This is a genomic window from Bacillus sp. EU63, from assembly GCF_038592915.1.
GTDB classification, from domain to species: domain Bacteria; phylum Bacillota; class Bacilli; order Bacillales; family Bacillaceae; genus Bacillus; species Bacillus velezensis.
The window spans coordinates 3,788,433-4,019,118 of sequence record NZ_CP151944.1; the positions used below are offsets into that span (position 1 = coordinate 3,788,433).

The following is a 230,686-nucleotide window of genomic DNA, read 5'->3' on the forward strand; positions in this document are numbered from 1 at the left end:
ACTTTTGTCGTCTTCGGGATCGGCTATTACCTTTCCAAAAGCTACGAAGTGGAGGCCGTATTCGGCGGAGCGATCGCATTGGTTTCTTTTCTGCTGCTCACCCCGTTCGTCTTAGAGCCGGAAACGGGCAAAGCGGTCGCAGGCGTCATTCCGGTTGACCGGCTTGGAGCAAAAGGAATGTTTCTCGGCATGATAACCGCGTTTTTGTCAGGTGAAATCTACAGAAGAATCGTCCAGAGAAACTTAACGATTAAGATGCCTGCCGGTGTTCCTCCGGCTGTTGCTAAATCGTTCGCCGCATTGATTCCGGCTTTTATCACGCTTACCGTCTTCCTCTTGATCAATGCGGCTGTCACCCAGATCTTTCACACCAATCTGCATGATGTCATTTATCATACGGTTCAAGCCCCGCTTGTCGGACTTGGAAGCGGCATCATTCCTACATTAATCGCTGTTTTCTTTATTCAGATTTTATGGTTTTTCGGACTTCACGGACAGATCATTATCAATTCCGTGATGGACCCGATCTGGAATACATTACAGGTCGAAAATTTGGCTGCGTATACAGCGGGAAAAGAGATTCCCCATATTATTTCTAAGCCGTTTATGGAGATTTACACCGTCGGAATGGGCGGAACCGGAATGACATTGGCCATAGTGATCACCATCTTGCTTTTTATGAAAAGCAAACAGATGAAACAGATATCCAAACTCGGTCTCGCGCCAGGTATTTTCAACGTCAATGAGCCGGTTATTTTCGGTTTGCCGATCGTGATGAACCCGATCATTATCATTCCGTGGGTGATCGCACCGATGGTTGTCACGCTCGTCACCTACCTGGCCATGTCGGCGGGGATCGTGCCCCCTCCTACCGGCGTGACCGTGCCCTGGACCGTCCCCCTTTTCATTAACGGGATTATGGCGACCAATTCCGCCATGGGCGGCATTATGCAGCTGGTCAACCTCTGTATTGTGTTTATTATCTGGTTCCCGTTTCTTAAAGCGCTGGACAAATTAAACATGGCAAAGGAAAAAGAAGCCGAGGCCGAGCAGCATGCCCGGGATGACAGCATGAGTATGTAATCAAAATCGCAGTAAGGGAGAGAAATCAATTGACTGAATCAAATATTCAATATCGTTTTCCGGAAGGATTCTGGTGGGGGTCTTCCGCCTCCGCCACCCAAACAGAAGGCGCCGCCGACAAAGACGGAAAAAGCCAAAACATATGGGATTACTGGTATGAAAAAGAGCCGAGCCGTTTTTTTAACGGCGTCGGCCCCGGCGACACGTCACGTTTTTATGATCAATACAAGGAGGATATCCGGCTGATGAAAGAAATCGGCCACAACTCCTTCCGGCTGTCTATTTCCTGGTCAAGATTGATTCCGGACGGAACTGGAGAGGTCAATCAGAAAGCGGTCGCGTTTTATCAGGACGTCATCGATGAAATGCTTGCCCATCGCATTGAGCCGTTTGTCAATTTGTTTCACTTTGACATGCCGCTCGCCCTTCAGCGTAAGGGGGGCTGGGTCAGCCGGGACACCGTTGACGCGTTTGAACATTACGCCAAAACATGCTTTTCGCTATTCGGTGACAAGGTGAAAAAATGGTTCACTCACAACGAGCCGATTGTGCCGATTGAAGGCGGCTACTTATACGACTTTCACTATCCGAATCACGTTAATTTTCAAGAAGCGGTGCAGGCCGGCTTCCATACCCTGCTGTCGAATGCAAGGGCTGTCAAAGCCTACAGAGAATTGAAACAGGACGGACAAATCGGAATCATTCTGAATCTGACGCCTTCTTATCCGAGAAGCTCACACCCTGAAGATCTGAAAGCATCCCGGATTGCCGACGCCTTTTTCAACCGCTCATTTTTAGATCCCGCCGTAAAGGGCGAATTTCCTGAGGAGCTTGTCGAGATTCTCAAGGCGGAAGGCTTTCTGCCGCGTTATGAGAAAGAAGATCTCCGCCTCATTCAGGAGCATACGGTTGACCTCTTAGGCGTGAACTACTACCAGCCGAGACGCGTCAAGGCAAAAGAACATGTTCCGAATCCGCATGCCCCTTTCCTGCCTGAGCGTTTCTTCGATCCGTACGTCATGCCCGGACGGAAAATGAACCCTCACCGCGGGTGGGAAATTTACGAAAAAGGAATCTATGACATTCTCACCAATCTCAGAGAACATTACGGAAATATCGAATGTTTTATTTCTGAGAACGGCATGGGAGTTGAAGGCGAGGAACGCTTCCGCGATGAAAACGGCATCATTCAGGATGATTACAGGATTGAATTTATCCAGGAACATCTCAAATGGGTGCATCGGGCCATCGGAGAAGGTTCAAATGTAAAAGGCTATCATCTTTGGACTTTCATGGACAACTGGTCTTGGACAAATGCTTATAAAAACCGCTATGGCTTTGTATCTGTCAATCTGGAAAACGGGGGCGAACGGACCGTCAAAAAAAGCGGCCGCTGGTTCAAAGCCGTTTCCGATCAAAACGGATTTTAACAGATGAGGAGGTACGGCCATGCTTGGAGGTATTGAAGCCGGCGGCACGAAATTTGTCTGTGCCGCCGGACAAAAAGACGGAACCATTCTGGACAGAGCGGAGTTTCCGACGGGAGAACCGGATGACACACTCAGACAGGTCATCCGTTACTTTAAAGATTTCCCGATAGAAGCCATCGGCATCGGGTCGTTCGGACCGATTGACATCCGCCCCGACAGTCAAACATACGGGTGCATCACCGCGACGCCGAAGACAGCCTGGCGGAACTGCCCTATTCTTCAAACGATCAAAAGCGCTCTGGATATTCCCGCAGGCTTCACCACCGACGTTAATGCGGCGGCGCTCGGAGAAGCTTCTTTCGGCGCGGCCAAAAACGCGGACAGCTGCCTCTATTTGACGGTCGGCACTGGCATCGGAGCGGGCGCCATCATGAACGGCAGATTTGTTCAAGGGCTGTCTCATCCTGAAATGGGCCACATTTATGTCAGAAGACACCCGGACGACGGCTACAAAGGCAATTGTCCTTACCATACAGATTGCCTGGAAGGCCTCGCGGCAGGCCCCGCCATTGAGAAACGCTGGGGGAAAAAAGCATATCTGCTGGCGGATCAGCAGGAAGTGTGGGAGCTTGAGGGCTTTTATATTGCTGAAGCGCTTGTGCAGTATATTCTCATACTTTCGCCGGAAAAGATCATTCTCGGCGGGGGCGTCATGAAGCAGCATCAGCTGTTCTCTTCTATCCGTCAGCACGTGAAAAAGCGGCTGAATCAATATATTGATCTGCCCGACATTGAACACTTCATCGTTCCCCCTCAATTAGGGATTCACTCCGGCGCTGCCGGTTCGCTCGTATTGGCGGAGCGCGCATTAGAGACGGCAAACCGGGAGGCGGGAAAATGACGAAACTCTTATTTTTGGAACCGGTTTTTAAAGAAAGATTATGGGGCGGGACGAAGCTGCGCGATACATTCGGGTATGAGATTCCTTCTGAGCGGACGGGAGAGTGCTGGGCGATTTCAGCTCATCCGCACGGTACATCCATCGTGCGGAACGGGCCTTTTTCCGGAACATCATTACATCGTCTCTGGAATGAACACCCTGACCTGTTCGGACATCCGAAAGGAGACGCCTTTCCCCTGCTCACAAAAATTCTTGACGCAAATATGGACTTATCCGTACAGGTTCATCCGGATGACGCATATGCACATCGGCATGAAAACGGAGAACTCGGAAAAACGGAATGCTGGTACATATTGGACTGCAAAAAAGAGGCGGAGCTCATTTTAGGGCACCGCGCCCAAACGAGAGAAGACTTCGTTCGGCACATTGAACGAAACGAGTGGGATCACCTGCTCCGCCGCATCCCCATTAAGCCCGGCGACTTTTTCTATGTCCCGAGCGGCACACTGCACGCTTTATGTGAAGGTACGCTCGTTCTTGAAATCCAGCAAAGCTCTGATGCCACCTACCGGCTTTACGACTATGACCGGACGGATGGGAACGGGAATAAACGCGAGCTTCATCTTCAGAAAGCAATTGACGTAACAAGTATTCCGCATACCGATGAAAATGTAAAAAGCACAAAGCATCGGATCGGAAATGCTCTTATTACAACACTTGCCGAAACACCTTTCTTTTCAGTTTATCAATGGGATGTGAGCGGGAAAGCATCATTCCCCGCACCCGGCCGGTATTTACTCGCAAGCGTCATTAAAGGACGCGGAGAACTGGATGGATGCCCCATTCACAAAGGCGATCACTTTATCGTGCCGGCGGATTCCGGAAATTTTGTTATAGAAGGAGATTGTGAGGTTATCGTTTCACATCCTTCATCATCCTAAAAATCAGGAGGTCTTTTATATGCTCAAAAAGTTAGCAGTCTGCCTGTCTATCGTTTTATTACTCTTAGGAGCCGCCAGTCCGATATCGGCTCACACCGTTTATCCCGTAAACCCAAATGCCCAGCAGACGACAAAAGATATCATGAACTGGCTGGCGCACCTGCCCAACCGTTCAGAAAACAGGGTCATGTCCGGTGCGTTCGGCGGGTACAGCGATGTCACTTTTTCAATGACAGAGGAAAACCGCTTGAAAAACGCGACGGGACAGTCTCCCGCCATCTACGGCTGTGACTATGGGAGAGGATGGCTGGAAACAGCGGATATCACCGATACTATCGATTACAGCTGCAACAGCAGCTTGATCTCATACTGGAAAAGCGGCGGCCTCCCTCAGGTCAGCCTGCATCTCGCAAATCCGGCTTTTCCATCCGGAAACTATAAAACGGCCATCTCAAACAGCCAGTACAAAAACATCCTGGACCCTTCAACTGTTGAAGGAAAACGGCTTGAGGCGCTGCTCAGCAAAATCGCCGACGGCCTTACTCAGCTGAAAAATCAAGGCGTCACCGTTCTGTTCAGGCCGCTTCACGAAATGAACGGCGAGTGGTTCTGGTGGGGGCTGACAGGCTACAACCAAAAAGACACGGAAAGAATCTCGCTGTACAAAGAGCTTTACAAGAAGATATACCGCTATATGACAGAGACAAGAGGATTGGATAACCTTTTGTGGGTGTATTCGCCGGATGCCAACAGAGACTTTAAAACAGACTTCTACCCAGGCTCATCTTATGTGGATATTACCGGTCTGGACGCTTACTTCACTGATCCGTATGCGATATCAGGCTATGATGAAATGCTGTCTCTGAAAAAACCGTTTGCCTTTGCCGAAACCGGTCCGTCCGGCAATATCGGAAGCTTTGATTATGCTGCTTTTATCAATGCGATCAGGCAAAAATACCCCGAGACCATATACTTTTTGACATGGGATGAACAATTAAGTCCGGCGGCTAATCAAGGCGCGCAAAGCCTTTATCAAAACAGCTGGACACTGAACAAGGGCGAAATATGGAACGGCGGATCTTTGACGCCGATCGCGGAATAACCGCTTCTTTTGAAAATCGGTTTTAAAAAACGGCTCTGCTGGGCATATTGTTACCGTTCAAAAAGGAGGGTTCAACAATGGAAAATAACAAAAACAGCGAAGAAACGCTTTCCAGTAAGACGACCGGTAAAGGCGAGTCAGAAGACACGCTGACAAACCGGCAGGGCCATCCGGTCACTGACAACCAGAATGTCAGGACAGTCGGCAATAGAGGACCGACGACATTGGAGAATTATGATTTTTTGGAGAAAATCAGCCACTTTGACCGCGAACGGATTCCCGAGCGCGTCGTTCACGCGCGCGGCGCCGGCGCACACGGATACTTTGAGGCGTACGGAAGTTTTGGAGACGAGGAGATTTCTAAATACACAAGAGCGAAAGTGTTTCAAAAGAAAGGAACGAAAACTCCGGCGTTTGTGCGGTTTTCTACCGTCAACCACGGAAAGCATTCCCCGGAAACATTGCGTGATCCCCGGGGTTTTGCCGTTAAGCTTTATACCGAAGACGGCAACTGGGATCTGGTCGGCAACAACCTGAAAATCTTTTTTATCCGTGATCCGCTGAAGTTCCCGGATCTTGTGCACGCATTTCAGCCTGATCCCGTTACGAACATTCAGGACGGCGAGCGTATTTTCGACTTCATTTCCCAATCACCCGAAGCGACTCATATGATCACTTTCTTGTTTTCGCCGTGGGGCATCCCGGCCAACTACCGGCAGATGCAGGGCTCAGGCGTCCATGCCTACAAATGGGTCAATGAAGAAGGAAAAGCCGTGCTCGTCAAATATCACTTTGAACCGAAACAAGGCATCCGCAACCTGACACAGAAGGAAGCGGAAGAGATTCAGGGGAAAAACTTTAACCATGCGACACAGGATTTGTATGAAGCGATTGAAAAAGGCGATTACCCTGAATGGGAAGTGTATGCGCAAATCATGACTGATGACGAACACCCCGAGCTGGATTTTGATCCGCTTGATCCGACCAAGCTGTGGTATAAAGACGATTTTCCTTGGAAGCCGATCGGTAAATTGGTTCTGAACAAAAACCCGGAAAACTACCATGCCGAGGTGGAACAGGCCTCATTCGGAACGGGCGTGCTTGTGGACGGCCTTGATTTTTCAGATGACAAATTACTTCAGGGGCGGACATTCGCCTATTCAGATACCCAGCGGTACCGGGTCGGCGCAAATTACCTGCAGCTTCCGATCAACTCGCCGAAAAAGCATGTCGCCACCAACCAGGAAGGCGGGCAAATGCAGTATCGGGTCGATCGGGCAGAAGGACAAAACCCGCACGTCAACTATGAGCCGTCCATTATGGGAGGACTCAACGAAGCAAAGCAGGATGGGAAAGACCATACACCTCATGTCGAAGGCGATGTGAAGCGGGAAGCGATCGACCGGTCGAATCATTTCGGCCAAGCCGGAGAAACATACCGCAGATTTTCGGAATTTGAACGGAACGAATTGATCACAAACTTGGTCAATACGCTTTCTTCCTGCCGGAAAGACATTCAGGATCAAATGATTGAGAATTTCACAAAAGCAGATCCGGACTACGGAAAACGTGTTGCGGAAGGGCTGAAAAAGGTTTCCGAAAACAACAGCAACGGGCCGATCGGCACTACTGATACGGAACAGGCTGCAAAGCAGGCTGAACAGGAAAGCCATCCGTCTGATCCGTATTAAATAAAAAAACAGGACAATTGCGTCCTGTTTTTTTTGAGCTAATTCAGCTCCTGTATATTCTGCTCCGCCGCGGCCGCAAATACTTTCGGCTCCGGACGGTCAAGATCTTCATGGAATAAACTTACTTTGTGAATCTGCCGGTTGTCGTACAGATGAAAGTAGTAGTTTCCGGTGTCACAGCACATGACCGACGTATACTGCGTATAATCAATTTCATTCTCCTCTGTGATCACCGCGCCTTTTGGAATATTCACATTGGACAGCACGTGAAAAGCGGCCGTAACGCCATCCGTTTCATGGGCGGCAGGCTCTAAATGCTCTTTCAGATAAGCGGCTCTGATGAACCGGGATGGCGGCGTGTAATCACCGGGAAGCCCGATCGTTCCAGATCCTTGGCCGAAAGCGGTTAATGTCATTCCGCCCAATGTTTTGCTTTCTGACTGCTGCGGCCTGATTCCGATATAATGGCGCAGATTGGTCACATGCCAAGGAAATTCAGGACTGTTGGTCATCACTCCGGGTTTGTTGTCATATACTTTCATTCCCTCCGGTGTCGGCTCGATGACAATGCAGCTGCCCGTGCGGTCTGATAAAATCCAATGAAAAGGCAGCACCGTATCCAATAACATTAACTTCTTCTCTACAATCGTCAGCATTGAGAGCTTTTCCTTTATGTCTTCAAGAGAGTCACAGTTTGATAAGGCCCAGGTGACAAACTCATGAGGAGCGATGTGACAGGTGCCCTCCCGTTCCGCTTTCTCGTATCCCGCAAAGCCCGGAAAATACAGCGTCGCACACGACAGCCCCTTTTCATTTACGCCGTCGGCAAACAGAACATTGCCGAGATTTCTCCCCATGCCGATAAATGCGTATTTCGTCTTATGCATCCTGCCGTCAGCTTCGCTTTTCCAGCTGTACTGACGAGGGTAAAGCACGACGTCCGTACCGAGCTGAAATGCAAAATCCATCGTTCGCGCCAATAGGTGATTACCGTCTGTCGTTTTCAATGTAAGACTTGTACACATATCATCAATCCCCTTTTCATTAATGAAATTTACACAAAGTAAACTATTCTTTCAGCTTAACGAATAATGGTTCCATTCGTCAAAAGATTGACACATTTCTCCTTCATACATATTAGTCCGTAATCATATCCATGCCTTTTAAACCCTGGCAAATCGTTTTGGCGGCAGTGTTTGTACCGTTTTTCAAAAAAAACTTTGAACGGCTGTCAGCGAGGCTTTACAATGTTTTTCCTGCATGCTGGAATTTGTAAACGGCAGGTCAATCTGTTAAGCTATGTCTTTATGTTAAAGAAGAACATACGGAGGAGATTATCTATTGAAAGTAGAAAGGCGAACGATTGAACATATTCCGCATGACGAAAGACACGGAAAGGCTAAAGATTTATTCCCCGTCTGGTTCGGGGCTAATATGCATATTACGACGTTAGTCACAGGCACACTGCCCGTTACAATGGGACTCGATCTCTTTTGGAGTATCGCCGCCATTATAATCGGAACCTTTATCGGCGCAATCTTTATGGCGTCTCATTCCGCACAAGGACCTCAGCTCGGAATTCCGCAAATGATTCAAAGCCGCGCGCAATTCGGCGTGATCGGAGCGATTCTGCCCCTCTTTTTGGTCATGTTTATCTACCTGGGCTTCTTTGCGAGCAGTACGATTCTCGCAGCCGGTACACTGAGCAGCTTTGTCCCGATTCCGGCTTCATGGTGTATTATCGGCTTAAGCGCCATCTGTTTTTTACTCACGATCTACGGTCATGATCTGATTCACAAAATGCAGAAAATCCTCTCTTGGACCTCCTTTGCCGTTTTTTTTGCTGCAACAATTCTTATTTTTCAACTGCCGATTCCTTCAGGAAGCTGGGTGCCCGGCTCATTAGATCTGCCTGTTTTTCTAGTGGCGGTCAGCGCGGTGGCCACATGGCAGCTGGCATACGCGCCATATGTCGCAGATTATTCCCGTTATCTGCCGGTCAAAACACCGGCATCGCATACTTTTTGGTACAGCTATGCAGGTACGTCAGTCAGTTCCATCTGGATGATGCTTCTCGGCGCCATTTTGACGACGGCGCTCCCGGAATTTACCGCTAATGCGGGAAATGAGATTGTCCGATTGTTCGGTCCGTTTTCCTTTATTATGCTGATCATCGTCCTGTTCGGGCAAATGGCGATCAACGTCTTTAATTTATACGGAGCCTTTATGTCAACCACGACTACCTTGGAGCCGTTTTTAAAACTGAAGGTGACGCCGAAAACGAGAGTGGTAATGATCCTTTGTGTGACGGCAGCGGGTACTGTATTAAGTCTCTTGGGCCAAAGCAATTTCATGGAACTGTTTTTAAATTTCATCTTTTTCATCAGTTATTTCTTAATTCCATGGACGGCGATCAACCTCGTGGATTACTATTTTATCCGCCGCGGAAAATACCACGTCAAATCGATGTTTGACGTCAACGGGCAATACGGCAGGGTCAATTGGATTACAGCGGCCGCCTTCGTTTTGTCGATTATATTAGAAATCCCGTTCATCAATACCTCCTTTTACATCGGGCCGCTCGCTGAAATATTCGGCGGAGGCGACATTGCCTGGGTCATCGGCCTGGCCGTTCCGTCGCTGCTGTATTATGTCCTGATGAAATCAAGGTTAAAACAAAAAGAGGCGCCTTCCCTGTGAAGACGCCTTTTCTTTATTCATATTCCTTCCATACACGCGGCAGCAGTTCAGAAAGTTCGTGCGCCAATAAGGTATGGGCGGAGCGCTCTTTCGTCCATACTTCCGCACATTCGCCGTGAAGGCGGACGGCGTTCAATACGGCATGCTTCGGGTCTTGATGACAGCACAGCATGCCGAGAATCATTCCCGTCAGCGTGTCGCCGGTCCCGCCTTTTGCAAGCGCGCCGTTTCCGGTTGTATTCCTGCGGCATTCCCCGTCGGGAAAAGCGATAATGGTTTCGTTTCCTTTCAGGACAATCGTGACATGAAGCCGCTCCGCCCATTCCGCGGCATATTCCGCTCTGTTCTGCTGAATCTCTTGAATCGGAAGGCCTGTCATTCTGGAAAATTCGCCGGGATGAGGCGTCAAGATCACGGGAGCTTTCCTCTTTGAATAGGTTCTTTTCGTAATGGCGCCCGCGTCCAGTATGACGGGATAATCGGCAGAAAGCAGCTGATCAGCCGCCTGCTGCACTTCGTCTGTTTGGGGAAGGCCCGGCCCGATGGCAGCGGCCCGGATGGTTTCCCCGGGCTGGCCCGCCGCGGCTTTTTTCCAGCCGTCACGCCAGTACGTCGCTTCCGGCAGCACCGGGACGATAAGCGGGATGACGCCTGCCGATGTACCGATGACGAGCTTGCCGACACCGCTTCTCATCGCGCCCAATCCGGCCAGAAGGGCGGCTCCCGGCATGTCATCGCTCCCGGCCAGCAACAGCGCCGTTCCGAACGTTCCTTTATGGCTGTCTGCCTCCCGTTGCGGCAGCGTATCTTTCACATCCTGTTCCGTCCAATCCATTATATTCATCTCTGTACCTCCTCTTCTGTCTCCTATTTATATTCCAAACAAGAAGAGATTTTAAACCGCACAAAAAAACAGCCGCTCGTTTGCGGCTGTTTATGTTCTGATCGGAACATCAAGACGGTAAAGCTTCCGGTACCTTTCGTTTTCTGCAAGCAGCTCTTGATGGGTTCCTTCCATTTCTGCTTTTCCATTTTCTAAAAAGACGATTTTATCAGCTGTTTCCACACCCGCTAAATGGTGTGTAATCCAGAGGATCGTTTTCTCTTTAAAAACATCAAAAATCGTATCAAGCAATTCACGTTCAGTGACCGCATCAAGGCCGACCGTCGGTTCATCAAGGATAATGACCGGCGTGTCTTGGAGCAGAATACGGGCAAGCGCGATCCGCTGCCGTTCCCCGCCTGAGAAACGAATCCCCGTCTCCTGCACGGACGTTTCATATCCGTCAGGCAGTGATTCAATATAATCATGCAGCTTCACTTGCCGCGCCGCACGCTTAACATCTTCATCACTCGCCTTACCGTTTCCGAGCCGGATATTGTTCATAATGCTCGTGTTAAAGAGATGAGGTTTCTGATTCAAAACGGCCACCGCTGAGGAAATCTGCTCCTGCACGGCCGCAGTTTCCAGCCCGTTCAGCATCACTTTGCCCGAATCGGGAACTAAGGCGCCTTCAATTAAAGCGAGAGAGGTCGACTTACCGGAGCCGCTCCTGCCGAGCAGCGCCATTTTTTCACCTTGGCGGAGAGTGAAGGAAAAACGGTCAAGCACATGACTGTGCTGATCATAAGAAAACGTCACGTTATCAAATGTAAGTGTCACATCCGATACATCCAGTTTCTCATCCGTCTGCTTCACCTCACGACTTCGCAGCTCCGGAGCCGCCTTACTCATTCTTTTGATGGAATCCTGATAAGAAGGCACTTCCGTCAGCGCATCCGAAAGGGGCAGAAACGCCTCCGTCAATGGAAATACGACAAGCACAAAGGCCGCGATCATCGTGTTGGCGATGCTGCCGTCCGCATACTGACCCGCCGTCCAGAACAGCATGATCAATATGAAGCCGCCGACGAGGCATTGCGCGGCGAGATCACGCCATCTCGTAAACCGCTGACGTTTGCTTTCAAGGTCAAACCATGCCTTCTCTTTCTCTTCATAAGAGGAAATAAAGGCCGCCTGTCGTCCCGAGAACATCCAGTCGCTCACGCCGAGCACGGCATCTGTCAGCCGGCTGTAGAGCGTATTCCGGCCGCTTTTCAGCCTCATGTTTTTCGCTCTCGTCACAAGAAGCGACACAACCGGAAACAATACAACCAATATAAACAGGTAAATCGCCGCAAAAGCGGCAAACGGCCAGGAAAAAAAGCCGAGTCCGATAACGGAGGCCGCATACAGCAGCAAAGCGGAAACCGCCGGGAAAATCGTTTTTAAAAACGCATCCTGCAAATGCTCAATATCCTCAGCCAAAATGCCGAGCATGTCGCCCGTCCGAAAACGGGATGAAAGCATGAGCGAGGCCGGCTCCAGCATATTGTAAAGCCGCACCCGCATGTCGGACACGATTTTCAAAATGATATGGTGCCCCGTCAGACGCTCGGCGTACCGTGAGACTGAACGGGCAATCCCGAAGGTCCGCACGGCCACAATCGGAACGTACACCAGCAGGATATTCTCAGGCCTTGTCGCCGACTTAGAGATTAAAAAACCGGAAGTGAACATGAGAAAGGCCGCCGAAAAAATCGTCACCGCGCCTAAAAAAATCACAAGAACAAACAAACGGGCATTTTGCTTTATATACGGCAGAATCCATTCTTCTTTTCTCATGTTCTTTCCCCCAGTTGCGCCTTTACAAGTTTGGCGTATACGCCTTGTTTCGCCATCAATTCGTCGTGGGTGCCGATTTCCGCCACCGCGCCGTCATCAAGCACGATAATTTCGTCCATCTCAAGCATCCAGTGAAGACGGTGAGTGGCCAGAAAAACAAGCTTGTTTTCAAACAGGTCTTTCATCGTTTCTTTTATTTCATATTCTGTTTCAATATCAAGGTGAGCGGTCGGCTCATCCAAAAGGAGAATCGGACGGTTTCCTAAAAAGGCTCTGGCCAGCGCGACACGCTGAGCCTGTCCTCCGCTGAGCGCCCGTCCGCCCTCGCCGATCCGGCCGTCAAGGCCGCCGGGCAGATCACGGATCAGTCCGGAAAGACCCGCCGAAGCAGCGGCCTGCGCCGTTTCCTCATGCGAAGCATCAGGATGATAAAACCGGATATTATTCAAAAGCGTGTCATCAAAAATGTACGGATGCTGCGGAATATAAAGCAGCTGCTTCTGCCAGCCGTCCGACTGCAGATGCGAGCGGGATTCACCGTTTACCTTGATCTCACCGGACGCAGGCTCTAAAAAGCCGCCCAGCACATCAATGAGTGTCGATTTTCCCGCACCGCTTTCCCCGATAATCCCGATTTTTTTCTTTCCTTTAAAGGACAGATGAAATTCAGACATCGATTCTCGGACGGACAAACGCGTAAGCTGTAATTCATCCCCGTCAGTCCACGTATCAAGTTTGAGCGGCTTTTCTTCTTTAAAACCGGGCTGCGCCAAAATCGCTTGAATGGTTTTCCCCGCCTCCTGCCCGTTTAACGTCGCGTGGTAATCATTTCCCACTTCGCGGACCGGGAGAAAATATTCAGGCGCGAGAATGAGCGCGGTCAATGCCGGCCCGAGCAGAATTTGTCCGTCTATCAGCCGCAAGCCGAGAAACACCGCCACTGTCGCCACCGACAGCATCGTAAAGAAATCCAGGGCGAATGATGATAAAAACGCGACCCGGAGCGTGCTCATCGTCGCCTTACGGTATCTCTCACTGACATGAAAGATGTTTTTGCTGTGTGATTTGCTTAATCCTAAAAACCGCAATGTCTCCAGTCCGCGAAGCGAATCCACGAAATGATTGGAAAGCGTCTGATAGGACTTCCATTGGCGATCGGCTTTTTTCTGTGCGACAAGTCCGAGCAGAATCATAAATACAATCAAAATCGGAAGCGCAAGAATCAGAATCAATGCCGATGTTTTATCCTGAAAAAACACGTAAATAACAACGGCCGCCGGTACAATCGCCATGCTGGCCATTTTCGGCAGAAACAGCTCTAAATAACGGCGGAACTGGCTGATGCCTTCCATCGCCAGCGTCACCATCCGGCCCGTCCCCTCTTTTTTCGCAAAGCGGGGGCCGAGACGGAACAATTGCTCAAGAAATCTTTTTCTTAAGTCTGCGCCGGTTTGCGCGGCATATTGGTACACGATTTTCTGCCGGACCGTTGTCACCGCATGCCGGACCAAAAACGCAAGCAGGAAAAAGCCGATAACCGGATAAAGAGAAGCAATCCGCTTCCCGTTAAATAATCCGGTTACCGCCTGGCTCAGCCATTCCGCCTGCAAGATGATGGCGGCCGTTTGTATAATCGTTAATCCCGTAATGATCGCAAGAATCCGCTTCATTCCTTTATAAAGAAACAGGTCTTTTCCCATTAATAAGTCATAGGCTCCTTATGGCTGACGCGTTTCCGGAAGACATAATAGCTCCAGATCTGACTGCCGATGACAAACGGCAGCAGAGTCAGTGCGGCAATTGTCATGACTTTAAGTGAATAATCACCGGATGACGCGTTAGCTACTGTTAAGTCATACGCGCTTTTCAGCGAGCTGACCATGACGCGCGGGAACAGAGAGATAAAAATCATCGCAACTGTCAAAGCAAGACCCGCGCCGGTCATACCGAATGCCCAGCCGTCTTTTTTCTTGCTCATGAACACAACAGCAAGAACGTTGCAGATGACAATCAGCACGAATACCGGAATCGTGATGTTTGCCCGGCGTGTAAACATATCCGTATCGTATGCAGACATCGCAAAGAAAGCAAGTACAACAAGAAAGATAACACCGATTACGCGTTTTGCCATTTTTCTCGCACGCTCTTGTAAATCACCGATCGTGCGCAGTGTGACAAACATTAAACCGTGCAGGAATGAAAGAAGGGTGACGGCTGCTCCGCCAAGGACGGAATACACGTTCACAATATCTGAGAAACCCGCATGCATATTCATATGGCCGTCAATCGGCATGCCGCGGAACAAGCTTGTGAAGATAAGGCCGAATACAAACGGCGGGATAAGGCTGCCGAAGAAAATCACCCAGTCCCATGTTTTGACCCATTTTAAATGATTCACTTTTCCGCGGAATTCAAACGCCACCCCGCGGCCCATTAAAGCAAGAAGGATGATGATAAACGGAATATAATATCCGCTCAGCATCGTCGCATACCAGTTCGGGAATGCCGCGAAGATCGCTCCCGTACCTGTCAGCAGCCATACCTCATTCGCATCCCAGAACGGGCCGATGGTGTTAATCAGCACTCTGCGTTCTAATTCATTATGGCCAAGAAATCGGGTCGAAATGCCGACACCGAAATCAAAACCTTCTAAAAAGAAAAATCCGACAAACAAAACTGAAACGAGTACAAACCAAAGATCATGAAGTGACCCCATGGTAGACCTCCTGACTGAACGGATCCGTTGATACAGGAACATCCTTGTGATCATCATGGTCCGCACCTTTTTTAATTTCACGAACGAATAGGAAGACAAGCAGCGCGCCTAAAATCAAGTACATGACGCCGAAACCGATAATTGAAAACAGCAGAGATCCCGTCGTTACGTTAGGCGAAACGGATTGTGCGGTTGTCATTTGCCCCATAACCGTCCACGGCTGGCGGCCGATTTCAGTCATAATCCAACCGGCAGAGTTCGCAATGAACGGGAATGCGATCAGTGCGATCATGCCCCGTAAATACCACTTGCTCGTATGAAGCTTTTTGCGGCGGTTCAGAATAAAGCCTGCAATCGCGGCAAAAATCATAAGCGCGCCCGCTCCCGCCATAATGCGGAAACTCCAGAACGTCGTTTTGACAGGCGGGATATAGTCGCCTTTTCCGTACGTTTTTTCATATTCTTTTTGAAGTGTTTTCATCCCTTTCACACTGCCGCTGAACTTCTGGTAAGCCAAGTAGCTCAGTGCGTAAGGAATTGAAATTTCTGATGTGTTTTTTTCTTTATTCGTATCAATATTCGCAAAAGCCGTCCACGCGGCAGGATCACCGCTGTCATCCCAAAGCGCTTCACTGGCGGCCATTTTCATCGGCTGCGATTCCATTAAATGTTCAGCCTGCATGTGTCCGCTGAACGCAACACCGATACCGGCGATCAGACCGACAATCATCGAAAGCTTGAAAGATTTATGGAAGAAAGGCACTTCTTTTTTCTTCAATAATTTAAATGCGCTGACACCGGCGATAAAGAAAGCACCCGTCGCAAGCGCTCCGAAAATGACGTGAGGGAATTCAACCCAAAGCTGAGGGTTTGTCAAAAGCGCTCCGAAGTCATTCATTTCCGCGCGGCCGTTTTTAATCGTAAAGCCGACCGGCTCCTGCATGAATGAGTTTGCCGTCAAAATCCAGAAAGATGACATAATCGTTCCGAAGGATACAAGCCAAATGCAAAGCAAATGCACTTTTTTAGATAAACGGTCCCAGCCGAAAATCCATAATCCGATAAAAATAGACTCCATAAAAAACGCCAAAAGCGCTTCAATCGCAAGCGGAGCCCCAAATACGTCCCCGACAAAACGGGAATAATCAGACCAGTTCAATCCGAACTGGAATTCCTGAAGAATCCCTGTGACGACGCCGACAGCAAAGTTAATTAAAAAGAGATGCCCCCAAAATTTAGCCATTTTGAGATAGGTCTCTTGTTTTTTGACAACGTAAAGCGTCTCCATCAAAGCAACCATAAACACAAGCCCGATAGACATAGGCACAAACAAGAAGTGAAACAATGTTGTAGATGCAAATTGAATGCGGGCTAATACCAACTCACTCATGATGTTTTTCCTCCAATCTGGTAAATTGCTCAACATTTCACAAACATAGTGAAATCATTGCTCGGTATTTCACAAAAAATGATATATTTGCTCAATGTTTCACAAATTCGTCAAAACTATTGAAATATCAGCCTGTACACCCTGGGGGACAGCGGCTGTCATAGAAATGATTCAATATCATTACTTTACAACGATTCAGCCTAAAAAAAAAGATCAATATACCTAAAATCAGGATGAAATTGTGACCGATTATTGTCGGATTTGTAGAGATTTTATGTCAGCACCTAGGATATTTGTCCCTTTGATATCGTATCTCTTTTTTATTCGTGTGGCGAACAAAATGCTTTTCTCGGTGAAAAAGCCCGCCAAATCGCCATTTTGAGAAAGAAAATGTGAAGAAAGCATGTCCTCTAGTAAATTCATAATATATGAACAATTTAAATTTTTTAGTATACTTTAAATGGGGATATTTTTTCACTACATAACGACTGGGGGAACAAGCATGGGAGAACTTCAACCAAAATTGCAAACGGATTCAATCCAAAAACAGGAACGGACTGATAACTGGTTTGCCAGAGCAATGAATATAAGAATCGGCATTATTCCTCTTCCTATCTATATCCTGCTTTTCTTGCTTATTACGGTGTTTGTCATGAGCCGTGATGTAAAAAGCGACATTCTGACATCAATTGCCGTCATGAGTTTTTTCGGATTTACCTTCGGCCAGATCGGAAAATCCATTCCGATCGTGCGGTCCATCGGCGGCCCTGCGATTCTCGCAACCTTTATTCCATCCGCTGTCGTCTACTACCACCTGCTTCCGAAAGACATTATTACTTCAACAACAGAATTCACAGAAAGCTCCAACTTTCTCTATCTATTTATTGCCGGTATCGTCGTCGGCAGTATTCTCGGGATGAAAAGAGAGACGCTCGTCAAAGCTTTCGTTAAGATTTTTATTCCGCTGATCGCCGGGTCTATCGCGGCCGCCATCGTCGGCTTATGCGTCGGGACGCTGCTCGGGCTCGGCTTTCAGCACACGCTGCTTTATATCGTCGTTCCGATTATGGCGGGGGGTGTCGGTGAAGGCGCGATTCCTTTATCCATCGGCTACTCCGATATTATGCCGATGTCCCAGGGAGACGCCTTTGCGCTTGTGCTGCCGTCCATCATGCTCGGCAGCCTGTGCGCCATTATGTTATCGGGTTTGCTGAATGTCATCGGGAAACGCAAACCGGAATGGACGGGCAACGGGAAGGTTGATAAGTCTGATCATTCCGCTCCCGCATTGGAACAGCCGGCCGATGATAAAACGTTTGATTTGTCCTTTTTCGCTTCGGGCGGTATTTTAGCGGTTTCCCTTTATTTGGTCGGCATGCTGGCGCATGATTTCTTTCAGCTTCCGGCTCCAGTCGTGATGCTCGTCCTTGCCGTTCTCATTAAGCTGTTCAGGCTGGCGCCGGCTTCGATTGAAAACGGAGCCTTCGGCGTCTCGCGCTTTTTCTCGACAGCCGTGACCTATCCGCTCTTATTTGCGATCGGCGTTTCAATGACACCGTGGGACAAACTGATTGCGGCGTTTACGATCAGCAACATCATTACCATTTTATCAATCGTCGTCACGATGATGGCCGTCGGTTTTCTGACCGGAAAATGGCTGAATCTGTACCCGATTGAGACGGCGGTTATTAATGCCTGCCATTCCGGCCAGGGCGGCACCGGCGACGTCGCGATCTTGAGCGCCGCTGAACGGCTTGAGCTTATGCCGTTCGCCCAAGTGTCGACCAGAATCGGCGGAGCGATTACCGTGAGCGTCACCCTTCTGCTGCTTCATCAATTCTATTAAACTGAAAAAAAGCCTCCGCATGATGCGGAGGCTCTGTTATTTCATCACATTTTGAATATAAGAGCCGAATGCCGCGCCGGACATGCCCGGCGACACACGGACGCGGTGAAGCCCGTAAAGCCCCTGATCTCTTGACGCCGCTCCCGGCTCCGTCGTGACCGCCATACGGTAGCCTGACGCGGCGGCGGCTTTTAATGTTTCCTTATTATATCGTCCGACAGGGTAGCTGATCATAGACGTCCGCTGCCCGAACATTTGATCAAATAAACGCTTAGAGTCCTTCATTTCACGTCGCTGCTGCTGCGGTGTGAGCCCGTTCAATTCGAGATGGTTCATCGTATGGCTCTGAATGGAAATGCCGTGGGCGGCCATCTCCTTCATCTGCTTCTCAGTCAGATGATTCTTATGCCCGATAAAGTTTCCGATCATAAAGATTGTCGCTTTCATCTCGTATTTCTTTAAAATGGGATAGGCCGCTTTCACATTGTCGGTATAGCCGTCATCAAATGTGATCAGAACACATTTTTCACGCGGCTCCTTATCCTCCGTCAGCATCAGATAGGCCTCTTCAGGAGTCATCGTATAATAGCCGTGATCATGAAGCCACTTCATATGCTGCCGGAATTCTTCCTTCGGCACACGCAGGCTGTTTCCCTCAGAAATGCTGTGGTACATCAGAATCGGCAGTCTTGCCGTTCCTTTCGTTTGAACCCAGGCGGACGTATCCGGCTCCTTTTTGATTTGGCGCTTTACAGATTTTTTATCGTGGTGCGCTTCTGCCTTCGGAATGCTTTGTTCGGCGCTTGCCTCATGGCCCGAGCAGGCGGCCAGCGTAAACACGGCAGCCAAAAGGCACATGCACATGATTATGCGTTTCATCGTTTTCCTGCTTTCTGTCTTCTATTTACTTTTTATATCGGTTATGCGTCATAAATTGTTACATCAAAAAAGCCGGACATCCAGCTGTCCGGCTTTGCGTTATGAGCGGATTCTGATTTCTGTTTCACTGTCAAAAAAGTGAGCCTTATTCATGTCGAAAGCGACGGTCAATTCCTCACCGGCATGAATGTCATGGCGGGCGTCAATCCGGGCGATAAAATCCTGATCCCCGATCCGGGAATAAACCATAATTTCTGACCCGAGCAATTCCGCGACATTGATTTTAGCTGTGATGGATGAATTCTTATAGGATTCTACCACAATCAGCTCGTCATGTATGTCTTCCGGGCGGATGCCGAAGATAACATCTTTGCCGGCATACCCTTTTTCCCGGAGCATTTTCATTTTCCCTTCCGGCACGCTGAGAGCGGCTGAACCGATCTGAATGGCGCCGTCCGTCAGCTTTCCTTTGAAAAAGTTCATCGCTGGGGAGCCGATGAACCCGCCGACAAATACGTTTTCGGGATGTTCATACACGTCTTTCGGGGTGCCGATCTGCTGAATTTTTCCGTCCTTCATGACTACGATGCGTGTCGCCATCGTCAGTGCTTCTGTTTGGTCGTGCGTCACATAGATTGTGGTTGTTTGCAGCCTTTGGTGGAGCTTAATAATTTCTGCCCGCATCTGCACCCGAAGCTTTGCGTCCAGATTTGACAGCGGCTCATCCATTAAAAACACTTTGGCGTCCCTGACAATCGCCCGGCCTAATGCAACCCGCTGCCGCTGCCCGCCGGAGAGCGCTTTCGGTTTGCGGTGCAGATACTCTGTGAGCCCCAGCATTTTTGCCGCTTCTTCGACCCGTTTTTTAATCTCCGGTTTCGGCATCTTCCTCAGCTTCAGACCGAAAGCGATATTATCATAGACCGTCATGTGCGGATATAACGCATAGTTTTGAAACACCATAGCGATATCCCTGTCTTTAGGAGCGATGTCATTCACTCTCGTGTCACCGATATAGAAATCGCCCTTTGTAATGTCTTCCAGCCCGGCAACCATCCTCAATGTTGTCGACTTGCCGCACCCCGACGGACCGACAAACACGATAAACTCTTTATCTTTAATATGAAGGTTAAAATCATCGACAGCCGCCTCTTTTTGATCGTAATACTTATAAATATGCTCCAGCCGAAGTTCCGCCATATATATCCCCCTCTATTTGTAAACGCTTTCTTAAATAGGATTGTAACAGCGTCAGACGGCGGCGGATATAGGCAATGTTCATAAAAAAAGTCCGCTGCCTTCGTGCACATTTCCCATTTAATGTGATTTTTCATACTGCAGACAAATGAAATAAGCCAGCAGGGCGCCCCGATATGTCTTAATATCAATACCTGAGCGTTCCGCAAATTTATCAATCCGATATTGAAGACTGTTGCGGTGCAAATGCAGTTTTTTCGATGTGAGCGACATGTTCGAGTTATGTTCAATAAAAGTCTGAATCGTATGCTTCAGCTCCGGTTCTTTCTGAAACAGCAGCGCCGCTTCTTCGTGAAGCAAGGCTGAGAGCTTTTCTCTGCTTTCCTCCGTGAGCATGGCCGGAAATACCGTTTCCGCGGTCAGCGTGCTCAGCTGCGGGAGATGACGCCGGCCGATCTGACAATATTGCTGTTCTCTCTGATAATGAAGGCGCAGACGTTCCCCCTTGCAGTAATACCTTCCGATGAAAAAACGGACACTGAAATAAAAATCGCCTTCGAGAATCTTCACAAAAGATGCGATGTCATCCGAATCTGGCGCTTCCAGCTTTTCTTCCTCCACAATCACGCCATGATCCCTCCCCGTCCGGACAACTGTATATGAAACCGGCCAGAAATGGCGCAGCGCTTCCGTATATGCCCCCCAGTCCCGTTCTCCCAATAAGTCATAATGGATAAAACGGACACGCGGCTCCTTGACATCAGGCACCGGGCCTTCTTCCAGCAGAAAACGCCGCCACCTCTTTGCTGCCGCCGTCTCCGGAAAAAAATCGCCTTTTTCTTCAGCGGGCGTCAAAAATGATTCCAGAAGCAGTTTCTCCTTCGGGGTGATATCCTCCTTCGGAATGGCGACATAGCCCCGCCTTTTTTCATCATAAAAGCAAAAGACATCCTCCGCCGTACAGCACGTATCAGACAACACAGCCCTTGGGTAAATTGCCAATAACGGGTTCATATGCGCTCCTCTCTATCTCTCTATCATATTTTCAGTATAAAACGTCCGGCCGATTGTATCCACTTCGTTTTAAGAAACAGCTTTCAGGCTATTTCCCGGGAAACGGATCATCTGCCGGCATAAGAAAAAAACCCTCCGCGCCGGCAGAGGGATTCTTTTTATTTAGAGATATCGACGAAGCCTTCACCAAAGACGTCACGCACATCATGAACAATGACAAACGCTTTTGTATCACAGCTTTTAATAATTTTTTTGAGCATGGAAAGCTCTTGTTTCTGGATGACGATATATAAAATTTCCTTCGACTGCCCCGTGTAATTTCCTTTACCCGACAGCAGCGTAACCCCTCTGTCCATAAGCGTGTTGACCTGTTCAGCGATTTCGTGCTTATGCTCAGATATAATCGTCACCGCTTTTTTCGTATTCAGGCCTTCAATGATAAAGTCCATCACCTTCGTTCCGATGTACAGCATGACAATGGTAAACATCATTTTTTCCGCACCGATGATGAAATAAGAACTGAAGACGACAATCAGATCAAAGAACAAAAGCGCATAGCTGATGTTCCAATCGAGATATTTGTTCGCAATCCTCGCCAAAATGGCAGAACCCGCAGTCGTGCCTCCGACTCGAATAATGATCCCGATTCCGACACCGGCAAACACACCCGCAAAAATAGTATTAATAATGAGTTCATGTGAAGGCGAGTGCCAATCATGCGTCAGATGCAGAAACAGTGAGTTGGCAACAACGGTAATGATCGTATAAAGCGTTGTTTTTCCGTCTAAAAATTTATATCCGATAATCAATAAGATCCCGTTCAAAATGATATTCGTCACCCCGGGCGACCACTCAAACACATAGTACAAGATCAGGGTGATTCCTGTTACCCCGCCCTCTCCAAGATCATTCGGAATGGCGAATAAATTAACGGCCAAAGCAAAGATAAAAGCTCCAATAATCAGCATCAGCACATCCAGCAATCTCTTTTTCATCCCAGACACTCCTTTTTTATAAAATCAAAAAAGCCCGGGAGAGCACTCTTCATCAAAAGAGCAGAAACTCCCGGGCTTTTATCCCAACGTGTCACAGCAGGAACCTGCTGTGTGTTTTCTCTCGGTCCAGACCAATTCAGCATTGCGGAACCCTAGAAAACCACTGTTTTTTATGTTCAGTTTTTGTATATCTTTCAAGATTATACGGGAAATCACGAACATGTTCAACCACTCTTTTTTCAATAAATCTATAAAAAATCCGAACGATCTGCCGATACTAAAAAAGACCCTTAAAATACATGACTAAAAAACCATTAAAATACTTTTTTCTCAAAATATTATTGACTATAGGTTATTTTACAGGCATTATAGTATGTAGTTTTTAAGAAATAGTTTACATAGGAGGAAATATTATGGCAGGCAACCTGGTGTCTTGTAAGGCATGCGGCAAAGAAATCGCTAAAGGCGTTAAAAAATGCCCAAACTGCGGTAAAGATCAGAGAAACTTTTTTATGAGACATAAAATTATCACATTGCTTCTGGCAGTAGTGGTTATTATCATTCTCGTAAACATCGGCGGCGGAGGCGGATCTTCATCATCTAAAACCGCGTCTTCAAAAGCTGCGGAATCCAAGGAAAAACTGTATAACATCGGTGACACTGTTAAGACTGAGAAAACTGAAGTTACTGTTACCAAAGTGGAAAAAAGAGATTCAGTAGGCTCTCAATTTGTCGAGAAAAAAGCGTCTGACGGCGGCGTTATCGTAGCTGTTCAATACACAGTTAAAAATGTTTCAAACAAGCCGTTAAGCTCTTTCTCCATTCCAAGAGCGAAATTAGTAGATTCTAAAGGAACATCCTATGATTCAGATATTGATGCTTCTTCAAGCTATGCAACAGAAACAAAAGTAGACAACAGTAAAATTTTAAGTGACTTGAACCCGAACATTAAAGTTACTGACGTAAAAGCTTTTGAAGTTGATAAAAACGCATACTCTAAAGGCACTTGGAAATTAAAGTTCAGCAACGATGTTGAAGTGAAAATTAAATAATGACCGTAATAAAAGAGACCTTCACCATTTGAAGGTCTCTTTCTTTTTACACCTTTTGGTACCCGTTCACATTGGAGGACTGCCACTTCCAAGAGTCGGCGCACATTTCTTCAAGCCCGCGCTTTGCTTCCCAGCCTAATTCAGCCTTCGCTTTTGCCGGGTCTGCGAAGCATGCGGCGATGTCTCCCGGGCGCCGGTCGGCAAAACGGTACGGCACTTCTTTTCCCGATACTTTTTCAAACGCCTTGACCATCTCAAGGACGCTGTAGCCTCTTCCCGTGCCGAGATTATAGGCGTCGGCGCCCGTTGTGTTCAGCACCTTTTCGAGCGCTCTGACATGGCCCTCGGCAAGGTCAACGACATGGATGTAATCCCGCACGCCGGTGCCATCCTTTGTCGGATAATCATTGCCGAACACCTGCAATCGCTCAAGCTTGCCGACAGCGACTTGTGCGACGTACGGCATTAAATTATTCGGGATGCCGTTCGGGTCTTCTCCGATCCGGCCGCTCGGGTGCGCGCCGAACGGATTAAAGTAGCGGAGCAGCGCAATGCTCCATTCAGAGTCCGCATTATGCAGATCGCGTAAAATCTGTTCCAGCATCAGCTTTGTCTGCCCGTAAGGATTGGTGGCGCTTAAAGGAAAATCCTCAGTGATCGGCGTTGTTTCCGGAACGCCGTAAACCGTCGCTGAAGAACTGAAGACGATTTTTTTCACACCGTGTGCCTGCATGGCTTCACATAAAATAAACGTTCCCGTCAGATTATTATGATAATAACGGAGCGGAACAGCCACAGACTCACCGACGGCTTTTAATCCCGCAAAATGAATGACGGCTTCAATCTCATTTTCAGCAAACACCCGGTGAACGGCGTCACGGTCAAGGAGATCCGCTTCATAAAACACAAGCCCTTTTCCGGTAATGTCTTTCACACGCTCCAATGCTTCCGGTGAACTGTTTGACAGATTATCCAGAACCACGATGTCATAGCCGCCGTTTAACAGCTCGACACATGTGTGGCTGCCGATATAACCCGCTCCGCCTGTCACTAAAATCGCCATGAAGAAAGCCTCCCCTATTGAATGAATTGACCATATTATATCGGTTTTTTCTTCCTCAATCATCCATTTCCAAAAAGTTTAATCGTTTAGTCATCGTTTCTTCATAATTTATTTTCATTCGCGTAAAAAACAGAGCCCTCGATTCAAACGGGTTGTGAAATAGAAATCCCTCCCCCGCGCATGGTAAGATAAGACAAAGGAGATGACGGTATGAAAAATGAAATCATTGAACGCTTTACCTCTTACGTAAAAGTCAATACACAGTCTGACGAAAACAATGAAAACTGCCCTTCAACCCCCGGCCAGCTGACATTGGCCAACATGCTGGCAGATGAATTAAAGTCGATCGGCATGACAGAAATCACAGTCGATGACAACGGGTACGTCATGGCGACTCTGCCGGCGAATACCGATAAAGACGTGCCGACTGTCGGTTTTCTGGCTCACGTGGACACCGCGACCGATTTTACCGGGAAAAATGTGAATCCTCAGATTATTGAAAGCTACGACGGCCATGATATCGTTCTGAATGACAAACTCAATGTCGTCCTGTCGCCTGAGCAATTCCCGGAGCTTTCCCGCTATAAAGGCCAGACGCTGATTACAACAGACGGCACGACGCTGCTCGGAGCCGACAACAAAGCGGGCATTGCCGAAATCATGACGGCAATGGCGTACTTGATCAAACATCCGGACATCAAACACGGAACGATCCGGGTCGCGTTCACGCCCGATGAAGAAATCGGCAGAGGCCCTCACAAATTCGATGTCGGCCGCTTCAACGCCGCATTCGCCTACACGATAGACGGAGGCCCCCTCGGCGAACTGCAATATGAAAGCTTTAACGCAGCCGCCGCAAAGCTTACTTGTTACGGAAAAAGCGTCCACCCGGGGACGGCGAAAAACAAAATGGTCAACGCTTCAAAAATCGCGATGGAATTTCATCACGCACTGCCGAAAGAAGAAGCGCCGGAATATACGGAAGGGTATGAAGGCTTCTATCATTTACTTTCCATGAACGGAGACGTTTCTGAAGCCGCCCTGTCGTACATCATCAGAGACTTTGACAGAGACCGCTTTGCAGAACGAAAAGAATATATGCAGAAAACCGCCGATGCGCTGGCGGCTAAATACGGCAAGGAAAGCATCAAGCTTGAACTGCGTGATCAATATTACAACATGAGAGAAAAAATCGAACCGGTCAAAGAGATAGTCGATGTCGCCTATCAGGCCATGAAAAACCTCGACATCGAACCGATTATCGAACCGATCCGGGGCGGAACCGACGGATCACAGCTCTCTTACATGGGGCTGCCGACACCGAACATTTTCACGGGCGGCCAAAACTTCCACGGAAAATATGAGTACATTTCCGTCGATCATATGGAAAAGGCGGTAAACGTCATTGTTGAAATCGCCAGGCTCTTTGAAGAGCGCGCTTAAAACCAAAGCCCCCTGCTTTGGTTTTTTTCTTTCACATGAAACCTTTCCTCCTTTCTTTCCGTATATAAGGTATGAAATGGAAAGAAGGAGTGAAGACTATGGCAAGAGGGACTGTAGCGAAAGAATTGAAAAAAACCTTAAAAGACCCGCGTGTTCTGGAGACGAAATCAAACCCTTTTAAAAAGCTGCGGAAAATGTTCAAACGATTTTTTTAAGATAACATCTCGTTTTCTTTAAAAAAATAAAGAAAGCGCTGTCATTCCGCAGTCATCTGTTAGAAGCAGTTATTTTGCATATTATAAGGTTTTTTAGGGTACTGAATAACACAAGGCAAACGAAAACAACGAAGTGGTTAATTAGACTCTTACAAAAAATAGTGAAAAAGTTATATAAACGATCACCATTCATCAGCCGATACAATCTATAGAACCACAACAAGAGCAAATTTTCTTCAACCCCTAGTCATTTTTACGGAAAATGACGTTATTTTTTAAAAAAGTGACAATTGTTTGAATACTTTTCGTTTGTTTTTTCGTACAATAATAATACCAAAACTTTTTTTGGGAGGTATGTAAAATGATGCTACTTATTTTTGCTGCTTTGACAGGGTATCTTGTTTTCTCTTTCAGTAAGGACAACCGCCGGAAAACGCCAAAGACAAGCCCGCTGGTGACAGCTGCCGACACGAATAACATCATTGATTTAAATGCGATCCGTCAAAAACGCCGGATGCCGCTATCATAAAAACGACAGCTGCCGCAAAATCGGCAGCCTTTTTTTTATGCACCCGGCCGATATGAAACCATCCGCCTCCTTTTTTCGTACAACATAAAAAAGGAGTTTTTTTATGTACCATTTTTATATCAAAGAGCGGATGTTGACGTTTAAGAATCGTTTTCAAGTGTTTCTTGAAAGCGGAAAAGAAGTCTACAATGTTGAAGGAAAGCTGTTTTCATTCGGTGATGAACTGAAGCTGACTGATTTGGACGGCCGCACGCTCGCCAGCGTCAATCAGAAACTGATGTCGCTCGTTCCCCGTTACGAGATTTCCGTCAGCGGCAAACCCGTCTGCCAAGTCATCAAGAAAGTCACGTTTTTCAAACCGAAATTTGAAATTTCCGGACTCGGCTGGGATCTTACCGGCGATGTGTGGGGCCGGAATTTTCAAGTGACAGACGGAAAATCAAACCGGATGACCGTCACCAAATCATGGATGAGCTGGGGCGATTCCTATCATTTGCAGATTGAAAAGGAAGAGGATATCGTTCTTTGTCTCGCGATCGCCATTGTGATAGATATGATTCTATTTGAGGGTGATAAATAAAATATTTATCGAAATATATTGACAATATGAGAAAACATACTAAGATTAAGAGTATTACAGTTTATTCTGAAAAATAGCATATTTCCTTATCAAGAGAGGTGGAGGGACTGGCCCTATGATACCCGGCAACCGCTGTTCAGCAGAATGGTGCTAAATCCTGAAGATAAGGTTGAGATTTGCGGACGCAAGCTCTTCCCTATCCGAGGGAAGAGCTTTTTATATTTCATCAGGAAAGAAGGAATCGTTCATGTCACAGCAAAACACAGAACAACCATTGCATACGCTTCTAAGAAAAAACCCGCCGTTTCGCGCGGATCAGGTCGGAAGCCTGCTGCGGCCGACGGCTGTGAAGCAAGCCCGCCTGCAAAGAGCGGCGGGTGAGATTTCGGCAGAACAGCTGCGCGAAATCGAAAACAGAGAAATCATCCGCAGTGTGGAAAAGCAGAAAGAAACCGGCCTCAATGTCGTGACTGACGGCGAATTCCGCCGTGCCTGGTGGCATTTTGATTTTCTCGAAAATTTAGACGGCGTCGAAGCGTTTACGCCTGAAAGCGGCATTCAGTTTCACAACGTACAGACGAAAGCGCGCGGCATTAAAGTAACGGGAGATATTGATTTTTCTCAGCATCCGATGCTCGAAGATTATAAATTCCTGCACAGCATTGCCGGCGATGCTGTTCCGAAAATGACCATCCCAAGTCCGAATATGCTGTTTTTCCGCGGAAAATTGGAAAAAGCGTCCTACCAGAATGATTACAAACAATTTCAGCACGATGTGTCAAAGGCGTATAAAAAAGCGATTCAAGCTTTCTATGACGCCGGGTGCCGCTACCTTCAGCTCGATGACACCGCATGGGCCGTTTTCTTATCAGAAGCGGGGCTTCGTCAGATTGAAGCTTTCGGCACAACGCCGGATGAGCTGCGCAAGCTGTTTGCCGCTTCCATTAATGACGCCATCAAGGACCGCCCTGACGATCTGAAGGTTACGATGCATATCTGCCGCGGCAACTTCCAATCCACATGGACGGCTGAAGGCGGCTATGATGCAGCGGCTGAAACGATTTTTGACGGGCTTGACCTTGACGGATTGTTCCTGGAATATGATGATTCCCGCTCCGGCGGCTTTGAACCGCTCCGCTATGTCAAACGCTCTGATCTTCAGCTTGTGCTTGGATTGATTACGTCGAAACATGGCGAACTTGAAGACAAGGACGCGATTAAACGCCGGATTGAAGAAGCTTCACAATATGTCAGCCTGGATCAGCTTTGCCTCAGCCCGCAATGCGGATTCGCCTCCACTGAGGAAGGAAACCTGATCACAGAAGAACAGCAATGGGCAAAACTGCGCCATGTCGTCAACATTGCCGGTGAAGTCTGGAAATAAAAAAAAGACACGCGATTAGCGTGTCTTTTCCGTTTTACAGCGGACCGGTTCCGATTAAAATATCGATATCTATCGTGACAGCAGCCTCTTTCCGGCTGATGAACCGCCGGATGCTGTCATCAGTACATTTCCATGTTAAGGGCGTCATTTTCACAAGCCGCTCGAGGTCAGGCTGCGCTAAGGTCTTCGTGTAACACAGCCGTTTGCGCTCAAAGGTTTGAAAGCCCGCTTGGAATCGTCCGGCCGCAGAATCGGCGGTGTCATTCCGCCGAGGGCTGTCTCCGAAGAAGAATTCCCTTACTTCCTTCAAATAATCACGCCGCGGCACCGCTTTAATGACTGTGCCGCCCTTTCGTAAAAGCCTGCTGCATTCCTTGTAATTCCAAGGTGATAAAACAGACATCACGACATCAAAACAGCTGTCGGCAAACGGCGCATCCGCCACATCAGCGACGGCAAAAACCAAATGATTCCCGAAGGCCTTTGCGGCATGCAGCACACCTTCTTTCGAGAGATCAATGCCGATTCCCGTCACGGAAAAAGCGGGCTGAAGCAATTTGCATACGGCGGCTAAATGAGAGCCTTCTCCGCATCCCGCATCCAATATCGCCGCCGGTTTATGCGGAGATTGCTTACGGCTGATGACGGCGGCGATCTCCTTTTGAACCGGCCCAAAAAATTCCCGGCTGTCAAAAAGCTCGCGTCTCGCTTCGAACAGCTGCCTGTCATAGCGGGTTTTGACCGATTTATTGAGGAAATTCACATATCCTTGTTTTGATATATCAAATGTATGCCCCTGTCCGCAAATCAAGCTTTTGTATTGTGAGACCGCCATGGCCGACCGGCATAGCGGACACCTGAACACGGACTGGCATGATTGCAGTAATTCCGCGCGTTTTCTTTTTATAGACGTCAAAAAAACACCTCATTCATTCGTTATTCCGATGAAATGAAAAAGGCATAGACAAATAAACCTCGCCAAATTGGAAGGTTTAACCTATTTATCTATACCTCTCATTATCTGTAACGAATGAACTGAATGATCACGAAAATGACCCCTTTTCTGCCGTCTTTTGAAGGCTGTGCCCTCAGATCCATTTTATCAGCTGCATCCCGTCTTTACAATGAACCGGAACGGTTTTTGGGGGTATTTTAAACCTTTATTATCCAATTACTTATGAACATCCTTTATTTTCTTTATTTATAATATAAATTTATTATTTTGAAAATATCTAAAAAGGTTGATTTTCAAAAATTGAAACGATAAAATACTGCTATCTCATGTAATATCGTTATTCTTGTATATGATCAGTAATATGGTCTGATTGTTTCTACCTAGTGCCGTAAAAGACTAGACTACAAGAAAGTTTGCATAAATTTGAACGAGTGAAAAGCATATGACGCTGTCTATTCTTTTCTTTTGGCTCTTATTTATCACACTTTCTGGCTTTCAGGAATTTGTGACGAATAAGAGCTTTTTTTATTTCCATAATACCCTTATAGGAGTTGCTCACATGTACTTTTTATTGAACATTGTCGGTCTCATTGTTGTCATGGCTGTTGTTTTCTTATGCTCTCCCAACAAGAAGAAGATTAAATGGCGTCCGATTGTCATGCTCCTCGTCTTTGAGTTTCTGATTACTTGGTTTATGTTAGGGACAAAAGTCGGCGGCTTTGTCATCGGGAAGATCGGCGCGTTCTTTACATGGCTGATTTCCTGCGCCAGTCAAGGAATTGCGTTCGCTTTTCCGTCTGTCATGGCCAATCCGACGGTTGATTTTTTCTTCAGCGCATTGCTGCCGATTATCTTCGTCGTGACCTTCTTTGATATGCTGTCGTATTTCGGTATTCTGCCGTGGCTCATTGATAAAATCGGCTGGCTGATTTCTAAAATATCCCGTCTGCCGAAGCTGGAGAGCTTTTTCTCCATCCAGATGATGTTTTTAGGAAATACGGAAGCTTTAGCCGTCATCCGCCAGCAGCTTGCCGCCGTCAGCAACAATCGGCTTCTGACATTCGGGCTGATGAGCATGAGCAGCATCAGCGGCTCGATCATCGGATCGTACTTGACGATGGTTCCGTCCACTTATGTGTTTACAGCCATCCCGCTGAATTGCTTAAACGCCCTTTTAATCGCCAATATGCTGAATCCCGTGGACGTTTCTAAAGAGGATGATATTATTTACGTTCCTTCAAAAGCGGAGAAAAAAGACTTCTTCTCCACAATCTCTAACAGTATGCTTGTCGGCATGAACATGGTCATTGTCATTTTAGCGATGGTGATCGGATATGTGGCGTTAACGGCCGCGTTAAACGGCGTACTCGGATTGTTCATGCACGGTTTGACCATTCAAAAGATTTTCTCATACATCTTCAGTCCGTTTGCCTTCCTTCTCGGATTAGGCGGACATGACGCGATGTATGTCGCACAGCTGATGGGCATCAAGCTCGCGACGAATGAATTTGTGGCAATGGCCGATCTGAAAGGGCAGCTGAATTCACTTCCGCCGCACACGATTGCCGTGGCTACGACATTCCTGACATCATTCGCAAACTTCAGCACCATCGGTATGATCTACGGATCTTATCAATCTCTGCTTGATGGTGAAAAATCAGCCATCATCGGAAAAAACGTCTGGAAGCTGCTTGTCAGCGGAATTGCCGTTTCCTTATTGAGCGCGGCGATTGTCGGATTGTTTGTCTGGTAATAGAAAAAAAGCGATACCGCTCCGTTTTGGAGTGATATCGCTTTTTTTTATTGATAGACGGATGCAGGTACGAAAACGTCCCGGATTCCTGCCGCGTACGGTCCGAGATCATATTGTCCGAACACAACGGCAATGCCGTTTTTCGTAAAGAAGAAAGGTCTTTCGTTATTCAGGATGATCTCCTGTTTTTTAACGTCCTGATCGAACAGATCATCATGTTTCTTGATGTAACCGTAAAGATAGTCTCTCGTCTTGTTAGCTTTCGTTTTTGTATTCAGCACATTATCGAGTGTGACCCGTTTTTTTGCGGCCAAGTCGTAATTAAAGGTCTGAACGGATGTCAGCCCGTGTGCGCCGCCTGTGTAACTGTAGTCTTCCGTCTGAATGCTGAGCTTGCCGTCTTGATTATACTTCACCTTGAAATCTGCCTGGTATTCCGCTTTGTAGCCTTGTTTCTCACCGTCTTTTTTGTTTTTCACATATTCTTTGTACGATTGTTCAATATAGCGCTTGAAGTCCTGATTGATTTTCTTTTCAAAAGATGCGTTTCCCGTATTTGTGACCTCGGGGTATGTCAGCTGCTTTACATGCTTATACGTCTGGCTTTTGACGACGGGCTTTGCGGTTTGCGCGGCCTCGGCTGAAGGCGCGAAACCTCCGAACGGCGCGGCTGTCAGCACTGTTAAGAGCACGGCCGCCATCATTTTGAATGCCTTTTTCATCACAACTCCTCCTTTTCATTACCGTTCCCTTTTTGAAAACGGTTTACACTCTATAGACAGCGCAGATCAGCAAATTGTTTCTGGGCCTTCTTTCACATTTTCTCCATAAAAAAAGAGACATGGAAAATCCACGCCTCTTTTACCGTGAAGGTCTTTGCGCAATGGCTTCATAAACGGCTTCCGCCAAATCGGAGTTGCCGAACATCTCCAAAACGCCGATAACGGTTTGATCAGGAATCCGTTCTGATTCCTCCTTCGGCACGACAAGTTCTTCAGCCGTTTTTCGCAGCTCTTCGTTTAAAGGCTGTCCGGGATAAGCCTTGCTGTAAATGGCCATCGGATCAAGGTCATGATTGACGCACCATTGGGCAAACACCAAAATCATCATGTTTTCGTCACGCCGGTAATATTCTTCGAGTTGTTTTTCGGTAAACGGCTTCACTATCATTCGCTCCTCCAGAAAATCTACCCCTAAGATACACAAACACAGAGCGGAAGTAAACCAAAGAGGGTGAAACATATTATTTCATCAACCCGACTGCTTTAAATAGCGCATGCCCTGACTCTCTAAAAACTGTTGTCTGAATGTCCCGGACAGCGGAAGGGACGGATTTGCACGGAAGCCATTTTCGTTTTCTCCCAATATTAATGCTTCGTTCAGATATTTCACTTTCACAATAAAAAAGCGCCCCTCTCATAAAAGGCGCTTTTTCATTCTTATATGCTTCTGTCCCAATGCCGATGCTCAGCCACGGCCTTCAGAAATTGTTCATGGTTTCCGTCCGGAACAAGGCCTGGGCCGTTTTCGGTTCCGGCGGCGAGGGCGAGAAGTTCTTTTCCTTCACCGGAGGCGCCGATCGCTTTGTAATGGCTGAAGGCTTCGCTGACGAAGTCTCTGGCCGATTTTTGGGCTTTGAGGCTGTCTGTGCTTTGTTTTCCGCCCGGAATGAAAACAGCGTCGTACAGGACGGAATCCGCTGTCAGGAAAGTGGCTGACGCTTCGAGCTCCGTGCCGTTTTCTCCCTTGACGGTTCCCAGCGCGGGGCTGATGATATCGGCTCTGACTCCCGCCTGTTTGCATGCATCAAGCACTTGTTTGACTTTCTCATCAGAAAACCCGTGGTCGGTTAAAACCGCAACCTGCCTTGTCGCTGCCGTCTTCACCGTGTTTTCCTGGCTTAAGGCCGGGGAAGTGAACGTTTCATCAGATTCACGGTCCTTCGGCGGCGGGTTCACGCCGATTCCTTTCGCAACACGCTCGGCTAGCCCGGCGTCGACGTGACTGAAGACATCAACCACCTGCTGCTGCACATCCTTGCTGTTCACTTTTCCGACTTCAAAACAGAACGCGGAGATGATATGTTCTTTCTCAGCGGGAGACATGCTGTTCCAGAACATCTTGGCCTGAGAAAAATAGTCATTGAAGCTCTCACTGCGCTGGCGGATTTTTCTGCCTTCTACTTTTTTCTGGTAATGAACGTATCCGCCTTCTTCTTCTGAGGCCGGCGACGGATCATTGTTCTGCAGGGAATTTTTATGATAGGCGACGGGACCCTTATTAATCGTCATCCGGTGGTAGCCGTCGTATTGGTTGTTATGGAACGGGCAGACCGGCCGGTTGATCGGAATCTCGTGAAAATTCGGCCCGCCAAGACGGATGAGCTGTGTATCTGTATAAGAGAAAAGCCGGCCTTGAAGAAGCGGATCATTGGTGAAATCAATGCCCGGCACGACATTTCCCGGGTGAAAGGCGACCTGTTCCGTTTCCGCAAAGACATTGTCCTGATTGCGGTCAAGGGTCATTTTTCCGATCAGCTTGACGGGAACCAACTCCTCCGGCCACAGCTTCGTCGGATCAAGGATATCGAAATCGAATTTGAACTCGTCTTCTTCGTCAATCATCTGAACACCGAGCTCATACTCGACTTTGCCGCCGTTTTCAATCGTTTCCCACAGGTCGCGGCGGTTGAAATCGGGATCTTTCCCGGCAATTTTCTGCGCTTCATCCCATACGAGGGAATGAACGCCGAGCACGGGTTTCCAGTGGAATTTTACAAAGCGCGCTTTTCCTTTCTCATTGACGAAACGGAACGTATGCACGCCGAAGCCCTCCATCATCCGATAACTTCGCGGGATGCCGCGGTCAGACATCGTCCACATGACCATGTGCGCGGATTCAGGATTGTTTGCGACAAAATCCCAGAACGTATCATGAGCCGTCGCAGCCTGCGGCATTTCATTGTGCGGTTCCGGTTTTATGGCGTGAACGAGATCCGGGAATTTGATCGCGTCCTGAATGAAGAACACCGGAATATTGTTTCCGACGAGGTCATAGTTCCCTTCTTCAGTATAAAACTTCGTCGCAAACCCCCTGGCGTCACGGACGGTGTCGGCTGACCCCTTGGAGCCCGCCACTGTTGAGAAACGGACGAAAACAGGCGTTTTGACGGACGGGTCCTGCAAAAATTTCGCCCGTGTATATTCCGTCATCGGTTCGTACACCTGAAAATGCCCATGAACGCCGTACCCGCGCGCATGAACGACTCGTTCCGGAATCCGCTCGTGGTCAAAGTGCGTCATTTTCTCCCGGAAGTGAAAATCCTCCATCAGCGTCGGGCCGCGAACCCCGGCTTTTAACGAATGCTCATCCTCTGACACCCGCAAGCCTTGGTTTGTCGTCATTTTCTTCCCGCTGTTATCGGCCCTGTACTGCTCAAGCTGCTCGTCCTTTGAGTGTTCATTTACACGTTTGTTTTGGTCTTCACACATGTCTGCTCCCCCTTTTTAAAACGAAACATTCTACAGCACATTTACCCGTGGCGTTCTTCATATAAACTGCTAATCCGCTCATTAGGATTTTTGGTCTACATATAGATATGCGGTCATACACATTTGAAATAAGCCTTCTTCACAGAAAGAAAGGATGGAAGCGCTTACCAAAAAAGCTGTTGAATAGGGGAGGTCATATCATGCTTGCCATACTCGGTTTTGTGATGATGATTGTCTTTATGTACCTTATTATGTCTAACCGGCTTTCCGCTCTTATTGCTTTGATTGTCGTTCCTATTGTGTTCGCCCTGATCAGCGGATTTGGCAAAAATCTCGGCGAGATGATGATTCAGGGCGTTACAGACCTCGCCCCTACCGGTATCATGCTGTTATTCGCCATCCTGTATTTCGGCATTATGATTGACTCGGGCCTGTTTGATCCTCTCATTGCCAAAATCTTATCGTTTGTCAAAGGAGATCCGTTAAAAATCGCCGTAGGCACAGCGGTTCTGACCATGACCATTTCGCTGGACGGAGATGGGACAACAACCTATATGATTACCATTGCAGCGATGCTGCCTCTCTACAAACGGCTCGGCATGAACCGTTTGGTGTTAGCGGGAATAGCGATGCTCGGTTCGGGGGTTATGAATATTATCCCGTGGGGCGGCCCGACTGCGAGGGTTTTGGCCTCCTTAAAATTGGACACGTCAGAGGTCTTCACGCCGCTGATTCCCGCTATGATCGCCGGCATTCTCTGGGTGATCGCCGTTGCTTATATCCTCGGAAAGAAAGAGCGGAAGCGGCTCGGCGTCATTTCGATTGATCACGCACCGTCTTCCGATCCGGAGGCCGCACCGCTCAAGCGCCCCGCTCTTCAATGGTTTAACCTGCTGCTGACTGTCGCTCTGATGGCCGCACTGATCACCAGCCTGCTGCCGCTTCCTGTTCTTTTTATGACTGCGTTCGCCGTTGCCTTGATGGTTAACTATCCAAATGTCAAAGAGCAGCAGAAACGAATCTCGGCGCATGCGGGTAATGCGTTAAACGTTGTCTCAATGGTGTTTGCTGCGGGCATATTCACAGGCATTCTCTCCGGCACAAAAATGGTGGATGCCATGGCGCATTCTCTCGTTTCACTCATCCCTGATGCCATGGGCCCGCACCTGCCGTTGATCACTGCGATCGTCAGCATGCCATTCACCTTTTTCATGTCGAATGACGCCTTTTACTTCGGTGTCCTTCCCATCATCGCCGAAGCCGCTTCCGCTTACGGAATAGACGCCGCTGAAATCGGAAGGGCCTCCTTGCTGGGGCAGCCTGTGCATCTGCTCAGCCCGCTAGTGCCTTCCACCTATCTATTGGTTGGAATGGCAGGCGTCAGCTTTGGCGACCATCAAAAATTCACTATTAAATGGGCCGTGGGAACAACGATTGTGATGACGATTGCGGCGCTTTTGATTGGGATTATTTCGTTTTAATCAAAAAAGGATTTCCGTTGGCGGAAATCCTTTTCTGTACATTATTTTTTTGTATAGCGCACCCAGTCATAATGAGCGTATAGCGGATTTACACCATTGTAGGAACCGAGCCAGTCATCGACACCTATCCCATTCCACAAGTTCATCATGATCTTTCCCGGTGTTGTCGGGATTTGGCTTGTCGCAGTATGTTTTAATTGCCCATCGACATACCATTTAATAGAGTTTGGCTGCCAATCGAACGCATACGTATGATAGGCATTGGCCGCGTCAAATCCGAGATCCGCAACCTTCTCATGGTTTCCCGCGCCATTTGTATAATAATTAAATTGAACCTTTGTCGTGTCTTTTCCTAAAAATTCGATATCAATCTCATCCCAAGGAGTGCCATCCGTTGGACCTGTATAAGTGAAGAACGATGAAACGATCCCTGTGTTTTTAGCCGGTTTCATTCTGACTTCATAAAGTCCATAGCCATAGGTTTGAACGGAGCGGTTCTCCCCGCAGTCAAACTTGTTATAAGACGGGCTTGTCAGCGCCAAACGCATTTCACCTGATGACGTCATGGATACATTATTTGCACGCCATGTGCAGTTGAACATATCTCCATTGGAGTAACCATTTGCTTTTTGCCATAATCCGGAGTTATAGCTGTTAAAAGGTTCAAAAAACGATCCGCCTGTTTGAGCTGATGCAGTAGAAGTGATCGCACACAAACTCAAAAACAATCCAGTGACAAGAAGCAGCAGCACTCGTTTCATACGATAAAACATGTCGGCATTCCCCTTTCTTTGAAAGCGATTTCTTTATCGATCATACATGATTCTGTTAAAAGGGGACATCGGTCAGAATAATGATAATAATGAATCTTAAAAAACCTAAATTACCATCAGCACAAACAGAAATCAGCGCTCATTGTAATTTAGGTTTTGCCTGCCTTAACCAAGTCATATGTGAATGTAAGACAAAATAAATACAAGGAAACTAAAATGGAATGCCCCGGCCCATGATGACCAATTCCTGATTGCCTTCTTTGAGGACACTGACGACATTATTATTAATGACTTTCGCAATCTTCAATTCTGTCTCCCTCCCGCCTGACCATTTACCTGCTACACCTTGATTGTACATTCTTTTTGAACTAGGTCAATATCTCCATGTCAATCAGAAAACGCCGTTCAGAAATCTTTGTCCAACGATGAGGCAGAGGCGCATATAATGCAGAGAACCGGTTTTTGGGAAGGAGCGTGTGTGATGAAACGGTTTTCGAAAGAAGAAAGCAGCTGGATGCTGTATGATTGGGCCAATTCAGCTTATTCGGTCATTATTATGACGGCGGTGTTCCCCTTGTTTTTTAAAGCGGCGGCGGCGGAAAACGGCGTCAGCGCAGCTGATTCCACCGCTTATTTGGGCTATACGATTGCCGCCGCGACTTTTATTTTGGCGATGCTCAGCCCCGTCTTAGGAACGATTGCCGACTACAAAGGATGCAAGAAACGGTTTTTTGCCTTCTTTTTTCTGATCGGTGTGGCGGGCACCGCCGCGCTGGCTTTGATTCCCGGCGAATCTTGGATGCTGTTATTAATTTGTTATACGATTTCCACGATCGGCTTTGCCGGGTCTAATGTGTTTTATGATGCGTTTCTCGTTGATGTGGCCGCAAAGGAGCGGATGAATATGGTGTCCGCCAGAGGATTTGGGCTGGGCTATATCGGCAGCACGATCCCTTTTCTCCTCAGCATTGCCGTCATTCTTTCAGCACAAGCGGAGGTGATTCCGCTGTCCGCCCAGGCTGCCGGCCGCATTGCCTTTTTGATTACGGCGGCATGGTGGGGGCTGTTTTCGATCCCGCTCCTTCTCCGCGTCCGCCAGCGCTATTATATCGAGAGGGAGCCGCGGCTTGTACTCAGCAGTTTTATACGGCTGGCCGGAACGCTGAAGCAGATCAGGAAGCACCGGGCGCTGTTTTTGTTTCTGCTCGCCTATTTCTTCTACATCGACGGGGTCGGCACCATCATTACGATGTCCACGTCATACGGGGCTGACCTCGGCATCAGCGCGGCAAATCTGCTGATTGTTTTATTTGTCACACAGGTCGTCGCCGCGCCTTTTTCAATTTTGTACGGGCGGCTGGCCGAACGGTTTAAGGGAAAAACAATGCTTTATGCCGGCATCGGCGTGTATATGATTGTCTGCACGTATGCTTATTTTATGGATTCCGCTTTTGATTTCTGGGTTTTGGCTATGCTTGTCGCCACTTCCCAAGGCGGTATTCAGGCGCTGAGCCGCTCTTACTTTGCAAAGCTTGTCCCCAAACAGAACGCCAATGAGTTTTTCGGCTTTTATAATATCTTCGGCAAGTTCGCTTCGATTATCGGCCCGCTTTTGATTGCCGTCACCGCCCAGCTGACCGGAAATTCGTCAGCCGCCGTGTTCAGCCTGATTTTGTTATTTGTAATCGGCATTGCCATCCTTGCGTTTGTGCCTGAGGAAACGGCGTAAAAAAAGCCTGCACGCGGCAGGCTTTCTTTTTTTATTTCTTGGCTTTATGGACTTTCAGTTTTTTGCCTTTGACCGTCGTATTTTTCATGATGTCAAGAACGTGCGGGCCTTTGCCGTTCAGAATTTCGACGTACGATGCGTTGTCCAGAATCGTGATAATGCCGATATCATCGGCTGAAACGCCGTCGATTTTCGCGATCGTCCCGACAAAATCGACCGCTCTGAGTTTTTTCTTTTTCCCGCCGTTAAAGTACAGCTTCATGATGTCTTTGTTTAACTGTTCGCTTTTGTCTGTTTTGACATCGGGGCGGGCGTTCAATTTTTCCGCAAATGCCGCTTTCCGTTCCGCTGTTTCTTTCTCAGACGGCGCCTCCCGCTTTTGGATGCGGAAACCGATATATGTCTCAATGTCATTCAGAAACCGCGATTCAGACGGCGTCACAAACGTAACGGCCAGTCCGCGGTGTCCGGCGCGGCCCGTTCTGCCTGTGCGGTGCACATAGCTTTCTTTTTCAAGCGGAATATCATAATTGATGACGAGGTTGATGTTTTCGATATCAATTCCTCTGGCGGCAACGTCGGTCGCAATGAGATAGCGGAACTCGCCGCGCTTGAATTCATTCATGACGTCAAAGCGGTCTTCCTGCACCATACCGCCGTGAATTTTATCGCAAGGGTAGCCCAGCCTGTCCAGCTCATCGGTTAACTGGATGACCCTTTCTTTTGTCCGGCAGAATATGATGCAGCTGTCCGGGTTTTCGGTGATCAGAACATCACGCAGCAAAGATGTTTTGTCCTCTTCTTCTGTTCTGGTGACAAAATGCTCGATGTCTTTTGTCGTCAGGCCTTCCGCTTTTACTTCAATCAATTCAGGGTCTTTCATATATGTGCGGCTCAGCTTCTCGACGTCATCCGGCAGCGTCGCTGAAAACAGCATGGTGACTCTGTTTTTCGGCAGATGCTGAATGATGGCTTCCACCTGTTCAATAAATCCCATATTCAGCATTTCATCCGCTTCGTCAATCACCACATACGCCAGCCGCTCAAGCGGCAGCGTCCCTTTTTCTATGTGATCAAGCACACGTCCCGGCGTTCCGGCAACGACGTGGCTTTTTTGCTTCAGTTCGGTTTTCTGTTTGTCAAAAGAAGCTTTTCCGAAAACCGCCGTGGCTTTTATCCGTTTGAAACGGCCGATATTCGTGATATCTTCTTTAATCTGCGCCGCAAGCTCGCGGGTCGGCGTTAAAATCAGGGCCTGCGGTTTGTTTTCCTCCCACTCCGCAAGCTCGCAGATCGGAATGCCGAAAGCCGCGGTTTTGCCGCTGCCCGTCTGCGATTTGACGACGAGGTCTTTTTTTTGCAGCGCGGCGGGGATGACGCGCCGCTGCACTTCAGTCGGCTCGGTGTATTGCAAGCCATTCAGCGCCCGTCGGATCTCGGGGCTGATCGCATATTCATTAAACTCATTCATGACTAAACTCCTTCTCTGTCCGGCTCCCCTCATTATACGCGAAATGCCGCCGCTTTACCCTGACGTTTTGCCGGGCCGTTCGGGGGACTGCTTTTTCTTCATGTCGAGCACGACCCATTTGGCGCAATAAAAGCTCATGCTTCCTTCCCCGTCATCGACATAGTAGCGGATCGATTCCCAGCCGCTGTCGACCGGGCTGATATCCAGATGGATGTCGGTGATGCTTTCAAGATCATCCAGCCGGGCAGACCTCACATCCTCAAAGCGCAGCACGGCATCATACTGTCCGTCAGTCAGCTTCAGCTCAAACACCGGGATTTTATCATAATACTCGTTATACCCGGTATAGAACGTAAACTCCGTCAATTCAAAACAACCCGGCGAATCCGGCCCCGGCAGAACTGCTTTCTCATGTTTGTGCCACTCCATTTTGCGCCTCCTTTTTTTCACCTGAATTGACATGTCTTACAAAGCCCCATGAACTTCTTTATATTCCTGCACCCAATCTCTTAATTCTTCTAACGTATGCAGATACGCATCAGGCGAATCTTTCAGATCAAACCCGCTCAAATATACGAGCATCTCCCAAACAGTTTCGTCCTCAACCGCCGGATCATCTGCAGCCACGTACTCGCACGCCCAATCCGACACTTCTTCCCTCGCCGCTTGACCGTTCAGGATCAGACCAGCCTTCTTCAGACATTCTGCTCTTGTGGGTTCTTTCACGTTAGAAGCCTGCCTTTCATTTCTTGTTTAAAATGCTGACTAACAGCCTCCTGGCCCGTTCATGCCGCCCGATTTCCCGGCTGAGCTCCGGATAATCCGTTAAAGCGTTTTTCAGCTGCGCATATTGAGGATACAGCTCAAAAAAGGATTTATATAAGGCTTTACGCTGCCACTTAGGCATTTGTTTATTCGCCAAAACAACATCTAAGCTGCCGCAGACAAGCGCGAAATATTCATAAAAATCCCCCGCGCAGGCAACCCCCTCAAAGTCTTCTTCAAAACTCCCCGCATCTGAGGGCAGCGGACCCTTCAATTCTTTTTTGTGAAACTTCAGGTTTCTGATGAGGTCATCATTTAAAGAATATCTGTTGGATCTCAACATTTCATTTAGCCGAAAAGAATTCATTTTGTTTCCCATTACTTATATCCCGCTTGTAGATCCCCGAAGTCGAGACCGCGTAAATGGCATTACTTGTCAGCTTCAGCTGATGCCCCGAAAGCTCACGGCCATCCGGATCACAGCACGTTACCTCTTGCACCGGCAGACTGACATCAGCCGGAATGAAGGACAGTGAATGATCATCTTTGCATATCCAAAACCCGTCATCTGAAATCGCAAGCTGATCATATACCCCTGAACATGCTTTATCAGAAATAATCCACACTCGTTTCACGTCCGTCTCATCAAACGCAGCAATGACTGTATAAGAGTAATACAGCATGTAGATCAGTCCGTTTTTTTCCGCAAGCGCATAGCAGTCATCTACAACGGGCGCATATATTTCTGAAAGCTGCTGATCAATGTGAGTTTCCTTTAATTGTCCGTCTAAAGTGAAGCACAGCACACTTTGACCATCAGGATTTTCATCGCTATAAATGCCTTCATCACTTAAACCGATCCAAAGGTTTTGTTTTTCGTCCAAAAGACTGCATGAAACCCCTGAAGGCAGAGAAAATGCACTTTGTTCTGTTCCATCTGCTGAAAATACCTTCACTTTATGCTCATGCGATTCAAAGAAAATCAGCACATACCTGTCAGCCGAACTCTGTTGAAACAGCATAATATCCTCACACGGAATTTGTTCATCAATATGAATCACTCGGGTATCGCCGGATTCATCCGTGATTGTAAACGAGAGACCGCCATTCTGATGCCGTCCAAGATACTGACGTCCGCAGTTGTCAAAGTGACAAAAACATCCTTTTACTGATTCATCGTGTATCTTGTTCATTTTTATTTTCATGTAATTGCCCCTTGCTATTTATAATGCGCGGCGAGCTTTTTTTGAAATTCATCCGGAACGATCTGATCCGGGAATACAACTGATATCCAGTCTAAAACATGATCATCTAACGGCCTCCATGATTCTAACGTTTTTCCCGCAATCTCCTGATCAATGCCTAAAATACAAATTTCAAATTCTCTCTCTCCGTAAATCGCCCACTTGAAAGTCGGTGAAGCCCAAACAACACGAGATGCAATGTTCAATATACAGTCATTTTTACTGTGCTTTGGATAATCAGTTAAGATTGAAAGATATTCATCTGCAGTTATATGCAAAGGGATCTTTAACCAGTTAAAATATCCGAATTTCTCGTAAAACCGATTCATATCATCCGAGTGTTCCAGAACGGCCATTAAGATAAATTCATCGTGATGATGATGCGCCAAACTTTTGAGCATCATCCAGCCTTCTTCAGACAAGACCCAGTGGAATTCCTCGAATAGATAATAATGTTTTTGTTGTTTAAATACTTGTTCGGGCAACGTTTTGTCTTCATGAAATAAGGAATATATCTGGGATTGAAAGACTGCCGATTCCTTTGTGTTCTTTATAAAAAAGGGGTGCATCTTGTACCTCTCTTCGGCGGTTTATACGCAAGCTCACAGCCGTATTCTGTGTGAAATAAACAGATAGCAAATAGGAAGGACGGCTCAACTACAATAAAGCTGTTAGAAAGCTGCCGGCCTTCAAAATCAATAAAATTCATGAGACAGTGCAGATGATTTGCACAATCCTTCAGCGCACATTTGATAGCGCCGACTTCATCACTATACGGATGAAACAGATAAACGAAATCATTCTTCCGTTCAATCCCCACATCCGCAATGGTCTCTAAAATAAGCGATACAGCTGCTTCCCTGCCGCTTATATCAACTTCACGCACTGCACTTTGGAAAGAGTTCGATAATACATTCTCTAATATCTTCCTGCTTTGTTCTGCCTCGGCAAATTGATAAACAAACCCTGATTCTTCACAAGATGTTAACCCGGCACAAACACGTTTCATTAAAAGATTCCTCTTATTTTCTTCAAGCTTGTCAATTAACTTTTTTCTCATAGCTGGGTACTTCCTTAGAGGATATTTTCATGCTGCACAGAAGTATCAAAACTTTACCAAATATAAATCGTTACCATTAAAGATAAAAATGCGGTTCTGAACGGCTCTGTACGCTGTTTCTTCTTTTCTATCAATACCATGTATCATGACGTCAGCCTCTGATAACCCTTTGCTCTCTTCATGAAATGCAAATACGTTATCCTCATGATTCTGTATCAGCAACACTCTATTTTTCGAAACGGACAGCTGGTCACAATAGGAGTATTGATCTCCGTTTAGCACATATTCTGCAACAGTACGAATTCTGTCCCGTCCAATCTGATAATGCCCGATGACACAGCAATCCTCTCCCTCGAAACATACATACAAATCAGATTTGATCGATTGTACGGCATAGCATTCGTGCATCATTTCTTTAAAATCATCCTCAAAATAAAACGTTCTGTCTTCTGCATGAAAAGCAAATATCGCTTTCCCTTGAGGGTTTCTCTCATCATACATACCCTCGTCCGTTAATCCGATCCATAAATCCATCCTCACCCAGATGAAATACATTGGCGCTTAATAGAAAAGAACAAATCGGATTGATTTTATTACTGTTTACGCAGTATGCGGCCAATTGACACGTATGATTTTCCAGGTAAACGATCACGATTGTGTCATTATACGAATCAATCAGATAGAAATGGGCATCTTCAGAAAAGCCGCATAACTCTTTTTTGATTAAAAGAGAGCTTCCTTTCATAACCTCTAATATTATTTTGTGATCATGCACAGACACAATAAATAACTGATCATCCCTGCCCACATTGAAATAAATGATATTTTCCCTTTCATATGAACCAACCCGCTCCGCAGTAAGTTCTAACATCAGCAACACTCCGTTGATTAAGACTTTGGAATTTATATCAAATTAATCAATGATATATAAATCTGCTGCATCGTATTCAAACCAAATGATTTTTTCATTATACTCAGTGTTTACATCAACTTTTAGAGTGTTCAGGTTCATGTAGGACTTATTTTTGGAAGGGTTTGCTATTATAACAACAAAGTCATTGATTGATGCTAAAAAATATAATTCATCCAATAAGTGATCTGCCATCAATTCTTCTTTGGTCAGGACACATTCAATATGAATTAGCTTTTTCGATACAGAATCATATTTATTATTTTCTTTTCAACCCTCTTCTTCCATTCTTCAGTAAAAGAAGGGGATGCCATTACTTCTATAAGAGCTGTTTCGAATTGTAAGTCATTCATTAATTGAGAAAAAGTATCTTTACTCACTAGATCACACGAATATATTGAGTTGTATTTCAGTAGATTAATCACATCCAGATTCCCTATAGCCCCCAATGATTCTTTTTGTAAATGTAAAGGACTGCTCATATTACCTCCGAGAACGGTTTTTGTTATGTAAGAAAAGAGAGGCTGAGAACCTCTCTTATTTGTTTATTTATGACTTCGAACGATACGTATAAAATGATTGGTCGTCAAAGCGAACGGTTTCAGCTTCTATAGCAATCAGCATTCTGTTCATGTCAATGAGAAAGTTAGCATTTGATTGATACTCCGGAATTACAGAATTTGATAGATTTCCGATTCCTTCCGGATGATAACTCATCTCAAATACTTGCCAATTGTATTCTTCGGGATCTATTTTTTCTAATCTCATATCGCCAATATCTGCGCTAAAATAAACAGATGCTACATTTTGAAATAATATTTTATGTGTATATTCACTTTCTTTTTCAAAAACCTTAATATCAAGTGAAAGTTCTTTTTTAAACACATTAAAATCAAAATGAAGGACAGCGCACCCCTCATCTATATAATCAACCCAATCAATTATTGTTTTGTACATTGTTTATCTCCTAAGGACGTTTTGGAGGATTTTTTGTGTCTTTGAGATCTGATTTTAAAGTCTTCACGAAAAATTCTAGCTTTTCTTCATTACAGTTCAATTTATAGAAAGTTGTATTTGAATGATTTTCCACAAATCTAATTATAAATCTGTAATATTCGTTTTCTTTATCAATACTCAAAATAAAAAATGGTTCAATTGTTTCTAAACGTATCCTATCTTGATTCCCTGCTAATAATGCTTCAATCCCTGATATCAGCATTTTATATTCACTTTCTAATAAAGCGGCGGAGTAATCGCGAGCGATTACTTTATTATGTTCTAACAGTTCAAACATTGTTGAGATAAAAGGATCATCCTCCGCCTCTTGATACCTTCTCGGTGTTATGTCAAGTTCCAGACAATCATCTCTAATTTTAGCCATGCTGCCTCCTCGTTTTGGGTGAAAAGAGAGGCTGAGAACCTCTCTTACATTAATAGACTAGGATTCATTTAACATTTCAATCATTTCTGCCGCTTCTAAGTACAATTCATTTATCTTGTTTTGAATTTCTTTTGCGATTTCTTCATCACTTTCTAGATCTGATAAATATCCAGCTTTACCTGAAAACAACTTTTTTTCACAAACCCATATATCTAAGTGGTCTACACAATAGCCGTCTTCATTATCGTGAAAGTCGGTGCCGTCCAAATAAGCTGCAGAAAAAAATATCAATGAATTATAGGTACTCTCAAAACAATCTGAGGGCCGTACTTCTTTTCCTATTTCTTTTTCGTGTCCGACTCTTCCAAAAGCAGCTTCAATTTTCAAACCCATTTTTCTAAACTTTTCTTGATTGTTTCTTATTTTATTTAATGCTATTCGTTCAAATTGTTTTTCTATTTGTAAGATCTCTTTCTGTGTAATAGAATTCAGGTTGATTTTTTTCATATTACACCTCGTTCAGAACTCAGAACATTTACTACTGTCAGTATCTGTACAAGCGAATGTAAGAAATCTGTCTTTTACAATTCATACTTTATGATTTCCTCCATTGTCATCCCTTCAAAATATTTATAAAGAATAGATTCTACAGATGAATGTCCAAATATACCCAATGGGTTAGGGATGTTCTTGCCTGTTTTCTCATCTGCCTCTGCTAATTCATCTTCTGATGCAAATGAATCGCCTTCACTTATGAGATATTTACCGTCTTCATATAAAACAAATTTTAGTTGAGAATTACTGTTTTTCTCTATTATCTCTTGAGGCATCTTGGATATTACTGTCCAATCCCCTTGAAGAAAACCTGTATACCCGGTATTTGCCGCAAATATTTTCTTATTTTCTTCTTTCATTAGACGAATAACTTCTTCTCAGAGTATTTTCAGTAAAAATATTATAGTACTGAATAAGAATGTCATCGTCTTTATTTTTTGATAGATCACCTTCAATAACCCAAGCATAAGTATACTTCCCGATCTTATCCAAAGGTATTTAATAACAGCTCCCGGTACTACTTTAGCTATTGATTTCGCTTTCCTGGTCGTTGCCTTTATTTCTACTATTCGCTTATCAACTAACTCCGTGAAAGAAGAATCTCCATTTGTATTCATAACGGTAACTAAAGTTGCTAAGAATTCTTCTAATATCGGTTCTCTATCCAGATCCCTCTTATATCGTTCACAAAATTTTTCTACCGCATCAAAACATATATCTAAGCCTTCATCACTCAATAACACTTTCTTGTTTTTATATTCTTCTTCCCAATAACCCAATAGAACGGCCTTCTTTCTTTTCTATTTCATACCGCTCATATCCTGAATAATATCGTGTTTGAATTCTGTAAGCGCAGAGGTTAAAAAAGGGTTCCTTCATCAACTCACTCTATATCGTAATCCTCCCACTCCCTCCAGTTGTTATTTACTTCACCTAGATCAACTGAACCTGCGCCTTTTTCAAGATATTGCGCAAATGATTGAAAAGAAATTAATTGGCTTGGATCTGTTAGGTAATCAGGATATTCCCAATCCTCTGTTTCGAACACTCCTTCTGCTTCGCTTTTTAGATCCAGTATATTTAATAGTTTGTTTGGCTTTATCCAAAGCGCCTCTCTAAAAGAAGCATCCTCAAACAAATTCCTGAAATAAGTTTTCCAAGCCCTTTCTTTTGTACTCTTTTGGAATTCATTTCTTTGGTGAATATTTACGCAATAACGAGACTCTTTAATTTCAATTTCCACTACTTCGCTTAATTGTTGAAAATCACTTTCACGATATGTTATTTTCTCACCTGCTTCAGTCTTTAAGGCGAAGTCATCAATTATTATCGATTTGTAGTTGTCTGAAAAACAGTTACTATAGGTATGAATAGCCAGAAAAGGTCCTTTAGAATCTACTTCGAAGCAATGAATTGCCAGTAACCAATTGTCATCATTTAATCTTAATAAGGTACATTTACTCCCAACATAATTAGATTCACGCCATTCAAAAATTGGTCGGTTTAATTCACTAAATTCATCATCTAATAGGCTAAGAATTTCTTTACTTTTAATCAAAATTCATTCTCCTTATTAAATTATTTTTATATTTTATCTTCCACATAATAATTTATTTAATATATAACGGATTATTTCCAATTACTGCATGTCTATAATATCTTCAAAAGTATTGAACAGAATCTGCGTGTGCCCATTTTGGCCACTCTGTGTTACCATCAGCATGTTTTTGAATATATGCTATCTCTTGACGGGAAATTGCTTCGGCAATTGATTGAAAGAAAGGAGACAAACTAGGCAAATCTTTTTCTCCTTCTGGATGCATCCATAATTCTGTTGAATACAATTGTTCATACTCCGAAGAGAGACCCGCTATTTCCAGTTGTTCTTGTTTCGTCAGCCAAAGTGTGTCAAGAAATAATCTATTTTTGGTCATATGCCTCAAACATGTAATCCATTCATTCTTTGGGGAAATCTTATCTTTTATTTCCTGCTCAATAAAAAATTGAAATGTTTTCTCTCTAAGAGACACATTGATTTGTTTACTTGTAAAACCCGATTCTACATCTTCCAATTCCAGAAAATTTCCTTTTTCATCTGCAAATAAAAACGGTTCATCATCTAAAAAACTTACTTCATTATTTGTTAATTGATTACCTACCGCATAAAAATCAATAGCTGGTCCCAATCTCGACAATCCAAACAGCTGAAACGTTAAAAGCCAGTTATCTCTTTCAATAAAAATCGAAAGCTTCCCTTTTGCGAAGTCAAAATTCTCATTATCAAGAAACGGAAACTCTTCCTTATTGAATGAATCGTTAAGCAATGCGAGAATGGCTTCTTTTTTTCCACCCAACAGCCTCACCTCCGTTGATGTCTTTTTCTTAGAATAGCACTAGTATATCCTCCTTGTTTTCGTGAACAAGTTTGACAATGAGGATATAGCCTTTGTCGCTGGCCTTTCTTCCTTAATTTTGATACTGGTTGGTGATCTGCAATCCAATTTCTGCTTTTAGTTCCAGGGTGCCTTCTACCACAAGTATGACAGCCATATTTATTCCCAATTTTGTTTAATACTCTTCTTTCCTTTTTATTTAACCTGCTACTTGTACTTCTTGCAGGAATTGACCTTCTAGCGTATTTACCAGGTTTTAAATACTTCTTGGCGGCCTTCGCAAATCCTAAAGCCTTCTTAGCACCTTTAAACACTTTCCCGGGCCCAAAGTTAGAAGCAGCTGCCCAAGCAGCACCTTTCCACCCTTTACCTGATTTATATGCCTTGTACCCATCATAGGCTGCAAATCCAGCATTTACCACAAGCCAAACCCAATGCCCATCAGGGTCAACATTCATCACAGGGTTATTATTTCCATAAGCATACCCATTCTGATCCAATGAGTCGCCATCGCTGCCCGGGTCTGGGTCAAGTGAGAGGAACACGCCGTTTCTTGGCTCGTAGTAGCGGGCCATGAGGTAGTACAGGCCGGTTTCTTCGTCGTATTGGTAGCCTGCGTAGCGGTAGCGGTTGTCTTTTACTTCATCGCTTGCTTCGGTTTTTGTTGGATTTCCCCATGCGTCGTACTGATATTTGGCAACCGTTTTTCCGGTGCTGTCTGAGATCGCGATGACGTCGCCGTGTGCGTTGTAGTGATAGAAATATTTCTTGCCATTTTCTGTGTAGGATAACAGCTGGCCGCTGTCCCCGTACGTGTATGATTTTGTGACGTTGTTGTCCGCGTCTGTTTCATACAAGACGTTCAAGCTGTCTCCGTCGTAGAAGTAGTTCGTGACTTTTCCGTTGACGGTTTTTTGGATTCTGTTTCCTTTTTCGTCATACTTATATGTTGCGAATGGCTTGTCTTCGCCTTTTTTGGTAACGGCGGTCAGGTTATCTTCTGCATCCCACGTATATGTGAATTTGCCGTCGGATGTGCGGTTGCCGTTTTTATCATAGGACAGGTCTTCGTCATTCACCTTCGTCAGCTGGTTCATGATGTTGAAGGATGCGTTGACTGATTTGCTTGCGCCGTCCTTTGTGGTAGTGACGTTTGTCCGGTTGCCGAAGCCGTCGTACGTATATTGAATGACGGTGCCGTCTTCATGTGTTTCTTTGACGAGCTGGTTGAGCTTGCCGTATTCGTACTGCACCTTTCCGCCCGCTGAGCTGTCGATGACCGTGCGGTTGCCGTTGGCGTCATATTCATAGCTTTCCCGGAAGATGCTGCCGCCGTTTTTGGCTCCGATATGAAGAGAGCTGACGAGATTCCGCTCATCATATGAAAAACTCGTGCCGACTTCATTGCCGCTGATGAATGTCTGGACATTGCCGTTTTCATCATAATCAAATGTATAGGCTGAAGTGCCGTCTTTCATTTCAATCATTTGATCAAGTTTGTTGTACGTAAAGCTGTTTGTTCCTTTTTGGCCGCCGTGGCTCCATGAGAATCTTTTCAGCTTATCCGAATCAGCCGGATACGTCCAGCTTTGGCTGCCGCCGCGGTCGGTTAATTCGGTCAGGCGGTTTTTGTTGTCAAAGGTGCGTTTTTTCGTTGTATTTTGTTCTTTGTTTGTGACCGACGTTTCATTGCCGTTTTTGTCATAGGTAAAGTTATATTTTTCAGTGCCGTTATACGCTTTTGACTTAACCCGATCGGTGCCGTCATAGGTCAGCGACACTTCATTGCCGTTGGCGGAAACGGTTTTCGTCAAGTTACTGTTGGCGTCATATTCACTCTTCAGTACATTGCCGAGCGGGTCGGTTGTTTTGACGAGCTTGCCCATGACGTCATATTCATATTGATAGGTCTGGTCCGTGCCGGCCCGAATCGTTTTTGTCAGCTCATTTCCTTCCTTGTCATAGCTGTGAAGGATGGATGTGCCGTTTGACAGGGTCAGCTTTGTCAGCTGGTCGGCCTGATCGTATTCGTAGGCGGTTGTTTCGCCTTTCGCGTCGGTTTCAGATGTTTTCTTGCCAGTCTCGTCATATGAAGCAGTGCTTGCATAACCTAGTTCGTCTTCTTCTTTTGTGACGTAGTTTCCTTTTTCGTCATAGGTGTTTTTCGTCAGGATGCTTCCTTCGATTAAACGGATATCATCAAACCACGCCGTTCCTATGGCGCTTTTTTGGAACAGAATGCTGATTTCGATTTTATTGATCGGCTTTGTTTTCGGAATGACTGCCGCTGCCCGGTTCCATTCTTGGGTCCCCTGCGGGAATTTGGCGGTGTAGACGCCCGTCGTTCCGTCCGCATAAGTGACGCCGGCCTGAAGAGCGTAATCATTGTCGTTCGTTAATTTTACACCGTCAGCCTTGGACATTCCTGTCAGCGTGATATATACCGGCTTATCGTCCGCGCTTTGGCCTAATGTAACGGTTTGTTTTGCGGCCGCATTGGCTTGTGATGCATTTGTGCGGGACGCTTTTAATGAGCTGTCATCATCGAAGCCTTCATCAAGGTCAGCGGCGGCTCCGCTTGTGCTCCAGCCGTCTGCTTTAGCCGTGAAACTGCTGTTTTGCACCGGGTTATAGCTTGAAGAGACTTCGCCTTTTTCCAGCTGAACCTGATCAAACCACGCTTTTCCTTTGCCGTCCTTGTCGTTATGGTCCACTTCCATATAGACGATGGCTTTTCCTGCATTGGCCGGTGTTGTAAAGGTGATCTGCCGTTTCGTCCAGTCATTCTTTCCGGCTAATGCGCCTGATTCATTGTGAATCCATTGAATGCGTTTTTGGTCTTTGTCACGCAGATCAATGTTGAAATACGCTCTTGCCTTTGTCAGATCCGTTTTGATCTGGCCGCTGAGTGTATACGTCGTATTCGGCTCAAGCTGCACTTCCTGCGTTGCGGACGCATGGCCGTGCTCTGTTCCGGCTGAAGCGGATTGTGAGGAGATCTCCAGTGCTTTTTGTCCGGACAGCGCGCCGCTTCTTGCTTTTACAGATGCAATACTTCCGCTGTCTCTCGTAGCGGTGAGATTCCAGCCCAGCTTTGTTCCTTCAAAGCTGCCGTCTTTCAGCAGGCTTGCCGAAGCTGCCAGCTCTTTGCTTGATTGAATGAGATTCCCATACTTGTCATAAACGGCGGCGGATGAGGATTTTCCGCTTTGATCCGTCTCAGAAACGGCATCCAGTCCGTCGTACGCAATATCAGTGACGTTCCCCTCGGTGTCCTTCATTTTCGTTACGTCATTGTTTTTGTTGTACTGATACGTTTCGGTGCCGTAGTTGTCTTTTACGGCTGTGACGTTGCCGTCTTTATCATATTGATAGCTTTCTGTCGCTTTGCCCGTATCCGCGTCGTTCGGATCGGTGTCCTGAATGACGTTGTTGCCTTCGTATACAGTGTTGGTCGTGATTTTCAGCCCTTCGGCATCATCGATCATTTGAATCGGGTTGCCCGCCTCATTATAGCCGTACTGCACTTGGCGGCCGTTCGGCTGCGTCATGAGCAGCGTTTTTTTGTCCGCGTCATAGCTGTAGTCGTACGTTTCTTTTTTCGCATTGACGGCTTTGGCCAGGCGGTGGCCGCTATATTGGTATTCAGTGAACAGCGGTTTGTCATCCGTGCTGTTTGCGGAATACTGCTTGACGAGGCGCCCCTCGTCATCGTAGTCATAGCTTGTGACGCTGCCGTCAGTATCCGTCACCTTTTTGAGAAGGTCTTTGTCATATGAATACGAAATCTTTTTGTTTTTCGGCCCTGTAAGAGATGTGACATGGCCGTTTTCATCATAGGTAAATGTCAGCTTGCGCCCTGATGCGTCTGTTATGGCGGTCAGCTGATTGCTGTCGTTATACTCGTATACGGTTGTGTTGTTGTGTCCGTCAACGATTTTTTGGAGCTTGCCGCCTTTTTTGCTGAAATAAGCGTTCGTCTGATCTTTTGTTTTTAATACAAATTGATCGCTTGTTTCCGTCAGTTCGAGATAAACGCCCGTCGGCGGCTGATACGTGCCGTCAGATTTTTTCGTGAAGACATGTGTTGTCGCGTCCTCATCAATATAAACGGCTCTGCCGTCTTCAGAAAGAATCGACGTTTCCGCATCGGCATACCAGCCTTGGCCGAACATATGGTCAGAGCTGTCAAGGCTGTTGAAGGTCCGGGAGAGTCCGAGCCCCGGTCCGCGTCCGTCGATTGACATATCTTCTTCATTGACGATGACATTTCCCGTTGCGCCGTTCAGCTGTCCGTCCGGAATGTCGATAATAGACCAGAATTCTTCCGTTCCGAGGAATTCCGCCCCTTCATGGAAAACAGGGTTAAAAGGTGCCGTCGGTATGCTGTCACCGTTTGCGTCATAGGCGGTCAGCGTAAAGGAATAGTTCTTCTTCCCTTTGTAATTGCCGTTTGCGTTTTCGTAAACAGGTGAAGGGTCAAGCGCCAGTTCGCCGCCCTTTCCGTCCGTGTGAAGCTGGAATCTTCCCGCTTTCACTTCATCGGCTGAAGGCCAGATGTGTTTGTTTTGGGTCGTCCAATGATCGGTATCACCGATATCGTATGATTGATAGTCTTTTCCGTTGTAGATGTTGATTTTGTAGCCTTTGGCGTTTTTCACCTTATCCCATATGAGATTGACATAACCCGTTTGGCTGGATTTCGTGTTCGTATAGACGTAGCCTGTCAGGTTTTTCGGCTTTGCGATATCAGGCAGCGCCGGACTCGCTTCCGGTGAGGCGATCGCTTCTCCGTCTTTGTTATAGGCAATGACTTTAAATCCGTAGGTTTTCCGGTTCGCATCTCCGCCGGCGTTTTTATAAACAGAGCCCGGGTTGATTGGCAATTCCGCGCCTTTTTTGTCTTTCAGGTGAAGCGCATATTTTCCGGCGCTGATTTCCGCCTTTGTCGGCCAGATGTTTTGATTTTTTGTGGACCAGGATGTTTTATTTCCGAGGTCAAGCGTTTCAAAGCTTTTGCCGTTATAAACTTGCATTTTATACCCGGCAGCGCCTGATACGGCTTTCCAGGAAAGATCAAACCAGCCTGTGGCGTTGTTGTTATTAAAGCCTTTCGTGCTCGGTCTCTGAACTCTGCCAATATTCGGAATGACGGGCTTGGCGGCCGCAGACATGGCGCCTTCTCCTTGGTCAAACACCGCGCTGACCGCGACCCAGTAATTTTTACTTGCCGGATAGCTGCCGCCGGAGTTTTTATAGACCGGCGAAGGATTAAGCGCTAATTCACTTCCGCCTTTTCCGTCTGTATGCAGCTTATATTTGCCGGAGTCGATTTCCGCTTTTGTCGGCCAAATCTTTTTTCCTCTTGTGCTCCAAGAGGTTGCATTGCCGACCGGAATGGCTTGATATTCTTTCCCGTTATAAAGCCACACTTTATAGCTTTTGGCGCCTTCAGCTTTTTTCCAGCTGATATTGAAAAATCCTGTCGAATCTCCGTTATGATACGCTTTGACAGACGGCGTGTCCGCCTTCGGAATCGTGTATGTCACTTCAATGTATGGTTTTTTAGCAGAGTTTGCTGATGACATCAGTTTCTTCCAATATTCTTTTCCGTTGCCGTTTGCGTGAAGCTTAAAGCCGTAATTGGCGCCGCCGCTATTCCACGACTTGACTGCGGAGGTGACATCGAAGCTTGCCCATTGGCCTTTATAGACCTCGGCTTTGCCGATGTTTTTGGAGCCCGGCTTGTTCTTCCACGTAATCTTGGCATTGTCGTAATTGCTGTTAACGGTGTCGAGCCAAAGCCCCGTCGCCTTTGATCCGTAATAGGAGTGGGCTGTGTATGCTTTGAGCGTCGCTTTCGTCACCGTCATGTTTTTGATCGGCTTTAGATTATCAAACTTCATAAAAGCGTAGTTCGTTCCGGTTGAACCGTCATAATATCCAGTTTTCAGCACGTACGCTTTCAATCCGGCATCCCATTTCTGCGATGCGGCAGAGTAGTTTGTCGTCGGGTACGCGCTCATGACAAAGGTATCGGATGACACAGATACTGATGTTGAAGGGTCAATAGATACCGGATAAACCCGCTTGGGATCTTTCAGCCATTTTTCATCGGCCGTTACATGGAGCAAGTAGCCTTCGCTGTTTTTTTCAAGTTTGAAGCTGACATCTTCTGACCTGTTGACTTCACCTGACTTTTCGTCGAGATCTGAGTCGGTCATAAAGGGCTTCGGCACGGTGTAGACGACATTGTCTTTATCATCAGAAAACGCGATCGAGCCGTCTTCCTGTTCTTTAGCCTGCAGGTCGGTTTTGATTTGAAAGGTGAAGGAATTGTAGCCTTCATATTTGTGAAGCACAAGGTCTTCTTTTATGTTTTCGTTAAATGTGTAGGTTTGTAAATCAATTGCAGGAAACACTTGCTGATACGTAAGCTCGTTGCTGTCTTCCCTTACTTTTGCTGAGGCATCTGTCGGAGTAATTGCAGCCTGATCGGGGCCTTTTGCGCCGGTTAATGAGTATGTGAGCTTATGATCATCGTGTTCAAATGTAGCGTATAATCCGTTTTTCATTTGCTTCAGAAAATCGGAGTTCAGCACTGTATTTTCCGTCCCGACTTCCTTTGAGCCGGTTTTCAATTCAGGAGAAACGTCTTCCCAGTCCGCATTGGCGGTTTCTTTCGTATGAATGGGGTCTGTGTAGATTTCCTGTTTGTACACACCCTCGCCTTCATAGTAAAGCTTTGAATTCTCAGTTCTTTCAGACGTGATCTCACCGTCTTGATTGATATCTTTTTGATCAAAAGGCATCTGCTCAGATGCTTTTTCCGCCGGAAGATCTTTTTCCGGGTCTGCGGCCGGAATGGCGGCGGTTTTCGCTTGAACTTGTTTATCACGCGTTTCTGCCGCAAACACATCGGCAGGCGCAATGGAAATCATCAGCGTTGCCGCAAGAGTGCCGGCCAGCCACTTTTTCCACTTGTTCTTTTTTCCTATTTTCATAGGTTCTCCTCCTTCTTTTGTAATTTAGGCTTAACAATAGTAATATTATTGAAATTGTTTATCAATATTTTCCTAGGTATTTAAGGTTATTTTAAGGATTATAGGAATTTTGAACCTTTTATTCATATAAAAAAACCGCCGGCTGCCGGCGGTTTTTCGTATTATGGATAGCGGAGATTTGTATTTTGCGCTCCCGCGTAGGATTGGGCGAAGTTTTTGGCGTCCTGGGCTGAAAGCGTGCCGTAGCTGTAATTTGATCTCGGATTCCAGCCGGTGCGCGGTGATTTCGGGGCTTTGAGCGACGGGAATGAACCGATGTCGGTGAATTGGGCGGTCCCGTAGTCGTCTATCATTCCGCCTTTTTCATTTCCGTTACCGAAATAGTTGGCTTCTGAGAAGACAGTCGCGTTTGTATGAATGGTGAATCCTAAATTGAAATTGGTCACATAGTTGTTTTTCGCGTGAAAATAGCCGTATCTCATCAGGCCCGGTGAACGCACATAGACGTTATTAAAATAGTTGTTGGTGATCGTCATATGCGGATAGCCGATATAATTGCGTCCTTCGTTATCATCATTCGGATAACCGAGAATCAGACCGTACAGATGGTCTGTGAATTTAGAGTTAGACAGCGTCACAAAATCCGCTTTGGCGCCGACATACAGAAGCTTTCCCAAATCGCTGCGGCTGTTCGGATTGTAGCTGTGTCCTTCAAACCACACGTGGTCAATCCAGTAATTCTGTCCGTTCGCTATGTACATCGGAATGTCGTTGTTGCCTGTAATGGCGGCACTATGGCTGATAATGAGATTTTTGAAAATCACATTGTTTGAGCCGGAGCCGGTGGTCAGATAGATGTTGGTCAGCCTGTGGCTGGTATAAGAGCCGACGATGGTTTTATTGGCGCCGACTGTCACAACGGCTTTACCCGGGGAAGAAATATCACTTGTGATGACGATGGTTTTGCGATCCGTTCCGCCCGCATTGTTTTTCAAATCATTGAGATTGCTGACGTAGACGACGGGGCCGCCCTGGCCTCCCGATACGGCGGATTTTGCTTTTCCGTTATGATCCTTCGCATTTCCCGCGAATCCGGTAAGTCCCTGCATCACATCCGGATAAGCCGCTGCCGCTTCTGCCTGCTTTGATACGGAACATACGATGGCCAGACAAAGCGCAAAGCCGAGTGCAGCCAAGAAAGCGAGATGACGCGTCTTGTTTATCATGCCCTTCACTCCTTTAATCTCTTAAATTGTAAACACAAGAAGTATTATACAATTACTATCCTCTTTTTCCATGATCTGTTTGTCTGCTTTTTCGTTATGGCTGAATAGCCCCAAAATAAAAAAAGCAGCCGGTACGGCCGCCTATATACGGGTGCTGTCTGCCTGAGTTTCCGACGGCACGGCTTTTTGCTTTCGAATCAGGGACAGCGCCATTCCCGCAAAAATCAATACAATCCCCAAAGATTGATAAAGGTCGGGGCGAAATCCCGTAAATACGGTGTCAAGCACAATCGCCACCGCCGGATCAAGAAATACGATGATTGAAATAAACCGGGTGGATAAAAACCGCAAGCTGTCAAAAAAGAGCAAATACACAATTCCCGTATGAATGATACCGGTTGACACAATCATGATCCAATTCACATGCGACAAATCAGAAAAAGCGCCGAAACGGACGAACGGAAGAAGAATGATAACGCCCAATCCGGTCTGCAAACAGGTGACGGCGTATGGGCTGAGACTGTTGATACCTTTCCCGGCCAGTGTCGTAAAGGCGTAAAAAAGGGCGGCCAGCACGGCCCAAATAATACCCGATCCCATCAGCTGAGAAAATGATGTACTTCCGTTGATGCCGGAAATCAGGGCGGTGCCCAGAAAACAAATCACGATGGAAGTGACGGACACAATATGCAGTTTCTCCCGATATATAAGGCTCCCTAGAAGAAGGACGAGAACCGGAGCCAGATGATAAACGGAAATCGCTATCGTCACTGATGTCTCCTCAAATGATTTAAATAAAAACACCCAGTTCAGCACGAGAAAAAATCCGCAGGCCAGTGTCTGCAGCACCTCACGCCGGTTCCATTGTTCGGTGCGATACCGTCCGGAACCAAACCAGCAAACGCCCAGAAACAATGAGGCGCACAGACATCTCACAAAGACCAGTTCAATTGAAGGCACATTCGTATGTTCCGAGAAAAAGCCGATTGATCCGAAAATGACCATGGAAATGACCATTTTGATGACGGCATTTGATGTTTGTTCAGCTTGCATTGATTCGCTTCCCCCATATCATTGACTGTTTATTCAGACAAATACTAACAGCCATTTTACTTGATTCAGAGGAAGATTTCATCCTATTTTTCGAAAGACGGCGGTCTTTTCTCATTAAAAAAAGCCCCGCATCAGCAGGGTCTTCTGTTTAATGAACGATCAGTACAGGACAAGGAGACAATTGTGAGACCTTATGGCTCACGCTTCCGAGCATCATTTCTTTAAATCCGCTGATTCCGCGGCTTCCGACGACAATCAGATTGAAATGCTGTTCTTTCGCTATGTTTAAAATTTGATGCGCAGGTTCGCCTTGGACGTATAGGCTTTCCGCATTTACCCCGCTTTCAGCCGCTTTCTGCTTGGCATCTTCCAGAATGGCCGCTCCTTTTTGCTCGACTTCATGTTTAATGTCTTCAATGAAGTTTTCCGGAACATAGACAATCCCTGTTAAGGCTGATGTGGAGACAACGGCTTCACGTCCCGCATAGAGAATGGTGAGTTCAGCCTGCTGTTCTTTCGCCAGATGGATCGCTGCGTCCAAAGCTTTGCTGCTCATGTCTGAACCGTCTACTGCTGCAAGAATTTTTTTAAACATATGAATCCCGCCTTTCTGCTTTTATTGTCCTCCTCTCTTTGCTGAATGTCAATTTTGCCGGCTTTCTCCGGAACATTGCGCTTACAGACTTTCTCCGTTTGTGGCGATGACGTCTTTATACCAAACCAAACTACCTCAGCGTTATTTTTTAAGCGCTTAATAAATAGGACTTTATTCTCTTCTTTTTCAGTATTACCTATTGGTAAAAGTAGTGATAAAATGGAATTATTGATATAAAAAAGGAGATTATGATGAGAAATCATAGAGGCTTCCATGAGGAAATTCAGCAACAACAAAAACTTTATCCAACATCACATCGCATTCAACCGGTCAGCCCAAAAGAATATGCAGAGGTTTTGACTTTACATACGGCAAAACAACTGAGCGAGACATTTCAAACACTTGTGGATCAAGATCAATATGAACAAGCGATTCAGCTGAGCGAGAAGGTTGCCTCTCAGCTTGGACAACATACGAATTTTTCATTACCACTTTCCACAGTGCTTTTTAGTTTAAATGAAATGGAACTTCCTATTTCAGAGGAATTTTCTCTACATCGTCTGAAACTGCTAGGAAATCATCAAACTCATGATAACTTTTTCAAAGCATTAAAACACGAAATGTTAACGGCGGATCGGGTAGACTTTATGGTTAGTTTTACAAGGTGGTCTGGTGTTCAGCTTTTGATCCCTCCGCTTCAGGAGCTTGCTAAAAGACATGTCCCTGTACGCATCATTACATCTACCTATATGGGTATTACAGAACCGAAGGCGTTAAGACATCTTCTTCAATTTGAAAATGTTGAGTTGAGAATTGTAAATGAATATAAAAAATCTTTCCATACGAAAGCATACTTATTTGAACGCTGTTCTGGACAGCATAGTGTCATTGTAGGATCTTCAAATCTATCACAAGCTGCCCTTACGACTGGGTATGAGTTAAATGTGAGACTACCTGAAACCAGATATCTCCCCGTTTATCAACAAACAAAAGATTTGTTTGACACTGTTTGGAATGAAAAGACACAGCCTGTTGACGAACAATTTTTACAAGCCTATGAGGAATTCCAAGCTGGAAGCCAAAAGGTAAGTGCTTCCTTTGCTGCTCAAAACTCTCTTTACAAAACGAAAATGTCCCCGAATTCCATGCAAAAGGAAGCATTACGAAACCTTAAAAAAACAAGAAACGAAGGGGAGACAAAAGCAGTCATCATCGCCGCCACTGGAACCGGAAAAACATTTTTAGCAGCATTTGATTTTGAGCAATTTAAACCAAATAAATATCTTTTTCTTGCCCACCGGGAAGAGTTACTTTCAAAAGCAATCGAAACATTCAAGAAAGTCACAAATAATCATGAAGATTTTGGCTTATTGACTGGCACGAAAAAAGAAAGAGATAAGCGTTTTTTATTTAGCACTGTACAAACGTTACATAAAAAAGATACTTTGGAATCTTTTTCAACAGATGAGTTTGACTACATTGTGATTGATGAATTCCATCATGCAGAAGCATCTACCTATCAAGCTGTATTAAACTACTTTACACCAAAGTTTTTATTAGGGTTAACCGCAACACCAGAGCGTCTTGACGGTAAAGATGTGCTTCAGATTTGTGATCATAATGTTGTTTACGAAATTAGACTCCGCGATGCCCTAAAGGCAGAGCTACTTGCGCCCTTTCACTATTTTGGAATTTCAGATCATACTGTAGATTACGAAAAAGTAAAAGTGAAAAATGGACTGTACGAAGAGAAATCGCTAGTCGATCATTTAAAAACGCATAAACGAGTAGAATATATCATCAAGATGATCAACATGTATGGATTCCACGGCGAGAAAATGGTTGGCTTAGGTTTCTGTACAAACGTCGAACACGCAATATACATGAGTGATGAATTTAATAAATTGGGCTTTTATACAACTTACTTAACAGGAAATGATTCTCCTGCAAAAAGACAAGAGGTCATTCGTCAATTGGAGGATCCGCACCACAGTTTAGAACTTATATTTACAGTAGATATTTTCAACGAAGGAATAGATATTCCAAAGCTCAATCTACTATTGTTCCTTAGACCAACAGAATCGCCAACGATTTTCATTCAGCAATTAGGACGGGGACTTAGAAAAACTGACGACAAAGAGTTTGTAACGATACTGGATTTTATCGGAAACTATCAAAAGTCATTCGTTATTCCACTCGCACTATCTGGACAAACAAGTCAAAAATCGTTTGATAAAGATTCCCTCCGAGTGGCTGTGACGCATGAGTTTTCAGATTTACCTGGAGGATCTTATGTTGACCTTTCAGCCGTAACGAAGAAAGAAATTTTAAATAAGATCGATCATATTAAACTAAATTCAGATGCCATGCTGAAAACGTTATACAAGCAATTTAAACAAGAGCTAGGACGCTCTCCAGAATTAATTGATTTTCTATACTCTGAACAGGCACCTGGGCTTACCTTTTTTATAAAGAAATACAAATCGTGGGTACAGACCAAAAAGAAAATGGACGATTTGAATGTTACAGATGAAGGAATTCTCAATAACCCCTTGGTTGTAGGGATAGTAGCAAGATTAGAACAGCAATTACCTATTAAATGGCCTTATGAATGGTTAATTTTACAGAGTGGTTTTCACAAAAATATCATCACAATAGAAGATGTAAAAGAATCGTTAGAAAAACAGTTTCATATTCAAATCACAACAGATACACATGATGACCTCATTCAGCGAGCAATGGAGCGTTTAACGAAATCAGATCAAAAACAGAATTGGCGCTTTGGTACATTACAAGGTGATACATTCAATTTAGATACAGAAGTGAGCGAGATATTAAACGATCCATTATTCGGACCGTATATTAAGGAGCGCGTCCACTATGGACTGATTGAATTTAGACGTATGAACAATATAGAAGCCCTTGCTTCAAGAGAGATTAAGCTTACAATGTATCAAACCTACACAAGAAATGAGCTTATTTATCTTTTTCAGTCAACTGATCAGGAAGGGACTTGGCGAGAGGGCTTAAAAAGAGTCAAAAATCAGTATTTAATTTTTGTCACTCTTAATAAATCAGAGGATGTTGAAGACCATCTACTTTACAAGGATTATTTTATTGATCCTAGTCACTTTCATTGGCAAAGTCCTAACCATACCTCTCATGAAACTAAGGGTGGTCAAAGTATAACTCATCATAAACAAAAAGATTATTGTTATCATTTGTTTGTAAGGAAATGCAAGAAAATGCATAAAATCACCTTGCCATTTACTTATTTAGGAGAGGTAGACTATGTGTCAAGCCACGGAGACAAGCCAATGAATGTCAAATGGAAGCTCCATCAGCCTGTCCCAGAAAACTTGTATGTGGATTTAACGAATTAAAGCAGATACGGTCGGAAGATCAGCGGGTGCCCACTCTAGTGATTCTAGCTCACGAATAGGCACCCATCTGAATTCCGCATGCTCTTTCGCTACCGGCTCTCCTGATACAATCTTCGATTTTATTGAAATTAAATTTACGATGACCTTCTCATATTCATGATGAATATCGGCTATCACATCGCCCGCAACAATTTTACAGTCAAGTTCCTCTTCAATTTCTCTTACAAGTGCTTCTCGTGCATTCTCCCCTTCTTCAAGTTTCCCACCAGGAAACTCCCACAGATTAGGAAGAGACATAGTTGGAGAACGTAGAGCACATAGAATTTCATTGTTTTCATTTTGTATGACTGCGGCGGCTACTTTTATTGTTTTTTTCAAAATTAAACTTCCTTTCGTTTTTTCTTAGTCGGTAGATCAGTTAAATTACTATTTAATTATAATTCATGTTAGGAAAGCTTTTTTCTATTTTCTGAAATAGTTCAGTTAGTTAACAAAATTCTCACATCTTAAATATCTTGTTAGTTCACTTTTATTATATAAAAAATAGCACTTTTTATAAGGAGGTTGAAAATGTGATTATCCTCATTTGTCAAGGTTGTTTTCTTATAAATGCTTATTTAAAAACTGTTTTATACGCTCAGGCTCTCTACTTTCGTTAGTTCTCAATCTGAGGATAGGTATTCCTGCTTTATCTAAAATTGTGTTTTTAATTCTATCTCGTCTCTTTTGATCTTTTGAGTGATGGTATGCAACACCATCTACCTCAATTACTCCAAGAGGTTCATTACCCATCTTATAGTGAAGAAGAAAATCAACTCTTGCCGCTGTTTTAATAAATTGTTTTTCGTCTTCATGTAGGTGACTTGTATCATTCACCAGATCTTTCAAACGATACTCTCTTTTAAAGTTGATTTTTTTAAATTTTTCTTCTGAAAGAATATCCCTAAGTACGCTGGCTATAATTCTTTCTGTCTTGTATTTTGAATCACTTTTCCGAAGTTTATTTTCTCTTTCAATAAGTACTTCAGAGAATTCTTTATAAAGTAAGTCAAACACTGAAATTACTTTGCTTTCATGGTATAAACTCGATTCAGTATAGTATTCCATATACCTAATAAGTTCGGAAATTTCTTTGTTGCTTTTTTTAAATACTTCAACATCTGATACTAAAACAAAACGCTTTTTAGCTCGTGATATAGCAACATTTATTAAATTTGCGCTATCAACGAATTGAACATCATTCTTACTTCCTTTTTTATCAAGCACAGTAGAAAAAATAATACCATCGCATTCTCTTCCCTGGAATTTATGAACTGTATCTTTCAAAATCTCCTCAGGTAAACGCTGTTCGGCATGATTAATCTGTTCTCTATAAGGAGCAATAAAGCCTGTTTCATAAGATTCAGGAAACACAAGATTTTTAATCGAATCCTCATCAAGAGAATCTAATTCACGAATATTATGTTTCCCACCCTGAAACCGCATATGATTACCTTTAACAGTCTTAATGAGTACGATGGAAGGTTCATTATCACTTTTTTGTTTTGTCAAAGGAATAAGCTTCCCATCATAATATTGTTCATTACAAAATTTAATTATCATTGGCTCACATCGATAATGTTCTTTTAGAAGAGTAATCGGTATTCGATTCTTATATACTTTTATAATCGAATCAAGCATACTATTTTTAACATAATTAAAGCATGATTCTATTTCAAACTGGGAAAGCTCGGCTGATGTATCGGGAATGTGGGGGAGCTGATTCCTATCTCCTACTATCACCACATTCTTAGCACACCCAAGAGCAAGTATCCCTGGCATTAATTCTAATTGCGAGGCTTCATCTATAATTAAGTAATCAAACAAAAAACCCGCAGGTATAGACTTTTGCAAAGAAAAAGCAGTACTCAATATAATGGGAAATTGATCTATAAACGATGAAAAATATTTAGACTTTTTGAAATTCTCCTGAGTATAATGCGTTTTTCTGTCGAAATTCCCCTTTTTATTCAAATAACTCTTAAAAAGTTGTTTTGAGGTTAATTGAATTCTTTCCATTAAATCATTGAAGTTTTTCATTTCCAGAATGTCTTCGATTCTTTTTAATTCACTTTTTAATTCCTCAAGCTTCAGTCGATAAAAATGATATTGAAGCTGTGTAATGATTTTTTCTTTGTGAGATTGATCTTTTATTTGTTTCGGGCTGTATAAGCCATAATAAAAAAGATATTTTGTTTGTTTAAACAATGTCATTCTATTCTTATGATTTAATGCCTCATCAACCAAAAAGTCGATGATCTTACTTTTCGTGAATTTGTAAAATGGTAGAAGTTTTGGTTGAACAGCTTCTAGTGATTCAAAATGTTTTGTATAATATTTCTGTTCCATTTCAAGATCTTTTATTTGCTGCTTTATGACTGCTTGTTTGTTTTGTAATTCAAGTAACTCTTTCATTGATCTAATATTGTTCCACAAAATTTGTTCCATTTCTACTTCAACATCCATATTAATTTCCCAGCTATTGAAGTCTTGGGGAAGCTTTGGAGGATTCTCAAAAAATTTCTTCTGATTCACCTGACTCCCTAATGATGCAAGAAAAAAACCTAGATCTGACTTCATTAATTTCTCACTGACATTTGCGACGGCAGAATTATTACTCGATACAATAGCAGCATTTTTTCCTTGCATCACAATGTTAGAAATAATATTTAGGATAGTTTGTGTCTTACCGGTTCCTGGCGGTCCTTCAATTACGCTAACCTGAGAAGAAAAAGCAGATTCAACCGCTTGAATTTGACTAAGATTCAAACCAAACGGATATATAAGCTTTTTTTCCTTATTGAAGGATTGACTAGTTTTTGTAAAATAAGCATGAAGAGCACTTTCTGTTCTTAGAGGAAGGTTATGAATTTGCCCTTCTAAAATAGCAGGTATACCATTAACTGTTCTATCCTTTATCCCAGCTATGAAAGAAAAATAATTTAACAGGTTTTTGAATTTAGTATTCTCCAGCCTTACTTTCTTAACCGCATCTTTTTTATAAATATATCTGTGCTTACCACCCCTGAAAGAAACAACTGCATATTTATTTCCATAAATAACAGAAGACTCAATATTCTTACTAATCTCACCATTTAATTCAAAAACTTCATCTTCACTTAACGTAAGTTGTTCAAATGGATATACTTTGCAATAATCTAGCTTTTTGACTATTTTCGTTTTATCATTTAACACCATATGTATAGTGAGGTCGCCATTTTGACTGTTCAATTTCCATGTTTTAATTTGTTCAGAGTATATTGCGTCTTCTATCTGAATGATTGTACGTACCAATTGAGTACCCCCGTGTCCCAAAAATGTGTGTTAATTTATGTTATAGTATACAAAATTAACGAACTATTTACAAAATAGTGCAAAAATAGAACCCTCTAGAAGCAGGAGGGTTCTAAAAATGTTTCACTTCACTCCCCAAACAGCCTCCCCATCACCGCTCAGCACACTAAACGTCACAACTTCTTTCTCTCTCGCTGAGTCCCATTCTTTCAGGAAGACGCCGTCATAATTTGTGCCGTTCAGGTTGATTCGGGCTTTGCTGCTGTCCGTTATTGTCCAGGTTCCGGTCATTTCCCCGGAAATGGTGCCGTCGTTGTTAAGCCGGATGTTTTTTGGGGTTTTGATCGTAGCCGTGATGTCTTTTCCGTGCTGGATGAGTTTGTAGGTTCCGGATGCAGCGGCCGCCGATATGTGTGTATCCGGTTCTCCCGCATAGCGGTATGGCGCTGCAACGGGCCATCCGTCTTTGTTCATGTACAGCCGATGCACTCTGACTTCGTGCTCTTCGCCTCTGTTCGGGAAACGGGTGTGGAAAATGAGGTATGATCGTTTCGTTTTCCCGTCGTAAAACACGGAGTTGTGTCCCGGTGATATGTAGCCTGTGCCTTTTTCAGATTGTGAGGCGAAGCTGTAGCCGCCCATGAGTTTGACCCCGTACGGTTCAATTGCTTTGTCGTCGAAGAAGCTGCCGTCTTTTCCTTTGGCATCAAGCATGTTATGGCCTGCGGCGTCATAGTACGGACCGTCCGGGTTTTTAGAGCGCGCCACACGCATATGATAACCGCCGGCTGTGTCAAGTCCGCCGAATGACAGATACAGATAGTAATATTTCGTTTCCGGATTGTAGCTGATGTACGGGCCTTCGATTCTGCTGTGATTTCCGCCGAGCAGTTTTTTTCCGTATCCTTGGTTCGGGAGCGGGAAACCGGTTTTCGGATTCATTTCCAGTATGAAAATTCCGCCGGAGTAAGAGCCGTACACCATCCAGAGCTTGCCTTTATGGTCAAAAAACGTTTGTGGATCTACGACGTTAGGGTGAACGTTTGCATGATACGTCGTGCCGTCTTCGCTTTTTCCTTCCATGCCCGATTTCAAAAAGATGCCTTTGTTTTTGTAGGGCCCTTCGATGTTGTCACTCACGGCCACACCGAGAGCGGATCGCGGCGAGTCTCCTTTACAGGCGTTATAGTACATGTAATATTTCCCGTCAGACAGCTGGGCGACGTCCGGCGCCCACAGCGTATCAGACTGGGCCCAGTCGAATGTCTCTTTTAATTCGGTGTAGACGTTCGGGATCAGGGGATTATTGGGATTGACGCTTGAAGATATCTGCTGCCACTGCATCAGGTTTTTCGACTTGGCGGAAGCCAAATGCGAGCCGAATACATAATATGTATCTCCTGTTTTAATGACGGACGGATCATGCACGCTGACCTCTGAAAAAACCGGATGCTGGGCTTTTGCCTGCGGCAGAGTGAACCCGATGACCGTTGCTGAGACCAGGCACACACGAAAGAAACTGGTTTTCATTTTCTGAAATCTCCTCGCTCTCTTCTTTTCTTAAAACGCTTTCAAGACAACGCTCCATTTTATGATGCGGATGGCGGAAATATGTGATCAACAGCGCCGGCTTCACGATGTACCGCTTTACTTCGATAGCAATCTGATTTGTGAAAGACTGGAAAAAAAGTTTTGACTTCTGATTCGCAAACACTTAATATAAAAAACAGTTACTAGTTATCAGAATATTTAAGAATTGAGTGAAGCATATATGACCTTACACAAAGACCGCCGCATCGGGCGACTGTCCGTCCTTCTTCTGCTTCATGAGACTGAAGAAAACCAGCAGATCAGCCGGCTGGAACGGGACGGCTGGAAAGTCTGTCTCGGCAGGGTGGGTTCAATGGATGCGCATAAGGTGGTAGCTGCAATTGAAACCGCTTCCAAAAAGAGCGGCGTCATTCAATCTGAGGGTTATCGCGAATCACATGCGCTGTATCATGCCACAATGGAAGCTTTGCACGGAGTGACGCGGGGCGAAATGCTGCTTGGCTCGCTGCTTCGTACCGTGGGCCTGAAGTTTGCCGTCTTGCGGGGAAATCCGTATGAAAGCGAGGCGGAAGGCGATTGGATCGCCGTTTCACTTTACGGCACGATCGGGGCTCCGATTAAGGGGCTTGAGCACGAAACATTCGGGGTCGGAATTAATCACATATGAATCAGCCCATAGATTTCAGATGATAGGGGGCTATGCGTGAAATATCATTTTCATGGCATAGCTCCTTTTTGTATGGGCGCTTTACCAAAGTAAAGGAAAAGGGGTTGAAATGATGGAGACGTTAGACGGTTCCTCACTGACAACCGCAGATGCCCAGCGTGTGCTGTTTGATTTTGAAGAGGTTCAGGCATCTGCCGAAAGCATGGAACGTGTGAAAAAAAGCAGGGCGGCGGTTGAACGGATCGTTCAAGAAGAGAAGACCATTTACGGGATTACGACGGGGTTCGGCAAGTTCAGCGATGTGCTGATTCAAAAAGAAGACGCCGCGGATCTCCAGCTGAATCTGATTCTTTCTCACGCGTGCGGCGTCGGTGATCCGTTTCCGGAATCTGTATCGCGGGCCATGCTGCTTTTGCGCGCCAATGCCCTGCTGAAAGGCTTTTCCGGCGTGCGGACTGAGCTGATTGATCAACTGCTCGCGTACCTCAATCATCGCATTCACCCGGTCATCCCGCAGCAAGGGTCACTGGGGGCGAGCGGAGATTTGGCGCCGCTTTCTCATCTCGCACTGGCGCTTATCGGGCAAGGCGAAGTCTTTTACGAAGGGGCCCGGATGCCGACAGCTCATGCTTTAGAAAAGACAAACCTTCAGCCGGCCGTCCTGACCTCTAAAGAAGGGCTCGCGCTGATCAACGGAACGCAGGCCATGACCGCGATGGGGCTGATCGCTTATCTCGAGGCCGAAAAGCTGGCCTATCAGTCGGAACGGATCGCGAGCTTAACGATCGAAGGCCTTCAGGGCATTATCGATGCGTTTGACGAGGACATTCATGCCGCCCGCGGATATCAGGAACAGATGGATGTCGCAGAGCGAATCCGCTATTACTTGTCAGACAGCAAGCTGACGACCGTCCAAGGGGAGCTGCGTGTCCAGGACGCCTATTCGATCCGCTGTATCCCTCAGGTCCACGGCGCATCATGGCAGACATTAGCGTATGTAAAAGAAAAATTAGAAATTGAGATGAATGCCGCGACAGATAACCCGCTCATTTTCGAAGACGGCGCCAAAATCATCTCAGGCGGAAACTTTCACGGACAGCCGATCGCCTTTGCCATGGATTTTCTCAAAGTGGCGGCGGCCGAACTTGCGAATATTTCTGAACGCCGTATCGAACGGCTTGTGAATCCGCAGCTGAATGACCTGCCGCCCTTTCTGAGCCCTCAGCCCGGCTTACAATCCGGAGCGATGATCATGCAATATGCGGCGGCCTCCCTCGTGTCAGAAAATAAAACCCTGGCCCATCCCGCCAGTGTCGATTCCATTCCTTCATCGGCAAACCAGGAGGATCACGTCAGCATGGGAACCATCGCCTCAAGGCACGCCTACCAGATCATTGCGAATACGAGGCGGGTGCTTGCCGTTGAAGCCATTTGCGCGCTGCAGGCCGTGGAATACCGGGGTGCGGAACATTGCGCTTCGTACACAAAACAGCTCTATCTTGAAATGAGAAACATCGTGCCGTCCATACAAGAAGACCGCGTGTTTTCTTATGACATCGAGCATCTGAGTGACTGGCTGAAGAAGGAGTCTTTTCTGCCGAATGAGCATCACCAAAAACTGATGACCAATGAAGGGGGACTGACAAGATGACTGATGTAAAGAAATCAATCCGCGCCGGCCGCGGCACCGAACTTGAATGCTTAGGATGGGAGCAGGAAGCCGTGCTCCGCATGCTCCGAAACAACCTTGACCCGGAGGTTGCCGAAAAGCCGGAGGATTTGATCGTATACGGCGGCATAGGCAAGGCCGCGCGAAACTGGGATGCTTTTCACGCGATTGAGCGCTCCCTCAAAACGTTAAAAGATGATGAAACACTGCTGATCCAATCCGGAAAACCGGTCGGACTGTTCCGCACGCACAGCCGCGCGCCCCGCGTCCTGCTGGCTAATTCGGTTCTCGTGCCGAAATGGGCGGATTGGGGGCATTTCCATGACCTTGAGAAAAAAGGGCTGATGATGTACGGGCAGATGACGGCCGGCAGCTGGATTTATATCGGCTCACAAGGTATTTTGCAAGGCACCTATGAAACCTTTGCGGAGCTTGCGAGACAGCATTTCGGCGGCAGTCTGAAAGGAACCCTTACGCTGACGGCCGGTCTTGGCGGAATGGGAGGCGCCCAGCCGCTGTCCGTCACGATGAATGATGGCGTGGTCATCGCCGTTGAAGCGGATGAAACACGGATTGATAAACGGATGGAAACAAACTATTGCGACCGTAAAACCGCATCAATTGACGAAGCGCTGCGCTGGGCCGAAGCAGCCAGACAAGCCGGAGAACCTTTATCGATCGGCCTTCTCGGCAATGCGGCTGAGGTGCATCATGAGCTTTTGAACCGCGGCGTCCATATTGACATCGTGACCGATCAGACTTCCGCTCACGACCCGCTGATCGGCTATATTCCGGCAGGATACTCACTTGAAGAGGCCGGGCGTCTGCGCCGGGATCAGCCCGATTTATACGTAAGGCTATCCAAGCAAAGTATGAAAAAGCACGTGGAAGCCATGCTTGCCTTCAAGAAAAAAGGGGCTATCGTCTTCGATTACGGCAACAATATCCGTCAAGTTGCCAAAGATGAGGGTCTCGCCGATGCTTTTGATTTTCCGGGATTCGTTCCCGCCTACATCCGGCCTTTATTTTGTGAAGGAAAAGGGCCGTTCCGCTGGGCTGCGCTGTCGGGAGACCCTGAAGATATATACCGCACGGACGCTTTATTAAAAGAGCTGTTTCCAGAAAATCAAGCCCTTCACCGCTGGATTGACATGGCACAGAAAAAAGTCACATTCCAAGGCCTGCCGTCCCGTATTTGCTGGCTCGGCTACGGTGAACGGGAAAAGATGGGGCTCGCCATCAATGAATTGGTCAGAAACGGCGAGCTGAAAGCCCCGATCGTCATCGGAAGAGACCATTTAGACTGCGGATCTGTCGCCTCTCCGAATCGGGAAACAGAAGCGATGAAAGACGGAAGCGACGCGGTCGGCGATTGGGCGGTGCTGAACGCGCTGATCAACACGGCCTCAGGCGCAAGCTGGGTTTCTTTTCACCACGGCGGGGGCGTCGGCATGGGGTATTCCCTTCACGCGGGAATGGTCGCGGTCGCCGACGGCAGCATCCTTGCGGAACAGCGGCTTTGCCGCGTTCTGACAAGCGATCCGGGAATGGGCATCATCCGCCATGCGGACGCAGGTTATGAAAAAGCGGCTCAAGTCGCCGAGGAACAAGACATTATGATACCGATGAAAAAGGAGCGGTAACATGCCGAAACAAATAGATACCATACTCACCAACATCGGCCAGCTGCTGACGATGGAATCCGGCGGCCCCCGATCAGGCGGAAGCATGCAGGATCTTCATGTCACGGAAGATGCCGTCATCGGCATTCACGACGGGCGCATTGTTTTTGCCGGACATCAAGGAGCGGAGGAAGGATACGAGGCACGAGACATCATCGACTGCGGGGGACGGCTCGTCACCCCCGGCCTCGTCGATCCCCATACCCATCTTGTATTCGGAGGGTCCCGCGAAAAAGAACTGAATTTAAAAATTCAGGGTATGTCTTATTTGGATATTCTGGCGCAAGGCGGCGGTATTTTGTCAACGGTCAAAGACACGAAAGCCGCCTCCGAAGAAGAACTGATTGAAAAAGGGCTTTTTCACCTCGGACGCATGCTGTCATACGGCATCACGACCGCGGAAGTAAAAAGCGGGTACGGACTCGACAAAGACACGGAGCTGAAACAGCTGACCGCGGCGAAAAAACTGGGCGGGCGCCAGCCGGTCGACCTCGTCACGACCTTTATGGGAGCACACGCCATTCCGCCTGAGTACCGGAACAGCCCTGACGAATTTCTGAATCGCATGCTGCGGCTTTTGCCTGACATAAAAGAAAAAGGCCTTGCGCAATTTGCCGATATTTTCACAGAAACAGGCGTCTTTACCGTCAGCCAGTCGAGGGACTACCTGAAAAAGGCGTCTGAAGCTGGTTTCGGCCTGAAAATCCATGCTGATGAGATTGACCCGCTCGGCGGCGCGGAATTGGCGGCAGAACTGCATGCTGTTTCTGCCGATCATTTGGTGGGGGCGTCTGACGAAGGCATCGAAAAGCTAGCGGAGTCCGGAACGATCGCCGTCCTGCTGCCGGGCACGACTTTCTATCTCGGCAAACACACTTATGCGAGAGCCCGGAAGATGATTGATGCGGGCGTACGGGTCAGTTTGGCGACTGACTTCAACCCGGGCAGCTCACCGACGGAAAATCTCCAGCTCATCATGTCGATTGCCGCGCTTCATTTAAAAATGACCGCGGAAGAAATCTGGCATGCTGTCACCGTTAATGCCGCGTATGCGATCGGAAAAGGCGAAGAGGCCGGACAAATTAAAGCCGGACGGGCGGCTGACATTGTCATTTGGGAAGCGCCGAATTACATGTATATCCCGTATCATTACGGCGTCAATCATGTCCGCCGTGTCATCAAGAACGGAAAGACGGTCGTTTCAAGGGAGGGAGCCGCTCTTGGATAAGTATCCGTTTCTGCAAAAAGCCGGCTCTCTCTTCAACGACCGCCATGTGACAAGGATCGGCGATGTGACGGAAGCGTGGGCGGGACAAACGATCAAAGGGCCGGCTTTGATCGGCGTTCCGCTTTCTAAGTCGTCAATCAGCCATTCCGGCGCCTGCTTTGCACCCGGTGCGATCCGCCGGGCGCTCGGCGGCATTTCCGCATATTCCGCAGAGCTGCGGGAGCATGTCATTGACCATCTGTACGATATCGGCGATATTCAGATTCACGTCACGGATGTCGTCACATCTCACGAACACATTTATCGGACCATTCATGACATTCTGACGGACCAGCCTGACTGGGTGCCCGTCATTCTCGGCGGCGACAACTCCATCAGTTATTCCACCATTAAAGCCATTGCGGAAACGAAAGGAACAACGGCCGTCTTTCAATTCGACGCCCACCACGACGTCCGCAACACAGAAGACGGAGGACCGACAAACGGCACGCCATTCCGCCGGCTGTTAGATGAAAATATCATAAGCGGACAAAATCTGATTCAGCTTGGAATCAGGGAGTTCAGCAACAGCTTGGCATATGAACAATATGTAAAAGAACGTCAGGCAGACGTGCATACAATGGAGATGATCCGTGAGAAAGGGCTCCTCCGAACGATACAAGAGGTCTTGCCGGCCGTTCAAAAAAGAGCTGACGCCATTTTTATTTCGGTTGATATGGATGTGCTGGATCAAGCTCATGCGCCCGGCTGTCCTGCGATCGGCCCCGGAGGTCTGTATACCGAAGAACTGCTTCAGGCGGTCAGGTTTTTAGCCCAAGAGGCTGACATCTCGGGTATTGAGATCGTTGAGGTTGATCCGACACTTGATTTTCGCGATATGACAAGCCGGGCAGCCGCACATGTCATTTTACATGCATTAAAGGGATTTAAATTGTCACGTTAAAGTCAAATCCGGCACGCGTGCTCTCGGCTGCCGGAAGATTCTCACGCCACGCAAAAAGGGGGAGATCACGATGGATGTTGATCAAGGCGGCAATCAGCTAAAGCGCACGATGAAAAGCAGGCACTTATTTATGATTTCATTGGGAGGGGTCATCGGCACGGGGCTGTTTTTGAGCACAGGGTATACATTGAGCCAGGCCGGGCCGGGCGGGACGATCGCCGCTTACCTGATCGGCGGCTTGATGATGTATCTTGTCATGCAGTGTCTCGGAGAATTGTCAGTAGCCATGCCTGTGACCGGTTCATTTCAAACGTATGCGACAACGTTTATCGGGCCGTCCACGGGCTTTATGGTCGGTATCATGTATTGGGTGAATTGGGTGGTGACGGTAGGATCGGAGTTTACAGCTTCCGGTATCCTTATGCAGCGCTGGTTTCCCCACAGCAGCGTCTGGATGTGGAGCGCGATTTTCGCGGCTCTCCTTTTTGCCGCCAATGCATTCTCCGTTAAATTGTTTGCAGAAACAGAGTTTTGGTTTTCCAGCGTCAAAATCGTTACCATCCTTTTATTTATCATCTTAGGCGGCGCCGCGATGTTCGGTTTGATTTCATTGCACGGTTCGGGTGAAGCTCCGATGCTGTCGAATTTCACCTCGCACGGCGGACTGTTTCCGAACGGCTTTCTTGCGGTTTTCATCGCAATGATTTCCGTAAGCTTTGCCTTTTCAGGGACGGAGCTGATCGGAATTACAGCGGGTGAAACCGCCAATCCGGCAAAAGATATTCCGCGTTCGATCCGAAATGTCGCCTGGAGAACGGTCATCTTTTTTATCGGCGCCATTTTTGTGCTGTCCGGACTGATCTCCTGGAAGGAAGCTGGTGTGATTGAAAGCCCGTTTGTCGCGGTCTTTTCCCAAATCGGTATCCCATACGCCGCAGATATCATGAATTTCGTGATTTTAACGGCTTTGCTTTCGGTCGCCAACTCCGGACTGTACGCTTCCACCCGGATGCTGTGGTCTCTTGCGAATGAAAACATGATCAGCGCCCGGTTCAAAAAAGTCACGCCAAAAGGCATTCCGCTGAATGCTCTGCTCGCCAGCATGGCCGTTTCCTGCATATCCTTGATCTCAAGCATCGCCGCCCCGGGCACGGTCTACGTGGTGCTCGTGGCAATAGCCGGATTTGCCGGCGTCGTGGTGTGGATGAGCATCGCCCTGTCTCAGCTGTTATTTCGAAAACATTATGTGAAAAACGGCGGACGCGTCTCGGATCTGACCTTCCGCACACCGTTATACCCTCTCGTTCCGATCGCCGCTGTGATCTTATGTTTCGCTTCATGCGTAGGCCTTGCATTTGATCCTAATCAAAGAATCGCCCTCTTCTGCGGAATTCCTTGTATGATCCTGTGCTATCTCATTCGTTTTTTGAGAAAGAAACAGCCGAAACAATCCGTCCGTGACATTCATTTGGATAAAACCATGCCATAAAAAAAGGCACATACTGATGAGGTATGTGCCTTTCTTCTCTTATTCCGTAATCAGCGTATGAATCAGTTTCGGCGCTTCCGCTTTTTCTGAGATGCGGATGTTGTCATAGACTTTGGCGGTCACGTCGTCAACGTTTTCGCGGTTGGCGTAAAGGGTGACGAGCGGCTCGCCTTTTTCGACGTTGTCACCGACTTTTTTGCGGAGCATAATGCCGACGGCAAGATCGATTTCGTCCTCTTTTGTCGCACGTCCCGCGCCCAACAGCATCGCTGCGACGCCGATTTCGTCAGCGACGATTTCTGAAACGACACCCGCTTCTTTCGCCGGAACGTCAATTTTGTACGCCGCCTGCGGAAGTTTGGACGGATCGTCAACAACAGAAGCGTCTCCTCCCTGATTGCTCAGGAACTCTTTGAACTTTTCAAGCGCTTTGCCGTTTTTCATGACTTCCTGAAGCTTCGTTCTCGCTTCTTCCAATGTCTCAGCTTTTTTCGCCAATACGACCATTTGGCTGCCGAGCGTGAGGACGAGTTCGTTTAAGTCTTCAGGCCCTTCCCCTCTTAACGTATCAATGGCTTCTTGTACTTCCAGGGCATTCCCGATCGCAAAACCGAGCGGCTGCGACATGTCAGAAATCACGGCCATCGTCTGGCGGCCGACGTTGTTTCCGATGCGGACCATTGCTTTGGCGAGGTTCACGGCATCTTCATCCGTTTTCATAAACGCGCCGGCCCCCGTTTTGACGTCAAGCACGATGGCATCTGCTCCGGCGGCGATTTTTTTACTCATAATTGAGCTTGCGATCAGCGGGATGGAGTTCACCGTACCCGTTACATCACGCAGCGCATACAGCTTTTTATCGGCAGGCGTCAAATTGCCGCTTTGTCCGATGACGGCTACCTTGTCGCGATTCACAAGCTTGATGAATTCATCTTTTGACAATTCCACATGGAAGCCTTCGATCGCTTCCAGCTTATCAATGGTCCCCCCCGTATGGCCAAGACCGCGGCCGGACATTTTAGCAACGGGAACGCCGAGCGCCGCGACGAGCGGTGCGAGTACGAGAGTTGTCGTGTCGCCGACCCCGCCCGTAGAGTGCTTGTCGACCTTAATGCCTTCAATGGCGGAGAGATCAATCGTTTCCCCTGAATTCACCATCGCCATTGTCAGATCTGCGCGCTCCTGATCTGTCATATCCTGAAAGTAAATCGCCATAGCCAGTGCGCTTGCCTGATAATCAGGGATGCTTCCGTCCGTGTATCCTTTTACGAAAAATTGAATTTCTTCTGTTGTCAGTTCTCTTCCATTTTGTTTTTTTACAATAAGATCTACCATTCTCATGATCTATCACCTGTCCTTCATTTATGTTCAGTGAATCAATCCGACGATCGCCGCTGTCAAGAAGCTGACGAGTGTTGCGCCGTACAGCAGCTTCAGCCCGAACCGCGCGACGACGTTTCCTTGTTTTTCATGCAGCCCTTTCACCGCACCGGTAATGATTCCGATAGAGGAGAAATTCGCGAATGAGACAAGGAATACAGATACCACTGCCTGTGTATGCGCACTGAAATGGAAATCGCCGGATGAGAGTGTCTGCATCGCCACAAATTCATTCGATACCATTTTCGTCGCCATAATGCTTCCGGCGCTCACCGCTTCATTCCACGGAATACCGGTTAAAAACGCAAACGGCGCGAATACATATCCGAGCAGCGCCTGGAATGTAATGCCGAAGACCGCGTTAAAAACGCCGTTGATCAGGGCAATGAGTGCGACAAATCCGATCAGCATCGCCGCTACGACGACGGCGACTCTGAATCCATCCATTATATACTCACCGAGCACTTCAAAAAAGGATTGCTTTTCTTCTTTAGGAACGACGATCAAATCCTCTTCTTTGCTGACGGTGTACGGGTTGATGATAGAAGCGATGATAAATCCGCCGAATAAGTTCAGCACAAGCGCTGTCACGACGTATTCAGGCTTCAACATCATCATGTAAGAACCGACGATCGACATTGAGACCGTCGACATTGCGGACGCGCAAAGCGTATATAAGCGCTGTTCAGTAAGATAACCGAGCTGTTTTTTCAAACTGATAAAGACTTCTGATTGCCCTAAAATCGCGGATGCAACAGCGTTGTAAGATTCGATTTTCCCCATTCCGTTCACCTTGCTTAACGCAAGACCGATATACTTCGTGATGAAGGGAAGGACCTTCCAATGCTGCAGAATTCCGATTAAAGCGGATATAAAGACGATCGGCAGAAGCACGCTCATGAAGAACGTCGTCTGTTTCGCATTCACAAGCCCGCCGAATACAAAGTTAATCCCTTCTGATGCATATTCCAGCAAGTAGTTAAATCCTTTTGCAAAACCGCCGACAAGAAAATTCCCGATACCGGTGTTGAGGAGAATATAACCGAGAATCAGCTGCAGCACGAGCATGACGGCGATCGGCCGGATTCTGATTCTTTTTTTGCCGTTGCTGGCAAGCCAGGCAAGACCTAAAAACACAATGATTCCGATAATTCCGATGAGATACTTCATATGTGTTCTCCTTTTATTTGTATTCGCTTACAATTTTTTATGCATCAACAAAGAAAGAGGATGGCGGAAGCTTTCAGCTTCCGCACTGCTGATTAATAGTCGCTGCTGCCGCTGTCTCCGCCGCTCACGATAGAGACGCCCGCACTTGCGCCGATCCGGCTCGCGCCCGCAGCGATCATGCTGTCAACATCAGCTTTTGTTCTGATGCCGCCTGATGCTTTGACCCCGATGTCCGGTCCGACTGTTTTTCTCATAAGAGCGATATCTTCAGCCGTTGCCCCGCCTGTAGAAAAACCGGTAGACGTTTTGACGAAATCGGCGCCTGCTGATACCGCTAAGCGGCACGCGCGCTCTTTTTCTTCATCTGTCAAAAGGCATGTTTCGATGATCACTTTGACGAGCGCTTTTTTATCAGCTGCTTCAACTACCGCGCGGATATCAGCTTCAACCGCTCCATCATCGCCGTCTTTTAATGCGCCGATATTGATGACCATGTCAACCTCAGTGGCTCCTTTTGAGATGGCATCCTTCGTTTCAAATGCTTTTGTTTCCGATGTCGTTGCGCCGAGAGGAAATCCGATAACGGTGCAAACGTCAACTCCCGTGCCCTTCAGTTCCTCCGCTGCGAGTTTGACCCAAGTCGGGTTTACACAAACGGAAGCGAATTTATATTCTTTTGCTTCTTTTATCAGTTGTAAAATATCCGCTTTTTGTGTATGCGGTTTCAAAGCAGTATGGTCTATTTGACTTGCAATTGACATTGTATGCACTTCCTTTTTCCTAGGATACGTTTAGAATAACCGAATTTTGAACATATGTAAATTGGTAATTGAAATTATGTTCATGAATTGTCACAATTCTTGAATGAGTTTTTTGGCCGTATGCTGATCGGTAATCAAAACGTTGGCGTACTTTCCTTTGAGGGCACCGTGAATGGCCTTGCATTTTCTGCTGCCGCCCGCCACCAGAATCGAACGCTCTTTCATTTTCAAGTCGCTGAGCTCGACTCCGATCGTCCGGCCGTTAATGCTGCTGCTGCAAATCCTGCCTTCCTCGTCAAAAAAGCGCGAACAAATATCGCCGACCCCGTGCGCTTTCAGCAATTGTTTCTCTTCTTCCCGGAAATAGCCGAGTCTGAAAAGCAGCGCCTCATCCCGGACAGTTCCGACCGTAAACAGGGCGATATTGGCTTGTCTGCCCATTTCAATGATCCGCTTAATATGTCTGTCCCGCTCGACCATCTGTTTCACATCGGCGCTGTCAAATATAACCGGCAGCGGCAAATACCTCGGCATGGTCTGAAATGCTTCGGCGAACAGCTGAATCGTTTCTGACGAATACGTATTGACATTGGAATGACTGATGCCGCCTTTCAGCTGCACAACTTCAACGCTCTTTACCTGCTTCGGCTCCATGCGGCTTGCGATCTGGTACATCGTCGTCCCCCAGCTTACGCCGAGTATATCGCCGTCCTTTACGGTTTTATGCATATAGTCTGCGCCATAGCGGCTTAAGTAATGTGTAATGGCCTGGTAATCGTCGCTTGGAGAAAAGACGACGTGCGCCTCAAGCAGCCCGTATTTTTCTTCCAGCTTCGCGCCGAGTTCGTCCAGATCCTCAAACGGGTCCATGACGCGAATTTGAACATACCCTTTTTCCTTTGCGTACTGAAGCAGCCTTGAAACGGTGGGGCGTGACAGATCAAGCCGTTCGGCGATCTGCTGCTGGCTGTAATCTGATTGATAATATAGTTTTGCCGCTTCTATGCTGAGCTGCTGTTTTTCACGATCCATATCGCGCCTCCAGTTTTGAATCAATATTATTTATTCATTATCACAGTACTTCAATTTATTTTAACATTAAAGTAATGTATACGCTCCATTATCGGAGGGTTAATCCACTTCAAAGGTGATATTTAAGACTCATTAATAAAACATGCTCAATTTAGAGGGTATTTTTCTAAAAATGAATATGAATAAAAATTTGATTATTCATTTAAACCAATATAGAAATTTAATCTCCCGTTAAGAAACTTTCATATTCCTGGTAACGACTTTAATTTTATATATACCTGAAGTATACCGCATTTGAAAGACTGTCGTCCTTTGCTTTTCAACTTATCTCGCGATCTATGTTTTATATTAACTATATGAATAAATACTCAAAAAAATAGAAAAAACTAGTTTACATGTAAAAATAATATATTTATTATTAGTTTATTGAAGATTTTTCGATTAAATAAGAGGAAGTGTTCTTTAGTGAAGAAAATAATCCTTACACTATTTTTTACAGCATCCCTCTTAATAATTTCTGCTTGTGGTAAAAATAATGAAGTCAAGATGGTTACAGATTCGGTATCAGAACCAATAGTTGTAATAACAGATACCTCTAAAGACCCTAAGAGCGAAAATAATGACTTTTGGTTAGACTCTGAATCGAAAAATATTTATTTCAAAAAAATATTTTGGTCATCTGATTTTAAGAATGGTCCTTTTTACAGTAAACAAGTAGAGAAGAATGATGCTGATATTAAAAAAATACTTAAAGGAAAAAAGACAGATATTGTCCCTCTCCCAAAACATAATAAGATTGAAATGGTTAAGGAATTAAAACATCCTACACCAAATTACATACTTGGAAAGATAAGTGGAGAAAACGGGAAAGAAATTACATGGAAACAAACTTACAAAAATCCTGGACCTGATGCGGATTTTCAAATCAAATTACCATCTTTCAAAGGAAAATCAGCAGTTGTTTCTCTTCGGTTTATTTGGTTGAATGAAAATCATGACTGTTACGGTGTGGCAGACAAGATTTTTAATATAAAAAAAATATAGAGGTGACTTAGGTGAAAAAAAAATAATTGTATTTATGCTTCTTTTGGGGGTTAGTTTTACTTCTTTAGGTACTGCCAAATTATTAGCGGCCAGCCCACCAGATGGAAACTTTAAAGACACTAAATTTCATTTTGGGTTCTTGAAGGGAAACCCTTATGATGAGACGACTGAACGTGACAAATACCGAACAACTTATGTATTTCAAGATGTAAAAGATGTTAATATTGCTTATACATCTTGGGTTAAAGCCAAAGGGCATGATGCTTCCCACGGTCATAATTATACAGTACGAAAAAAGGGCGTAGTATTAATGACAAACTATGCAGTTGAAGATTATAGAAGTTGGTGGGCGGAAACCGTAAGCACTTCTATTGCAGCTAAAAAAAATGGAAATGGGCACTCTAACGGAGTATGGAGTCCTGACTACGATAAATATTCGTAATAAAACGTGATTCAGAAGGGAACTGTTAGAGCATGAAAAAAAAGTTTTTTATTTTCACTCTTATTATAGGGCTTACCTTTACTTTAGTAGGTATTAACAAAGCTTTTGCAATTTCAACATTAGGTTCGTCAAAAAGTTATCATTTTGGGTTTTTAAAAGGAAATCCATACGATGAGACTGGTAAGCTTGAAAAATATACTACGAGCGCTGTCTATCAAAAAGTAAAGGATATAAATATTTCATATACATCTTGGGTTAAAGCAAACGGGCATGATGTTTCCCATGGTCATAATTATACAGTAAGAAAAAAGGGCGTAGTATTAATGACGAATTATGCCCTTGAAGATAACAAAGGATCTGGAACAGTAATCGCTTCAATTGCTGCTAAAAAAGACGGAAACGGCCATTCTAATGGATATTGGAGCGCAGATTATTGATAAATTCTTAGGTACTGATATTTCAGTACCTATTTACTTGTTTAGAGGAGGATTTTATGGGAGAACTAATTTTACGCCGACTATTACATAGAAAGTCATTTTATATCGCAATTTTAATCGGCTTATTTTGTTCTGTTGCTTATTTTTATACAGATGAACTTTTTTTAGAAGAATCAATTGAAAAAGATGGCGGAATAGCATTTACACCTTATACCAAGTGGATGGGGATTGGTGGAATTTCAGACTACCCTACCTTGTTTCTGTTCCTTTTACCTGTAATAGTATCTCTTCCATTAGCAGATTTATTCGCAAGTGATCAACGTACTGGCTATACACCTTTTTTATTTATAAGGAAAAAAGCAAGTTTATACTTCAAGGCTTTATTTGGATTGAATTTTGCCGCAGCTTTTATTACTGGAACGCTGCCTCTAATTTTTAATCTTTATTTGTCTTTCATGAAGTTTCCTAATATTCCGCCTGATCGTGTTATCAATAATGAAATGCCATTAGTAACAGGTTATACATTTTTCCCTGATTTTTATTATAGTCACCCATTATTACACATTTTGTTCTATATATTATTGACTGGTTTGTTTTCCGGGGTTTGGGCTAGTTTTGCACTGAGTATAAGTATGCTATTTCACAATATGTTTATTGTTGTTTTATCTCCATTCGTACTTCAGTTTATTCTTAATACTGTATTCACAACGTTAGGACAAGATCAAATGCAAGCCTCTAGTTTTTTACAACAACAAGCACCCAATGGAGCAAGTTGGTCTGCAATGTGCTTCCAGTTAATAGGAGTGATGCTTTTAAGCTTAATAATTTTTCTACTAGGAGTTCGCAAATATGTTCGTGATTAGGGAATGGAAAAACTTAATAACTGATTTATGCTCGGATAAGTGGAAGATATCGGGTTGGTTTTGCTTATTTATACTGACTATTCTTTTCTTAATTAAGAGTGCACGACTTGAAGATCTAAAAGGTACGATTAGTATCGCAGACGCAATGGATCAATTTTTCTCAATATATACATTTACTTTTCCTCTCAGTCCACTTTTTCTTTTATTTGTGTCTATTGGTGTTTTACCATTTTTTTCGCTATTTCGTATCATTAGATATAGATCACGTTCAGAACTTTTTTTAGCATTAATTGCTCGATTGTTTGGTATTTCCTTATGTTTTACACTATTATTATTATTTTCCGGCTACATTATTAGTGGGATTTGGTGCGGAAATTTTGTACATTATTGGGACACAACAGCAGGAACGCCTTATATAAGATATGGAGATCAAATAGACCTCTCATCTTTTTCAGGGATATGGATGATTACTCGTTATTTTATTACGAGTACGCTCGTGTTCTTTTTCTTTTCTGCTGCAGTTAGTGCTATATATTTGTTTTTATCAAATTACATATATAGTTTTATCGCTGTAATGTCTTTAATTATTATGGATCGTATGATGAGCAACTTTTATGAATTTTCAATTTTACATGATCACTTATCTTTGAATTTAGACCAATGGTTAGTACCAGAATCTTTTGAGACCACAGTCTTTCTGTTTACAGGCGGAACACTACTTTTATTTTCTATAATATATGTACAAATGGTCAAAAAAGATTATTCTAATGGGAAAATTGACGAGAACAACGTTAAGAAGAACTAATAATGGAGGACGAAAAATGTCGAAAGTAATCATAGAAGCTAAAGATATTGTAAAAACATTCAAAAGAAATACGGTACTAGATAGTATTTCTTTTGAATTAGACCAAGGGAAAATTTACGGATTTCAAGGACGGAATGGATCTGGTAAAACTATGCTGTTGCGTGTACTATCGGGATTGATGCGCCCTACTAAAGGGCAAATCTTAATAAACGGAATTAATATGACAAAGCAAGGAAATTTCCCTAACAATATTGGCGTTTTAATTGAGTATCCTGGTTTTGTGCCTGATTACACCGGCTTTAAGAATTTAAAGCTACTTTCAAAAATTCAATCAAAAATTTCCGATAATGACATAAAGAAAGCTATTGAAAGTGTCGGCTTAAATCCTGATGATAAAAAAAAATATAAAAAGTATTCCTTAGGTATGAAGCAACGCCTTGGAATTGCTCAAGCTATTATGGAAGATCAACAAATTATAATGCTGGATGAACCGACAAACGCTTTAGATCGGGAAGCTGTAAAAGTTGTTGAAAAACTTTTATTTAAATTAAAGGCTGAAGGAAAAACCATATTAGTTGCTAGTCACGACTCTGAAACACTTAATGCAGTATCAGATAAAATTTTTGATATTGATTGTGGACGTATTATCCGGGAGTCTGAGAGGAATGTGAATTAATGAAGAAAAAACTATATTTAGCTTTAGTATTAATTTGTTTGATTCTCGTTACTGCATATAGCATTTATCAATACCGTGCTACTAATAAAAACTATGCTGGTTACAAATTATCTATTGTTAATACTAAACTTGATACACCAATAAAAGCCTTAGGCCTTACACAAGCATTCGGTAAAGCAAAAACTGAAGTAGTGGAAGATGACATGCTGAACAAAATAACAAAATTTTCCATACCTTTCACTATTAAAAATGACACTAATAAAGATGCTACATTCCATCCAGAATTTTATCGGTTGATGCGTGGGGAAGATATGACGCAAAGTATCGACTTTATTGATAATCGCACAAAAAAAAGGGTTTATTCCATCCCTCCTTATACAACAATCAAAGGTGAAGCTAAATTCACCTATAATGATATGAATAAAACTGTACCATTACAACTAAATATTAATTCTAGGGATGGTATGACTATAAATTTGTTCAAAATCCCAGTTTACAAATAAGGCTTTATGGAAGTGAAATTCGATGAAAGATTATATCTTACTAATAAAAAGAGATCTGCAAACTGGCTTTCAACATATCAAAAACAACTTCATTATTTTGCTAATTGTCACGTTGTTTTTTTTGTTGTACCCAGTACTTCTGTTAAAATCATATGATCAAAATACTTATTATTCGTATTTAGATGCGTTACTAATTGGGATTGGAGGTATACCCATTGATCTTGTGAAGCAACACTCTTTTAAATTCCCTTTTTTATGGTTGTTTATTCAACTAAGCTTAATTTTTATTATGAATACATGGGCAAGAACAGACATTATCAATTTCAGCTCATTTACTAGAATTAGAATGCGCAAAGTATATTTACTTATCATCAGTAAATATACTTGTACTTTTATTATAACGTTGATTTACTGCTCTCTAATGTTTTTATCAACACTTTTTCTATGCTCTTTATTTGGGATCCAGTCAACAAATTATACAGAATATGCTTTGCATACACTCAGTTTTTCAGATTTAAAGATGCCTTATTTACAATTAACATGGTTCATCATTTTGTTGAATTTTTCAAGTGTACTCTGTGCAGTTTTTCTCTTCACAACACTATCAATAATGATGAAACCAGTTTATGCCTTTTTGATCATAACTGCATGGTACGTGCTGTCTATTTTCAGAGACTCCTTTGTTTTTATAGGAAATCTTAGTATGGTTTTAAGACAGCCCCTATTTCATCAAAATGCTTTTACCTCTATTATGATCACCTTGTTGATACAAATAATAATTATTTTTATTTGTGTGATTACCTCCATTATATTCCTTAACAAAAAAGACATCATAGGGGATTCTATTGATTAAAAATACTGAGCTAAGAAGAGTTATTTCAAATTTTAAAGAGTTTAATCATCATAACTTCTTAAATTGACTTTAATATTTTAACTATCCTCTCGGTTAATGTTACTACAATATTTCTAATTAGGATTTAAAATTTTTTCAAAAAAGCACCCTCTGATGGGGTGCCTATTTTTTCAGCACAAGCTCCTGAATCACATGCGCCACGCCGTGTTCGTTATTTGATTTCGTTTCAAAATCGGCAATCTCCCTTACTTCCGGGATGGCATTGGCCATTGCCACACCGCAGCCGGCCCACTGAATCATGGACATGTCGTTGCCGTTATCGCCGATTGCCATGACGTCTTTCTGTTCAATGCCGAGTTTTTCGGCCAGCAGCTTAACCGCGTTTCCTTTACTGACTTTCGGGTGAAGAATCTCATGGAAGAATGGCGCACTTTTGACCATTGTGTATGTTTCTTTGAATGATTCCGGAATGGAAGCGATCGCTTTCTCCAGCTTGTCCGGATCGTCAATGAACATGACTTTCGGAATCAGAATATCCTTCGGCACTTCATCGATCGTGCGGAAATGAAGCGGCACTTTCGTAATGTATGATTCGTATACCGTGTATTCACTGATATCCCGGTTCGGCGTGTACAGATTGGCTGTGTCAAAGTAATGCATCGGAGTATCCAGCTGTAAGCTCAGCTCGTAAAGCGACTTCAAATCCTCAAAGCCTAATGACTGCTCGGCCACGACACCGTTTGTATACGTATTTTGGACGAGTGCGCCGTTATAGGCAATCACAAAGTCGCCTTCTTCCTGTAAGTTCAGCTCTTCCAAATACCGACGCACGCCGCCGATCGGCCGGCCCGTGCACAGGACGATATTGACCCCTTCCGCTTTGGCGGCATCAAGCGCCCCGCGGACTTCAGCCGTCACTTCATGATGATCGTTTAGTAGTGTTCCGTCCATATCTATTGCGATTAACTTGTACATCCTGCATCTCCTTTGTATCCTTTTCTTCTTATGCTTTCATCATATCGTTTTTTCGTTTCAATGAAAAATCAAACGGACAAGTTTCTCCGCCTTCTCTTCGTATACCGGGCCTGCCTCCGGATGCGGGGCCGTCTTTTCCCCTTGTCAGCTTGTTCGCCGCCGTCGTCTGTTTTCTGCTTCAAGAGCATCAGCCCCGCCGCAAAGAAAGGGACGGCCGCTATGTCCAGAAGGGCAAGCTTTATTCCCATCGCTGCGGGAAAGTATGCCCATAATGAACGGCTGTTCCGCCTGATCATGATATAAGAAACGATTTCCAGCAGGATAAACAGAGCGTTCACCCACAAGTAAATGAGCATTGCCGCAAACAGAAACAGCAGAAGCGTATTCCGCAGCGTGCCGGAAAACAGAAGAGCGCGCATCATATCAAAGAATGAAAAAGACTGCATGCTGCTGTTGACGACATTGGGATTGTAAATGGTAAAACGCCCGAACTGATCAAAAAGCATAAAAAATAACCATAACAGTGAAAACCATTGAATGATATGTACGATGACACCCGTCAAAACGAGTCTGTCGGCAGCCTTATTTCTCATGTGCATCCTCCCCGCCGGTTTTTATTCTTGTCATTGTTTTTGTTTCTCCGTATATCTTCCAAATGAGCGTACCGTTTTTTCCTCTTTTCAACGTGCTTTTGACGGGATGCGGATGTCCGAGGTATTCAATCTCGATCGTCCCGTCCGTGTTTTGTGAGATCACCTTGTACACATCTGAGGGCATGGCAACCTCGCCGCGGCCCTGAATGACCTGCTTTGTCAGCACGCTGTCTTTCGTAAACGTGACGGTTTCAGATCTGACCCCGTCCATCGGGCCCGGTTTCAGCCCTGCATCCCATGTCCCGTAATAAAAAGGGGTATCGTCTGCTTTCTTTTGCGAGCAGCCTGTTATCATGACGCATCCGAAAACAAGAACCGTCATGATGAAAATCCGTATGTTCCGCAACATGATCACCTTCCTTTGAAGCTTTTTTACGCCTGTAACTTAGGCAGATGCCGTGGCACTGTGCAATTGACTACATAGTGTATAAAGACTTCACTAGATAAGGAGAATGATGAATGAACCCATATCAGTACTACACCCCGCCTGCCTATTTCCCTCAGCAGCAGGAATACGAAGTGAACCGCGTTGAGTATGAGCCGTATCAGCAGCAGGAAAGCTATTATTATGCGCCCCCTCAGTCTGAAGAGCGGCAGCCGACGGCTTTAGAACGGAGAGTCGCCCAGCTTGAAAGACAAAACGCCCAGCAAACGAGAGAGCTCACCCGCCTCTCACAAGAAGACCAGCGCCAAAACCGGGAAATCACGCGTATGAATGAGCAGATCAGACGGCTGAGCCAGTCCATTGAAATCCATACCCGCCGCTTAAACCGTTTGAATCAGCGCCTGCGCGCAGTCGAAAACAGACTCAATATTCCTTTTCACGCTACAGAAGGCGGCTTCTGAGAAAAAGGGCCGGAATACAAAGCTCGACAGGCCATCCCGAGCCTTGTATTCCGCTCTGTACATAACAGGTAAATATTTGAATCCTTTTCTTGCATGAATGCCTCTCCTATTCTTTCACATGATAAATGTGTAAAATCAATCACTCCAGGAGGTCTTCATGATGTATCAAAACCAATACAGCGGAAATCAGCTGCAGCAATGCCGCCAAACAGCACAGCAGCTTATTCAGCAGACGCAGCAAAGCAGTCAGCAGTACAAGCAAATGCTCCAGCAGGAACAGCAAAACATTCAAATGCTTCAGCAGATGCTTAACCATGAACAGCATGCCGTTCATACCATTCAGCAAGCGCTGCAGGGGCATGAAGCGGCCATTCAGAAATGCCAGCAAATCGTGAATGTGTGCAATCAGCTTCAGCAGGAAGTAAGCGGACACATGCCTGCACCGATGACAAACGCTAATGTTTCTTCATTCCCGCAAACACAGCATCACACACCGTTTCAGCAGCATTCATACCAGCAATAGGCCGGTCATGCAAATGACAAAGCGCGAGATACCGGCTTTGTCATTTGTTTTTATCTCTGTTTTGTCAGATCAATGCGATGAGCGGGTTTTCCGCCGAATTTTGCTTCCGCCTCATGCCTTACCGCTTCAAACGCTCTTGCTTCGACGTTTTGTTTAAACACATCAAGCTGTATCAAATAAGCCGCCCGCACTTTCAGCCCGTGGATGATGGAGATGACCCATAAAGGCAGCACGATATACACGCCCGGCGTGCTCGGCAGCACAAAAGCAATTGCTAAAATAATAAAATAGATAAGTCCGTATTTCAGCCATTTTTTGTTCTTGGCCCGGTAGCCGATATAGAAAAAGGCCAAGAAAGCGGTCAGCGCAAACGGCGCGAAAGTCAGCAGCAGCCACCAGCTGTGCAGCACTTCCCACCAAGTCCCTCTTTTCGTAATCAACATTCATTCCTCCTCCTTTACTACTATAACATGGATAATCAAGGAAGGTTTTCTATAAAAAACATAGACGGAATGACGTCTTCCTGCTATATTAATAATGATAATCATTATCACCGAAATAGGGGGATCATTATGAAGAAACAATCATGGCTGATCGGCCTGGCACTTCTGCTTGTTTTCGCATTAAGCGCTTGCAGCGGCGCGAAGGAAAACAACGGATCGGCATCAGGCAAAGGAAAGACAGACATGCGTACATATGAATCAACAAAAGGAAATATTGACATACCCGCACATCCGAAACGGATCGTCACTGACTTTTATGCGGGTGAGCTGCTGTCCGTTGACGCAAATGTCGTCGGGGCGGGCTCATGGGCTTTCAAAAATCCGTTTATCAAAAAACAGCTGAAAAACACCACGGACATCGGCAATCCCGTCAATGTGGAGAAAGTGATGCAGCTGAAGCCTGATTTAATCGTGCTGATGAAGGATGACCAATACGAGAAACTATCGAAAATCGCACCGACGATTGTCATTCCTTTTAACACCGCAAAGAATACGAAAGATACGGTCAGCCTATTCGGTGACATTGCCGGGGCGAAGGATAAAGCCAAAAGCTTTATGGCAGACTTCAACAAAAAGGCAGAAGCCGATCAAAAGCGCCTCAAAAACGTGATCGGCAAAGACGAGACAGTCGGCCTTTATGAAACGACAGATAAAGGCGAAATCTGGATTTTCAATGACAATTCCGGCCGCGGCGGCCAAGCCGTTTATAACGCGCTCGGATTGAAAGCACCGGCCAAAATCGAAAAAGACATCATGAAAACGGGCGCCATGAAACAGGTTTCCCAAGAGGTCATCCCTCAATATGCGGCTGATTATATGTTCATTACCGATTACAATCCGAATGGAGAAAGCAAAACATTTGAGCGTCTGAAAGAGTCATCCGTTTGGAAAAATCTCGATGCCGTAAAGAACAACCGTGTCTTTATCAACGATTTCAACACCTTCTATCCGTATGACCCGATTGCCGTCAGCAAACAGATGGATATCATCACCGACATGCTGATCAAACGGGCTGAAGAAAATAAAAAATAAAAAAAGCGGCACAGTCATGACACTGTGCCGTTTTTCATGTTCACTTTAATTTTGACTGTACGGAGCCCGGCATATCTTCAAATCTGACTTCTTCCCAGGTCTCGACATACTTTCCTTTCGCCTTCACCTTCAAATACGCGTTCTTCCGAAGGTCTTTCCCGGCGAAAAAGGTCACTTCTTCTTTTTTCCCGGATGCGTTATATCCGTCTAATGTATACTCAGTACCGCCCGGGCTAAGATGTTTGCCATCTCGATCAATCTGTACATAAACATCTTGCTGGTGAATAAACGGATTAAATCTGTCTGTAACATCATTATGAAAAAAGAGAAGTCCGTATATGACGGCAGCGGCCGCCAAGACGGCCAGGATTGCCAATGCTTTTTTCATCTGTGCACTCCCCTTACTTGTTCATTTTTTTCAAATAGCTTGTCCGCACCGCGAGGAAGAACAGAAGCTGAAAGATGAAAAACCCTCCGATGGTCAGACTGAGCGGCCCCGCTACATCGGAATAGCCTTCCACCGCCAATGTTCTCAAAGCAAACAGCGTATGGATGACGGCAATGACGAAAGGAAAGAAAAAGAGAATCGCCAATTGTATCGTCACGCTTTGTGCCATTTCACGCTCGCTCAGACCGATTTTGGCCAATGAACGGTAGCGCTCCCGGTCCTCATCTAAATCGGTGAACAGCCTGAAATATAAGAAACTCGCTGCCGCGACAAAGAAAACGATCGCGATAAACAGGCCGATGAATAAACTCAGGCTCGGCAGCTGCACCGTATCATAGTACGTCCCGGCTTTTGCCATAAAATCAGAATGCACGTCGATATAGTTGCCGTAAATCTCATTTTTCAAGGATTGGCTGATCCCAAGACTGTCTTTCCAATGATCATAGCTGTAGCCGTATAATGACGCTTTCTCACCGAGTGATTTCAGCTGATCAAAGGTTTGATCGTTCACCGCGATGATGGCATTCAGTGAAATCAGCGGTTTTTTGACTTCTTTTACCGTCAGTTTTTGGTCAGACGGCTTGCCTTTTTGGTTCAGCAGCTTCAGCTGATCCGGCGCGTCGTTTTTGAAATTGCGGTCATACGTGCCCGGGAAATAGACAGCCTCATTATGTTTCAGCCCGTTCAGCTTGACATGGAAGTATTTTGATACATCCGATTTGCTGATCATGTAAACAGGCGGAACAGTATCTCCTTCCTGATAGCGGACATAGGAAACATTTATTTTGTCTTTCTTATACGTAAAGCCGTGTGTTTTCAGTTCATGGTCAATATCTTTCAAATGAGTCTTTTCTTTTGAATTATTGCTGAAAGATACATACTCCATCTCATAGGGGGACTCTTCCGCCCCGACGGTCGATTTGTACATCGCGAGCACGCCCGTCGCCGTAAAGGCAACCGCGGAAATAATACTGACGATAAAGAACAGGCGGGCATTGTCTTTTAAACGATAGACAAGGTCAGAAACCCAAATAACATTTTTCCCGCGCAGATAAAAGGTTTTCCACTTCTTCAGCGCGCGCAGAATCCAGATGCTGCTTTGGCTGAAAAAGAAATACGTGCCGATGACGGTAAGCAGTAAAATGATGAACGGCTCGGTCCCGTGGACATTGCCTTTCAGAACCATGCCGTACCCGCCGCACAGGCAGGCGATGCCGAATAAGGACAGAAGCACGGACGGCTTCGGCTCCGGCTTGATCTTGTCAGTGCCCTTTATTAATTTGATCACCGTATTTGATCTGACAAAAAGGATCGTGAACTGCGATAAAAGGAAAAATAAGAGCAGAAATCCGCCGGCCGTAATGCCAAGCGCTTTCCAAGGCATGTACAGAGGCAGCGCGTCCATTTCTAAAATATAAGCGCCGACCGTAAAGAACGTTTTCGAAAAAATGAAGCCTCCGATAATCCCGGCTGCGATCGACATGACGCCGATGATCATGTTTTCCGCCGTAATGAGCTTTCTCAGCTGCACCGGCGTAATACCCTGCATCAGCAGAATACCGAATTCTTTATTTCTCGATTTCAAAAATGCGTTAACCGAATACAGAACAAATATGAAAGAAAAAACAAAGATCATCCATTCCGCGGCGGTTAAGCCTTTTTTGGCGATGTTATTCAGGTAGCCTTCCTTTAGTGCCGGATGAAACAGGAACATCGCAAAGGTAAAGAAAATCAAAACGGAAAAGGCGCTGCTCAAGAAGAATGCAAGATAGGCCCTTTTGTTTCTCGTGACGTTTTTATAAGCGAACTGAAGAAAGGTCATTTGCGTTTCCCCCCAGCATAGACAGCACATCAAGAATCTGCTCATAAAAGACTTGGCGGTTTTCCCCGCGGTAAATCTCATTAAACAGTTCGCCGTCTTTTATAAAGATGACGCGGCGGCAGTAGCTTGCCGCAACCGGATCGTGGGTCACCATCAAAGCCGTGACATGATCATCCTGATTCAGGCTCTGCATCGTTTCCATGACATCTTTTGACGCTTTGGAATCAAGGTTTCCCGTCGGTTCATCAGCCAGAATAAGTGACGGCTTATGAATGACCGCTCTTGCGATGGCGGCCCGCTGGCGCTGTCCGCCGGATACTTCAAACGTCCGTTTATTGAGCAGGTCTTCGATTCCGAGCTTTTTTGCGATGCCGTGCAGTTTTTCTTCCATGACAGACGGCGCTTCTTTTTCAAGCGTTAACGGCAGCATGATATTTTCACCGATTGTCAGCGTGTCCAGAAGGTTGAAATCCTGAAACACAAATCCGAGCTGCTTGCGGCGGAAATGAGCGAGCTTTGTCCGCTTCAGCCGGTGCGGGTTTTCTCCGTGAATCAGGATATCGCCTGAATCCGGCCGGTCGATCGTTGAAATGATATTCAAAAGTGTTGTTTTTCCGGAGCCGGACGGTCCCATCACCGCCGTGAACCCGCCTTCTTCTATTGAAAATGAAATTTGTTTTAAAGCTTGATAGGATACTTGTCCTTTATAGGTTTTATTTATATGTTTGACTTCAAGCATATTCGCCATGAGAATCCTCCTTATGGTTTTATTCTTGTTGATCTGGGCTGCTTTCATGTAGTGCCGGGGCATTCAGCATAAAAAATCCCCTTGACATAAATCCATGTTATCAAGGGGAAACAGAATGAGCTATGTTGTTTTCTTAACGCAGTCTTACATTTTTGTAAGAAATGAAAATCGGACCGATGTCCCTTCACCGGGGGACGAGCTGATGTCCACCGTATGATTGAGCTTGCCCGTAATTTCTTTGACGAGATGGAGGCCGATTCCCGTAGATTCTTGGAAACGCCGCCCGTTTTCGCCGGTGTAATAAGGGTCAAACACCCGCTTGATATCTTGCGAGGGAATGCCGACACCGTAATCTTTGACTTCAAGCATCGTCCTGTCTTCATCGCGGAAGACATTCAGCTCCAGTCTGTCACTCTTGCCTGCCGAATATTTGACCGCATTTGTGACGACTTGGCCGATCGCAAATTTGAGCCATTTGGCATCGGTGTAAATCTGATGATCATCGCGAATATCCATTTTCGGATAGACGCGGTATTGAATAAAAAATCGTTTATAGCTTTGAATGACCGATTGGAGAAGCTCTGATAAGGAAACCGCTTCGACTTTAAAATCCCGCTCAAACAGGTCAAGCCTTGATGAATAAAGGAGCGTCTCCAGCCCGAATTCAATCTGCCGGACCTCTTTTTTGATTTGTTCAAAGACGGGCTCATCCTCTTCCTGAATGATTAAATTAATGACCGACAGCGGCGTTTTTACTTGGTGCACCCATTGATTCATATACGTCACCCGCGCGTCGAGCTTGGCTTCGGTCTCGTAGAGCTTCTGGTGCTGCAGCCGGGTCAGCTCCATCTGCTTTTCATACAGCTCTGAACAGAACACTGAAGAACCGAGATACGGGATGTCCGTCCCTTCCTGCTCCGAGCTGAGCCAATGATACACACCGCGGTCTTTGTACCAGCGATAGGCAAGATACCCCGCCAAAATAAGAAGCTGCACGCCCAATATGTAAAACAGGTGGGAAAAAGAATGAAGACCCGCAAACCAGTAATAAAAGAAGACAAACAGCCCTTGAAGGAGAAAAAGCAGAATCAGCACGGCATGAGACCGGAGAAACAGCTTCATGACAGCGCCCTCAGCTGGTAGCCTTCGCCCCGCACCGATTCAATGGAAACAGGCGCATTCAGCTCCCGCAGTTTTTTTCTGAGCCGCGTGATATACACGTTAAGCGTATTATCATCGACGAAAACGTCGGTGTCCCACGTCTTTTCCATGAGACGGTCCCGACTCGTCACCTTTTCTCCCCGCTCCAGCAGCACTTCCAAAAGCTTGCTTTCTTTCTTAGAAAGCTCGCTTTTTTCGTCCTGAAAGCGCAGTTCAAACCGTTCCACAAATAGCTGCACACCGGCATATTCAACCACTTTCTCTCCCTGCTTGGCGGCGTACTCTCCGTATGCCCTGCGGATCTGGCTTTTGATTTTCGCCAGCACAATATCATAAGAAAACGGTTTTTCGATATAATCATCTCCGCCGTTTTCAATCGCCATCACCTGATCCATTTCCCCGCTTCTGGCTGAGATAAAAATGATCGGGCTTGTAGAATGCTGGCGGATCTGGCGGCACCAATAATAGCCGTCATAAGACGGCAGGTTGATATCAAGCAGCACCACATCAGGCTTTTCCCGCAAAAAAACATCAAGAACAGCCGTGAAATCCGCGGCGGCCACGGTTTGATATCCGTATTTTTCAAGGTAATTCTGCAATAGTCCGCGAATGTCTTCACTATCTTCCACAATCATGATTTTATTCAAACTGAACCACTCCCGTTTCTTACGCTGCTGCCATCATCATAATCGTTTCGGGCGTACGGACGCAACACCGCACAAAAAAACCGCCATCTTGGCGGTTTCCGTTTTCATCAGCCGACCTGCTGTTTTACGGCTTTACCGGCTGATCCGAACTCTCTCATTTTGCTTCGCACCGTCTCTTCCACGGCTTCAATGCCGGGTGTCATGTAGCCGCGCGGTTCGTACAGATCGCCGTTTTCCTGAAACATGCGGCGTGTTTCGTCTGTCCAGGCTACCATACATTCCGTGTTGATATTGATTTTCGCGTGGCCGAGCGTGATGGCTTTTTTGACCTGATCCTGCGGAATCCCGGATGCTCCGTGAAGAACGAGAGGAATATCAGTCATGCGGGAGATTTCCTCCATTTCCTTAAATCCGAGATTCGGCTCGCCCTGATATTTGCCGTGGACGGAGCCGAGGGCGGCGGCCAGCGCGTCGATATTGGTTTCTTTGACGATCCGCTCACATTCGGCGACATCGGCATAGCGGACTCCGCCGACCAGCCCGTCTTCCATGCCGCCGACCGTGCCGACTTCTGCTTCTACTGACACGCCGTGCTTAGCGGCATAATCGGCGACTTCTTTTGTCATCGCGATGTTCTCATCAATCGGATGATGGGAGCCGTCAATCATCACTGAGCTGAATCCGGCGTCAATGGCCTGTCTGCAGCGTTCCGCACTGCTTCCGTGATCAAGATGGAGCACGACGGGAACGGTAATCGCCATTTCTTCCATTAACGCGCCGACCATGGCGGAAATCGTTTTAAATCCGCCTAAATAGTCGACCAGACGATCGGAAGCCGCGGCGATGACCGGCGATTGCTCCTTTTGCGCGGCTTGCAGAATCGCCTTCGTCCATTGGAGGCCGTTGATATTAAATTGGCCGACTGCATAATGCTCCCGTTTCGCTTCTGCAAGAAGATGTTTCATGGTGACAAAAGCCATGTTCACGCCTCCTTCATGAAGTATTTTGATACGACGGCTTCCGTTGTTTCCTTTGCCGTTTTGATCGTTTCCTCCGCAGTCAGCTTATAATATTCAGGTCTGAACAGCTCTACGGAGACAACATCATTGAATCCGATTTCTTTTAACGCTGACAGATGGGCGTCTAAGTCAATCGCACCCTGTCCAGGCCAGACGCGGTCTTCATCCGTTAAAAAGCCGATCGGGAAGTCCTCTGTATCGTCGATATGATAGATGAAAATTTTCTTTCCGTCCGCCTGCTTCAAACTCTCAATATTGGAGCCCATCGCGTGGAAATGGAAGCTGTCAAACACCAGTCCGACATTATCGCGGCCGACAGCGTTCACGATGTCATACGCCTGTTCAAATGTATTGACCGTACATTGCGGGTGGCCGACAAATTCAAGGGCAATGTTTACGCCGTACGGCTCCGCGATGTCCGAAAGCTCAGTCAGCACCTCTATGCTGCTCTTTTTGATCTCTTCTTTCAAGATTTTCCGCTCTGTCACAAGCGGCACGGCCACCACATATTTCACGCCGAGCGTTCTGCAGGTTTCCATCATGCTTTTGAATTCCGAAATGATCTCCCTATAGCCCTTCTCATCACGGTTGTTGAAGAAAACCAGTGCGTTCAGGGCAAGCGGTTTAATGTGATGGGTTCGAAAATATTCCGCCAGATCGGCCAGTGAATGGTCTTTTAAGTATTCCGGCAGCTTATCCATTGTGCGGATTTCAATATAATCATAGCCGTGCTTTTCGCACAGTTCTAAATCCTGTTTCAGGTTTGAATTCTCCAGCGTAGTCGCTTCATTAAAGCAAAGTTTCATGTCAGCCTCTCCCATCCGCGTTTTCGATATGAAGGGAGTCCGGCTGGAGGGCTTTTTTGCCCCGCTCCGCCGAACTCCGTACTCAGCTTATGCCATACCCAGTTCTTCCTTTAATTTCTTAAGCGTGGTCCGGCTTGATTCATCCGCTCTTTCGCCGACCCAAGCAAAAACGGCGTTCGTCGCAATTCCGTCGAATTTCATCTCTCTCATCTTTCTGAAAATCGTCTCAAAATCAACCTCGCCTTGCCCGATGTCCAAATGCTGGTGAACCGTTACTTTCGCATCAGGCGGGTTGACGATGTAACGCAGGCCGTGCGCCGCTTTATGATTAAAAGTATCTGCAAATAAAACATGTGTAAGGCGGTCGCCGGCTTCATCAAACATGGTCGCAATATCGCCTTTTCCGTCATCATAGAAGAACGTATGCGCAGTCGAGTAGACAAGATTGATCCAATCCTTGTCAAGCGCGCGGATCATATCCATCGCGCCTTTGTGCGTTTCGATAAAATCGTATGGGTGAGCCTGAAGATTGAGTTTAACGCCTTCTTTTTCAAAAACGGGCAGCAGTTCATCCATGGATTTGATAAATTTTTCTTCACTTGTCAAAGGATCATATTTTGAACCGCTGAATTCACTGTTCATCAAATCCACTTCAAGTTCAACCGCAATTTCGATCGCCCGTTTCCAGTTGCGCACGGCGGCCTGACGACGGTCTTCATCAGGACCCGCCCAGTGGTAAAGCGGAAGAAGAGAGGACAGCTTCACACCTGTATCCTTTAAAAGGCGCTTCAATTGTTTGATTTTTGCTGAATCGACTTTCGGATATTTGTAGAAAGGACAAAAATCCTCGCGCGGGGACAGTTCGATATATTCGTATCCGAGTTCCGCCGTTTTATAGACCATTTCTTCTAACGTTAAATCATCGCGGTACATGGATGGATCTAAGGCCAGTTTCATTTCTTTCACTCCCGATCTATTATTTGTTCACAGTCGTAAATGATTGGTAGAATGCCGGTTTCTCTTGCAGCGCCACAGGCTCTTTCTGCCCGGATTCCTGAGCTTTTACGCACGCGTCTGTTGTCACCGCGGCAATATAACCGTCCCATGCCGTCGGACCGCTGACTTCACCTTTTTTCCGGATCGAATCAATGAAGTCTTGAATTTCCACATCATACGCAGCCACAAATCGGCGCTGCCAATCCATCAGGATATCGGTGCTGAATGTCCCTTCTTTTCTCAAGCTGATGCTTGACGGTTCCGGAAGCTTGATGACGCCGTCTTCCCCGACGATCTCACATTGAATGTCATAGCCGTATTTACAGTTCACGTAGATTTCGGCATTGACGACGATGCCGCCTTTTGTTTCGATGATGACCATCTGCGGATCTTTCAGATGCGGCAGCGCATTTTTTGATTTCTTCGGATAGATGACCTGTACGGATTCATAGTCGTCATTGACGAGCCAGTGGAGGACATCAATTTCATGAACGAGCGTATCGACGACGGCCATGTCCGTTGAATAATTCGATGCGACTGTCGGGTTGCGGTGCGCACAGTGAATCATCAGCGGCTCGCCGACCACGCGGTTATCGATCGCTTCTTTCAGCTGAACGTAACCGCTGTCATATCTGCGCATAAAACCTACCTGCACCAATCGTTTTCCCGTCTTCATTTCTTCCTCGACAATGCGCATACAGCCTTCTGCCGTTGTCGCAAGCGGCTTTTCACAAAACACGTGCTTGCCGTGCTGAATCGCTTTCAAAACGCTGGACTCGTGAGCCGGGCCCCAGCTTGTCACTAAGACGGCATCCACATTTTCAGCAGCGAGGAGGCTGTCGTCATCAGGATAAACGGAGGCGTTCAAATTGAAATCCTGAACGGTCTGCTGCGCGGCCTCCTGATTCACATCTGTGACAGCGGTAATTTCCGCTCCGGACAGCTTATTTGTGATGCGGTTGATGTGCTCTTTTCCGATAGCACCGGTTCCGATAACACCTATACGTAAATTCATTGATCGCCACTCCTTCTGATAATCAAATAATGGTTCTCGTCTTTCTTTTCCCGCTGCCGTCCTGAGGAGCGCCGTACAGTTCCTCCTGTATCTGTTCAAGCGACTTGCCGGACGTATTCGGTGCGAAAACAAGCCCGATGATCATACTGGCCGTCACACATATGAGCAGAATACCGGCCATAAAACCGATGCCGAATTGTGACATGATGACCGGCACAAATAAACTCCAAATGCCGATTGAAATACGGACGAGAAAGAACATGAGCCCTTGTGCTGACGCTCTGTATTCTGTCGGGAACAGCTCGCTTGCCCACAGCTGGTAGTTCGCCTGCTGGCCGGCTCCGTTATTGATGCCGATCGCTAAAACAAACAAAAGCAGCATCGGGAGCCCCTGAAACGGCAGTAAAAACAGCGACCAGCCGACAACGGCCATAAATGCGCAGATTCCGAACACCGTTTTCCGATATTGATCTGCAAAAGGCATGAAGATACAGGCGACGCCGAGCCCGGTAAAGATAAACAGGGCCATCTGCAGAATGTTGGCCGTATTTGCGGATACGCCGCCGACCTGCTGGTAGATGTACGGCATGAAGAACCCCATGACGCCCGCTGCGAGATTCCATACGAGAAACACACCCATTAAAAACAAAATGTTCTTGAAAAATTTCGGCTGAAGCAGGTCAAAATAAGATGTTTTTTTCACGGCGGCAGGCCGCTCTTCACTGTTTTTCCAGGCATCCGACTCAGGTAAACGCTTTCTTATCACATATGTGATCAGGGCGATCACCAATAGATGCGCAAAGACAATTTTATTTCCTAAAAGCCCGAGGTCACCGACCAAAACGGATAACAGCAGAACCACAACGGCCCCTGCGGCCCACGCCACCTGCGCCACTCCGCAATGCCTCGCCCGGTTTTTCTCGGGGGCGTTTTCCGCGATAATGGTCCATGAAGCCGTAATATCCGCGCCTACAGAAATCCCGATAATCATGTATCCGCATAACAGCATGGGAAAGTTGAATCCAAACAAAACCAAACAAATTCCTAAGGCGTAGACGAGCATACTGTTTGTGTATACAGCTTTTCGGCCGACTTTATCAGCCAAATACCCGCCGAGCAGCGCTCCGACGGCCGCTGATATCGCGTTTGCACTGAAGGCGCCGAGCAATCCGATCTGGCTGTCGGACAGCTTTAAATAGCTGACCCACATAGATAAACCCGCTGATCCTGCCACGATGGAACCTGCATCAATGTAATTGGCTAATGCTGCGGCGATGGTCCTTTTGCTGAAAGCTGATTCCGCCTTGGCACTATTCATATAAGTCCCCCTCTAATTTGCAGGATCAAGCAGTTCACTGTCGATGTACTTTCTCGCAATCAGCGCGTACTCAAGCGGATTGGCGACTGCCGGGTCTTGTTCGGCTTCGATGACGATCCAGCCTGAATAATCATGACGGACGAGCGATCGGTACACTTCGGTAAAATCGATGCATCCGTCTCCGGGAACCGTAAAAATGCCCTGTAAAAACGACTGCCTGAATGACTTGCCTTCCTGTCTGCACCGCTCCATAATGTCAAACCGCGCGTCCTTGAAATGAACGTGTCTGATCCGATCCATATGCTTGTTGAGAATTGTCATATAGTCTCCGTCCGAGATATAGGCATGCCCGGTATCATAAAGTAAATGGACATACCGCGGGTCCGTTCCATCCATCAGCCGGTCAACTTCTTCCGCCGTCTGGACGCCTGTGCCGAGATGATGATGAAAAACCATGTCCAGCCCGTATTCGTCAGCGATTTTCCCGAGACGGTTCAAGCCCTGGCACAGCGTATCCCATTCTTCATCTGTGAAGTGCGGTTTTTTCTTAAATACATCAATGTCCAAGCCTTGAACACTGTACGTCTGTTCAGAAACGGTGGCGACATCCGCTCCGACTTTCTGCAAATAATCACAGTGTTCTGTAAATTGTTCAGCCGTTTTTTCAATACCGTCTTGAATGATAAAGCTGCTGAACCATTTCCCCGCAATCCGCAAGTTCCGGAGAGCCAGCTCCTTATTGAGGACGGAGGGTTCAGGGAAAAACCCTCCCACTTCCGTACCTTGAAAGCCGGCGACAACAATATCGCTTAACAAATGCTGCAGCGTATTCCCGGCTCCGATTTCCGGCATATCGTCATTGCGCCACCCAATGGGAGCGATGCCCCACAGAATATCTTGTTTGCCCATCGTGATGCCTCCCCTCTAGTACTGCTTCGCAGACTTCAGCTTCATCTCTTTCGCTTCGTATGCCCGCTGAACACTTTCCTGCTCCGACACTTCCGCCACGCCGACATGCCACCAGCTGTCATAGCCGTCCGTCATCGTTTTCGGCAGAACCTTCATTTCAATTAAAGTGGATACGTCTTGCGTTTTCGCATCTTCAAGCGCCGCTTTCAGTTCTTCAACCGTATTGGCTCTGTATGTTTTAGCGCCGTAGCCCTCTGCCACCTTCGCGTAATCAACGTTTAAAATCTGATTGTCCTCTGTGCGGAACTCGCAGAAATAACTGCCGCTCCCGTGATCCATCTGCAGGTTGTTGATACAGCCGAATCCCGAGTTGTCAAAAAGCAGGACATTGATTTTTTTGTTATATTGAAGCGCGGTAATCAGCTCTGAGTGCAGCATCAGAAAGCTTCCGTCGCCGACGAGTGAATAGACTTCTTTGTCGGGATGGGCCAGCTTGAGGCCGAGCGTGCCCGATACCTCATACCCCATGCAGGAATAGCCGTACTCGAGGTGGTACGTATTCGGGACGTTGGAATGCCACAGCCGCTGCAAATCTCCCGGAAGAGATCCCGCCGAACTGATGACGACGCTGTCTTCAGGAATCGTGTCATTGATGGTCAACAGCGCCGTTGTTTGCGGCAGCTCAGTCTCGAGCGCGTCGGCATACTCGTTTAACACATCCTGTGAGAAATGGTTCTTAATTTCCGGTTCGAACGCGTCACGTGTAAAAGTGACCTTGCCGAGCCGGTCCCGTTCAGCCAGCCATTCATCTTTCCAATCTTTAATCGCCGTGCCGAATGCACTTTTATATCCGTCTAATAAGCCGTGCAGCCTGCCGAGCGTCACTTTCGCATCGGCTACGACCTGAAACGCGTCAAGCTTGTAAGCCTGCATGCGGCTGACGTTGATATTCAAAAATTTTGCTTTGTCAAAATCAAACGCCGTTTTCGAGGATGTCGCAAAGTCCGTGTAACGTGTGCCGACACCGATGATCAGATCAGCCTGGCGGGCGGCTTTGTTTGCGGCGAGTGTGCCCGTGATGCCCATGCCGCCCAGATTGTTGGCGAAATCGGCTTCAACCGTTGACTTGCCGGCCTGCGTTTCGACAAGCGGAATGCCGTATGTTTCAGAAAGCGCGATTAATTCCTCACGCGCGCCGGAGTACTTCGCGCCGCCGCCCACTAAAATGACGGGACGGCTGCTCTCCTTAATTCTCTCCGCGGCGCCTTTCAGCTCACGCTCGCTTGGCTGCATCCGGTCAATGTAATGAACGCGTTTTTCAAAGAAGCTTTCATCAAAATCAAATGCTTCTCCCTCTACATCCTGAGATATGCAGATTGTCGCCGGACCCGCTTTTGCCGGATCTGTCATCACTTCAAACGCCCGGATTAAGCTGCTCATCAGCTGCTCGGGGCGGGTAATGCGGTCCCAATAGCGGGACACGGGCTTTAACGCATCGTTTGTCGTGACGGCGGCACTGTATTCCTGCTCCACCTGCTGAAGCACCGGGTCAGGCTGCCTCGTCGCAAAGGTATCGGCCGGAAGCAGCAGCACCGGGATATTATTGGCCAGCGCCGTACCCGCGGCAGCCGTCAAGTTAGCGGCACCCGGACCGACAGATGTCGATACCGCGTAAATTTTTCTTCTCAGCATCTGCTTGCTGTATGCCATCGCGGCATGCGCCATGCCTTGTTCGTTTTTGCCTTGATAGACTTTCAGGTGCCCGGCGTCCTGCTCAAGCGCCTGCCCGATCCCCAACACATTTCCGTGGCCGAAAATCGTGAAGATGCCCTCAACGAACGGCTCTTCTTTTCCGTCAACATGAATGTACTGCCGGTTCAAGAATTTAATCAGCGCTTGTGCTGTCGTTAAGCGAATTGTCTTACCCACAAACGATCCCACCTTTTATACGTTCTATTTACCGTTAAGACTGTGCTGCGCTTCAATCAGTTCGATGATTTCACCGGCAGCCGGCATTGCTTCTGAGGAGCTGTGTTTGCTGACGACGATGGAAGCGGAAGCGCTCCCGTATTTTAAAGCCGTTTCAATATCCCGGCCGCTGACAAGTCCGTAGATGAAGGCTGACGCATAGGAATCACCTGCACCGAAGGTCTTCAGCACCTTTGTTTTATAGGCGTGCGCCCGGAAAACTTCTCCCGATCTGCTGTATGCGTATGATCCGTCAACGCCGTGCTTAATGACGACAAGGTCAGCAGAGTGCGCAAACAAATGGCGGACGGTTTCATCGTTATCTCCGCAGCTGCGGTTTTCCATTACGTCAAATTCATCACGCGTACCGATGACGATATCGGATTGTTCCGCCACCAGCGTGTAGTACACGGCTGTTTCTTCTGCCGATTGCCATGTATACGGACGGTAGTCGAGCTCAAACACGACTTTTACGTCATGTTTTTTTGCGATATGCACCGCTTTTAAGACGGCTTCGCGCGACGGGCTTTTCGCAAGCGCCGTGCCTGACACGAGCAGCATTTTCGCGTTTGCGATGTAACCTTCATTGACTTCGGACGGCTCAAGATACAAATCCGCCACGTCATCCCGGTACATCAGAATGCTGCACTCTTCGGGACTGAGAATTTCCGTAAAAGCGAGCCCGGCTTTGCGCCCTTCTCTGTCAACGGTCATTTGTGACGTATCAACGCCCTTTCCCTGCATATAAGAAACGATGAATCTGCCGTGCTGATCATCCGGGATTTTGCCGATAAAACCGGCTTTTAATCCGAGCTTGGCGCTGCCGATCGCAATATTTGCCGGGGAGCCGCCGACATATTTAGAAAACGTCATCGTTTCTTCCATCGGCCGGTTGTATTCCGCCGCGTTCAAATCAATACACGCGCGCCCGATCGCGACAATATCAAACTCTTTTTCTTCATTAAATGTATATTTCATCGTTATCTGCCACTCCTCACTTGTTAGCGTTCCAGGATCCATTCATGGGCCGGATCATTATGAAACTTCCATTTTCGTGTCGGTCCCGCCATTACATTCAGGTAGTAAGAGGTATACCCGTCCGGAACACCAACCGGGTGATAGCCCGCCGGCACGATGACAACGTTTTCATTTTCTGCGGTCATCGTCTCGTCAATCGAGCGGTCGTCCGTGTACACACGCTGGAAGACAAACCCCTGCGGCGGGTCCGTTTCATGGTAATAGGTTTCTTCTAAAAAGGATTCAGCCGGCAGATTGTCTTGGTCATGTTTATGAGGCGGGTAGCTCGACCAGTTGCCGCTGTCCGTGTAAACTTCAACAACGAGAAGGCTGTTTGCCGATGGATCTGAATCGGGGAGAATATTATGAACGGTTCGTTTGTTTGCCAGCTTGCCGCGATGTTCCACACCGTTGTCTTCCGCTTTAATCAGCTTTGTCGGAAGCTGGTGTTCGGACGGAGAATAGCACAGCGCGACCCTCGCCCCGCTGACGGCTGTGATTCCAAAAGAGCGGTCATTGGACACATAAACGCTGTCCGTCGGTTTTCTTTCAAATACGCTTTCACGGGTGCCGATGCTTTCAAATGTCTGATCATAATCAGTGACGGTGATTTTTCCCGTTACCGCAACGATGCAGCACTCCGTCTTTTTCAAATCTTCTGTATATGCGGAACCGGGAGTGAGGTCAACGACTTTAAATCCGACGTATTTGAGATCTGAATTGGCTGAAGTGACGTCATGTATGATGTTCACACCTTGAGAAATCTCATCGGCCTGCGGTTTGCGCAGCAAATGACTCATGTTTATTCCTCCTTAATTGATGGTAAAAGAAAACCCGGACGGAATCACAAAGCCGTCCGGGCCGGCTGTCAGATCAATTGAAGTCAGGAGACGGGTATCGTGCCGTCACGACTTTTTTACGTGTATAGAAGTCGACGCTGTCTTTTCCGTTTGCGTGCAATGTGCCGAAGAAAGAAGACTTCCAGCCAGAGAACGGGAAGAATGCCATCGGCGCCGGCACGCCAAGGTTGATGCCGAGCATCCCCGCGTCAATATTCTCACGGAAGTAGCGGATCGCGTGCGCATTTGAAGTGAACAGACACGCGCCGTTCGCAAATTCAGACTGGTTGGCGATGTCCACCGCTTCTTTTAAGTTTTTCACGCGGATGACCGACAGAACGGGCGCAAAGATTTCATCTTTCCAAATCGTCATATCCGTCGTCACGTTGTCAAAAATCGTCGGTCCGACGAAATAGCCGTCTTCCGTTGCGTTTTCACGCCCGTCACAAAGAAGTCTCGCTCCTTCTTCGATGCCTTTTTCAATATAGCTGTGCGTGCGTTTTTTGTTGTCCTCGCGGATGACCGGGCCCAAGAATACGCCGTCATCCAGTCCGTTTCCGATCTTGATGTCCTCTGCTTTTTCCTGTAGTTTCGCCATAAACTCATCAGCGATTCCCTCTTCAACCGTCACAACCGCGCATGCCATGCACCGCTCTCCTGCCGAACCGAATGCCGCGCCGATAATGTTTGTCACCGTATCTTCAAGGTGGGCGTCATTTAACACGATCGTATGGTTTTTCGCGCCCGTTAACGCCTGCACGCGTTTCAAATGTTCGCTGCCTTTTTTGAAAACATACTCGCCGACAGGTTTTGAACCGACGAATGAGATGGCTTTAATATCCGGATGTTCAAGAACGCCGTTTACGACGTCATGCGCGCCGTGCACGACATTGAAGACGCCCTTCGGCAGACCGGCCTGTTCAAACAGCTCTGCCAGTTTTTCCGTTAACAGCGGCGTGCGCTCAGACGGCTTCAGAATGAACGTGTTTCCTAATGAAATCGCCATCGGGAACATCCAGCACGGAACCATCATCGGGAAGTTGAACGGTGCGATACCGCCGACCACCCCGATCGGATAGCGGTAATTCGCCGCCTCTACATCCGTCGCAATAGAGGCAAGTGAATCGCCCATCATGAGTGACGGCGCGCCCGCTGCGAATTCGACGTTTTCAATTCCGCGTCCCACTTCACCGAGTGCTTCTGTCGTGTTTTTACCGTTTTCCAAAGTGATCAGACGGGCAAGCTCTTCTTTGTTCTGCTGGAGAAGCTGCTGATAGTTAAATAGAATTCTCGCACGGCGCGGCACTGCCGTCTTTGACCATGTTTGAAACGCCTCTGACGCTGAGCGGACGGCGTATTCCACATCCTCCCGCGTAGAAATCGGAACCTGGCACATCACTTCTTTTGTAGCCGGATTGACAACGTCTTCATATTGATCTGTCTTACTTTCAACCCATTCACCATTGATGTAGTTTTTCAGTTTTCTGATCTCTGCCATTCTCATTGCCTCCTTAAATAGTAAACATCCTGTTCAGCTGGATAATAACGGATGAATATATTCATCTTTTACATATAAAAGACATGAATTAAACGCTTACAAATGCTAAAATGATGGTGACTCCCAATCTTCCCATGTAAAAGTTGGTCATGTACCGGAAAAAGCAAACGGTTACATCTTTCGCTTTTGATTTTACAGGTTATATTTTGGTCATTTCTTGGTTACATTGTAAGCCCAACACATCTTCAAGTCAATCTAAAAAATCAAAATTTTTTCATTATTTTTATCATACTTTTTTTGATCGGGAAAACAGGAACTTGGAGAACCGTGTCGAATCGTACGGTGTGAACCCTCTTTTTTATCATTTGTTAAGTAACTATTGATTAACTTCTGGTGTTTATTATATATTTTAATTACTTTAAGAATTCTAGAAGGAGTTTTTTTATGAAACTGATGCGGATTCAGGAGATGGAAGAATACATTCTCAAACACGGAGCCACTTCGCTGGATGAGCTGTGCGAGGTATTCAATGTCTCTAAAAACACGGTCAGACGCGATATTAATAAGCTTGCGGAAAAAGGGGTTATCAAAAAGGTATACGGCGGCGTGACATCAGCCGAAAAATCTGTGCTCGTCCCTTTTGAGAACCGCACCATTCAACATCAGGATGAAAAAATCAAAATCGCCCGCTATGCGTCACGGTTTATCGAGGATCACGATCTTGTGTTTATTGATTCCGGCACGACGACCAAATCGATGCTGGAGACGCTTGATCCCGATAAGAATGTAACGGTTTTGACGAACAGCCTTGATATTATTAACGCGGCTTCATCCATGAAAAATATCGACCTGATCATCATCGGCAATAACTACAAACGGAAGACAAGGTCGTTTGTCGGCATTGATGATCCGAGCACACTCAATAAATACAACATTAACAAGGCATTCATGTCCGCTACCGGGACAACGATCACCCACGGCCTGACGAATTCCGACTTACTGGAATACGAGGTGAAAAAGAGAATTTCCGAAAAGGCGAACGAAGTGTATCTTCTCGCGGATCATTCCAAATTCGGCAAATCCACGCTTTTGACATACGCGCCTTTCGACCGGCTTCACAGCATTGTCACTTCTCAGCAGCTCGATGAGGAATATACGAAGTATTGCCAAGAGCATCAAATCGACATTCACTTGGCATAGCGTTATAGTTAATAGAGAACGCTGCCGTATTTTTCCGGCAGTCGCTATGATATCCAATTTTTTCAGGGGGCGAAAACATGAGCAAAGTAACAATCGGCAAAACTGACCTAAAGGTATTTCCGATCGGTTTGGGAACAAATGCGGTCGGCGGACACAATCTCTATCCGAATCTGAATGAAGAAACGGGAAAAGAATTGGTCCGGGAAGCGATTAAAAGCGGCGTTACCATGTTAGATACCGCCTATATTTACGGTGTGGGCCGTTCTGAAGAATTAATCGGCGAGGTGCTGAAAGAATGCAACCGCGAGGATGTCTTCATCGCCACAAAAGCCGCTCACAGAAAAGAAGGCGATGACTTTGTTTTCGACAATTCACCGGCCTTTTTGAAACAATCGGTCGAAGACAGCTTGAAACGCCTGCAGACGGATTACATCGATTTATTCTACATCCATTTCCCGGATGAGCACACGCCGAAGGACGAAGCCGTTCAAGCATTGAATGAGCTGAAAAAAGAAGGAAAAATCCGTTCCATCGGCGTATCCAATTTCTCTTTGGAGCAGCTGAAAGAAGCCAATAAAGACGGCTTAGTCGACGTGGTTCAAGGAGAATACAACCTGCTGAACCGTGAGGCGGAAAAGACTTTCTTCCCTTATACGACAGAACACGGCATCTCATTCATTCCGTACTTCCCGCTCGTATCCGGACTGCTGGCCGGCAAATACGACGAGAACACAACCTTCCCGGAAGGCGACCTGCGCAATGATCAGGCGCATTTCCAAGGGGAGCAGTTTAAAGAAAACATCAAAAAAGTCAACCAGCTCAAACCGATTGCCGAAAAGCACAATGCCGATACGGCGCATATCGTGCTTGCCTGGTACTTGGCGAGACCTGAAATCGATATCCTGATTCCGGGCGCCAAACGCGCGGATCAATTAAAAGACAACGTGAAAGCAGCCTCCATTACGCTATCTGCTGAAGAAATCGCGTTTATTGACAAGCTGTTTTCCTAAGAAAAAAAACACGCCTTTTTGAAAGGGCGTGTTTTTTTATGTTTATATTTTTCTCTTCAGGGAATGAAATAGTTATCTAAATAAACTATTATGCGTTCCAAAAGATGAGGAGGATCATCTGTGAAGAAAAACACCAAAAAATACCTGATTTACTTTTTCGGAGCATTAGGCGGGCTGCTTTACGGCTATGACACCGGTGTGATTTCAGGGGCTTTGTTATTTATTAACAATGATATTCCTTTAAACACGCTGACCGAGGGATTGGTCGTCAGCATGCTGCTGCTCGGTGCGATTTTCGGGTCCGCCTTAAGCGGGACATGCTCTGACCGATGGGGCCGGAGAAAAGTGGTTTTCGTCCTTTCACTCATTTTTATTATCGGCGCGCTTGCCTGTGCGGCTTCGCAAACCGTCACTATGCTGATTATCTCCCGTGTCATTCTCGGGTTAGCCGTCGGAGGCTCAACGGCGCTGGTTCCCGTTTATCTATCTGAGATGGCGCCGACAAAAATACGCGGAACGATCGGCACATTGAATAACTTAATGATTGTAACCGGAATTTTACTCGCATATATCGTGAATTACATATTCACCCCGTTTGAAGCTTGGCGCTGGATGGTCGGTCTCGCCGCAGTACCGGCGGCGCTTTTATTAATCGGAATCGCGTTTATGCCGGAATCTCCGAGATGGCTCGTCAAACGCGGCCGTGAGCAGGAAGCCAGACAAGTCATGGAAATGACCCACGACAAAGAGGATATCGCTGTTGAATTAGCGGAAATGAAACAAGGAGAAGCTGAGAAAAAAGAATCTACGCTCGGCTTGCTGAAAGCAAAATGGATCCGCCCTATGCTGCTGATCGGGATCGGCCTCGCCATCTTCCAGCAGGCGGTCGGTATCAACACGGTGATTTACTATGCGCCGACCATCTTTACAAAGGCAGGACTCGGCACTTCGGCGTCCGTTCTCGGCACGATGGGCATCGGTGTCTTAAACGTCATCATGTGTATCACCGCCATGATCTTAATTGACCGGATCGGCCGGAAAAAACTGCTGATGTGGGGAAGTGTCGGCATTACCTTGAGCCTGGCGTCACTATCAGCCATTCTCCTTCTGGCCGGCCTGTCAGCTTCAACGGCATGGCTGACCGTGCTGTTTCTCGGCATCTATATCGTTTTCTACCAGGCGACATGGGGTCCCGTCGTATGGGTTCTGATGCCGGAGCTGTTCCCGTCAAACGCACGCGGAGCCGCAACCGGATTTACGACATTGATTCTGTCGGCAACCAACCTGATCGTTTCACTGGTATTCCCGCTTATGCTGAGCGCCATGGGCATCGGCTGGGTATTCGGAATATTCTCAGTCATTTGCCTCTCATCCTTCTTCTTCGCCGCTTACATCGTTCCCGAAACGAAGGGCAGAAGTTTAGAAGAAATCGAAACGCACTTGAAAAAACGGTTCTCCTTAAAGAAGCGCAGCAAACAAAATCAAATTCTTAAACAGCGCACACTGTAATAAAAAAAGGAATCGCCCCCGCCGGGCGATTCCTTTTTGGCGTCATACCATAACTTTGCAGATGTCATTCGTAAACTCGACCGGATCATGGATCGGCAGCCCTTCAATCAGAAGCGCCTGATTGTACAGCAGGTTTGTGTATAATGCCAGCTTTTCCCGATCTTGTCCGTGCGCGTTCTTTAACGTCTCAAACACTTCGTGGTTCGGGTTGATTTCCAGCACTTTTTCCGCTTTGACCTGCTGGCTGTCAGGCATGGCGTTTAACACTTTTTCCATTTCGATCGTCACTTCGCCGTCTGTCGCAAAGCAGACCGGATGAGATTTTAAACGTTTCGATGCTCTGACGTTCTTTACTTTATCCGCAAGAATCTCTTTCATGCTTTCGAACAGGTCTTTATATTCGTTCTCTTCGGCTTCAGTCTGCTTTTCATCTTCGTCACTGTCGATGCCTAAATCGGCGCTGGATACGGATTTGAACTCTTTTTCCTCGTAGCTTGTCAGCATTTTGATCGCGAATTCATCAATATCCTCCGTGAAATATAAAATCTCGTAGCCTTTGTCCGCCACCATTTCAGTTTGCGGCAGCTTTTCAATCCGCTCATATGAATCACCGGACGCGTAATAGATATATTTTTGATCCTCAGGCATTCTGGACACATATTCGTCCAGAGTGACGAGCTTTTTCTCCTTAGATGAATAGAAGAGAAGCAGATCTTTTAATACGTCTTTATTCGCGCCGAAATCATTATAGACGCCGAATTTCAGCTGTCTGCCGAAAGATTCATAGAAAGATTCGTATTTTTCCCTTTTGTTCTTCAGCAGGCTCTTCAGCTCGGCTTTGATTTTTTTATTGATGTTTTTCGCAATCAGCTTCAGCTGGCGGTCGTGCTGCAGCATCTCTCTGGAAATGTTCAGCGACAGATCCTCAGAATCCACCATGCCTTTTACAAAGCTGAAATGATCCAGAAGCAGGTCGGCGCATTTGTTCATGATCAGCACGCCGTTGGAGTACAGCTCCAATCCTTTTTCGAATTCCTTCGTATAATAGTCAAACGGCATGTTTTCCGGAATAAACAAAATCGAATTGTAACGCACCGCTCCATCGACGCTGATATGCACATGGGTCAGCGGTTTATCAAAACCGTAATGCTTCTCGGCGTAAAAAGCCTCGTAGTCCTCATCCGTCAGCTCGCTTTTGTTTTTTCTCCAGATCGGCACCATGCTGTTGACCGTCTGTTCTTCCTGAACTTCTTCAAATTCGTTCTCGCTGCCCTCTTTCGGCTTGTTGACCGTCTCTTCCATTTTGATCGGGTAGCGGATAAAATCAGAGTACTTTTTCACGATCGCTTTGATGCGGTAGTTTTCTAAAAACTCATCATAGCTTTCATCTTCTGTGTTTTCTTTTATTTTCAAGGTGATTTCCGTACCGACGGTTTCCTTGTCACACGGCGCGATCGTGTAGCCGGCAGCCCCTTCCGACTCCCATACATATGCCTCGTCACTGCCGAGCGCCTTACTTTTCACCGTGACTTTATCAGCCACCATAAACGCCGCATAAAATCCGACGCCGAACTGGCCGATAATGTCATGGCCGTCTTTCGAGTCATTTTCTTGCTTGAAAGCGAGTGAACCGCTTTTCGCAATCGTGCCGAGATGCTGTTCAAGCTCGTCTTTTGTCATCCCGATACCGGTGTCTGTGACGGTGAGCGTTCTCGCTTCTTTGTCCGCCGTCACTTTTATGTAGTAATTGTCTTGATCAAACGTTAATGAATCATCGGTTAACGCCTTGTAATAGATTTTGTCAATCGCATCGCTCGCGTTGGAAATTAACTCGCGGAGAAAAATTTCCTTCTGCGTGTAAATGGAGTTAATCATCATGTCCAGCAATCGCTTGGATTCTGCTTTAAACTTTTTTTTCCGCACTTCAGATCTCTCCTTTAATTATGCTTTGATGTTATGTAAAATCTTTTCAGCATCTATTTATCATATACAGTGACAATTGTCAACTAGCATTAGCAGATGCATATATTGTAAATTTAACATGTTAATGGATTCATTTCACCCATTTTATCAATAAAAAAGAGAGAATGTTGATCATCCTCTCCTCTCTGCTTCTTTCCGGCGGCTGAATTCCTTCTTCATCCATATGTATGACGGGTAGAAAAACAAACTAAATAAGATAAGGGATCCCAAGTTTCGCAAAGACTCATGCAGAACATTTCTTACAGTGAGAGGAAATGTGATGTCCTGAAATAGAATAGAGATAACGGTGTAAATCACAAATCCCATAGGAACAATGGCATAACAATAAAACGCTATCTCCTTCTTATGCTGTATCTTCAAAATATGCAAACCTCCAATGATGTATATACATAATATTAACATATTTAATAGGTATTTAGAAACAGACCGCCGTATGTTTATCCCCCTATTCAGCGGGAACAGATATAAAAAAGGAGGAATCGCAATATGGGAAGATTAACAGACAAAACCGCAATCATCACAGGGGCCGCGACAGGCATCGGACAAGCGACGGCACGGGTTTTCGCCGATGAAGGCGCCCGCGTGATCTGCGGTGACATCAATGAAAGCGAACTGAATGAAACCGTCAGCGCCATCAGAAAAAACGGCGGAGAAGCAGAAGCCTTTCACCTTGATGTATCAGACGAAGAAAACGTAAAGTCTTTTGCAGACGGCATTCAACGAAAGTACGGAACAATTGATATTCTGTTTAACAATGCCGGTGTTGACCAAGAGGGCGGAAAAGTCCATGAATACCCGGTCGACCTGTTTGACCGGATCATCGCCGTCGATCTGCGCGGCACATTTCTGTGCAGCAAATACCTGATTCCGCTCATGCTCGAAAAAGGAGGCTCCATCATCAACACCTCCTCCATGTCCGGCCGGGCCGCAGACCTTGACCGCTCAGGCTATAACGCCGCAAAAGGCGGAATCACGAACCTGACGAGAGCGATGGCCATTGATTACGCCAGAAGCGGAATCCGCGTCAATTCCTTATCGCCGGGGACGATTGAAACGCCGCTCATTGATAAATTGGCAGGCACGACAGAAGACGAAATGGGCGAAGCGTTCCGTGAACCCAACAAATGGATCACGCCGCTCGGCCGGCTCGGAAAACCGGAAGAAATGGCAGCCGTCGCGCTCTTCCTCGCTTCAGACGACAGCTCTTACGTAACGGGAGAAGACATCACCGCAGACGGCGGCATCATGGCATACACTTGGCCGGGAAAAATGCTGATTGATAAGAAGTGGAAGGAAGAGACGGAGTGACGGTGAAAAAGAAACAAGCCAGTGCAAAAACACTGGCTGAACAAGCTGAGGGCGGGTTACTTAAACCAGCCCTTTTCCTTTGATCGGGTAATGGCTTCAATTCGATTTTTCACTTCTAATTTATCAAGGATCATCGAAACGTAATTGCGGACTGTGCCGCTTTTAATGCTGAGGGCGCTTGCGATTTCTTTCGTGTTTTTTCCGTCTGCGACAAGCTCGAGCACCTCTTTTTCCCGTTCGGTCAGCGGGTTTTCTTCACTATAGATGTCCTCCATTAATTCAGGTGCGTAGACGCGTCTTCCTGTCATGACGCTGCGGATGGCGCTGACGAGCTCATCGCTCGGGCTGTCCTTGAGCATGTACCCGCTGACGCCTGCTTTTAGCGCCCGCTGAAAATAGCCGGAGCGGGCAAAGGTCGTCAAAATGATGATTTTCACACCGCTGTCCTTGAGTTCTTCTGCCGCTTCAAGACCTGATTTCCCGGGCATTTCGATATCCATCAGACAGATGTCGGGCGCATGTTTTTCCACGAAATCGATGGCATCCTGGCCGCTTGTGCCTTTGCCGACAACCGTCATATCCTCTTCTAAATTCAACAGCGAACCGAGTGCACCGAGCAGCATTTGCTGATCCTCGGCAATGAAGATGTTGATCATCTGCTACCATCCTTTTCTTTTGATTTTGAATCATTCGGGATTCTCATGGTCAGCTTTGTTCCGGCGGCTGTATCGATGGCTAAACAGCCGTTTGCGAATTCAAGACGTTCCCTCATTCCAAGCAGGCCGTGCCCCTTTGAAAAAAAGCGGTCTTCTTTGCATTGAAAGCTGCCGTCATCTTCCACCGTAATGACAACCTCTTTCCAAAGCTGCTGAATGGTGATGCGGCATACTTTGGCGCCGCTGTGTTTCACGACATTGGTGACGGCTTCTTTAATGCACATGCTGACGATGTTTTCGTTCAGCAAAGAGATATGTTTGGGCGCTTCTTTTTCTTCATACACAAATTCAATTCCTGCCGCTTCAAGAATTTGCCGAACATTGCCGAGCTCATCCTTCAATCGGATGCCTTTCATCGACGAGACAATTTGTCTGACCTCATTTAAGGAGGTGCGGGCCGTCTGCTGCACGCTTTTCAGCTCAGTGCGGGCCTGTTCAGGGTCCTTGTAAATCAGCTTTCGGGCGAGGTCGCTTTTCAGTCCGATTAAGGAGAGCTTTTGTCCAAGTGTATCGTGAAGGTCCCGGGCGATGCGCTGCCTTTCTTCCAGCTTCACAAGATCGGCGATTCGCTCATTTGCATATTCTAATTTCTCCTCAAGGCGCTCTCTTGCCTTTCTGCTTCGAATGGTGAGCGGGAGCAGGATGGCACTGATCAGTGTAATGACGATAAACGGAATTTGTGTCAAAAACCACCCTTTTTTCAGAACAAGGCTGAAGTTGACGGCAACCGCCGCACTGATGATATGAATGTAATATAAGATGTAAAAAGGAACTTTGTCTCGGATATGGCCGATGAAGTAGGCGATAAAGAAGGCGAAATAAATATAGCTGAACAGCATAACTGAGCCGGTCGAAATGCCGATCAGAAGAAGTGCCCATAAGTAAAGCGGCCAGCCTTTTGCAACAAATGCAAAGCGGTATGCGCCAAAGAAAACAAGTGTGAAAATGATGCCGGCCACGATGACAAAGGTAGAAGAGCTTTTAAAAATAAAATAAAAAGGCAAGATGAAAAAAATCGTCCATATATAAGGAGAAATCCCATTCAGTTTTTGAAATTTAAAATACTTCTTCATCTTTGTTCCACCTTCTGCTGCTTGTGTCTACCATCACTTTATCAAAACACCGCCTTCATTGCATCCTCACGTATGAAGAGAAGGCCCTTTCTGATAAGAGAAAGAGCCGCGCGCCATATCAGGCATTTTTCTTTAAAGGTTCTTTCGGTACCGGTTGGGGCAGCGGTGTTTTCCGCGCCTCCCGAAAGGTGACAAATTGCTTTTCGTCCTCATCCCACAGACGGAATTTCATGGATTCAAGACTTGTTTTAAGCGTAATGGTCGGTACGTTTTTTAAAGGCTCGTGCCCCTCATGAGCGGCTTCCAGCTTGTAGTTCGGCACTTTCGGGCTTAAGTGGTGGACATGATGGTAGCCGATATTGCCCGTCAGCCATTGCAAAAGCTTCGGAAGCTTGTAAAAGGAGCTTCCTTCTACCGCGGCCTGCACATAATCCCAATGCTCATCGGCTTCAAAATAAGAATCCTCAAACGTGTGCTGAACATAAAAGAGCCAGACGCCGATTGACCCCGAAATAAGGAAAATCGGACCCTGAACAAGCAAAAAGTTTTCCCAGCCGACAAGCAGGCACGTCGCAGCAGCCAATAAAACAATCGCCGCGTTCGTGAAATAGGTGTTCCAGCGTTCCTTGCGGCGGGCGCCTTTTACATTGAAACGGTTTTTAATCAGAAATACGTAAATCGGGCCGAGAATAAACATAATAAACGGATTGCGATAAAGTCTGTAGCGTATTTTTGTCCAAGCTGACGCTTCGTTGTATTCCTTGACGGTCATCATCCAAATATCGCCGGTGCCCCGTTTATCTAAGTTGCTGCTCGTCGCATGATGAATGGAGTGGCTGCGCTGCCATTGAAGGAACGGAAACAGTGTCAGCACACCTGAAATAAACCCGAACAGCCGGTTCAGCTTCTTTTGTTTGAAAAAGGATTGATGGCAGCAGTCGTGGAAAATAATAAAGATTCTTGTCAAAAATCCCGCTGCTATAACAGTAAAGGCGAGGGTCAGAAGATAGGAGACATCGAGGCTGAAGTAAGCAAGAAACCAAAGGGCAAAAAACGGCACAAACGTGTTGAAAAGCTGAATGACACTATGCTTTGTATCGGCGCCGGAAAATGCGGCAACCTGCTTTTTTAAAGACGCTTGTTTTTGAGTTGCGGCGTGATTGATCATGAATGTCATGTCCCTTCTTTTTCATTATGATCCCAAGTATAACGGGGCGCCAGACGCTTTTGTAGTAGCAGCCATCATGCCCCGAATATGACATTTGTCATGTTTGGCGGCAAAATGCTGATCAGGCGTCATATGAAGGTTTCTTTTTTATAAGGGATAACGCCGGACACTTCATAGCGGCACTTCTCAAAGAAAACAGCAAAAAAGAACCCGGCCTGTTTTCGGCTGAGTTCTTTTTCATCATCCTCACAGCAAAATCACCCGATACTTCTTCACATCCAAAAACTGCAGAAACTCCCGGGCCAGCTTGTCCGGCGCGTGGTCTTTTCCTTCATGAAGGCGATATTGAATCAGACCGACGAGCATGGATGCGACATAGTATGCATAGAGCTTTTTGCCCGCCTGAATGTGCAGAGGCTGATGAAGATAAAACGATTGTAGCGCTCTGAACATTTCCGGGATGACGTCAGGCACTCCGGAACCCTCTCTCAAAAAATGGACGAGCGGCATGCCTTCCGACAGTGCGGAAAAGAGCCGGACGAGCGCAGCTTCCGCTTCTTCCATGGAGCAGTCAGCAGGATCTCCCTTTACCGTCAATAATCCGATCAGCTCCCGGCATGATTGATGAATGATCGTTTTCAGCAACGCTTCTTTGTTGGCATAATGGTCATAAAAAGTGGCACGGCGCAGGTTGCTTTCACGGGCAATATCGGAAATCGTAATCGCCGCATAATCCTTTTTTTCCGCTGCTAAGCCGATCATAGCCTCTTGTAAGGCCTGCCTCGTCCGTGCCACCCGCCGGTCGGCGGGCTTTTTTTCTTCTTGTTCCGGCACCCGGCGGCCGAACAGCCAGTAAAACCGTTTTTGAGAAATCAAATCCCACACCTGCCCGCTGATCGCTTCCGGTGATGCCCCGGGCTCCTCATTCAGCCAGTACAACACAATGGCATACGTGTATAAAGAGCGGTAATGAATGTACATATCCTGTTCGGTCGGTGAGAAATTTGCATTCACCGGTGACAAAAGCACATCATGCCGGAATACATCTTTAAAAAAAGCATGAAAGTGAAAATACGGCATTTTTTGACGATCCATCATCGTTTTGAAAAACGCCCGATGCCGGTCAACAAAAGACAGGGTCGGATGCACTTTTTGCCAGCCGCCATTTAAATGAAGCACATCTTTATGCTTCAGCGAATCATACAGCGCTTCACTCAGCCCGTCCTTCATTTCTTCTGCTATATCTTCTAAAATTGCATATTTATCCTCGTAATAAAGGTACAGTGTCCCCCGGCTCACGTGCGCCCGTTCGGCGATATCCTTCATGGTCACACGGCGGATATCCCGCTCCCCAAGCATAACCAAGAGCGCTTGTTTGATGTCAGTTGTCACAGAATCCGGCATAAGAGACACTCCTTTCATTAGACAAATCACCGCAATTTGTACGGTAACGTATAGATGCGTTTACGCTGTCTTTGCCGCAAAATCACATCACACTATAATAGGCCCTGAAGAAACAAAAAAGCAACCAGAGGAGGAAGACCGATGGATCAGCATATAAAAGCAGACATCAAACGCGTCTTTGAGCTTCAGAAAAAAAAGCAAAAAACACTGCGTGCTTCAACAGCCGGGCAGCGCAGAGAAAAGCTTCAGCGCTTTTTAGATGCCGTCACCGCACATGAAGAAGAAATCATCGAGGCGATCAGACGGGACGTCCGCAAGCCTTATCATGAGGTGAAAAGAGCGGAAACGCAGGGAACGATCAAGGCGATTAAAGATAATATGAACAATCTCGACACCTGGATGGCGCCGAAACGCGTCGGCTCATCCGTCAGCCCCGACGCTGACGGCGTATTAATGTACGAGCCAAAAGGCGTCACCTTAATTCTCGGCCCATGGAATTATCCGTTTATGCTGACGATGGCTCCGCTTGCGGCTGCCATTGCGGCCGGCAACAGCGCGATTGTGAAGCTGTCCGATTTTACGATGGAGACGAGCCATATCGCCGCGACAGTTATTCGCGAGGCATTTCACGAAGAAGAAGTCGCCATTTTTGAAGGTGAGGTCGATGTCGCCACAGAACTGCTCGACCAGCCGTTTGACCACATTTTCTTCACCGGAAGCACGAATGTCGGTAAAATCGTCATGACGGCAGCGGCGAAGCACTTGTCGTCCGTCACGCTTGAGCTTGGCGGAAAAAGCCCGACGATCATCGACAGCGGCTATGATTTGATGGACGCGGCGAAAAAAATCGCCGTCGGCAAATTTGTCAATGCGGGGCAAACATGTATCGCTCCTGACTATCTCCTTATGAAGAAAGAAGTGCAGAGCACCTTTACAGATCTCCTGCAAACCATTGTCAATGCAGGTTTTATGGAGGATGATCATACGGTTGACCGCAACAAATTCACGCAAATTGTCAACGACCGCAACTTTAACCGTGTCAAAGCCCTGTATGATGATGCCATTGAAAAAGGGGCGAAAACGGCGTTCGGCGGCGTATTCGATGCGCATGACCGCACGATTTCTCCGACCGTGCTGACAAACGTCACGCCTGATATGAAGATCATGCAAGAAGAAATCTTCGCACCGATTCTGCCGATTATGAATTACGAAGATATCAGTGAAGCCGTTGATTACATCACTGAACGGGACAAGCCGCTTGCCTTGTATGTATTCAGCCATAATCAGGAGCTGATCGATTATGTTCTGCAGCATACGACGTCCGGCAATGCTTCTGTCAATGATGTCGTCGTTCATTTCACTGACGTCAACCTTCCGTTCGGCGGTGTCAATACGAGCGGGATCGGTTCATATCACGGTGTGTACGGCTTTAAAGAATTCTCTCATGAAAAAGGCGTATTTATTCAAGCCTCTAAATAAAAAAAGAATCCGCGCAGACGACGCGGATTCTTTTTTATTATTTTTTTGCTCCGAATGCGAGCAGTTTCGTATAAGTGCCGACATAGAGCGTGCCGTCTTCAGCCAGAACCGGGGAGGAAATGACATTGCTGTCTGTTTGATAGCGCCACTTTTCATTACCGTCAGCGTCAACCGCATAGACGTTTTTATCGTCAGAGCCGAAGTACACATTGCCGTCCGCATCAATCAGCGGCGCCGTTCTTACAGGCCCGTCCGTATAGAAAGACCAGTTCATATTGCCGGTTTTGCTGATGGAAAACAGCTCGCCGCTTCCGGAACCGACATACACATTGCCGTTATGATCGATCGCTAATGAAGAGCTGGAGAAACCGTTTAACGGGAACGTCCACTTTACAGCACCCGTTGATGTATAGGCGTATAAGTTGCCGTCCTGGTTTCCGGCGTAAACGGTGCCGTCTCTATCAATAACCGGATAGCCTTTAAACCCGTTGGACGTCGTTTTTGACCATTTCACTTGGCCCGTTCCGGAATTGATCGCGTAAAAGATATTATTGTACGTTGCCGTATACAGCGTGCCGTTTGACGCTAACACGGGAGCGGAACCGACCACGCCGTTTGTTTTAAACTTCCACTTTTGCGTCCATGTCGAAGGCGACGTCGGTTTAATCGCATAGATATAGTTATCCAGCGTCGACACATACAGCGTGCCGTCAGAGCCGATAGCCGCATCTGAACTAGGCGCTCCGCTCAGCGGAACCGATGTTAAAATGTTTCCGGTTTCTTTGTCGATGAAATACAGTTTTTTATCGTGAGAAGGAAGATAAATAACACCGTTTGTTCCGAGCACCGGAGTCAGCGTATAGGTCGTCCCGAGGTTTTCCGTCACCCATTTCACAGTACGTCCGGATGATACGCCGTCAGCTTCCCGTCTTTTGATTGAATAAATACGGTGCCGTCCCCGTCAACCGCGGCTCCCGCGCCGTTTTGAGGATTGGCCGGAACATTCTTTTCCCATTTTAACGCGCCATCGGCAGTGCTTGTAAACCGGCTTTCTCTTGACCAGTTGAACATCGTCGGAGACATCGCCTGCGCGTCATACCGTCCCGCCAAGAAACCGGATGCCGCATGATTTTGTTTAAATACCGTTTCCGCAGCTTGAGCAGCCGCCGGATGCAGCCATTTTGCCCCCGGCAGATCAGAAACCGCCCCCACAGATAAAGCCGCAGCAACCGCAGCGCCGGCCGCCAATGTTTTCATTCGCAATGAAGCTGTCTTTTTTTTCAATGTCAGTTCCTCCCGTTTCTATTAAAAACTGCTATACCGCTTTCATCATACCATAATCATCCTATGAAATATTTGTATTTTCGGTAGATTTATAGAACAAATGTCACATAGCCTGCTGATGCTTCGGGGATGATCGAAACGCAGCAATATACCACACCACATTGACGATGAAAGCCGCGCCTGACCAAACGAAAAGGCCGTAATAAAGAGACAGCTCCTGCCCTAAGGAAATTGCGGTCAATAACGTCACCAACAAGACAGCCGCGCAAATGATAAGCCCGATTCCGCAAAAAACGGCCATGATGATTTTCATGACACGAATACCGAGAATATACATAATGAGCGGGACCGCATATATAACAAGGATCTGGCCGACGGCGGCCCACATGCCCGCGGAATTAAAACGATTCGCGTTCGGCCCCGTTTCCGCAAGCGGAGAAAGCGAGACGAGGACCGGCAATAAACAAAACAGCAGAGCGGAAAGCAAGGTCACCGCAACCGTACCTTTTTTCTTTTGATTCATGTGAATATCCTCCTGACAATAACCCGGCTTTTTTACCGGTAATCTGATAATATGTTATATTTTAGCACGATTTTTACTTAATTTGAGAATGTTTTGTCAAAAACGAATTTACAAATCCAGAAAAATAGATATAATAAATGTTATGGAACCGATATTGATTCATAAAGCGCTATCTAACAAAACACGAAGTGATATTATGACGTGGCTTAAACACCCGGAGGACCATTTTGATGAAAAACCTTACCTTGATCAGGGACTCAGCTTCCGCACCGGAATTTGCGTCGGTGATATTCAGGCAAAGTCGGGGCTTGCGCAGTCCGTCATCTCCAGCTACCTGCTGACCATGCAAAAAGCCGGCCTGCTGGAATCCGAACGAATCGGAAAATGGACCTATTACAGAAGGAATGAAAAACAAATTAAAGCCTTTGCTGACTATGTTCAGCACCAGCTATAACCATGAAAGGAGGTTTTTTTTGTTCTAACATATCTATTTTTCTGTATATGTAGTTATAAAAGGAGGCATACATAACAATGAAAAAAAGCAGCTCCATCTTCATTCTGTTTTTGGCATTAGGGGTTTTCGGAATTATCACGACTGAAATGGGCATTATCGGCGTTCTTCCGCAAGTGGCGGACAGATTTCATATTTCTGCTTCAAAAGCGGGGTGGCTTGTCAGTATTTTCGCGTTCATCGTCGCTGTGTCGGGACCGTTTTTAACCTTGCTTGCTTCAGGTATAAACCGGAAATACATTCTGCTTTTGGCGGTGCTGATGTTTGCCGTTTCAAATGCGGTCTACGCGTATACGGCGCATTTCAGTGTCATGCTGGCGTTTCGGATCATTCCGGCTTTATGCCACCCGGTGTTCTTTTCTGTAGCGCTTGCGGCCGCGGCCCGGCTTGTCCCCGCCGGCCAATCCGGAAAAGCCGTAACGAAAGTCTTTTCAGGCATCACCGCCGGCTTTGCGTTCGGCGTGCCTTTCACGTCTTATCTGGCGGATCGTCTCTCCCTTGAATCAGCATTCCTATTCGGCGCTATCATCAGTCTCATCGCATTCACAGGTATTCTTCTCTTTTTGCCATCCATGCCGGTCACAGAAAACATGTCTTTCAGAAGCCAGCTCGGCATCCTTCGCAAGCCGGTCTTGTGGCTTAATATCGCTGCCGTCACCTGTCTCTTTGCGGCCATGTTTTCTGTCTACAGCTATTTTGCGGAGTACCTCGGACGGGTGTCCCATATGAACGGCACATGGGTCAGCTTCATGCTGATGAGCTTCGGAGTGATTATGATAGCCGGGAATTTCGTCTTCGGCGCTTTGTTATATAAAAATATGAAAAAGACCGTCATCCTGTTTCCGCTTCTTTATACAGCCGCCTACTTGCTCATATACGGGTTTGGGACGTCTTTCGCGCCGATGGCCGTCCTCGTCTTCGTATGGGGCGCCGTTCATTCCGGCGGGCTCATTGTCAGCCAGACATGGCTTACTGCGGAAGCAAAGGAGGCCCCCGAATTCGGCAACAGCCTGTTTGTCTCTTTTTCCAACCTCGGCATCACCATCGGAACGGCGGCGGGCGGCTGGTTTATTTCCCATTTGGGAATCCATCAGCTGATGTGTTGCGGCATCATGTTTGCCCTTCTGGCTTTCGGGCTGATCATGGGACGCTTGGCATGGGGAAAGAGGCTGCTCGCAGAAGCTTAAGCTCCGTTGCAAAATCCGGAATGATTACGTATAATATTCCAGATTAAAGCAAGGGAGAGAAAATGATACATGGAAAGACCGGCAGGATTTTGGATTCGGTTTCTGGCTTACGTCATTGATCAAATCATCATAGGAATTCCGATTTTTATCATTCAATTTATGGTCTCTTTTTTATTTGCGGCAGGCGTTGCGGCGGCTGACCCCTTCATGACCGAAAATCAGTTTAACATCTCTTTTCTGGTGTTCGGCGTCATCCCGATTCTTGCGAGCTCTTTTGTGATCAGTATCTTATATTTCAGCCTGCTCACGGCCTCAAAGATGCAGGGGACACTGGGAAAAGCATTGCTAGGCCTTAAGGTCGTCAATGAAGATGGCGGACGCATTTCCATCGGCCAGGCCTTCGGACGCGCTTTCGCATATATCATATCTAAGCTCATTCTTTATATCGGATTCATCATGGGCGCCTTCGGAGAGAAAAAAACGCTGCACGACATCATGTGCAGCACCCGTGTTGTCTATAAATAATGACCTCAAGTCCGGGCCTTTTGAGCCCGGGCTTTTTTATGACGGCTGTGCCCGCCTGATGTCAATGCCGCCCTTTCCGTCAGCCTCAATGCGGATCGTCCCGTTCACAACGACAGACAGCGGATGAAACTCCGCATGCTGATCAGAAAAAATCCAGCGGCGCCCGTTCGGCCCTAAAAGCAAAAACGCCCCATCATTGTAATCACCCATAAAATGAAACCCGTTTTCACTAAGAGGCGCATGCTTTCTCACCGGAATGCCGAAACGCTGCAGCTCCTTCCCGGTCGATACCACCTCGGCAGCCGTCAGATTCACCTCGCCGATATTCAGGACGGACTCAATCGAAAAACGTTCCGCGCTTGCCGGCGATGTGTCTCTCGCGATGAATTCCGCCAGATTGTTGGACGGATCTTTAAAATAAAAGGAACGCGCCTGAATATGGGAGAAATACACCTCATCCTCCCCATCTTCCGTTTGAAAAACGACTTTATCCTTTATCCACGCCTTCGCCTCATCAAAACGATTATTCGGAATGTTAAACGCAAAATGATACGTCGGTTGAGAGTGAGAATCGGCGCGCCTGAATTCCAACTCACTTTCTCCCGCCTTGATGGTAAACGAATCACCGGACTCATCAATTAAAGGAAAACCTAACACCCGTTCATAGAAGTGTTTCGTCTCCTCCAACGCACAACTGTACAAAGTAATGTTATTTATTTGCATGATCATACCCCCTTTGGTTTATACTGCCATATAGAGGGGTTGATTCCTACTGTTTCGATTCACCAATTGAGAATCCCCCTTTCGCCCGGCGCTAAACATGACAAACAGCGCCAAACCGCTTATACCAGGCGTTTTTTAACGTCTGAAGCAAAAAAAGCAGAAAATAATACCCCATATAGCTTGACAAAAAATAAATGTTATTTAATAATCTATATATAATTAGAATTATTATTGAAAGATAAAGTGAATGCTTTGTCTTTTTAATATATTTCAAATCACATTTCAGGAGGAAGATATTATGTCTTTAATCGGAAAAGAAGTACTGCCATTCGAAGCAAAAGCTTTTAAAAACGGTGAATTCATCGATGTAACAAACGAAGATTTGAAAGGTCAATGGAGCGTTTTCTGCTTCTACCCAGCGGATTTCTCTTTCGTTTGCCCGACTGAACTTGAAGATCTTCAAGGACAATACGCTGCACTGAAAGAATTAGGTGTTGAAGTATACTCTGTTTCTACAGATACTCACTTCGTACACAAAGGCTGGCATGACAGCTCTGAAAAAATCGGCAAAATCACTTACGCAATGATCGGTGACCCATCTCAAACGATCTCCCGCAACTTCGACGTTCTTGACGAAGAAACTGGTCTTGCTGACCGCGGAACATTCATCATCGATCCTGATGGCGTGATCCAAACAGTTGAAATCAATGCAGGCGGTATCGGCCGTGACGCAAGCAACCTTGTAAACAAAGTAAAAGCAGCTCAATACGTTCGTCAAAACCCAGGTGAAGTCTGCCCGGCTAAATGGGAAGAAGGCGGCGAAACACTTACACCTAGCCTTGATTTGGTAGGTAAAATCTAAGGAGTGCATTCCATTGGTACTTGATGCAAATATCAAAGCACAATTAAATCAATACATGCAGCTAATTGAGAACGACATTGTTCTCAAAGTAAGCGCCGGTGACGATGACACTTCTAAGGACATGCTGGCTCTCGTTAACGAGCTGGCTTCCATGTCATCTAAAATTTCAGTTGAAAAAACTGAATTAAACAGAACACCGAGCTTCAGCGTTAATCGTACCGGAGAAGACACAGGCGTTACATTCGCCGGTGTTCCTCTCGGCCACGAATTTACATCTTTAGTGCTGGCATTGCTTCAAGTCAGCGGCAGAGCCCCTAAGGCTGATCAAAAGGTCATTGACCAGATTAAGAACATCAGCGGAGAATACCGCTTTGAGTCTTATATCAGCCTGACGTGCCACAACTGCCCTGATGTCGTCCAAGCATTAAACATGATGAGCGTGCTCAACCCGAATATCACACATACAATGATTGACGGCGCGGCATTCAAAGAAGAAGTAGAAAGCAAAAACATTATGGCTGTTCCGACTGTTTTCTTAAACGGTGAATCTTTCGGAAGCGGCCGTATGACCATCGAAGAGATTCTCGCGAAAATGGGCAGCGGCGCAGATGCGTCTGAGTTTGCCGACAAAGAGCCGTTTGACGTTCTTGTTGTCGGCGGCGGACCTGCCGGCGCAAGCGCGGCGATCTACACGGCGCGTAAAGGCATCCGCACCGGTGTCGTCGCTGAACGCTTCGGCGGCCAGGTACTCGACACCATGAGCATCGAAAACTTCATCAGCGTCAAAGCGACTGAAGGACCGAAGCTCGCTGCAAGCCTTGAAGAGCACGTGAAAGATTATGATATTGACGTCATGAACCTTCAGCGCGCGAAACGCCTTGAGAAAAAAGACCTCTTCGAACTTGAACTTGAAAACGGCGCTGTACTGAAAAGTAAAACAGTGATCCTTTCAACAGGTGCCCGCTGGCGCAATGTCAACGTACCTGGTGAGCAAGAGTTCAAAAACAAAGGTGTCGCTTACTGCCCGCACTGTGACGGACCATTGTTTGAAGGCAAAGACGTAGCGGTTATCGGCGGCGGAAACTCCGGAATCGAAGCGGCGATTGACCTTGCAGGTATCGTCAATCACGTGACTGTGCTGGAATTCGCGCCTGAACTGAAAGCAGACGAAGTCCTGCAAAAACGTCTTTACAGCCTGCCAAACGTCACTGTGCACAAAAATGCACAAACGAAAGAAATCACAGGCGACCAAAACGTAAACGGCATTACGTTCGTTGACCGTGAAACAGGCGAAGAAAAACACGTTGAACTCCAAGGTGTATTCGTCCAAATCGGTCTCGTGCCTAATACAGAATGGTTAGACGAAACGGTCGAACGCAACCGCATCGGCGAAATCATCGTCGATAAGAGCGGCGCGACAAGCGTTCCCGGCCTATTTGCCGCAGGGGACTGCACAGACGGCCCGTACAACCAAATCATTATCTCCATGGGATCAGGTGCAACTGCCGCTTTAGGCGCATTTGATTATTTGATCCGGAATTAATGTGAAAGCCGCCATTCATATGGCGGCTTTTTTAAATATACTAATTAAGAAGGCAGTATCTCCTCTAAACAATCCTCCCTGATTTTATAAGATTTTGGCCTTCTGCTTACCAGCTCAACAAATCCTTGCTGTTCTAAATAATCCATTACTCTGTTAATTTTATGTCTCGATTTATTTGAGAGCTCCATTAAATCTTGCACCGACAGCGTAACCTGATCATTTACAAATACATTAATCGTGATAATGATATTAAAAATATCACGTTCATCCTTATAATCAGCCCATTGATCACTATCAATATAGTTCCTAATTCGTTTCAGTTTCATTAAATTAAATTCAAGATCCTCAATAATCCCTTTTTGTCCTGACAGAAGCAATTCCAGCATATCCATTAAATAAAAAGTCAGCTCTCCCCGGTTTAAAGGTGCGGGAATTTCCTCTAATGCCTTATAATACTTATCTTTGTTCTTATTAACTGCGTAAGAAAAAGTGATGGCTGAATATTTTTCTAAGTATCGGGACAAATAACTCCCAACGATAAGGCGTCCTGTTCTTCCATTGCCGTCATAAAAAGGATGAATGTATTCATAGTAGTAATGAGCTGTCATGTAACGATACAGCTGGGGATGTGTTTCATCATGAAGATAAGCAATTAAAGCCTCAAGCGCTTCTGTTATCTTCTGTTCAGAATTAACGCCGATATGGGTGGTCATGTTCCCATCGTTCACTTCAACATAGCCTTTTCTGAATAGCTCACCATCCGGCGCATCTTCTGCTCCGATTTCATCTGCGACCAGCTCGTCATATAATTCCCTAAAGTCATGAATGCTTGTAAACGACGGAATTCGGTCTATAAATTGATATGTTTTCATCAATCCGACAAACCGCTTATGTGAGGGCTCGGATTGTTCTAACGCTTTAAGAGCCTCTTTCAATTCTTTTTTTGTACTGCGGATTCCTTCAATTTCATTATTACTCTGTGCTTCATTAATAATTAATTTATCAAAATAAGGTTTGACGGCAAATTCGGGGAGCTGACTGATAAGGGATGAAATTTTGGAACTGTTTAACAACACTTCATTATTCAGCTTCATGAGTTTATGTGTATTCACATAAAATAGCTCAAATGAATCGCCCGTGGGTCGGCCTTTTCGGAACCCCCGTATGTTTAATGATGTTGAATAACTGCCATAGCTGCTTGTTCTCTTTTTAAATTCTTTCTCATATGAATCAGCATCCATTTTATAAAAAAGCTTAGATAACTTCTCATACTTCATATCATCACCTCGCTTAATTTAAAATTATACACTTTTTTAAATTATACAATCATTATAGCCTGATTTCTAACAAATATTCTCGCTTTCCAATCAAAACAAAAAACGGCATACTGCATGGCAGTACACCGTCTGAAGCAATTCAATCTGTCTTTCTCCCTCTCGCCCGATAGATAAGAAATAATCCAATAAACCACAGCGGCGTCAGCAGCAAAGCCGGGCGCGTTACATCCGCAAACAGCATAATCACCAGAATGACGGCAAACAGCGCCAGCACGGCGTAATTGATAAACGGCGCAAACGGCGCCTTGAAAGACGAGCTTGCATGTAAGTCCGGACGGGTTTTCCTGTATCTGATATGACAGACAAGAATCACGCCCCACACCCAAATGAAACAAATCGCGCTGATGGTGGTCACGATGCCAAAAGCCGCTTCCGGTATCAATTTGCTTAAAAGAGCGCCAGCTGACAGCACAATAACCGATATCCATAATGCGCGGCTCGGCACATGATTTTTATTCAGCTTCGCAAAACTTGCAGGCGCTTGTTTCGTTTTGCTTAAGTTATACAAAATCCGGCTTGTTGAAAACATCCCGCTGTTACAAGCAGAAGCGGCAGACGTTAATACGACAAAATTAATGATTCCCGCGGCTAACGGGATGCCGACCAGGCTGAAGGTCTTTACAAAAGGACTTTCCGCCGCATTCAGCTGCATCCACGGATTAATACATAAAAGAATGAGCAATGCCCCGACGTAGAAAAATAAAATCCGCAATGGAATTTTATTGATAGCGGACGGAATATTTTTTTTCGGATTTGACGTTTCCGCCGCCGACACACCCACTAACTCCACACCGACATAGGCGAAGATCACCATCTGGAACGAAAGCAAAAAGCCTGAAAATCCGTTCGGAAACAAGCCGCCGTGCTCCCACAGATTCGCCGCTGAAACCGTTCCGGTATGCGTTTTGAACCCAATCACCAGCAGAACCACCCCGATGACAATTAACGCGAGAATCGTGACTACCTTAATTAAGGCGAACCAAAACTCCAATTCTCCAAAAATCTTGACTGTTAACAGATTAAGCCCTAATAAAATGAGCAAACAGATAAGTGCAGGAACCCACTGCGGAATGTCAAACCAATATTTCACATACACACCGACGGCGATCACATCCGCCATAGCCGTCATAATCCAGCAAAACCAGTAGGTCCAGCCGGTGACAAACGCTGCACGCGGCCCTAAATACGCCTCGGCAATATCCGTTAATGATTGGTAGCCCGCTTTAGATAACAGCAGTTCTCCCAGCGCCCGCATGACGAAAAAAAGCGCAATACCTACAATAAAATACGCAAAGATGATAGAAGGACCCGCCAGCTGAATCGCCTTACCGGACCCTAAAAACAATCCGGTGCCGATCGTGCCGCCAATGGCGATCAGCTGCACGTGCCGATTCGATAAGTCCCTCTTTAGCTCTCGCTGCTCCACATCTGACTCCTCCTTACCTCTCTAGTGAACGACGAGCAAAAAAAGCCAATAAAAAAAGAGATTGGATGCCCTCCAATCTCATGGTCATAAGAATATCAAATTATATCTGCGCCGCTGACAATCAACAGCATGACAAATACATATTCGGTACTCTTCTGTCCTTTTGCCTGAGATTGTGAACCCTTCGGCGCCGCGGAAAACCCGCGGTCTCTCCAGAAGCCGCTCCTGCTGTAGTTCGACCCACAGCAATCATAGCCTGCTACGTATTGAGTTTCTGATAGAAATACCTATCAGCTAACTTTTTATTTTAATGGAACTTGAATGCATTGTCAATAGAGGGATGAGCTGCACGGCGTTATCCCGGTCCAATTTTTGATGCCTGAAGCGCCGTATTTTCCGTTTTCATTGTCTCAAAAAGGCGTTATGCGGTACTATCATATAAGGTCTAATCATTTAAACATTATGTCATACTTTAAATTCACTTTATCATACAATTGCTCGTAAATAAAAAGGGGATGGACGAGATTGGAAACGAAATATTTAGATCTGCTCGCACAAAAATACGATTGTGAAGAAAAAGTGGTCACGGAAATCATTAATCTGAAAGCGATACTGAACCTGCCGAAAGGAACCGAGCATTTCGTCAGTGATCTGCACGGGGAGTATCAGGCATTCCAGCACGTGCTGCGGAACGGTTCAGGAAGGGTAAAAGAGAAGATCCGCGATATTTTCAGCGGCGTCATTTACGATAGAGAAATTGATGAACTGACGGCTTTAGTCTATTATCCTGAGGACAAACTGCAGCTGATCAAACATGACTTTGATACGAAAGAGGCATTAAACGAGTGGTATAAAGAAACGATTCACCGGATGATTAAGCTCGTTTCTTATTGTTCTTCCAAGTACACCCGCTCCAAATTGCGCAAAGCGCTGCCCGCCCAATTTGCTTATATTTCTGAAGAGCTGCTGTACAAAACAGAACAAGCCGCCAACAAGGAACAATACTACTCCGAAATCATAGAACAGATCATTGCGCTCGGCCAGGCCGATAAGCTGATCACCGGCCTTGCCTACAGCACGCAGCGTTTGGTGGTCGACCATCTGCATGTTGTCGGCGATATTTACGACCGCGGACCGCAGCCGGATAAGATCATGGAAGAACTGATCAACTATCATTCAGTGGATATTCAATGGGGGAATCATGATGTTCTCTGGATAGGCGCTTATTCCGGCTCAAAAGTATGCCTGGCAAACATTATCCGCATCTGTGCCCGCTATGACAATCTGGATATTATTGAAGACGTTTACGGCATCAATCTGAGACCGCTATTGAACCTTGCTGAAAAATATTACGATGATAACCCGTCTTTCCGCCCGAAAGCGGACGAAAACAGACCGGAAGATGAGATTAAACAAATCACAAAAATTCATCAGGCGATTGCGATGATCCAATTTAAGCTTGAGAGCCCGATTATTAAGAGACGGCCGAACTTTAATATGGAGGAACGGCTGTTACTGGAAAAGATCGATTATGACCGCAATGAAATCACGCTGAACGGAAAAACATATCAACTGGAAAACACCTGCTTTGCGACGGTGAATCCCAAACAGCCTGACGAGCTGTTAGAGGAAGAAGCAGAAGTCATGGACAAGCTGCTGTTCTCTGTTCAGAACTCCGAAAAACTGGGCCGCCATATGAATTTTATGATGAAAAAAGGCAGCCTTTATTTAAAATATAACGGCAACCTGCTGATTCACGGCTGTATTCCCGTCGATGAAAACGGCAGCATGGAAACGATGATGATAGAGGATAAAGCTTATGCGGGCCGTGAGCTGCTCGATGTATTTGAACGGTTCTTACGGGAAGCCTTCGCCCATCCGGAAGAAACCGATGATCTGGCGACAGATATGACGTGGTACTTATGGACAGGCGAATACTCTTCCCTCTTCGGAAAACGCGCCATGACAACCTTTGAGCGATACTTCATTAAAGAGAAGGAAACGCATAAAGAAAAGAAAAATCCGTATTACTATTTGCGTGAAGACGAAGCAGCCTGCCGAAACATCCTGAAGGAATTCGGCCTCAACCCGGATCACGGCCATATCATCAACGGCCATACACCGGTAAAAGAAATCGAAGGCGAAGATCCGATCAAGGCAAACGGAAAAATGATCGTCATCGACGGCGGCTTCTCCAAAGCCTACCAATCCACAACAGGCATCGCCGGCTACACGCTCTTATACAACTCCTACGGCATGCAGCTCGTCGCCCATAAACACTTCAACTCCAAGGCCGAAGTGCTGAGCACCGGAACCGACGTCTTAACAGTGAAACGATTAGTCGACAAAGAGCTGGAGCGGAAGAAAGTGAAAGAAACAAACGTCGGTGAAGAACTGATGAAAGAAGTGGCGATTTTGGAGAAACTGCGGGAGTATCGGTATATGAAGTGAAGAATATGGAGTTCAGAGATGATTCTCTGGGCTCTTTTTTTACGGTTGCGAACTAAGAAGTCCCTTTCCCTGTATGTAAAACGGATTTAACCGCTTCTTCAATCTCCCTATAACCGGTACATCTGCAAATATTGGACTCCTGCCAATTTTTTATCGTGTCATCACTTGCATTCGGCTCAGTATTCACTAAAGCATGACAATTCATGAGAAACCCCGGTGTGCAATAACCGCATTGAAATGCGAATTTTTCAATAAAGGCCTTTTGAATCGGCGTATTGATCAGTCCTTCAATTGTCGTAATGTCCTTTCCTTCCCCTTCTGCCGCAAGCATTAAGCAAGATTTCATCGGCACCCCGTCCGTTAATACCGTACAGGCGCCGCAATCCCCATTTAAGCAGCCCGGCTTTGCACCAGTTAATCCGAGACGAAGACGAAGAGCAAATAACAAAGTATCAGCCGGCCTGACCGTCATCTGTCTTTCCTCGCCATTTACTTTCAACGTAATAGGATCAGACATTTGGACCTCCTTCTAATTCCCGTAAGGCATCTAAAATTGTATTTTGCAAGACAAACATTCGGTATTCACTTGAGCCTTCTGCGTCATCAAGAACGGGTTTGGGTACATACTGTAAAGACCTGCTTACTCTTTCTTCTGCTGATCGGCTTTTATCGTTAAGCACAGCCTCCATTTCAGCAGAACGAAACGGAAATGGACATACGCCGCTGAAGGCCATTCTGATCTCATCATCTTTTTTCAGCGCACAGACTGTCACCAATGGATACCCGACATTCCACTGCTGTCTTCTTTTGATACTGACAAATGGCAGGTCAACGTACGCTCGATCGACAACGACATGAAATAAAAAATCACCTTTTTGCAACTGTATTTCCTTGTTAAATACTTTATTTATGGGACGGTAATGAATCCCCGCTCTCCCTGCAATCCCTATCAAACTATCAGAAATCAGCAACGGCAGCACGGCCTCACGGTAATAGATGCCCCCGCAAATGTTTCCGCCCAGGCTGATCTTATTTCGAGTCGTCCGATCGGCTATTTCACTGACTGTTTTACTTAATAGCGGAAATGGATTTTCTTCCTCCAGTTTCGTTAATGACACGCCCGCTCCGATCACCAAATCATTTTCATAAAAGCGGATGGTTTGAAATTCCGGAAGCGCGTTCATATCTATCACCGCATCCGTATAGACGATATTCAGCCTTCCTAACGTGATAATTTCCGTGCCGCCGGAATAATACATTGGTGTTTTCTTTTCGGCCGCAAGCGAGTGAAACAGACGGGTTGTTTCTTGAATGGTCTTCGGTTTAAAATAGTCAAAATCAAACGGTATCATCTTTCCACCCCTCTTGCGTCCTCCATAATTGTTCGGGAATGAGAGGAAGTTGATTCAATTGGACACCTAAAGCGGCGGACAGGCAATTTCCCAATGCTGCCGGCATCCCCAACAGTCCGTGTTCCCCGCCGCCGCGCGCCCCATAAGGCGCAATCACATGCAGGGTTTCAACAAATTCAATGATATATTCAGGCTGCTCTCCATAGTGAAGGGGGCGGTATGTTCTAAGCTGAGGATTTAATACTCTTCCATATGAATCAAATACAAAGGTCTCTCTTCCTCTAAATGCAATTCCCATACTCATCGCCCCCATCACTTGGCCCCTTGCCGCTTTTTCATTCAGTACAGTTCCCATATCCACAACAGAATAGGCTTTAGTAATTCTGTACGTATAATCCCGTTTATCCAACTCAACTTCAATTCCCTGAGCACCGACAGCCCATTCGGGTCCCGGCTTTCCTCTTCCCGTTTCCCGGTCTAAATTCGTCATCCGGGTTAATGTGTAATTGCCGCTCGCAATGATTTGGCCGCCAATGGTATTTCCATTTGGAAACGTATATCCGTAAGCAATGTCTTTTATTTCAACATGTACAGAAGGATGATCTATAAAATAAACCTTTCCGTCGGCAACTTCCAATTCCTCGACAGGAACCCGCAACACACATGATGCCACATCCTTCAGCTTTCGAATGGCTTCCTCCGCTGCATTCAGTACGGCTCTTCCGGCCATTAACGTCCCTCTGCTCCCCACGGTTTTCCAATGCTCGGGTGTTGTTTGTGTATCTACAAGCATTTTTACGTGAATTTTGCTTATATCCATTTTCATTCGTTCTGCTAAGATTTGGGCTAGCACTGTTTTTGTCCCTGTTCCAATCTCCACTATCCCTGACATCAAATTAATGCTTCCATCAGGATTAAAGGTTAAAATCACTCCGGACGTTGCATTTGTATCAAATGTTGAAGTTTTCCAAATGCAGCTGATTCCCTTCGCCCGTATCTTCCGGCCGTCGATTTCAATTCGCTGTCCCTCGTCCCAATTCATTAATTCCTTCAATCTTTCAATGCATTTCGGCACATTTCCGACCGTGCTTGAATTGAGAAGAACTTGAGTAGGTGTAGTGTCACCGGGACGAATGGCATTTTTATAGCGGATTTCTAACGGGTCCATGTTCAGCTTTTCCGCCAATACATCCATCGTCCGCTCAAAGGCAAATAACACTTCAGCATGGCTGTAGCCCCTGAATGCACTTGGATATGGATGATTCGTATACATACAATATGAATCACACCGTATATGGTCGATAGCGTACGGACCCGTACAATCAACCACTGCAGCCCGGCTGATGTCCACTCCTTTATCAGAATACGCTCCGCCATCAAATAAAAGCTGAATGTCCGCCGCCTTTAAGATTCCATCCTTTGCAGCCCCTAATTTAACAATGGCATCCAATCCTATATGAACGGGAGATGTGATCATATCCTCTTCTCTCGTATTAAATAATTTGACGGGTCGGCCTCCAACCGCTTTTGATGCCAAATAGGCAATCACCTCTAACTGAACGGCTGCTTTTCCCCCGTACGCTCCTCCTACTAAAGGCGTTTTGACGATAACCTTTCCGGGTTCGATTCCAAAATACCACTGCATTAATTTTTTAATGGCAAAAGGAGCTTGAGAAGATGTGGTAATGATAATCTCCTCATCCGCCCGAATTTCAACAATCGAGCATCTTGTTTCCATCGCAGCGTGATCAGAAGGGTTAAAGGAAATTTGGAATTCTGCTGTCACATCACTTTCCCTAAACCCGTCTTCAATATTTCCTTTTCTAACCTTATCCAGGTTTGCGATATTTGTCTTCGGAACCGGGAATACACCTTTTGTCTTCTCATAGCGGTCCGCATGTTCATGGACGAGTGGCGCATCCTTTTGAAAGGCCTCACGGGGGGAATTGACGACGGGAAGAGGTTTATAGGATACTTTGATGGCATCCGCTGCCTTTTTAGCTGTAATCGGATTTTCCGCAACAACAACAGCAACCGGCTCACCATGGTATCTGACCCTTTTATAAGCAATCGGCGATCTGTCTTTAATTTCCTCACCTGCAAGCGGAAAAGGTTCATCACCCAATATCGCTCTCACGCCGGGAATCTTCCAAGCTTCTGAAAAGTCCATAGACACAATATCGGCATGCGCATATGGACTGGTCAGCATTTTTGCGTGCAACGTCCCTGTTTCTTGAAAATCATCCGTATATTTCGCTTTACCCGTCACTTTTTCAAAGGCCTCTTTTCGAATGACACTCTTCCCGATATACTCCAACTCATTCACTCCCCGAATTTATTCAGCAGCAGCGTATAATCTTCAGCTGTATCGACGTCATAAAAAAGCAAAGGGTCTTGAAAGCTGATCATTTTTCCCGTATTGATCATACTTTCACGGATCACATGCCGGGCGCCCTGGTCTCCCTTTAACTGATGCAATACCGGAAAACATTGATTGGAGAATAAAATGGGGGGCATAGGAAGATGTTGATTTTCAGCGGCGATAAATGAATAACGGCGCTCCTTGTGATAGGAATCAATTAACGTATTGATGATATCTGCGGTGACAAACGGCTGATCTGCAAGGAGAATGATAACGGCGTCAGCCTCATACTCTGCCGCTTTTTTTACACCGCATTGTATAGAATGGCTTTGGCCCTTACCCGCTTGCTCACATTCTGCCTGGCTCCACTTATTTGACATAGGGGATAAAAAGAAAAATTCCGAAAGCCAATGCAGTGAATCTCCCTTTCTCGTTATAACGAAAATATGATCTAATTCAGATAACAAGGCATTTTTAAGAGCCATACTTCCAAGGGAAACTCCATTGAGAACTAAACTTCGCTTATCCGTCCCCATGCGTCTGCTTATACCGGCTGCCAGGTAAATGGCTGCTGTTTTCATAAAGCAGACCTTTGCTTTCGCATTTTTTTAATCATCTCGCCGACAATACTTACAGCAATTTCCTCAGGCCCTTGTGCCCCGATGGGAAGCCCAATAGGGGAATGAATATCCTCCGGAATCTCCGCCCCGCCTAACAGCCGCTCCGTGCGCCTTCTGGGGCCTAAAACGCCTTTATAAAACACATTCTCGTTTTTTATTGTATGTAAAATGATCTGATCTTTTTGAAAGCTGTGCGTCATAATGACAACAAAATCCCTTTTTGTCATGCTCAGGCCTTCCATGACTTCTTCCGGCGCTCCCGTTATCAAATGGCCGGCTTCAGGAAAATGCCCGTGATGACATAAGGCGGGACGCCAGTCAATCACCGTCACATGAAAGCCCGCACGAGCCGCCAACGAAACTAACGGCCTCGCATCTTCTCCTGCTCCGAAGACATATAAACAAGGTTTTGGCACCATCTGATGGATAAAAAACAAATCAGATGTATGTTCATCTCTTTTGATTCCCTTCTCTGTCTGTCTCAGTTTTTGAATACAGCCTTGCTCCATCACATCCCCGGTTCCAAACACGCTGCCGTCTTCAGCGATATACAGATCTTCCTTCGGCTCTAACGTTTCAGTGAATCGTTTCACTCGGGTCACAGATTTTTTTCCATCTAAGCATGTCTTGACTGTCATCAGATGCCGTTCCAATTCCCCTTTTACAGGCTCAAGCAACACCGTCAAAACACCATTACAGCCAACGCCCTGTCCCCAGGATAAATCGTCTTCCGCGCTCATATCAAAGCGGACAATCACCGGCTCTCCTGCAGCCCAGACCTGCTCTGCCCTTTCAACGAGATCTTCTTCCAGACAACCGGCGGATAACATGCCGACTCTTGTTTTGTCCTCTAAAATCAGCATGGAGGCGCCTTCTTTCTTATAAGCGGACCCCTCTGTTTTAATAATGGTAGCCAGTACCTTAGCTTTCTTAGAATTAGCGATGACATCCAAAATCCGGTGTATATCATCCATCTCATGTCCCCCGCTTTTACCTGATCATATCTGTATATCCGTATTCTTTTTTTCCAGAAAACATTACAAACGCTTCAGCAATTTCTTCGTTTCTAAAAAAAAAGAGTCTTTATAGACCTTATGACCGGGCGGCGGGTGCGACAGCAAGTCGGAGCGGAGAGATTCCAATAACACGTTCTGTTCCTTCTGTTTCCGATTGTCTGTTTCACCCTCCTGTATGCCTTTAAAACCCGCAAAATATTCACTTAACACTTGTAAATTATTCCCCAGCTCCCTTTTGTCACTTGAAGATAAAGCTCCTTCTTTTTCCCATTCTTTTAACGTTTTCACTATATTTGATAGATACTCAAATCCGGCGTTCAACTTTTGCATCTCTATTTGATAGCTTGAAATGATGATTTTATGTTTTTTTCTGACGGGGTTGAATTTTAAGCTGTCAGAGGCTGTTTGCAGCATCTCTTTTGCCGTATGCAGCTCCCGCAGAAGATGGTTCATTTTATATTCCATAAGGTTCCCTTTTCCTTGTCCCCACTCTGATTGCACCCATTTGGAGAGGTCTGAAAGTGTGCCGGAAAGCTGACGAGCCAATGTTTGAAAAGAGTCCGCTGCCTTTTTTGTGTAGTCCGGCGGAAAAAGGAACATGTGAACCAGAATGGCGATGATGACGCCGATCACCGTATCGATGATTCGGTCGAATGCATAATCTTTAGAGTTCCGTTCAAACGTAAAGACCAACAAAATGGTGAGCGCTGCCTGATGTAAAACCGTTACATCTATTCGTAACCACTTCGCAATGTAAGTACCGCCTAATAGGAACAGCCCCAGCATCCAGCCATTCATTGGCAAGTGACTGACAAGATAGGACGTTAGCATGATCCCAATCGCAGTTCCCGCAATACGATGAAAAGAAAAGCGAATTGACTGATCTATCGTTGGCTGCAAACATAAAATAACAGAAAGAGGCGCTAAATAGGGGTGATCAGAGCCCGCCAGTTTTGCCGCTTCCCAAGAAACAGCAGATGCAATCGCCATCTTCCAAACCAAAGATGTTTTGTTTTGAATTTTTTTACTTTTCATCATACGCCCCCTCCTTTCAGAAACCTTTTCCACTAGGTTTCCGTGACGGAAAGGGATTTATACTGTCGTGTGGAAAAAGCGGAAGAAGCTGTTGTTCAAAGGAGGATTCTTGAATGACGGCTTCTTTTTGGGATTGGGCAAGCATTAGTAAATAAATGATATATTGTTGACGACTCTTTGCAGTAAAGGGGCTTTAGGAAACATGAGACTGCAGTTAGGCAGAATGAGAACTATCATCAATTCTTTTTTTGTATTTAAGACTTAAATATAAAAAATATTCTTTGGACACTTTATATATATTTATTCGAATTTAATTTTAGGTATTTATTTAGGATACGACTCCATGATACTAATTAACATAGTAAGCCTAGATAATAAAATATTGTTAACAAATTAATTGAAAAGACCAGTCATTTTAAAGTGGTCCAAAAATAGTTTACATGCTATTACTGATAGATTGCCAAGACTTCAAATATAATAACGTCCTCATTACTTTCAATGCTATTTAACCCACTCATTTGTTCTTGCCCTACTTGACGTCTAATCCCCCGGCTCAAAGAAAGTAAATCTTTCATAATATCGAATAAAACAATAGGCTTATTTTGTTTAACATCTTTCCTCGATAAAACTTTTGCAATTATAGTTACATCTTCATCTTCAAAATCCTCTAGATGTTCTAACTCATATAGTAAGTTTTGCGAATTAAGTTTAGCAAAACCTATTCTGTTGTTAAAGCTGTCACTATCAAGAAACGCAGGTATTTTAGTACTTTCTTTAGCAAATATCTTGTTGAATAATTCTTCTTCTTTATCATTCTTAATATCCATGCTTGATGATAACATAGGTTTAAATTGATTGATCAAATCCATCATATCAAACTCTTCTGGAATCTTAAATCCACCCTCAAACCTTACAATAGATGTTCTTGGAATCGTCTCGGAATCATAGTCATCTTCTAAAAAATTAAAATAATTATCCGTTCCTTTATCGGCAAGCAATTCTTCAAACTCATTGCAATCAAGTAAAAGGTTTTCAACAATTACGCCTTCCATTTCATTATTTCCATTAATCGCCGCTGAAACTAGAGGAATTTTAGCACTAGCTGATTTATTAGAGCTTACTTTAACATTTCTAATGGCTACATGCTTTTTCCCCTCTAGTAATGCTCCGTATTCTGCTATTTTAATATTATCGAAATAAATCAGATTCTTAAACATATGTATACTCCCATCCACTATGTAATAGTCTTTTACTTAGTTGAAAGATCTTTAAAGAAAACCATATTCATCATATTTCATAAGATAGGACATTGTTATACCTAAATTTTAAATCCCGAGTAATCGAGGTAGGATGGAACTATTTAAAAGTAACCCTAACAGAAACCCACCAAATGCAATAAATGTTGATGTTATTTACCATAGTCCCCCCCCCCCTTGAATACTAGCCAAATTACATTGTCCCCATTCTTCTCTTGGCATTCCGAAGTCTCCTTCATCTGGGGCAGGACAATATAATTATATCAAATATCTATTTTTATGCATTCAGAAAGCGTTGAATGCTAAAAAGTGTGTAGAATCTTTTTTTATTTCTCCAGTGCTTTAAATCCTCTAATCAAATCTCTTTCAGAATACTTCTTCAATAGTATATATAAATACCATTTATTGACCTTGTTCTTTTTCACATGAAGAACATGATAATTATATATATCAGATATTCTGATAGTCGATATACTGTCTCCAATAATTCATCCGTTAAAACTAATTGGGGATAACTATCAATTACCGTTACTTTCTTATTCACAATTAAATTTTTAGCGTTCTTCAAATTTGTATTTATGAAAGTCACGTTATTGAATGTTACTTCTTTAAAATCTATGCCTTTAAATTAGCACTAAAAAAGATTACATCTTTTAGTATTGCACCTCTAAAATTTGTTCTCTTTAAATTTACATTAATAAAATCTACCCCCGTAACTTTTGTATCCTTAAAGTTACAGTAGGTAATGTTAGATGCTTTATAATTTATATATTTTCAAAAACAGCACCTTTATAAATAAGATTGTGCATATTAGATTGGTAAGCATACCTATCTTTTATACCACTCATCTTTATTGGTGCATTAACTAGATTAAAAGCGAACAATCTACCCGAGACTTCTTTTTCTCTTTTTACGCTCTAATAATCCTTCTTCTTTTTTTGCTTACTCCTACCCACTCTGAACCTCTCCTTTAGTATTATTTGTTAACATTTATAAATGTTATTTTCTCTCCCTCATTACATAGAAATAGCTAAAAGGTGCAGAAGTAGAACAGCATATGCAATCTATGTTAAAAAAGGCAGTCATATTGGTAAGAAGGACCCCCTATTTAAAAAAGACACTTAATAAGTGTCTCTTAATTAGCGCACATTAACGAAACTCACTTTATTCGCTAATAGCTCTTTAAAGAACTTTGTAATGTCCTGGTCACTATTTTCATGTTGCCATGCATAATTGATTGGAGATTCTACTTTTTTTAATTTATCAGCATTAAAGAAGATAGATTGTTTCACTCCATTAGCATACTTCTTGTATAGATAATCTTTATATTTCAAATACAGTTTTTTCCTTTTATCTGAATTTATTCTATTGATAATATGATACTTAAAGAACCAATGCTCTTCTTGCCATGAAGTTGAGTTTTCGAGTTTCGATTCTAACGTTTCAAACAACTCATCATTGATATTATTTTCACCTTGTAATAAGATTTCAAAAGCTAAGGTAGAACTTAAATCATCCATTTTCAATATAGTTTCTAATAATTGTTCTATTGGACAAACAATTAATATGTCTAGATAATAGAAAATACTAAACAATGAGTATAACTCTTGGCTAAAGCCTAGATCTATGTATCTATTAATATTGTTTTGAATTTCTCTCTTTATATCTTTTATACCGAATCTCACTTCATCATGTTTGTTCAAAACATCCAAAAACTCCAAATAATTAACGGTTAAGTCAGGTTGCATTAAAACTAGATTAAACAGCTTGTTCAACATAGGCATTGTAAATGCTTCTCTATCCAATTTATCTTTACTTATGCTATCTTTTAACGCTTGGAACATTAATTTTAGGGAACCCTTGTACCCTTCTCTTTCTTTAAAGATACACTCTTCAATAAAATTATAAATTCTTTTTCGTTGAGTCTTGACTGCTCCATCATCATTAGAAAAATAATCGAAAAAGAAGGCTGAATTATTTCCATCCTGGAAAGGAAAAGAATCTGTTTGATTTTTCTCAACCTTAATCTTTAAGTTTAGACTAGTTAGTTCCTTGTTAAGGTCTTTATAGAATAAATCCTTCTCACTATCATCATTATATGGAAACTCAAAATCATCCACATATCTTACATACTCATATCCATTTAATTTTTCATCGAGTTTACACATATAAATCTCTGCAATTAATCTTGATGCAAAACTCCCTGTGGGGAGACCATGAGTCTCACCTATCTGGCATCTTTGAATTAGATTATCAAGGGCATTGTAATATATTTTTTTGTCTCTTTTCTTACTCTTTGCTTCTGTTTTCCCCACTAAAACCCAAGGAATTGAATGAGTGTACACACTAGGATAAAAGTTTTGAATGTCTGTTTTAAATAGTTTCCGCTTTCCTATACGGTTATTCTCGCGTCTAATCTTACTTGTTAAAAATGAGGAACTATAAAATTCACTAGATAATGACTTGTTACTCGCTCCTAAGATAGCAATATATTTATCTTTGTTATCGATAAGATGCTCACAAAGACAAATATAAGAATAAATATTAGGTAGTTTGAGAACCCTTCTTTCATTTTCGTTTTTATAGATTGACAGCTCAACAGGTACTGTTTCTTTGAAGGAATTAAATTTCACTTTATCATTCAAAGATAAGTATAGCTCGTTCAAGTCGTTAGTATTGAACACTTTCTTAAATACCATATTTGAAAGGATATAGTCTTCTCTGTACAACCTTGGTTTGTATTTAAAATCAAAATAACCATACTTCAAGAGGTATTCCATAGAAAAATACATTCCAAATTTAAATTCATTTAACCAATTTAGTCTCACCACTCTTTTTCTCCTTTTTATTACATAATTTTATCATAGTTTATGAACAAGATATTCTTCCTCATTTTAAAGATGAACTGTATTCTCGAACCAAAATTCCATATAATAGAACATCTATGTACTAAATGCTTTGTTCTATGTATTACGGACTTAACCATCAGAACAACAAAAAGACTTTTTACACCCTATAATTCATAAATTGTTAATAAAGGTAATTCTCCAAGCAAAATAAGCATTAAAGAAGTTGAACTATTCTTTGATGCTTTCTCCTTAACTAACTATGTGCTCACTTATGATAAGGCTCCCCACGATTAATCCGAAACGCCCGGTAAATCTGCTCAACTAGTATGAGGCGCATCAACTGATGAGGAAACGTCATCTTCGAGAATGACAGCTTGTCATCTGCCCGTTTCATGACGGCGTCGCTTAGGCCGAGTGAGCCGCCGATGACGAAGGTGATTTTGCTTTTTCCATAAGTCGCCAGCTTATCTATTGTATCGGCCAGTTCTTCGGATGTTTTCATTTTTCCTTCGATGGCGAGGGCGATGACGTGGGTGTCCGGGCTGATTTTGGCCAGGATGCGTTCGCCTTCTTTGTCTTTGACGATTTTCATGTCTTGGTCGCTCAGGTTTTCCGGCGCTTTTTCGTCCGGGAGTTCAATGATGTCGATTTTTGCGTAGGCTGAGAGTCGTTTTTTGTATTCTTCAATGCCTTGCTTGAGGTATTTTTCTTTTAGTTTTCCGATGGTCACAATATTGATATTCACAGGTCATCCCCACTTTAGAAACAAGTTATTCATATATATTGTCCACAATTGTGGATATCTTTTCTGTATTTTGTGTAGGATCATTCGTTCCCTACTAGATATGTTGCAGTGTCCCCACATAATTCACAGGCTGTGGATAAACTGTTAGTATGTTCGATTTTTCTGATTTCGGGCGGAAGCTCATGATCATCTATGTACATGTCCAGCACGGTTTCGATATGTTCTTCACAAGAATAATAAGCGGTTTTCATTGTTACATCCTCCGGTTTTCTTTTGCACGCGGCAATTGTTCTCTTTTCAATATAACCTATTTATACACATGTTAGTAGTGCTTCGGGCTGAGTTTTATCCACAATTCGGCAAATCACGCGCAAAAAGAGCCGGCGTTTGCAGCATCCGGCTCTTTACGTGTTTTCTCTTTTTTCTAAGCGAAGGACGAACAGAATTCCTAATAGACACGCCAGCAGCGTACAGCATACATCAATCCAGTCCGGCTTTCCGCCGTTTAAAAAAGAGTTGGTTATTACGGAAACCAGGAGAATGGTGACGGTCACCGCGGCAAGCTTTTTCTTCATCGGCTCCCTCCTTCATCTGACTGTCTTCTGCTTTTACGGTTCAAATTCCTCTATCTCTATGTCCGGTCGGCTTTTTTCTTGCTATATCGCCTTATCATGAGGGTCACAACGATATATACAATCATCATCAATGCCCCGTTACTCACATCAGGGTATCCAATCAACATATTCATTATGACAAAAACAATGGTTATACAAATGATGGACAACAATAAGAAGATACTGAATGATTTCAAATGACCACCTTCTTTCTTGCAGTAACGTTTCATTATAAAAAGCTTACCAAAAGCGGCAAGCTCTTCCGAAATGTTTATACTCTTCAAAACCTCCCCATCACCTGCACATCATACAGCTTGAGATGACTTTTCGGTGTGACAATGTCTTTCAGGCTGGAGATAGTCCGGTCGTTCAGCTTTTTGCCCGTTTTCAGGTCGAAGGATTCGATTTTGGCGGGCTTTTTGTAGCTGTATGTGAACAGATACAGCTTTCCGTTTTGATGCGTCAAGTCTTTGAAGTCGGCCTTCATTCGTGATGCGGGGAGGATGAAGGCCTTTTTGCTTTTTCCGGTCTCATGGTTGATGCGGTAGACGGTTCCAAAGCCGTCAACGAAATAGAAGCTGCGCTGCTCCATGAAAAAGCTTTTTTTGAAGCTGAACGGCATGGAGTCATAGATCGTCTGTTCGTCATTATTATAAGCGGCGATGTCATACGTTTTGATGGCGCCGCTGTTTTTCATGACTTTCACCATTTGATAGATGTGATCTGCTTTTTCCCCTCTGGTGACAAAGCAGACGGCGCTGTCGTCCGCTGCGAGCTGGGATTCGACAGACGTGCCTTCTTTGTACGTCCATGTCGCGATTGATTTTGTATGGAGCTTTTCTTTATCGGCCTGAATGTCTTGGACGTGATAGCCTTTTTCGTCATCTGTCGGCGTGAGTGCGAAAAGATGATCTTTAAAAAAGCCTGAAGCGCGGATGTAATGCGGGATGACGTCTTGCTTCCAGCTGCCGTCAATCTGGCGGTACAGCTCTGAGCGATAGCTGCCGCCGCTCTTGTCGTAGCCCGAATTATACAGCGTGTAAAAGCCTTTCGCCCGTTCGATATATCCCGCGCTGTCTCCCGTATGCTGGTACGCTCTTTTATACGTGTGAAGGCCGCCCTGAACGGTGTAGATTCCTTTTTTGTCCTCCAGCAGCACGCTTTCGTCATGCACTTTGGCCGATCCGAGCTCAAGCCCCTTCATTTGATAAGAAGAAAGCCGCCCTTTTTCATCGGCGAAGAGGGCGTAGCTTTTTCCGCCGCCGAACGTGTCTTGGTCAGCCGCAGTGGAGAAATACAGCAGCGCCTCTTTATCTTTCAGAAAATCAGGGTCATTTAATGTGTCTCTCGCAACCTCCGCAGGATCTTCCGTGGGGAAATAGAAGAAGCATAAGACCGCTGCGGCGGCGATGATCACTAAGGGTATCGAGATGATTTTTTTCACGTTGTTCTCCTTAGTGAATGGTCAGGATCGTGGTTGTGTAGGACGAGCTTGTGATGTCGCGCGGGTATACGCCTAAGCCGCCGTTAGAGTCGATATCAATCCCCGCTTTTAAAAGGAATGCCGACCACAGCAGTTTTGAGCAGTTTTTGGCGCCTTCATGGCCCGTATTTCTGTTATTGACGAAGTTGAAGGAGTACTCATCACCCACTCTTGATACGGCCCAGTCAGCGGCGGCTTGTTTTTGGGCATCAGTGACTTTCACGGTCTGAACGATTGAATTGTCTTCGACTTCTCTGCCGTTATACGCAATCTGGCGGACGCCGTCTCCCGGCACGGATTCAACAATTTTATCAGCGGATGAATACATGCCGACATGCCCGTGATTGTAATAAGCCGTGTATGAGTTCGTGTAATAAATATTGCCTTTTGTGCTTTTCGGAAGTTTTTTGGTTCCTGACGATCCGCCCATTGCAGAGATTCCTTCTTTGGAAGTGATTACATTTCCTTGCACCTTGTCTGCCGTGATTTCTTGATGAAACTGCTTGAGAATTGCTTCTGTTGAAACGTGCTTCTGTTTGGCAAGCTCTTTGGCGGATTGGAGAACGTCTTGAGGAGTCGTGCCCTGCTGAAGGTCTGCGATTTCTTTTGCGTAGCGGGCTGTTTCTGTTTCTTTCGCTTTTACATTCAAACCGGAGAATGACAGAACCATGGTGAATGACAGGGCAAACGGGAGGACGGCTTTGAACAGCTTTTTACACATTGACTTCGCCTCTTTTCTTTAAGGTTAATTTTTCCACGTTTTCATTATATGACGAAATTGCGATAAAAAAATATACAACTTACAGATTTTTAAAAATTTTATAACAATATGTAAATCATATACATAAATCATTTTCAAATATCAGGAAATCCGGTTATCATACAAGAAAGGGGGAGGACATATGAAGGACAGAACAATCGGTTCGATGCGGGTTTCCGCAATGGGATTAGGGTGCATGGGCATGTCGGAATACTATGGCAGCCAGAGTGAGGAAGAGTCGATTTCCACACTGCATCATGCCGTTCATCTCGGCGTGAATTTGTTTGATACGGCTGATCAATATGGATTGGGTGCGAATGAAGAACTTGTCGGCAGAGCGCTTGCCCCATTCAGAAAGGAGCTGTGCCTCGCGACGAAATTCGGTTATGTCCGAAGCGAAAAGGGTGAGTTTATCGAAATTAACGGACGGCCCGATTATGTGAAAAAAGCGTGTGACGCCAGTCTGAAACGCCTTGGGACGGATTATATCGACCTTTATTATCTGCACCGGGTTGATCCGCGGGTGCCGATTGAAGAAACTGTCGGCGCCATGAAGGAGCTGATTGACGAAGGAAAAGTGAGGTATATCGGATTGTCAGAGGCTTCCGCAGAAACGATCAGGCGCGCCGTCCGCATTCACCCGATTGCCGCGCTTCAATCGGAATATTCTTTATGGAGCAGGGAAGCGGAGGAGCATGTGCTGCCCGCCTGCCGTGAGCTCGGCATCTCATTTGTGCCTTACAGTCCGCTCGGCAGAGGTTTTCTTTCCGGAAAGATGACGTCGACCGATCAGCTGGATGCCGATGATTACAGAAGAAGAACGCCGAGATTCCAGGGAGACAATTTGGCGGTGAATATAGGGCTAGTCCAAAAACTTACCGCCATTGCCCGGGAAATGAATATCACCGCGCCTCAGCTTGCGCTCGCATGGGTTCTCGCAAACGGCGATGACCTCATTCCGATTCCGGGTACAAAAAAGAAACACTACTTGGAAGAGAACCTCGCCGCTCTCGACATTGTGCTTCCCGAGGATGTGAAGGCGCGTTTGGATGAGATGTTTCCGATCGGCACCGCGGCCGGCGAGCGTTATCCGGAACACATGATGACATTGTTAGATGAATAACAAAAGAGGCCCAGCGTGCGGGCCCCTTTTCACGACAGCTTTTTGCTCATGATGACATCCGTCTCCAGAAATCCCGTCTTCTCATACAGCTTCCGCGCCGTTTCGTTATGAGCGAACACATGGAGAGAAATCTTGCGGACACCCAGGTCTTTGGCTTTGTCCTCCAGCCTTGCGAGCGCCTCTTTTGCATAGCCTTTGCCGCGGAAAGGCGGATGAAGGCCGAAATCATAAATAAATGCGTCCTGCTGCGGGTTGTCCGGATCGGCGTGCAGCCACAGCCAGCCGGCATTTTCCTTTCCGTCCAATGTCAGCGTCCATAAATAGTGATCGGCCGTCTCCAAGCCGTCAGGAAGCAGGTCTTCAAACGCCAGTTCCGCTAATTCCGGCGCTTCGTCAGGCAGCCACGTTCCCGCTTTTACCTTTTCTTCAGCGTAATGCTTGGTTGAATGAGCGAGATAGGACTGAAATTCTTGTCCTGTCATCGGCTGCAGCGTGATAGCCATTGAATCACTCCTTACACGAAAGCGGTATCATGCAGTATTATCCGAAGGCTCCGTTTTCCGCCGGTTTTATGATTTGTTCGGCTTGTGCCGTTGAACCAGTTTGCGCAAATAATCCAATCGAAATGAGACTTGCCAAGGCTGCTGAGAGTACAATGAATTTACATGTTTTCATTACGAATCCCCTCCGTTAATCTCAAAATTTGGTCATTGGCATCAATTGATTCCTGAAAATACTTCGCCGCCGGTTTGTATTTCTCCTGTTTTTTAAAATGCGCCGCGGCCTGATACGACAAATCGGAAACGTCACTCCACAGCTCTTTCCTTCTTAACTCGGCGAAAGCTGATTCAAGCGCTTCTTCATTGCGGTCAATAAAGACATGCTGTAAGATGCGCAGCTTTTGGGTGTATACGGGTTCGTTTTTTTCTTCAGCGGCATTCAGCGCTTTATGCAGCCAAAACCGGCCCTCATCCGTCTTTTCCTGCTTCAATAACACTCTGGCCAGCATGTACAGACTCCGCACCGAATACGCTGATCGCAAATGCTCCTTTTGATCAAGAGCCGTTTCAAACTCGACCCGCGCCTCCTCCAGTTTTTCCTGTCTTTCATAGCAAATGCCTGCGTTAAAGTGGGCGAGCGCTTCAATATGCGGATCGCCCGCTTTGGCGGCTTGATGAACCGCCGTCTGCAGGAGCTCTTCGGCTTTCTGATAGTGAAACAAGTCCATTCTGTTACAGCCGATCACCATGAAACACTGTGCTTCTCTGACCGCGTACATTTCATTGGCTTTGTAGATCTCCAACGCTTTTTCCGCGTGGTTCATCGCAAAGTAGTTTTGGCGGATTTCATAGTAGGCAATCGCCACTTGATAATTAAACTCGGCTCTTTCAATCTCATTCGGTATGTGCCGGAGCCTGCTTTCAGCAATCCGGTAAAAATTAATGGCGTTCATAAACCGTTTACGGTAAAACTCGTGCATTCCGGAAAAGAAATAATAATAGTATTGAATCATCTGGTCTGTTTTTTCTTTATCGGCGTTCAGCTGGATCGTTTTTAAAATGCCGTCTGTTTTCTCATACTCTTCCATTAAAAGCTTATAGCGGGAATCAATTAAATTAAAATAAAGGAGCACCGTTTGATTTTGTGTCATATTTTGCAGATCCGTAAGCAGTTGTTCTCTTAACGCCTCAGCCGATTCAGTGTTGTGCTTTTTGATTTCCTCATACCAGTCACTAATTTTTTTCGCAACTGTTTCGTGGGCCATCACCTCAGCCATCTGTCAGGACACCTCCCTTTCCCATTTTGTGTAATAAATATATCATATTTACAGGTCCAAAAAGAGGGTGGCAGCCCGCTAGTTTCCTCGTGGCAACAAAAAAAACCTCCGCAGGTGCGGAGGCGCATATTTTATAATAGTTTTTTTCCTAACAAAGATTCCACCAGCTCGACCGCTGTTTTGCCGGTTTTGTTTTTGTGATCGAGGATCGGGTTGACTTCGACAAATTCAGCTGAAGTGATGATGTCGGCATCATACAGCATTTCCATTGCCAAGTGGCTTTCACGGTAGCTGATGCCGCCGACGACAGGCGTGCCTACGCCGGGTGCGTCGCTCGGATCAAGGCCGTCTAGATCAAGGCTGAGGTGAACGCCGTCACAGTCTGACAGGTAGTCAATGGTTTCTTCAATGACCTTTGTCATGCCGAGGCGGTCAATCTCATGCATCGTATAGACTTTCATGCCTGTTTCCTTAATGTATTCACGCTCGCCTTCATCAAGCGATCTCGCGCCGATGATGACGACGTTCTCCGGCTTGATTTTCGGGGCATACCCGCCCAAATTCACCAACGTGTCGTGCCCGACGCCGAGGCTGACGGCCAGCGGCATTCCGTGAATATTGCCTGACGGCGATGTTTCCAGGGTGTTTAAGTCGCCGTGCGCGTCGTACCAGATGACGCCGAGCTGTTTATAGTGCTTTGCCGTTCCTGTCAGCGTTCCGATCGCGATGCTGTGATCGCCGCCCAAGACGAGAGGGAACCGCTCATTCTCAATGACGCTGTCCACCTTTTGGGCGAGCTGCTCGTTCCCCGAGAGCACAGAGTTCAAATTTTTCAGATCTTCATCATTTTTGAGTTTTTCACGATTGACGGGGATGTCGCCTAAGTCTTCCACCGCATACCCCATGTCAGATAACCGTTCAATGAGATGCGCGTAGCGGATGGCGCTCGGGCCCATATCCACTCCGCGTCGTGCTTGTCCTAAATCCATCGGCATTCCAATAACTGAGATATTCTTGTTCATCCGTTTTTCCACCTCAACATGTTGTATGTTGTCCTGTGCGGGTTTCTCAAAGATGACTTGGACACGAAAAGATTTAAAGCTCTATCTGTTTTTCTGACTGCTTATGCTTTTTTACATACAGATGATAGACGATAACGCACACCGCCATGAACGGGATGCCGCAATAAAGGGCGAGCCGCTGTTCTGAATCAAATGCGAGACTGATCAGAACGACCGTATTTAACGTCAGCCCGATAATAGGCAGCACCGGGTACAGCGGTGTTTTAAACTTCAGGTCTTCCACTTTGCCGCCTTCGCGGATGTATTTCCGTCTGAACATCAGCTGTGACAGGGAAATCGTGATCCAGCCGACCTGCGCGCTTAGTCCGGCTAATGATAAGAGAAACATATAAACGGTTTCCGGCGCTGCCACTTTAGACAGCAGGGACAGGCAGGCGACGGCCAGCGTCACGATCAAAGCGTTCATCGGCACGCCGCGTTTAGTTGTTTTGCCGAGCGATTTAAAGGCTTGTCCTTCGTTCGCCATGGCATATAAGATACGCGTCGATGCAAACAGGCCTGAGTTGGCCACTGAGAGCAGCGCAATTAAGATAACAAAGTTCATAATATCGGCCGCATATGGAATACCGATTTGTTCAAACACCACGACAAACGGGCTTTCGACCACTCCCGCCTGCTTCCACGGAATCATGCCGGCAATGACGATGATGGAGAGAACGAAAAAGACAAGCGTTCTCCATACCGTCTGCCGGATAGAGCGCGGAATCGTTTTCTCGGGATTTTCACTTTCTCCCGCGGCAACCCCGATCAGCTCCGTTCCCTGGAACGCGAAGTTTACGGTAATCATCGTAATAAGCATAGCCTTAATGCCGTTCGGAAACAATCCATCCTCATAAAAATGAGAGAAGAAAGGAGCCTGCTCGCCGTGTTTCATGTCGATCAGGCCGAACATGGCCGCGCCGCCCAAAATAATAAACAGCAGAATGACTACAATTTTAATGCCGGAAAACCAAAATTCCGACTCAGCGAACGCTTTTGTGGTAATCGCGTTCAAAAGAAACATCAGTCCGACAAACACGAGGCACCACACCCATACGGGAACATGCGGAAACCAGCGGAGCATCAATTGTCCCGCAGATAAAAACTCAATGGCGCATGTCACCGCCCAGCCGAGCCAGTACAGCCAGCCGAATGCGAAACCGAAAGCGGGGCTGATGAATTTGGTTGCGTACGTCTGAAACGACCCTGATACGGGAAGGGCAACCGCAAGCTCGCCTAAGCAGAGCATTGTCAAAAACATAATAAAACCGCCGACCAGATAAGACAGAACCGCGCCCAGCGGTCCCGCCTGGTTAATTGTAAATCCGGTACTCAGGAAAAACCCGGTGCCGATCACTCCGCCTAATGAAATCATAAACAAATGCCGTGATTTCATTGTGCGCTGAAGCTGATTCTCTTTTTGATTTGTATTCACTATTCTGCACCCCTTCAGCAACTTGTATTGGAACCAAGCCGGTGCTTTGAAACCGATTTGCTGTCCAAAGAGCCTCTATTTGTATATGAATGTTATATGAAATTCATTTTCGTACATAAAGATACATTATACTAAAATACTGTCGCCGCGCAAATAGAGTGTGCTGAATTTTTTATTTGTAAATTCCATACAAGCCGAGGGAAAGCATTGCCGCATCAAGGTTTTACGCGTTTTGAAGCACGTTTGTGATCTTTTGGACCGCCCAGTCCAAGTCTTCCTTGGAAATCATTAACGGCGGTGCAAAACGGATCACGGTATCATGTGTTTCTTTGCATAAAAGCCCTTCGCCTTTCAGCTTTTCACAGTACGGACGGGCCGCTTCTGTCAGTTCAACACCGATAAACAGGCCGCGTCCGCGCACGTCTTTTATGATCGGGTTATCAATTTTCTCTAGCTCTTCTTTAAAATACCGGCCAAGCTGAAGGGAACGCTCTGCCAGCCCTTCTTCCTCAAGGACTTCAAGAGATGCGAGCGATACCGCGCAAGCGAGCGGGTTTCCGCCGAATGTCGAGCCGTGGGAACCCGGGTTAAACACGCCGAGAATGTCACGGTTCGCCGCAATGCACGAAATCGGGAAGACGCCCCCGCCGAGCGCTTTGCCTAAGATGAACATATCCGGTACGATATTTTCCCAGTCAACCGCGAATGTTTTCCCTGTGCGGCCGAGTCCCGTCTGAATTTCATCAGCGATCAGAAGTACATTTTCTTCCTTACAAATGGCTGCCGCTTCTTGTAAAAATCCTTCCGGCGGAATGACGATGCCCGCTTCTCCCTGAATCGGTTCGAATAAGAAAGCGGCTGTGTTCGGCGTGATCGCCCGGCGCAGCGCTTCTGCGTCTCCGTATGGAATTAATTTTATACCCGGAAGCATAGGTCCGAAACCGCGTTTATACTCATCTTCTGAAGAAAGGGATACCGCAAGCATCGTTCTGCCGTGGAAGTTGCCGATACACGCAATGATTTCCGCCTGGTTATCCGCTACTCCTTTGACCCCATATGCCCAGCGTCTCGCCGCTTTGACAGCGGATTCAACGGCTTCCGCCCCCGTATTCATCGGCAGAATCATATCTTTTCCGGTCAGCTTGGCTGTTTTCTCATAAAACGGACCGAGCTGATCATTATGGAACGCGCGTGACGTCAGAGTGATTTTATCCGCCTGATCCTTCAGCGCCTGAATGATCTTCGGATGTCTGTGCCCCTGGTTCACCGCAGAATAAGCACTCAGCATATCCATATATTGATTACCTTCAGGGTCTTTTACCCAAACACCCTGCGCCTCGGAAATAACAATCGGCAGAGGATGATAGTTGTTCGCGCCGTAATGTGAAGTTTGGCTGATAATTTCTTGAGATTTTGTGAAAGCTGACATAATCTGATTCCCCCTTGTTTTGTAATCATTCAACATTAGATCTTGCTTTCCCTTTTTATAAAGCAAGTTCCGTGCCAATCCGAAAAAACGGGATGTTTCGCCAACATTCTTTCTTTTCCCGCAAAATTTTCCGGCAGTTTGCGTGCAAACTTCAGCCAAGCGCAAAATTTTTTTGCGTTTCCCGCTGACAAAATAGGAGCAATCCAATTAGATTGCTCCTACTCAACAGTTATTTATTCAATTGTCTCTGATATACAATGTAAGAATATAGTAAAGATAATATGATACAGCCGATTGCCGCAATGAAAATGACTGACACTCTATACACCGGCGGCAAAAAAGCTGCAAGCATCATGAGTATGCCCGCTGAGACAAAAATTTTCGAACTAACCCTGTGTGTATCCTTCCAAACTCTTTCACTGCTCAGCGTCCAAGGCGTTCTTATCCCTAAAAAGTAATTAGGCTTAACTTTCTGAATAAAGTTTCCAAACACCATGAAAATGACTCCCACTATAAAGTTTCCTAAATAAGATATAGGGAGATCATATCCCAGGCCGGTCAAGATGGTCATCAGATTAATGACAAACAGAACCGCAAACAATGTATTAAATATAGCCATATATGGCCGGATAAATGTTTTGTAGTTATTTTTAGGATCAATCTTAGGGATGATAACCATTAAAATATATACAATAATCATGATGCCAATAAGCATCATCATCGCATCAGCTTTCGTTTGGTAATCATTTGCACTTCCGTTTAATCCCCAGTGTGTCGCCAAATTGTCCGGTAAAGATGAATATGTGAAAGCCCATGTGAAAACAGTTAAAACTATGATTCCTGCTGAAAAGAAATATTTTTTCATGATTCCCCGCCTTTCTTATTATCATGTTCTGAATCAGTCAGAGAAAAGAACCAGCCTATAAGATCCTGTAATACAGTGGTATTTAATGAATACATAATAAATTGGCCTTTCCTCTCATCGTGAACCAAATCAGTATTTTTCAATATGGTAAGGTGATGAGAAATACTGGGTTTTGACATGTCGAAGTGTTCCGCAATTTCACCAGCTGTCATGTCTTGTTTCTTTAATAAGTCCAAAATTCTTCTCCTTGTAGGATCGGCCAGTGCTTTAAAAGCTTTATTCAAAAACTTTCCCCCTCTCATACGTACATGATTTAGATATTTAAGTATATATCTAAATATCAACCATTTTCCTAAAAAAGTCAATGGTTTTATTAACTAAATTTCCATTTATTTTTAAATATCGTTCAAGCGCAAAATTTTTTTGCGTTTCCTGTTCGATTTATTTTAAAATAATGAATGTTAAGACGATTGAGAGGGGGAATTGACCTGCACACAACCAGCGAATTTTACACACTCGTGTTACAAAGCATTCTGGAAGAGATTGATGTCGGGCTGCATGTGGTGGACGAGAAGGGCAGCACCGTCATTTACAATAAGAAAATGATGCAGATTGAAGATATGGATGAACGGGACGTCCTGCATAAAAACCTGACTGATGTATTTATGTTTTCCAATCAGCAGGACAGCACGCTCGTTCAGGCCCTTCAAGAAGGCAAAACGATTAAAAACGTGAAGCAAAGCTATTTTAATAACAAAGGCCAGGAAATCACGACGATCAACCACACCTTCCCGATTGTGCAAAACGGCGAGATCAAGGGCGCCGTGGAGATCGCCAAGGACGTCACCAAGCTCGAACGGCTGATCAGGGAGAACATGCACAGGAAAGAACAGAACAGCTACACGTTTGACAGCATTCTCGGCAACAGCCCGGTCATTCGGGAAGTCATCGAAAACGCGAAACGGGCAACCCGTACGTCATCGTCCGTTCTTTTGGCCGGCGAGACGGGAACGGGCAAGGAACTGTTCGCCCAAAGCATTCACAACGGCAGCCAGCGCTCAGGCGCCCCGTTCATCTCACAAAACTGCGCCGCCCTGCCGGACAGTCTGGTCGAAAGTATTTTATTCGGCACGAAAAAAGGCGCCTTTACCGGAGCCATCGACCAGCCCGGCTTATTTGAGCAGGCGCAGGGAGGCACCCTGCTCCTTGATGAGATCAACTCTCTCAATCTCAGCCTGCAGGCAAAACTGCTCCGCGCCCTTCAGGAAAAGAAAATCAGGCGCATCGGATCAGCTCAGGACAAACCGATTGACGTCCGCATCATCGCCACGATGAATGAAGACCCGATCACCGCCATTTCAGAAGAGCGGCTGCGCAAAGATTTATACTACCGTTTAAGCGTTGTCACGCTGATCATTCCCCCGCTCCGGGAGCGCAAGGAGGATATTCTGCCTCTGGCCGAAGTGTTTATCCAGAAAAACAACCACCTGTTCCAAATGCATGTCGATTCGATCAGTGACGATGTGCAGCGATTCTTCCTGGAATATGACTGGCCGGGCAACATTCGCGAGCTTGAACATATGATTGAAGGCGCCATGAACTTTATGACGGATGAAACGACGATTACGGCGGCCCACCTGCCTTACCAATACCGGATGAAAATCAAACCCGCTGACACGGAAACTAAAGCCGCCGCAAGCACCCAGCCCGGCACCGATTTAAAAGACAAAATGGAAAACTTCGAAAAATACATGATCGAAAAAACCCTGAGAAAACACGGCAATAACATATCCAAAACGGCAAACGAGCTCGGAATCAGCAGACAGAGCCTGCAATACCGCCTGAAAAAATTCGGGCTGGACCGGATGAAATGAATCCATACAAAAAAGGCTGAGATGCTCCTCAGCCTTTCGTTTATATCTGATTGGCAAGCCGCTCTCCGGTAAACCAAAAGTTCTCACTCACTGCCAATGTATGTTCCGTATTCTCGACTTGATGCCACCAATGGCGCGGCGCGTAAATGATTTCTCCCGCCTTTTGTCTGAAGCGGATCGGAGACGCCTTTTGAACCAGCGGTTTTTGCTCAATGTCTTTTTCATCAAAGACATTGATATTTCCTTCGTACAAATACGGAGAGTCGTCCGGATGATAGAAGATCCATTCCTTCTCCCCGAAGATGACGCCGTTCCACGCGTGCGTGCTGTTAAAATCCTGATGCAGCGGCGTGCCTGTCTGCTTAGAACCGAGAAAGAACCATTTCCAGTCCCGTCCCGTTTCTTCATCCGCTCTCAATGTGTCTTTTGTAAAATACTCGGGTGCGGAATAGACAAGGTCTAAGTCATTTTGGTTCAGCTGCGTAAAATTCCAGTCACAGTACCATTTGTCATCATTCTGATCAATGTACTCGATATAGTTGGAAAGCTTTACTTGTTTAAACGTTTTGACCCCTTCGATATCTGATTTCCGGATGGTGACCATTCTGTCTCCATAGTGTTCATCAATGTATTCAAGCGTCCACGGCCTGCATTCCCAGTGATCCATTGCCCCCGTCAAAATAAAAGGTTTCTTATCAGCATACTCGCTTACAAAAAGATCGTACGATAACTCATTGATTGTCAGTCTGTCAATGGTCATATCCATTCCCCTTTTATTCGGCAATCTGCCGTTTTTTTTGTTTGGCGTAACTGTATGGACCTGAAAAGATGGTGACGTTTTGATTCTCAAGCCAGAAAATCTTGTTGAACTTCTCCAGCAGGTTTCTGTCGTGAGAAACGCAGATGATGGTGCCTTGAAACTGCATCAGGCTGTTTTCGAGAATTTCCTGTGATTCAATATCCAAGTGGTTGGTCGGCTCATCCAGGATCAGGACATTCAGCTTTTTTTCCATTAAGATGGACAGCTTCAGCCTGATTCTTTCACCGCCCGACAGGACGGAAAGTTTTTTAAAGACCGACGACCCGTAAAATCCGTACTTGGCCAGCATATTCCGGGCCATGCCCTCTTCAGTCAGCAGATTTTCTTTAAAGAATTGCAGAATCGTCTGACTCGAATCTCCGACGTGGCTCTTTTGATCAATGTAGCCTATCTTAAGATTTTCCCCCACTTTAATGGTGCCGTCCGACAGTTCTCTTTCCCCGATGATGCAGCGGATCAGCGTTGTTTTGCCGACGCCGTTTCTGCCGACGATGCCGATTCTGTCTTTATGCTTTATGCGCAGGTTCACATTTTGATATAAAAGGGAAGATCCGTTGGTCACCTTTCCGTTTTCAATGAACACAATATCTTTTGAACCGGCGCCCGCTTCCTGAAATGCGTTTTTTAATTTTTGCTCCGTCCGGACCGGCTTATTGATCAGCTCAATCCTTTTCAGCGCCTTTTCCATATTATTCGCGCGTCTGTGCAGGCCGACAGACGGCGGATTCGAGCGGTTGGCCCAATCTCTCAGCTGGGCGATGGATTCCTTCATCTTCTGTATTTTTCTCTGCTGTTCTTCATATTTCTCAAACTGGGCGATGATGAATTCTTCCCGCTTTTTCAAATATTCGCTGAATCCGTAAGGCCAAATCTTCACCTCGGTATCGTCAATCTCGAGCACCTTCATCGCCGTTTGGTCGGCAAACGTTTTATCGTGGGTCGTAAACAGAATGGTTTTGTTCGATTTTTTAATAAACCCTTCAAGCCACTCAATCGCATGGACGTCCAAATGGTTGGTCGGCTCGTCCAGCAGTATAACGTCGTCGTTGCGGATTAAAATTTCAGCAAGGCCGGCTTTTGTCTTTTCGCCGCCGCTCAGCTTTGAAAACGGCTGATCCTTTAATTCGCTGAGGCTGAGCCCGTTGCATACCTCGTCAATCATCGCATGCATCTGGTAGCCGTTGTTCCGCTCAAATGTTTCCGTGTATTGACTGTACTTTTCCAATAAAGCAGTCAGCTCGTCATCACTCATCGGTTCCGAAAGCTTCAGCTCAATGGCCTTCATTTCCTTCTGGATCGCCGCGAGAGCTTCAAACGATTTTTCCAGATATTGATACAACGTCAGATCCTCATGGGGATCAGCGATCTGCTTCAGCAAACCGACCTTCGCCCCTTTGTTGATCGCAATCGTTCCTTCATCTGCCTCAAGCTCTCCGGAAAGCACCCTGAACAGCGTGCTTTTGCCGGAACCGTTCGGCCCGGCCACGAGCACTTTTTCGCCTTCATTGATGAAAAAAGAAACTTGTTTGAAAATCGTATCTCCCGCTAAATTTACCGTAAGATTATGAATATTCAGCAACTCACATCATCCCTTTGTCATTCTGGTTCAAAGCTCGACTTTATTCTGGATGGCGACGCTCGCTTTCAGTTTGTAAAAGCTGAGCATCATAAACAGCGACAACAAGATGGATAATACCCCGATTGCGGTCAGCAGCAAAGCTGAATCAAAATAGTCCGTTAAGAATCCGATAAACGGAAAGGCAATGAACATGAAGAGCGAGGTCATCAAACTGATAATGGACAGCAGCGTGGCTCTCGTTCTGGACGGAATCTCATTATTCACCACCTGACTGGATACGGGTTCTATCACATCATAGAGCGCGTTAATGAGGACAAAAGCTGCAATCGTCACGTACAGACTGCCCGAAGGTATAAACAGATAGGCCGCCCCGATGATGCAGAATGTCAGCAGAAGCACGCGCCTCGGCGTGAATTTTTCCGCCGGCTTGGAAGAAAAGATGGAGCACAGCGCCTGCAAGATGGACAGTCCCGCAAAAATAATGGATATATTGCGCACGGACAGCCCTTCCTGACTTAACAAATCTTGTCCGTACATATAAAAAACCGATGTAATCGCAAAGAAAACGGAGAGTGACAGCACCAGATATTTAAAGGCTTTGTTCAGTCTGAAGAAATCTTTGACTTCTTTTAAGATGTCCCCGACCGTCTGCGTTTCGTGTTCACTGTTTTCAAATTTGATTTCCGTCAGCTGTGTAATGACCGCCATCGCAATCAGCTGAGTCACAATCCCGGCGATAAACACATACGACCATGATATTTCCTGCAAGTAGCCGCCGATGCCCATGGCGATCGCAAGACCGAGTATGACAAGTCCGTTATAGTTTCCGATGGATTTGCCGTACCACTTTTCTTTCCCTTGTTCTTTCAGTGAATCAAACAAAAAGGCGTGATCCGTTCCTGATATAAACGTCAGCCCGATACCGTATATAATATGGGCGATGAAGAGGGCGATGAAGTTATGGAAGCTCAGGAACATCACCAAATAGACAATGACCATAAAATGGCCGAGCAAGAGCGATTTTTTTCTCCCGATTCTGTCCGAGATGACGCCGCTCGGCACTTCCGCCAGAAACATCGCCAAATTCAGGACCGATTGCAGGATGCCCACTAGAAACAATGAATAATTCATGCTTGTTAAATATAAAATCCAAATTCCCCGTTCGAAAAAGAAGTTTCCGAAAAAACCGGAGAAGTAAAGCAAATTTCGATTCCGCAAATGAATACCCCTTTCCAGCTATCTGCATTTAACATCATGAACAGAAAGGAGCCCGTCAGTCTTTACACTAAAACCCTCTATACATGGATCTTGCAGATACAGACTTTTCCCAAAACAAATTGGGCAATAATGAGTTGTATTCTCGAATAACCCAAAAAGTTCCTTCTTTTTTTCAGATCCTATGGCATCAATGATCGTTTTTTTCTTCTCCGGATCGCTGATGTCGCGGATGAAATATTTGATATAGCTCAGCTCATGCATGTAAGCCGGCAGGAACAAATGAAGCTCAATATCAAACCCGCTTTTATCCATATGGTAATAATCATTGAAATGACCGACCTGGGAGACGGATACGTCCGCTCCGGCCCGCCGAAACAGATCAGCCAGCCTTTCAATGATCTCTCCGTTCGGATAATAATCGGCATAAACGATTCGGACCGGTTCTTCTTTTGTCAAAAGGGGCGGATCTTTCTGCGGTGTCCTCCCGCTTTCCCATATACCGATCAGTGAATCAGTCGGTGTGATGATATGCCCCAAATCCCCGGCCAGCTTTTGTTTATCAAAATAATGCTGAATGAAAGTTCTCAGCATGTCGTCCTTCACCTTGAAGGTAAATAACATCGGCAAATGATTTTCTTTAAAATCAGCATACTGCCGATACCTCATGTTTGAATGATGAAACTGGGTGTGGCAGGTCACGTCCGTTTGATTCGCTTCGTACAGCCCGATGCTTTTTTCCAGATCATCATTCAAAATAAATTGGATGGTCTGAACCGTGCGGTGATCCGCGGGCGTCATTTTATATTGCGGATTCCGCTCAAATTCCAGCCCCTTTTCAAACGTTCGCTTGAATCGGTACGGGCCGTTTTCCGGCACATCGCCCCCGGCGGTCGCCGGAATCAGAAAGCTGCTCTGCAAAACGGATTCTATTTCATCAGACGGCTCGTCCAAGGTGACTTCAAAGCGTTTTTCGCCCGTTACGTTCACCCCGAGCTGATCGGATGAGACGAGGCCTTTTACATACGGAACGGCCTGTTTTATGTTCAGGAAACTGCCGAGATGGGGGCTTTGATTTTCTTTCGTCAGATGATAGATGATCGTTTGAACCACACCCTCGGCGTCACCTAAATAGTCCGGGTGAATGTCCACCTGACAGGTGCGGGGATCTTTGCGGATGATCCGGCAGTTATAGCCGTCCTGCAGGCTTTCATACATAATGCTGCAAATCATCTTGCTTGTGTAATCCTGCGTATCTAATGGGTTCAAGCGTATCGGGCTTGTGTCGATTTCTATTTTCAGAGGGTCGCCCGGTTTTCTCGCCGTACGATGCATCGTCTTCATAAAGCGCTTTCCTTTTGAGAAAGCTTCGTTTCTGTAATATGAAGGCCGTCAAAGTCCAGGCCGATGCGGGTATTCAGGGATTTCGGGCTTCCGCCTGCAAGGTATGTGATAATGTCATGAGACATAAACGAGGATATAATACCGTTTGTCGCTCCTAAGGAACCTTTGATCGGTTCATCGGGGTAACAGTTCAGAAGTCCGGCCGGCATGTTTTTTTCATAAGTGACGCCGGATTGATAGGATTCAGGCGTGAGCAGAGGCCCCCATTGGCCGCTGAAGCTGCCGACACCCCCGGTCATAAACGCGATATTCCGCTCCTTACAATACCGGTAAACCCATTCAGAAATGTTATGGGGTTTGTCAGCGGCATTTATGACGATATCAATTTCGTACGGATCTAACACACGAAGGTCCTGCGGCTGTGTAATTTCCTGATGGTAAAGTGCTGCGTCCGCATGGGGATTGATACCCGCAATATAATCTCTGCATTCTGAGATCTTTAATTTGCCTACAGAAGATTTATTATAGACGAATTGTCTGTTCAGGTTATGTACTGATACGGCATCGAAATCAATGAGAATAAAATGCTGCATGCCCGCCGCCAGAAGGTTTTGAAGAATGATCGTTCCGACGCCCCCCAGACCCACGATCGCTGCCCTGCTGCCGTCTAATCTCTTTTGGATCAGATTGGGGTTTTGGTTGTATTTCTCAAAATGGTACAGCTGCTTTTCAGTGATGCGGCCTTCACGGCCGTTTTGCCATGGCTCTATTAAAGCATCCAATTTCATTAACGCGTCGAAAAACTGGTTTCCCGCTTCCTCTCCCAGAAGATCAGAAAGCTCTTGTTTTTCACAGCCGGTGATCAGCCGTTCAACCGCCTCTTTGATCTCACTCGTATGCGCAAGCTTAATCGCCTTTCGATATTGAATGATAATATGCGCCGTGTAGGTCAGCACCTGCACGCTGTCTTTAAACTTCCAGCGCTTACAGTCAGTTGACATCATGACATACCCCCTGAAAGATAATAACTCCCCAATGAGGGGAGTCACGGCTTTACTAGCAGCGATGCACCAAGCTTGCTGTTTCTGTATCAAGATCAAGTTCTTCAATCTTCATCAGTACACACCCCCTTTACCAATAACTAGATATTATCATCAATTTTGGAAAAGGACAAGTTATTTTTTGAAAATTTGGAATTTATATATAAATTGTGATATTTCTTCCTGCTTCCCGGTTTATCCCGGCAGCCGGATGATGAACACGGAGCCTTTTCCCTGCTCACTTTTCACTTCAATTGTTCCGTTATGGCTGTCGATAATGGTTTTTGTAATGGCAAGACCCAGCCCCGCGCCGCCGGATTGACGGGATCGGGAGGTTTCCGCCCTGTAAAACCGGTCAAACAAATGAGGCACATGCTCCGGAGCGATTCCCGTTCCGTTATCCGCAATCATAAGCATGATTCCTCCGTCTTTCTGCAGGGAGACGGTGATGACACCCGTGTCTTCATCCGTATGCTGCACCGCATTGTAAAATAGATTGAGAATGACCTGCTTCATTTTGTCTTTGTCAAAAACGGCTTCTATCTTTTGATCGACAAAGAACTCGAGCTTCCGGTTTCTCGCGAGCAGCTTCAGTTGAGCCTCCATTTCCAAAATGACGTCTCCCAATGCGCCTTTTTTCATTTCAAAGCTCGGCACCTGGTCAATCTTCGCGAGAAACAGAAGATCCTCTATCAGCTTATTCGCCCTGGCGGATTCCGCGTACATGCTTTGAAGCGCTTTTTCTTTCTGCTCCGGCTTCTCCGCCGCTCCGCGCATTAAAATTTCGATAAAGCCGTGAATGGAGGTAAGCGGCGTTCTCAGCTCATGTGATGCGTCTGATACAAACTGCCGGATTCGTTCTTTCGCTTCTTTTTCCGCCTGAAAAGAGGTTTCAATCCGTTCCAGCATCTGATTGATGGAAATGCCCAATGACTCAATTTCGGCCTGCTTCCTATCGATCGGCAGCCGTTTATCGAGACTGCCGGCATGAATGTCACCCATCATACGCACAATGCGGGACAGCGGCTTGAGTGTGAGCCGGATCACCGGCAAGAAAACAAACAGTCCGATGACCAAAGCCGCAAAGGAAAGCACCGCGAAAATGCTGATCTGGCGGAAAAGCGAATCATTCAGAGGCTGGGTCAGCGTGCTCATCTGCACAACTCCCGCCTGCCTGCCGTCAACGGAAATCGCCTGAAACACGACGATGATTTCCTCACCCGCCTTATTGTGAGCCACCTGATAGTGAAGCGCCATTGTATCTGTCAGCGCATCCTGATACACTTTTTTCGGGAAAGAAGGAGCGGCCCCCGCGTGCGGGTCTTCTGATAAAACAGACATCTTGTATGATTGATTGATAAAAGCAACCGTCACCCCTGGGTAAATCAAATTCGGATGAGCCGATGTTTCGGAACGGGCAAGGGTTTTGATTGACCTCCATACGCTTTGATCCATTGAATTGATATAACTCTGAATGCTGATCGCCTGATTTTCATACATCGTCCGTGTCATAAACATGTACTGAGTGCCGCCGATGAAACATAACAGCAAGGCCAAAATCGCCAGTGACCTGAACAGGAGCTGGAATCGCAGGGTTCTGTACAGCCGTTTCATGCCAGATCCACCCTGTACCCGGCGCCCCGAACCGTGCGAATCACCTTGTGTTCTTTGTCCTTCAGCTTTTCGCGCAAAGAACGGATGTACACCTCGACGATATTGTCTTCCCCGTAAAAATCATAGCCCCATACCTGATCGAGAATCCTCGTTTTGCTGAGAACCGTTCCGTGGTGGAGCACTAAACATTTCAGCAGTTCATATTCGGTGGCGGACAGCTTCAAAGGCTGTTCATTGTAAAAAATCTCTCTGCTCCGGTCATCGATTCGGAAGGGGCCGAGCACCACCTCATCGAAAAGATGCGGAAACTGGTTGCGGATTCTTGCGTAAATTCTGGCAAGCAGCTCCTCAAAGCTGAACGGTTTGATCATGTAATCATCAGCGCCTTCAATCAGCGCCTTTACGCGAAACTCTACTTCATCCTTCGCGGTCAGCATGATGATGGCGGTATTGCTTGTTTTCTTAAGCATCCTTGACAGCTCAAGCCCATCCATTCCCGGCATCATCACGTCCAAAACGGCAATATGAGGCTGAAATGTTTTCACAAGATTCATCGCCGACATCCCGTCTGCCGCGGACATCACTTCAAACCCTTCATTGACAAGCCCCATCGTTAAAAAATCAATGATGGCGGGCTCGTCGTCTACAATCAGCACCTTGATGCCTTTCAACTTATCCATGATGCAGTCTCTCCTTAGATGTATCAGCCTGTGTTTATTTTTTTCATTTCCCCTTCTATTATTCGCTTTTATCTGAAACAAAACTGAATCTAAGCTGAAAATCCGCTGAATTCAGGAAGTTTTCAGCTTAGATTCATGTTGTTTTCAGTTTGGGTCTTTACAATAAGCCTTAGTTGGGAAGCCAACAATGAAATGTTTAAGGAGGAATATATGATGGGAATTACAAAAGTTTTATCAGGAGCTGCACTGGGGACCATACTTTCAATCAGTTCTTTAACTTCAGCGCATGCGGCTGTCATTCATAAGGATGACGCAGCGCAGACGAAAGTGGAAACGAAACAGCAGGCTTCCGTTTCTATCTCTAAAGCGAAAGAGACCGCATTGAAAAACTGCAGCTGCAAAGGCGCCGTTCAATCAGCGCAAATGAAAAAAGTCAACGGCGCTTACGTATATGTTGTCAACGTCCTTGACGTAAAAGGAAAGCAGCACACCGTCAATGTCAACAGCTCCAGCGGAAAAGTCGTGAAACATCAAATTGAAAAGAAACAGCAATTCATCTCAAAATCCGGCGCTGAAAAAATCGCCGTGAAGAATTGCAAAGGAACAGTGAAGTCTTCTGAGCTGAAGACCGAACATAACGCTATGGTTTACGTGGTTCAGGTGTCAGGACAAGACGGGAAGCTTCACACATTCCATATCAATTGTAAAAACAGCAAAATCGTCAAACATGATATAAAGAATAACCAGCAACACATGACCCGTGCAAAAGCGGAATCGTTCGCACTCAGCCATTGCAAAGGCGCTGTGAAATCCGCTCAAATGAAAAAAGAAAACGGCGTATCAGTCTATGTTGTCAGCATATTCGGCCAGGACGGCAAGCTTCATACGCTCCACATGGACGGCAAAAGCGGAAAAATCCTGAAAGAAGAAGTGCAGAAAAAACAAGTGATGATCGCTTCTAAAAAAGCGCATTCCATCGCGCTCAGCCATTGCAAAGGCGCTGTGAAATCGTCTGAAATGAAGAAAGAAAACGGCGTCTACAAGTACATCGTGAAAATCACTGCCCAAAACCATACGGAACAAACGGTGAAAGTAAACGCTCAAAACGGAGCCATCTGTAAATAACAAAAAATAAGCTGCCGGCAGTTTCATCTGCCGCTTCAATTCAGCAGCACCAGTCTGTTTCAATCACAAAGTTCTAAGTTCATGTCTACCTTTTTCTAAATATACCCATTTTTAACTGAACGTGTTGTGACCCACGTTCAGTTCTTTTTTATGGCTTCTGAAAAAAGGCATAAAAAAAGCGCCCTGAAAAAGGACGTTTGATATGACATGTTTCATTTTCTTAAATTCTGCATTCTAAAATAATTCTTCCTTCACATTCACCTTCAATTTCATTCAATACGATGATCACATCAGCCGTTTTCATGTGTTTCACCTCCCCGTTTTCATAATAGTATAATATTAACAAATAAATCAATAAAAAACAGCCCGGATGTCCGGGCTGTTTTTTTATTTCTGTAATCGATCCGCTTCTGTCAGTTTGACTTCCGCTGTTTTTTTCTTTCCCGAACGGTAGAACGTGATGTTCACACGGTCGCCGATCTTTTTGCGATACAGGCGCTCACGGAGATCCACAACGTCATTGACCTTATGTCCGTCGAACCCGGTGATCACGTCGAGCTTTTTCAAACCCGCTTTTCCGGCCGGTGAAAACGCATCGACACCCATAATGACCGCCCCGGTTTTAACGCCTTTCGGAAGTTTCAGCGTCTGGCTCCAATGGTAGCTCGCAATATCCGTTAAGGATTTCATCTCAATACCGAGGAAAGGCCGTCTGACTTCTCCGTATTTTTCTAAATCCTGAATAACGGGAATGACAAGCTTTGACGGGATGGACAGGCCGATTCCTTCAACGGCGGATTCAGCGATCTTCATTGAGTTGATGCCGACCACCTTGCCCGATATATCCATCAAAGCGCCTCCGCTGTTGCCGGGATTAATCGCGGCGTCGGTCTGCAGCACTTCCGCATTCCAATCCGGCTGTCCGTCGCCGTTTGAGTCAACGGGCACTGCCCTTTCCGTGCCTGAAATGATCCCCTGTGTCACTGATCCCGCAAATTCAAGCCCGAGCGGATTTCCGATCGCAATGACCGGTTCTCCGACTTTGACCTGATCAGAATTGCCGAACTGGGCGGCCGATTTGATTTTATCAGACTTCACCTTCAGCACGGCAAGATCCATCAGACGGTCGCTCCCGATCAGTTCAGCAGGCACGCGTGAGCCATCCTTCAGGCTGATCTCAATTTCAGTCGCACCTGCAATGACATGGTGATTGGTTACGATATAAGAAGTGTTTCCGTTCTTTTTGTAAATGACGCCCGATCCGCTTCCCGCTTCGCCGCCCTCTCCCCAAATATCGGTCTTTTGGATATTGAGAACACCGACTACCGAATCTGATACACGGCTGACCATATTCGTGACAGCATCGTTGACATTTACGTTGACTGTTTTCACCTGTTCGCTGCCGAGACGCTGGCTGGTGCTTTTGCTGCTTTCTCCATGGTCTCCGCCTGTCCAGTACGGCAGCAGGAAAGCCATGAGCGCGGCCCCGACGATGACGCCGATCAGACTTGATAGAAAGTACCCTCTCTTGCTGCGGCGGGGCTGTTCGGAGGCGTACTGTTCATCATCGCGATTATAATCCACCCTATCTCAAATCCTTTCAAGAGTACTCGATTTGCTTATAGTGTGGGTCAGATCGCGGATTAATAATCATGATTCATTTGGAAAAATTACACGGCGCACAGCGGCGTCGGGATTTTCGGATCGGTATCAAATAACTGAAACGTTTCCCCGGCGACAAATCCTTTCGCAGCCAATGTCTGCTGCACGGACATTCTCGCCAGTTCCTTCATATTGTTGTCCTGGCTCAAATGCGCCAAATAGATGCGCGATGTGCCGTCGCCGATGACATCAGTCATGGCGAGCGCCGCGTCTTCATTCGAGACGTGGCCGACATCGCTTAAAATCCGCCGCTTAATGCTCCAAGGGTATCTGCCCATTTGCAGCATGCCGACATCATGGTTGCTTTCAAACACAAACACATTGGCCGAACGGATAATGCCTTTCATTCTGTCGCTCACATACCCGGTGTCCGTCATCAGCGCGAGCTTTCTGCCTTGGTAGTGGAAAACATAAAACATCGGCTCGGCCGCGTCATGAGAGACGCCGAATGACTCAACATCAAGCCCGCCGAAGGATTTCACGCTTTCCATCGGGAACAAAAACTTTTGTCCGGTATCCAGCTTGCCGATCTGATTCTCCATCGCTTTCCACGTCTTTTCATTGGCGTAGACGGGAAGTCCGTACTTTCTCGCAATGACGCCGAGCCCTTTAATATGGTCGCTGTGCTCATGAGTGACAAAGATGCCGTCGACGTCGTCTATCTTGCGGCCGATTTTCTCCATCAGCCCGTCCATCGCTTTACCGCTCAGGCCGGCATCCACCAGAAAAGAGTGCTCCTCTGTCTCCAGATAAAACGCGTTTCCGGTACTCCCGCTCGCAAGCACGCTAAATTGCAAGCCCATTGTGTCTCACTCCATTATTTATTTTGATTGTTATCAATGACTGTGCTTTCCAATGCGTTCACAGTGTACGTTTGCAGTGTCTTTTTCTTCGTCCCTTTTGACTTATCTTCAATTGTAATTCTCCATACCGGCGCCAGCACCTGCGTACTTGTCAGCGGATATTGGGCAATATAGCCGAACTTAACGCTTTTAACGGCGCAATTCGCTTTTAAGTAATTTTGAGAATACAATAATTCGACCGCATCCAGCTCAGGAATCAGGTTCTCCGTCTGGATTCGCTTGAATGACTCCAGCATGGTCTGCTCGTAAGATACGACCTCGTTTTTATCGTTCAGATGCAGAATCACCTGTCCGATCGCATCCGTGGACGAGTCAAAATCCTGATAAATAAACTGGCCGTCATACATCTGGTAAAAAATGATCTGTTTTTTATCCTTGTCGACTTTCCACAGTTTATATTTTTCACCGCCGGTTACTTTAGAGCTGACGAGCGATTCCGCATCCTCCTGCGTTTTTTGCTTCGATAAACCGACCGGATCGGTAAATTTCATTTTCAGCGTCGTAACCTTGTGATCATCCGCCGGCATCTCCATTAAAGGCTTTTGATCTTTCAAAGCATCAATATCTTCGGCGGTAAATACCTTTTGGCCCGCCGTCAGCCGGTAGCCCGTCGCGGAATCAGAGGACAGGTTGCCGAAAGTGATATGATCCATCTCCATGTCTTTTTCCACATTTGAATTTTTAATCACTTCGTATTCACTGCTCGAGCGTTTTTCAAAAAACTGATAGCCGAGAAAAATATCGAGGATGAGGAAGGCAATGATGAAGATCGTTTTTGTCTTATTCCACTCCATTATCGTCCTCCTCCTTCCCCAGCAGATCTTTCGTAATCGGGACGATCTTCCCGTTGATTTTCATACTCCAGACGGGTTCCAGTTCAACGAGATCATTCGTTGATGAAGAAACCATTTGATAGGACAGGAAGATCTGGTCGATTTTATTCACGTCGTATTTATCCTGCTGCTCCAGCAGAGACACAACCTCATTGCCGTTCATCATTTTTACGTCTTTTGTTTTAATCGGATTCGGTCCGAGAACATAGTTCGGCCGCTTGTAGCTGAGAACCTCGTCATTGGCCCATTGCAGGGTCAAAACAGGTCCGGAGCCGAAAGGCTTAGACGTGCTGTTGATCACGGGCATTTGATCTTTAAACATGTAGAAACTCAGCTGCTGGTTATCACTCACATTGAAAAATTGATAATGATCCGTCCAGCTTCCCGTATCCTCTAAATATTTATAACTTTTCTTAATCAGCTCGCCTGTTTGATAAGAAGCGCTTTGTGCCAGGTTCCGATGCTGGAATTGAATCTGCCGCTGTGTCGAATTGATTTCCAGACGGCTGATTCCGTCAGTCAGCACATTCCGATTGTAATTCGGGTCTTCTCTGACCGTGCTCGGATCATTAAAAAGCGTCTGCTTAAACAGGTTCGTCTTAATGGTTTCAGTGATAAATTCTTTTTCCTTCATATTAAACCGCGCATTCGGCATGAGAAATTCTTTGCTTTTTCCGACCGAATAGAGGTGGTATAACGGCATACTCGACTTTTTGCTGTACAGCTCATTCATCAGATTGCGGTAATTCGCCGATTCCACAGTCACTTCCAAAATCAGCTGCTTGCTGTATGAGACCATATAAATCTTCTTATTTGTCTTATTCTCATTAAACGGAATGACAATATGGTCAAATGAGCTGTATTCCATTGACGGATTCGACCATTTAAACATCGTTTGGAAGAAATCAATCGGAATGGTGTCATTGAATTGCAGATCGAGCTTTGCCGAATTGCCGTTTCTGCCGTAAAGCCAATTTTTAAAACCCAGCTTGTCGTATTGATCGGAAATATCCTTCATCCCTTTTACTTCCCATTGCGGCAAATCCGCCCACAGGTCATTAAAGAGCGTCTCATCATTCACTTTGTAATGAGAGCCGTTTGTATGAATAAACATATCCCGGGGTTTTACCGTTTGTGACACTTTTTGGCTCGTTTTATCAATTTTATGCTTTTCCCGGACAGTCGATTTGGTTGAGGCCGTGCCTTCTGAAAAATTGGGCTGGAATGTCCAAATTCCCCATGTTAAAACAAGACTAATGACGACCAGCACTGACAGTATGACTGTTTTTATATTTTCACGCCTCATCCCAATCATCCTCTTGCTCTTCTTTATATGGAAGAGTAAATGTAATCTTCGTTCCTTTGCCTTCTACACTGTCGGCCCAAATGTCTCCGCCGTGCGCCTGAACCATCTCTTTTGCAATCGCAAGGCCGAGCCCGGTGCCGCCGAGTTTTCTCGTGCGCGCTTTATCCACTCTGTAGAAACGGTCAAAGACTTTTTCCACATCTTTTTTCGGAATGCCGATACCTTCATCTTTTACGCTGATATAAAGCAGCTCTTCTTTCTCATTCACATCGACTGAGAAAGTGACATGTCCGCCTTCCGGTGAGTATTTCAGTGCGTTAGAAATGATATTATCGAGAACCTGCGTCACTTTATCCTGATCAATCTCCACGTACAGATTTCTGTCCGGAAGCTCGCGGATAAATTCGACATGCTGTTCTTTCGTCATTTCGAAACGATCGATAATCAGTGACATAAAGCGGATCATATGAATCCACTCCCGATTAAACTGATAATCTTTGCTGTCGAATTTAGAAAGCTGAAGCAGGTCGTTCACCAATCTGATCATGCGCTCAGTCTCATTTTGGGTCACCATTAAGAAACGCGGAGCGATATCTTTGTTTTCCCACGCGCCCTCTGCAAGCGCCTCTAAATAGCTTCGCATGGTCGTCAGCGGTGTCCGCAGCTCATGAGACACGTTGGCAACGAACTCTCTGCGTTCCCGATCGAGTTTTTCCTGTTCGGTGACATCATAAAGAACCGCGATTAAACCGTCGATTTTTCCGTGCTCTCTCTGAATAACGGAAAAATTCACCCGCAGTACAGTCGTTTCATCGTCACGTTCGATCTCCAGCAGCATTGAATCCTGCTGTTCTACTAAATCCTCAAATGTAAAGTTCTCTTTTATGCCCAATAAAGACGTAATCGGCATCTCTAAAGCCGTTTCACGTGAAACATTCAGCAGCTCAAGCGCAGGGCTGTTTAAAAGAATAATAGCTCCATTGCGATTCGTAGCGATGACACCGTCCGTCATATACGCGATAACGGAAGAAAGCTTTCTTCTCTCCCCTTCCGTCATGGCTTGGGCATCTTCAAGCTCTCTCGTCAGATGGTTGAACGTCGTTGCGAGCTGACCGATTTCATCATGCCCGTATTTCCGCACCTTTCTGGAGAAATTCCCTTTTGCCAGTTCCATCGCCTGCTTCCGCATATCCGACAGCGGATGGGTGATGGTGCGGGCGAGAAATATACCGAGAAGGGCCGTCAGAACAAGGGCTAAGCCTGTTCCTGAAGCAAGAATCGAGTTGACGGTTTTCATCTGGTTAAAGGTATCTTCCATACTGGCCACGACATAAATCGCGCCGACAACTTCCTGATTCTCTGTGACGACAGGTTTTGCTGAAATCAGCACTCTGTTTTTGCTTTTAGGATCATAATATTTTTTTGAATAGGCCTGTTTTGTTGAGAAAATCCGTTTAAAAATCGGGTCAGTCGTCTGTTTCCCCGCTATTTCCTCGCCATAAGGCCTCGAAGAACCGACGACCTCATAGCTTTTATCAACAAATGTAATCTCCCGTATTTCATTGTTTTTCGTAAAATCATTCAAAATCCGTTTGACATCATCTTTAATGACGGTGCTGTCATTATCTCCTTTATATTCCTGCTCAATATAATAGGATAGATTGTCAATCCGCTGATTTAACGATAATTCATAGGACTTGAGAAGAGAATTCTCCACCTGTTTCACAAAGTACACGCCGATAATCTGCATGGCGATGATAATGAGAAGCACATAGATCAGCGTGATCTTAAACTGAATCGACCGAAAAAAACCAACCTTATTCATCGCCGGTTAGTCCTGTTCAGGATTTCTCAAGTAATAACCGACACCCCGTCTTGTGACGATCCAGTTCGGATGGCTCGGATTATCCTCGATTTTCTCACGGAGACGGCGCACTGTTACATCCACCGTTCTCACATCACCGAAATAGTCATAGCCCCACACAGTCTGCAGCAGATGCTCACGCGTCATAACCTGTCCGATATGTTTGGCTAAGTAATGAAGCAATTCAAACTCACGATGAGTCAGCTCGATCGTTTCTTCTCTTTTTGATACGACATAAGCGTCAGGGAAGATGACGAGAGAACCGATATGAATGTCATTAGAAGCTGATTCTTCCTCAGCCGGCGCAACCGTAAGCTGGCGGCGCAGGTTCGCTTTGACGCGGGCCAGAAGCTCACGCGTGCTGAAAGGCTTCGTGACATAGTCATCCGCTCCGATTTCAAGCCCGATGACCTTGTCAATCTCCGAGTCTTTTGCCGTCAGCATAATAATCGGCATATCATATTTTTTCCGGACTTCCCGGCACACTTCAACTCCGTCTTTATTCGGAAGCATAATATCTAAAAGAATTAAATCAGGCTGAAGCTCCTCCACCATTTCCACGGCTTCGTTTCCGTCGTACGCACAATGCACGTCATAGCCTTCTTTTCTTAAATTAAACTCTAATATATCTGCAATCGGTTTTTCATCATCGACTACAAGGATTTTCTTATCCATCATCTTGATTTTCCTCCTGCCAGAATGACTTCATTTCATCTATTGATGTTTCATGATGATCACAATTCGGATCATGAAAAACGTTCCCCGTCTATTATAACGGTTTCAGGTCAAAAGATAAAAAAATTAAAGAGAACAGCGCAAAAACGTATTGAACTGCCATCCTTTTGTCATGTTTTTTATTTTCTTTTAAAAAATAATATTTTTTTGAAACCTCACGAAAATAAACGCCGTCTATTGTTTGACGTCTTCTTCTGGGCCGGCTGAAAAGCCGGCTCTCCCTTTTTTATAACAAAGAAAAAACGCACCTACTATTGCAGATGCGTTTGGGTAAGTGGCTCGGGACGGAATCGAACCGCCGACACACGGATTTTCAGTCCGTTGCTCTACCAACTGAGCTACCGAGCCAGATGTTTCTTTTCTATACTATAAAGTAAAGTAAAATGGCGGTCCGGACGGGACTCGAACCCGCGACCTCCTGCGTGACAGGCAGGCATTCTAACCAACTGAACTACCGGACCTTACAGTAATTTGTCCGGAAAGCCGTATCGTGGCGGCCCTCCGAGGACAAATAAGGAGTTAGCAATAACGCTAAAGTAAATCAATGACCCGTACGGGATTCGAACCCGTGTTACCGCCGTGAAAGGGCGGTGTCTTAACCGCTTGACCAACGGGCCATAAAAAGTGGTGAGCCATGAAGGACTCGAACCTTCGACCCTCTGATTAAAAGTCAGATGCTCTACCAACTGAGCTAATGGCTCTTGATGTGTCGGATTATGTATCATAGAGCATTGAGACAAAAGCTTTCTTGCAGTACTCTATTGAAGCTGTTCCGTAACAACGAGATTTATAATATCATAGAACATTCGAAAGTGGCAACTACTTTTTTGAAAAAAATCTATTATTTTTTTCCTACATAAAAAACAAGCCTCCATGACCGGAGGCTTGTTTGCTGCAAATTCTTAGTTAGCGCGGTATACGCTGCGGATGACGTTCGTTTGTGAACGGTCGGGACCGACAGAGAAAATAGAAAGCGGAATACCTGTCAGCTGAGATACGCGTTCCAAATAATGGCGCGCATTTTCAGGAAGATCGCTCAATGTTTTTGCGCCTGTGATATCTTCCGTCCAGCCAGGCATTTCTTCATATACCGGTTCACACTCAGCGAGGGCTTTCAGGCTTGCCGGGAATTCTTCAATCACTTCACCTTTGTAGCGGTAAGCGACACAGATTTTCAATGTTTCAATGCCAGTCAGCACATCGATTGAGTTCAGAGAAAGATCTGTGATTCCGCTGACGCGGCGGGCGTGGCGGACAACAACGCTGTCAAACCAGCCGACACGGCGCGGACGGCCTGTCGTTGTGCCGTATTCGCGTCCGACTTCACGGATTTGATCCCCGATTTCATCTTTCAGCTCAGTCGGGAAAGGACCGTCACCGACACGGGTTGTGTACGCTTTAGATACACCGACGACGTGCTGGATTTTTGTCGGGCCTACGCCTGAACCGATCGTCACCCCTCCGGCGACCGGGTTGGATGAAGTGACAAACGGGTATGTCCCTTGGTCGATATCAAGCATAACCCCTTGAGCGCCTTCAAATAAAACGCGGCGGCCTTCATCCAGCGCGTCATTTAAGACGACGGATGTATCGCATACATACTTTTTAATCTGCTGGCCGTATTCATAATACTCATCCAGAATATCTTCAATTTTGAAGCCTTCCGTTTCATACATTTTTTCAAGCAGACGGTTTTTCTCTTCAAGGTTCCGCTCAAGCTTTTCTGCAAACACGTCGCGATCTAACAGGTCTGCGATCCGAATGCCGATCCGCGCCGCTTTGTCCATATAAGCAGGTCCGATGCCTTTTTTCGTTGTGCCGATCTTGTTGGCCCCTTTGCGTTCTTCCTCTACTTCATCCAGTTTCAGATGGTATGGAAGAATGACGTGGGCTCTGTTGCTGATTCTCAAGTTATCCGTGCTCACATTGCGCTCATGAAGATACGCAAGCTCCGTTACGAGCGCTTTCGGATCAACAACCATTCCGTTCCCGATGACACACGCTTTTTCTTTATAAAAAATTCCTGATGGGATTAAATGAAGCTTGTACGTGACGCCATCAAACTTGATGGTATGTCCTGCATTGTTTCCGCCTTGATAACGTGCGATCACTTCTGCATTTTCTGATAGGAAATCTGTAATTTTGCCTTTTCCTTCATCGCCCCACTGCGTACCTACTACGACTACTGAAGACATATATCCGTGCACCTCCGTTAACCTTTCAAAACGATATCTCATTCAAACAAATTAAGTGTATCAGTGCCGAAACAGAAAGTCAATCGTAAATCCGAACGTTTAAATCTTATTATTCTATATTTGTTCGCCTTAAACCTGATTAAAAGCGTTTTCTCTTTCATTTGCTATCTATTACTCCCGAAACTTTCATACTTTAACATGAAAAAGAACCCGTATCCCAGGTTCTTCAGACAGTCATTTATATTCCGCTTGTATTCATCAGGACGATCCGCCAGCCGTCAGGATCTTCGATGGTCACGCCTTTTTCTTCCCAGTACGGATTTTCGGGTTCTTTCTCCTCATATCCCATCTGCTTTAATTTCGTGCTGATGCGAATGACCTCCTGCTGATCAGGGATGTAAAAGACAAGCAGGCTGTCGCCGTGCGGAACGGGTGCCGGCTGAGACGAACCGGTTTCTTCGGTGAATTCTAAGTGGTATTGCGTATGGGGCAGGCCGAACATGACACCGCTGTAGCCCTCATGTCCGGAAAAGCTGCCGATCCTCTTCAGTCCGAGGCCCTCTTCATAAAACCTGATGATTTCTTTGAGCTGTCCGGTCGGCCGGGCAATCCGGATTTGTGCCGCTTGAAATTGCGGAAATTCCATTGTCATCATCATTCCTCCCTTAATGTCATTATATAAAAGCGCTTTCTTTATTTCGTCTGCCGAACGGACGGCATTCTCTCATTCTTTCGGATGAAAAAAAGCCTCAAGACATTGCTTGAGGCTTTACGCACCTGCCGGAACACCGCCGTCATCAAAGCGCCGTTCCAGGTTTACGAACTTATTGTATTCTTTCACAAAAGCCAGTGAGACGGTGCCCACCGGGCCGTTACGCTGTTTGGCGATAATGATTTCGATGATGTTTTTGTTTTCGGATTCTTTATCATAGTAATCATCACGATACAGGAAGGCGACGATGTCGGCATCCTGCTCAATACTTCCCGACTCACGGATATCTGACATCATCGGACGTTTATCCTGCCGCTGCTCAACACCCCGGGAGAGCTGAGACAGGGCGATGACCGGGACTTCAAGCTCCCGTGCCAGCGCTTTTAGCGCCCGTGAAATTTCCGATACCTCTTGCTGGCGGTTGTCGCTTGAACGGCCGCTTCCCTGAATGAGCTGCAGGTAGTCAATTAAAATCATGCCCAATCCGTTTTCCTGCTTCAGCCGGCGGCATTTTGAACGGATTTCGCTGACGCGGATGCCGGGGGTGTCATCTATAAAGATACCGCTGTTTGACAGGCTTCCCATCGCCATCGTCAGCTTGCCCCAATCTTCTTCCGTCAGATTTCCCGTTCTGAGATTTTGGGCATTAATATTCCCTTCGGCGCAGAGCATACGCATGACAAGCTGCTCGGCACCCATCTCAAGACTGAATATCGCGACGCTCTCATCCGTTTTGGTGGCCACGTTTTGCGCAATATTTAAGGCGAACGCTGTTTTCCCCACAGACGGACGGGCCGCGACAATAATCAAATCATTCCGCTGAAACCCCGCTGTCATCCGGTCAAGCTCGATAAAACCAGTCGGAATCCCGGTAATATCGCCTTTCCGGTTGTGAAGCTGCTCAATGTTGTCGTATGTTTGCACAAGCACGTCTTTAATATTTTGGAAGGCGCCCGAATTTTTTCGCTGCGCGACCTCCATAATCGTTTTTTCCGCATCGCTTAATAAATCTTCAACTTCATCCTCGCGCGTATACCCGTCTTGAGCGATCGAGGTCGCCGTTCTGATTAAACGGCGGAGAATGGATTTTTCCTCAACGATTTTCGCGTAATATTCTATATTAGCCGCTGTCGGAACGGAATTCGCGATGTCCGTCAGGTAAGAGACGCCTCCCACCTCTTCTAACAAATCGGTATTCGCAAGCTCTGACGTTACCGTGACCAAATCAACCGGTTCACCGCGGTCTCCGAGCACGAGCATGGCATTGTAAATTTTTTGATGTGACATTCTGTAGAAATCATCCGGAATCAACACTTCAGAAGCCAGTGTTAACGCAGACGGCTGTAAAAAAACAGCACCTAACACGGCCTGCTCAGCTTCTATGTTTTGCGGCGGCAGCCGATCATTCAGAAGGTCTGTCATGCTAAGCACCGTCCTCTCCTTAAAAAATATCCAAACTCCATTTTACCATTTCTCAAGAAAAAGAATAGAAAAATATCGCTTTCCCTGTATTTGTTAAACAGCGGCTGCGTGTTTCGCCATTCTGAATGCCGGGAAACTGATAAATAAATCGAAACCAGGAGGTAAGAAGGATGAAAACATATGCAGTAACACCCAGTGTTGATGCGGACGGATGGTTTGTGAAGGTGGAAAATGTGGCGCCGACGGCTCTTTATACATCGAAGGACGCGGCGATCGAGAAAGCGGAGCAGACGGCTAAAGAGAACAGTCCGTCTAAGCTTGTCATTTATGATCAGCATAAAAACATTGAAGAAGAACGGTCCTTTTAAGAAAAGCCTTCGCCCGAGCGAGGGCTTTTCTTATTCGATGAAACGGATGTGCAGCACCGTCTGCGCCATGAGATCGGCCGTTTTTTGATACAGCTCCCATTCTTCACAGGCGGCGAATACTTTCATCATGTCCTGCAATGTCTGTTTCAGTATGATAAATTCGTCAATTGTCCGCAGTTCTGCGGCTTTTTTCTGATAATCAGCCAGCTTCAGCTGTAATAACATCAATGGCGATTGCATAAAAAACCTCCCCCATTCTGTTATAAAGCCCCGCTTTTCAAACCTCCATTCCTTTGTCATATCCTCTTACGATAGATTTCTGATTTTAGTACAATAAAGAAACGGAAGGAGTGATCACATGAAACCGCTGCAAATTTCCGCCGAAACGGCGCAAAAACTCGCAGAATCACTGAATATGCCGCTTGAGAGAATCATGCACATGCCTCAGCACATTCTGCTTGCCAAATTAGCTGAAATCCAAAAAGAGAACGATCACAAATAAAGGCTGCTCTCTCATATATATGTGCGGGAGGCGGAAGCGATGGCTTTCCGCCTCTTTTTTTCGTGAAGAAAATTTTGGTAAAACATTCTTTAAATCGTTATCGTTTATTCATAACTTTTTCATATTTATTTTTTACAATGGGGTCACAAAAGAGGTGAAACCATTGAAAACAAAACGACTGGACATCGTTCTTATCGGTATTTTATCAGCAGCGGCGGCTTTGAATATGTACGGCATTTGGCAGGATGATGCCGCCAACCAGTATTATTTGGCTGCCGTCAAAAGCATGACGCAAAGCTTTCACAACTTCTTCTACGCATCCTTTGACCCGTCCGGCTTTGTCACGGTAGACAAACCGCCTGTCGCTTTATGGATTCAAACGATTTTCGCTTTGGTCTTCGGCGTACATACATGGAGCGTGATTCTTCCTCAGGCTTTGGCGGGGCTCGGTTCCGTTCTGCTGCTGTATTTCATGATAAAGCCTTCGTTCGGCACGGGCGCGGCCAGAATCGCCGCTTTTGTCATGGCGCTGACGCCGATTGCGGCGGCCGTCAGCCGGACGAATAATCTCGACAGCATGCTCGTCTTTACACTGCTTCTCGGTTCCTGGTGTTTGATGCGCGCGGTGAAACGCGGCAAAATCATTTGGCTCTTATCCGCATTCGCACTTGTCGGTCTTGCCTTTAATATGAAAATGATGCAGGCCTACATCGTGCTTCCGGCTTTTCTGCTTTTTTATCTCATTGCATCACACACATCCATTAAGAAAAAACTGATCTCACTTCTCGCTTCTTCAGCCGTTCTCCTGGCGCTCTCCGTCTCATGGGCGGCAGCCGTTGATTCCATTTCCGCATCAAGCCGCCCCTATGTCGGCAGCAGCCAGACAAACTCCGTGCTGGAGCTGGCATTCGGATATAACGGGACGGAAAGGCTGCTCGGGCAGACGACGGGCCTTTCTCACGGCAGCATGACCGGCGGAAAAAGCGTGATGCAGGAAGGGATGGGCATGCAGCCTCCGGGAACGAACAGCCCGGCAATGGGCGGCAGCGCTCCTCAGGGAAAAAACGGGCAGGTTCAAATGCCCCGGCAGCCATCCGGACAGAACGCGGCCTTACCGCAAGGGAGCGGAACTCCTCCGGCACAAAACGGCGGCTCACAAGGCCCCGGCGGCGGAAAAAGCATGAGTATGAACATGTACGGCAACGGTACCCCGGGTGCGCTCAGGCTTTTCCAATCTGAATTATCGGGGCAAATCAGCTGGATGCTGCCTTTTGCGCTCACCGGTTTGTTCGGCGCCGTCATCAGCTGGTACAGAAACCGCCGGAAAAAAGCGGAGGAAATGAAAGAAACGATGTTTTGGACAGCATGGCTTGTGCCTGCCGCCGGTTTCTTCAGCATCGCAAGCTTTTTCCATCCGTACTACTTAATCATGCTGGCGCCTCCGATCGCAGCCCTTTCCGGAATCGGCTGGCGGGCCTTATATGATTTATACAAGCATAATAAAGGCTGGACGGGCTGGCTGCTGCCTGCGGGTGTCTTTCTCACCGCCGGTTTTCAGGTCTTCATCGTAAGCGGGTATACAAACCAGATCGGCAGCACTTGGATGTACATCCTCGGACTGTTGGGGCTCGGCACTGTCACTGCCCTCATTGTGATGAAACACAAGCCGTTCGGCAGACAACTGACCGTGATCACCATGTGTGTGTTGATGCTCACGCCGCTGTACTGGTCAGCCACGCCGATCCTTTACGGCGGAAACAGCGTCATACCCGAATCCGGCCCGCAGCTGAAAAGCTCAAACGGCGGCAATATGTTCACCTCTGAAGTGGATACAGGCCTGCTGTCTTATTTGAAAAAGCATCAGACAGGTGAGGAATATCTGTTTGCAACGCTCACCACGGTGACTGCGGCGCCTTATATCATCCATACGAATGAATCAGTCATGGCACTCGGAGGCTTTAACGGAACCGATCCGATTTTAACCGTCTCACAGCTGAAAAAACTTGTTGATGATGGAAAAGTGAAGTATTTCTTATTATCCGGAAACAGTTCAGGCAACACGAAGCTTGTCTCATGGATTAAAAAGAACGGCACAAAAATCTCAGCTGACCAATACAGCACCGGAAAAACAAGCTCAGCCCGGCAAGGAATGACAGGCGGCCCGGGCGGACAAAGTCAGCAGACTCTGTATGAGATGAAAAAATAGTTCGCAAAGAGGCTGGATAGTTAAACGCCGGCCTCTTTATTTTGCTCTTGGAAGCACCTGCCATGCGGCGCCGGTATCATTCAGAAAAATGATTGATAAATACTTTCTATTTTTGAAACCATCAGTTCCTGGCGCAGATGACGGCCGGCATAGGAGCGCGCTTCTTTTCCAAGCCGTTCCCTGAGAGACTGATCCGTAATCAGCATTACGAGAGCATCAGCAAGTTCGCGGCTGTTGCCGGGCTGACAGATAAGCCCTGTGTCCTCATGCCGGATCATCTCAGGGATTCCTCCGCAGTCAGTTGCGACAATGGCTTGACCTGAGAACATCGCTTCGATGATCGCTATAGGGAAATTATCATTCAATGTCGGCAGGACAAATATAGATGATTCAGCCAAAAGCGCCGGCACATCACGTCGTTTTCCGAAGAAAAACACATTTGAGAGGCCCAGTTTCCGTTTCTTTTCTTCCAGAAACCCTCTCATGTTTCCGTCTCCGATGATCCATATATCAACTCCGGATAAATGGTGCCGGATGCGGGCGAGAGCGTCCAGCATCACATCATGTCCTTTTCGCTCGGTCAGACGGGAAACGCACGCAATCACGAGCTTTTCAGCACGTTTGGACTCAGGGGCATCCTGAATGTCAATGCCGGTATGAACAGTCGTCAGCTGAGCCTCCTTCGCTCCGTACTCCAGCAAGGGCTCGTGAAAGGAGTCGCTGATTGTAATGATTTTATCCGAAGCCCGAATACCCTGCCTTTCTATTTCACTGAAATATGCCTCTTCTATTGAACCCTTTTGGATTTTATGAAACTTCATCCGGCTTTTCGTAAAATGTCCGTGCGGCGTGAAAAAAAGAGGACGCTGATACGTTTGATTAAGGTATCCCAGCAAAAATACCGCAAATAAATCCTGCGCGTGAAACAGGTCATATTGTTCTAAGTCTTTCTCCTTCAAAAATCTTTGAAAGACATGTAAATAGCTGAGATTCTTCACAAACTTTTCGTTTGCGGCGCCGTATCTGCCAACAAGAAACGCTCTGATCTCGTCAGCGGCCCGCGGGATATCTTCCTGAAAAAAAGATGGCGGCATTTGGAGCGGCGAGATGACATCCGCCTGATGACCGATGCGCTCAAAACCCGTCTTAATTGATGTGATATAGCTCGCCAACCCTCCGACATTCGGGTAACGTAGAAAGGTTGCGTACAGAATACGCAATGGCTTTTTTCGTTTGGGGGAGCTTTTTCCTTCCGCACAGAACGAATACAGCATCTCTGGCTCACCTTGATATTCGATCCCGTAAAATTGATCCATGGCGCGCAATAAGGCTAGAGGCACCAGATCGTTCGGCTTGCCGATCTCTTCTTTCACATCCGCTCCCCCTCTCTCAAACTTATAATCCTAATTCCCGTCCCCATTTTGACACTTTGTCAACATGATACGGCAGCAGTTCTCCTCCCCGATTGTCGAAGATTCTCCGCAATTGGGTATGAAGCCCTTTCTCAAGTGTTCTCTGCAAATAAGCCATTTTATAAAGCGTCATAGGAGGGGTCTGAAAATGAATGCCCCGCTTTTTCATTTCTTTCGTATACACTTTTACGCAATACGTTCGAATATCTTCTGCGTGCCGGCTCCAATCTTTTCTGAAACCAAGCAGAATTTCAACCAGCACCGTCATATCAAACCAAACCGGCGCGTATTTTGCGGCTTCCCAATCGATGAATTGAATATCCCACGGTTCATGTCCGGACGCATCGTGGGTGCAGATATTCTGCATATGAAGATCACCGTGTGTGATGGCTGAGCCGTTTTGTATCAATTCAGGGAAAAAATCCGGCTCCTCCTGCTCAAGCAAGTTTGTGATTTGCCGATAATGAGGCTTCACGATATCTTTTGTGCGCTCATCTTTAAGCGCTCTATCCAAAAATTCCGCTGTCTTTTTGATCTGCTTTTTACGCCCTTTTCTCATGGTTTCCGATTCATATACCGGCAGCCACGACCGCCATTTACCATCAGAAATATTCTTGTTTTCAAAGGTGCGGCTGTGCAGTTCTGCGACAGACGGAATAATATACTTGAAATGCTTCGGGTGAAATGTAAGCTGTCCCCTGATCTGGCTGACAAACTCCATAAATATCCACGTTTCATGGTCACTTTCTTCTATAAGATAGATATCCGGCAGCAAATCCCCTAAAACAGAACGGGCTTTCCCGTATATATTAATCTCGATCTTGTTTTTTTCACGGGAAGATTTATACACCTTCAATATCAGCGGAACAGTTCCGGATTTTTTCTTTACAAACAGTTTATAAATGGAGCTTCTGTCTGTTGATTTCAGACAAGTGATGTCATCCGGATTCACCGCAGCCCTTTCACCGAACGAATACGACAGTTTTTCGTCAATTCTCAGTTTTTGAAATGCGCCATACAAAATCTCCTTTTCATACATGCCGATCTTCCTTCCGCTTCCGTTTCCAGCTGTTTTTGAGATGAGACCAAGTGTTTCTGATAAATGGCATCGGGTCATTCCAAGCAAAAAGAGCGTACTCTTTTTTTCCTTTACACCCTTTCCAAAAATCCCGGAACGTCATTTCTCCTCTTTTTCGTTTCTTCAAAAACGTTAAGAAATAACGCACCTCATAAATCCAGTTGATTCCGTCTTTTTGTTCGAGCTGGGGCTTCACATGCTGCCCGGTCAAATACAGATAGTACATGTAAACGAAATGAACGCCTGCCGGTTCTGTCAGGCTATGGCTGAGCCAAAAGCGCGGATTAATTTCGATAAACTTGTAGACATTGTCCCGGGGATCCTTTTTAAATTCCGCCATGCCTACTCCCTTCAGCTGAATCGCTTCAAAAAACGGCAGGGTCTTTTCGATTAAATCAGGAAGCCGTTTGCTGACGACGTGGGCCCCCGCACCAAAATCAGCAGGGAATTGATGGTTCTTTTGCAGAGAGAATAGGCCCATTAATTTCATTTGGTCATCATAAAAAGTGGCGACTTTATAAAAACACTGGTTGTCTCCGGGGATGATCTCCTGCACGAGCAGTTCTCCATTTTCTCTGTAGGAGCTGAACTCCTTGCGCAATTGTGCGGCATCCTTCATTACAATTGCTTTTTTGTTTACTTTTTTTCTGTATTCATGGCCGGCCACCGGTTTTAAAATACACGGGAAGTCAATATTGGCGATGGCCTCTTCCAGCTCATCCCGGTTGTTCGGAAAAAAGGTTTTCGGGCAGGGGATGTGATGCTTGACCGCTAATTCATATGCTTTGCTTTTATCTAAAACCGTTTCTAACAGAGAGCGGCTCGGGAGCAAAAATAAAAAAAAACCGGCTAATGTCTCGCGGAATTTAGATATAAATCCCGCATAATCATCAGATCCTGCGTACAGAACCGGCTTTGCTTGGAATCGCTTCCCGAAATCAGTCAGAAATGTCAGCAGTTCTTCCTCTTCTGTTAAAGGGCTGGGACATATCCCGCAATCTGCCAATCTTGATTTTCCGATACGATAAGGTCCCTCCGTGTCAAACGCGTAAACATCGATTCCTCTTCGGGCAAGACTGCGAATGATCCCAATCCCGTTTGCACTGAAATCAAGTACAACGGCTGCATGTTCATGTTTCATGATCTCCCTCCGAGCTGTTGGTATTTTGATAAATCGATTCGATATTTTTTATCATCGTCTCACTGCTTAAATATTTCTCCGCGTAGGCCTTTGCGTTTGAAGCAGCCTTCTCCCGCGCAGATTTGTTAGAGATAAAAAACGCTAAAGCCCGGGCAAGAACCTTTGCATTTCCCGGTTCGACAATAAGTCCCGTTTTGTTATGGCGGATCAGATCCGGAATACCCCCGCAATCGGTCGCGATGATAGCCGAGCCGCTGAACATCGCTTCAATAATCGAAATCGGCAGACTATCATTAATGGTCGGCAGTACGAATATGTCCGTCATATTCAAAATAGCGGGAACATCATCTCTTTTTCCTAAAAAGGAGACCATAGATAGATTCAGTTTTCGAGCCTGTTCCTCTAAGGCGCTCCTCATCTCTCCGTCACCCGCGATCAGCACTTCAACATGTTCAAGCAGATCAGACGGAATTCTTGAAAGTGCGTCAAGCAAATGATTATGTCCTTTTCTCGGGCCTAATCTTGCAATACACGAGATGATGATCTTATTTTTCGGCAGCGGGATTTTTCTTTTCCCGCCTGTTTTTGCATCGTAATCGATTCCTGTGATCACCGTTGCCATGTCTTCCTGTTCGGCTCCGAGCTTCATGAGCGGGCTGCGGAACGTATCGCTGATAATAATCAGGCGATCTGCGTATTCAATGGCTTTCATCTCTAGTTTTTTATAATAAAACTCTTCTATCGATCCTTTTTTAAAGATGTGAAATTTAAGTCTGTTGAAAGTAAACATGCCATGCGGTGTGAAAAATAAAGGTTTCTTATAGATTTGATTGAATCTGCCTAATATATTGGCTGTAAATAAATCTTGAGCATGAAACACATCATATCTTTCCAAATGAATCTTTTGAAGCATTTGCTCGTATATAAACATCAGCCGATTATTTTTCAAAATATGATTGTTATAATCCCCATATCTGTCCTTAAAGAAATCTTTTAACTTCGGAACAACAGCCGCCCGCAGTTCTTTTACCTGTGCGGACGGAAACAGATTAGGGGAGATGACATCGACCTTATGACCCCTCTTTTTCAGGCCTTCACTAAGCGTTTTAATATAGTTTGATAAACCGCCCGTGTGCGGGTAGTCCCAAAACGTGGCAATCAAAATGGATAACTTCTGTTTTTTTCCGTATAATCGCGGAATATGATGTGCATGTTTCATCTGAGTCTTTACTGCCGTCTTTTTTTGCGGGTGCGCTTTGACCCCGTAATAGCGGTCAAGCGTCTGAATCATATACGGATACGGGACGGAAAATGTCTTGATCATTTCCAGATCCTCCGCACGACTTCAAAAGCTTCAGCGTAGTCCACACCCGCCGTCATCCCTCTGACTCTTCCTAAATGTGTAACGCCTTCATATGAACGGGGATGAGGGTAATCCCTCATTTCTACGTCATAGTGGTGAAGCGCCGCGAGTTTGGCATCCATTGTGTCTGTGATATTAACGAAGTAATTAGGCTTGAAGAGTTTATCAGCCGTATTCCTCTCCCACTCGCTTGAAGATAGCGTTTCAAACGTAAGCAGTTCGATAGGCTTTTGATTCGGAAGCGGTCTGGCGGCTGTTAAAACTGCTTGGAATGTTCTCTGGTGGTCCATATTGACATCGCCGTAATGATGTGTAAAGATTTTTTCAGGCTGATAGACGCGAATGAGCTGTTCTAATTCTTTGACAAGCTTATGAAGAGGGATACATTCCAGCTCTAAATTCGTATGCTCCAAAAAGATGACTTTCTCAATTCCTAGCTCTTGATTCGCGCGTTCGCCCAATTGTTTAATATGATGAGCTTCTTCTTTTCTTCCTAATGCTGTAATAATGGAAATCACTTTATATCCTTCATTGATCAGCCGTTTTATGGTGCCCGCTGATCCCAATAGTTCATCGTCGGGATGAGCGCCGATAACCATAATATATTCTCCCATTTTTTCCACACTCCACCAAACAAATGTTACAAATATCATATGACGACCCTAAAAAAAGGAAACTTACATATGCGGATTTTCAGAAACTTACAATTCCCTTCGCCATTCCCGGTAGCGTGACGGATTTAATTTTTTTATGGTGTTCAAAAACTCATCCGTCAAGCCATATTTGTCCAGTCCTTTTAATAGTTTTACGGGAACTCGGGTAACGGTCGAAAAGGCTCTTTTATGGTCGATGACTTTAAGATTTCCGTGTTCGTTAATCAGAATGTGCCTGATTTCGGCATCCCATCTGGCAAAACCGATATCTTTTAATTCATCCAGCATGTTTAAAATATCAGCTGTCAGTTTGACGGACAGGGATTTTTCTTTTTTGATATGGCGCGCAAGGGAGGTGCCTTTGACGTATTCCATCACAATATAATGATCTCCGTATTCATACAGTTTCGGGATCACCGGTGAACCATATCCGAGCTGTAAAGCTTCCAATTCCTTCTTACATGTCTCTTTTTTAAAAAAATATTTTACGCATTTGTTGTGTGTTAAGCGATAGACTTCCCCGTCTTTTCCGTCTCCGATCAGCGGATAGTGCTCCAGCGCCTTTTTATTCTCCGGATTATTAAAATATGTTTCAGAAAAAAATCGTTTCATACCGACACATCCTTCGTTATGATGTAATATAATATGCAATCTGGTAGCGATCGGAAATGAAACAATCTCATCATTTTCTTGCGCTGCGCCGTCTGCTGACATAAAAAAAACCCGCCGGATCGGCGGGTTTTTCATTGTGTATTACGCTTCTTCTTTTACGTGAACCTTCAGCACAGCCTGAACTTCAGGGTGCAGCTTTACAGGAACGTTTGTATATCCCAGTGTGCGGATACCGTCTTGGAGCTCCAGTTTCCGTTTATCCACTTTAATCTTATGCGTTTTTTGCAGCGCTTCTGCAATCTGCTTGCTTGTGACAGATCCGAACAGACGGCCGCCTTCACCGGATTTGGCACTCAGCTCAACAGTCAGCTGTTCAAGCGTTTCTTTCAAATCTTTCGCTCTTTCAAGCTCGGCAATCGCTTCTTTTTTCTCTTTTTCTTTCTGTCCTTTCAATGCGCTGATGTTTGTCGCATTTGCTTCGACAGCGAGGCCTTTTTTAATGAGAAAGTTATGTGCATAACCGTCTGCTACGTTTTTCATTTCGCCTTTTTTTCCTTTACCTTTTACATCTTGTAAGAAAATAACCTTCATCTCTGAACGCCTCCCTCAAAATATTCATCAATGGCTTCCTTCAGCCGGACGAGCGCTTCTGAGACAGAAATGCCCGATAACTGGGTTGCCGCATTGGTTAAATGCCCTCCGCCATCCAGCGCCTCCATAATAATCTGCACATTGACCTCGCCCAGCGATCTCGCACTGATGCACACCGTATGCTCATCCCGTCTGGCTACCGCAAATGAAGCTTCCACTTCACTCATCGATAAGAGGGAATCAGCCGCCTGCGCAATCAGGACCTGGTCAAAGTACTCCTCTTCGTTCTCAGGAAGAGAAGCAATCGCGATATGTTCTTTATAAAGAGACGTATGCTGGATCAGTTTCGCCCGCTTGATATAAGAACCGACGGATTCTTTGAGAACTTTCTGCACCAGAACCGTATCTGCGCCTTTCGCTCTCAAATAAGAAGCGGCGTCGAACGTCCGCGAGCCCGTGCGAAGGGAAAAGCTCTTCGTATCCACTATTATACCAGCTAACAGGGCCGTCGCTTCAATCATATTGATTTTGAGCCGCTTCGGCTGGTATTCAAGCAGCTCCGTCACGAGTTCTGCGGTGGATGAAGCGTATGGCTCCATATAAACGAGCAGCGGGTCTTTAATAAATTCCTCGCCTCTGCGGTGGTGGTCAATCACAACGATGTGCTCGATTTTGTTCACGAGACGCTCTTCCATCACAAGGGACGGTTTATGTGTATCAACGACGACAAGCAGCGTGTCATCATTTGAAATTTCCATCGCCTCTTCCGGCGTGATGAACCGCGACCACAGCTCTTCATATTTTTTAATTTCTTCAATCAGGCGCTGAACGCTTGATCCGATCTGGTTCGGATCAATGACGATGTAGCCTTCTTTGCCGTTGGCCTGCGCCACCTTTAATATTCCGATTGCGGCTCCGACCGCGTCCATATCAGGAAATTTGTGCCCCATGATAATGACATTGCTGCTTTCTGAGACAATCTCCTTGAGCGCGTGAGAAATCACCCGGGCGCGCACCCTTGTACGCTTCTCCATCGGATTTGTTTTGCCGCCGTAAAATTTCACCTTGCCGTTCGGCATTTTGATCGCCACTTGGTCGCCTCCGCGGCCGAGAGCCAAATCGAGGCTGGACTGCGCCAGATCTCCAAGCTCCTTCAAGGAAGAAACCGATGCGCCGATCCCGATGCTGAGGGTCAAAGATACAGTGTGAACGGATGTTTTTTCTCGGATTTCATCCAAAATCGAAAATTTCGCGTTTTCAAGCTCCGTTAAAATGTGTTCATTTAACACCGCGATAAACCGCTCCGAAGACGTCCGTTTCAGGAAAATGCCGTACTCCTGCGCCCACGCATTTAATAATGAGGTGACCTGGCTGTTCATCGTACTTCTCGTTTGGTCGTCCAGCCCCTGTGTGACGTCATCATAGTTATCTAAGAAGATATATGCCAGCACGGTTCTCTCATTTTCGTACTGCTTTTCAATCTGAATCTGTTCTGTCACATCAAAGAAATAAAGCAGGCGCTCATCTCTTTTAATCACTACTTTAAACTTCCGCTCATTCAAGGTGATCGTTTCCGAATCGACCTCCTGCTTGATCAGCGGCACGACGGCCTCGCATGTGTCATACAGCGAGCGTCCGACGAGCGTGCTTTCATTAAAACAGGAAGACAAAAACGGATTCGCCCACTCAATGTAATATTGGTCATTAAACAGCATAATCCCGATAGGCATTTCCATTAATGCCTCTTCGCCTACTTTTTTCAATCTATACGATAACGTGGAGATATAATCGTCAATTTCTTTTCTGATCAGAGAATCCGCACGCTTAATGAAAAACAGGATCACGGCGAGCAGCACAACGCCGATGGCTCCTATCAGCCAGTTAAAGTAAATGCTGATGAGGATTATGATGATTGACAATGCAATCAATGCATAGATGGGATACCGAAACAACGGTTTTTCATAAAAACTAGGCATTTCTATCAACTCCCCACCTGTAAGTCACACTCAATTTCGCGTCACCTTATTTCTTATGTTAAAGCCTATGTCAATGATGCCTAAGAGGAGATACACGGACAAGATGAGCGGAAAAAGCACACCCAGCACAATTGCTAATACAGGAACGGCTTTCGGCATCTCCATTTCGCGGCAATAGAAAAAAATAAACGCTAACCCTTGAATACAAATCAGCAAGCTGAGAATAAATCCCCCATTCAATGAAACCGAATACAGCATATGCCCTTTTTCTAAAGGCAGAAACCCTAATATCGTCACAATAAAATACAGAATGACAACGCTTTGCGGGAGTTTGAGCTCTCTAAAAGGCTTCATCTTCGGAAGATCAGGGGAAAATCGCCGTAAAAGCGGCCTTGCCATAGCATAACTGAGGAAAGAAAAAACGATGCCGGTCAATACGAGCACTGTCGGAAAAAGATATTGAACCGTGCTCAGCTGACTTTCCATCAGCTTGATCTGCTTCCCGAACTGATCTCCGTAACCGAGCTGCTTTGACATGGTTTCTGCTAAAGACATCGACTCCCGAAGCTGGGACATGGTGGTATCGATCACATTCATATTAAGAAACACGATGCTGACCACAAAAAAAACGACGCCGCACAGCACATACGCCATAGCGCCGGCAGCAACCGCATAGCCGGGCTGTTTCTTTTTAAAATAATATCCCATGGCGATTCCCGTACAGGCTGCCGTAAAAGCGCCTGTAAGCCCGGTAAACGAACCTACAATAAAGCTGACAGGAAGGCTGGCAAGCCCCATCCATACCCCGGGCTTCAGACCGTGCCGAATGGTGTAAAGAATGATCGGCAGCGGCAAAGCAAAGAGAAGAATTGCCCCCAGTAAAGGGAGGTACACGACCAAAAGGGAAATGATTGCAAAAATACTGATCAAAATGGCGCCTTCTATTAGAGCCCTTGTATTTTTCACTTACTCACCTCAAACCTTGTATCATTCGAACATACGAATAGAAAAGAGCAGCTTAGACGACTGCTCTTTTGACGCCGCAATGTCTCTTTCAAGACCTGAATTTTCCATAAACTCTCCAAAATACACGTATATATTTTAACATAAGTCGAAATCGCAAGTAAAATGAGCGCGGACACCCGCAATGTTCCATGTGAAACATGAAAACAGACAAACGGACATCCCAGTGAAAGAATGCCCGTTGTATCAGTGATCCTGATCATCCATGAAACCAGAAGTATCTCTGTTTTTCTTTTTGGTTTTTCGTACATATAACAAGACGATAACGATAAGTAAGAGAGTGGTCGCCTGCAAAACCCCGCTGCTGAAAAGGAAGAAGTTCTTTATCATGTCCCACATATAGTTTCACCTCTATTTCGTATTTCCTTTACATTGAGTTTCCCTTTCTGGAAACTTCAAAACATCAGGAACAACATCGGGACCGGGGCATATGCTGAAAGTGAAAATGAAGGATAAAGGAGATTCTTACACCATGACTGAGCGGAGAACATTAGCATGGCATGAAACGTTAGAACTGCATGAGTTAGTAGCTTTCCAGGCAAACGGACTTGTGAAATTAAAAAGAACAGAGCGGGACGTAAGCGATGCCAGATTAAAACAGCTTTACAGATTTTCCATCCATTCGCTGGAACAAAACCTGCGTGAACTGCTTCCTTTCTTCCCTGAAGCTCCCGCTTTTCGTGAGGATGAAACAGAAGAGCGCGCTGATTCCTCCTTTTACAGCGGCGGCCTGCTCATTCTGGCCAAAACGTCTGTCCGCAATTACGCCGGAGCCATTACAGAGACGGCCACACCTCAATTAAGACATGTTTTCGTCAAGCACTTAAACGCGTCCATCAAGTGGCACCAAATGGTCTTTGAGTATATGGAAGAACGCGGTCAATATCCGGCTTACAACCTGAGCGAATTGCTGAAGAATGACGTGCGCAACGCCAGAAAGGCCATCGCGATGAAATAAAAAAAAGCAGCAAGGAATTTAATCCTTTGCTGCTTCTTATTTTTGAGCGGACTGATCTTGAGGAGACGTTTTTTCCCGGTATGCCTCGAGAAACTCCCGGTTGGCATCTCCCCATTTCTTCATTTGCAAAACGATCGGTTCCAGCGACCTGCCGAATTCGGTAAGGGAATACTCCACCTTTGGAGGCACCTGCTGATATACCTCGCGATGCACGATGCCGTCCGCCTCAAGCTCGCGAAGCTGAAGCGTCAGCATACGCTGCGTAATGCTGGGGCAAATGCGCCGAAACTCATTAAACCGCTTTTTTCCGCCGATCATATGATAAAACAAAATACCCTTCCACTTTCCGCCGATAACGGAAAGCGTCAGTTCAACCGGACAACCTTCTTTATTCGGATATATGTTCATTTTTCATCCTCCATAGTACCTTTTTTGATACTATATGCTGATTAGCATCTGACTTACCCAGTATTTTACTCGCAATCCTCCTCACCGCTCAACAAAAATGCTTCTTTTTCACATCAATTTTTAAGGTTTTGAAGATTACACCCTCCGCAAGACGTGTTAAACTATAAAAAGATTGTTTACACTACAAAAAAGGACAAGGAGTTATTATGGAAAAAATTCTTATTTTCGGACATCAAAACCCAGACACAGATACCATTTGCTCTGCCATTGCCTACGCTGATCTAAAAAATAAACTCGGCTTCAATGCTGAGCCCGTCCGCCTTGGACAAGTCAACGGCGAAACACAATACGCGCTTGATTATTTCAAGCAGGAAAGCCCGCGTTTGGTGGAAACAGCCGCAAACGAAGTAAACGGCGTCATCCTTGTTGACCACAATGAACGCCAGCAAAGCATCAAGGATATCGAAGACGTTCAGGTTCTTGAAGTGATCGACCACCACCGTATCGCCAACTTCGAAACAGCGGAACCTCTTTACTACCGTGCTGAGCCGGTCGGCTGTACGGCTACGATCTTAAACAAAATGTACAAAGAAAATAACGTGAAAATCGAGAAAGAAATTGCGGGCCTCATGCTGTCAGCAATCATTTCCGACTCTCTGTTATTTAAATCTCCGACTTGCACGGAGCAAGATATCGCAGCGGCAAAAGAGCTTGCTGAAATTGCTGGCGTAGATGCGGAAGAGTACGGCTTAAACATGCTGAAAGCGGGCGCCGACTTAAGCAAAAAAACGGTGGAAGAACTGATTTCTCTTGATGCGAAAGAGTTCACGCTCGGCAGCAAAAAAGTCGAAATCGCCCAAGTCAACACAGTTGATATTGAAGATGTGAAAAAGCGGCAGCCGGAATTAGAAGCGGCCCTTTCAAAAGTAATTGCTGAGAAGAACCTTGACCTGTTCCTTCTCGTGATTACGGATATTCTGGAAAACGATTCCCTTGCGCTTGCCATCGGTGATCAAGCGTCAAAAGTGGAAAAAGCATTCAACGTGACTTTAGAAAACAACACGGCTCTTTTAAAAGGCGTCGTATCCAGAAAGAAACAAGTCGTTCCTGTTTTAACAGACGCGATTGCAGAATAACCAAAACACCCCGGAAACCCGCCGGGGTGTTTTTTTATTGCTCATTCATCAGACGGCCGTTTCGTAAGCGCTTTCTCCGAAAATCATTTTGACGGAATTTGATATACAATATATAATATATCACATGAAAGGCGTTCGTTTACCTAATTATTGTAAGTCAATATCACAACATCAGAATCGGGGGTGTCTATCCTGGAAAAACACGCTGCTCTTTCTTATTCACGAACAACAGGCATTTGGCTTGTGCTGACAGGAGCTATCTTATGGGGGGTCTCGGGAACGGTTGCCCAGTATCTGTTCCAGCACCGCCATTTTAATACAGAATGGCTGACTTCAGTGCGCCTTCTGGTGTCAGGGGCGCTTCTGCTCGGCATCGCGTACCGCAAAGAAAAAGGACGGATATGGGCTGTTTGGAAAGACAGACGGGACAGAATTCCCCTTCTTTTATTCGGGGTTTTCGGAATGTTAGGCGTTCAATACACCTACTTCGCGGCAATTGAGTACGGCAACGCGGCCGCTGCTACCGTTCTTCAGTATTTAGGGCCAGCGATCATTACATGCTTTTTAGCGATTCGCGCAAAGAGAATACCTTCGGGAAAAGAACTGCTCGCCGTCTTATTGGCGGTTGCCGGCACATTCATTTTGGTCACGCACGGGAATGCCGGAAGCCTGTCCATATCCGGTCTGGCCGTCTTTTGGGGAATCAGTTCGGCGTTTGCACTGGCGTTTTACACCCTTCAGCCGCATCGTCTGCTGAAGAAATGGGGATCCGCTATTGTTGTCGGATGGGGCATGCTGATCGGCGGAGCCGCCCTCAGCTTGATCCGCCCGCCCTGGACATTTGAAGGCGAGTGGTCCTTTCCTGCATATGCCGCGATTGTGTTTATCATCATTTTCGGAACGCTCATCGCTTTTTATTGCTACTTGGAAAGCCTGAAATATCTGAGTGCCTCTGAAACCAGCCTGCTTGCCTGTGCAGAGCCGCTGTCGGCAGCTTTTTTAGCTGTTATCTGGCTGCATGTTCCCTTCGGAATATCAGAATGGCTGGGTACTTTGCTGATTTTAGCTACCATCGCTTTATTATCTATCAAGAAAAAATAACCTCTCTTTTTTAGAGAGGTTTTTTCCTAGGCCCAGAGCACCCCTTAGTCTCAATTACCCATATATTAAAAGGCCTTTTTTCATTTTACTATCATCCAAAAGAGGAAAATAGACCAGTTGTCAATAGAATCAGAGTCTAATAGAATGATGTCGACAAGTAAATCATGCAGGATTGTTACTGATAAAGCAGGCAAGACCTAAAATGTGTTAAGGGCAAAGTGTATTCTTTGGCGTCACCCCATACATATTTTAGGTCTTTTTTTCTGTAACAAACCTGCCATCCATGAATGCAGGAGGATCGAATCGGCAGATCGCAAAAAAAGGTACATACAAAAGGAGACATGAACATGAACATCAAAAAATTTGCAAAACGAGCCACAGTTCTAACTTTTACGACTGCACTTCTGGCAGGGGGAGCGACTCAAGCCTTCGCGAAAGAAAATACCCAAAAACCTTACAAAGAAACGTACGGCGTCTCTCATATCACACGCCATGATATGCTGCAGATCCCTAAACAGCAGCAAAGTGAAAAATACCAAGTTCCTCAATTCGACCAATCAACAATTAAAAATATCGAGTCCGCGAAAGGACTGGATGTGTGGGACAGCTGGCCGCTCCAAAACGCTGACGGAACAGTAGCTGAATACAATGGCTATCACGTCGTGTTTGCTCTTGCGGGAAGCCCGAAAGACGCTGATGACACATCCATCTACATGTTTTACCAAAAAGTCGGCGACAACTCGATCGACAGCTGGAAAAACGCGGGGCGTGTCTTTAAAGACAGCGATAAGTTCGACGCCAACGATGAAATCCTGAAAGAACAGACACAAGAATGGTCCGGTTCTGCAACCTTTACATCTGACGGAAAAATCCGTTTATTCTACACTGACTTTTCCGGTAAACATTACAGCAAACAAAGCCTGACAACGGCGCAGGTAAATGTGTCAAAATCTGATGACACGCTCAAGATCAACGGAGTGGAAGATCATAAAACGATTTTTGACGGCGACGGAAAAACATATCAAAACGTTCAGCAGTTTATCGATGAAGGGAACTATACATCCGGCGACAACCATACGCTGAGAGACCCTCACTACGTTGAAGACAAAGGCCATAAATACCTTGTATTCGAAGCCAACACAGGAACAGAAAACGGATACCAAGGCGAAGAATCTTTATTTAACAAAGCGTACTACGGCGGCAGCACAAACTTCTTCCGTAAAGAAAGTCAGAAGCTTCAGCAAAGCGCTAAAAAACGCGATGCTGAATTAGCGAACGGCGCCCTCGGTATGGTAGAGTTAAACGATGATTACACATTGAAAAAAGTCATGAAGCCGCTGATCACTTCAAACACGGTAACTGATGAAATTGAGCGCGCGAATGTTTTCAAAATGAACGGCAAATGGTACCTGTTCACTGATTCACGCGGTTCAAAAATGACGATCGACGGCATTAACTCAAACGATATTTACATGCTTGGTTATGTATCAAACTCTTTAACAGGGCCTTACAAGCCGCTGAACAAAACTGGTCTTGTCCTGCAAATGGGTCTTGATCCTAACGATGTAACGTTCACTTACTCTCACTTCGCAGTGCCGCAAGCCAAAGGCAACAATGTCGTGATCACAAGCTACATGACAAACAGAGGCTTCTTTGAGGATAAAAAGGCAACATTTGCGCCAAGCTTCTTAATGAACATCAAAGGCAAGAAAACATCCGTTGTTAAAAACAGCATCCTTGAACAAGGACAGCTTACGGTTAACAACTAATAACAACAAAAAGAAAATGCCGATACTTCATTGGCATTTTCTTTTATTTCTCAACAAGATGGTGAATTCAATCATGGTACGAAAATGGCCCATTGTAATATTGATCTTTTTGGGTGCGTTCTTGTTTGTCGGCTTACTGCCGAACAAAACCCACAATTCCTCTGACACAAACACGGAGCATAAGAAGGATTACCGGGCGGCGTATCATTTTACGACCCCGGACAAATGGAAAAACGACCCTCAAAAGCCCATTTTTTTCGAGGGGAAATATCATTACTACTATCTTTATAATCGGGATTACCCGAACGGCAACGGCACAGAATGGCGGCACGCCGTATCAGAGGACTTGGTGCACTGGACGGACGAAGGCACGGCTATTCCGAAATACACCAACGAAAACGGCGATATATGGTCCGGTTCTGTCGTCATTGATAAACACAACACGGCGGGCTTCGGCAAAAACGCGCTGGTCGCCGTCACAACGCAGCCGACTGCCAAAACAAAAGCCCAGGAACAATATTTATGGTACAGCACGGATAAGGGAAAAACGTTTACTTCCTATAGTGATCAGCCCGTTATGAAAAACCCGGGAACTAAGGATTTCCGGGACCCGAAAGTAATCTGGGATGAACAGGATGACAAATGGGTGATGGCCATGGCCGAAGGAGAAAAAATCGGTTTTTATGAATCACCCGATTTAAAAAATTGGAAATACACGGGCGGCTTTATCACTCAGCAGATCGGCCTCGTCGAATGCCCCGACCTTTATATGATGCGTGCAGATGACGGAACAGCCAAATGGGTTCTGGGCGCAAGCGCAAACGGCAAACCCGCAGGCAAACCGAATACGTACGCGTATTGGACCGGAAACTTTGACGGGAAGGAATTTACCGCCGATCAAGAAGAACCGCAATGGCTCGATTACGGCTTTGACTGGTACGGCGGCGTCACATTTGAAGACGGTAATAGCGAAGATCCGCTGACAAAACGCTATGCGCTGGCATGGATGAACAATTGGGATTATCCGAATGAAACACCGACACTAAAAAACGGCTTTAACGGCACGGATTCTATCGTCCGTGAAATCCGTCTTCAGCAGCAGGACGGCGGCACATACAGCCTTGTGTCAGAGCCGGTTGAAGCATTGAACCAATTAACCTCTTCAACTGACAGCATAGAACACAAACAGGTGAACGGTTCAGAGACACTGCCGATCAAAGGCGATACATATCAGCTTGATATGGATATCGCTTGGTCAGATATCAAAAATGCAGGCGTCAGACTCAGAGAATCAGCAGACCAAAGCCGGCATATTGATGTCGGTATTTCAGCAGAAGGCGGCTGTGCCTATGTGAACAGATCGTTTACAGGCCAGCCTGATAAAACCGGCGCATACGCCGAAAGCAAAGCCCCATTTGACGGAAATAAAGGGCGCGTCCATCTGAAAATTCTCGTGGACAAAACAAGTATTGAAGTATTTGCAGACGACGGAAAAACCGTTCTGACAAATGAAGTGTTCCCAAAACACGAAGATCAGGGAATCACGCTCTTTTCTGAAGGCGGCTCCGCTGACTTTCAGCATATTGAGATGAAGCATCTCGGTTCGATTCATTCTTAGACGTCCCTCTTCATTTCTAACCGGCGCCCGGACTGTGGTAAAATGCAAATATGTATACTACGATTCATGAGGTGTTCCATTGGATAATCAAAACAAAGAACCTGTGCTGAAAAGAACCATCATGCGGGACGAAGTGTATCGCACACTCAGAAACTGGATCATAACGGGCAAGCTCAAACCGGAAACAAAGTTAAAGGACAAGGATTTGTCGGAAACATTGGGAATCAGCCGCACCCCGATACGGGAAGCCTTATTGCGGCTGGAAGATGACGGCTTGGTGATAACAAAAGCGAACAGATGGACGCTTGTCGCTCCGATTGAGTTAAAAGAAGCGGAAAACTTGTATTCCATCGTCTGGACGCTTGAAAAACTCGCATTGCAGCAAGCTCTCCCGCATGTGGACGATGCCGTGATTCAGGAATTGAAACAGCTGAATGAAAATCTTCTTCAAACGATGAAAGACGGCGATAAACCGGCCATCCTGGAAGCGGACAATGCATTTCACCATCGTATCATTCTGCTTGCGGACAACGCCGAACTTCACAAATTGCTAGTAAGCCTGAAAGTCAAAATTCAGAGAATGGAAATCCGCTATTTCAGTGAAAACGGCGCTTTAAACAGATCATATAATGAACACTCTGATATCATTCACGCATTAGAACAGCAAGATGCCGCCGCTGCTTTTACAGCGCTTGAAGCGAATTGGAAAAACAGTTTAGAACGGCTGCAGAACATGGCATAGCAAACGAAAAAGCCAAATCACTCATATGATTTGGCTTTTTTACGGATATCACAAGACAGCCGCGTTGGCTGTCTTGTTTACTTTTTGTTTATATATAAATAAATACCGTAATCCGTAGGCACAGAAGCATACCCCATCTGTCTGAGCATGGCTGTTATATTCCCGCGGTGATACGTTCCGTGGTTCACAACATGGAGGATCATATCGGCCGCTGCGGTTTTCATGATGTCACCTGACGGATGCTCTATTTCAAGGGGGAGACTGATATTTTCTTCCTTTTGCAAAAATAATTGATACCGGTCTGATAATTCCGAGAACATATCTTCCAGCTCTTCTATCTCTTTAGACAAGATGTCCTCTTTTTGCTGTTCAGCTGATTTCAGCGTATCCTCCAGACGCTCTCCGGAGAACACATCAAACCACCCCTTATCCGACAGATACACATGAGTCAATACACCGGCTATCGACGGAAAGACACTTTGAATCTCCTTACGATACACATCCTCCGGAAGCTCTTTAAGCCGGGTGAATATTTGCTGATTTGCCCAAAGATGATAATCATACAATTTCAGTGCCAGATGTCCCACATTACCCTCTCCTCTCTCGATATAGAACGTACGTTCCTAATTATACTACACTACATGCGGCTTTGTACCATCTTCTTCATTCGCAGCTGAGAAAATCCGATAAAAGCCGAAATTAATAAGAGGAGGCCTGCGCCAATATAAATAAACCGCACGCCGAATACATCCGAGATAACCCCCGTTCCGATAATGGAAAACATAAAAATGAACTGAACTAAAGCTGATCTCGCCGCTAATATATTGACCCTTGTCTTTTCGGTCGTGATGTTTTGAAGTAATGTTTCCTGCGTGAGATCTCGTAATACACAAGCCGGCCCCATACACAGCACCAGAAAAAGGGCCGCAACGGCGCTTGTGATCAACCCGTAAATAAACGTGAACATTCCATATGCCAAAGCTCCCGTCAGCATAAGCGGAATGAGATGATGCTGAAACTTACCGGATAACTTATAGATGATCAGTCCGCCGATCATCGTCCCCGCATAATAGACTCCGTTGACATACCCCCACCAAGCCTCTCCTTTATGAAGGACGTCATGCACATAAGTCAAGGACACAGACCCGATCCATATCATGCCTGCCCACGATTCGACCACATCCATCACAATGAGAACCCTGAGCTGTTTTTGCTGAAATAAATACACCCAGCCGCTTGCCGCATCTGCAAAAAGGGAACGTTTCCTGACTGCTGCCGGCGCACACATGCGTACTCGAAGAAACAGAATGATGCCCAACACCGAAGAAACCAATAACATGACAGTGACGATCATTGTATCGCTCTCTCCCAGGAACGCTATGATGACGCCGCCCAGAGACCACCCCGCAAACTGAACGGTCTGATCCGCCGCAGATAATAAACCGTTCGCTTTCGCCCTTCGATCAGGAGGAATGATTTCCCCAATCAACGCGCTTTTTATCGGAGCAAACCATCCGTTGCAAAAAGAAATGCCTCCGATCAGACAAAACAGCAGAAAAAAGAATGCAGATGAACCGGCTTGGATGACAAAAAACAAACAGACTAACAGTGTGATCTGTATCAATTGAGAACTGATTAACAAAGAACGAAGCGTGAACCGGCCGGTGACCAGCGGCAAAACGGCGCTGCCCAATACACGACATACAATGCTGACGAACGTCATAAGAGAGGCCATCGCCGTCGAACCGGTTTTTGTAAACAAAAACAAGATGACAGCCATCGTATAAAGTGAGAACCCCAAGTTGATAGCGGTCTGGCTGTATAAAATAGCATAATACGCTCTCTTCATATTCATCCTCAGCAACCTCACTCCCCAAAGCCGAAGCGCGCAGGCATCGGCTTATTTTTTCGTTTACTTTCTCTCCTTAGTGGGAGGCTTTCGTATGTCAGGCTCTCACCTTTAATTTGATCTTCCTGCCTTCCGAAAAAGTAATCATGCTTAGGACAATGAAACAGCCTATCCACTGTATCCATGTTAAGCGCTCGCCCAAGAAAAAAGCGCCAAAGATGATTGTGATGATCGGGCCCATCATTGAAATCAAAGACCCTCTTACTGCCCCAATCCGTTTGATACCTTCCAGCATAAATAAAAAAGGAACGACTGTTGTAAATACAGCAATGATTAAAAAAAGGAAATATACGGGTGGCTGAAACGACCATAGCTCTGTCTGATAGCCAAAACCCTTTCTTGCGATTAAAAAAAGCACCATGGCAATGCTTGCTAAGGACATCCCATATGCATTCATACGGATACTCCCTACTTTGCGAACAAGCTGACCGGATAAGACCAAATAAAGTCCGTAAACCGCGGACGACAGAAGAACGAGAAAAGCGCCAAATATATTAGCACTCAATTCGTGCAGATTCCAGCCGCCAATGGAAAAAAAGATTCCTATGCTGACCACAACGACAGAAATGATGTCTGCAGCGGTGATTTTCTCCATTTTTCCGAAAAACGAGATAATCATGACAAAAATCGGATAACTCATAACGAGCATCCTTTCTACAATAGCTGAAACATAATGCAGCCCGATAAAGTCCAACAGCGGTGATAGAAAAAAAACGAGCAGACCCGTGATCCCTGCTCTGACTATATCAGCCTTTGCCGGTTTTTCAGATAATTTTGCACGATACATAAGAAAAATGATGCAAAAAAGAGGGGTTGCAATCATTTGTCTGAAAAATAGCGTTGACTCCGGGGTGGCTCCGAATGTGTAAGCCCACTTAATAAAGATCGACTTTGAGGCAAAACACAGCGTACCAACAATCATAAACAACATTCCGGCGAGAAACGGATGGTTTAGTTTTGGCGGAGTATTCACTTCGATTTTGCTCATAGATTTACACCTTTCCTTAGTGCGAATATTATTTATTTCGATTCTGTGAGCAGTTTCCCTTTTTGTTTTATATACTATAATGTATTTCTATCAGCCGAAAAAAAGCCGATGCGCGCAGGCATCGGCTTTCAAATTAATCTATCATCTTAAGAACAAGCGGCCGGAATCATCCATTTATCAGGAATGATTTTCAAAACAGAATAAAAAAAGAGGGCTCCCATTCCGGAAGCCCTCACTCCGTTCTGCCTACGCCAATAAAAGAAAAATAAGCGCTAAAACAGCCGGAAGTCCTTGTTTTACGATAATTGATTTGTTTGAAGTAAAGCCTCCGAAAATGGCCGCGATGACCACACAGATGACGAAAAACATTTGAATCATATGGCCCACCGGATCAGCGAGGATCAGCCCCCAAATGAGACCGGCAGCCAGAAATCCATTATACAGACCTTGATTTGCAAACATGACCGCCACATTCCGATCACCTTCTAAATGCTTCGGCAATTTGAAGGACCGCTTAGCTGCCTTCGAATTGATAAAAAACATTTCAAGTATCATGATAAATATATGTTCTAAAGCTACAATTCCGACGAAAACAGCCGCAATTATGTCCACTGTCCCTCTCCTCTCAGCTTCACTTCAACCTTATTTCCATTGTGCGATTGTTTCGATAGGAAGACGGTAGGAAGCATATCCTTCGTCTGCCGCTTTTCCGATTGATAACAGCATGACCGGTACATAACGCTCTTTATCCATTCCGAAAACCTCGGCAATCTTTTCTTTATCGTAGCCGCCGATCGGGTTTGTGTCATAGCCGTGCGCGCGTGCCGTAAGCATCAGCTGCATGGAAACGAGGCCTCCGTCGATCAGAATCGTTTCACGGTTCACTTGCTCCGGAAGTTTTTCAAAGTGCGCCGTCAACGCAGCGATTTGTCTGTCTTTTACTTCCTGCGGCATGTAGCCCATTTCGACCGCTTTCGAATAGATTTCTTCTAAATAGTCATCATTGTTCATATCTGCGAAAACCGCGATCACCGCAGATGATGTGCTGACTTGTGTTTGGTTAAAGCTGGCAAGCGGCGCGAGTTTTTCTTTTCCTTCAGGGCTGTCAATGACGAGAAAACGCCACGGCTGCGCGTTGACTGAAGACGGTGCTGTCGTTGCTTCTTCCAGAATTTGAGTCATTTCTTCTTTGCTGATTTTAACAGCCGGATCGTAATTCCGAATGGAACGGCGGCCTTTCATAATGTCCATAAAGTCGTTTGTTTTCAGTTCTGTTTTCATGTGTAATACACTCCTATGCTTTCATATTTTCTATATTATTCTGCATCTGCGACAATACGTTTTTTAACATACTGCGTTCTTCCTCGCTGACACCGGCAAGCATTTCCTTTATGAAACGCTCCTTCTCCTTTTTGGAAGCCTCAATTCTCTCCCGCCCCTGATCAGTAAGCCGGACAAGTATAATTCGGTTGTCCTCGGGCTTCCGCCTTCTTGTGACCATTTCTTTGGCTTCAAGCTGTTTCAAGTGTCTTGTCACGGCTGCGCCATCAATATTCACCTTTTTCTGAAGATCGCTTTGGCTGATCTCGTCGACGTAAAAAAGCACGGCGAGAAGCTCAAGGCGGGATTGGCTGATTCCGGTGCACGCTTCAAACTTCGTGCCGATCACTTTGTGCAGTGATTGGAGCTGATATAAAATCTCGCCTTCCTCTGAACAACATGCTGTCAAAACCCATCCCCACTTTCTTTTGCGCAATTAATTGACTAGTCAATGTTTGATATATCAACAATATACAGCCGCCATTCTTTTTTTGCAAGTTTTTTCTCCTTTTTTAAAAAAAGCTGCCGGTTAACGGCAGCTCTCTACTTAATGATTATGGACTTTTCTGAAATTACTGCCTTTTACTTCTGCGACATCATATACCGTCACAAAGGCTTGTTTATCAATGTCATTAATAATTTCCTTCAGTTTGGTTTCTTCCAAACGGTTGATGACACATGTGATTTCTTGGAATTTTTCATGAGAAAAACCGCCGTATGCTTCTTTATAAGTAGCGCTCCGGCCCAATTCTTCACGAATGGTCTCTACCATTAATGCAGGCTCATTGGTGATAATCTGAAATGTTTTAGAACCGCTTAAGCCTTCCTCAACCACATGGATCACCTTGGATGCGATGTAGTAAGCAATGACGGAAAGCAATGCGCCTTGCAGCCCGAATACAAAAGAAACAAAAATAAACACAAAAATGTTTAAAAATAAAATGAGATCGCTCGTGCCAAACGGCAATTTCCGTGACAGAAGCACAGCCAGCATATCAATTCCATCTAAGGCGCCGCCGTTGCGCAATGCCAATCCCATTCCCAAGCCGAGAATAATCCCGCCGACAACGGTGATTAACAGGGTATCTCCCTCAATGATAGCCGGCGTGTGGTGGAAAAAACTCGTGCCCGCGGCAAGTGAGACAATACCGATAATTGATAGAAACGCAAAACCTTTCCCGATTTGCTTATATCCTAACCAGACAAACGGTATATTGATCACCGCAATCAAGATCCCAAGAGGCAAATGAAACAGCTGTGAACCGACAATGCTGAGCCCGGTTACACCGCCGTCAGATACACTATTCGGAATCAGTACGGTTTCCAGTCCATACGCGGCAATAATTCCGCCGATGATGACCATGATGACCCGTACGATTGATTTGGCTCTGAATTTCTTACGTCTTTGTTTTTCGATTGTACTCATATCATTCCCCGCTTCAATTATTTTGTCTTATTTAAATATACCATAATTGATACTTTTCGTTAAAAATAAGCCTATCGGCTAGTTGAAGCAGGAACCGAGGAAGGAGATTTCACAGATAACGTATCCATTTATGACTTTAATCATTCACCAAAAGGAATTAATAACCATCAATAATCTCTTTTATTCCCCTTCTTCACATATTCCCAATCATGTTCTATATTTTTTCTCACCCGCTGAAGAAGGCTGAAAATGGTTTCTTTTTCCTCAGATGTAAAGCCGGACAGGGCTACCTCCGCAGAATGCTCTCCTTCTCTTTGCAATAACGGATAAACCTTTCTCCCTTTTTCAGTCGGGAACAGTTTTTTTATTTTTTTATTTTGATCATCAGGACGCTTTTCAATAAACCCTTGTATTTCCAATTTTTTGATTGCTCTCGCCGCTGTTGTTCGGTCTACTTTAATCATTTCCGCCACTTTTTCCTGTATCACTCCCGGGTTTTCACATATACGCACAAGATAGAGATACTGCCCTTTTGTTAAGTCTAATTCCTTAAATTCAATATTGCTGATGGAATCCAATGCCCGTGCGATCATGCCGATTTCCCGCAAAATATCAGTCATATCTTTTTCAAACCCTTCATGTTTTTGTTGCATTTGCAATATAATTGTTTTATCGTTACTTCTATAAGAACACAAGCAAGCCGTGCAGTCCAGACTAACATGTGAAAAGGATTGGTTGATCATGCAGATAAAAAGGATAACAACGGAAATTGATTTACAAGCAGCGCTTGAGATTAGAAAAGCAGTATTCATTGAGGAACAGCAAGTACCTGAATCCGATGAATTTGACCAGTTCGATACGCTTCAGGAACAGTGCGGGCATGTCTTGGTTTATCATGAAAATCAGCCTGCCGGCACAGGACGCGTCCGCATCGTAAACCATACAGGCAAGCTCGAACGAATCTGCATCCTGAAGCCTTACCGCAAATACGGGTTGGGCAAAGTCATCATAAGCGAATTAGAAAACATGGTAAAAGAAAAAGGCATCACCCAATGTAAACTGCATGGACAAACACATGCGGAAGGCTTTTATCACAAACTAGGCTATCAGACAGATTCACCGGAATGGAAGACGGCATCCCGCATGTCTTAATGACAAAAGAGCTGGCTTAACCGAATAACAAACGGCCGGACTTCTTCCTTTTTAATCTTTAGTATATTAAGGATGCAAGATTGACCGAAGTTAAAGGAGATTAGAATATTCTGACCTCCTTTAACTTTCTTATCTATCCCTGCCTTGTCACTCACTGCATCCCGATTCGCCAAGTTTAAAACGAACCATGCAGTTTGAATTCCGGTATGCCGCTGTCTTTTAAATTTATCTGCTTGCCAATTCCTTAATCATCAAACCCAATTCATAAATTCCCTTTTGAAGGTCTTCAAGAGATGCATAAGCATATGATAAGCGAATATAATTCCCTTTTTCTTGAGCATAGATACTGCCGAGATTGAGAAGTATCCCTTTTGATAAGGCTTTGGTATAAAGTAATTTCATGGATATGGAAGGCAATATTTTTACCCAGACAAAGAATCCTCCCTTTGGGATATTCCATGTCGCCACATCTTTCAAATGAGTTTCTAAAACACTCAAGGCCAATTCTCTTCTCACCTTTAATTGACTTCTCACCTGTTCTAGATGCTGCTGGTATTCACCGGATATAAACCACTCTGCCGCTACTCTCTGGGATAACGAACTGGAGCCGTAATCTGTTTGCATTTTTATGTCGGATAAACGTTCAATCACTGGTTCCGGCCCGACGATCCATCCAATCCTCAAGCCCGGACTTAATGTTTTCGATAAGCTGCCTATGTAAAGCACATGCCCATTTTTATCTATTGTTTTAATAGGATCTGGAGGAATCTCATCGATCCATAACTCACGATAAATGTCATCTTCAATAATGGGAAGCTGTGCATTCTCACTTGCCGCAAGGATTTCTTCTCGTCTCTTTTTTGACATTAAAATACCTGTCGGGTTATGAAAACAAGGATTTGTATATAAGATAGCTCTCCCCCGTTCCCCCCTTGCCATGCGGATATGTTCCGGCAAAAGTCCATCATTGTCCATAGGAACTCCAGTCAGCTTCATACCGGCTGATTGAAAGACGTGTAATGAATAAAGATAGGAAGGCTGATCGAGAAATACGGTCGATCCTCTTTGTAAAAGCCCCATTGATATAAGCTGTAAGGCTTGCAGCGCTCCAGAAACAATAAGAATGGAAGAAGGAGAAGCTTGAATGCCGATTGTTCTTAAATAGCCGCTTAATGCCTCTCTCAAAGGCAAATATCCTTTTGGTTCCTCATATCCGAATGCCTCTATGTTTTGAGATACCTTTCCCATGATCTCTTTCATAACAGCTAAAGGAAAAATCTCATGTGAAAGTTCTCCTTTACTGAGCTGTATAAGATCAGAATTTGATTCTGATTTATTGATCTCTTGAACAATTTTTTGGCTTGGCTGCTGGATTCCGGAGGTTACATACTGATCCCAATCGGGAGCGGAATTCTTAGCCAAAAGTGTCCATGTATTGTTCGTAACAACTGTCCCTTTGCCCATTCTGCCTTCGATTAATCCATCCGCCGTCAATTCCTCTAAAGCTGTAATGACTGTGCTCCTGTTCACCTCAAAGTGTTTGGCAAGCGTGCGCTGGCTTGGAATCTTACTTCCGATCGGCCATTCTCCATTTCCTATTTTCTCTTTTATAAATTGAATGATTTGTATGTACTTAGGAAGCTTTCTCATCTTTTTTTCTTCTGGAGCGCTCATAAAAAGGATCCCCCTTAAAGTGGTTGGGTCAAAATCTATTTAACTGGTTGAAGTCATCTCATCAAATCTTTATTAATATAGAAACACATTAAATAACTGGTTGGTTTTTGTAAAGAGGAGTGAGAAAGATGCGAAAGAAAACAGTTCGAATCGGCATAGGTTACAGTCTGATGATTGGGTTGTGGGCATCAGCTTTCCCGGGAATTCGCGCGGGTTTGGAGAGTTACACGCCGGAACACCTCGCTTTGTTTCGCTTGTTGATTGGGTCAATGGTGCTGGTGGTTTTTGCTATTTTGACTCATATGCGTTTACCTGACATGAAGGATGTTCCTGCTATTTTATCGTTAGGATTTTTAGGTTTTGCACTATATCACATTTTGCTGAATATCGGAGAAAAAACAGTCAGCGCAGGGACAGCAAGCTTACTCGTGACCATGACACCTATTTTTTCTGCAATGTTATCCCGTCTGTTTTTTGGTGAACATTTTGGGCTTTATAAATGGATTGGCTCTATCATAAGTTTATTGGGTGTGTCGATCATTTCATTTGGGGCAGGAAACTATACAAATTCAGTGAACGGCATTTTGTTAATCCTGCTGGCAGCTTTTTCGGAGAGTATTTATTTCGTTTTTCAAGCTCGCTATATAAAAAAATATGGATTTATTCCATTCGTTACATTCACTATTTGGGGCGGGACAGTACCTATGCTTGTATTTCTGCCTGGCTTAGGGGAAGAGTTTTTGAACGCTTCCATGAACTCAACATTGTCTATCGTTTACTTAGGTTTATTACCAACGGTTGTGCCTTACTTTGCACTTGCATACGTCACTTCACTCGTCGGTGCTTCAGAAGCAGCCATTTCACTTTATTTAACACCAGCCGTAGCCTTGGCCATTTCTTGGGTGTGGTTAGGTGAAGTACCTGCGTTTATTTCTCTTTTGGGCGGAGCAGTCACAGTCGTCGGGGTGTGTTTTATCTATTTGAAAGCAAATATAATCAGGCTCAACTGAATTTTTCAGAATTGTGATATGTTAAGTATATCAATATTAAAAGGAAGAAAATCCATGATGCGATAGGTTGCAGCTTCTTTGCCATGCTTAGCGCATAAAAGGGGGGTAAGGAAAATGAAGATAACAGATAGTATTTATGGCGATTATGTTGTAGATGGAATTCTTGAAGAGCTTATTTTCAGTCATCCAGTACAAAGACTAAAAGGTGTTTACCAAGGAGGAGCAAGTTATGTTGTGAATCAAAAGTGGAATGTCACGAGGTATGAACATTCCATAGGCGTAATGCTTCTCATAAAAAAATTGGGCGGCTCTTTAGAAGAACAGATCGCAGGTTTACTTCACGATGTATCTCATACTGCATTTTCACACGTTATTGATTTTGTATTTAACAATAAAAATGAGGATTATCACGAAAACATTTATCATCAAATCATAACTGATTCAGAAATCCCCCATATTCTCAGTACATATGGATTAAATTACAAAGACATTCTATTAGACACCTCTAATTGGAATTTGCTCGAACAGCCAGCTCCTGAGTTATGCGCTGACAGAATCGATTATACCTTAAGAGATATGTATCGGTACGAAAACATCACAATGGAGGAAGTTGATCATTTCTTAGATCATCTAATAATTAAAGAAGGAAAAATATACTTAAAAGATATAAAAACTGCTGAATGGTTTGTAGGAACTTATTATCATGTTCTAAGTGTTGCTGATATTGATCGGATATAAACCACTCCCGCTGCAACCTTTGGGATAATGAACCTGCATCCGTAATCTATCTGCATTTAATATCCTGGTTCGGCCCCACTATCCATCCAATCCTTAACCCCGGAGTTAAAATTTTCAATAAATTTCCCAAATATAAAACATGGCCATTCTTATCCATTGTTTTAATATGCATCGGCGGGAGGATATACTTCCCGTTGATATAGATGATGTGCCGGCAGCCTTTTTTGCAATTAACAGTTCCGTCGCTTTTTACCGACTATTTCAAAGTCATTGTCCCAAAAGATGAAGACGGCATGGGGGATACTTTTATCCGTGGTTTCTTATTCGAATTGACGTTGTAGGGTATAGCTTTTTTATTTCACACTTCATACAAGAGTATAATCATGGGTTGCTTGTCATTCGCCAATGTAAGTATTGTTCTGACGGATTCAGAAAAGGGGGATACAAAAGGCTCCAGATACACAGCATGTGCTGAATTTTTATTTCAGCAAGTCGAAGATCCAGTTTTAAACCAAGGAAAAAAGTTTGATAATAAATTCAAAAGCTACTTTAAATTTCTAGACCCCAGATTAGTGTGTTTAAGATATATTATTCCATTTTTGCATCAGATATCAATTCACACTTTGATAGATATAAACCTCCTCCAATTAAGAGGGTAATACAAACAGTAAGTATTGTGACTAATGAAATACTAATAGAAACAACAGGAGAGAAACCAAATAAAGGATGTCTAATCAACATGCTTTCATTTCCAAGTAATATCGGGCTATCTGAAAAAATTGAGAAAAACAAAATACAGCTACAAATTACGAAGCTATAAATTGTACTAAAGATTAACGAAAAAAATGCAAAAATAAAAGTAATGAGAAATGTTCCGCCTATATTTAAAACAATAGAATAAATAATTATTTGACTATAGGATAATTGAAATGATGAGTATCTCAAAATGCTTTCGCCGTAAACTGTCAACTCCCATGTTGTACCCCCACTCAATTTCCAAACAACCCAAGTTAAGGACAATAATGATATGTAAAACACAATGATTACAGTACAAGAAAAAAACAGCTTGCTTACCCATAATTTGAATATTGATTTTGCTCTGATCCTGACAAAAGCACTGTGAGCAAATAGATCATCCTTTATGTATGTGTTGATCAATATTGCCCCGCTTAACTGAAATAGTAACCACCCAAAAGGAAACTCAAATGTATGTTGTTGGACAAGTTCAAAAGGGACACCTAAAAAGGTTTTACCAATGAGATCCCAAAAGGCAATAGAACTGTCAGGTATGTTAGTACGAAGAAAATACAGAGGATAAAGAAAATTCAATAGCGCAATCATAAATAATATAATGAAAACCCTGGTGGTTTTATTAACTCCAAGGGCCAAGTCCCTTTTAAAAAGCAAGAATAAACTATTCATAAAATAAATTCCTTTCCTATAAATCAACTAGGTATTAGCATAACACAGCATTTGAAATAAATAAATTAAAAGGTATTATTTTCTTTTAATATACGTTATAATCATTTAGTACCGGTACAAATTAAGGGTTTTTTGGAGAAGAAAGTGAAAAAAATATTTTTGGTTTATTTTAGTCTAATTGCTATAACTATGCTTAGTGCATGTCAAACAAACAAATACAATAACGTAATAAAAGAAAAAACCCCAGATCCTTCTATAAGGATTGAAGATTTGGATAACAACAATAAAGAAAGACCGAATATTTTTTATTTTGATACCGAACAAGGTCGAAGTTTATTCGAGGTTGTATTTTGGAATAAGTTGGAGGGTAATCATTATTATCAAGGCCAAATAAAAAATAATGATGTGAGAATTGATAGGGTTTTTAAAGGCAAGAAAATAGAAGTCGGACCGCTTCCTAAGAATTATGAACTGGCGATGACCTTTAGTCAGAAAGAGCCGTTTCCGTCAACCATATTGGGAAAGGTTAAAGATGATAAAGGACATACATATAGTTGGAAACAGTCTTACGAAAGAGAAGATGCAGACCATGATTATTTAATCAATTTGCCTAAATTTAAAGGCAAAAAAGCAAAGATAGCGCTAAGAATGATTTGGTTAAATAAAAATGGTGATTGCATCGGCGTTGCAGATAAATTTTTTATTTTAGAAAAACAATAAGGAGAAACACATGATAAAGAAGCTAATAACTACACTAACTTTAGTACTGGGATTATCTCTTTCTACTATAGGAATTATGCATGCTTATGCAGGAGAACCAACCGCAAACTATAAGAATGCAGATTATAATTTTCGGTTTCTAAAAGGAAACCCTTATGACGAAACCAAATCCAGAACAAAATTTACTGATTCTTATTATTATATGTTTAATACAGAAAATAATACTTCTTATGAAGCTTGGGCAAGATCTCGCGGAAAAGATGTTTCAGGCGGGCACTATTATACAATAAAGAAAAACTACTATGGAAGAAAACTACTATGGAACTTGGCTGTTGAAAACACATGGTTTGGCTTGCGAACACCTTCTGTTACAATAGGTGCAAAGAAAAATGCAGCTGGTCATGCATATGGTAAGTGGAGTCCTGATTATGATCCAAAGAGTCCTTGATGAGATCAGAAGACTGAAATTATGAAAAAGTCATATGAAAGTCGGCGACTCAGGTTTTTCTGAGTCGCTTCTATATTTAATAAAAGCGAGAGAAGGAAATTTATGTTTTATTTACTGCTATTTCGATTACTAAAACGACCGTCTTTTTATGTCTCATTGGCAATTGGAGCAGTTTTGGCCACGGCCTATTTTTGGACAGAGGAAATGCCATTAACAGAACATTTGGAACTAACTGGAGGGGTTTCTTTTACCCCCTATACAAAATGGATGGGGATAGGTGGAATCTCCGATTATCCGGCTCTTTACATGTTCTTGCTCCCAATTCTGGCAACACTTCCATTATCGGATCTTTACGCAAGAGATCGTTCAACTGGGTTTATTCGTTTTTTAATGATCCGAGGCAAGCATACACAATACTTTTTCAGTTTATTTTTCATTAATTTCTTAGCTGGAGTCGTGACTGCCATTTTTCCTCTATTGTTAAATATCTATTTGTCTTTTATGAAACTTCCAAATATAAGGCCTGATAGAGCTATTAACAACGAGATGCCCTTGGCATCTGATAATACCTTCTTTCCAGAATTATATTATACACATCCCTTTGTTCATATGATGTTATATGTAATTATCATTGGCATTTTTTCCGGCATGTTTGCAAGTATAGCTTTGGGAGCGGGAATGTTTATCAAAAGATCATTTATAGTTTTACTTATACCCTTTGCAAGTTTATACATAATTAACATGCTGCTTTCAACGATTGGCCATCAAGAAATGATTTCAACCAGCTTTTTGCAGGAACAGGCTACAGATGGTGTTAGTTTGAAGAGTCTTATTTTACACTTGATCGTTGGGTTCATCTTAGGTCTTTTACTATATATTCTAGGAGCTAAGAAAAATGTTGTTCGTTAACGAGCTTCGTTTTGTTTTAATAGATATGTGTCGTCATAAAAGGCGTTTAAGCTTTTGGTTCTTGTGTTTTTTGCTTTGTATAGTATATCTGGTAAAAGAAGGTGTTCCGAAAGAAGGGATAATGGGACCGCCTCAGGCGCTTAATTTATTTTTCTCTTCCTATACATTTGCCTTTCCAGTGTTGCCCCTGTTTTTAATGTTCCTTTCTTTCGGGGTACTGCCTTTTTTTGATTCAGTCCGTTTTATTCGTTATCAAAAACGAGAGAGAGTATTTTTATCATTATTATCTCGTGTTTTTTGGATTTGTTTAATGTTTACCATTCTGTATCTCGTTGGCGGAGTCCTTCTCGGCGTTTTTCTGTCTGGAAGATGGGATAATGTATGGCTATCGCCAGAAGGGGCTCCTTATTTTTTATATGGCAATAAATTACCTTTGGATCAATACTATTCATCGAATGTGATGATGGTTAGATATATCATTACAAGCTTATTGTTGTTTCATATGATTGGACTATTTGCAGTCGTTTGTTATGTGTTTATTAAGAAGTACATATACAGCTTTATCATTGTCACATCTGTGGTCATTCTTGATAAGATGCTTCATACTTACTTTGAGTTTTCTTTAATTAATGACCCGATTTCATTAGAAATGACGTCTTGGTTGATACCCGGATTATTTTCAGAAATGATTTATTTAATTGGCGGTTTCGGGATAATATTTGCTGTAGTTCTATATATATGTTTAATCAACCAAGATTATTTTAATGAATACAGCATCGATAATGAAAAAGAACTTTGATTGAGGTGAAACTCGTGTCAGAAGAATATATTAAAGTTGAAAGTGTAAACAAAGTTATCAAAAAGAACATTGTTCTTAAAAATATAAATTTATCTTTGAAAAAGGGAATGATATATGGATTTCGTGGACCTAATGGGTCTGGAAAAACAATGTTGTTTCGTGTGTTATCGGGATTGGTGAAACCAAGTGAAGGCAAAGTAATTATTGATGGAAAGGTATTACACAAAAATATTTCTTTTCCTGAAAGTATCGGAATATTAATTGAGTACCCTGGGTTTATTCCGGAATATACTGGTTTTGCAAACTTGAAATTGCTATCTATGATTCAAAATAAAATCAATGATCATGAAGTTTCTGCTGTAATCTCTCGTGTGGGTCTTGATCCAAATGACAAGCGAAAGTTCAGAAAGTATTCACTCGGCATGAAACAGCGCTTGGGGATCGCTCAAGCGATCATGGAAAATCCGGAGTTGCTTATTTTGGACGAACCGACTAATGCTTTGGATGAAGAAGCGGTTAAAACAGTACACCAATTGCTATTATCATTAAAAAATGAAGGAAAAACAATTCTGGTTGCAAGCCATGATAGAGAAACGCTTCAAAAGATTTCTGATATTATTTATGATATTGAGTCTGGGAAAATTGTTAAAGAAACTATGATCGATAAGGAAAAGAAAAATGACTAGAAAAAAAATCATTTTAGTAACGGTCGTTTTTTTTATTTTTTTCATTTTGATCAGCTTATTTCGATACCAACAAGTGAATGGGGAGTACTCCAACTATAAAGTAACCGAAAAAAATGTTACCACGAATGAAACGTTTGAGTTTCTAAAAATATCTCATACGTTTAGAAAAGCAAAGAAAATTAATACAATTGATGAAATGAGAAATAAAGTAACAGAGTATCGTATCCCAATCGAATTAAAAAATACGACAAAAGATAAGCTTACACTTCACCCTGAATTTTACAGAATGATGAGAGGTGAGGAAGAAACTGAGACAATAGACTTTATTGATAATAAGACAGGGGAAAAAATTTCGGATTTAAAACCCTATCAATTATTAAATGGAACGGTAACTTTCACATTTTTAAACGATAGTGAGAATAAATATCAGACTGTTGATCTTCATATTATTGGAAGTAATGGAGTGTCAGTACAAAAGTTTATTGTAAAAGTTTATTAGTTTCGTTAGCAGTATGATGTTTTTAGGCTAAAGACAACGACAGCTCTATCTTTTGCTGTCGTTGTCTTTAGTATGCTATGCTCTTTTCTCAAACAACTTCGCACTTTCCACAACAACATTCACAGCTTTCACCATATTGTCGGCGGAAATATATTTTGTATTTGCCGTGAAGTTTGCCCGCAGGTATTAAGATATTTGTGGCAAGGCCCCCCATGTATACAGCTGGGAGCCGTCTGTTCCGCCGCGGATTAGTTTGAAGATAGACTCGATGTCCAAGTTTTTCATCGCCTGAAAGGTAATGTCGAAGATCAACTTTTACAGGTTCGATTTTTTTCTCTTGTTGTAATACGGTCATTTATCTCGACATAAATTCTGTCTTTGCCATATTGCGCCCTCAATTCATGCAACACATCCAAGTCAATAACCCCCTATCATCCTAATAGACAATATAATATCTTCTATACTTGTTCATAGCACAGAATAAGTATTGAATGTAAAAGACACAAAAAGAATGTAGATGTAAAAAGGGCAAGAGCATTAGGGGAGGCTCTAGCAAAAGCAACAAGTTTGATTGTTAATAAAGGTTTCACTAAGGGGGCTCTAGAATACGTAAGGGATAAGCCAACGTTGGAATTAATAGGAGGCCAAGAATTAATTCATTTCCTTGAGGAAAATTTGGAGTAACTGGTTTGACCTTTATACCTAGTTGTATAAAAGAATTAGCCCAGATAAAATAAAACACAAAAATAAGAAATGACTGAAAAAGCACAATCATAAAGCTAGGTACATGTTTCTCAACACACTGAGAAATATAATTATGATTAATTAATTTAAGAGAAAGCAGGTGATCCCATGCCAAACAATAACAAACCCAACAGCTTAATCACAGAGAAGTCACCGTACTTACTTCAACACGCCCACAACCCCGTAAACTGGCACCCTTGGGGAGAAGAAGCCTTCGAAAAAGCGAAACGCGAAAACAAGCCGGTTCTTGTCAGCATCGGCTATTCGACTTGCCATTGGTGCCATGTAATGGCCCACGAATCCTTTGAGGACGAAGAGATCGCCGGTATGTTAAACGATAAATTCATAGCCATCAAGGTTGATCGTGAAGAGCGGCCTGATGTGGATTCCGTGTATATGAGAATCTGCCAGCTGATGACGGGGCAGGGCGGGTGGCCGCTGAACGTGTTCGTCACACCAGATCAAAAGCCGTTTTATGCGGGGACGTATTTTCCGAAGACAAGCAAATATAACCGTCCGGGTTTTATTGATGTGCTTGAACATCTGTCCGAAACGTTTGCGAATGACCGGCAGCATGTCGAGGATATCGCCGAAAACGCCGCCGCTCATCTTGAAGTCAAGATTCACCCGGCCGAGGGCATGCTTGGCGAACAGGCGGTTCATGACACGTATCGCCAGCTGGCCGGCGGGTTTGATACGGTGTACGGCGGGTTCGGCCAGGCTCCGAAATTTCCGATGCCGCATATGCTCATGTTTCTGCTTCGCTACTACAGCTATACGGGCAAGGAACAGGCTTTGGCCGGCGTAACCAAGACACTCGACGGCATGGCGAACGGCGGGATTTTTGACCACATCGGGTTCGGATTCGCCCGCTACTCGACTGATAATGAATGGCTCGTGCCGCATTTTGAGAAAATGCTGTATGACAACGCCCTTCTCCTGACCGCATATACAGAAGCCTACCAAGTCACGGGCAATGAGCGCTACAAACAGATTGCGATGCAGATCGTCACGTTTATTCAGCGGGAAATGATGCATGAAGACGGCAGCTTTTTCTCAGCTTTAGACGCCGATACTGAAGGCCGTGAGGGGAAATATTACATATGGTCCAAAAAAGAAATCATGAATCTTCTCGGTGATGAACTCGGCCCGCTTTACTGCAAGGTGTATAACATCACAGATCAAGGCAATTTTGAAGGCGAAAACATCCCGCACCTCATTTTCACGCGGCGTGAGGCCATCCTCGAAGAGACCGGCCTCACCGGAAATGAGCTGGCCGAACGCCTTGAAGAGGCAAGAACAAAATTGCTGGAGGCGCGTGAAAACAGAAGCTATCCGCATACAGATGACAAAGTGCTGACCTCATGGAACGCGCTCATGATTGCCGGGCTGGCAAAGGCCGCAAAGGTATTTCACGAGCCTGACTTTCTCAGCATGGCGGAAACAGCGATCCGCTTTCTCGAACGGCACCTCATGCCGGACGGGCGCGTCATGGTCCGCTATCGCGAGGGCGAAGTGAAAAACAAAGGGTTTATCGATGATTACGCTTTTCTCATCTGGGCTTACCTTGAACTGTATGAAGCGGGTTTTCATCCGTCTTATCTGCAGAAAGCGAAAACGTTATGTACAAGCATGCTGGAGCTGTTCTGGGATGAACGGCACGGAGGCTTCTTCTTTACGGGGAATGATGCCGAAACCCTTCTTGTCAGGGAAAAAGAGGTTTATGACGGGGCAGTGCCTTCCGGAAACAGCGCGGCTGCCGTACAGCTGCTTCGTCTCGGCCGCCTGACGGGTGACATATCACTGATTGAAAAAGCCGAAGCGATGTTTTCCGTGTTCAAACGGGAAATAGAGGCCTATCCGAGCAGCAACGCTTTCTTCATGCAAAGCGTACTGGCACACACAATGCCCCAAAAAGAAATCGTTGTTTTCGGAAGGAAAGATGACCCGGACAGAAAACGTTTCATTGAGGCGCTTCAGGAGCATTTCACTCCCGCCTATACGATTCTCGCCGCAGAACATCCGGAAGAGCTTGCCGGCATTTCTGACTTTGCCGCGGGTTATCAAATGATCGATGGGAAGACAACTGTCTACATTTGTGAAAATTTCGCCTGCCGGAGACCGACGACGGATATTGATGAAGCGATGAACACCTTACAAATCAGCAGCAGAGCCTAGGCGGCCTGCTGCTTTTCTTTTTTCACAAAACGGAACGCGAGCCATGCGAAGATAATATTGATCACCAGAGTCGATATGCAATCATATATTTCATAGCCGCCGGCTGCTGTTGTAAATATCGACGGAATGCCGCCGTACACCGAATGATCCTCTGTGAGAAAGATAAATAAAAACATATTATTGGCAGCGTGACCGCCAAGGGACATCTCCAGACTGCCGGTTTTAATCGTGATAAAGGTCCAGATCATGCCAATGGTGACATATCCGATTCCCGCCCAGAGAGCTCCATTTTCCATCTCCGGATTTCCGAAATGAAGTGCGCCGAATAATCCGCCGATAATGACTGTCAGAACCACCGCGTTTGCCGTCAATTTTCCGGCGAACTGAAGCAGAAAACCGCGAAAGAGAAATTCCTCCGCAGAGGTTTGAATCGGCACCAATAAGACGGCCGCCGCTAACAGCAGCAGAAAACGTGAAGCATGGAATTCCTGAAGCATGAAACGATCCGGATGAATTGTAAAATCAATCAGCCCCGCGACAAACATCAGCACAACATATGTGCCGAATCCAAAGAAAATCCTCTTCCAGTTCAGCGACTGATTCGGTGTGATGATGGATAAAAACCGCCGTTTCATAATGAAACGAACCGCTATCCAAATGCCCGGAATCGCAATGAAATAGACGATATGCTGTAAATAAATATCCGCCAGCGGGTCACTTAATGCCGCCTCATCCCAATTTATCGTCAGTGAAGGATTGAAAGCGGACGTGAGAAACATATAAAACACGGTCAGTATGCTTCCGAAAAAGAACAAACCCACAATGACCAACAGAGAAAGAAGATATCTCGATACACTATTTCTTCCCTCTGCGGGCCGTACAAACGTATTCATATTTATGCATCAACTTCCTTTCCTTCAACATTTTACAATATAAACAGAAACAGATATAGGAAATGTTATATATTTTAAGAAGAAAGCGCTATGCCGTTTCCTTTGGCTCTGGTTATTTACACTCTGTTTTTGCCAAAAAAAGACCTTTATAATGTATTCGTCAGATAAATTTACAGTATTTTCTGATTACAATTGCAAAGTCAGGGGGTTTTTTATGAAACATCAGACATTCTCAAATGTAGCGAACCGATTAGACCGTCTCCCCATTTCGCGTGTGCACTATCAAGTATTAACCGCTCTCGGAATCATCTATTTTTTCGATCTCGCTGATCTGTTTACGCTCAGCAACGTGGCTCCGGCGCTGATTGAGCATTGGGGCGTGAAGCTGTCCACCATTGCCGACATTACGGCCGCATCCTTCCTGGGCATGTTTTTAGGCGCGTCCATCGGCGGAAGGCTGTCCGATCGGATCGGCAGGAAAAAAGCGCTGAATTGTTTTGTCCTTGTCTTTTCGATCTCATCTTTTCTGAATGCGCTGGCATGGGACATTCCGTCCTTAATGATTTTCCGCTTCTTGACCGGGCTCGGCGTCGCGGCCGCCATGATTGTGACGAACAGCTATTTGGCGGAATTTTTTCCATCCTCCGTACGGGGAAAATACATCTCCCTTTGCGCCATGATCGGACTGATCGGCGTTCCCGTCACAAACGTTGTTTCCGCTTTTGTCATTCCTTTAGGCTCATGGGGGTGGCGGCTCGTATTCGTATGGGGGGCGGCCGGTCTCATTTATTTCTTTTTTATCCGCCGGCTTGAGGAATCGCCGCGCTGGCACGAAAATCGGGGCGCATATGATCAGGCAAACACCATTATGAACCGTCTTGAAGCACGTATAGAGAAAGAAAAAGGCCCGCTTCCCGCGCCAAAAGAGGCGGCTGAAGTACATACAGTGAAGCACGCAGGCTACTTAGGGCTGTTTCAGGGCAGGAATTTAAAGATCACCATCATCCTGTCAGCGGTATGGATTCTTGAAACCTTTGGCTTTTACGGCTTTGCTTCATGGGTGCCCAGCCTGCTGAAAAGCAACGGCATCACCATGGAAAAAACGCTGTGGTACAATGTGCTTCACTCTGTCGGCGCGCCGCTTGGCGCATTGCTCGGTTCCATGATATCCGAGACGTTCCAAAGGAAATGGATTCTGGCCGCAAGCGCTTTTCTGACTGCCATTGCCGGACTGTTATACGGCATGACGTTTATTCCCATCATGATTATTGTGTTTGGATTTGTCGTCAACGTCACGGAACGGATTTTCACCTCAAACTTATACGCATATACATCGGAGCCGTATCCTACGGAATATCGCTCGGCCGGGAGCGGGCTGGCGTACGGGCTCGGCCGTTTTTCCAATATATTCGGCTCCCTGCTCGTCGGATTTATTGCCGTTAAGCTCGGCTACATCAGCGTCTTTTTGTTCATCGGCGGCTGCTGGCTTCTATGTTCCGTTTTGTTAATCCTCTTCGGCCCGAAAACAAATGCTCAGCAAATTTAATCAAAAAAACAGTGCGGACTCACTCCGCACTGTTTACACTGTGATTTCTATCAAATTGCCTTCCCAATCCTCTATCACGCTCTCATAATATCCGTCACCCGTCACGCGCGGGCCGCTTACGACCTGAAATCCATCGTTTTTAAACGTCTCCGTCAATTCATTCACCCGCTCCTTGCTGCCTGTAGAAAATGCGAGATGCGCCCATCCGGTCATATTCTGTGCCGGAGCTTCATCAATGCCGCCTTTTTTCATAAGTTCCAGCCTGCATCCAGAGTCAAATGAAAGAAAATACGATTTGAAATCTTTTTTCTCATTATGATAAAGGTCATTGGCCTTGGCGCCGAAGTATGTCTCATAAAATTCTTTCATCCGTTCTAAATCTTTCACCCATATCGCTGCATGTTCAATTCGCATATGTCCGCCTCCCTTTTTTTCTCAATCTAGTTATAAAGCATGAAACCCATTTCAGCTCAAGACTTTTTCCGCTGAAATTGATGCATAATTTGTTTTTTAGCCGTTTCTTCGTGAAAAAACAGCAAAAATGCTTCCTTTCCGACCCGTTCCAAATGAAGTTCCAGGGATGGAATATTTAATGCCCGGCTGACGCTCAGATTTCCCTCGCCGATGATCTCCGCGTCCCATTTCTGTTCTTTCGCAAACTGGTACAAGCCGGCAGCCACATCATCACTGTGCGCATAAACGGCCGTCGGCGCCTTGTCGAAACCCCAGAAGTGCTCACCCGCCCGCTTTCCGTCGTCCATATCATGGCATCCGACCAGAATGCGGGTTTCATCAAGAGAGCCGAAAACCGCCTTATATGCGGTTACCTTGTCGGCCGTACTCGGGCTTTTTTCCGCTTCCCGCACACATGTAAAAGCAACGTCTTGATGCCCGCGGTTCTTCAAATACAAAAAGCTTTCTCTGTATGCTGCCTGCCTGTCATTATAAGCGCAGGGAATCTCTTGATGCTGTGTATATTCACAAGCGACAATGGGACCGTATTCCAGGTAAGGCACGGCGGTTTCCCATTCATTCGCACGGGACGTGACAATCAGTCCGTCAATCTTTTTCATTTTCAGCAGTTCGAAATAGGTCATCTCTATAGCGGGGTCATAGTTGGTGGGGAGAAGGGTTGTCACGTAATCATGGGCAAACGCTTCCTTCGTGATACCGTTTACAATTTTGTCAAAGCAGGGATGGTCGCTGTACGGCAAAATCACGCCGATTGTATTGGTCTTTCCGCGAATCAGATCAATGGCGGTTCGATTAGGGGTATAATCCAGCTCCTTCATCACTTGATTCACAAGACGCCTTTTCTCCTCAGATACGTACGGGTGTCGGTTTAATACGCGTGATACGGTGGCCACCGACACATTCGCCAGTTTCGCAATCTCTTTTATATTTGCCATGTGCTCCTCCATTTTCGGTGATAAAAAAGCAGCAAGAGTGGATTTCTCTTACTGCTATCTCATCATAAATCCACTGTCATTTCAACAGGGCAATGGTCAGAACCCATGATATCGGCACAAATGGCCGCTTCGCTGATCCGCTGCTTCAGTCTGTCTGAAACAATAACGTAATCAAGCCGCCAGCCGATGTTTTTCTCACGTGCGTTCGTCCTGTAAGACCACCAGGAATAGGCGCCTTCCCGATCAGGATATAAATAGCGGAATGAGTCGGTAAATCCGGCGTTCAGCAGGGCGCTGAACGCTTCCCGCTCCTGATCCGAGAAACCGGCGTTCTTCCGGTTGGCTTTCGGATTTTTTAAGTCTATCTCCCTGTGTGCGACATTCAGATCGCCGCATAATATCACGGGCTTCTTCCGGTCAAGCTTCTGCAGATAATCCTTAAAATCGGCTTCCCATTGAAGACGGTAATCAATTCGCTCTAATCCGCGTTTGGCATTAGGCGTATAACAGTTGACGACAAACACATGCTCAAATTCAAGCGTGATCACCCGTCCTTCTTGTTCATGGTCGTCAATCCCCAGTCCATAGAACACGTGCAGCGGCTTTTCTTTCGAAAAAACAGCCGTGCCTGAGTAGCCTTTTTTCACCGCATAGTTCCAATAGGCGTGATATCCTTCAGGCTGTAATGATACTTGTCCGTCCTGTACTTTTGTTTCTTGCAGACATAGAATATCGGCTTCCGTTTCCTGAACGTAAGTATTGATATCTATCTTTTTCATCACGGCACGCAAGCCGTTTACATTCCAAGAAATCAGTTTCATGTGTTCCCTCCTGTCCGGCTCAGCCGGTATTCCAGTGTTTCAATGTTTCCGCCCTCTAATGCCAGCAGCTGCTTTTTCATTTCTAAACCGCCTCTGAATCCGGTCAGTTTCCCGTTTTTCCCGATGACGCGATGGCACGGAACCGTAATCAATACCGGATTTTTTCCAATCGCGGCGCCCACGGCTCTTACAGCTGCCGGTTTCTGAATCATTTCTGCTATATCCGAATAGGAGTATGTCTCGCCGTACGGTATGTCCATAAGCGCTTTCCATACAGCAAGCTGAAATTCTGTCCCGTAAAGATCCACCGGCACTGAAAAAGCTGATCTGCCATTGTCGATGTACTCGGACAGCTCTGCCGTGTAAGACGCCAGCTTTTCATCATCACGTGCCAATCGGTATTGCGGTATTGCTTTTTTTGCCCACTGCTCAAGCTCTTCAAAGCTTCCATGATTTGACCCTATAAAGCAAAGCCCCTTAGATGTGGCGGCTGTATACAGGCTCCAATCATTCCGTGTGAAAAGTGTCCAATAGACCATAGGCTCTTTACTCATATTGAACCTCCCTGTCCCATTTTGGCCGTTTTTCTGTATTCTGTGGGCGAACTCCCGGTTCTCTTTTTAAAAAGAGTCGCGAAATGCGCTGTGTTTGGAATTCCGACAGTCAGAGCGATCTCCATGACTGTCATATCAGTATGCTTTAAAAGGTGTTCCGCCTTCGACAATCTTATTTTCTGTATATACTCAATCGGGGACATTCCCCTGATTTTTTTAAATGTCCGCTGTAAATGATAGGGGCTGCCGTGACACATTTCGGCCAGTACACTCAGAGTCAGGGATTCGTGATAATGGCGTTCAATGTATTCAATGATTTGAGCAATCCATTCTTCATCAGGAAGACGAAGACCGTTCGGCCGGCACCTTTTACAGGGACGAAAATGTCTCTCGAGCGCTGCATCAGCCGTATCAAACACCAGCACGTTTTCTTTATTCGGAACTCTCGATTTACAAGAAGGCCGGCAGAAAATCCCCGTCGTTTTTACTGCATAATAAAATACTCCGTCATAAGAAGCATCATTGCGTATGATTGCGCTCCACTTTTCATCAGTCAGGATATTTCTGTCTGTCTCCATCTCAGCCACCCCCTGTTTTTCAGTATAAACAAATTCATTGCATAAGTACGCGTTTTTGAATAGAGGAGCAAGATAACAAAGATAGGTGTCAGGAGCACTTCCATGTTTCATGTGAAACATTTCGGCAGGATGGAGGGGGACTGATATAAAAAAAGAGCAGGAGCCCGCAGGCTCTTGCTCTTTTTTCGGCTTACTCGCCAGTTACGTATGGAAGTAAAGCCATTTGACGTGCGCGTTTGATCGCGATAGTCAATTTACGTTGGTATTTCGCGTTTGTTCCAGTTACACGGCGAGGTAAGATTTTACCACGCTCAGAAACAAACTTTCTAAGAAGATCTACATCTTTGTAATCGATGTGCGTAATGCCGTTAGAAGTGAAGTAACAAACCTTACGGCGTTTCGCACGACCGCCTCTGCGTCCTCCTGCCATTGTCATTTCCCACCTTTCTCGTTATGAATATAGCGATAATCTATTAGAACGGAAGATCATCATCCGAGATGTCAATCGGCTTGCCGTCGTTGGCAAATGGATCATCATTAAAGCTGTTCCCTTGATTTCGTCTCTGGTTGTTCTGATTTCCGCCGAACGGATTATCATTTTGGCCTCCGCCAAAGTATTGGCCTCCGCCGCTGTTTCCTTCGTTGTATCCGCCTGATCCAGAACCGCCGCTGTTTTTAGGCTCAAGAAATTGAACACTTTCAGCTTGGACTTCTGTCACGAAGACACGCTGTCCCTGCTGGTTTTCATAATTTCTTGTCTGGAGTCGGCCGTCTACGCCGGCAAGGCTTCCTTTTTTAAGAAAGTTTGCAACGTTTTCGGCTTGTCTTCTCCAAGTGACACAATTAATGAAATCGGCTTCACGTTCTCCGGACTGGTTCGTGAATGTACGATTCACAGCAAGAGTAAACGTGGCGACAGCCGCACCGCTTGGCGTATAACGAAGCTCTGGGTCTTTTGTCAGTCTTCCGACTAATACAACTCGGTTAAGCATATGAAAGACCACCTTTTAACATTATATATTTCAAATTGCTTATTCTTCTTCTTTAACAACGATGTGGCGAATGATATCGTCACTGATCTTAGCTAAACGGTCGAATTCAGCAACCGCTGCAGCTTCAGACTGAACGTTTAAGATTTGGTAGAAACCGTCACGGAAATCATTGATTTCGTAAGCAAGACGACGTTTACCCCAATCTTTTGTTCCAGTGATCTCCGCTCCGTTAGAAGTCAATACGTTGTTGAAACGCTCGATAACTGCCTTCTTTGACTCTTCGTCAATGTTCGGACGGATAATGTACATAACTTCGTACTTTTTCATCTGTTTGCACCTCCTTTTGGTCTAAGCGGCCCTATAATGGGCAAGGAGCAATAATTCTATTACTCACAAGTTTATATTATACCAAAGCTCTTGTCCCTTTACAACTGTGTCCTATACATTAAATCGGAAATGAATGACATCTCCGTCTTGGACTACATATTCCTTACCTTCCAGACGCACTTTTCCGGCTTCTTTCGCTCCGGACATTCCGCCGCCTGCCAAAAGGTCTTCATAAGCAACCGTTTCAGCGCGGATAAAGCCGCGTTCAAAGTCAGTGTGGATGATACCCGCACACTCAGGAGCTTTCATGCCTTTTCTGAATGTCCATGCGCGCACTTCCTGTTCGCCCGCCGTAAAGTATGTCGCAAGACCGAGAAGAGAGTATGACGCTTTAATCAGCTGATCAAGACCTGACTCTTCGATGCCGAGCTCCTCAAGGAACATTTGCTTTTCTTCGCCTTCCAATTCAGCAATTTCAGACTCAATTTTCGCGCAGACGACGATAACCTCGGCGTTTTCACCCGCGGCGTACTCCCGGATTTTCGCAACATATTCATTATCTGAAGGATCAGCCACTTCATCCTCGCTTACATTTGCTACATAAAGCACGGGTTTTGACGTAAGCAAATGAAGCTGCTTCACAAGCTTTTGCTGTTCTTCCGTAAATTCAACGGAACGGGCAGGCTTTTCTTGTTCGAAAGCTTCTTTTAATTTAGACAGAATGTCAAATTCAAAAACCGCTTCTTTGTCTTTTTGCTTCGCAAGCTTGCTTACACGCGTGATGCGTTTTTCGACTGTCTCCATGTCGGCAAGAATCAATTCAAGGTTGATCGTTTCAATATCGTCAATCGGATCGACTTTCCCTGACACGTGCGTAATATTGTCATCAGCGAATGCGCGTACAACGTGGCAGATCGCATCTACCTGACGGATATGAGAAAGAAACTTATTTCCGAGTCCTTCACCTTTAGATGCGCCTTTTACGATCCCCGCGATATCAGTGAATTCAAACGCAGTCGGCACCGTTTTTTTCGGGTTCACCAATTCAGTCAGCTTTTGCAGACGTTCATCCGGCACTTCCACGATTCCCACGTTCGGATCAATTGTACAGAACGGGTAGTTGGCTGATTCGGCACCAGCCTGGGTAATTGCATTAAATAACGTCGATTTTCCGACATTCGGCAAACCGACAATTCCAGCAGTTAAAGCCATTCTTTCATCTCCTCTATATCAAACCATCATCGTATAAACGTATTGTAAACCTAGAGCAATTATAAGGAGGTTCATAGGAAAAGACAAGCTGAGAAAAAAGCATTTCCCGCCCTCTCACTCCTTAGATTATCCTTTTTTAACCGCTACCAGACAGTCAAAAAGCGTACTTCCCATTCCATTATCGGAATTTGAATCCTTTGTGAGCATGTTGACGGAGCCTCCGAATGCCGCCCACATGCCTTCATCTATATTCACCGTCTTCGGGTGAGCCTGCTTCATGATTTTCACCCTGCCGCGCAGACTGCCGCGGTCATTGTATACCTCTGCCGTATCTCCGTCTTGAAGTGAAAGCTCCTCGGCGATATCCGGCGACAGATCCACCTGAATCTGCTGAAGCTTTTCAATAAACGGCACGTGCTGTGAATGATTGGAGCGCTGCGGGTGAATGGACAGCAGCGTATACGGGTATTTCCCGGCAAGCCCGGCGTCATGATAAACAGACTCCTCCGGCACCTCCAATTGAGGGAGGCCGCTGTATCCTTTCTCTTCTGCCAGTGACGAGACGAATTCAAATTTTCCGCTCGGGGTTAAAAATTGAAAATCACTCCACGGAACCTGTTTGACCGGAAGCGGCATATGTCCTTTTTCCTTTAATTGCTCAAGGGTGATTCCTTCTTTCTCCAAAGAAGAGAGCCCCATTTTTAAGAAATCTTCCGTACTGTAATCAAACAGCTCCCCGAATCCGAGACGCTTTGCGAGTTCCGTCCAGATCCAGCGGTCTGATTTTGCCTCTCCCTGCGGTTCCGCAAGCTTCTTGCCATATTGAACATAGTGATGATACATGCTGGAATAATAAATATCTTCCTCTTCGAAAACAACGGCCGTCGGCAGCACATAGTCACAGAGCTTCGCCGTATCGGTCATGACCGAATCAATGGCCACTGTGACCGGTGTTTTTTCAAACGCTTCCTTCACTTTTTTTGTATTCGGCACCTGTGTCAGCGGATTGCCGCACGTCACGATGATCATCTCAATCGGCGGATCGGCTGCATTCAGCGCCTCTTCAGCTTGAGTCATCATCGAAAACGTTCTCGAACTTTTCTTCAGATCAGGACGGGTGAGCTCGGCCTTTGCAAAGCTTTCACCGACTTGCACATTTCCGAAGTTTGCGCCGCCGCCTTTAATACCGACATTTCCGCTCGCCGCAGCTAAAGCGTCAATCCACCGTATCGTCCCGCCCCCGTTTTTATATCTCTGCATCCCAAGACCCATAAAAGTGGAGGCGGGACCGTCAGCATATAAATCAGCAAGATATTCAAGCACTTCTAAAGACGTTTCTGTTTTCTCAATGATCTCCTCAAAAGAAATCGTCTTCAGAAGCTTTTCTATTTCTTCAAAACCGACCGAATGCCTTTGAATGAAATCGGAATCGGTTCTGCCGGTTTGGCATAATATTTTTAAAACACCCGCCGCAAGCCAGCCATCCATGCCGGGTTTGACGGATATATACCGATCGGCAAGCTTTGCAGTCGGGTTAAAAATAGGATCAATGACCGTCAGTGTCGCTCCTTTTTTCTTCACCTGCTGCAGATGGTGATAGAGGTGCATATTCGTCCGGGACACGTTTCTGCCCCATACGATCACATGCTTGCTGTGATAAATATCAAGCGGTCCATGCCCGTAAGAACGCCCGAAATCCCAGCGCTGCGCTTCAATGCCGGAACCCCAGCAAATGCTGCCCGCAATCTCCGTTACACCGCCGTATCCATTGAAAAAACGCTGGTCGAGCGCCTTCAAAAGACCGTTATTGGCGTAATCATGACTGTGCAGCACTGCGGCAGTGCCCAACGTCTCCTTAATCACCGCCATTTTTTCAGCAATTTCATCTAACGCCTGCTCCCAGGAAATGCGGACAAATTCGCCGTCTTTCTTTTTTAAAGGAAAACGAAGCCGTTCCGGCGCATTCGTTTTCGTCTCCAGCATTCTGCCCCGGCCGCAAATTTTTCCTTCCGTAATGGGATGATTCGGGTCTCCGTCTACTTTCGTCACCTTTCCATCCTCAACTGTCACCAAAAAGCCGCAGCTGTCCCAGCAATTCAGCGGGCACGCTGACTGATGCACTTTGCTCATCTGGCCTCTTCCTCTCCTCTATATGAAAAAGCATGAGCGCCAGCCCTTATGATGTAGGCTCCTCATGCTTGACGAGTACTTTTTTCAGCTTTCTCTCAAAATCTCTTCTCGGAATCATGACACTGTGGGAACAACCCGTGCATTTGATCCGAATATCCATTCCCATCCGAATGATTTTCCACCTGTTTTCACCGCAAGGATGCGGTTTCTTCATTTCAACAATATCATTCAGGCCAAAGTCTTTATCCGCCAAGACCCTTCACCTCTCTCCATAGACTGCTTTATTTATTGTACAAAAAAAGACAGGATAAGAGCAACGGCCGCACTCAAAATGAGCATTATACTTTTTTCCATCTCCCTAAAATAGGGTAAAGAAGAAGACATACCAGCAAATAAAGACTTAAAAGCCCGTAAATGGGATATAAAATCGCGATCAAATCTGAAAAACCGATTGTCGTAAAAGGCACCATCACAGCTAAAAGAAGAGCTACGAGCGTCCATCTCGGCAATTTCACAAATGCAAGCATGCGGCTGGAAAGCCCGAACAGACCGGTCACGGTTGTCGTATAGATGGCTAAAAAAAGCACGGCGGCCATACAAAGAAATAACGGATAAGGAGCGCCTTCAAGGACGGCGAAAAGAGGCATCTCATATTGTGTAAGACTGCCTGAAAGCTGCACAAGCGTTTCATTGTAAACAAATGAAATCACACCGAAAATCAGCCCGCTTGCAACGCTTGCGATTTTCGCTTCTCCCAGTCCTTTCATATCTTTCCCGATTGAAGAAAGAACAGCGACAACAGAAAGGATGTTTAAGGACGTGAAGGTAATGCTTGCCGGCCAATTATACTGGCGGGTCAAATCTATCGTCCACGTGTAATGATGGGTTGTCTGAAAAAAGACCAATGCATATAACAGCCCCGCTACAAGAATCGGTATCAAAATACTATTCAGAGATAATATTCCTTTTATATCCCAAAAGAATAAACCGACGGTCACAATGCAAAGAAGAAAAATACTGATCCAAAACGGCAGCTTGTAAATTTGCAGCGTCACACCGCCGCCGGCAATCATAACCATCGTCATTGAAAACAAATAAAACATAATAAGCACATCATAGACTTTAGCAAGAGCCGGCCCCATCAGATGCTCAAGCACAGGTAAAAAGTGCGTTGATTGAACCCGATAGCTGATCTTCAACACAATATAAGCCGAAATCGTAAACATGACTGTAAACAATACAATAGCCAGTCCGCTTTCGACACCGAAGAACTGCCATATTTCCTGCCCGCTTGCATACCCAGCCCCAATCTGGCTGCTTAATATGAGCAGCATCCACTTCATCCCGGCTCTCCACACCCTCATCACCTCATAAAATTTCTGATCATCTCCGCATATTGCTACTATATTGAGTGACAGCGGCAAACATTCATACAAATGGGACAAATATGGTATGATAACGACGATTGACTATTCAGAAAATTTTATTTATATAAGGAGCTCAAATCATGTACATCAGGCGTTTAACCGCAAATGATACCAAGCCTTACACCGATATCAGGCTCAAAGCTTCAAAAGATCACCCGGACGCGAGGCTTGAATCCGGTAATGCCATCGTGCTTGGCGCCTTTGAAAAAGACAGACTGATAGGAATCCTCAAGATCTCCAAGCATTCGCTGTTTAAACTAAGACACATTGCGGTTATCGGTTCTATGTATATTTCCCCCAAACATCGAAGGTCAGGCGCAGGAAAAGCGTTACTGACGGAAGCCATCAGCCAGGCAGCAAAAAAGATGAAAGACACAGACAGCTCCATCTCTCTGTTACTCAACAAATGAACCCGCAAAAAAACTCTACGCTCAGTTAGGATTTACCCTCTTTTCTACAGAAAAAAGAGCGCTGAAATTAGATCATCAGCAATATGTAATGTAGATCAAATGGTCTTATTTCTTTCATGAACTTAAAGAATAACTGCTCTGAGTTCTTTTTTCTATCCCGCTCTTTTCAAACAACCGGCATGCTGATCATGACATAAGCATAAAAAAAGGCAGCGCTGGATATACTGTAAACAACCTACATCACCAAAAACAACAATGTAATACTCGTATGACATGACAAGGAAGTGAACCTTATGAATCGAAAAGGCGGGCTTTTTTCTCAAGAACGGGCAAAACAATATGTATCTCATACGGATTCTTCTGCTGCGAATCAAATACAAGCGATCCTTACTTCATCTTTACGTAAAGCAGCCGGCAGACCGTTAGTCACCGTGTGTATCGGTACAGATCGGTCGACCGGAGATTCATTAGGTCCGCTCGTAGGAACAAAGTTAGAAAAAATGAATTTAGGCAGATTGCACGTTTACGGCACGCTGTCAGATCCTGTTCACGCCGTCAATATGAAAGACAAGCTGAAAGATATTCAACATCTACATAAAAATCCGTTTATTATAGCGGTTGATGCTTGTTTAGGCCGCGTCAAAAGCGTAGGCTCATTTCAAATCGGCGATGGGCCGCTGAAGCCCGGAGCAGGTGTTCAAAAAGACCTTCCTGAAATTGGTGACGTCCATATCAATGGAATCGTCAATGTCAGCGGGTTTATGGAGTATTTTGTCCTGCAGAATACGAGGCTTCATCTTGTTATGAGCATGGCAAATGTTTTAGCAGAGGGGTTACAGCTGACAGATAAATCAGAAGGCCGGCAGGAACGGCTCAGTCCGTTTCATAAGCTGACAAGACGTATATAAAAAACCATCTTTTAAAAAAAGATGGTTTTTACGCTTCTCTTTCAGACAATAGTTCTAGGATACGTTCAAGATCTTCATTTGAGAAAAACTCAATCTCAATCTTCCCTTTTTTCTTTTGTCTCTTAATATTTACTGTTGTTCCGAAGTAATTTTGCAAATACGATTCCCGCTCTTTTAACACAACATCTTGAACAGGTTCTTTTTTCTTTGTTTCACGTGGAACATTGTTGTTTAACTGCTGAATCAGCTGCTCAAGCTGACGGACGTTCAGCTGTTCTTCAACCACTTTCTTCACAAGCGGTTCAAGCTTGTTTTTATTTTTCAAACCAAGCAAGGTTCTGCCGTGTCCCATGGATAACGTACCTTCTGCAATGAGGTTCTGGATGCTTTCCGGCAGCGTCAGCAGTCTTAAATGGTTGGCAATATGAGGCCTGCTTTTCCCGAGCCGTTTAGCGAGCTGTTCCTGGGTTAAATCCAAATGCTTCAGCAGTGAGTCATATGCCAGAGCTTCTTCAAGCGGTGATAAGTCTTCACGCTGAAGGTTTTCCAAAAGAGCGATTTCCCGCATCAGCGATTCAGATAAATCCCGCACGATAGCCGGCACTGTCTCTTTACCGGCAAGTTTTGCGGCGCGGTAACGGCGTTCGCCGGCTACAATATCATAGCCCTTCAATGATTTTCTCACGATAATGGGCTGAAGAATGCCATGCTGAATGATGGATTCCTTCAGTTCAGCTAATGACTCATCGTCAAATTGTTTTCTTGGCTGATAAGGATTGGGGCGCAAATCACTGATTTTAATCTCTTCCACTGTCTCTTCAGACAAATCAACCTGATTAAACAACGCGTTAATCCCTTTTCCGAGCCCGCCTTTAGCCATTCGCTGCCACTTCCTTTGCTAAATCTAAATATACTTCCGCACCTCTCGAACGCGGATCGTATAATATGATCGGCTTGCCGTGACTCGGCGCCTCACTTAAACGGACATTGCGAGGGATAATGGTTTGATACACTTTATCTCTAAAGTATTTCTTTACCTCCTCTATCACTTGAATGCCGAGATTCGTTCTGGCATCAAGCATCGTCAGAAGCACTCCTTCTATCATTAAGTCGGTATTTAAATGTTTTTGCACAAGCCGAACTGTATTTAATAATTGACTCAATCCTTCAAGAGCGTAGTATTCGCACTGAACCGGGATAACGACTGAATCTGAAGCAGTAAGCGCATTAATCGTTAATAACCCGAGAGACGGAGGACAATCAATAATCATGTAATCGTAATTTTGTTTCACTGATTCTAATGCTCTTTTCAGCCTGACCTCCCGTGAGATCGTCGGAACCAATTCGATTTCCGCTCCCGCAAGCTGGATCGTGGCCGGAATGACATCTAAGTTCTCTACTGAAGTCGGTTTAATAATATCTGTAACATCTGCATCATCTACTAAAATGTCGTACACACAATGATCCACATCGGCTTTTTCAATCCCTAATCCGCTCGTTGCATTGCCCTGCGGATCAATATCAACAAGAAGAACCCTTTTACCTATGTAAGCCAAGCAAGCCCCCAGATTAACAGAAGTCGTCGTCTTCCCGACTCCGCCTTTTTGGTTCGTAATTGCTATGATTTTTCCCACGATGTCACCTACCTTCACATGAACATGTACTGTCTTGTTTCTATCTTATCAAAAAAAGAGTAAAGCGTTTTATTTTTTTCATAATTTGTTTATCAGCAAGTGAAAAAAATGTAAACGAAAAAGACACTTTCTAATATAAGTTCTCCGATAAAGTGACTTTTTTGACTGTAAAAAGACAATTCACGACACAAAAAGATAAAATTTTACATATATAATGTATAGTGCACAATAAATCTATTATTATCTCAAAATAGTTTTTTGATTAAAATAAAAACTCCCCTGCTGATCAGGAGAGTTTTTATTTAGGTATCCGAATGGTAAGCTGGATGTACTCTTCGAATTCTTCTTCTTCAGTGTTCAGCCTGACGCCGCTGTCTTCCACCATGGACAGTGACTGACGAATCGTATTCATCGCAATTCTTGTATCCCTGCTGAACGCTTTGCGTCTCGGCTTTGGTTTCTGCTTATTCTGTTCAAGCATTTTCACCACTCTGTCTTCTGTCTGCTTGACGTTTAAGCTTTTCTCAATGATTTCCGCAAGCAATGTGACCTGAAACTCCGGCTGTTTGAGCGGAATCAGTGCTCTTGCATGACGTTCCGTAATTTTTTTCTCCATAATCGCATCCTGGACGGGTTCCGGGAGCTTTAACAATCGGAGCTTGTTCGCAATCGTTGACTGGCCTTTTCCTAAGCGCTGCGCCAAGGCTTCCTGTGTTAAATCATGAAGTTCTAACAGCCTTGCGTACGCATGAGCTTCCTCAATGGAGGACAATTCTTCCCTTTGCAGGTTTTCAATCAAAGCGACAGATGCTGTTTCCGTATCAGAAAAATCTTTAATAATTGCGGGAATCTTCTCCCATTCAAGCGTCTGTACCGCTCTCCAGCGCCTTTCACCCGCAATGAGCTCATATTGTCCTTCATCTTCTGTATGTCTGACAACAATCGGCTGAATGATGCCGTGTGTATGGATAGTCATTGCTAACTCTTTGATTTTTTCATCTGAGAAAATGGTGCGTGGCTGAAAACGGTTGGGAACGATAGCATGTACCGGTATTTCGAGTATCTCTTCTTTGTTTGTATCATGCTCAGCTATCTCCGGTTCCTCTTCCTTCTCACCAAACCCGAAGAAACGAGAGAATGAATGCTTCATGTACCTACACCACCTTTAAAAACTGCCATTTTTATAATTCTATTTTCTCATGGTTTTTCCTGCTGTATCTTCATCAATTTTGCAGAAAATATGATGGAATTGTCACATCAGGCTGTCTAAATTACCCTTCAATTGGCGATTTATTTGGAGTACCCGGTTTTCTCGGATATTTTTTCGGAGTGCTTTTCGTCTTGCGAATGATCATAATGTTCCGTTCACT

213 protein-coding genes, 4 tRNA genes, 7 pseudogenes and 4 riboswitches (2 of these 228 only partly in view) are annotated in these 230,686 nt (G+C 45.3%); of the genes and pseudogenes, 69 read left to right on the forward strand and 155 right to left on the reverse strand.

Going from position 1 to position 230,686, the window contains the following annotated elements; genetic code table 11:
• The 6 genes from celB to katX all read left to right on the forward strand — a co-directional run.
• Window positions 1–1,083: the 3' portion of a PTS cellobiose transporter subunit IIC gene (gene celB / locus NYE38_RS19055; protein WP_257989034.1), read on the forward strand. It extends 237 nt beyond the left edge of the window; only the last 1,083 of its 1,320 coding nucleotides appear in the window; the start codon falls outside the window, past its left edge; its stop codon occupies window positions 1,081–1,083.
• Between the two features lie 29 nt (window positions 1,084–1,112).
• A complete protein-coding gene (locus NYE38_RS19060; RefSeq protein WP_025650059.1) occupies window positions 1,113–2,513 on the forward strand; it encodes a glycoside hydrolase family 1 protein in 1,401 nt (466 codons plus the stop codon).
• 19 nt (window positions 2,514–2,532) lie between these two features.
• Window positions 2,533–3,414 carry an ROK family protein gene (locus tag NYE38_RS19065; RefSeq protein WP_017418619.1) on the forward strand — a complete coding sequence of 294 codons (882 nt, stop codon included), beginning with the start codon at window positions 2,533–2,535 and terminating at the stop codon, window positions 3,412–3,414.
• Window positions 3,411–4,355, forward strand: coding sequence for a mannose-6-phosphate isomerase, class I (gene manA / locus NYE38_RS19070; protein ID WP_017418618.1), 945 nt, complete (start codon window positions 3,411–3,413; stop codon window positions 4,353–4,355). The genes NYE38_RS19065 and manA overlap by 4 nt, the downstream gene beginning before the upstream one ends.
• A gap of 19 nt (window positions 4,356–4,374) precedes the next feature.
• On the forward strand, window positions 4,375–5,457 hold the full coding sequence (locus tag NYE38_RS19075) for a glycosyl hydrolase (RefSeq protein ID WP_104842955.1): 1,083 nt from the start codon (window positions 4,375–4,377) through the stop codon (window positions 5,455–5,457).
• 77 nt (window positions 5,458–5,534) lie between these two features.
• Complete coding sequence (katX, locus tag NYE38_RS19080; protein ID WP_014419227.1) at window positions 5,535–7,148, forward strand: catalase KatX; 1,614 nt, start codon at window positions 5,535–5,537, stop codon at window positions 7,146–7,148.
• A 38-nt stretch (window positions 7,149–7,186) separates the two neighbouring features.
• On the opposite strand, the gene NYE38_RS19085 is transcribed toward katX, so the two are convergent.
• Window positions 7,187–8,173, reverse strand: a complete 987-nt coding sequence (locus tag NYE38_RS19085) for a choloylglycine hydrolase family protein (protein ID WP_289394726.1) — start codon at window positions 8,171–8,173, stop codon at window positions 7,187–7,189.
• Window positions 8,174–8,489: 316 nt separating this feature from the next.
• Between NYE38_RS19085 and NYE38_RS19090 the strand changes: the two genes are divergently transcribed.
• Window positions 8,490–9,848: a cytosine permease gene (locus NYE38_RS19090; RefSeq protein WP_014306090.1), complete on the forward strand. Its 1,359-nt coding sequence runs from the start codon at window positions 8,490–8,492 to the stop codon at window positions 9,846–9,848.
• 13 nt (window positions 9,849–9,861) lie between these two features.
• Here the strand turns inward: NYE38_RS19090 and NYE38_RS19095 are convergent, their stop codons facing one another.
• From NYE38_RS19095 to NYE38_RS19115, 5 genes are all read right to left on the reverse strand, one after another.
• Complete coding sequence (locus NYE38_RS19095; protein ID WP_134986757.1) at window positions 9,862–10,692, reverse strand: NAD(P)H-hydrate dehydratase; 831 nt, start codon at window positions 10,690–10,692, stop codon at window positions 9,862–9,864.
• Window positions 10,693–10,782: 90 nt separating this feature from the next.
• Window positions 10,783–12,513 (reverse strand): thiol reductant ABC exporter subunit CydC, encoded by a 1,731-nt coding sequence (cydC, locus tag NYE38_RS19100; RefSeq protein WP_109567308.1) that lies wholly within the window; start codon window positions 12,511–12,513, stop codon window positions 10,783–10,785.
• A complete protein-coding gene (gene cydD / locus NYE38_RS19105) occupies window positions 12,510–14,213 on the reverse strand; it encodes a thiol reductant ABC exporter subunit CydD (protein WP_025650054.1) in 1,704 nt (567 codons plus the stop codon). Before cydD ends, cydC begins: the two co-directional genes overlap by 4 nt.
• On the reverse strand, window positions 14,213–15,229 hold the full coding sequence (cydB, locus tag NYE38_RS19110) for a cytochrome d ubiquinol oxidase subunit II (protein ID WP_003150830.1): 1,017 nt from the start codon (window positions 15,227–15,229) through the stop codon (window positions 14,213–14,215). Before cydB ends, cydD begins: the two co-directional genes overlap by 1 nt.
• Complete coding sequence (locus NYE38_RS19115) at window positions 15,213–16,619, reverse strand: cytochrome ubiquinol oxidase subunit I (protein ID WP_014306093.1); 1,407 nt, start codon at window positions 16,617–16,619, stop codon at window positions 15,213–15,215. The genes cydB and NYE38_RS19115 overlap by 17 nt, the downstream gene beginning before the upstream one ends.
• Window positions 16,620–17,121: 502 nt before the next feature.
• Between NYE38_RS19115 and NYE38_RS19120 the strand changes: the two genes are divergently transcribed.
• Entirely contained in the window at window positions 17,122–18,465 is a 1,344-nt protein-coding gene (locus NYE38_RS19120) for a 2-hydroxycarboxylate transporter family protein (RefSeq protein ID WP_014306094.1), read from the forward strand.
• 36 nt (window positions 18,466–18,501) lie between these two features.
• Here NYE38_RS19120 and NYE38_RS19125 read toward each other — a convergent pair whose 3' ends face one another.
• From NYE38_RS19125 to NYE38_RS19140, 4 genes are all read right to left on the reverse strand, one after another.
• Complete coding sequence (locus NYE38_RS19125; protein ID WP_065180331.1) at window positions 18,502–19,344, reverse strand: polysaccharide deacetylase family protein; 843 nt, start codon at window positions 19,342–19,344, stop codon at window positions 18,502–18,504.
• 99 nt (window positions 19,345–19,443) lie between these two features.
• Window positions 19,444–20,544, reverse strand: a complete 1,101-nt coding sequence (gene ugpC, locus NYE38_RS19130) for a sn-glycerol-3-phosphate ABC transporter ATP-binding protein UgpC (RefSeq protein ID WP_017418599.1) — start codon at window positions 20,542–20,544, stop codon at window positions 19,444–19,446.
• Window positions 20,545–20,661: 117 nt separating this feature from the next.
• Window positions 20,662–21,555, reverse strand: a complete 894-nt coding sequence (locus NYE38_RS19135) for a helix-turn-helix domain-containing protein (protein ID WP_065180332.1) — start codon at window positions 21,553–21,555, stop codon at window positions 20,662–20,664.
• Window positions 21,556–21,713: 158 nt separating this feature from the next.
• Entirely contained in the window at window positions 21,714–22,550 is an 837-nt protein-coding gene (locus NYE38_RS19140; protein WP_003150818.1) for a YitT family protein, read from the reverse strand.
• Window positions 22,551–22,615: 65 nt separating this feature from the next.
• Window positions 22,616–22,717: riboswitch (guanidine-I (ykkC/yxkD leader) on the reverse strand.
• A gap of 345 nt (window positions 22,718–23,062) precedes the next feature.
• Here NYE38_RS19140 and NYE38_RS19145 point away from each other — a divergent pair.
• Window positions 23,063–23,602, forward strand: a complete 540-nt coding sequence (locus NYE38_RS19145) for a DUF4352 domain-containing protein (protein WP_119834765.1) — start codon at window positions 23,063–23,065, stop codon at window positions 23,600–23,602.
• A gap of 46 nt (window positions 23,603–23,648) precedes the next feature.
• Here the strand turns inward: NYE38_RS19145 and galE are convergent, their stop codons facing one another.
• Window positions 23,649–24,665 carry a UDP-glucose 4-epimerase GalE gene (gene galE / locus NYE38_RS19150; protein WP_065180333.1) on the reverse strand — a complete coding sequence of 339 codons (1,017 nt, stop codon included), beginning with the start codon at window positions 24,663–24,665 and terminating at the stop codon, window positions 23,649–23,651.
• A gap of 210 nt (window positions 24,666–24,875) precedes the next feature.
• Here galE and pepT point away from each other — a divergent pair, with 210 nt between their 5' ends.
• From pepT to NYE38_RS19170, 4 genes are all read left to right on the forward strand, one after another.
• A complete protein-coding gene (gene pepT / locus NYE38_RS19155) occupies window positions 24,876–26,108 on the forward strand; it encodes a peptidase T (protein WP_224446761.1) in 1,233 nt (410 codons plus the stop codon).
• Window positions 26,109–26,684: 576 nt separating this feature from the next.
• Entirely contained in the window at window positions 26,685–26,852 is a 168-nt protein-coding gene (locus NYE38_RS19160) for a hypothetical protein (protein WP_003150808.1), read from the forward strand.
• A gap of 103 nt (window positions 26,853–26,955) precedes the next feature.
• On the forward strand, window positions 26,956–27,432 hold the full coding sequence (locus NYE38_RS19165) for an LURP-one-related family protein (protein WP_025650049.1): 477 nt from the start codon (window positions 26,956–26,958) through the stop codon (window positions 27,430–27,432).
• An 83-nt stretch (window positions 27,433–27,515) separates the two neighbouring features.
• Window positions 27,516–27,602: riboswitch (SAM riboswitch) on the forward strand.
• A gap of 77 nt (window positions 27,603–27,679) precedes the next feature.
• Entirely contained in the window at window positions 27,680–28,816 is a 1,137-nt protein-coding gene (locus NYE38_RS19170; protein ID WP_017418593.1) for a 5-methyltetrahydropteroyltriglutamate--homocysteine S-methyltransferase, read from the forward strand.
• Window positions 28,817–28,850: 34 nt separating this feature from the next.
• On the opposite strand, the gene NYE38_RS19175 is transcribed toward NYE38_RS19170, so the two are convergent.
• Complete coding sequence (locus NYE38_RS19175) at window positions 28,851–29,732, reverse strand: methyltransferase domain-containing protein (protein ID WP_017418592.1); 882 nt, start codon at window positions 29,730–29,732, stop codon at window positions 28,851–28,853.
• A gap of 362 nt (window positions 29,733–30,094) precedes the next feature.
• A riboswitch (purine riboswitch) is annotated at window positions 30,095–30,195 on the forward strand.
• 135 nt (window positions 30,196–30,330) lie between these two features.
• On the opposite strand from NYE38_RS19175, the gene NYE38_RS19180 reads away from it, so the two are divergent.
• Complete coding sequence (locus NYE38_RS19180; protein ID WP_014419242.1) at window positions 30,331–31,524, forward strand: NupC/NupG family nucleoside CNT transporter; 1,194 nt, start codon at window positions 30,331–30,333, stop codon at window positions 31,522–31,524.
• Between the two features lie 47 nt (window positions 31,525–31,571).
• Here the strand turns inward: NYE38_RS19180 and NYE38_RS19185 are convergent, their stop codons facing one another.
• From NYE38_RS19185 to NYE38_RS19195, 3 genes are all read right to left on the reverse strand, one after another.
• Window positions 31,572–32,246, reverse strand: coding sequence for a DUF3298 and DUF4163 domain-containing protein (locus NYE38_RS19185; protein WP_017418591.1), 675 nt, complete (start codon window positions 32,244–32,246; stop codon window positions 31,572–31,574).
• A 139-nt stretch (window positions 32,247–32,385) separates the two neighbouring features.
• On the reverse strand, window positions 32,386–32,694 hold the full coding sequence (locus NYE38_RS19190) for a hypothetical protein (protein WP_017418590.1): 309 nt from the start codon (window positions 32,692–32,694) through the stop codon (window positions 32,386–32,388).
• 269 nt (window positions 32,695–32,963) lie between these two features.
• Window positions 32,964–35,015 (reverse strand): catalase, encoded by a 2,052-nt coding sequence (locus NYE38_RS19195; RefSeq protein ID WP_017418588.1) that lies wholly within the window; start codon window positions 35,013–35,015, stop codon window positions 32,964–32,966.
• A gap of 200 nt (window positions 35,016–35,215) precedes the next feature.
• On the opposite strand from NYE38_RS19195, the gene citH reads away from it, so the two are divergent.
• On the forward strand, window positions 35,216–36,496 hold the full coding sequence (gene citH, locus NYE38_RS19200; RefSeq protein ID WP_340801682.1) for a citrate transporter CitH: 1,281 nt from the start codon (window positions 35,216–35,218) through the stop codon (window positions 36,494–36,496).
• A gap of 41 nt (window positions 36,497–36,537) precedes the next feature.
• Here the strand turns inward: citH and NYE38_RS19205 are convergent, their stop codons facing one another.
• Window positions 36,538–37,269: a glycoside hydrolase family 16 protein gene (locus NYE38_RS19205; RefSeq protein WP_017418586.1), complete on the reverse strand. Its 732-nt coding sequence runs from the start codon at window positions 37,267–37,269 to the stop codon at window positions 36,538–36,540.
• 214 nt (window positions 37,270–37,483) lie between these two features.
• Window positions 37,484–37,576, reverse strand: a pseudogene (locus tag NYE38_RS19210) (CAT RNA binding domain-containing protein); the annotation flags it as partial.
• 171 nt (window positions 37,577–37,747) lie between these two features.
• Between NYE38_RS19210 and NYE38_RS19215 the strand changes: the two are divergent.
• Window positions 37,748–38,998, forward strand: a complete 1,251-nt coding sequence (locus NYE38_RS19215) for an MFS transporter (protein ID WP_340801679.1) — start codon at window positions 37,748–37,750, stop codon at window positions 38,996–38,998.
• 31 nt (window positions 38,999–39,029) lie between these two features.
• On the opposite strand, the gene NYE38_RS19220 is transcribed toward NYE38_RS19215, so the two are convergent.
• The 20 genes and pseudogenes from NYE38_RS19220 to NYE38_RS19315 form a co-directional block, all read right to left on the reverse strand.
• Window positions 39,030–40,469 (reverse strand): DEAD/DEAH box helicase, encoded by a 1,440-nt coding sequence (locus NYE38_RS19220; RefSeq protein WP_071182071.1) that lies wholly within the window; start codon window positions 40,467–40,469, stop codon window positions 39,030–39,032.
• 54 nt (window positions 40,470–40,523) lie between these two features.
• Window positions 40,524–40,898: a hypothetical protein gene (locus NYE38_RS19225; protein ID WP_017418582.1), complete on the reverse strand. Its 375-nt coding sequence runs from the start codon at window positions 40,896–40,898 to the stop codon at window positions 40,524–40,526.
• A 36-nt stretch (window positions 40,899–40,934) separates the two neighbouring features.
• A complete protein-coding gene (locus NYE38_RS19230) occupies window positions 40,935–41,195 on the reverse strand; it encodes a hypothetical protein (RefSeq protein WP_017418581.1) in 261 nt (86 codons plus the stop codon).
• Window positions 41,196–41,214: 19 nt separating this feature from the next.
• Window positions 41,215–41,577, reverse strand: a pseudogene (locus NYE38_RS19235) (YxiJ family protein); the annotation flags it as partial.
• Between the two features lies 1 nt (window position 41,578).
• Window positions 41,579–42,439, reverse strand: a complete 861-nt coding sequence (locus NYE38_RS19240; protein WP_025650039.1) for a hypothetical protein — start codon at window positions 42,437–42,439, stop codon at window positions 41,579–41,581.
• Between the two features lie 14 nt (window positions 42,440–42,453).
• Window positions 42,454–43,047 (reverse strand): hypothetical protein, encoded by a 594-nt coding sequence (locus NYE38_RS19245; RefSeq protein WP_025650038.1) that lies wholly within the window; start codon window positions 43,045–43,047, stop codon window positions 42,454–42,456.
• On the reverse strand, window positions 43,029–43,538 hold the full coding sequence (locus tag NYE38_RS19250; protein ID WP_021494697.1) for a hypothetical protein: 510 nt from the start codon (window positions 43,536–43,538) through the stop codon (window positions 43,029–43,031). The genes NYE38_RS19245 and NYE38_RS19250 overlap by 19 nt, the downstream gene beginning before the upstream one ends.
• 45 nt (window positions 43,539–43,583) lie before the next feature.
• Window positions 43,584–44,409: pseudogene (locus NYE38_RS19255) on the reverse strand (hypothetical protein).
• Window positions 44,410–44,678: 269 nt separating this feature from the next.
• Window positions 44,679–44,930 carry a hypothetical protein gene (locus NYE38_RS19260; RefSeq protein WP_223204390.1) on the reverse strand — a complete coding sequence of 84 codons (252 nt, stop codon included), beginning with the start codon at window positions 44,928–44,930 and terminating at the stop codon, window positions 44,679–44,681.
• 67 nt (window positions 44,931–44,997) lie between these two features.
• Window positions 44,998–45,405 (reverse strand): hypothetical protein, encoded by a 408-nt coding sequence (locus tag NYE38_RS19265; RefSeq protein ID WP_021494695.1) that lies wholly within the window; start codon window positions 45,403–45,405, stop codon window positions 44,998–45,000.
• A gap of 10 nt (window positions 45,406–45,415) precedes the next feature.
• A complete protein-coding gene (locus tag NYE38_RS19270; protein ID WP_017418576.1) occupies window positions 45,416–45,829 on the reverse strand; it encodes a hypothetical protein in 414 nt (137 codons plus the stop codon).
• A 57-nt stretch (window positions 45,830–45,886) separates the two neighbouring features.
• On the reverse strand, window positions 45,887–46,336 hold the full coding sequence (locus NYE38_RS19275) for a hypothetical protein (protein ID WP_017418575.1): 450 nt from the start codon (window positions 46,334–46,336) through the stop codon (window positions 45,887–45,889).
• A gap of 74 nt (window positions 46,337–46,410) precedes the next feature.
• Complete coding sequence (locus NYE38_RS19280; RefSeq protein ID WP_224443211.1) at window positions 46,411–46,743, reverse strand: hypothetical protein; 333 nt, start codon at window positions 46,741–46,743, stop codon at window positions 46,411–46,413.
• Window positions 46,744–46,761: 18 nt separating this feature from the next.
• A complete protein-coding gene (locus NYE38_RS19285; protein WP_017418573.1) occupies window positions 46,762–47,163 on the reverse strand; it encodes a hypothetical protein in 402 nt (133 codons plus the stop codon).
• Between the two features lie 104 nt (window positions 47,164–47,267).
• Window positions 47,268–47,942, reverse strand: a complete 675-nt coding sequence (locus tag NYE38_RS19290) for a hypothetical protein (RefSeq protein WP_017418572.1) — start codon at window positions 47,940–47,942, stop codon at window positions 47,268–47,270.
• Between the two features lie 103 nt (window positions 47,943–48,045).
• Window positions 48,046–48,738: a hypothetical protein gene (locus NYE38_RS19295; RefSeq protein ID WP_017418571.1), complete on the reverse strand. Its 693-nt coding sequence runs from the start codon at window positions 48,736–48,738 to the stop codon at window positions 48,046–48,048.
• A 5-nt stretch (window positions 48,739–48,743) separates the two neighbouring features.
• Window positions 48,744–55,781 (reverse strand): DNRLRE domain-containing protein, encoded by a 7,038-nt coding sequence (locus NYE38_RS19300; RefSeq protein WP_340801665.1) that lies wholly within the window; start codon window positions 55,779–55,781, stop codon window positions 48,744–48,746.
• A gap of 161 nt (window positions 55,782–55,942) precedes the next feature.
• Window positions 55,943–57,007, reverse strand: coding sequence for a pectate lyase (locus tag NYE38_RS19305; protein WP_224443432.1), 1,065 nt, complete (start codon window positions 57,005–57,007; stop codon window positions 55,943–55,945).
• Window positions 57,008–57,148: 141 nt separating this feature from the next.
• Window positions 57,149–58,060 carry a DMT family transporter gene (locus tag NYE38_RS19310; protein ID WP_017418569.1) on the reverse strand — a complete coding sequence of 304 codons (912 nt, stop codon included), beginning with the start codon at window positions 58,058–58,060 and terminating at the stop codon, window positions 57,149–57,151.
• Window positions 58,061–58,208: 148 nt separating this feature from the next.
• Window positions 58,209–58,655 carry a universal stress protein gene (locus NYE38_RS19315; RefSeq protein WP_017418568.1) on the reverse strand — a complete coding sequence of 149 codons (447 nt, stop codon included), beginning with the start codon at window positions 58,653–58,655 and terminating at the stop codon, window positions 58,209–58,211.
• A gap of 251 nt (window positions 58,656–58,906) precedes the next feature.
• Here NYE38_RS19315 and NYE38_RS19320 point away from each other — a divergent pair, with 251 nt between their 5' ends.
• Window positions 58,907–62,038, forward strand: a complete 3,132-nt coding sequence (locus NYE38_RS19320; protein WP_017418567.1) for a DUF3427 domain-containing protein — start codon at window positions 58,907–58,909, stop codon at window positions 62,036–62,038.
• On the opposite strand, the gene NYE38_RS19325 is transcribed toward NYE38_RS19320, so the two are convergent.
• From NYE38_RS19325 to NYE38_RS19335, 3 genes are all read right to left on the reverse strand, one after another.
• Complete coding sequence (locus tag NYE38_RS19325; protein ID WP_017418566.1) at window positions 62,027–62,416, reverse strand: (deoxy)nucleoside triphosphate pyrophosphohydrolase; 390 nt, start codon at window positions 62,414–62,416, stop codon at window positions 62,027–62,029. The two genes, NYE38_RS19320 and NYE38_RS19325, sit on opposite strands and share 12 nt — an antisense overlap.
• A gap of 225 nt (window positions 62,417–62,641) precedes the next feature.
• On the reverse strand, window positions 62,642–65,371 hold the full coding sequence (locus NYE38_RS19330; RefSeq protein ID WP_017418565.1) for an AAA domain-containing protein: 2,730 nt from the start codon (window positions 65,369–65,371) through the stop codon (window positions 62,642–62,644).
• A 123-nt stretch (window positions 65,372–65,494) separates the two neighbouring features.
• On the reverse strand, window positions 65,495–66,901 hold the full coding sequence (locus NYE38_RS19335; protein WP_340801659.1) for a glycoside hydrolase family 43 protein: 1,407 nt from the start codon (window positions 66,899–66,901) through the stop codon (window positions 65,495–65,497).
• A 241-nt stretch (window positions 66,902–67,142) separates the two neighbouring features.
• Between NYE38_RS19335 and hutP the strand changes: the two genes are divergently transcribed.
• The 6 genes from hutP (at window position 67,143) to NYE38_RS19365 (ending at window position 74,600) form a co-directional block, all read left to right on the forward strand.
• Window positions 67,143–67,589 carry a hut operon transcriptional regulator HutP gene (hutP, locus tag NYE38_RS19340; RefSeq protein WP_004393292.1) on the forward strand — a complete coding sequence of 149 codons (447 nt, stop codon included), beginning with the start codon at window positions 67,143–67,145 and terminating at the stop codon, window positions 67,587–67,589.
• A 112-nt stretch (window positions 67,590–67,701) separates the two neighbouring features.
• The gene (gene hutH, locus NYE38_RS19345) at window positions 67,702–69,240 is read left to right on the forward strand and encodes a histidine ammonia-lyase (protein WP_340803133.1); all 1,539 of its coding nucleotides are present in this window, start codon (window positions 67,702–67,704) and stop codon (window positions 69,238–69,240) included.
• Window positions 69,237–70,901: a urocanate hydratase gene (gene hutU, locus NYE38_RS19350; RefSeq protein WP_340801657.1), complete on the forward strand. Its 1,665-nt coding sequence runs from the start codon at window positions 69,237–69,239 to the stop codon at window positions 70,899–70,901. Before hutH ends, hutU begins: the two co-directional genes overlap by 4 nt.
• A 1-nt stretch (window position 70,902) precedes the next feature.
• Window positions 70,903–72,168 carry an imidazolonepropionase gene (gene hutI / locus NYE38_RS19355; RefSeq protein WP_017418561.1) on the forward strand — a complete coding sequence of 422 codons (1,266 nt, stop codon included), beginning with the start codon at window positions 70,903–70,905 and terminating at the stop codon, window positions 72,166–72,168.
• On the forward strand, window positions 72,161–73,111 hold the full coding sequence (hutG, locus tag NYE38_RS19360) for a formimidoylglutamase (RefSeq protein WP_017418560.1): 951 nt from the start codon (window positions 72,161–72,163) through the stop codon (window positions 73,109–73,111). Before hutI ends, hutG begins: the two co-directional genes overlap by 8 nt.
• Before the next feature lie 70 nt (window positions 73,112–73,181).
• Window positions 73,182–74,600, forward strand: coding sequence for an amino acid permease (locus NYE38_RS19365; protein WP_007407815.1), 1,419 nt, complete (start codon window positions 73,182–73,184; stop codon window positions 74,598–74,600).
• A 39-nt stretch (window positions 74,601–74,639) separates the two neighbouring features.
• Here the strand turns inward: NYE38_RS19365 and NYE38_RS19370 are convergent, their stop codons facing one another.
• The 4 genes from NYE38_RS19370 to NYE38_RS19385 all read right to left on the reverse strand — a co-directional run bounded on the left by NYE38_RS19370 (window position 74,640) and on the right by NYE38_RS19385 (window position 78,943).
• Window positions 74,640–75,941 carry a pyrimidine-nucleoside phosphorylase gene (locus tag NYE38_RS19370; protein ID WP_017418559.1) on the reverse strand — a complete coding sequence of 434 codons (1,302 nt, stop codon included), beginning with the start codon at window positions 75,939–75,941 and terminating at the stop codon, window positions 74,640–74,642.
• Between the two features lie 27 nt (window positions 75,942–75,968).
• Complete coding sequence (locus NYE38_RS19375; RefSeq protein ID WP_017418558.1) at window positions 75,969–77,150, reverse strand: NupC/NupG family nucleoside CNT transporter; 1,182 nt, start codon at window positions 77,148–77,150, stop codon at window positions 75,969–75,971.
• Window positions 77,151–77,242: 92 nt separating this feature from the next.
• Window positions 77,243–77,911 (reverse strand): deoxyribose-phosphate aldolase, encoded by a 669-nt coding sequence (gene deoC / locus NYE38_RS19380; RefSeq protein WP_015387489.1) that lies wholly within the window; start codon window positions 77,909–77,911, stop codon window positions 77,243–77,245.
• A 90-nt stretch (window positions 77,912–78,001) separates the two neighbouring features.
• On the reverse strand, window positions 78,002–78,943 hold the full coding sequence (locus NYE38_RS19385; RefSeq protein ID WP_007614813.1) for a sugar-binding transcriptional regulator: 942 nt from the start codon (window positions 78,941–78,943) through the stop codon (window positions 78,002–78,004).
• Window positions 78,944–79,408: 465 nt separating this feature from the next.
• Here NYE38_RS19385 and NYE38_RS19390 point away from each other — a divergent pair, with 465 nt between their 5' ends.
• From NYE38_RS19390 to NYE38_RS19420, 7 genes are read left to right on the forward strand one after another with little or no spacing between them, the layout of a single operon-like run.
• Window positions 79,409–79,987, forward strand: a complete 579-nt coding sequence (locus NYE38_RS19390) for a hypothetical protein (protein WP_017418557.1) — start codon at window positions 79,409–79,411, stop codon at window positions 79,985–79,987.
• A 34-nt stretch (window positions 79,988–80,021) separates the two neighbouring features.
• Entirely contained in the window at window positions 80,022–80,429 is a 408-nt protein-coding gene (locus tag NYE38_RS19395; RefSeq protein WP_017418556.1) for a hypothetical protein, read from the forward strand.
• Between the two features lie 32 nt (window positions 80,430–80,461).
• On the forward strand, window positions 80,462–80,866 hold the full coding sequence (locus tag NYE38_RS19400; RefSeq protein WP_017418555.1) for a hypothetical protein: 405 nt from the start codon (window positions 80,462–80,464) through the stop codon (window positions 80,864–80,866).
• Between the two features lie 56 nt (window positions 80,867–80,922).
• The gene (locus tag NYE38_RS19405; RefSeq protein WP_017418554.1) at window positions 80,923–81,729 is read left to right on the forward strand and encodes a hypothetical protein; all 807 of its coding nucleotides are present in this window, start codon (window positions 80,923–80,925) and stop codon (window positions 81,727–81,729) included.
• Complete coding sequence (locus tag NYE38_RS19410) at window positions 81,716–82,534, forward strand: hypothetical protein (RefSeq protein ID WP_017418553.1); 819 nt, start codon at window positions 81,716–81,718, stop codon at window positions 82,532–82,534. Before NYE38_RS19405 ends, NYE38_RS19410 begins: the two co-directional genes overlap by 14 nt.
• Before the next feature lie 16 nt (window positions 82,535–82,550).
• Window positions 82,551–83,210 carry an ATP-binding cassette domain-containing protein gene (locus tag NYE38_RS19415; RefSeq protein ID WP_017418552.1) on the forward strand — a complete coding sequence of 220 codons (660 nt, stop codon included), beginning with the start codon at window positions 82,551–82,553 and terminating at the stop codon, window positions 83,208–83,210.
• A complete protein-coding gene (locus tag NYE38_RS19420) occupies window positions 83,210–83,713 on the forward strand; it encodes a hypothetical protein (protein ID WP_017418551.1) in 504 nt (167 codons plus the stop codon). The genes NYE38_RS19415 and NYE38_RS19420 overlap by 1 nt, the downstream gene beginning before the upstream one ends.
• A gap of 1,015 nt (window positions 83,714–84,728) precedes the next feature.
• Here NYE38_RS19420 and yidA read toward each other — a convergent pair.
• From yidA to NYE38_RS19435, 3 genes are all read right to left on the reverse strand, one after another.
• On the reverse strand, window positions 84,729–85,541 hold the full coding sequence (gene yidA, locus NYE38_RS19425) for a sugar-phosphatase (RefSeq protein WP_104842974.1): 813 nt from the start codon (window positions 85,539–85,541) through the stop codon (window positions 84,729–84,731).
• A 68-nt stretch (window positions 85,542–85,609) separates the two neighbouring features.
• Entirely contained in the window at window positions 85,610–86,134 is a 525-nt protein-coding gene (locus NYE38_RS19430; RefSeq protein WP_063636552.1) for a hypothetical protein, read from the reverse strand.
• Complete coding sequence (locus NYE38_RS19435; protein WP_007407821.1) at window positions 86,124–86,543, reverse strand: DUF3255 family protein; 420 nt, start codon at window positions 86,541–86,543, stop codon at window positions 86,124–86,126. The genes NYE38_RS19430 and NYE38_RS19435 overlap by 11 nt, the downstream gene beginning before the upstream one ends.
• Window positions 86,544–86,653: 110 nt before the next feature.
• Here NYE38_RS19435 and NYE38_RS19440 point away from each other — a divergent pair, with 110 nt between their 5' ends.
• Window positions 86,654–87,040 (forward strand): hypothetical protein, encoded by a 387-nt coding sequence (locus NYE38_RS19440; protein WP_014419276.1) that lies wholly within the window; start codon window positions 86,654–86,656, stop codon window positions 87,038–87,040.
• A gap of 160 nt (window positions 87,041–87,200) precedes the next feature.
• Window positions 87,201–87,563 carry a hypothetical protein gene (locus NYE38_RS19445; protein ID WP_017418549.1) on the forward strand — a complete coding sequence of 121 codons (363 nt, stop codon included), beginning with the start codon at window positions 87,201–87,203 and terminating at the stop codon, window positions 87,561–87,563.
• A 50-nt stretch (window positions 87,564–87,613) separates the two neighbouring features.
• On the opposite strand, the gene NYE38_RS19450 is transcribed toward NYE38_RS19445, so the two are convergent.
• The gene (locus NYE38_RS19450) at window positions 87,614–88,006 is read right to left on the reverse strand and encodes a hypothetical protein (RefSeq protein ID WP_007407824.1); all 393 of its coding nucleotides are present in this window, start codon (window positions 88,004–88,006) and stop codon (window positions 87,614–87,616) included.
• A 129-nt stretch (window positions 88,007–88,135) separates the two neighbouring features.
• Here NYE38_RS19450 and NYE38_RS19455 point away from each other — a divergent pair, with 129 nt between their 5' ends.
• Entirely contained in the window at window positions 88,136–89,098 is a 963-nt protein-coding gene (locus NYE38_RS19455) for an iron-hydroxamate ABC transporter substrate-binding protein (RefSeq protein ID WP_004393259.1), read from the forward strand.
• Window positions 89,099–89,138: 40 nt separating this feature from the next.
• Here NYE38_RS19455 and NYE38_RS19460 read toward each other — a convergent pair whose 3' ends face one another.
• The 15 genes from NYE38_RS19460 to iolA all read right to left on the reverse strand — a co-directional run bounded on the left by NYE38_RS19460 (window position 89,139) and on the right by iolA (window position 105,309).
• Window positions 89,139–89,486 (reverse strand): YxeA family protein, encoded by a 348-nt coding sequence (locus tag NYE38_RS19460; RefSeq protein WP_004393256.1) that lies wholly within the window; start codon window positions 89,484–89,486, stop codon window positions 89,139–89,141.
• Window positions 89,487–89,499: 13 nt separating this feature from the next.
• On the reverse strand, window positions 89,500–91,368 hold the full coding sequence (gene yxdM / locus NYE38_RS19465; protein WP_340801645.1) for an ABC transporter permease YxdM: 1,869 nt from the start codon (window positions 91,366–91,368) through the stop codon (window positions 89,500–89,502).
• Window positions 91,343–92,116 carry an ABC transporter ATP-binding protein YxdL gene (gene yxdL / locus NYE38_RS19470; RefSeq protein WP_004393250.1) on the reverse strand — a complete coding sequence of 258 codons (774 nt, stop codon included), beginning with the start codon at window positions 92,114–92,116 and terminating at the stop codon, window positions 91,343–91,345. The genes yxdM and yxdL overlap by 26 nt, the downstream gene beginning before the upstream one ends.
• 144 nt (window positions 92,117–92,260) lie before the next feature.
• A complete protein-coding gene (yxdK, locus tag NYE38_RS19475) occupies window positions 92,261–93,238 on the reverse strand; it encodes a two-component system sensor histidine kinase YxdK (protein ID WP_004393249.1) in 978 nt (325 codons plus the stop codon).
• Complete coding sequence (gene yxdJ, locus NYE38_RS19480; protein WP_021494677.1) at window positions 93,235–93,924, reverse strand: two-component system response regulator YxdJ; 690 nt, start codon at window positions 93,922–93,924, stop codon at window positions 93,235–93,237. Before yxdJ ends, yxdK begins: the two co-directional genes overlap by 4 nt.
• A gap of 107 nt (window positions 93,925–94,031) precedes the next feature.
• Window positions 94,032–94,904 carry a class II fructose-1,6-bisphosphate aldolase gene (gene fba / locus NYE38_RS19485; protein WP_029972982.1) on the reverse strand — a complete coding sequence of 291 codons (873 nt, stop codon included), beginning with the start codon at window positions 94,902–94,904 and terminating at the stop codon, window positions 94,032–94,034.
• 2 nt (window positions 94,905–94,906) lie between these two features.
• Entirely contained in the window at window positions 94,907–95,749 is an 843-nt protein-coding gene (iolI, locus tag NYE38_RS19490; RefSeq protein WP_007407832.1) for a 2-keto-myo-inositol isomerase, read from the reverse strand.
• 87 nt (window positions 95,750–95,836) lie between these two features.
• Complete coding sequence (locus tag NYE38_RS19495) at window positions 95,837–96,706, reverse strand: sugar phosphate isomerase/epimerase (protein WP_007407833.1); 870 nt, start codon at window positions 96,704–96,706, stop codon at window positions 95,837–95,839.
• Between the two features lie 19 nt (window positions 96,707–96,725).
• Entirely contained in the window at window positions 96,726–97,760 is a 1,035-nt protein-coding gene (locus NYE38_RS19500) for a Gfo/Idh/MocA family oxidoreductase (protein WP_063636555.1), read from the reverse strand.
• A gap of 22 nt (window positions 97,761–97,782) precedes the next feature.
• Complete coding sequence (locus tag NYE38_RS19505; protein ID WP_094296183.1) at window positions 97,783–99,078, reverse strand: MFS transporter; 1,296 nt, start codon at window positions 99,076–99,078, stop codon at window positions 97,783–97,785.
• A 12-nt stretch (window positions 99,079–99,090) separates the two neighbouring features.
• The gene (gene iolE / locus NYE38_RS19510) at window positions 99,091–99,987 is read right to left on the reverse strand and encodes a myo-inosose-2 dehydratase (protein ID WP_021494670.1); all 897 of its coding nucleotides are present in this window, start codon (window positions 99,985–99,987) and stop codon (window positions 99,091–99,093) included.
• 15 nt (window positions 99,988–100,002) lie between these two features.
• Window positions 100,003–101,916 (reverse strand): 3D-(3,5/4)-trihydroxycyclohexane-1,2-dione acylhydrolase (decyclizing), encoded by a 1,914-nt coding sequence (gene iolD, locus NYE38_RS19515; protein WP_014419292.1) that lies wholly within the window; start codon window positions 101,914–101,916, stop codon window positions 100,003–100,005.
• A gap of 24 nt (window positions 101,917–101,940) precedes the next feature.
• Window positions 101,941–102,933, reverse strand: a complete 993-nt coding sequence (iolC, locus tag NYE38_RS19520) for a 5-dehydro-2-deoxygluconokinase (protein ID WP_224446769.1) — start codon at window positions 102,931–102,933, stop codon at window positions 101,941–101,943.
• A gap of 23 nt (window positions 102,934–102,956) precedes the next feature.
• Window positions 102,957–103,772: a 5-deoxy-glucuronate isomerase gene (iolB, locus tag NYE38_RS19525; protein ID WP_014419294.1), complete on the reverse strand. Its 816-nt coding sequence runs from the start codon at window positions 103,770–103,772 to the stop codon at window positions 102,957–102,959.
• Window positions 103,773–103,845: 73 nt separating this feature from the next.
• Complete coding sequence (gene iolA / locus NYE38_RS19530) at window positions 103,846–105,309, reverse strand: methylmalonate-semialdehyde dehydrogenase (RefSeq protein WP_017418538.1); 1,464 nt, start codon at window positions 105,307–105,309, stop codon at window positions 103,846–103,848.
• A gap of 444 nt (window positions 105,310–105,753) precedes the next feature.
• On the opposite strand from iolA, the gene NYE38_RS19535 reads away from it, so the two are divergent.
• The 3 genes from NYE38_RS19535 to NYE38_RS19545 all read left to right on the forward strand — a co-directional run bounded on the left by NYE38_RS19535 (window position 105,754) and on the right by NYE38_RS19545 (window position 109,028).
• Entirely contained in the window at window positions 105,754–106,509 is a 756-nt protein-coding gene (locus tag NYE38_RS19535) for a DeoR/GlpR family DNA-binding transcription regulator (protein WP_007614879.1), read from the forward strand.
• 77 nt (window positions 106,510–106,586) lie between these two features.
• Entirely contained in the window at window positions 106,587–107,519 is a 933-nt protein-coding gene (locus NYE38_RS19540) for an aldo/keto reductase (RefSeq protein WP_326116832.1), read from the forward strand.
• Between the two features lie 120 nt (window positions 107,520–107,639).
• Window positions 107,640–109,028, forward strand: coding sequence for a sugar porter family MFS transporter (locus NYE38_RS19545; RefSeq protein WP_289414235.1), 1,389 nt, complete (start codon window positions 107,640–107,642; stop codon window positions 109,026–109,028).
• Window positions 109,029–109,070: 42 nt separating this feature from the next.
• On the opposite strand, the gene htpG is transcribed toward NYE38_RS19545, so the two are convergent.
• Window positions 109,071–110,951, reverse strand: coding sequence for a molecular chaperone HtpG (gene htpG / locus NYE38_RS19550; protein WP_340801627.1), 1,881 nt, complete (start codon window positions 110,949–110,951; stop codon window positions 109,071–109,073).
• Between the two features lie 171 nt (window positions 110,952–111,122).
• On the reverse strand, window positions 111,123–111,371 hold the full coding sequence (locus NYE38_RS19555; RefSeq protein ID WP_252052979.1) for a hypothetical protein: 249 nt from the start codon (window positions 111,369–111,371) through the stop codon (window positions 111,123–111,125).
• 126 nt (window positions 111,372–111,497) lie between these two features.
• On the opposite strand from NYE38_RS19555, the gene NYE38_RS19560 reads away from it, so the two are divergent.
• A complete protein-coding gene (locus tag NYE38_RS19560) occupies window positions 111,498–112,319 on the forward strand; it encodes an SDR family oxidoreductase (RefSeq protein WP_340801623.1) in 822 nt (273 codons plus the stop codon).
• Between the two features lie 56 nt (window positions 112,320–112,375).
• On the opposite strand, the gene NYE38_RS19565 is transcribed toward NYE38_RS19560, so the two are convergent.
• The 4 genes from NYE38_RS19565 to NYE38_RS19580 all read right to left on the reverse strand — a co-directional run bounded on the left by NYE38_RS19565 (window position 112,376) and on the right by NYE38_RS19580 (window position 116,680).
• Window positions 112,376–112,975 carry a response regulator transcription factor gene (locus tag NYE38_RS19565; RefSeq protein ID WP_063636558.1) on the reverse strand — a complete coding sequence of 200 codons (600 nt, stop codon included), beginning with the start codon at window positions 112,973–112,975 and terminating at the stop codon, window positions 112,376–112,378.
• Window positions 112,972–114,108: a sensor histidine kinase gene (locus tag NYE38_RS19570; RefSeq protein ID WP_025650010.1), complete on the reverse strand. Its 1,137-nt coding sequence runs from the start codon at window positions 114,106–114,108 to the stop codon at window positions 112,972–112,974. The genes NYE38_RS19565 and NYE38_RS19570 overlap by 4 nt, the downstream gene beginning before the upstream one ends.
• A gap of 118 nt (window positions 114,109–114,226) precedes the next feature.
• Window positions 114,227–115,276, reverse strand: a complete 1,050-nt coding sequence (locus NYE38_RS19575; RefSeq protein WP_061862603.1) for a fatty acid desaturase — start codon at window positions 115,274–115,276, stop codon at window positions 114,227–114,229.
• A gap of 246 nt (window positions 115,277–115,522) precedes the next feature.
• Window positions 115,523–116,680, reverse strand: a complete 1,158-nt coding sequence (locus NYE38_RS19580; RefSeq protein ID WP_134986776.1) for a TetR family transcriptional regulator — start codon at window positions 116,678–116,680, stop codon at window positions 115,523–115,525.
• A gap of 141 nt (window positions 116,681–116,821) precedes the next feature.
• Between NYE38_RS19580 and NYE38_RS19585 the strand changes: the two genes are divergently transcribed.
• Window positions 116,822–118,159: an aldehyde dehydrogenase family protein gene (locus NYE38_RS19585; RefSeq protein ID WP_134986779.1), complete on the forward strand. Its 1,338-nt coding sequence runs from the start codon at window positions 116,822–116,824 to the stop codon at window positions 118,157–118,159.
• 37 nt (window positions 118,160–118,196) lie between these two features.
• On the opposite strand, the pseudogene NYE38_RS19590 reads toward NYE38_RS19585, so the two are convergent.
• Window positions 118,197–119,416: pseudogene (locus NYE38_RS19590) on the reverse strand (PQQ-binding-like beta-propeller repeat protein).
• Between the two features lie 130 nt (window positions 119,417–119,546).
• On the reverse strand, window positions 119,547–119,966 hold the full coding sequence (locus NYE38_RS19595) for a DUF5391 family protein (RefSeq protein WP_017418531.1): 420 nt from the start codon (window positions 119,964–119,966) through the stop codon (window positions 119,547–119,549).
• Between the two features lie 142 nt (window positions 119,967–120,108).
• Here NYE38_RS19595 and NYE38_RS19600 point away from each other — a divergent pair, with 142 nt between their 5' ends.
• The 3 genes from NYE38_RS19600 to NYE38_RS19610 all read left to right on the forward strand — a co-directional run bounded on the left by NYE38_RS19600 (window position 120,109) and on the right by NYE38_RS19610 (window position 122,189).
• Complete coding sequence (locus NYE38_RS19600) at window positions 120,109–120,420, forward strand: helix-turn-helix transcriptional regulator (RefSeq protein ID WP_014722059.1); 312 nt, start codon at window positions 120,109–120,111, stop codon at window positions 120,418–120,420.
• A 77-nt stretch (window positions 120,421–120,497) separates the two neighbouring features.
• Complete coding sequence (locus NYE38_RS19605; protein WP_022554014.1) at window positions 120,498–121,664, forward strand: MFS transporter; 1,167 nt, start codon at window positions 120,498–120,500, stop codon at window positions 121,662–121,664.
• 69 nt (window positions 121,665–121,733) lie between these two features.
• Window positions 121,734–122,189, forward strand: a complete 456-nt coding sequence (locus NYE38_RS19610; protein WP_014419310.1) for an RDD family protein — start codon at window positions 121,734–121,736, stop codon at window positions 122,187–122,189.
• Window positions 122,190–122,225: 36 nt separating this feature from the next.
• On the opposite strand, the gene NYE38_RS19615 is transcribed toward NYE38_RS19610, so the two are convergent.
• Entirely contained in the window at window positions 122,226–122,912 is a 687-nt protein-coding gene (locus NYE38_RS19615; protein WP_106067788.1) for a VOC family protein, read from the reverse strand.
• A gap of 298 nt (window positions 122,913–123,210) precedes the next feature.
• On the opposite strand from NYE38_RS19615, the gene ahpC reads away from it, so the two are divergent.
• Together ahpC and ahpF are read left to right on the forward strand one after the other, a co-directional pair.
• A complete protein-coding gene (gene ahpC, locus NYE38_RS19620) occupies window positions 123,211–123,774 on the forward strand; it encodes an alkyl hydroperoxide reductase subunit C (protein ID WP_004393188.1) in 564 nt (187 codons plus the stop codon).
• A gap of 13 nt (window positions 123,775–123,787) precedes the next feature.
• A complete protein-coding gene (gene ahpF / locus NYE38_RS19625) occupies window positions 123,788–125,317 on the forward strand; it encodes an alkyl hydroperoxide reductase subunit F (RefSeq protein ID WP_025650071.1) in 1,530 nt (509 codons plus the stop codon).
• 44 nt (window positions 125,318–125,361) lie between these two features.
• Here ahpF and NYE38_RS19630 read toward each other — a convergent pair whose 3' ends face one another.
• Together NYE38_RS19630 and NYE38_RS19635 are read right to left on the reverse strand one after the other, a co-directional pair.
• Window positions 125,362–126,594, reverse strand: coding sequence for a Fic family protein (locus NYE38_RS19630; RefSeq protein WP_017418528.1), 1,233 nt, complete (start codon window positions 126,592–126,594; stop codon window positions 125,362–125,364).
• A gap of 139 nt (window positions 126,595–126,733) precedes the next feature.
• Window positions 126,734–128,080, reverse strand: coding sequence for an amino acid permease (locus NYE38_RS19635; RefSeq protein WP_129093833.1), 1,347 nt, complete (start codon window positions 128,078–128,080; stop codon window positions 126,734–126,736).
• 145 nt (window positions 128,081–128,225) lie between these two features.
• Window positions 128,226–128,306, reverse strand: a riboswitch (glycine riboswitch).
• A gap of 299 nt (window positions 128,307–128,605) precedes the next feature.
• On the opposite strand from NYE38_RS19635, the gene fbp reads away from it, so the two are divergent.
• Window positions 128,606–130,531, forward strand: coding sequence for a fructose-1,6-bisphosphatase (fbp, locus tag NYE38_RS19640; RefSeq protein ID WP_007407862.1), 1,926 nt, complete (start codon window positions 128,606–128,608; stop codon window positions 130,529–130,531).
• Between the two features lie 52 nt (window positions 130,532–130,583).
• Here the strand turns inward: fbp and NYE38_RS19645 are convergent, their stop codons facing one another.
• From NYE38_RS19645 to NYE38_RS19705, 13 genes are all read right to left on the reverse strand, one after another.
• Window positions 130,584–131,048: a (2Fe-2S)-binding protein gene (locus NYE38_RS19645; RefSeq protein WP_340801608.1), complete on the reverse strand. Its 465-nt coding sequence runs from the start codon at window positions 131,046–131,048 to the stop codon at window positions 130,584–130,586.
• Window positions 131,041–131,883, reverse strand: a complete 843-nt coding sequence (locus tag NYE38_RS19650) for an FAD binding domain-containing protein (RefSeq protein ID WP_017418525.1) — start codon at window positions 131,881–131,883, stop codon at window positions 131,041–131,043. The genes NYE38_RS19645 and NYE38_RS19650 overlap by 8 nt, the downstream gene beginning before the upstream one ends.
• Entirely contained in the window at window positions 131,870–134,200 is a 2,331-nt protein-coding gene (locus NYE38_RS19655; protein WP_340801605.1) for a xanthine dehydrogenase family protein molybdopterin-binding subunit, read from the reverse strand. The genes NYE38_RS19650 and NYE38_RS19655 overlap by 14 nt, the downstream gene beginning before the upstream one ends.
• 5 nt (window positions 134,201–134,205) lie before the next feature.
• Window positions 134,206–134,826 (reverse strand): NTP transferase domain-containing protein, encoded by a 621-nt coding sequence (locus tag NYE38_RS19660; RefSeq protein ID WP_340801602.1) that lies wholly within the window; start codon window positions 134,824–134,826, stop codon window positions 134,206–134,208.
• Window positions 134,823–135,839 carry an XdhC/CoxI family protein gene (locus tag NYE38_RS19665; RefSeq protein ID WP_340801601.1) on the reverse strand — a complete coding sequence of 339 codons (1,017 nt, stop codon included), beginning with the start codon at window positions 135,837–135,839 and terminating at the stop codon, window positions 134,823–134,825. The genes NYE38_RS19660 and NYE38_RS19665 overlap by 4 nt, the downstream gene beginning before the upstream one ends.
• A 63-nt stretch (window positions 135,840–135,902) precedes the next feature.
• On the reverse strand, window positions 135,903–136,919 hold the full coding sequence (locus NYE38_RS19670) for an FUSC family protein (RefSeq protein WP_257989114.1): 1,017 nt from the start codon (window positions 136,917–136,919) through the stop codon (window positions 135,903–135,905).
• 443 nt (window positions 136,920–137,362) lie between these two features.
• Complete coding sequence (locus NYE38_RS19675; RefSeq protein WP_038460511.1) at window positions 137,363–138,133, reverse strand: hypothetical protein; 771 nt, start codon at window positions 138,131–138,133, stop codon at window positions 137,363–137,365.
• Between the two features lie 1,178 nt (window positions 138,134–139,311).
• The gene (locus tag NYE38_RS19680; protein WP_139337727.1) at window positions 139,312–141,000 is read right to left on the reverse strand and encodes an RNA-directed DNA polymerase; all 1,689 of its coding nucleotides are present in this window, start codon (window positions 140,998–141,000) and stop codon (window positions 139,312–139,314) included.
• Window positions 141,001–141,286: 286 nt separating this feature from the next.
• Window positions 141,287–141,766, reverse strand: a complete 480-nt coding sequence (rlmH, locus tag NYE38_RS19685) for a 23S rRNA (pseudouridine(1915)-N(3))-methyltransferase RlmH (protein ID WP_013354196.1) — start codon at window positions 141,764–141,766, stop codon at window positions 141,287–141,289.
• 80 nt (window positions 141,767–141,846) lie between these two features.
• Complete coding sequence (locus NYE38_RS19690; RefSeq protein WP_004393147.1) at window positions 141,847–142,017, reverse strand: CxxH/CxxC protein; 171 nt, start codon at window positions 142,015–142,017, stop codon at window positions 141,847–141,849.
• A gap of 153 nt (window positions 142,018–142,170) precedes the next feature.
• A complete protein-coding gene (locus NYE38_RS19695; protein WP_004393146.1) occupies window positions 142,171–142,341 on the reverse strand; it encodes a hypothetical protein in 171 nt (56 codons plus the stop codon).
• A gap of 319 nt (window positions 142,342–142,660) precedes the next feature.
• The gene (locus tag NYE38_RS19700; RefSeq protein WP_134986787.1) at window positions 142,661–143,824 is read right to left on the reverse strand and encodes a hypothetical protein; all 1,164 of its coding nucleotides are present in this window, start codon (window positions 143,822–143,824) and stop codon (window positions 142,661–142,663) included.
• Window positions 143,825–143,834: 10 nt separating this feature from the next.
• Entirely contained in the window at window positions 143,835–144,584 is a 750-nt protein-coding gene (locus NYE38_RS19705) for a YiiX/YebB-like N1pC/P60 family cysteine hydrolase (RefSeq protein WP_063636570.1), read from the reverse strand.
• 181 nt (window positions 144,585–144,765) lie between these two features.
• On the opposite strand from NYE38_RS19705, the gene NYE38_RS19710 reads away from it, so the two are divergent.
• Window positions 144,766–145,746 (forward strand): aldo/keto reductase, encoded by a 981-nt coding sequence (locus tag NYE38_RS19710; protein WP_123117543.1) that lies wholly within the window; start codon window positions 144,766–144,768, stop codon window positions 145,744–145,746.
• A gap of 29 nt (window positions 145,747–145,775) precedes the next feature.
• Here NYE38_RS19710 and NYE38_RS19715 read toward each other — a convergent pair whose 3' ends face one another.
• From NYE38_RS19715 to NYE38_RS19750, 8 genes are all read right to left on the reverse strand, one after another.
• Window positions 145,776–146,249 (reverse strand): GNAT family N-acetyltransferase, encoded by a 474-nt coding sequence (locus NYE38_RS19715; RefSeq protein WP_017418509.1) that lies wholly within the window; start codon window positions 146,247–146,249, stop codon window positions 145,776–145,778.
• A 37-nt stretch (window positions 146,250–146,286) separates the two neighbouring features.
• On the reverse strand, window positions 146,287–146,421 hold the full coding sequence (locus tag NYE38_RS19720; RefSeq protein ID WP_007407881.1) for a hypothetical protein: 135 nt from the start codon (window positions 146,419–146,421) through the stop codon (window positions 146,287–146,289).
• Entirely contained in the window at window positions 146,408–147,523 is a 1,116-nt protein-coding gene (locus NYE38_RS19725; RefSeq protein ID WP_340801589.1) for an aspartate phosphatase, read from the reverse strand. Before NYE38_RS19725 ends, NYE38_RS19720 begins: the two co-directional genes overlap by 14 nt.
• A gap of 131 nt (window positions 147,524–147,654) precedes the next feature.
• Entirely contained in the window at window positions 147,655–148,545 is an 891-nt protein-coding gene (gene rocF / locus NYE38_RS19730; RefSeq protein WP_004393135.1) for an arginase, read from the reverse strand.
• Between the two features lie 73 nt (window positions 148,546–148,618).
• The gene (locus NYE38_RS19735) at window positions 148,619–150,019 is read right to left on the reverse strand and encodes an amino acid permease (protein ID WP_017418506.1); all 1,401 of its coding nucleotides are present in this window, start codon (window positions 150,017–150,019) and stop codon (window positions 148,619–148,621) included.
• Window positions 150,020–150,242: 223 nt separating this feature from the next.
• The gene (locus tag NYE38_RS19740) at window positions 150,243–151,448 is read right to left on the reverse strand and encodes an ornithine--oxo-acid transaminase (protein WP_026092280.1); all 1,206 of its coding nucleotides are present in this window, start codon (window positions 151,446–151,448) and stop codon (window positions 150,243–150,245) included.
• Between the two features lie 229 nt (window positions 151,449–151,677).
• Window positions 151,678–152,313, reverse strand: coding sequence for an SdpI family protein (locus tag NYE38_RS19745; protein ID WP_025650082.1), 636 nt, complete (start codon window positions 152,311–152,313; stop codon window positions 151,678–151,680).
• A complete protein-coding gene (locus NYE38_RS19750) occupies window positions 152,310–152,597 on the reverse strand; it encodes an autorepressor SdpR family transcription factor (RefSeq protein WP_015240946.1) in 288 nt (95 codons plus the stop codon). Before NYE38_RS19750 ends, NYE38_RS19745 begins: the two co-directional genes overlap by 4 nt.
• Window positions 152,598–152,801: 204 nt before the next feature.
• Here NYE38_RS19750 and NYE38_RS19755 point away from each other — a divergent pair, with 204 nt between their 5' ends.
• A complete protein-coding gene (locus NYE38_RS19755) occupies window positions 152,802–154,187 on the forward strand; it encodes a sigma-54-dependent Fis family transcriptional regulator (protein WP_095284551.1) in 1,386 nt (461 codons plus the stop codon).
• 40 nt (window positions 154,188–154,227) lie between these two features.
• Here NYE38_RS19755 and NYE38_RS19760 read toward each other — a convergent pair whose 3' ends face one another.
• The 7 genes from NYE38_RS19760 to NYE38_RS19790 form a co-directional block, all read right to left on the reverse strand.
• Entirely contained in the window at window positions 154,228–154,947 is a 720-nt protein-coding gene (locus tag NYE38_RS19760) for a cupin-like domain-containing protein (protein WP_017418503.1), read from the reverse strand.
• Window positions 154,948–154,960: 13 nt separating this feature from the next.
• Window positions 154,961–156,586, reverse strand: coding sequence for an ABC-F family ATP-binding cassette domain-containing protein (locus tag NYE38_RS19765; protein ID WP_007614956.1), 1,626 nt, complete (start codon window positions 156,584–156,586; stop codon window positions 154,961–154,963).
• A 27-nt stretch (window positions 156,587–156,613) separates the two neighbouring features.
• A complete protein-coding gene (locus NYE38_RS19770; protein WP_104843006.1) occupies window positions 156,614–157,804 on the reverse strand; it encodes an MFS transporter in 1,191 nt (396 codons plus the stop codon).
• Window positions 157,805–157,822: 18 nt separating this feature from the next.
• Complete coding sequence (locus NYE38_RS19775) at window positions 157,823–159,145, reverse strand: ABC transporter substrate-binding protein (protein ID WP_017418502.1); 1,323 nt, start codon at window positions 159,143–159,145, stop codon at window positions 157,823–157,825.
• The gene (locus tag NYE38_RS19780; protein ID WP_017418501.1) at window positions 159,142–160,149 is read right to left on the reverse strand and encodes a ThiF family adenylyltransferase; all 1,008 of its coding nucleotides are present in this window, start codon (window positions 160,147–160,149) and stop codon (window positions 159,142–159,144) included. The genes NYE38_RS19775 and NYE38_RS19780 overlap by 4 nt, the downstream gene beginning before the upstream one ends.
• A gap of 231 nt (window positions 160,150–160,380) precedes the next feature.
• On the reverse strand, window positions 160,381–161,799 hold the full coding sequence (locus NYE38_RS19785; RefSeq protein ID WP_017418500.1) for a HAMP domain-containing sensor histidine kinase: 1,419 nt from the start codon (window positions 161,797–161,799) through the stop codon (window positions 160,381–160,383).
• Window positions 161,796–162,479, reverse strand: coding sequence for a response regulator transcription factor (locus NYE38_RS19790; protein WP_014419337.1), 684 nt, complete (start codon window positions 162,477–162,479; stop codon window positions 161,796–161,798). Before NYE38_RS19790 ends, NYE38_RS19785 begins: the two co-directional genes overlap by 4 nt.
• A gap of 210 nt (window positions 162,480–162,689) precedes the next feature.
• On the opposite strand from NYE38_RS19790, the gene NYE38_RS19795 reads away from it, so the two are divergent.
• Complete coding sequence (locus tag NYE38_RS19795) at window positions 162,690–163,604, forward strand: PepSY domain-containing protein (protein ID WP_224443213.1); 915 nt, start codon at window positions 162,690–162,692, stop codon at window positions 163,602–163,604.
• Window positions 163,605–163,991: 387 nt separating this feature from the next.
• On the opposite strand, the gene NYE38_RS19800 is transcribed toward NYE38_RS19795, so the two are convergent.
• From NYE38_RS19800 to dnaB, 13 genes are all read right to left on the reverse strand, one after another.
• Complete coding sequence (locus NYE38_RS19800) at window positions 163,992–165,188, reverse strand: S1C family serine protease (RefSeq protein WP_014419339.1); 1,197 nt, start codon at window positions 165,186–165,188, stop codon at window positions 163,992–163,994.
• Window positions 165,189–165,274: 86 nt separating this feature from the next.
• Window positions 165,275–166,069 (reverse strand): MBL fold metallo-hydrolase, encoded by a 795-nt coding sequence (locus tag NYE38_RS19805; RefSeq protein WP_007407895.1) that lies wholly within the window; start codon window positions 166,067–166,069, stop codon window positions 165,275–165,277.
• Window positions 166,070–166,083: 14 nt separating this feature from the next.
• The gene (gene yycI, locus NYE38_RS19810) at window positions 166,084–166,923 is read right to left on the reverse strand and encodes a two-component system regulatory protein YycI (RefSeq protein ID WP_017418497.1); all 840 of its coding nucleotides are present in this window, start codon (window positions 166,921–166,923) and stop codon (window positions 166,084–166,086) included.
• Entirely contained in the window at window positions 166,910–168,268 is a 1,359-nt protein-coding gene (gene yycH / locus NYE38_RS19815; protein WP_014419341.1) for a two-component system activity regulator YycH, read from the reverse strand. The genes yycI and yycH overlap by 14 nt, the downstream gene beginning before the upstream one ends.
• Window positions 168,258–170,093 (reverse strand): cell wall metabolism sensor histidine kinase WalK, encoded by a 1,836-nt coding sequence (gene walK, locus NYE38_RS19820; RefSeq protein WP_004393106.1) that lies wholly within the window; start codon window positions 170,091–170,093, stop codon window positions 168,258–168,260. The genes yycH and walK overlap by 11 nt, the downstream gene beginning before the upstream one ends.
• A gap of 6 nt (window positions 170,094–170,099) precedes the next feature.
• The gene (gene walR / locus NYE38_RS19825; protein WP_004393104.1) at window positions 170,100–170,807 is read right to left on the reverse strand and encodes a cell wall metabolism DNA-binding response regulator WalR; all 708 of its coding nucleotides are present in this window, start codon (window positions 170,805–170,807) and stop codon (window positions 170,100–170,102) included.
• Between the two features lie 335 nt (window positions 170,808–171,142).
• Window positions 171,143–171,215: transfer RNA gene (locus tag NYE38_RS19830), tRNA-Phe, on the reverse strand.
• Window positions 171,216–171,251: 36 nt separating this feature from the next.
• A tRNA-Asp gene (locus tag NYE38_RS19835) sits at window positions 171,252–171,328 on the reverse strand.
• A gap of 84 nt (window positions 171,329–171,412) precedes the next feature.
• Window positions 171,413–171,484 (reverse strand) — tRNA-Glu (locus tag NYE38_RS19840).
• A gap of 8 nt (window positions 171,485–171,492) precedes the next feature.
• Window positions 171,493–171,568, reverse strand: a tRNA-Lys gene (locus tag NYE38_RS19845).
• A 201-nt stretch (window positions 171,569–171,769) separates the two neighbouring features.
• Entirely contained in the window at window positions 171,770–173,062 is a 1,293-nt protein-coding gene (gene purA / locus NYE38_RS19850) for an adenylosuccinate synthase (RefSeq protein WP_004393102.1), read from the reverse strand.
• A gap of 238 nt (window positions 173,063–173,300) precedes the next feature.
• A complete protein-coding gene (locus NYE38_RS19855) occupies window positions 173,301–173,714 on the reverse strand; it encodes a VOC family protein (RefSeq protein ID WP_237586882.1) in 414 nt (137 codons plus the stop codon).
• A gap of 117 nt (window positions 173,715–173,831) precedes the next feature.
• Window positions 173,832–175,196: a replicative DNA helicase gene (dnaB, locus tag NYE38_RS19860; protein WP_004393100.1), complete on the reverse strand. Its 1,365-nt coding sequence runs from the start codon at window positions 175,194–175,196 to the stop codon at window positions 173,832–173,834.
• Between the two features lie 170 nt (window positions 175,197–175,366).
• On the opposite strand from dnaB, the gene NYE38_RS19865 reads away from it, so the two are divergent.
• Window positions 175,367–175,564: a DUF2188 domain-containing protein gene (locus NYE38_RS19865; RefSeq protein ID WP_007407900.1), complete on the forward strand. Its 198-nt coding sequence runs from the start codon at window positions 175,367–175,369 to the stop codon at window positions 175,562–175,564.
• Between the two features lie 30 nt (window positions 175,565–175,594).
• Here NYE38_RS19865 and NYE38_RS19870 read toward each other — a convergent pair whose 3' ends face one another.
• Window positions 175,595–175,804, reverse strand: coding sequence for a hypothetical protein (locus tag NYE38_RS19870; protein WP_015418617.1), 210 nt, complete (start codon window positions 175,802–175,804; stop codon window positions 175,595–175,597).
• A gap of 118 nt (window positions 175,805–175,922) precedes the next feature.
• On the opposite strand from NYE38_RS19870, the gene NYE38_RS19875 reads away from it, so the two are divergent.
• Together NYE38_RS19875 and NYE38_RS19880 are read left to right on the forward strand one after the other, a co-directional pair.
• Window positions 175,923–176,066 (forward strand): YycC family protein, encoded by a 144-nt coding sequence (locus tag NYE38_RS19875; protein WP_014306172.1) that lies wholly within the window; start codon window positions 175,923–175,925, stop codon window positions 176,064–176,066.
• 163 nt (window positions 176,067–176,229) lie between these two features.
• Entirely contained in the window at window positions 176,230–178,272 is a 2,043-nt protein-coding gene (locus NYE38_RS19880) for a glycosyltransferase family 39 protein (RefSeq protein WP_104843011.1), read from the forward strand.
• 80 nt (window positions 178,273–178,352) lie between these two features.
• Here the strand turns inward: NYE38_RS19880 and NYE38_RS19885 are convergent, their stop codons facing one another.
• The 10 genes from NYE38_RS19885 to NYE38_RS19930 form a co-directional block, all read right to left on the reverse strand.
• Window positions 178,353–179,645: a glycosyltransferase family 4 protein gene (locus NYE38_RS19885; RefSeq protein WP_104843012.1), complete on the reverse strand. Its 1,293-nt coding sequence runs from the start codon at window positions 179,643–179,645 to the stop codon at window positions 178,353–178,355.
• A 22-nt stretch (window positions 179,646–179,667) separates the two neighbouring features.
• Window positions 179,668–180,723, reverse strand: coding sequence for a phosphotransferase (locus NYE38_RS19890; protein WP_025650090.1), 1,056 nt, complete (start codon window positions 180,721–180,723; stop codon window positions 179,668–179,670).
• Window positions 180,716–181,903 (reverse strand): carbamoyl-phosphate synthase, encoded by a 1,188-nt coding sequence (locus NYE38_RS19895; protein ID WP_017418491.1) that lies wholly within the window; start codon window positions 181,901–181,903, stop codon window positions 180,716–180,718. Before NYE38_RS19895 ends, NYE38_RS19890 begins: the two co-directional genes overlap by 8 nt.
• A complete protein-coding gene (locus NYE38_RS19900; protein WP_340801577.1) occupies window positions 181,893–183,227 on the reverse strand; it encodes a glycosyltransferase family 4 protein in 1,335 nt (444 codons plus the stop codon). The genes NYE38_RS19895 and NYE38_RS19900 overlap by 11 nt, the downstream gene beginning before the upstream one ends.
• Complete coding sequence (locus tag NYE38_RS19905) at window positions 183,224–183,880, reverse strand: PIG-L deacetylase family protein (protein WP_025650092.1); 657 nt, start codon at window positions 183,878–183,880, stop codon at window positions 183,224–183,226. Before NYE38_RS19905 ends, NYE38_RS19900 begins: the two co-directional genes overlap by 4 nt.
• Before the next feature lie 87 nt (window positions 183,881–183,967).
• Window positions 183,968–184,666: a kinase gene (locus NYE38_RS19910; protein WP_340801574.1), complete on the reverse strand. Its 699-nt coding sequence runs from the start codon at window positions 184,664–184,666 to the stop codon at window positions 183,968–183,970.
• A gap of 6 nt (window positions 184,667–184,672) precedes the next feature.
• A complete protein-coding gene (gene rplI / locus NYE38_RS19915; RefSeq protein WP_004393063.1) occupies window positions 184,673–185,122 on the reverse strand; it encodes a 50S ribosomal protein L9 in 450 nt (149 codons plus the stop codon).
• Window positions 185,119–187,098, reverse strand: a complete 1,980-nt coding sequence (locus NYE38_RS19920) for a DHH family phosphoesterase (RefSeq protein WP_007407911.1) — start codon at window positions 187,096–187,098, stop codon at window positions 185,119–185,121. Before NYE38_RS19920 ends, rplI begins: the two co-directional genes overlap by 4 nt.
• Before the next feature lie 30 nt (window positions 187,099–187,128).
• The gene (locus NYE38_RS19925; RefSeq protein ID WP_004393060.1) at window positions 187,129–188,064 is read right to left on the reverse strand and encodes a YybS family protein; all 936 of its coding nucleotides are present in this window, start codon (window positions 188,062–188,064) and stop codon (window positions 187,129–187,131) included.
• Window positions 188,065–188,307: 243 nt separating this feature from the next.
• Window positions 188,308–188,460, reverse strand: coding sequence for a hypothetical protein (locus tag NYE38_RS19930; RefSeq protein WP_004393059.1), 153 nt, complete (start codon window positions 188,458–188,460; stop codon window positions 188,308–188,310).
• Window positions 188,461–188,593: 133 nt separating this feature from the next.
• Between NYE38_RS19930 and NYE38_RS19935 the strand changes: the two genes are divergently transcribed.
• Window positions 188,594–189,079 (forward strand): spore coat protein, encoded by a 486-nt coding sequence (locus tag NYE38_RS19935; RefSeq protein WP_025650095.1) that lies wholly within the window; start codon window positions 188,594–188,596, stop codon window positions 189,077–189,079.
• Between the two features lie 36 nt (window positions 189,080–189,115).
• Here the strand turns inward: NYE38_RS19935 and NYE38_RS19940 are convergent, their stop codons facing one another.
• Window positions 189,116–189,487: a winged helix-turn-helix transcriptional regulator gene (locus NYE38_RS19940; RefSeq protein WP_007615010.1), complete on the reverse strand. Its 372-nt coding sequence runs from the start codon at window positions 189,485–189,487 to the stop codon at window positions 189,116–189,118.
• A gap of 206 nt (window positions 189,488–189,693) precedes the next feature.
• On the opposite strand from NYE38_RS19940, the gene NYE38_RS19945 reads away from it, so the two are divergent.
• From NYE38_RS19945 to NYE38_RS19965, 5 genes are all read left to right on the forward strand, one after another.
• Window positions 189,694–190,623: a manganese-dependent inorganic pyrophosphatase gene (locus NYE38_RS19945; protein ID WP_004393053.1), complete on the forward strand. Its 930-nt coding sequence runs from the start codon at window positions 189,694–189,696 to the stop codon at window positions 190,621–190,623.
• A 183-nt stretch (window positions 190,624–190,806) separates the two neighbouring features.
• A complete protein-coding gene (locus NYE38_RS19950; protein WP_017418487.1) occupies window positions 190,807–191,724 on the forward strand; it encodes an EamA family transporter in 918 nt (305 codons plus the stop codon).
• A gap of 347 nt (window positions 191,725–192,071) precedes the next feature.
• Window positions 192,072–193,493 (forward strand): glycoside hydrolase family 68 protein, encoded by a 1,422-nt coding sequence (locus NYE38_RS19955; protein WP_017418486.1) that lies wholly within the window; start codon window positions 192,072–192,074, stop codon window positions 193,491–193,493.
• A 73-nt stretch (window positions 193,494–193,566) separates the two neighbouring features.
• Entirely contained in the window at window positions 193,567–195,111 is a 1,545-nt protein-coding gene (locus NYE38_RS19960) for a glycoside hydrolase family 32 protein (protein WP_340801570.1), read from the forward strand.
• Window positions 195,112–195,190: 79 nt separating this feature from the next.
• The gene (locus NYE38_RS19965) at window positions 195,191–195,853 is read left to right on the forward strand and encodes a GntR family transcriptional regulator (protein ID WP_265972521.1); all 663 of its coding nucleotides are present in this window, start codon (window positions 195,191–195,193) and stop codon (window positions 195,851–195,853) included.
• Window positions 195,854–195,930: 77 nt separating this feature from the next.
• On the opposite strand, the gene NYE38_RS19970 is transcribed toward NYE38_RS19965, so the two are convergent.
• From NYE38_RS19970 to NYE38_RS20005, 8 genes are all read right to left on the reverse strand, one after another.
• A complete protein-coding gene (locus NYE38_RS19970; RefSeq protein ID WP_014419361.1) occupies window positions 195,931–196,440 on the reverse strand; it encodes a DinB family protein in 510 nt (169 codons plus the stop codon).
• 50 nt (window positions 196,441–196,490) lie between these two features.
• The gene (locus NYE38_RS19975) at window positions 196,491–197,708 is read right to left on the reverse strand and encodes an MFS transporter (protein WP_340801565.1); all 1,218 of its coding nucleotides are present in this window, start codon (window positions 197,706–197,708) and stop codon (window positions 196,491–196,493) included.
• 91 nt (window positions 197,709–197,799) lie between these two features.
• On the reverse strand, window positions 197,800–198,750 hold the full coding sequence (locus NYE38_RS19980; protein ID WP_326116964.1) for a DMT family transporter: 951 nt from the start codon (window positions 198,748–198,750) through the stop codon (window positions 197,800–197,802).
• A gap of 246 nt (window positions 198,751–198,996) precedes the next feature.
• Entirely contained in the window at window positions 198,997–199,362 is a 366-nt protein-coding gene (locus tag NYE38_RS19985) for a DUF1304 domain-containing protein (protein ID WP_061890928.1), read from the reverse strand.
• Between the two features lie 30 nt (window positions 199,363–199,392).
• Window positions 199,393–200,031, reverse strand: a complete 639-nt coding sequence (locus NYE38_RS19990) for a nitroreductase family protein (protein WP_340801558.1) — start codon at window positions 200,029–200,031, stop codon at window positions 199,393–199,395.
• 13 nt (window positions 200,032–200,044) lie between these two features.
• Window positions 200,045–200,506, reverse strand: coding sequence for a MarR family transcriptional regulator (locus tag NYE38_RS19995; protein WP_014722085.1), 462 nt, complete (start codon window positions 200,504–200,506; stop codon window positions 200,045–200,047).
• A gap of 111 nt (window positions 200,507–200,617) precedes the next feature.
• Window positions 200,618–201,496 carry a YitT family protein gene (locus tag NYE38_RS20000; protein ID WP_017418479.1) on the reverse strand — a complete coding sequence of 293 codons (879 nt, stop codon included), beginning with the start codon at window positions 201,494–201,496 and terminating at the stop codon, window positions 200,618–200,620.
• A gap of 167 nt (window positions 201,497–201,663) precedes the next feature.
• Window positions 201,664–202,116, reverse strand: a complete 453-nt coding sequence (locus NYE38_RS20005) for a MarR family transcriptional regulator (RefSeq protein WP_007615031.1) — start codon at window positions 202,114–202,116, stop codon at window positions 201,664–201,666.
• A gap of 121 nt (window positions 202,117–202,237) precedes the next feature.
• Between NYE38_RS20005 and NYE38_RS20010 the strand changes: the two are divergent.
• Window positions 202,238–202,668 (forward strand): annotated as a pseudogene (locus NYE38_RS20010) (GNAT family N-acetyltransferase).
• 205 nt (window positions 202,669–202,873) lie between these two features.
• Here NYE38_RS20010 and NYE38_RS20015 read toward each other — a convergent pair.
• Window positions 202,874–204,322, reverse strand: coding sequence for a PLP-dependent aminotransferase family protein (locus NYE38_RS20015; protein ID WP_110085266.1), 1,449 nt, complete (start codon window positions 204,320–204,322; stop codon window positions 202,874–202,876).
• 128 nt (window positions 204,323–204,450) lie between these two features.
• Between NYE38_RS20015 and NYE38_RS20020 the strand changes: the two genes are divergently transcribed.
• Complete coding sequence (locus NYE38_RS20020; RefSeq protein ID WP_104843019.1) at window positions 204,451–205,332, forward strand: EamA family transporter; 882 nt, start codon at window positions 204,451–204,453, stop codon at window positions 205,330–205,332.
• Between the two features lie 114 nt (window positions 205,333–205,446).
• Window positions 205,447–206,034: pseudogene (locus NYE38_RS20025) on the forward strand (HD domain-containing protein); the annotation flags it as partial.
• Window positions 206,035–206,038: 4 nt separating this feature from the next.
• Here the strand turns inward: NYE38_RS20025 and NYE38_RS20030 are convergent.
• Together NYE38_RS20030 and NYE38_RS20035 are read right to left on the reverse strand one after the other, a co-directional pair.
• Window positions 206,039–206,273, reverse strand: a pseudogene (locus tag NYE38_RS20030) (hypothetical protein); the annotation flags it as partial.
• 385 nt (window positions 206,274–206,658) lie between these two features.
• Window positions 206,659–207,492, reverse strand: a complete 834-nt coding sequence (locus NYE38_RS20035) for a hypothetical protein (RefSeq protein WP_025650107.1) — start codon at window positions 207,490–207,492, stop codon at window positions 206,659–206,661.
• 144 nt (window positions 207,493–207,636) lie between these two features.
• Between NYE38_RS20035 and NYE38_RS20040 the strand changes: the two genes are divergently transcribed.
• The 7 genes from NYE38_RS20040 (at window position 207,637) to NYE38_RS20070 (ending at window position 214,475) form a co-directional block, all read left to right on the forward strand.
• Window positions 207,637–208,212, forward strand: a complete 576-nt coding sequence (locus tag NYE38_RS20040) for a hypothetical protein (protein ID WP_076983302.1) — start codon at window positions 207,637–207,639, stop codon at window positions 208,210–208,212.
• A 10-nt stretch (window positions 208,213–208,222) separates the two neighbouring features.
• Window positions 208,223–208,660 (forward strand): hypothetical protein, encoded by a 438-nt coding sequence (locus tag NYE38_RS20045; RefSeq protein WP_257989120.1) that lies wholly within the window; start codon window positions 208,223–208,225, stop codon window positions 208,658–208,660.
• A gap of 102 nt (window positions 208,661–208,762) precedes the next feature.
• Window positions 208,763–209,569 carry a hypothetical protein gene (locus tag NYE38_RS20050; RefSeq protein WP_025650110.1) on the forward strand — a complete coding sequence of 269 codons (807 nt, stop codon included), beginning with the start codon at window positions 208,763–208,765 and terminating at the stop codon, window positions 209,567–209,569.
• Window positions 209,556–210,368 (forward strand): hypothetical protein, encoded by an 813-nt coding sequence (locus tag NYE38_RS20055; protein ID WP_025650111.1) that lies wholly within the window; start codon window positions 209,556–209,558, stop codon window positions 210,366–210,368. The genes NYE38_RS20050 and NYE38_RS20055 overlap by 14 nt, the downstream gene beginning before the upstream one ends.
• 14 nt (window positions 210,369–210,382) lie before the next feature.
• Window positions 210,383–211,054, forward strand: a complete 672-nt coding sequence (locus NYE38_RS20060; RefSeq protein WP_025650112.1) for an ATP-binding cassette domain-containing protein — start codon at window positions 210,383–210,385, stop codon at window positions 211,052–211,054.
• A complete protein-coding gene (locus NYE38_RS20065) occupies window positions 211,047–211,553 on the forward strand; it encodes a hypothetical protein (RefSeq protein WP_032865466.1) in 507 nt (168 codons plus the stop codon). Before NYE38_RS20060 ends, NYE38_RS20065 begins: the two co-directional genes overlap by 8 nt.
• A gap of 852 nt (window positions 211,554–212,405) precedes the next feature.
• Complete coding sequence (locus tag NYE38_RS20070) at window positions 212,406–214,475, forward strand: thioredoxin domain-containing protein (protein ID WP_289394699.1); 2,070 nt, start codon at window positions 212,406–212,408, stop codon at window positions 214,473–214,475.
• Here the strand turns inward: NYE38_RS20070 and NYE38_RS20075 are convergent.
• Window positions 214,472–215,368 carry a CPBP family intramembrane glutamic endopeptidase gene (locus NYE38_RS20075; RefSeq protein ID WP_017418443.1) on the reverse strand — a complete coding sequence of 299 codons (897 nt, stop codon included), beginning with the start codon at window positions 215,366–215,368 and terminating at the stop codon, window positions 214,472–214,474. The two genes, NYE38_RS20070 and NYE38_RS20075, sit on opposite strands and share 4 nt — an antisense overlap.
• A 214-nt stretch (window positions 215,369–215,582) precedes the next feature.
• Between NYE38_RS20075 and NYE38_RS20080 the strand changes: the two genes are divergently transcribed.
• Window positions 215,583–216,914, forward strand: coding sequence for an MFS transporter (locus tag NYE38_RS20080; RefSeq protein WP_014419380.1), 1,332 nt, complete (start codon window positions 215,583–215,585; stop codon window positions 216,912–216,914).
• A gap of 33 nt (window positions 216,915–216,947) precedes the next feature.
• On the opposite strand, the gene NYE38_RS20085 is transcribed toward NYE38_RS20080, so the two are convergent.
• The 12 genes from NYE38_RS20085 to NYE38_RS20140 form a co-directional block, all read right to left on the reverse strand.
• A complete protein-coding gene (locus NYE38_RS20085) occupies window positions 216,948–217,328 on the reverse strand; it encodes a VOC family protein (RefSeq protein ID WP_017418442.1) in 381 nt (126 codons plus the stop codon).
• A gap of 56 nt (window positions 217,329–217,384) precedes the next feature.
• A complete protein-coding gene (locus NYE38_RS20090; protein ID WP_025650114.1) occupies window positions 217,385–218,323 on the reverse strand; it encodes a LacI family DNA-binding transcriptional regulator in 939 nt (312 codons plus the stop codon).
• Between the two features lie 62 nt (window positions 218,324–218,385).
• On the reverse strand, window positions 218,386–219,144 hold the full coding sequence (xth, locus tag NYE38_RS20095; RefSeq protein ID WP_123117558.1) for an exodeoxyribonuclease III: 759 nt from the start codon (window positions 219,142–219,144) through the stop codon (window positions 218,386–218,388).
• On the reverse strand, window positions 219,141–219,698 hold the full coding sequence (locus tag NYE38_RS20100; protein WP_063636582.1) for a methylated-DNA--[protein]-cysteine S-methyltransferase: 558 nt from the start codon (window positions 219,696–219,698) through the stop codon (window positions 219,141–219,143). Before NYE38_RS20100 ends, xth begins: the two co-directional genes overlap by 4 nt.
• Window positions 219,695–220,276, reverse strand: a complete 582-nt coding sequence (locus tag NYE38_RS20105) for a bifunctional transcriptional activator/DNA repair enzyme AdaA (RefSeq protein WP_063636583.1) — start codon at window positions 220,274–220,276, stop codon at window positions 219,695–219,697. The genes NYE38_RS20100 and NYE38_RS20105 overlap by 4 nt, the downstream gene beginning before the upstream one ends.
• 190 nt (window positions 220,277–220,466) lie before the next feature.
• Window positions 220,467–220,706: a 30S ribosomal protein S18 gene (gene rpsR / locus NYE38_RS20110; RefSeq protein ID WP_004392983.1), complete on the reverse strand. Its 240-nt coding sequence runs from the start codon at window positions 220,704–220,706 to the stop codon at window positions 220,467–220,469.
• A gap of 43 nt (window positions 220,707–220,749) precedes the next feature.
• Window positions 220,750–221,268, reverse strand: a complete 519-nt coding sequence (gene ssbA / locus NYE38_RS20115; RefSeq protein WP_004392979.1) for a single-stranded DNA-binding protein SsbA — start codon at window positions 221,266–221,268, stop codon at window positions 220,750–220,752.
• Window positions 221,269–221,307: 39 nt separating this feature from the next.
• Entirely contained in the window at window positions 221,308–221,595 is a 288-nt protein-coding gene (gene rpsF / locus NYE38_RS20120; protein ID WP_004392977.1) for a 30S ribosomal protein S6, read from the reverse strand.
• Between the two features lie 111 nt (window positions 221,596–221,706).
• A complete protein-coding gene (gene ychF, locus NYE38_RS20125; RefSeq protein ID WP_004392975.1) occupies window positions 221,707–222,807 on the reverse strand; it encodes a redox-regulated ATPase YchF in 1,101 nt (366 codons plus the stop codon).
• Window positions 222,808–222,933: 126 nt separating this feature from the next.
• Entirely contained in the window at window positions 222,934–224,937 is a 2,004-nt protein-coding gene (locus NYE38_RS20130) for a molybdopterin-dependent oxidoreductase (RefSeq protein ID WP_017418437.1), read from the reverse strand.
• A 46-nt stretch (window positions 224,938–224,983) separates the two neighbouring features.
• Window positions 224,984–225,190, reverse strand: coding sequence for a DUF951 domain-containing protein (locus tag NYE38_RS20135; protein ID WP_004392973.1), 207 nt, complete (start codon window positions 225,188–225,190; stop codon window positions 224,984–224,986).
• Between the two features lie 85 nt (window positions 225,191–225,275).
• Window positions 225,276–226,301 carry a hypothetical protein gene (locus NYE38_RS20140; RefSeq protein WP_340803132.1) on the reverse strand — a complete coding sequence of 342 codons (1,026 nt, stop codon included), beginning with the start codon at window positions 226,299–226,301 and terminating at the stop codon, window positions 225,276–225,278.
• A 143-nt stretch (window positions 226,302–226,444) separates the two neighbouring features.
• Between NYE38_RS20140 and NYE38_RS20145 the strand changes: the two genes are divergently transcribed.
• Window positions 226,445–226,774, forward strand: a complete 330-nt coding sequence (locus NYE38_RS20145) for a GNAT family N-acetyltransferase (RefSeq protein ID WP_223257575.1) — start codon at window positions 226,445–226,447, stop codon at window positions 226,772–226,774.
• A 293-nt stretch (window positions 226,775–227,067) separates the two neighbouring features.
• A complete protein-coding gene (gene yyaC / locus NYE38_RS20150; protein ID WP_004392969.1) occupies window positions 227,068–227,682 on the forward strand; it encodes a spore protease YyaC in 615 nt (204 codons plus the stop codon).
• Window positions 227,683–227,710: 28 nt separating this feature from the next.
• On the opposite strand, the gene NYE38_RS20155 is transcribed toward yyaC, so the two are convergent.
• The 4 genes from NYE38_RS20155 to rsmG all read right to left on the reverse strand — a co-directional run.
• Window positions 227,711–228,562 (reverse strand): ParB/RepB/Spo0J family partition protein, encoded by an 852-nt coding sequence (locus NYE38_RS20155; RefSeq protein ID WP_004392966.1) that lies wholly within the window; start codon window positions 228,560–228,562, stop codon window positions 227,711–227,713.
• Window positions 228,555–229,316, reverse strand: coding sequence for a sporulation initiation inhibitor protein Soj (gene soj, locus NYE38_RS20160; RefSeq protein WP_007409899.1), 762 nt, complete (start codon window positions 229,314–229,316; stop codon window positions 228,555–228,557). The genes NYE38_RS20155 and soj overlap by 8 nt, the downstream gene beginning before the upstream one ends.
• Window positions 229,317–229,614: 298 nt before the next feature.
• The gene (gene noc, locus NYE38_RS20165) at window positions 229,615–230,466 is read right to left on the reverse strand and encodes a nucleoid occlusion protein (protein ID WP_007409900.1); all 852 of its coding nucleotides are present in this window, start codon (window positions 230,464–230,466) and stop codon (window positions 229,615–229,617) included.
• A gap of 121 nt (window positions 230,467–230,587) precedes the next feature.
• Window positions 230,588–230,686, reverse strand: partial view of a 16S rRNA (guanine(527)-N(7))-methyltransferase RsmG gene (rsmG, locus tag NYE38_RS20170; RefSeq protein WP_014306213.1) — the final stretch only. The gene runs 621 nt beyond the window's last position; 99 of the gene's 720 nt are visible here — the last part of the coding sequence; the start codon falls outside the window, past its right edge; the stop codon is at window positions 230,588–230,590.

Excerpts from the sequence above, each read along its gene's own strand:
- NYE38_RS19065 (WP_017418619.1), top strand. The coding sequence starts at position 2,533 with ATGCTTGGAGGTATTGAAGCCGGCGGCACGAAATTTGTCTGTGCCGCC.
- manA (WP_017418618.1), top strand. The coding sequence starts at position 3,411 with ATGACGAAACTCTTATTTTTGGAACCGGTTTTTAAAGAAAGATTATGG.
- NYE38_RS19075 (WP_104842955.1), top strand. The coding sequence starts at position 4,375 with ATGCTCAAAAAGTTAGCAGTCTGCCTGTCTATCGTTTTATTACTCTTA.
- katX (WP_014419227.1), top strand. The coding sequence starts at position 5,535 with ATGGAAAATAACAAAAACAGCGAAGAAACGCTTTCCAGTAAGACGACC.
- NYE38_RS19085 (WP_289394726.1), bottom strand. The coding sequence starts at position 8,173 with ATGTGTACAAGTCTTACATTGAAAACGACAGACGGTAATCACCTATTG.
- NYE38_RS19095 (WP_134986757.1), bottom strand. The coding sequence starts at position 10,692 with ATGAATATAATGGATTGGACGGAACAGGATGTGAAAGATACGCTGCCG.
- cydC (WP_109567308.1), bottom strand. The coding sequence starts at position 12,513 with ATGAGAAAAGAAGAATGGATTCTGCCGTATATAAAGCAAAATGCCCGT.
- cydD (WP_025650054.1), bottom strand. The coding sequence starts at position 14,213 with ATGGGAAAAGACCTGTTTCTTTATAAAGGAATGAAGCGGATTCTTGCG.
- cydB (WP_003150830.1), bottom strand. The coding sequence starts at position 15,229 with ATGGGGTCACTTCATGATCTTTGGTTTGTACTCGTTTCAGTTTTGTTT.
- NYE38_RS19115 (WP_014306093.1), bottom strand. The coding sequence starts at position 16,619 with ATGAGTGAGTTGGTATTAGCCCGCATTCAATTTGCATCTACAACATTG.
- NYE38_RS19120 (WP_014306094.1), top strand. The coding sequence starts at position 17,122 with ATGGGAGAACTTCAACCAAAATTGCAAACGGATTCAATCCAAAAACAG.
- NYE38_RS19125 (WP_065180331.1), bottom strand. The coding sequence starts at position 19,344 with ATGAAACGCATAATCATGTGCATGTGCCTTTTGGCTGCCGTGTTTACG.
- ugpC (WP_017418599.1), bottom strand. The coding sequence starts at position 20,544 with ATGGCGGAACTTCGGCTGGAGCATATTTATAAGTATTACGATCAAAAA.
- NYE38_RS19135 (WP_065180332.1), bottom strand. The coding sequence starts at position 21,555 with ATGAACCCGTTATTGGCAATTTACCCAAGGGCTGTGTTGTCTGATACG.
- NYE38_RS19140 (WP_003150818.1), bottom strand. The coding sequence starts at position 22,550 with ATGAAAAAGAGATTGCTGGATGTGCTGATGCTGATTATTGGAGCTTTT.
- NYE38_RS19145 (WP_119834765.1), top strand. The coding sequence starts at position 23,063 with ATGAGACATAAAATTATCACATTGCTTCTGGCAGTAGTGGTTATTATC.
- galE (WP_065180333.1), bottom strand. The coding sequence starts at position 24,665 with ATGGCGATTTTAGTGACAGGCGGAGCGGGTTATATCGGCAGCCACACA.
- pepT (WP_224446761.1), top strand. The coding sequence starts at position 24,876 with ATGAAAAATGAAATCATTGAACGCTTTACCTCTTACGTAAAAGTCAAT.
- NYE38_RS19160 (WP_003150808.1), top strand. The coding sequence starts at position 26,685 with ATGATGCTACTTATTTTTGCTGCTTTGACAGGGTATCTTGTTTTCTCT.
- NYE38_RS19165 (WP_025650049.1), top strand. The coding sequence starts at position 26,956 with ATGTACCATTTTTATATCAAAGAGCGGATGTTGACGTTTAAGAATCGT.
- NYE38_RS19170 (WP_017418593.1), top strand. The coding sequence starts at position 27,680 with ATGTCACAGCAAAACACAGAACAACCATTGCATACGCTTCTAAGAAAA.
- NYE38_RS19180 (WP_014419242.1), top strand. The coding sequence starts at position 30,331 with ATGTACTTTTTATTGAACATTGTCGGTCTCATTGTTGTCATGGCTGTT.
- NYE38_RS19185 (WP_017418591.1), bottom strand. The coding sequence starts at position 32,246 with ATGAAAAAGGCATTCAAAATGATGGCGGCCGTGCTCTTAACAGTGCTG.
- NYE38_RS19190 (WP_017418590.1), bottom strand. The coding sequence starts at position 32,694 with ATGATAGTGAAGCCGTTTACCGAAAAACAACTCGAAGAATATTACCGG.
- NYE38_RS19195 (WP_017418588.1), bottom strand. The coding sequence starts at position 35,015 with ATGTGTGAAGACCAAAACAAACGTGTAAATGAACACTCAAAGGACGAG.
- citH (WP_340801682.1), top strand. The coding sequence starts at position 35,216 with ATGCTTGCCATACTCGGTTTTGTGATGATGATTGTCTTTATGTACCTT.
- NYE38_RS19205 (WP_017418586.1), bottom strand. The coding sequence starts at position 37,269 with ATGTTTTATCGTATGAAACGAGTGCTGCTGCTTCTTGTCACTGGATTG.
- NYE38_RS19220 (WP_071182071.1), bottom strand. The coding sequence starts at position 40,469 with ATGAATGAGTTTAATGAATATGCGATCAGCCCCGAGATCCGACGGGCG.
- NYE38_RS19225 (WP_017418582.1), bottom strand. The coding sequence starts at position 40,898 with ATGGAGTGGCACAAACATGAGAAAGCAGTTCTGCCGGGGCCGGATTCG.
- NYE38_RS19240 (WP_025650039.1), bottom strand. The coding sequence starts at position 42,439 with ATGAAAATAAAAATGAACAAGATACACGATGAATCAGTAAAAGGATGT.
- NYE38_RS19245 (WP_025650038.1), bottom strand. The coding sequence starts at position 43,047 with ATGCACCCCTTTTTTATAAAGAACACAAAGGAATCGGCAGTCTTTCAA.
- NYE38_RS19250 (WP_021494697.1), bottom strand. The coding sequence starts at position 43,538 with ATGAGAAAAAAGTTAATTGACAAGCTTGAAGAAAATAAGAGGAATCTT.
- NYE38_RS19260 (WP_223204390.1), bottom strand. The coding sequence starts at position 44,930 with ATGAGCAGTCCTTTACATTTACAAAAAGAATCATTGGGGGCTATAGGG.
- NYE38_RS19265 (WP_021494695.1), bottom strand. The coding sequence starts at position 45,405 with ATGTACAAAACAATAATTGATTGGGTTGATTATATAGATGAGGGGTGC.
- NYE38_RS19270 (WP_017418576.1), bottom strand. The coding sequence starts at position 45,829 with ATGGCTAAAATTAGAGATGATTGTCTGGAACTTGACATAACACCGAGA.
- NYE38_RS19275 (WP_017418575.1), bottom strand. The coding sequence starts at position 46,336 with ATGAAAAAAATCAACCTGAATTCTATTACACAGAAAGAGATCTTACAA.
- NYE38_RS19280 (WP_224443211.1), bottom strand. The coding sequence starts at position 46,743 with ATGAAAGAAGAAAATAAGAAAATATTTGCGGCAAATACCGGGTATACA.
- NYE38_RS19300 (WP_340801665.1), bottom strand. The coding sequence starts at position 55,781 with ATGAAAATAGGAAAAAAGAACAAGTGGAAAAAGTGGCTGGCCGGCACT.
- NYE38_RS19305 (WP_224443432.1), bottom strand. The coding sequence starts at position 57,007 with ATGATAAACAAGACGCGTCATCTCGCTTTCTTGGCTGCACTCGGCTTT.
- NYE38_RS19310 (WP_017418569.1), bottom strand. The coding sequence starts at position 58,060 with ATGCAAGCTGAACAAACATCAAATGCCGTCATCAAAATGGTCATTTCC.
- NYE38_RS19315 (WP_017418568.1), bottom strand. The coding sequence starts at position 58,655 with ATGTTTAAAAAAATTCTTGCAGCAGTAGACGGTTCAGACATGAGCAGC.
- NYE38_RS19320 (WP_017418567.1), top strand. The coding sequence starts at position 58,907 with ATGAGAAATCATAGAGGCTTCCATGAGGAAATTCAGCAACAACAAAAA.
- NYE38_RS19335 (WP_340801659.1), bottom strand. The coding sequence starts at position 66,901 with ATGAAAACCAGTTTCTTTCGTGTGTGCCTGGTCTCAGCAACGGTCATC.
- hutP (WP_004393292.1), top strand. The coding sequence starts at position 67,143 with ATGACCTTACACAAAGACCGCCGCATCGGGCGACTGTCCGTCCTTCTT.
- hutH (WP_340803133.1), top strand. The coding sequence starts at position 67,702 with ATGGAGACGTTAGACGGTTCCTCACTGACAACCGCAGATGCCCAGCGT.
- hutU (WP_340801657.1), top strand. The coding sequence starts at position 69,237 with ATGACTGATGTAAAGAAATCAATCCGCGCCGGCCGCGGCACCGAACTT.
- hutI (WP_017418561.1), top strand. The coding sequence starts at position 70,903 with ATGCCGAAACAAATAGATACCATACTCACCAACATCGGCCAGCTGCTG.
- NYE38_RS19365 (WP_007407815.1), top strand. The coding sequence starts at position 73,182 with ATGGATGTTGATCAAGGCGGCAATCAGCTAAAGCGCACGATGAAAAGC.
- NYE38_RS19370 (WP_017418559.1), bottom strand. The coding sequence starts at position 75,941 with ATGAGAATGGTAGATCTTATTGTAAAAAAACAAAATGGAAGAGAACTG.
- NYE38_RS19375 (WP_017418558.1), bottom strand. The coding sequence starts at position 77,150 with ATGAAGTATCTCATCGGAATTATCGGAATCATTGTGTTTTTAGGTCTT.
- deoC (WP_015387489.1), bottom strand. The coding sequence starts at position 77,911 with ATGTCAATTGCAAGTCAAATAGACCATACTGCTTTGAAACCGCATACA.
- NYE38_RS19385 (WP_007614813.1), bottom strand. The coding sequence starts at position 78,943 with ATGGATCGTGAAAAACAGCAGCTCAGCATAGAAGCGGCAAAACTATAT.
- NYE38_RS19395 (WP_017418556.1), top strand. The coding sequence starts at position 80,022 with ATGCTTCTTTTGGGGGTTAGTTTTACTTCTTTAGGTACTGCCAAATTA.
- NYE38_RS19400 (WP_017418555.1), top strand. The coding sequence starts at position 80,462 with ATGAAAAAAAAGTTTTTTATTTTCACTCTTATTATAGGGCTTACCTTT.
- NYE38_RS19405 (WP_017418554.1), top strand. The coding sequence starts at position 80,923 with ATGGGAGAACTAATTTTACGCCGACTATTACATAGAAAGTCATTTTAT.
- NYE38_RS19410 (WP_017418553.1), top strand. The coding sequence starts at position 81,716 with ATGTTCGTGATTAGGGAATGGAAAAACTTAATAACTGATTTATGCTCG.
- NYE38_RS19415 (WP_017418552.1), top strand. The coding sequence starts at position 82,551 with ATGTCGAAAGTAATCATAGAAGCTAAAGATATTGTAAAAACATTCAAA.
- NYE38_RS19420 (WP_017418551.1), top strand. The coding sequence starts at position 83,210 with ATGAAGAAAAAACTATATTTAGCTTTAGTATTAATTTGTTTGATTCTC.
- yidA (WP_104842974.1), bottom strand. The coding sequence starts at position 85,541 with ATGTACAAGTTAATCGCAATAGATATGGACGGAACACTACTAAACGAT.
- NYE38_RS19430 (WP_063636552.1), bottom strand. The coding sequence starts at position 86,134 with ATGAGAAATAAGGCTGCCGACAGACTCGTTTTGACGGGTGTCATCGTA.
- NYE38_RS19435 (WP_007407821.1), bottom strand. The coding sequence starts at position 86,543 with ATGTTGCGGAACATACGGATTTTCATCATGACGGTTCTTGTTTTCGGA.
- NYE38_RS19440 (WP_014419276.1), top strand. The coding sequence starts at position 86,654 with ATGAACCCATATCAGTACTACACCCCGCCTGCCTATTTCCCTCAGCAG.
- NYE38_RS19445 (WP_017418549.1), top strand. The coding sequence starts at position 87,201 with ATGTATCAAAACCAATACAGCGGAAATCAGCTGCAGCAATGCCGCCAA.
- NYE38_RS19450 (WP_007407824.1), bottom strand. The coding sequence starts at position 88,006 with ATGTTGATTACGAAAAGAGGGACTTGGTGGGAAGTGCTGCACAGCTGG.
- NYE38_RS19455 (WP_004393259.1), top strand. The coding sequence starts at position 88,136 with ATGAAGAAACAATCATGGCTGATCGGCCTGGCACTTCTGCTTGTTTTC.
- NYE38_RS19460 (WP_004393256.1), bottom strand. The coding sequence starts at position 89,486 with ATGAAAAAAGCATTGGCAATCCTGGCCGTCTTGGCGGCCGCTGCCGTC.
- yxdM (WP_340801645.1), bottom strand. The coding sequence starts at position 91,368 with ATGACCTTTCTTCAGTTCGCTTATAAAAACGTCACGAGAAACAAAAGG.
- yxdL (WP_004393250.1), bottom strand. The coding sequence starts at position 92,116 with ATGGCGAATATGCTTGAAGTCAAACATATAAATAAAACCTATAAAGGA.
- yxdK (WP_004393249.1), bottom strand. The coding sequence starts at position 93,238 with ATGAAGCTGTTTCTCCGGTCTCATGCCGTGCTGATTCTGCTTTTTCTC.
- fba (WP_029972982.1), bottom strand. The coding sequence starts at position 94,904 with ATGGCTTTTGTCACCATGAAACATCTTCTTGCAGAAGCGAAACGGGAG.
- iolI (WP_007407832.1), bottom strand. The coding sequence starts at position 95,749 with ATGAAACTTTGCTTTAATGAAGCGACTACGCTGGAGAATTCAAACCTG.
- NYE38_RS19495 (WP_007407833.1), bottom strand. The coding sequence starts at position 96,706 with ATGAAACTGGCCTTAGATCCATCCATGTACCGCGATGATTTAACGTTA.
- NYE38_RS19500 (WP_063636555.1), bottom strand. The coding sequence starts at position 97,760 with ATGAATTTACGTATAGGTGTTATCGGAACCGGTGCTATCGGAAAAGAG.
- NYE38_RS19505 (WP_094296183.1), bottom strand. The coding sequence starts at position 99,078 with ATGAATAGTGCCAAGGCGGAATCAGCTTTCAGCAAAAGGACCATCGCC.
- iolE (WP_021494670.1), bottom strand. The coding sequence starts at position 99,987 with ATGGGCAAACAAGATATTCTGTGGGGCATCGCTCCCATTGGGTGGCGC.
- iolC (WP_224446769.1), bottom strand. The coding sequence starts at position 102,933 with ATGAAATATACATTTAATGAAGAAAAAGAGTTTGATATTGTCGCGATC.
- iolB (WP_014419294.1), bottom strand. The coding sequence starts at position 103,772 with ATGAGTCATTTGCTGCGCAAACCGCAGGCCGATGAGATTTCTCAAGGT.
- iolA (WP_017418538.1), bottom strand. The coding sequence starts at position 105,309 with ATGGCAGAGATCAGAAAACTGAAAAACTACATCAATGGTGAATGGGTT.
- NYE38_RS19535 (WP_007614879.1), top strand. The coding sequence starts at position 105,754 with ATGAAACTGATGCGGATTCAGGAGATGGAAGAATACATTCTCAAACAC.
- NYE38_RS19540 (WP_326116832.1), top strand. The coding sequence starts at position 106,587 with ATGAGCAAAGTAACAATCGGCAAAACTGACCTAAAGGTATTTCCGATC.
- NYE38_RS19560 (WP_340801623.1), top strand. The coding sequence starts at position 111,498 with ATGGGAAGATTAACAGACAAAACCGCAATCATCACAGGGGCCGCGACA.
- NYE38_RS19565 (WP_063636558.1), bottom strand. The coding sequence starts at position 112,975 with ATGATCAACATCTTCATTGCCGAGGATCAGCAAATGCTGCTCGGTGCA.
- NYE38_RS19570 (WP_025650010.1), bottom strand. The coding sequence starts at position 114,108 with ATGAAGAAGTATTTTAAATTTCAAAAACTGAATGGGATTTCTCCTTAT.
- NYE38_RS19575 (WP_061862603.1), bottom strand. The coding sequence starts at position 115,276 with ATGATCAATCACGCCGCAACTCAAAAACAAGCGTCTTTAAAAAAGCAG.
- NYE38_RS19580 (WP_134986776.1), bottom strand. The coding sequence starts at position 116,680 with ATGCCGGATTCTGTGACAACTGACATCAAACAAGCGCTCTTGGTTATG.
- NYE38_RS19585 (WP_134986779.1), top strand. The coding sequence starts at position 116,822 with ATGGATCAGCATATAAAAGCAGACATCAAACGCGTCTTTGAGCTTCAG.
- NYE38_RS19595 (WP_017418531.1), bottom strand. The coding sequence starts at position 119,966 with ATGAATCAAAAGAAAAAAGGTACGGTTGCGGTGACCTTGCTTTCCGCT.
- NYE38_RS19600 (WP_014722059.1), top strand. The coding sequence starts at position 120,109 with ATGGAACCGATATTGATTCATAAAGCGCTATCTAACAAAACACGAAGT.
- NYE38_RS19605 (WP_022554014.1), top strand. The coding sequence starts at position 120,498 with ATGAAAAAAAGCAGCTCCATCTTCATTCTGTTTTTGGCATTAGGGGTT.
- NYE38_RS19610 (WP_014419310.1), top strand. The coding sequence starts at position 121,734 with ATGGAAAGACCGGCAGGATTTTGGATTCGGTTTCTGGCTTACGTCATT.
- NYE38_RS19615 (WP_106067788.1), bottom strand. The coding sequence starts at position 122,912 with ATGCAAATAAATAACATTACTTTGTACAGTTGTGCGTTGGAGGAGACG.
- ahpC (WP_004393188.1), top strand. The coding sequence starts at position 123,211 with ATGTCTTTAATCGGAAAAGAAGTACTGCCATTCGAAGCAAAAGCTTTT.
- NYE38_RS19630 (WP_017418528.1), bottom strand. The coding sequence starts at position 126,594 with ATGAAGTATGAGAAGTTATCTAAGCTTTTTTATAAAATGGATGCTGAT.
- NYE38_RS19645 (WP_340801608.1), bottom strand. The coding sequence starts at position 131,048 with ATGTCTGATCCTATTACGTTGAAAGTAAATGGCGAGGAAAGACAGATG.
- NYE38_RS19650 (WP_017418525.1), bottom strand. The coding sequence starts at position 131,883 with ATGATACCGTTTGATTTTGACTATTTTAAACCGAAGACCATTCAAGAA.
- NYE38_RS19660 (WP_340801602.1), bottom strand. The coding sequence starts at position 134,826 with ATGAAAACAGCAGCCATTTACCTGGCAGCCGGTATAAGCAGACGCATG.
- NYE38_RS19665 (WP_340801601.1), bottom strand. The coding sequence starts at position 135,839 with ATGGATGATATACACCGGATTTTGGATGTCATCGCTAATTCTAAGAAA.
- NYE38_RS19670 (WP_257989114.1), bottom strand. The coding sequence starts at position 136,919 with ATGATGAAAAGTAAAAAAATTCAAAACAAAACATCTTTGGTTTGGAAG.
- NYE38_RS19675 (WP_038460511.1), bottom strand. The coding sequence starts at position 138,133 with ATGTTTAAGAATCTGATTTATTTCGATAATATTAAAATAGCAGAATAC.
- NYE38_RS19690 (WP_004393147.1), bottom strand. The coding sequence starts at position 142,017 with ATGAAAACCGCTTATTATTCTTGTGAAGAACATATCGAAACCGTGCTG.
- NYE38_RS19695 (WP_004393146.1), bottom strand. The coding sequence starts at position 142,341 with ATGAAGAAAAAGCTTGCCGCGGTGACCGTCACCATTCTCCTGGTTTCC.
- NYE38_RS19705 (WP_063636570.1), bottom strand. The coding sequence starts at position 144,584 with ATGTGTAAAAAGCTGTTCAAAGCCGTCCTCCCGTTTGCCCTGTCATTC.
- NYE38_RS19710 (WP_123117543.1), top strand. The coding sequence starts at position 144,766 with ATGAAGGACAGAACAATCGGTTCGATGCGGGTTTCCGCAATGGGATTA.
- NYE38_RS19715 (WP_017418509.1), bottom strand. The coding sequence starts at position 146,249 with ATGGCTATCACGCTGCAGCCGATGACAGGACAAGAATTTCAGTCCTAT.
- NYE38_RS19720 (WP_007407881.1), bottom strand. The coding sequence starts at position 146,421 with ATGAAAACATGTAAATTCATTGTACTCTCAGCAGCCTTGGCAAGTCTC.
- NYE38_RS19725 (WP_340801589.1), bottom strand. The coding sequence starts at position 147,523 with ATGGCTGAGGTGATGGCCCACGAAACAGTTGCGAAAAAAATTAGTGAC.
- rocF (WP_004393135.1), bottom strand. The coding sequence starts at position 148,545 with ATGAACAAGAATATCTCAGTTATTGGAATGCCGATGGATTTAGGACAA.
- NYE38_RS19740 (WP_026092280.1), bottom strand. The coding sequence starts at position 151,448 with ATGTCAGCTTTCACAAAATCTCAAGAAATTATCAGCCAAACTTCACAT.
- NYE38_RS19745 (WP_025650082.1), bottom strand. The coding sequence starts at position 152,313 with ATGAAAAAATATTTCTTTTCAGCAGGAATCATAGTTTTAACTGTTTTC.
- NYE38_RS19760 (WP_017418503.1), bottom strand. The coding sequence starts at position 154,947 with ATGACCATTGACAGACTGACAATCAATGAGTTATCGTACGATCTTTTT.
- NYE38_RS19775 (WP_017418502.1), bottom strand. The coding sequence starts at position 159,145 with ATGAAGACGATGCATCGTACGGCGAGAAAACCGGGCGACCCTCTGAAA.
- NYE38_RS19780 (WP_017418501.1), bottom strand. The coding sequence starts at position 160,149 with ATGATGTCAACTGACTGTAAGCGCTGGAAGTTTAAAGACAGCGTGCAG.
- NYE38_RS19785 (WP_017418500.1), bottom strand. The coding sequence starts at position 161,799 with ATGAAACGGCTGTACAGAACCCTGCGATTCCAGCTCCTGTTCAGGTCA.
- NYE38_RS19790 (WP_014419337.1), bottom strand. The coding sequence starts at position 162,479 with ATGGATAAGTTGAAAGGCATCAAGGTGCTGATTGTAGACGACGAGCCC.
- NYE38_RS19795 (WP_224443213.1), top strand. The coding sequence starts at position 162,690 with ATGATGGGAATTACAAAAGTTTTATCAGGAGCTGCACTGGGGACCATA.
- NYE38_RS19805 (WP_007407895.1), bottom strand. The coding sequence starts at position 166,069 with ATGGGCTTGCAATTTAGCGTGCTTGCGAGCGGGAGTACCGGAAACGCG.
- yycI (WP_017418497.1), bottom strand. The coding sequence starts at position 166,923 with ATGGAGTGGAATAAGACAAAAACGATCTTCATCATTGCCTTCCTCATC.
- yycH (WP_014419341.1), bottom strand. The coding sequence starts at position 168,268 with ATGAGGCGTGAAAATATAAAAACAGTCATACTGTCAGTGCTGGTCGTC.
- walK (WP_004393106.1), bottom strand. The coding sequence starts at position 170,093 with ATGAATAAGGTTGGTTTTTTTCGGTCGATTCAGTTTAAGATCACGCTG.
- walR (WP_004393104.1), bottom strand. The coding sequence starts at position 170,807 with ATGGATAAGAAAATCCTTGTAGTCGATGATGAAAAACCGATTGCAGAT.
- purA (WP_004393102.1), bottom strand. The coding sequence starts at position 173,062 with ATGTCTTCAGTAGTCGTAGTAGGTACGCAGTGGGGCGATGAAGGAAAA.
- NYE38_RS19855 (WP_237586882.1), bottom strand. The coding sequence starts at position 173,714 with ATGACAATGGAATTTCCGCAATTTCAAGCGGCACAAATCCGGATTGCC.
- dnaB (WP_004393100.1), bottom strand. The coding sequence starts at position 175,196 with ATGACAGACCTTCTGAATGATCGGCTGCCGCCGCAAAACATAGAAGCT.
- NYE38_RS19865 (WP_007407900.1), top strand. The coding sequence starts at position 175,367 with ATGAAAACATATGCAGTAACACCCAGTGTTGATGCGGACGGATGGTTT.
- NYE38_RS19870 (WP_015418617.1), bottom strand. The coding sequence starts at position 175,804 with ATGCAATCGCCATTGATGTTATTACAGCTGAAGCTGGCTGATTATCAG.
- NYE38_RS19875 (WP_014306172.1), top strand. The coding sequence starts at position 175,923 with ATGAAACCGCTGCAAATTTCCGCCGAAACGGCGCAAAAACTCGCAGAA.
- NYE38_RS19890 (WP_025650090.1), bottom strand. The coding sequence starts at position 180,723 with ATGTATGAAAAGGAGATTTTGTATGGCGCATTTCAAAAACTGAGAATT.
- NYE38_RS19895 (WP_017418491.1), bottom strand. The coding sequence starts at position 181,903 with ATGAAACATGAACATGCAGCCGTTGTACTTGATTTCAGTGCAAACGGG.
- NYE38_RS19900 (WP_340801577.1), bottom strand. The coding sequence starts at position 183,227 with ATGATCAAGACATTTTCCGTCCCGTATCCGTATATGATTCAGACGCTT.
- NYE38_RS19905 (WP_025650092.1), bottom strand. The coding sequence starts at position 183,880 with ATGGGAGAATATATTATGGTTATCGGCGCTCATCCCGACGATGAACTA.
- NYE38_RS19910 (WP_340801574.1), bottom strand. The coding sequence starts at position 184,666 with ATGAAAAACCCGCCGATCCGGCGGGTTTTTTTTATGTCAGCAGACGGC.
- rplI (WP_004393063.1), bottom strand. The coding sequence starts at position 185,122 with ATGAAGGTTATTTTCTTACAAGATGTAAAAGGTAAAGGAAAAAAAGGC.
- NYE38_RS19920 (WP_007407911.1), bottom strand. The coding sequence starts at position 187,098 with ATGCCTAGTTTTTATGAAAAACCGTTGTTTCGGTATCCCATCTATGCA.
- NYE38_RS19930 (WP_004393059.1), bottom strand. The coding sequence starts at position 188,460 with ATGTGGGACATGATAAAGAACTTCTTCCTTTTCAGCAGCGGGGTTTTG.
- NYE38_RS19935 (WP_025650095.1), top strand. The coding sequence starts at position 188,594 with ATGACTGAGCGGAGAACATTAGCATGGCATGAAACGTTAGAACTGCAT.
- NYE38_RS19940 (WP_007615010.1), bottom strand. The coding sequence starts at position 189,487 with ATGAACATATATCCGAATAAAGAAGGTTGTCCGGTTGAACTGACGCTT.
- NYE38_RS19945 (WP_004393053.1), top strand. The coding sequence starts at position 189,694 with ATGGAAAAAATTCTTATTTTCGGACATCAAAACCCAGACACAGATACC.
- NYE38_RS19955 (WP_017418486.1), top strand. The coding sequence starts at position 192,072 with ATGAACATCAAAAAATTTGCAAAACGAGCCACAGTTCTAACTTTTACG.
- NYE38_RS19960 (WP_340801570.1), top strand. The coding sequence starts at position 193,567 with ATGGTACGAAAATGGCCCATTGTAATATTGATCTTTTTGGGTGCGTTC.
- NYE38_RS19975 (WP_340801565.1), bottom strand. The coding sequence starts at position 197,708 with ATGAATATGAAGAGAGCGTATTATGCTATTTTATACAGCCAGACCGCT.
- NYE38_RS19980 (WP_326116964.1), bottom strand. The coding sequence starts at position 198,750 with ATGAGCAAAATCGAAGTGAATACTCCGCCAAAACTAAACCATCCGTTT.
- NYE38_RS19990 (WP_340801558.1), bottom strand. The coding sequence starts at position 200,031 with ATGAAAACAGAACTGAAAACAAACGACTTTATGGACATTATGAAAGGC.
- NYE38_RS20000 (WP_017418479.1), bottom strand. The coding sequence starts at position 201,496 with ATGAGTACAATCGAAAAACAAAGACGTAAGAAATTCAGAGCCAAATCA.
- NYE38_RS20005 (WP_007615031.1), bottom strand. The coding sequence starts at position 202,116 with ATGACTGATATTTTGCGGGAAATCGGCATGATCGCACGGGCATTGGAT.
- NYE38_RS20015 (WP_110085266.1), bottom strand. The coding sequence starts at position 204,322 with ATGAGCGCTCCAGAAGAAAAAAAGATGAGAAAGCTTCCTAAGTACATA.
- NYE38_RS20020 (WP_104843019.1), top strand. The coding sequence starts at position 204,451 with ATGCGAAAGAAAACAGTTCGAATCGGCATAGGTTACAGTCTGATGATT.
- NYE38_RS20035 (WP_025650107.1), bottom strand. The coding sequence starts at position 207,492 with ATGAATAGTTTATTCTTGCTTTTTAAAAGGGACTTGGCCCTTGGAGTT.
- NYE38_RS20045 (WP_257989120.1), top strand. The coding sequence starts at position 208,223 with ATGATAAAGAAGCTAATAACTACACTAACTTTAGTACTGGGATTATCT.
- NYE38_RS20050 (WP_025650110.1), top strand. The coding sequence starts at position 208,763 with ATGTTTTATTTACTGCTATTTCGATTACTAAAACGACCGTCTTTTTAT.
- NYE38_RS20055 (WP_025650111.1), top strand. The coding sequence starts at position 209,556 with ATGTTGTTCGTTAACGAGCTTCGTTTTGTTTTAATAGATATGTGTCGT.
- NYE38_RS20065 (WP_032865466.1), top strand. The coding sequence starts at position 211,047 with ATGACTAGAAAAAAAATCATTTTAGTAACGGTCGTTTTTTTTATTTTT.
- NYE38_RS20070 (WP_289394699.1), top strand. The coding sequence starts at position 212,406 with ATGCCAAACAATAACAAACCCAACAGCTTAATCACAGAGAAGTCACCG.
- NYE38_RS20075 (WP_017418443.1), bottom strand. The coding sequence starts at position 215,368 with ATGAATACGTTTGTACGGCCCGCAGAGGGAAGAAATAGTGTATCGAGA.
- NYE38_RS20080 (WP_014419380.1), top strand. The coding sequence starts at position 215,583 with ATGAAACATCAGACATTCTCAAATGTAGCGAACCGATTAGACCGTCTC.
- NYE38_RS20085 (WP_017418442.1), bottom strand. The coding sequence starts at position 217,328 with ATGCGAATTGAACATGCAGCGATATGGGTGAAAGATTTAGAACGGATG.
- NYE38_RS20090 (WP_025650114.1), bottom strand. The coding sequence starts at position 218,323 with ATGGCAAATATAAAAGAGATTGCGAAACTGGCGAATGTGTCGGTGGCC.
- xth (WP_123117558.1), bottom strand. The coding sequence starts at position 219,144 with ATGAAACTGATTTCTTGGAATGTAAACGGCTTGCGTGCCGTGATGAAA.
- NYE38_RS20100 (WP_063636582.1), bottom strand. The coding sequence starts at position 219,698 with ATGAGTAAAGAGCCTATGGTCTATTGGACACTTTTCACACGGAATGAT.
- NYE38_RS20105 (WP_063636583.1), bottom strand. The coding sequence starts at position 220,276 with ATGGAGACAGACAGAAATATCCTGACTGATGAAAAGTGGAGCGCAATC.
- rpsR (WP_004392983.1), bottom strand. The coding sequence starts at position 220,706 with ATGGCAGGAGGACGCAGAGGCGGTCGTGCGAAACGCCGTAAGGTTTGT.
- ssbA (WP_004392979.1), bottom strand. The coding sequence starts at position 221,268 with ATGCTTAACCGAGTTGTATTAGTCGGAAGACTGACAAAAGACCCAGAG.
- rpsF (WP_004392977.1), bottom strand. The coding sequence starts at position 221,595 with ATGAAAAAGTACGAAGTTATGTACATTATCCGTCCGAACATTGACGAA.
- ychF (WP_004392975.1), bottom strand. The coding sequence starts at position 222,807 with ATGGCTTTAACTGCTGGAATTGTCGGTTTGCCGAATGTCGGAAAATCG.
- NYE38_RS20130 (WP_017418437.1), bottom strand. The coding sequence starts at position 224,937 with ATGAGCAAAGTGCATCAGTCAGCGTGCCCGCTGAATTGCTGGGACAGC.
- NYE38_RS20140 (WP_340803132.1), bottom strand. The coding sequence starts at position 226,301 with ATGAGGGTGTGGAGAGCCGGGATGAAGTGGATGCTGCTCATATTAAGC.
- NYE38_RS20145 (WP_223257575.1), top strand. The coding sequence starts at position 226,445 with ATGTACATCAGGCGTTTAACCGCAAATGATACCAAGCCTTACACCGAT.
- yyaC (WP_004392969.1), top strand. The coding sequence starts at position 227,068 with ATGAATCGAAAAGGCGGGCTTTTTTCTCAAGAACGGGCAAAACAATAT.
- NYE38_RS20155 (WP_004392966.1), bottom strand. The coding sequence starts at position 228,562 with ATGGCTAAAGGCGGGCTCGGAAAAGGGATTAACGCGTTGTTTAATCAG.
- noc (WP_007409900.1), bottom strand. The coding sequence starts at position 230,466 with ATGAAGCATTCATTCTCTCGTTTCTTCGGGTTTGGTGAGAAGGAAGAG.